Annotated in this window: 205 protein-coding genes, 1 tRNA gene, 1 pseudogene and 2 riboswitches (2 of these 209 running past the window's edge); of the genes and pseudogenes, 71 read left to right on the forward strand and 136 right to left on the reverse strand. The window is 74.7% G+C overall.

Features of this window, described 5'->3' with window-relative positions; all coding sequences use genetic code 11:
• Together ACWPWW_RS06725 and ACWPWW_RS06730 are read right to left on the reverse strand one after the other, a co-directional pair.
• Positions 1-332 carry the 5' portion of a MarC family protein gene (locus ACWPWW_RS06725; RefSeq protein ID WP_454049564.1) on the reverse strand. Its footprint begins 292 nt before the window's first position, so 332 of the gene's 624 nt are visible here — the first part of the coding sequence; it begins with the start codon at positions 330-332; its stop codon lies beyond the left edge, outside the window.
• Positions 329-1,171, reverse strand: a complete 843-nt coding sequence (locus tag ACWPWW_RS06730; RefSeq protein ID WP_454049565.1) for a PHP domain-containing protein — start codon at positions 1,169-1,171, stop codon at positions 329-331. The genes ACWPWW_RS06725 and ACWPWW_RS06730 overlap by 4 nt, the downstream gene beginning before the upstream one ends.
• A 78-nt stretch (positions 1,172-1,249) precedes the next feature.
• On the opposite strand from ACWPWW_RS06730, the gene ACWPWW_RS06735 reads away from it, so the two are divergent.
• Positions 1,250-2,827: an aminopeptidase P family protein gene (locus ACWPWW_RS06735; RefSeq protein WP_454049566.1), complete on the forward strand. Its 1,578-nt coding sequence runs from the start codon at positions 1,250-1,252 to the stop codon at positions 2,825-2,827.
• Between the two features lie 62 nt (positions 2,828-2,889).
• On the opposite strand, the gene ACWPWW_RS06740 is transcribed toward ACWPWW_RS06735, so the two are convergent.
• Entirely contained in the window at positions 2,890-3,636 is a 747-nt protein-coding gene (locus ACWPWW_RS06740; protein ID WP_454049567.1) for a general stress protein, read from the reverse strand.
• Positions 3,637-3,809: 173 nt separating this feature from the next.
• Between ACWPWW_RS06740 and ACWPWW_RS06745 the strand changes: the two genes are divergently transcribed.
• The 9 genes from ACWPWW_RS06745 to ACWPWW_RS06785 all read left to right on the forward strand — a co-directional run bounded on the left by ACWPWW_RS06745 (position 3,810) and on the right by ACWPWW_RS06785 (position 13,014).
• Complete coding sequence (locus tag ACWPWW_RS06745) at positions 3,810-5,111, forward strand: magnesium transporter MgtE N-terminal domain-containing protein (RefSeq protein ID WP_454049568.1); 1,302 nt, start codon at positions 3,810-3,812, stop codon at positions 5,109-5,111.
• Positions 5,104-5,712 carry a DUF1003 domain-containing protein gene (locus ACWPWW_RS06750; protein WP_454049569.1) on the forward strand — a complete coding sequence of 203 codons (609 nt, stop codon included), beginning with the start codon at positions 5,104-5,106 and terminating at the stop codon, positions 5,710-5,712. The genes ACWPWW_RS06745 and ACWPWW_RS06750 overlap by 8 nt, the downstream gene beginning before the upstream one ends.
• Positions 5,713-5,782: 70 nt before the next feature.
• On the forward strand, positions 5,783-6,943 hold the full coding sequence (locus ACWPWW_RS06755; RefSeq protein WP_454049570.1) for an Mrp/NBP35 family ATP-binding protein: 1,161 nt from the start codon (positions 5,783-5,785) through the stop codon (positions 6,941-6,943).
• A 54-nt stretch (positions 6,944-6,997) separates the two neighbouring features.
• Positions 6,998-7,585, forward strand: a complete 588-nt coding sequence (locus ACWPWW_RS06760; RefSeq protein WP_454049571.1) for a hypothetical protein — start codon at positions 6,998-7,000, stop codon at positions 7,583-7,585.
• Positions 7,586-7,645: 60 nt separating this feature from the next.
• Positions 7,646-8,488, forward strand: coding sequence for a DeoR/GlpR family DNA-binding transcription regulator (locus ACWPWW_RS06765; RefSeq protein ID WP_454049572.1), 843 nt, complete (start codon positions 7,646-7,648; stop codon positions 8,486-8,488).
• Positions 8,489-8,493: 5 nt separating this feature from the next.
• Complete coding sequence (galK, locus tag ACWPWW_RS06770) at positions 8,494-9,762, forward strand: galactokinase (RefSeq protein ID WP_454049573.1); 1,269 nt, start codon at positions 8,494-8,496, stop codon at positions 9,760-9,762.
• A gap of 215 nt (positions 9,763-9,977) precedes the next feature.
• Positions 9,978-11,018: a secretion protein HlyD gene (locus ACWPWW_RS06775; protein WP_454049574.1), complete on the forward strand. Its 1,041-nt coding sequence runs from the start codon at positions 9,978-9,980 to the stop codon at positions 11,016-11,018.
• A 2-nt stretch (positions 11,019-11,020) separates the two neighbouring features.
• On the forward strand, positions 11,021-11,815 hold the full coding sequence (locus tag ACWPWW_RS06780) for an ABC transporter ATP-binding protein (RefSeq protein ID WP_454050410.1): 795 nt from the start codon (positions 11,021-11,023) through the stop codon (positions 11,813-11,815).
• The gene (locus ACWPWW_RS06785; RefSeq protein WP_454049575.1) at positions 11,812-13,014 is read left to right on the forward strand and encodes an FtsX-like permease family protein; all 1,203 of its coding nucleotides are present in this window, start codon (positions 11,812-11,814) and stop codon (positions 13,012-13,014) included. Before ACWPWW_RS06780 ends, ACWPWW_RS06785 begins: the two co-directional genes overlap by 4 nt.
• On the opposite strand, the gene ACWPWW_RS06790 is transcribed toward ACWPWW_RS06785, so the two are convergent.
• The gene (locus ACWPWW_RS06790; protein WP_454049576.1) at positions 13,015-13,554 is read right to left on the reverse strand and encodes an ArsR/SmtB family transcription factor; all 540 of its coding nucleotides are present in this window, start codon (positions 13,552-13,554) and stop codon (positions 13,015-13,017) included.
• Between the two features lie 57 nt (positions 13,555-13,611).
• Between ACWPWW_RS06790 and ACWPWW_RS06795 the strand changes: the two genes are divergently transcribed.
• Positions 13,612-14,904 (forward strand): MFS transporter, encoded by a 1,293-nt coding sequence (locus tag ACWPWW_RS06795; protein WP_454049577.1) that lies wholly within the window; start codon positions 13,612-13,614, stop codon positions 14,902-14,904.
• A 52-nt stretch (positions 14,905-14,956) separates the two neighbouring features.
• On the opposite strand, the gene ACWPWW_RS06800 is transcribed toward ACWPWW_RS06795, so the two are convergent.
• A complete protein-coding gene (locus ACWPWW_RS06800) occupies positions 14,957-15,769 on the reverse strand; it encodes an exodeoxyribonuclease III (RefSeq protein WP_454049578.1) in 813 nt (270 codons plus the stop codon).
• Positions 15,770-15,815: 46 nt separating this feature from the next.
• Positions 15,816-17,030, reverse strand: a complete 1,215-nt coding sequence (locus ACWPWW_RS06805) for a TetR family transcriptional regulator (RefSeq protein ID WP_454049579.1) — start codon at positions 17,028-17,030, stop codon at positions 15,816-15,818.
• 86 nt (positions 17,031-17,116) lie between these two features.
• On the opposite strand from ACWPWW_RS06805, the gene ACWPWW_RS06810 reads away from it, so the two are divergent.
• From ACWPWW_RS06810 to ACWPWW_RS06825, 4 genes are all read left to right on the forward strand, one after another.
• Entirely contained in the window at positions 17,117-18,034 is a 918-nt protein-coding gene (locus ACWPWW_RS06810; protein ID WP_454049580.1) for an ATP-binding cassette domain-containing protein, read from the forward strand.
• Entirely contained in the window at positions 18,031-18,840 is an 810-nt protein-coding gene (locus ACWPWW_RS06815; protein WP_454049581.1) for an ABC transporter permease, read from the forward strand. Before ACWPWW_RS06810 ends, ACWPWW_RS06815 begins: the two co-directional genes overlap by 4 nt.
• Before the next feature lie 108 nt (positions 18,841-18,948).
• Entirely contained in the window at positions 18,949-20,499 is a 1,551-nt protein-coding gene (locus ACWPWW_RS06820; RefSeq protein WP_454049582.1) for a purine-cytosine permease family protein, read from the forward strand.
• Entirely contained in the window at positions 20,496-21,098 is a 603-nt protein-coding gene (locus ACWPWW_RS06825; RefSeq protein WP_454049583.1) for a cysteine hydrolase family protein, read from the forward strand. Before ACWPWW_RS06820 ends, ACWPWW_RS06825 begins: the two co-directional genes overlap by 4 nt.
• 254 nt (positions 21,099-21,352) lie before the next feature.
• Here the strand turns inward: ACWPWW_RS06825 and ACWPWW_RS06830 are convergent, their stop codons facing one another.
• The 3 genes from ACWPWW_RS06830 to ACWPWW_RS06840 form a co-directional block, all read right to left on the reverse strand.
• Positions 21,353-22,231 (reverse strand): bifunctional methylenetetrahydrofolate dehydrogenase/methenyltetrahydrofolate cyclohydrolase, encoded by an 879-nt coding sequence (locus ACWPWW_RS06830; protein WP_454049584.1) that lies wholly within the window; start codon positions 22,229-22,231, stop codon positions 21,353-21,355.
• 14 nt (positions 22,232-22,245) lie between these two features.
• A complete protein-coding gene (gene glyA / locus ACWPWW_RS06835) occupies positions 22,246-23,535 on the reverse strand; it encodes a serine hydroxymethyltransferase (RefSeq protein WP_454049585.1) in 1,290 nt (429 codons plus the stop codon).
• Between the two features lie 60 nt (positions 23,536-23,595).
• A riboswitch (ZMP/ZTP riboswitch) is annotated at positions 23,596-23,683 on the reverse strand.
• A 53-nt stretch (positions 23,684-23,736) separates the two neighbouring features.
• Positions 23,737-24,240, reverse strand: coding sequence for a GNAT family N-acetyltransferase (locus tag ACWPWW_RS06840; protein WP_454049586.1), 504 nt, complete (start codon positions 24,238-24,240; stop codon positions 23,737-23,739).
• Positions 24,241-24,376: 136 nt separating this feature from the next.
• On the opposite strand from ACWPWW_RS06840, the gene purU reads away from it, so the two are divergent.
• Positions 24,377-25,261 carry a formyltetrahydrofolate deformylase gene (purU, locus tag ACWPWW_RS06845; protein ID WP_454049587.1) on the forward strand — a complete coding sequence of 295 codons (885 nt, stop codon included), beginning with the start codon at positions 24,377-24,379 and terminating at the stop codon, positions 25,259-25,261.
• 10 nt (positions 25,262-25,271) lie between these two features.
• Here the strand turns inward: purU and ACWPWW_RS06850 are convergent, their stop codons facing one another.
• The 3 genes from ACWPWW_RS06850 to ACWPWW_RS06860 form a co-directional block, all read right to left on the reverse strand.
• The gene (locus ACWPWW_RS06850) at positions 25,272-26,051 is read right to left on the reverse strand and encodes an ATP-binding cassette domain-containing protein (protein WP_454049588.1); all 780 of its coding nucleotides are present in this window, start codon (positions 26,049-26,051) and stop codon (positions 25,272-25,274) included.
• Between the two features lie 64 nt (positions 26,052-26,115).
• Positions 26,116-27,300, reverse strand: a complete 1,185-nt coding sequence (locus tag ACWPWW_RS06855; RefSeq protein WP_454049589.1) for an ROK family transcriptional regulator — start codon at positions 27,298-27,300, stop codon at positions 26,116-26,118.
• Between the two features lie 166 nt (positions 27,301-27,466).
• Complete coding sequence (locus ACWPWW_RS06860) at positions 27,467-28,684, reverse strand: NADP-dependent isocitrate dehydrogenase (protein WP_454049590.1); 1,218 nt, start codon at positions 28,682-28,684, stop codon at positions 27,467-27,469.
• A gap of 218 nt (positions 28,685-28,902) precedes the next feature.
• Here ACWPWW_RS06860 and ACWPWW_RS06865 point away from each other — a divergent pair, with 218 nt between their 5' ends.
• Entirely contained in the window at positions 28,903-30,003 is a 1,101-nt protein-coding gene (locus tag ACWPWW_RS06865; RefSeq protein WP_454049591.1) for an aquaporin, read from the forward strand.
• An 84-nt stretch (positions 30,004-30,087) separates the two neighbouring features.
• Here the strand turns inward: ACWPWW_RS06865 and ACWPWW_RS06870 are convergent, their stop codons facing one another.
• The gene (locus ACWPWW_RS06870; protein WP_454049592.1) at positions 30,088-30,525 is read right to left on the reverse strand and encodes a DUF3017 domain-containing protein; all 438 of its coding nucleotides are present in this window, start codon (positions 30,523-30,525) and stop codon (positions 30,088-30,090) included.
• Between the two features lie 92 nt (positions 30,526-30,617).
• On the opposite strand from ACWPWW_RS06870, the gene ACWPWW_RS06875 reads away from it, so the two are divergent.
• The gene (locus ACWPWW_RS06875; protein WP_454049593.1) at positions 30,618-31,916 is read left to right on the forward strand and encodes an NAD(P)/FAD-dependent oxidoreductase; all 1,299 of its coding nucleotides are present in this window, start codon (positions 30,618-30,620) and stop codon (positions 31,914-31,916) included.
• A gap of 62 nt (positions 31,917-31,978) precedes the next feature.
• On the opposite strand, the gene ACWPWW_RS06880 is transcribed toward ACWPWW_RS06875, so the two are convergent.
• The 6 genes from ACWPWW_RS06880 to ACWPWW_RS06905 form a co-directional block, all read right to left on the reverse strand.
• Positions 31,979-32,383 (reverse strand): DUF4259 domain-containing protein, encoded by a 405-nt coding sequence (locus tag ACWPWW_RS06880; RefSeq protein WP_454049594.1) that lies wholly within the window; start codon positions 32,381-32,383, stop codon positions 31,979-31,981.
• Between the two features lie 38 nt (positions 32,384-32,421).
• The gene (locus ACWPWW_RS06885) at positions 32,422-33,300 is read right to left on the reverse strand and encodes a DsbA family protein (RefSeq protein ID WP_454049595.1); all 879 of its coding nucleotides are present in this window, start codon (positions 33,298-33,300) and stop codon (positions 32,422-32,424) included.
• Between the two features lie 95 nt (positions 33,301-33,395).
• On the reverse strand, positions 33,396-36,506 hold the full coding sequence (locus ACWPWW_RS06890) for an alpha-mannosidase (protein WP_454049596.1): 3,111 nt from the start codon (positions 36,504-36,506) through the stop codon (positions 33,396-33,398).
• A 68-nt stretch (positions 36,507-36,574) separates the two neighbouring features.
• A complete protein-coding gene (locus ACWPWW_RS06895; protein ID WP_454049597.1) occupies positions 36,575-37,483 on the reverse strand; it encodes a carbohydrate ABC transporter permease in 909 nt (302 codons plus the stop codon).
• Complete coding sequence (locus tag ACWPWW_RS06900; RefSeq protein WP_454049598.1) at positions 37,483-38,412, reverse strand: carbohydrate ABC transporter permease; 930 nt, start codon at positions 38,410-38,412, stop codon at positions 37,483-37,485. Before ACWPWW_RS06900 ends, ACWPWW_RS06895 begins: the two co-directional genes overlap by 1 nt.
• Complete coding sequence (locus ACWPWW_RS06905) at positions 38,412-39,770, reverse strand: extracellular solute-binding protein (RefSeq protein ID WP_454049599.1); 1,359 nt, start codon at positions 39,768-39,770, stop codon at positions 38,412-38,414. Before ACWPWW_RS06905 ends, ACWPWW_RS06900 begins: the two co-directional genes overlap by 1 nt.
• Positions 39,771-39,985: 215 nt before the next feature.
• Here ACWPWW_RS06905 and ACWPWW_RS06910 point away from each other — a divergent pair, with 215 nt between their 5' ends.
• Genes ACWPWW_RS06910 through ACWPWW_RS06920 form a run of 3 tightly spaced genes read left to right on the forward strand, consistent with a single transcriptional unit; the run spans position 39,986 to position 41,594 of the window.
• Positions 39,986-40,411: a hypothetical protein gene (locus tag ACWPWW_RS06910; protein ID WP_454049600.1), complete on the forward strand. Its 426-nt coding sequence runs from the start codon at positions 39,986-39,988 to the stop codon at positions 40,409-40,411.
• Positions 40,405-40,629: a helix-turn-helix transcriptional regulator gene (locus tag ACWPWW_RS06915; RefSeq protein WP_454049601.1), complete on the forward strand. Its 225-nt coding sequence runs from the start codon at positions 40,405-40,407 to the stop codon at positions 40,627-40,629. The genes ACWPWW_RS06910 and ACWPWW_RS06915 overlap by 7 nt, the downstream gene beginning before the upstream one ends.
• A complete protein-coding gene (locus tag ACWPWW_RS06920) occupies positions 40,629-41,594 on the forward strand; it encodes an NAD(P)-dependent alcohol dehydrogenase (RefSeq protein ID WP_454050411.1) in 966 nt (321 codons plus the stop codon). Before ACWPWW_RS06915 ends, ACWPWW_RS06920 begins: the two co-directional genes overlap by 1 nt.
• On the opposite strand, the gene ACWPWW_RS06925 is transcribed toward ACWPWW_RS06920, so the two are convergent.
• From ACWPWW_RS06925 to purN, 3 genes are all read right to left on the reverse strand, one after another.
• On the reverse strand, positions 41,587-42,816 hold the full coding sequence (locus tag ACWPWW_RS06925; protein WP_454049602.1) for an ROK family transcriptional regulator: 1,230 nt from the start codon (positions 42,814-42,816) through the stop codon (positions 41,587-41,589). The genes ACWPWW_RS06920 and ACWPWW_RS06925 overlap by 8 nt on opposite strands.
• A 93-nt stretch (positions 42,817-42,909) precedes the next feature.
• A complete protein-coding gene (purH, locus tag ACWPWW_RS06930) occupies positions 42,910-44,544 on the reverse strand; it encodes a bifunctional phosphoribosylaminoimidazolecarboxamide formyltransferase/IMP cyclohydrolase (protein ID WP_454049603.1) in 1,635 nt (544 codons plus the stop codon).
• Between the two features lie 56 nt (positions 44,545-44,600).
• Positions 44,601-44,691, reverse strand: a riboswitch (ZMP/ZTP riboswitch).
• Between the two features lie 4 nt (positions 44,692-44,695).
• On the reverse strand, positions 44,696-45,364 hold the full coding sequence (purN, locus tag ACWPWW_RS06935; RefSeq protein WP_454049604.1) for a phosphoribosylglycinamide formyltransferase: 669 nt from the start codon (positions 45,362-45,364) through the stop codon (positions 44,696-44,698).
• A 52-nt stretch (positions 45,365-45,416) separates the two neighbouring features.
• Between purN and ACWPWW_RS06940 the strand changes: the two genes are divergently transcribed.
• Positions 45,417-46,025, forward strand: a complete 609-nt coding sequence (locus tag ACWPWW_RS06940; protein ID WP_454049605.1) for a hypothetical protein — start codon at positions 45,417-45,419, stop codon at positions 46,023-46,025.
• Here ACWPWW_RS06940 and ACWPWW_RS06945 read toward each other — a convergent pair.
• The 3 genes from ACWPWW_RS06945 to sucC all read right to left on the reverse strand — a co-directional run bounded on the left by ACWPWW_RS06945 (position 46,003) and on the right by sucC (position 49,601).
• On the reverse strand, positions 46,003-47,310 hold the full coding sequence (locus ACWPWW_RS06945; protein WP_454049606.1) for a cell division protein PerM: 1,308 nt from the start codon (positions 47,308-47,310) through the stop codon (positions 46,003-46,005). The genes ACWPWW_RS06940 and ACWPWW_RS06945 overlap by 23 nt on opposite strands.
• Positions 47,311-47,485: 175 nt before the next feature.
• Entirely contained in the window at positions 47,486-48,382 is an 897-nt protein-coding gene (gene sucD / locus ACWPWW_RS06950; RefSeq protein WP_454049607.1) for a succinate--CoA ligase subunit alpha, read from the reverse strand.
• 34 nt (positions 48,383-48,416) lie between these two features.
• Complete coding sequence (sucC, locus tag ACWPWW_RS06955; protein WP_454049608.1) at positions 48,417-49,601, reverse strand: ADP-forming succinate--CoA ligase subunit beta; 1,185 nt, start codon at positions 49,599-49,601, stop codon at positions 48,417-48,419.
• A 174-nt stretch (positions 49,602-49,775) separates the two neighbouring features.
• Here sucC and ACWPWW_RS06960 point away from each other — a divergent pair, with 174 nt between their 5' ends.
• Together ACWPWW_RS06960 and ACWPWW_RS06965 are read left to right on the forward strand one after the other, a co-directional pair.
• On the forward strand, positions 49,776-50,000 hold the full coding sequence (locus ACWPWW_RS06960) for a helix-turn-helix domain-containing protein (protein ID WP_454049609.1): 225 nt from the start codon (positions 49,776-49,778) through the stop codon (positions 49,998-50,000).
• Positions 50,001-50,018: 18 nt separating this feature from the next.
• The gene (locus ACWPWW_RS06965) at positions 50,019-50,558 is read left to right on the forward strand and encodes a Clp protease N-terminal domain-containing protein (RefSeq protein ID WP_454049610.1); all 540 of its coding nucleotides are present in this window, start codon (positions 50,019-50,021) and stop codon (positions 50,556-50,558) included.
• Between the two features lie 28 nt (positions 50,559-50,586).
• Here the strand turns inward: ACWPWW_RS06965 and ACWPWW_RS06970 are convergent, their stop codons facing one another.
• Genes ACWPWW_RS06970 through ACWPWW_RS06985 form a run of 4 tightly spaced genes read right to left on the reverse strand, consistent with a single transcriptional unit; the run spans position 50,587 to position 55,829 of the window.
• Positions 50,587-51,252: an AIM24 family protein gene (locus ACWPWW_RS06970; protein ID WP_454049611.1), complete on the reverse strand. Its 666-nt coding sequence runs from the start codon at positions 51,250-51,252 to the stop codon at positions 50,587-50,589.
• Between the two features lie 49 nt (positions 51,253-51,301).
• Positions 51,302-53,833 carry a DNA helicase PcrA gene (pcrA, locus tag ACWPWW_RS06975; RefSeq protein WP_454049612.1) on the reverse strand — a complete coding sequence of 844 codons (2,532 nt, stop codon included), beginning with the start codon at positions 53,831-53,833 and terminating at the stop codon, positions 51,302-51,304.
• Between the two features lie 50 nt (positions 53,834-53,883).
• The gene (locus ACWPWW_RS06980) at positions 53,884-54,546 is read right to left on the reverse strand and encodes a LuxR C-terminal-related transcriptional regulator (protein WP_454049613.1); all 663 of its coding nucleotides are present in this window, start codon (positions 54,544-54,546) and stop codon (positions 53,884-53,886) included.
• Positions 54,543-55,829 carry a PspC domain-containing protein gene (locus tag ACWPWW_RS06985; protein ID WP_454049614.1) on the reverse strand — a complete coding sequence of 429 codons (1,287 nt, stop codon included), beginning with the start codon at positions 55,827-55,829 and terminating at the stop codon, positions 54,543-54,545. The genes ACWPWW_RS06980 and ACWPWW_RS06985 overlap by 4 nt, the downstream gene beginning before the upstream one ends.
• A gap of 298 nt (positions 55,830-56,127) precedes the next feature.
• Between ACWPWW_RS06985 and ACWPWW_RS06990 the strand changes: the two are divergent.
• Positions 56,128-56,232: pseudogene (locus tag ACWPWW_RS06990) on the forward strand (PspC domain-containing protein); the annotation flags it as partial.
• Between the two features lie 29 nt (positions 56,233-56,261).
• Here the strand turns inward: ACWPWW_RS06990 and ACWPWW_RS06995 are convergent.
• On the reverse strand, positions 56,262-56,474 hold the full coding sequence (locus tag ACWPWW_RS06995; protein ID WP_454049615.1) for a hypothetical protein: 213 nt from the start codon (positions 56,472-56,474) through the stop codon (positions 56,262-56,264).
• A gap of 101 nt (positions 56,475-56,575) precedes the next feature.
• On the opposite strand from ACWPWW_RS06995, the gene ACWPWW_RS07000 reads away from it, so the two are divergent.
• Both ACWPWW_RS07000 and ACWPWW_RS07005 read left to right on the forward strand, forming a co-directional pair.
• Complete coding sequence (locus ACWPWW_RS07000; protein WP_454049616.1) at positions 56,576-57,487, forward strand: LiaF domain-containing protein; 912 nt, start codon at positions 56,576-56,578, stop codon at positions 57,485-57,487.
• Positions 57,488-57,836: 349 nt separating this feature from the next.
• A complete protein-coding gene (locus ACWPWW_RS07005) occupies positions 57,837-58,064 on the forward strand; it encodes a hypothetical protein (protein WP_454049617.1) in 228 nt (75 codons plus the stop codon).
• 63 nt (positions 58,065-58,127) lie between these two features.
• On the opposite strand, the gene ACWPWW_RS07010 is transcribed toward ACWPWW_RS07005, so the two are convergent.
• Positions 58,128-58,619 (reverse strand): aromatic ring-opening dioxygenase LigA, encoded by a 492-nt coding sequence (locus ACWPWW_RS07010; RefSeq protein ID WP_454049618.1) that lies wholly within the window; start codon positions 58,617-58,619, stop codon positions 58,128-58,130.
• 294 nt (positions 58,620-58,913) lie between these two features.
• On the opposite strand from ACWPWW_RS07010, the gene aroD reads away from it, so the two are divergent.
• Positions 58,914-59,753 (forward strand): type I 3-dehydroquinate dehydratase, encoded by an 840-nt coding sequence (gene aroD / locus ACWPWW_RS07015; RefSeq protein WP_454049619.1) that lies wholly within the window; start codon positions 58,914-58,916, stop codon positions 59,751-59,753.
• A gap of 66 nt (positions 59,754-59,819) precedes the next feature.
• Here aroD and guaA read toward each other — a convergent pair whose 3' ends face one another.
• Positions 59,820-61,418 carry a glutamine-hydrolyzing GMP synthase gene (gene guaA / locus ACWPWW_RS07020; RefSeq protein ID WP_454050412.1) on the reverse strand — a complete coding sequence of 533 codons (1,599 nt, stop codon included), beginning with the start codon at positions 61,416-61,418 and terminating at the stop codon, positions 59,820-59,822.
• 58 nt (positions 61,419-61,476) lie between these two features.
• Entirely contained in the window at positions 61,477-61,881 is a 405-nt protein-coding gene (locus ACWPWW_RS07025) for a MerR family transcriptional regulator (protein WP_454050413.1), read from the reverse strand.
• A 248-nt stretch (positions 61,882-62,129) separates the two neighbouring features.
• Here ACWPWW_RS07025 and ACWPWW_RS07030 point away from each other — a divergent pair, with 248 nt between their 5' ends.
• Complete coding sequence (locus ACWPWW_RS07030) at positions 62,130-63,251, forward strand: acyltransferase family protein (RefSeq protein WP_454049620.1); 1,122 nt, start codon at positions 62,130-62,132, stop codon at positions 63,249-63,251.
• Positions 63,252-63,258: 7 nt separating this feature from the next.
• On the opposite strand, the gene ACWPWW_RS07035 is transcribed toward ACWPWW_RS07030, so the two are convergent.
• Entirely contained in the window at positions 63,259-63,681 is a 423-nt protein-coding gene (locus ACWPWW_RS07035; RefSeq protein WP_454049621.1) for a DUF3817 domain-containing protein, read from the reverse strand.
• A gap of 134 nt (positions 63,682-63,815) precedes the next feature.
• Between ACWPWW_RS07035 and ACWPWW_RS07040 the strand changes: the two genes are divergently transcribed.
• Positions 63,816-65,705, forward strand: coding sequence for an ABC transporter transmembrane domain-containing protein (locus ACWPWW_RS07040; RefSeq protein ID WP_454049622.1), 1,890 nt, complete (start codon positions 63,816-63,818; stop codon positions 65,703-65,705).
• Positions 65,686-67,419, forward strand: a complete 1,734-nt coding sequence (locus tag ACWPWW_RS07045) for an ABC transporter ATP-binding protein (RefSeq protein WP_454049623.1) — start codon at positions 65,686-65,688, stop codon at positions 67,417-67,419. Before ACWPWW_RS07040 ends, ACWPWW_RS07045 begins: the two co-directional genes overlap by 20 nt.
• A 21-nt stretch (positions 67,420-67,440) precedes the next feature.
• On the opposite strand, the gene ACWPWW_RS07050 is transcribed toward ACWPWW_RS07045, so the two are convergent.
• Positions 67,441-68,397, reverse strand: coding sequence for an SURF1 family protein (locus ACWPWW_RS07050; protein WP_454049624.1), 957 nt, complete (start codon positions 68,395-68,397; stop codon positions 67,441-67,443).
• Between the two features lie 237 nt (positions 68,398-68,634).
• On the opposite strand from ACWPWW_RS07050, the gene ACWPWW_RS07055 reads away from it, so the two are divergent.
• From ACWPWW_RS07055 to ACWPWW_RS07070, 4 genes are all read left to right on the forward strand, one after another.
• Positions 68,635-71,118, forward strand: coding sequence for a phosphoketolase family protein (locus ACWPWW_RS07055; protein WP_454049625.1), 2,484 nt, complete (start codon positions 68,635-68,637; stop codon positions 71,116-71,118).
• Positions 71,119-71,310: 192 nt separating this feature from the next.
• Positions 71,311-73,392 carry a phosphate acetyltransferase gene (pta, locus tag ACWPWW_RS07060; RefSeq protein WP_454049626.1) on the forward strand — a complete coding sequence of 694 codons (2,082 nt, stop codon included), beginning with the start codon at positions 71,311-71,313 and terminating at the stop codon, positions 73,390-73,392.
• On the forward strand, positions 73,389-74,576 hold the full coding sequence (locus ACWPWW_RS07065; RefSeq protein ID WP_454049627.1) for an acetate/propionate family kinase: 1,188 nt from the start codon (positions 73,389-73,391) through the stop codon (positions 74,574-74,576). The genes pta and ACWPWW_RS07065 overlap by 4 nt, the downstream gene beginning before the upstream one ends.
• Before the next feature lie 208 nt (positions 74,577-74,784).
• The gene (locus tag ACWPWW_RS07070) at positions 74,785-76,488 is read left to right on the forward strand and encodes a diguanylate cyclase (RefSeq protein WP_454049628.1); all 1,704 of its coding nucleotides are present in this window, start codon (positions 74,785-74,787) and stop codon (positions 76,486-76,488) included.
• Positions 76,489-76,491: 3 nt separating this feature from the next.
• On the opposite strand, the gene ACWPWW_RS07075 is transcribed toward ACWPWW_RS07070, so the two are convergent.
• Both ACWPWW_RS07075 and ACWPWW_RS07080 read right to left on the reverse strand, forming a co-directional pair.
• Entirely contained in the window at positions 76,492-78,129 is a 1,638-nt protein-coding gene (locus ACWPWW_RS07075) for a succinic semialdehyde dehydrogenase (RefSeq protein WP_454049629.1), read from the reverse strand.
• A gap of 16 nt (positions 78,130-78,145) precedes the next feature.
• Positions 78,146-78,649 carry a VOC family protein gene (locus tag ACWPWW_RS07080; RefSeq protein ID WP_454049630.1) on the reverse strand — a complete coding sequence of 168 codons (504 nt, stop codon included), beginning with the start codon at positions 78,647-78,649 and terminating at the stop codon, positions 78,146-78,148.
• A gap of 59 nt (positions 78,650-78,708) precedes the next feature.
• Between ACWPWW_RS07080 and ACWPWW_RS07085 the strand changes: the two genes are divergently transcribed.
• On the forward strand, positions 78,709-79,512 hold the full coding sequence (locus ACWPWW_RS07085; RefSeq protein ID WP_454049631.1) for a helix-turn-helix domain-containing protein: 804 nt from the start codon (positions 78,709-78,711) through the stop codon (positions 79,510-79,512).
• A gap of 6 nt (positions 79,513-79,518) precedes the next feature.
• On the opposite strand, the gene ptsP is transcribed toward ACWPWW_RS07085, so the two are convergent.
• From ptsP to ACWPWW_RS07120, 7 genes are all read right to left on the reverse strand, one after another.
• Positions 79,519-81,252, reverse strand: a complete 1,734-nt coding sequence (ptsP, locus tag ACWPWW_RS07090) for a phosphoenolpyruvate--protein phosphotransferase (RefSeq protein ID WP_454049632.1) — start codon at positions 81,250-81,252, stop codon at positions 79,519-79,521.
• Positions 81,253-81,301: 49 nt separating this feature from the next.
• Positions 81,302-82,846 carry a PTS fructose transporter subunit IIC gene (locus tag ACWPWW_RS07095; RefSeq protein ID WP_454049633.1) on the reverse strand — a complete coding sequence of 515 codons (1,545 nt, stop codon included), beginning with the start codon at positions 82,844-82,846 and terminating at the stop codon, positions 81,302-81,304.
• Positions 82,843-83,298 carry a PTS sugar transporter subunit IIA gene (locus ACWPWW_RS07100; RefSeq protein ID WP_454049634.1) on the reverse strand — a complete coding sequence of 152 codons (456 nt, stop codon included), beginning with the start codon at positions 83,296-83,298 and terminating at the stop codon, positions 82,843-82,845. The genes ACWPWW_RS07095 and ACWPWW_RS07100 overlap by 4 nt, the downstream gene beginning before the upstream one ends.
• Before the next feature lies 1 nt (position 83,299).
• On the reverse strand, positions 83,300-84,259 hold the full coding sequence (pfkB, locus tag ACWPWW_RS07105) for a 1-phosphofructokinase (protein ID WP_454049635.1): 960 nt from the start codon (positions 84,257-84,259) through the stop codon (positions 83,300-83,302).
• Positions 84,256-85,017, reverse strand: coding sequence for a DeoR/GlpR family DNA-binding transcription regulator (locus ACWPWW_RS07110; RefSeq protein ID WP_454049636.1), 762 nt, complete (start codon positions 85,015-85,017; stop codon positions 84,256-84,258). Before ACWPWW_RS07110 ends, pfkB begins: the two co-directional genes overlap by 4 nt.
• 322 nt (positions 85,018-85,339) lie before the next feature.
• A complete protein-coding gene (locus tag ACWPWW_RS07115) occupies positions 85,340-86,464 on the reverse strand; it encodes a GuaB3 family IMP dehydrogenase-related protein (RefSeq protein ID WP_454049637.1) in 1,125 nt (374 codons plus the stop codon).
• 116 nt (positions 86,465-86,580) lie between these two features.
• On the reverse strand, positions 86,581-87,135 hold the full coding sequence (locus ACWPWW_RS07120) for a type 1 glutamine amidotransferase domain-containing protein (RefSeq protein ID WP_454049638.1): 555 nt from the start codon (positions 87,133-87,135) through the stop codon (positions 86,581-86,583).
• Between the two features lie 146 nt (positions 87,136-87,281).
• On the opposite strand from ACWPWW_RS07120, the gene ACWPWW_RS07125 reads away from it, so the two are divergent.
• Together ACWPWW_RS07125 and ACWPWW_RS07130 are read left to right on the forward strand one after the other, a co-directional pair.
• A complete protein-coding gene (locus tag ACWPWW_RS07125) occupies positions 87,282-88,085 on the forward strand; it encodes an exonuclease domain-containing protein (RefSeq protein WP_454049639.1) in 804 nt (267 codons plus the stop codon).
• Positions 88,086-88,255: 170 nt separating this feature from the next.
• The gene (locus ACWPWW_RS07130; protein ID WP_454050414.1) at positions 88,256-89,791 is read left to right on the forward strand and encodes a helix-turn-helix domain-containing protein; all 1,536 of its coding nucleotides are present in this window, start codon (positions 88,256-88,258) and stop codon (positions 89,789-89,791) included.
• Positions 89,792-89,952: 161 nt separating this feature from the next.
• Here ACWPWW_RS07130 and guaB read toward each other — a convergent pair whose 3' ends face one another.
• The 3 genes from guaB to ACWPWW_RS07145 all read right to left on the reverse strand — a co-directional run bounded on the left by guaB (position 89,953) and on the right by ACWPWW_RS07145 (position 93,442).
• Positions 89,953-91,482 (reverse strand): IMP dehydrogenase, encoded by a 1,530-nt coding sequence (guaB, locus tag ACWPWW_RS07135; RefSeq protein WP_454049640.1) that lies wholly within the window; start codon positions 91,480-91,482, stop codon positions 89,953-89,955.
• Between the two features lie 95 nt (positions 91,483-91,577).
• Positions 91,578-92,231, reverse strand: coding sequence for a response regulator transcription factor (locus ACWPWW_RS07140; protein WP_454049641.1), 654 nt, complete (start codon positions 92,229-92,231; stop codon positions 91,578-91,580).
• Positions 92,232-92,371: 140 nt separating this feature from the next.
• Complete coding sequence (locus tag ACWPWW_RS07145; protein ID WP_454049642.1) at positions 92,372-93,442, reverse strand: MerR family transcriptional regulator; 1,071 nt, start codon at positions 93,440-93,442, stop codon at positions 92,372-92,374.
• Positions 93,443-93,783: 341 nt separating this feature from the next.
• Here ACWPWW_RS07145 and ACWPWW_RS07150 point away from each other — a divergent pair, with 341 nt between their 5' ends.
• Entirely contained in the window at positions 93,784-94,086 is a 303-nt protein-coding gene (locus ACWPWW_RS07150) for a WhiB family transcriptional regulator (RefSeq protein WP_454049643.1), read from the forward strand.
• A gap of 327 nt (positions 94,087-94,413) precedes the next feature.
• On the opposite strand, the gene groES is transcribed toward ACWPWW_RS07150, so the two are convergent.
• On the reverse strand, positions 94,414-94,710 hold the full coding sequence (gene groES / locus ACWPWW_RS07155) for a co-chaperone GroES (RefSeq protein WP_122149810.1): 297 nt from the start codon (positions 94,708-94,710) through the stop codon (positions 94,414-94,416).
• 201 nt (positions 94,711-94,911) lie between these two features.
• Here groES and ACWPWW_RS07160 point away from each other — a divergent pair, with 201 nt between their 5' ends.
• Positions 94,912-96,117, forward strand: coding sequence for a THUMP-like domain-containing protein (locus ACWPWW_RS07160; RefSeq protein WP_454049644.1), 1,206 nt, complete (start codon positions 94,912-94,914; stop codon positions 96,115-96,117).
• Complete coding sequence (locus ACWPWW_RS07165; protein WP_454049645.1) at positions 96,114-97,262, forward strand: glutamate--cysteine ligase; 1,149 nt, start codon at positions 96,114-96,116, stop codon at positions 97,260-97,262. The genes ACWPWW_RS07160 and ACWPWW_RS07165 overlap by 4 nt, the downstream gene beginning before the upstream one ends.
• A 35-nt stretch (positions 97,263-97,297) precedes the next feature.
• On the opposite strand, the gene tsaD is transcribed toward ACWPWW_RS07165, so the two are convergent.
• A complete protein-coding gene (tsaD, locus tag ACWPWW_RS07170) occupies positions 97,298-98,356 on the reverse strand; it encodes a tRNA (adenosine(37)-N6)-threonylcarbamoyltransferase complex transferase subunit TsaD (protein WP_454049646.1) in 1,059 nt (352 codons plus the stop codon).
• Between the two features lie 105 nt (positions 98,357-98,461).
• On the opposite strand from tsaD, the gene ACWPWW_RS07175 reads away from it, so the two are divergent.
• Entirely contained in the window at positions 98,462-99,109 is a 648-nt protein-coding gene (locus ACWPWW_RS07175; RefSeq protein ID WP_454049647.1) for a malonic semialdehyde reductase, read from the forward strand.
• Between the two features lie 61 nt (positions 99,110-99,170).
• On the opposite strand, the gene rimI is transcribed toward ACWPWW_RS07175, so the two are convergent.
• From rimI to ACWPWW_RS07205, 6 genes are read right to left on the reverse strand one after another with little or no spacing between them, the layout of a single operon-like run.
• Positions 99,171-99,647: a ribosomal protein S18-alanine N-acetyltransferase gene (rimI, locus tag ACWPWW_RS07180; protein ID WP_454049648.1), complete on the reverse strand. Its 477-nt coding sequence runs from the start codon at positions 99,645-99,647 to the stop codon at positions 99,171-99,173.
• Positions 99,644-100,363: a tRNA (adenosine(37)-N6)-threonylcarbamoyltransferase complex dimerization subunit type 1 TsaB gene (gene tsaB, locus ACWPWW_RS07185; RefSeq protein ID WP_454049649.1), complete on the reverse strand. Its 720-nt coding sequence runs from the start codon at positions 100,361-100,363 to the stop codon at positions 99,644-99,646. Before tsaB ends, rimI begins: the two co-directional genes overlap by 4 nt.
• 38 nt (positions 100,364-100,401) lie before the next feature.
• The gene (gene tsaE, locus ACWPWW_RS07190) at positions 100,402-100,944 is read right to left on the reverse strand and encodes a tRNA (adenosine(37)-N6)-threonylcarbamoyltransferase complex ATPase subunit type 1 TsaE (RefSeq protein ID WP_454049650.1); all 543 of its coding nucleotides are present in this window, start codon (positions 100,942-100,944) and stop codon (positions 100,402-100,404) included.
• On the reverse strand, positions 100,941-102,140 hold the full coding sequence (alr, locus tag ACWPWW_RS07195) for an alanine racemase (RefSeq protein ID WP_454049651.1): 1,200 nt from the start codon (positions 102,138-102,140) through the stop codon (positions 100,941-100,943). Before alr ends, tsaE begins: the two co-directional genes overlap by 4 nt.
• Before the next feature lie 41 nt (positions 102,141-102,181).
• The gene (locus tag ACWPWW_RS07200; RefSeq protein WP_454049652.1) at positions 102,182-102,823 is read right to left on the reverse strand and encodes a nucleoside/nucleotide kinase family protein; all 642 of its coding nucleotides are present in this window, start codon (positions 102,821-102,823) and stop codon (positions 102,182-102,184) included.
• The gene (locus ACWPWW_RS07205) at positions 102,816-104,387 is read right to left on the reverse strand and encodes a bifunctional ADP-dependent NAD(P)H-hydrate dehydratase/NAD(P)H-hydrate epimerase (protein WP_454049653.1); all 1,572 of its coding nucleotides are present in this window, start codon (positions 104,385-104,387) and stop codon (positions 102,816-102,818) included. Before ACWPWW_RS07205 ends, ACWPWW_RS07200 begins: the two co-directional genes overlap by 8 nt.
• Before the next feature lie 73 nt (positions 104,388-104,460).
• Here ACWPWW_RS07205 and ACWPWW_RS07210 point away from each other — a divergent pair, with 73 nt between their 5' ends.
• Positions 104,461-105,447, forward strand: coding sequence for an LLM class F420-dependent oxidoreductase (locus ACWPWW_RS07210; RefSeq protein ID WP_454049654.1), 987 nt, complete (start codon positions 104,461-104,463; stop codon positions 105,445-105,447).
• A 173-nt stretch (positions 105,448-105,620) separates the two neighbouring features.
• Positions 105,621-106,541 carry a hypothetical protein gene (locus tag ACWPWW_RS07215; protein ID WP_454049655.1) on the forward strand — a complete coding sequence of 307 codons (921 nt, stop codon included), beginning with the start codon at positions 105,621-105,623 and terminating at the stop codon, positions 106,539-106,541.
• A gap of 105 nt (positions 106,542-106,646) precedes the next feature.
• Here the strand turns inward: ACWPWW_RS07215 and ACWPWW_RS07220 are convergent, their stop codons facing one another.
• Genes ACWPWW_RS07220 through glmS form a run of 3 tightly spaced genes read right to left on the reverse strand, consistent with a single transcriptional unit; the run spans position 106,647 to position 109,173 of the window.
• The gene (locus ACWPWW_RS07220) at positions 106,647-107,000 is read right to left on the reverse strand and encodes a holo-ACP synthase (RefSeq protein ID WP_454049656.1); all 354 of its coding nucleotides are present in this window, start codon (positions 106,998-107,000) and stop codon (positions 106,647-106,649) included.
• Positions 106,997-107,317: a pyrophosphatase gene (locus ACWPWW_RS07225; protein WP_454049657.1), complete on the reverse strand. Its 321-nt coding sequence runs from the start codon at positions 107,315-107,317 to the stop codon at positions 106,997-106,999. Before ACWPWW_RS07225 ends, ACWPWW_RS07220 begins: the two co-directional genes overlap by 4 nt.
• The gene (gene glmS, locus ACWPWW_RS07230; RefSeq protein WP_454049658.1) at positions 107,317-109,173 is read right to left on the reverse strand and encodes a glutamine--fructose-6-phosphate transaminase (isomerizing); all 1,857 of its coding nucleotides are present in this window, start codon (positions 109,171-109,173) and stop codon (positions 107,317-107,319) included. Before glmS ends, ACWPWW_RS07225 begins: the two co-directional genes overlap by 1 nt.
• A 96-nt stretch (positions 109,174-109,269) precedes the next feature.
• On the opposite strand from glmS, the gene coaA reads away from it, so the two are divergent.
• Positions 109,270-110,232, forward strand: coding sequence for a type I pantothenate kinase (gene coaA / locus ACWPWW_RS07235; RefSeq protein WP_454049659.1), 963 nt, complete (start codon positions 109,270-109,272; stop codon positions 110,230-110,232).
• 58 nt (positions 110,233-110,290) lie between these two features.
• Here the strand turns inward: coaA and ACWPWW_RS07240 are convergent, their stop codons facing one another.
• The 7 genes from ACWPWW_RS07240 to ACWPWW_RS07270 form a co-directional block, all read right to left on the reverse strand.
• Positions 110,291-110,992 (reverse strand): hypothetical protein, encoded by a 702-nt coding sequence (locus tag ACWPWW_RS07240; protein ID WP_454049660.1) that lies wholly within the window; start codon positions 110,990-110,992, stop codon positions 110,291-110,293.
• Positions 110,993-111,134: 142 nt separating this feature from the next.
• Positions 111,135-111,977 carry a DedA family protein gene (locus ACWPWW_RS07245; RefSeq protein WP_454049661.1) on the reverse strand — a complete coding sequence of 281 codons (843 nt, stop codon included), beginning with the start codon at positions 111,975-111,977 and terminating at the stop codon, positions 111,135-111,137.
• A 267-nt stretch (positions 111,978-112,244) separates the two neighbouring features.
• Positions 112,245-112,943: a peptide deformylase gene (locus ACWPWW_RS07250; RefSeq protein ID WP_454049662.1), complete on the reverse strand. Its 699-nt coding sequence runs from the start codon at positions 112,941-112,943 to the stop codon at positions 112,245-112,247.
• 4 nt (positions 112,944-112,947) lie between these two features.
• Positions 112,948-114,297: a phosphoglucosamine mutase gene (gene glmM, locus ACWPWW_RS07255; protein ID WP_454049663.1), complete on the reverse strand. Its 1,350-nt coding sequence runs from the start codon at positions 114,295-114,297 to the stop codon at positions 112,948-112,950.
• A 163-nt stretch (positions 114,298-114,460) separates the two neighbouring features.
• Complete coding sequence (gene rpsI / locus ACWPWW_RS07260; protein ID WP_454049664.1) at positions 114,461-114,949, reverse strand: 30S ribosomal protein S9; 489 nt, start codon at positions 114,947-114,949, stop codon at positions 114,461-114,463.
• A gap of 40 nt (positions 114,950-114,989) precedes the next feature.
• Entirely contained in the window at positions 114,990-115,436 is a 447-nt protein-coding gene (rplM, locus tag ACWPWW_RS07265) for a 50S ribosomal protein L13 (RefSeq protein WP_454050415.1), read from the reverse strand.
• A gap of 221 nt (positions 115,437-115,657) precedes the next feature.
• Positions 115,658-117,352: an ABC-F family ATP-binding cassette domain-containing protein gene (locus ACWPWW_RS07270; RefSeq protein ID WP_454049665.1), complete on the reverse strand. Its 1,695-nt coding sequence runs from the start codon at positions 117,350-117,352 to the stop codon at positions 115,658-115,660.
• Between the two features lie 95 nt (positions 117,353-117,447).
• Here ACWPWW_RS07270 and ACWPWW_RS07275 point away from each other — a divergent pair, with 95 nt between their 5' ends.
• Positions 117,448-117,858: a DUF5709 domain-containing protein gene (locus ACWPWW_RS07275; protein ID WP_454049666.1), complete on the forward strand. Its 411-nt coding sequence runs from the start codon at positions 117,448-117,450 to the stop codon at positions 117,856-117,858.
• A 147-nt stretch (positions 117,859-118,005) separates the two neighbouring features.
• On the opposite strand, the gene ACWPWW_RS07280 is transcribed toward ACWPWW_RS07275, so the two are convergent.
• Positions 118,006-118,941 (reverse strand): tRNA pseudouridine synthase A, encoded by a 936-nt coding sequence (locus tag ACWPWW_RS07280; protein ID WP_454049667.1) that lies wholly within the window; start codon positions 118,939-118,941, stop codon positions 118,006-118,008.
• A 41-nt stretch (positions 118,942-118,982) separates the two neighbouring features.
• Between ACWPWW_RS07280 and ACWPWW_RS07285 the strand changes: the two genes are divergently transcribed.
• Positions 118,983-119,753 (forward strand): ROK family protein, encoded by a 771-nt coding sequence (locus ACWPWW_RS07285; RefSeq protein ID WP_454049668.1) that lies wholly within the window; start codon positions 118,983-118,985, stop codon positions 119,751-119,753.
• Here the strand turns inward: ACWPWW_RS07285 and ACWPWW_RS07290 are convergent.
• From ACWPWW_RS07290 to ACWPWW_RS07505, 44 genes are all read right to left on the reverse strand, one after another.
• Entirely contained in the window at positions 119,750-120,493 is a 744-nt protein-coding gene (locus ACWPWW_RS07290; RefSeq protein WP_454049669.1) for an alpha/beta fold hydrolase, read from the reverse strand. The genes ACWPWW_RS07285 and ACWPWW_RS07290 overlap by 4 nt on opposite strands.
• A 123-nt stretch (positions 120,494-120,616) precedes the next feature.
• A complete protein-coding gene (gene rplQ, locus ACWPWW_RS07295) occupies positions 120,617-121,159 on the reverse strand; it encodes a 50S ribosomal protein L17 (protein ID WP_454049670.1) in 543 nt (180 codons plus the stop codon).
• Between the two features lie 64 nt (positions 121,160-121,223).
• Entirely contained in the window at positions 121,224-122,234 is a 1,011-nt protein-coding gene (locus ACWPWW_RS07300) for a DNA-directed RNA polymerase subunit alpha (RefSeq protein WP_454049671.1), read from the reverse strand.
• A 149-nt stretch (positions 122,235-122,383) separates the two neighbouring features.
• The gene (gene rpsK / locus ACWPWW_RS07305) at positions 122,384-122,785 is read right to left on the reverse strand and encodes a 30S ribosomal protein S11 (RefSeq protein ID WP_147794341.1); all 402 of its coding nucleotides are present in this window, start codon (positions 122,783-122,785) and stop codon (positions 122,384-122,386) included.
• 82 nt (positions 122,786-122,867) lie between these two features.
• Positions 122,868-123,248: a 30S ribosomal protein S13 gene (rpsM, locus tag ACWPWW_RS07310; RefSeq protein WP_454049672.1), complete on the reverse strand. Its 381-nt coding sequence runs from the start codon at positions 123,246-123,248 to the stop codon at positions 122,868-122,870.
• A 212-nt stretch (positions 123,249-123,460) separates the two neighbouring features.
• A complete protein-coding gene (gene rpmJ / locus ACWPWW_RS07315; RefSeq protein WP_013117849.1) occupies positions 123,461-123,574 on the reverse strand; it encodes a 50S ribosomal protein L36 in 114 nt (37 codons plus the stop codon).
• Between the two features lie 83 nt (positions 123,575-123,657).
• The gene (infA, locus tag ACWPWW_RS07320; RefSeq protein WP_013770189.1) at positions 123,658-123,879 is read right to left on the reverse strand and encodes a translation initiation factor IF-1; all 222 of its coding nucleotides are present in this window, start codon (positions 123,877-123,879) and stop codon (positions 123,658-123,660) included.
• 380 nt (positions 123,880-124,259) lie between these two features.
• Complete coding sequence (locus ACWPWW_RS07325) at positions 124,260-134,060, reverse strand: SdrD B-like domain-containing protein (protein ID WP_454049673.1); 9,801 nt, start codon at positions 134,058-134,060, stop codon at positions 124,260-124,262.
• Positions 134,061-134,371: 311 nt separating this feature from the next.
• Positions 134,372-135,223, reverse strand: coding sequence for a type I methionyl aminopeptidase (map, locus tag ACWPWW_RS07330; RefSeq protein WP_454049674.1), 852 nt, complete (start codon positions 135,221-135,223; stop codon positions 134,372-134,374).
• Positions 135,224-135,237: 14 nt separating this feature from the next.
• A complete protein-coding gene (locus ACWPWW_RS07335) occupies positions 135,238-135,828 on the reverse strand; it encodes an adenylate kinase (protein WP_454049675.1) in 591 nt (196 codons plus the stop codon).
• Complete coding sequence (secY, locus tag ACWPWW_RS07340) at positions 135,825-137,129, reverse strand: preprotein translocase subunit SecY (RefSeq protein ID WP_454049676.1); 1,305 nt, start codon at positions 137,127-137,129, stop codon at positions 135,825-135,827. Before secY ends, ACWPWW_RS07335 begins: the two co-directional genes overlap by 4 nt.
• A gap of 265 nt (positions 137,130-137,394) precedes the next feature.
• Positions 137,395-138,105, reverse strand: a complete 711-nt coding sequence (rplO, locus tag ACWPWW_RS07345) for a 50S ribosomal protein L15 (protein WP_454049677.1) — start codon at positions 138,103-138,105, stop codon at positions 137,395-137,397.
• A gap of 2 nt (positions 138,106-138,107) precedes the next feature.
• Positions 138,108-138,290: a 50S ribosomal protein L30 gene (rpmD, locus tag ACWPWW_RS07350; protein WP_454049678.1), complete on the reverse strand. Its 183-nt coding sequence runs from the start codon at positions 138,288-138,290 to the stop codon at positions 138,108-138,110.
• Entirely contained in the window at positions 138,290-138,934 is a 645-nt protein-coding gene (gene rpsE / locus ACWPWW_RS07355) for a 30S ribosomal protein S5 (protein ID WP_454049679.1), read from the reverse strand. The genes rpmD and rpsE overlap by 1 nt, the downstream gene beginning before the upstream one ends.
• A 37-nt stretch (positions 138,935-138,971) precedes the next feature.
• Positions 138,972-139,343 (reverse strand): 50S ribosomal protein L18, encoded by a 372-nt coding sequence (gene rplR / locus ACWPWW_RS07360; protein ID WP_454049680.1) that lies wholly within the window; start codon positions 139,341-139,343, stop codon positions 138,972-138,974.
• A 2-nt stretch (positions 139,344-139,345) separates the two neighbouring features.
• Positions 139,346-139,885, reverse strand: coding sequence for a 50S ribosomal protein L6 (rplF, locus tag ACWPWW_RS07365; protein WP_454049681.1), 540 nt, complete (start codon positions 139,883-139,885; stop codon positions 139,346-139,348).
• Positions 139,886-139,910: 25 nt separating this feature from the next.
• A complete protein-coding gene (gene rpsH, locus ACWPWW_RS07370; RefSeq protein WP_179687193.1) occupies positions 139,911-140,309 on the reverse strand; it encodes a 30S ribosomal protein S8 in 399 nt (132 codons plus the stop codon).
• Between the two features lie 82 nt (positions 140,310-140,391).
• Positions 140,392-140,577, reverse strand: coding sequence for a type Z 30S ribosomal protein S14 (locus ACWPWW_RS07375; protein ID WP_122147680.1), 186 nt, complete (start codon positions 140,575-140,577; stop codon positions 140,392-140,394).
• Position 140,578: 1 nt separating this feature from the next.
• Positions 140,579-141,160, reverse strand: coding sequence for a 50S ribosomal protein L5 (rplE, locus tag ACWPWW_RS07380; protein WP_454049682.1), 582 nt, complete (start codon positions 141,158-141,160; stop codon positions 140,579-140,581).
• The gene (rplX, locus tag ACWPWW_RS07385) at positions 141,160-141,507 is read right to left on the reverse strand and encodes a 50S ribosomal protein L24 (protein ID WP_454049683.1); all 348 of its coding nucleotides are present in this window, start codon (positions 141,505-141,507) and stop codon (positions 141,160-141,162) included. The genes rplE and rplX overlap by 1 nt, the downstream gene beginning before the upstream one ends.
• Before the next feature lies 1 nt (position 141,508).
• Entirely contained in the window at positions 141,509-141,877 is a 369-nt protein-coding gene (rplN, locus tag ACWPWW_RS07390) for a 50S ribosomal protein L14 (protein ID WP_146838605.1), read from the reverse strand.
• Positions 141,878-141,958: 81 nt separating this feature from the next.
• On the reverse strand, positions 141,959-142,252 hold the full coding sequence (gene rpsQ / locus ACWPWW_RS07395; RefSeq protein WP_146838607.1) for a 30S ribosomal protein S17: 294 nt from the start codon (positions 142,250-142,252) through the stop codon (positions 141,959-141,961).
• Between the two features lie 7 nt (positions 142,253-142,259).
• Positions 142,260-142,499 carry a 50S ribosomal protein L29 gene (rpmC, locus tag ACWPWW_RS07400; RefSeq protein WP_309032072.1) on the reverse strand — a complete coding sequence of 80 codons (240 nt, stop codon included), beginning with the start codon at positions 142,497-142,499 and terminating at the stop codon, positions 142,260-142,262.
• Complete coding sequence (gene rplP, locus ACWPWW_RS07405; RefSeq protein ID WP_013882863.1) at positions 142,499-142,915, reverse strand: 50S ribosomal protein L16; 417 nt, start codon at positions 142,913-142,915, stop codon at positions 142,499-142,501. Before rplP ends, rpmC begins: the two co-directional genes overlap by 1 nt.
• Positions 142,916-142,918: 3 nt before the next feature.
• On the reverse strand, positions 142,919-143,764 hold the full coding sequence (rpsC, locus tag ACWPWW_RS07410; protein WP_454049684.1) for a 30S ribosomal protein S3: 846 nt from the start codon (positions 143,762-143,764) through the stop codon (positions 142,919-142,921).
• A 2-nt stretch (positions 143,765-143,766) separates the two neighbouring features.
• Positions 143,767-144,132, reverse strand: a complete 366-nt coding sequence (gene rplV / locus ACWPWW_RS07415; RefSeq protein ID WP_146838613.1) for a 50S ribosomal protein L22 — start codon at positions 144,130-144,132, stop codon at positions 143,767-143,769.
• Positions 144,133-144,188: 56 nt separating this feature from the next.
• Positions 144,189-144,470: a 30S ribosomal protein S19 gene (gene rpsS, locus ACWPWW_RS07420; protein ID WP_147794358.1), complete on the reverse strand. Its 282-nt coding sequence runs from the start codon at positions 144,468-144,470 to the stop codon at positions 144,189-144,191.
• A 15-nt stretch (positions 144,471-144,485) separates the two neighbouring features.
• Entirely contained in the window at positions 144,486-145,322 is an 837-nt protein-coding gene (rplB, locus tag ACWPWW_RS07425; protein ID WP_147794359.1) for a 50S ribosomal protein L2, read from the reverse strand.
• 33 nt (positions 145,323-145,355) lie between these two features.
• The gene (rplW, locus tag ACWPWW_RS07430) at positions 145,356-145,658 is read right to left on the reverse strand and encodes a 50S ribosomal protein L23 (RefSeq protein ID WP_454049685.1); all 303 of its coding nucleotides are present in this window, start codon (positions 145,656-145,658) and stop codon (positions 145,356-145,358) included.
• On the reverse strand, positions 145,655-146,347 hold the full coding sequence (gene rplD, locus ACWPWW_RS07435) for a 50S ribosomal protein L4 (protein ID WP_454050416.1): 693 nt from the start codon (positions 146,345-146,347) through the stop codon (positions 145,655-145,657). The genes rplW and rplD overlap by 4 nt, the downstream gene beginning before the upstream one ends.
• Before the next feature lie 5 nt (positions 146,348-146,352).
• The gene (gene rplC, locus ACWPWW_RS07440) at positions 146,353-147,012 is read right to left on the reverse strand and encodes a 50S ribosomal protein L3 (protein WP_454049686.1); all 660 of its coding nucleotides are present in this window, start codon (positions 147,010-147,012) and stop codon (positions 146,353-146,355) included.
• A gap of 22 nt (positions 147,013-147,034) precedes the next feature.
• Complete coding sequence (gene rpsJ / locus ACWPWW_RS07445; protein ID WP_122147693.1) at positions 147,035-147,343, reverse strand: 30S ribosomal protein S10; 309 nt, start codon at positions 147,341-147,343, stop codon at positions 147,035-147,037.
• 425 nt (positions 147,344-147,768) lie between these two features.
• Positions 147,769-148,743: a hypothetical protein gene (locus ACWPWW_RS07450; protein WP_454049687.1), complete on the reverse strand. Its 975-nt coding sequence runs from the start codon at positions 148,741-148,743 to the stop codon at positions 147,769-147,771.
• A gap of 330 nt (positions 148,744-149,073) precedes the next feature.
• Complete coding sequence (gene tuf / locus ACWPWW_RS07455) at positions 149,074-150,264, reverse strand: elongation factor Tu (RefSeq protein ID WP_454049688.1); 1,191 nt, start codon at positions 150,262-150,264, stop codon at positions 149,074-149,076.
• 119 nt (positions 150,265-150,383) lie between these two features.
• A complete protein-coding gene (gene fusA, locus ACWPWW_RS07460; RefSeq protein ID WP_454049689.1) occupies positions 150,384-152,501 on the reverse strand; it encodes an elongation factor G in 2,118 nt (705 codons plus the stop codon).
• A 41-nt stretch (positions 152,502-152,542) separates the two neighbouring features.
• A complete protein-coding gene (rpsG, locus tag ACWPWW_RS07465) occupies positions 152,543-153,013 on the reverse strand; it encodes a 30S ribosomal protein S7 (protein WP_179687208.1) in 471 nt (156 codons plus the stop codon).
• A gap of 4 nt (positions 153,014-153,017) precedes the next feature.
• Positions 153,018-153,386 carry a 30S ribosomal protein S12 gene (rpsL, locus tag ACWPWW_RS07470; protein WP_122147700.1) on the reverse strand — a complete coding sequence of 123 codons (369 nt, stop codon included), beginning with the start codon at positions 153,384-153,386 and terminating at the stop codon, positions 153,018-153,020.
• 434 nt (positions 153,387-153,820) lie between these two features.
• Positions 153,821-157,687 (reverse strand): DNA-directed RNA polymerase subunit beta', encoded by a 3,867-nt coding sequence (locus ACWPWW_RS07475; RefSeq protein WP_454049690.1) that lies wholly within the window; start codon positions 157,685-157,687, stop codon positions 153,821-153,823.
• A 128-nt stretch (positions 157,688-157,815) separates the two neighbouring features.
• Positions 157,816-161,322, reverse strand: a complete 3,507-nt coding sequence (gene rpoB / locus ACWPWW_RS07480; RefSeq protein ID WP_454049691.1) for a DNA-directed RNA polymerase subunit beta — start codon at positions 161,320-161,322, stop codon at positions 157,816-157,818.
• Between the two features lie 912 nt (positions 161,323-162,234).
• Positions 162,235-162,627 carry a 50S ribosomal protein L7/L12 gene (gene rplL, locus ACWPWW_RS07485; protein WP_454049692.1) on the reverse strand — a complete coding sequence of 131 codons (393 nt, stop codon included), beginning with the start codon at positions 162,625-162,627 and terminating at the stop codon, positions 162,235-162,237.
• Between the two features lie 82 nt (positions 162,628-162,709).
• A complete protein-coding gene (gene rplJ / locus ACWPWW_RS07490) occupies positions 162,710-163,240 on the reverse strand; it encodes a 50S ribosomal protein L10 (RefSeq protein ID WP_454049693.1) in 531 nt (176 codons plus the stop codon).
• A gap of 406 nt (positions 163,241-163,646) precedes the next feature.
• Positions 163,647-166,595: an FAD-binding and (Fe-S)-binding domain-containing protein gene (locus ACWPWW_RS07495; protein ID WP_454049694.1), complete on the reverse strand. Its 2,949-nt coding sequence runs from the start codon at positions 166,593-166,595 to the stop codon at positions 163,647-163,649.
• A gap of 128 nt (positions 166,596-166,723) precedes the next feature.
• A complete protein-coding gene (locus ACWPWW_RS07500; RefSeq protein ID WP_454049695.1) occupies positions 166,724-167,164 on the reverse strand; it encodes an OsmC family peroxiredoxin in 441 nt (146 codons plus the stop codon).
• Between the two features lie 94 nt (positions 167,165-167,258).
• Complete coding sequence (locus tag ACWPWW_RS07505) at positions 167,259-168,749, reverse strand: D-alanyl-D-alanine carboxypeptidase family protein (RefSeq protein WP_454049696.1); 1,491 nt, start codon at positions 168,747-168,749, stop codon at positions 167,259-167,261.
• Between the two features lie 540 nt (positions 168,750-169,289).
• Between ACWPWW_RS07505 and ACWPWW_RS07510 the strand changes: the two genes are divergently transcribed.
• On the forward strand, positions 169,290-173,480 hold the full coding sequence (locus ACWPWW_RS07510) for a S8 family serine peptidase (protein ID WP_454049697.1): 4,191 nt from the start codon (positions 169,290-169,292) through the stop codon (positions 173,478-173,480).
• A 271-nt stretch (positions 173,481-173,751) separates the two neighbouring features.
• Here the strand turns inward: ACWPWW_RS07510 and ACWPWW_RS07515 are convergent, their stop codons facing one another.
• From ACWPWW_RS07515 to ACWPWW_RS07535, 5 genes are all read right to left on the reverse strand, one after another.
• Positions 173,752-174,759: a 5'-3' exonuclease gene (locus tag ACWPWW_RS07515; protein WP_454049698.1), complete on the reverse strand. Its 1,008-nt coding sequence runs from the start codon at positions 174,757-174,759 to the stop codon at positions 173,752-173,754.
• A 45-nt stretch (positions 174,760-174,804) separates the two neighbouring features.
• Complete coding sequence (locus ACWPWW_RS07520) at positions 174,805-175,815, reverse strand: LacI family DNA-binding transcriptional regulator (protein WP_454049699.1); 1,011 nt, start codon at positions 175,813-175,815, stop codon at positions 174,805-174,807.
• A 22-nt stretch (positions 175,816-175,837) separates the two neighbouring features.
• Entirely contained in the window at positions 175,838-176,737 is a 900-nt protein-coding gene (locus ACWPWW_RS07525) for a carbohydrate ABC transporter permease (RefSeq protein WP_454049700.1), read from the reverse strand.
• A 3-nt stretch (positions 176,738-176,740) separates the two neighbouring features.
• Positions 176,741-177,712, reverse strand: a complete 972-nt coding sequence (locus tag ACWPWW_RS07530) for a carbohydrate ABC transporter permease (protein WP_454049701.1) — start codon at positions 177,710-177,712, stop codon at positions 176,741-176,743.
• A gap of 97 nt (positions 177,713-177,809) precedes the next feature.
• Complete coding sequence (locus ACWPWW_RS07535) at positions 177,810-179,123, reverse strand: ABC transporter substrate-binding protein (protein WP_454049702.1); 1,314 nt, start codon at positions 179,121-179,123, stop codon at positions 177,810-177,812.
• A 228-nt stretch (positions 179,124-179,351) separates the two neighbouring features.
• Between ACWPWW_RS07535 and ACWPWW_RS07540 the strand changes: the two genes are divergently transcribed.
• The gene (locus ACWPWW_RS07540; protein WP_454049703.1) at positions 179,352-181,409 is read left to right on the forward strand and encodes a beta-galactosidase; all 2,058 of its coding nucleotides are present in this window, start codon (positions 179,352-179,354) and stop codon (positions 181,407-181,409) included.
• On the opposite strand, the gene ACWPWW_RS07545 is transcribed toward ACWPWW_RS07540, so the two are convergent.
• The 4 genes from ACWPWW_RS07545 to ACWPWW_RS07560 form a co-directional block, all read right to left on the reverse strand.
• Positions 181,410-181,952, reverse strand: coding sequence for a hypothetical protein (locus ACWPWW_RS07545; RefSeq protein ID WP_454049704.1), 543 nt, complete (start codon positions 181,950-181,952; stop codon positions 181,410-181,412). It lies immediately after the preceding gene.
• A 158-nt stretch (positions 181,953-182,110) separates the two neighbouring features.
• Positions 182,111-183,547, reverse strand: a complete 1,437-nt coding sequence (locus ACWPWW_RS07550) for a hypothetical protein (RefSeq protein WP_454049705.1) — start codon at positions 183,545-183,547, stop codon at positions 182,111-182,113.
• A gap of 118 nt (positions 183,548-183,665) precedes the next feature.
• The gene (locus tag ACWPWW_RS07555; protein WP_454049706.1) at positions 183,666-184,247 is read right to left on the reverse strand and encodes an RNA polymerase sigma factor; all 582 of its coding nucleotides are present in this window, start codon (positions 184,245-184,247) and stop codon (positions 183,666-183,668) included.
• Positions 184,248-184,352: 105 nt separating this feature from the next.
• Complete coding sequence (locus ACWPWW_RS07560; protein ID WP_454049707.1) at positions 184,353-184,979, reverse strand: nucleotidyltransferase family protein; 627 nt, start codon at positions 184,977-184,979, stop codon at positions 184,353-184,355.
• Positions 184,980-185,026: 47 nt separating this feature from the next.
• On the opposite strand from ACWPWW_RS07560, the gene ACWPWW_RS07565 reads away from it, so the two are divergent.
• Positions 185,027-185,824 carry an endonuclease/exonuclease/phosphatase family protein gene (locus ACWPWW_RS07565; protein ID WP_454049708.1) on the forward strand — a complete coding sequence of 266 codons (798 nt, stop codon included), beginning with the start codon at positions 185,027-185,029 and terminating at the stop codon, positions 185,822-185,824.
• A gap of 35 nt (positions 185,825-185,859) precedes the next feature.
• On the opposite strand, the gene ACWPWW_RS07570 is transcribed toward ACWPWW_RS07565, so the two are convergent.
• Positions 185,860-186,306: an ATP-binding protein gene (locus tag ACWPWW_RS07570; protein WP_454049709.1), complete on the reverse strand. Its 447-nt coding sequence runs from the start codon at positions 186,304-186,306 to the stop codon at positions 185,860-185,862.
• A gap of 182 nt (positions 186,307-186,488) precedes the next feature.
• Between ACWPWW_RS07570 and ACWPWW_RS07575 the strand changes: the two genes are divergently transcribed.
• Entirely contained in the window at positions 186,489-187,934 is a 1,446-nt protein-coding gene (locus tag ACWPWW_RS07575; RefSeq protein WP_454049710.1) for a DHA2 family efflux MFS transporter permease subunit, read from the forward strand.
• Positions 187,935-187,966: 32 nt separating this feature from the next.
• Complete coding sequence (locus ACWPWW_RS07580) at positions 187,967-188,215, forward strand: hypothetical protein (protein ID WP_454049711.1); 249 nt, start codon at positions 187,967-187,969, stop codon at positions 188,213-188,215.
• A gap of 26 nt (positions 188,216-188,241) precedes the next feature.
• Here ACWPWW_RS07580 and ACWPWW_RS07585 read toward each other — a convergent pair whose 3' ends face one another.
• On the reverse strand, positions 188,242-188,607 hold the full coding sequence (locus ACWPWW_RS07585) for a PspC domain-containing protein (protein ID WP_454049712.1): 366 nt from the start codon (positions 188,605-188,607) through the stop codon (positions 188,242-188,244).
• Positions 188,608-188,737: 130 nt separating this feature from the next.
• Positions 188,738-189,442, reverse strand: coding sequence for an HAD-IA family hydrolase (locus ACWPWW_RS07590; protein WP_454049713.1), 705 nt, complete (start codon positions 189,440-189,442; stop codon positions 188,738-188,740).
• Positions 189,443-189,833: 391 nt separating this feature from the next.
• Here ACWPWW_RS07590 and ACWPWW_RS07595 point away from each other — a divergent pair, with 391 nt between their 5' ends.
• From ACWPWW_RS07595 to ACWPWW_RS07615, 5 genes are all read left to right on the forward strand, one after another.
• Positions 189,834-191,759, forward strand: coding sequence for an ATP-binding protein (locus ACWPWW_RS07595; protein ID WP_454049714.1), 1,926 nt, complete (start codon positions 189,834-189,836; stop codon positions 191,757-191,759).
• A gap of 135 nt (positions 191,760-191,894) precedes the next feature.
• Entirely contained in the window at positions 191,895-192,065 is a 171-nt protein-coding gene (locus ACWPWW_RS07600) for a hypothetical protein (RefSeq protein ID WP_454049715.1), read from the forward strand.
• A 261-nt stretch (positions 192,066-192,326) separates the two neighbouring features.
• A complete protein-coding gene (locus tag ACWPWW_RS07605; RefSeq protein ID WP_454049716.1) occupies positions 192,327-192,779 on the forward strand; it encodes a helix-turn-helix domain-containing protein in 453 nt (150 codons plus the stop codon).
• Positions 192,780-192,957: 178 nt separating this feature from the next.
• Entirely contained in the window at positions 192,958-193,647 is a 690-nt protein-coding gene (locus ACWPWW_RS07610; RefSeq protein ID WP_454049717.1) for an alpha/beta fold hydrolase, read from the forward strand.
• A 127-nt stretch (positions 193,648-193,774) separates the two neighbouring features.
• Positions 193,775-194,983 carry a cobalamin-independent methionine synthase II family protein gene (locus ACWPWW_RS07615; RefSeq protein WP_454049718.1) on the forward strand — a complete coding sequence of 403 codons (1,209 nt, stop codon included), beginning with the start codon at positions 193,775-193,777 and terminating at the stop codon, positions 194,981-194,983.
• Positions 194,984-195,119: 136 nt separating this feature from the next.
• On the opposite strand, the gene ACWPWW_RS07620 is transcribed toward ACWPWW_RS07615, so the two are convergent.
• Positions 195,120-197,795 carry a phosphoenolpyruvate carboxylase gene (locus ACWPWW_RS07620; RefSeq protein ID WP_454049719.1) on the reverse strand — a complete coding sequence of 892 codons (2,676 nt, stop codon included), beginning with the start codon at positions 197,793-197,795 and terminating at the stop codon, positions 195,120-195,122.
• 208 nt (positions 197,796-198,003) lie between these two features.
• On the opposite strand from ACWPWW_RS07620, the gene tkt reads away from it, so the two are divergent.
• From tkt to ACWPWW_RS07640, 4 genes are all read left to right on the forward strand, one after another.
• Positions 198,004-200,169, forward strand: coding sequence for a transketolase (gene tkt, locus ACWPWW_RS07625; protein ID WP_454049720.1), 2,166 nt, complete (start codon positions 198,004-198,006; stop codon positions 200,167-200,169).
• A 264-nt stretch (positions 200,170-200,433) separates the two neighbouring features.
• On the forward strand, positions 200,434-200,868 hold the full coding sequence (gene nrdI, locus ACWPWW_RS07630; protein WP_454049721.1) for a class Ib ribonucleoside-diphosphate reductase assembly flavoprotein NrdI: 435 nt from the start codon (positions 200,434-200,436) through the stop codon (positions 200,866-200,868).
• Positions 200,869-200,917: 49 nt separating this feature from the next.
• Positions 200,918-202,039 carry a non-homologous end-joining DNA ligase gene (gene ligD, locus ACWPWW_RS07635; protein WP_454049722.1) on the forward strand — a complete coding sequence of 374 codons (1,122 nt, stop codon included), beginning with the start codon at positions 200,918-200,920 and terminating at the stop codon, positions 202,037-202,039.
• 60 nt (positions 202,040-202,099) lie between these two features.
• Positions 202,100-202,807, forward strand: a complete 708-nt coding sequence (locus ACWPWW_RS07640) for a DUF5701 family protein (RefSeq protein WP_454049723.1) — start codon at positions 202,100-202,102, stop codon at positions 202,805-202,807.
• Positions 202,808-202,825: 18 nt separating this feature from the next.
• Here the strand turns inward: ACWPWW_RS07640 and ACWPWW_RS07645 are convergent, their stop codons facing one another.
• From ACWPWW_RS07645 to ACWPWW_RS07655, 3 genes are read right to left on the reverse strand one after another with little or no spacing between them, the layout of a single operon-like run.
• Positions 202,826-203,659 carry a sulfurtransferase gene (locus tag ACWPWW_RS07645; protein WP_454049724.1) on the reverse strand — a complete coding sequence of 278 codons (834 nt, stop codon included), beginning with the start codon at positions 203,657-203,659 and terminating at the stop codon, positions 202,826-202,828.
• A gap of 28 nt (positions 203,660-203,687) precedes the next feature.
• Positions 203,688-203,837: a hypothetical protein gene (locus ACWPWW_RS07650; RefSeq protein WP_454049725.1), complete on the reverse strand. Its 150-nt coding sequence runs from the start codon at positions 203,835-203,837 to the stop codon at positions 203,688-203,690.
• An 11-nt stretch (positions 203,838-203,848) separates the two neighbouring features.
• Complete coding sequence (locus tag ACWPWW_RS07655; RefSeq protein ID WP_454049726.1) at positions 203,849-204,250, reverse strand: VOC family protein; 402 nt, start codon at positions 204,248-204,250, stop codon at positions 203,849-203,851.
• Positions 204,251-204,489: 239 nt separating this feature from the next.
• On the opposite strand from ACWPWW_RS07655, the gene ACWPWW_RS07660 reads away from it, so the two are divergent.
• From ACWPWW_RS07660 to ACWPWW_RS07675, 4 genes are all read left to right on the forward strand, one after another.
• Positions 204,490-205,512, forward strand: a complete 1,023-nt coding sequence (locus ACWPWW_RS07660; protein ID WP_454049727.1) for a 3-oxoacyl-ACP synthase III — start codon at positions 204,490-204,492, stop codon at positions 205,510-205,512.
• The gene (locus ACWPWW_RS07665; RefSeq protein ID WP_454049728.1) at positions 205,509-208,166 is read left to right on the forward strand and encodes an alpha/beta fold hydrolase; all 2,658 of its coding nucleotides are present in this window, start codon (positions 205,509-205,511) and stop codon (positions 208,164-208,166) included. Before ACWPWW_RS07660 ends, ACWPWW_RS07665 begins: the two co-directional genes overlap by 4 nt.
• Positions 208,163-209,146: an NAD-dependent epimerase/dehydratase family protein gene (locus ACWPWW_RS07670; protein WP_454049729.1), complete on the forward strand. Its 984-nt coding sequence runs from the start codon at positions 208,163-208,165 to the stop codon at positions 209,144-209,146. Before ACWPWW_RS07665 ends, ACWPWW_RS07670 begins: the two co-directional genes overlap by 4 nt.
• Positions 209,147-209,290: 144 nt before the next feature.
• A complete protein-coding gene (locus ACWPWW_RS07675) occupies positions 209,291-210,367 on the forward strand; it encodes a fatty acid desaturase family protein (protein ID WP_454049730.1) in 1,077 nt (358 codons plus the stop codon).
• A gap of 198 nt (positions 210,368-210,565) precedes the next feature.
• Here ACWPWW_RS07675 and ACWPWW_RS07680 read toward each other — a convergent pair whose 3' ends face one another.
• Complete coding sequence (locus tag ACWPWW_RS07680) at positions 210,566-210,772, reverse strand: cold-shock protein (RefSeq protein WP_454049731.1); 207 nt, start codon at positions 210,770-210,772, stop codon at positions 210,566-210,568.
• 717 nt (positions 210,773-211,489) lie between these two features.
• Here ACWPWW_RS07680 and ACWPWW_RS07685 point away from each other — a divergent pair.
• The gene (locus ACWPWW_RS07685; protein ID WP_454049732.1) at positions 211,490-211,807 is read left to right on the forward strand and encodes an STAS domain-containing protein; all 318 of its coding nucleotides are present in this window, start codon (positions 211,490-211,492) and stop codon (positions 211,805-211,807) included.
• A 74-nt stretch (positions 211,808-211,881) separates the two neighbouring features.
• On the opposite strand, the gene ACWPWW_RS07690 is transcribed toward ACWPWW_RS07685, so the two are convergent.
• From ACWPWW_RS07690 to ACWPWW_RS07710, 5 genes are all read right to left on the reverse strand, one after another.
• A tRNA-Thr gene (locus tag ACWPWW_RS07690) sits at positions 211,882-211,954 on the reverse strand.
• Between the two features lie 97 nt (positions 211,955-212,051).
• The gene (locus tag ACWPWW_RS07695) at positions 212,052-213,584 is read right to left on the reverse strand and encodes an alpha/beta hydrolase (protein ID WP_454049733.1); all 1,533 of its coding nucleotides are present in this window, start codon (positions 213,582-213,584) and stop codon (positions 212,052-212,054) included.
• Between the two features lie 112 nt (positions 213,585-213,696).
• Complete coding sequence (locus ACWPWW_RS07700) at positions 213,697-214,836, reverse strand: DNA polymerase III subunit delta' (protein WP_454049734.1); 1,140 nt, start codon at positions 214,834-214,836, stop codon at positions 213,697-213,699.
• Positions 214,833-215,513 (reverse strand): dTMP kinase, encoded by a 681-nt coding sequence (gene tmk / locus ACWPWW_RS07705; RefSeq protein WP_454050417.1) that lies wholly within the window; start codon positions 215,511-215,513, stop codon positions 214,833-214,835. Before tmk ends, ACWPWW_RS07700 begins: the two co-directional genes overlap by 4 nt.
• A gap of 55 nt (positions 215,514-215,568) precedes the next feature.
• Positions 215,569-216,573: a Gfo/Idh/MocA family protein gene (locus tag ACWPWW_RS07710; protein ID WP_454049735.1), complete on the reverse strand. Its 1,005-nt coding sequence runs from the start codon at positions 216,571-216,573 to the stop codon at positions 215,569-215,571.
• Positions 216,574-216,737: 164 nt separating this feature from the next.
• Here ACWPWW_RS07710 and ACWPWW_RS07715 point away from each other — a divergent pair, with 164 nt between their 5' ends.
• The gene (locus tag ACWPWW_RS07715) at positions 216,738-217,895 is read left to right on the forward strand and encodes a glycerol dehydrogenase (protein ID WP_454049736.1); all 1,158 of its coding nucleotides are present in this window, start codon (positions 216,738-216,740) and stop codon (positions 217,893-217,895) included.
• Between the two features lie 114 nt (positions 217,896-218,009).
• Positions 218,010-219,320 carry an alpha-amylase family protein gene (locus ACWPWW_RS07720; RefSeq protein WP_454049737.1) on the forward strand — a complete coding sequence of 437 codons (1,311 nt, stop codon included), beginning with the start codon at positions 218,010-218,012 and terminating at the stop codon, positions 219,318-219,320.
• 64 nt (positions 219,321-219,384) lie between these two features.
• Here ACWPWW_RS07720 and topA read toward each other — a convergent pair whose 3' ends face one another.
• From topA to ACWPWW_RS07735, 3 genes are all read right to left on the reverse strand, one after another.
• Positions 219,385-222,177 (reverse strand): type I DNA topoisomerase, encoded by a 2,793-nt coding sequence (topA, locus tag ACWPWW_RS07725; protein ID WP_454049738.1) that lies wholly within the window; start codon positions 222,175-222,177, stop codon positions 219,385-219,387.
• 107 nt (positions 222,178-222,284) lie between these two features.
• Positions 222,285-223,307, reverse strand: coding sequence for a phosphatase PAP2 family protein (locus ACWPWW_RS07730; RefSeq protein ID WP_454049739.1), 1,023 nt, complete (start codon positions 223,305-223,307; stop codon positions 222,285-222,287).
• A gap of 113 nt (positions 223,308-223,420) precedes the next feature.
• Complete coding sequence (locus ACWPWW_RS07735) at positions 223,421-223,804, reverse strand: hypothetical protein (protein ID WP_454049740.1); 384 nt, start codon at positions 223,802-223,804, stop codon at positions 223,421-223,423.
• Positions 223,805-224,025: 221 nt separating this feature from the next.
• Between ACWPWW_RS07735 and ACWPWW_RS07740 the strand changes: the two genes are divergently transcribed.
• From ACWPWW_RS07740 to ACWPWW_RS07750, 3 genes are all read left to right on the forward strand, one after another.
• The gene (locus tag ACWPWW_RS07740; RefSeq protein WP_454049741.1) at positions 224,026-224,406 is read left to right on the forward strand and encodes a VOC family protein; all 381 of its coding nucleotides are present in this window, start codon (positions 224,026-224,028) and stop codon (positions 224,404-224,406) included.
• A 73-nt stretch (positions 224,407-224,479) separates the two neighbouring features.
• Positions 224,480-225,214, forward strand: a complete 735-nt coding sequence (locus ACWPWW_RS07745; RefSeq protein ID WP_454049742.1) for a response regulator transcription factor — start codon at positions 224,480-224,482, stop codon at positions 225,212-225,214.
• The gene (locus tag ACWPWW_RS07750; RefSeq protein WP_454049743.1) at positions 225,211-226,755 is read left to right on the forward strand and encodes a sensor histidine kinase; all 1,545 of its coding nucleotides are present in this window, start codon (positions 225,211-225,213) and stop codon (positions 226,753-226,755) included. Before ACWPWW_RS07745 ends, ACWPWW_RS07750 begins: the two co-directional genes overlap by 4 nt.
• A gap of 18 nt (positions 226,756-226,773) precedes the next feature.
• Here ACWPWW_RS07750 and ACWPWW_RS07755 read toward each other — a convergent pair whose 3' ends face one another.
• Positions 226,774-227,584, reverse strand: the 3' portion of a protein-coding gene (locus ACWPWW_RS07755) for an aldo/keto reductase (RefSeq protein WP_454049744.1). It continues 125 nt past the right edge of the window; the window shows 811 of its 936 coding nt (coding positions 126-936); the start codon falls outside the window, past its right edge; its stop codon occupies positions 226,774-226,776.

Here is a 227,584-nt window from a genome sequence, read left to right on the forward strand (position 1 = left end):
ACGTTGACCTTGGTGTTCCCGGACGGCTGCGGCTCCTCGGACTTGCCGGTCAGCAGCTCCATCGCGACCAGCAGCAGCAGGAGCCCGCCGGACGCCTGCAGCGCGGGCAGCGAGATGTGCATGTACGACAGCAGGCTCTGCCCGAACACCGCGAACGCCAGGATGACGCCGAACGCGACGAGGATCGCCTGCCGGGCCGCCCGGTTGCGCTGCTGCCGGGTCATGGTGCCGGTCAGGCCGAGGAAGATCGGCACCGTCCCCGGCGGGTCCATGATGACGAACAGGGTGATGAACACCTCGGAGAGCAGCCGCCAGTCGAGCACGGCGCTCATCGTCCCACCACCGCGGTGCGTCCCTGGCGCTCGATCTCCGCGAGGACCTCGGGCGCGGTCGTGTTCTCCCCCAGCAGGTTGTGCTTGCCGGTGCCGTGGTAGTCGCTCGACCCGGTGACGAGCAGGCCGAGCCGGTCCGCGAGCGCCGTCAGCCGGGCGCGCTGCTCGGGCCCGTGGTCGCGGTGGTGCACCTCGAGCCCCGCGAGGCCGGCCTCGGCGAGCTCGGCGATGACGGAGTCGGGGACGATGCGGCCGCGGCCGTCGGCGCCGGGGTGCGCGAACACCGGCACCCCGCCCGACGCGCGGATCGCCTCGACGGCCTCCGTCGCCCCGGGCGCGTAGTAGGGCACGTAGTAGCGGCCGCGGGCGGACAGCAGGTTCGCGAAGGCCGCGCCGCGGTCGGGCACCACGCCGAGCGCCACCAGCGCGTCCGCGATGTGCGGCCGCCCGACGACGGTGCCCGGCGCCTGCTGGGCCAGGACGTCGTCCCAGGTGATCGGGAGGTCGGCACCCAGCCGCTCGACGATGGCGCGGCCGCGGTGCAGCCGGGCCTCGCGGGTCTGCGCGACCAGGTCGCCGAGCGCCGGGTGCGCCGGGTCCTGCAGGTAGGACAGCAGGTGCACGCTGACGTGCCGGGACAGCGCGGACACCTCGGTGCCGGGCACGAGGACGATCCCGTGCGCGCGTGCGGCGTCGGACGCCTCGGCCCAGCCGGCGGTGGTGTCGTGGTCGGTCAGCGCGACGACGTCCAGGCCGGCCGCGGCCGCGGACGCCACGACCCCGCCGGGCGGTTCGGTGCCGTCGGAGGCCGACGAGTGGGTGTGGAGGTCGATGCGCACCGCGGAAGCCTACTCACCGGTACGCGGTCGCCCCGCACCTGCCGCTCAGGTGGCGCGCGCGGTGCCAGACTGAACCCCATGGCGACCGACCCCACCCCCGAGACCCCCGAGACCCCCGCGCCCGCGCTGTCCGAGCCGGCCCCGGCCGAGCAGACGCTCGCGGACCGCGGCTCGAACCGCAGCCAGCGCCCCCAGTCCGCCGCGTTCCTCGACTGGGTCACCTCCGGCTGGGCCGAGCGCCCGGCGAGCACCGCCGTCGCCGGCGCCGCCGCCCCGTTCACCGCCGCGCGGCGTGCCCGGCTGGCCGCCGCGTTCCCCGGCGAGCGGCTGGTCGTCCCCGCCGGCGCGTACAAGGTCCGGTCGAACGACACGGACTACCGGTTCCGCCCGCACTCCGCGTTCGCGCACCTGACCGGGCTGGGCGCCGAGCAGGAGCCCGACGCCGTCCTGGTGCTGCACCCGGCCGCCGACGGCGAGGGCGACGAGCTGCCCGACGGCGGCCGCTCGACGCACCGCGCGGTGCTGTACCTGCGGCCGCTGGCCGGCCGGGACACCGAGGAGTTCTTCTCCGACGCCCGGTACGGCGAGTTCTGGGTCGGCCCGCGCCCGACGCTCGAGGACATGGCGACGGTCACCGGCATCACCACCGCGCACAGCGACGACCTGCGCGACGCCATCGCCAAGGACGCGGGCGCCGACGGCGTGCGCGTGCTCGTGGTGCCCGGCGTGGACGAGGCCGTGGAGGCCGTCGTCGAGGAGATCCGTGCGGCCGAGGACGCCGGCGAGCGCGACGCCGCGCTGGTCGAGGCGCTGTCCGAGCTGCGCCTGGTGAAGGACGCGCACGAGGTCGCCGAGCTGCGGTCCGCCGTGGCCGCGACCGCCGAGGGCTTCGAGGAGGTCGTCCGCCGGCTGCCCGACGCCGTCGCGCACCGCCGCGGCGAGCGGGTCATCGAGGGCACGTTCCTGTCCCAGGCCCGCGTCGAGGGCAACTACGTCGGCTACGAGACGATCGCCGCGGCCGGGTCGCACGCCACCACGCTGCACTGGACCGACAACGACGGCCAGGTCCGTGCGGGCGAGCTGGTGCTGATCGACGCCGGCGTCGAGGTCGACTCCCTGTACACCGCCGACATCACCCGCACGCTGCCCGTCGACGGCACGTTCACCGACGCGCAGCGCCGGGTCTACCAGGCGGTGCTCGACGCCGCCGACGCCGCGTTCGCCGCGGCCGTGCCGGGCAACCGGTTCCGGGACGTGCACGCCGCCGCGATGGAGGTCATCGCCGCGCGGCTGGACGAGTGGGGCATGCTCCCCGTCCCCGCCGCCGAGTCGCTCGCCCCCGAGGGCCAGCAGCACCGCCGGTGGATGGTGCACGGCACGAGCCACCACCTCGGCCTGGACGTGCACGACTGCGCGCAGGCCCGCCGGGAGATGTACCTGGACGCGGAGATCGTGCCCGGCATGGTGTTCACCATCGAGCCCGGTCTGTACTTCCAGGTGGACGACCTGCGCGTCCCGGAGGAGCTGCGCGGCATCGGCGTGCGGATCGAGGACGACGTGCTGATCACGGCGGACGGCAACGAGAACCTGTCGGCCGCCCTGCCGCGCACGCCCGAGGACGTCGAGTCCTGGATGGCGGGGCTGCTCGCGCGCTGACCCCGACGTGCCGACGGCCCGGTCCCCTCGCCGGGCCGGGCCGTCGGTGCGTGGCGGGGTGCTCAGTCCTGCTTGTCCGGGGCGCCGCCGGGCTGCTCGGAGTCCGTCGGCGGCTGCGGGGCGAGCTGCCCGTAGCGGGGCTCGCCGGTCGGCTGCGGCGCGCGCTGGCCGTACCGGGGCTCCCCCGTCGGCTGCGTCGGGGGCACCGGAGCACCCGGCGCCTGCCCGGGCTGCGCGAGCTGGCCGTACCGCGGCGGCGTCGCGGGCTGCGTCGGCGGGGCCGCGGGGTGCACCGGCGTCACGGGCGGCACCGGCGTCGCCGCGCCCACGCGGACGCCGCCGACCTCGCGCAGCATCTGCCGGGCGTCGTGCGCCCGCTCGGTCGCGCACAGCACCGCGTACTGCGACGCGACGATCTGGCTCTGCGAGGTGAAGTCGCGCCGCCCGCGGCTGGTCGCGTACACCAGCACCGCGAGCAGCAGGCCGGCTGCGCCGCCGAACAGGACGGCGGCGAGCAGGATCCCGGAGTTGCCGCCGGCCATGAGGAACAGCAGGCCGATGAACACGCCGAACCACGCGCCCGAGCCGAAGCCGCCGACCGCGACCCGCGCGTACGTCAGCCGGCCCGTCACGCGCTCGACCATCCGCAGGTCCGTGCCCACGATCGTCACGAGCTGCACCGGGAACTGGTGGTCCGAGAGGTGGTCCACCGCCTTCTGCGCCTCCAGGTACGTGCCGTAGGACGCGACGGTCTCGCCCTGGGGCAGGGTCGGGGTGTTGGGGACGCGGGCACCACCGGTGAACGACATGGGCCCATCCTCGCCCCGGCAGGGGTGCGGACGCCAGACGACTGGGCCGTTACGCAGGCACTTCGTGGCTGGGGTGCAGGCGGTTCCCAGCCTCGTCCGGGCTGCAGGACGGTGACGGCGGTCACGGCGCTCCGCACCTGCGACCCACCACCCCCGCGTCTACGCTGACCACCGTGAGCGGCTCCGGGACCCGAGTGTTCGTCGCGCGCCTCGCCGGTACCTCCGTCTTCGACCCCATCGGTGACCAGGTCGGCCGGGTGCGCGACGTCGTCGTGCTGCTCCGGCCCAAGGGCGCCCCGCGCGCCGTCGGCCTGGTCGTCGAGGTCCCCGGCAAGCGGCGGGTGTTCGTCCCGCTCACCCGGGTGACCGCGATCGACGCCGGGCAGGTGCTGTCGACCGGCCTGGTGAACATGCGCCGGTTCGAGCAGCGCCCGTTCGAGACGCTCGTCGTCGGCGAGCTGTTCGACCGCACGGTCCAGCTGGCCGACGGCTCCGGGTCGGCGGCGGTCGAGGACGTCGCGATCGAGCGGCAGCGCAACGGCGACTGGCTGGTCTCCAAGGTGTTCGTCCGCAAGCACCGCCCCGGCCGCGGCGGGCTGCTCCGCCGGCGCGGCGAGCCCGAGCTGCTCGACATCGACGCGATCGCCGGGCTGGCCCGGACCGCCGCCGACGCGCAGGGCGCCGCGCTGCTGCTCGCGCAGTACGACGAGCTCAAGCCCGCCGACCTCGCCGACGTGCTGCACGACATGGGCACCACCCGCCGGATGGAGGTCGCGACCGCGCTGGACAACGAGCGGCTCGCCGACGTGCTGGAGGAGCTGCCCGAGGACGACCAGGTCGCGATCTTGTCCGGCCTGGAGCGCACCCGTGCCGCCGACGTCCTCGAGGCGATGCAGCCGGACGACGCCGCCGACCTGCTCGGCGAGCTGTCCGACGACCAGCAGGCCGAGCTGCTCAGCCTGATGGAGCCCGAGGAGGCGCGGGACGTCCGCCGCCTGCTCGCCTACGAGGACAACACCGCCGGCGGCCTGATGACCACCGAGCCGGTGGTGCTCGGCCCCGAGACCACCATCGCGGCGGCGCTCGCGCACGTCCGCCGCCGCGAGCTGACGCCCGCGCTGGCGTCGATGGTGTTCGTCGTGCGGCCCCCGCTGGAGACGCCGACGGGCCGGTTCATCGGCGTGGTGCACCTGCAGCGCCTGCTGCGCGAGCCCCCGCACGAGGCGATCGGCACGCTCGTGGACACCGACATCGACCCGGTGCCCGCCGACGCGCCCCTGCTCGCCGTCACCCGGCGGCTGGCCACCTACGACCTGCTCGCCATCCCGGTCGTCGACGACGAGCGCCGCCTGCTCGGCGCGGTCAGCGTCGACGACGTCCTCGACCACCTGCTGCCGGAGGACTGGCGCGAGACGGACGAGGAGGTGCAGCCCGAGCCGGCCGCGCCCGCACCGCGGGGAGGCCGCCGTGGCTGAGCGGCTCGACACCCCGAAGACCGCGCGTCGCAGCATCCTCCCGAAGCTCGAGGAGGACGCGTTCGGCAAGGTCTCGGAGGGCATCGCCCGGTTCATGGGCACGCCCAAGTTCCTGCTGTGGCTGAGCCTGTTCTGCCTGGCCTGGCTGACGTGGAACTCCTGGGGACCGGACGCGCTGCGGTTCGACAAGGCCGCCAACGGCTTCACCGCCCTGACGCTGATGCTGTCGCTGCAGGCGTCGTACGCCGCGCCGCTGATCCTGCTCGCGCAGAACCGGCAGAGCGACCGCGACCGGGTGCAGGCGGAGCAGGACCGGCAGCGCGCCGAGCGGAACCTCGCCGACACCGAGTTCCTGGCCCGGGAGATGGCGGCGCTGCGCATCGCCCTGTCCGAGGTCGCCACCCGCGACTTCGTCCGGTCGGAGATCCGGAACCTGCTGGAGGAGCTGGTCGAGGACCGCGAGCAGGCCGAGGACGACGCCGCCGACGGCTCCCGCGACCGGGCCGAGCGGGACCGGGTCGAGCGCGGCCGGGCCGACCGGGCCCGGGACCGGGACCAGCGCGCGGCCGCCGACGACCGCGGCCGGGGCGCCCCCGCCTGACCGGCTGTCCCGGCCGGTCCCGCCGGCCGGTCCCGCGGGTGCGCCTCCGGGCGGACCTACGATGAGCGGTATGCCGCTGGACACCCGTGACCCCGAGGCCGTCGCCGCCGCCGTGCGGGAGGCGCTGACCCGGGTGATCGACCCCGAGATCCGCCGACCCATCACGGACCTCGGCATGGTGCGGTCCGTCGACGTGGACACCGCGTCCCCCGACGGCGCCCGCGTCACCGTCGGCATCGACCTCACCACCGAGGGCTGCCCGCTGCGCGACACCATCACCCGGGACGTCACCGCCGCGGTGCAGGCCGTCGAGGGCGTCGCCGCGGTCCAGATGGCGCTCGGCGTGATGAGCCCCGAGCAGCGTGCGGCGCTGACCGAGCGGCTCCGCGGGGGCGCCGAGCCGGTCATCCCGTTCAGCAAGCCCGGGTCCCTGACCAAGGTGTTCGCGGTCGCGTCGGGCAAGGGCGGCGTCGGCAAGTCGTCCGTGACCGCCAACCTCGCGGTCGCGATGGCGCAGCAGGGCCTGCGGGTCGGGGTGCTGGACGCCGACATCTACGGCTTCTCGATCCCGCGGATGCTGGGGGTGACGCAGCCGCCGACCCGGGTCGACGAGATGCTGCTGCCGCCCATCGCCCACGAGGTGAAGGTCATCTCGATCGGGATGTTCGTGCCGCCGGGTCAGCCGGTGGTGTGGCGCGGGCCGATGCTGCACCGCGCGCTGCAGCAGTTCCTCGCGGACGTGTTCTGGGGCGACCTGGACGTGCTGCTGCTGGACCTGCCGCCCGGGACCGGCGACATCGCCATCTCCGTGGCGCAGCTGCTGCCGGGCTCCGAGCTGGTCGTCGTCACGACCCCGCAGCTCGCCGCCGCCGAGGTGGCGGAGCGCGCCGGCTCGATCGCCACCCAGACCCGGCAGGGCGTGGTCGGCGTCGTGGAGAACATGGCGTGGCTCGAGCAGCCGGACGGCTCCCGGCTGGAGCTGTTCGGCTCGGGCGGCGGCGCGCGCGTCGCCGAGGGGCTGTCCCGGTCGACCGGGAGCACCGTCCCGGTGCTGGGCCAGGTGCCGCTCGACATCCGGCTGCGCGAGGCCGGGGACAGCGGGACGCCGGTCGTCCTCACCGACCCCGGCTCCCCCGCCGCGGTGGCGCTGCGCGAGGTCGCGACGACCCTGACGTCGCGGTCGCGCGGGCTCGCCGGGATGTCGCTGGGGCTGACCCCGGTCGGTCGCTGACCCGCGCGTCAACGCCGGCTTGACGACGACGCCATGTCAAGCCAGGATTGACGCATGTCCAGCGACGAGCACGGCGCAGCACCGGGCAGCACGACCCTGCGCGACCACGTGGCGCGCGCCATCGAGGCCACCGACCCCACCCTGGCCGAGCGCCTGACCCACGACGCCACGGCGTACCTGGAGCTGGTCGCCCTGTCCAGGGCAGCGCGCGCCGAGACGGACGTCCTGCTGGCCGCGGCGGTGACGTCCGCGCGCGGCGCCGGGTGCACCTGGGAGCAGGTCGGCGCGATCCTCGGGATGACCCGGCAGGCCGCGCAGCAGCGGTACGGCCGGGCCGGCGGGCACCCGGACCCGGCGCCCGAGACCCGGGAGCTCCGTCCGCTGACCGCGTTCAACGAGATGGCCGTCCTCGCGCGGGCGGGCCGGTACGGCTGGCGCAGCGTCGGGTACGGCGCGCTGTTCCACACGGTGGTCCGGGAGGACCGGCAGTGGGAGCACACCCGCACCTTCGGCCGGCCGCCGCAGGGCGAGGGCTGGCAGCCGGTCGGATCAGGCTGGGGGTGGTGGACCTACTGGACCCGCCCCACGTCCGAGCCCGCGCTTCCGGGCGACCCGCCGATCGCGGAGCTGCTGCACGGCTGAGGGCGTGGCGCGCCCGCGCCGATGTTGGTTCGTGTGCGGTCGTGGTGGATACTGTCGCCCGTGCTCGCGAGTCAACGGCAGGACCGCATCCTGGCCGGCGTGCGCGCCCACGGAGCCGTGCGCGTCGCCGACCTGGTGGAGCAGCTCGACGTCTCCGAGATGACCGTCCGCCGGGACATCACCGAGCTCGACCGCGCCGGGCTGGTGCGCCGGGTGCACGGCGGCGCCGTCGCCCCCGACGGGTCCGGCCGGCCGACCGACGAGCCGGGCTTCGAGGAGAAGAGCACCTGGGCCACCGCGGAGAAGGCCGCCATCGCGACCCTCGCGGCAGGCACCGTCGAGCCCGGCCAGTCGATCGCCCTGTCCGCCGGCACCACCATCCACCTGCTCGCGCAGCGGATCGCCGCCGACCCGGCGCTGCGCCCGCTCACCGTCGTGACCAACTCGCTGCCCGTGGCCCAGACGCTGCACCGGGCCGTGGCCGGCTCGCCCGGCGCCGGCGCGCTCGACGTCATCCTCACCGGGGGCACCCGCACGCCGTCCGACGCCCTGGTCGGCCCGGTGGCGGACACCGCGCTCGCGACCCTGCGCGTGGACCGGCTGTTCCTCGGCGTGCACGGCCTGGACGCGTCGGGGCTGATGACGCCGAACCTGGCCGAGGCCGCGACCGACCGCGCGCTGCTCGCCTGCAGCGGCCGCGTCACGGTGCTCGCCGACCACACCAAGTGGGGCGTCGCCGGACTGGCCCGGATCGCCTCGCTCGAGGAGGTCGACGTCGTGGTCAGCGACGCCGCCCTGCCCGGGCCCGCCCGCACGGTGCTGGCCGACGCCGGCTGCACCGTGCTGACCCCCGACTCCCCCGCGTCCCACCACGCGGCGTGCGACCACCCCGAGGAGCGTTGACCCCCATGGAGCAGCAGCACGAGCCGACGACCGCACCCGTGTGGGTGGGCGCCTGGGAGCCCGCCGACGGGGACGCCCGCGTCCGCGCCCTGTTCACCGAGCGGTTCGGCGCCGAGCCCGACGGCACCTGGTCCGCGCCGGGCCGCGTCAACCTGATCGGCGAGCACACCGACTACAACGGCGGGCTCTGCCTGCCGTTCGACCTGCCGCACCGCACCTACGTCGCCGTGCGCCGCACGGGCACGGGCGTCGTCCGGCTGGTGTCCGCGCAGGAGACCACCGGCACCCGGGAGGTCGTGCTGTCCGAGGTCGCCCCCGGCACCGTGGCGGGCTGGCCGGCCTACGTGGTCGGCGTCGCGTGGGCGCTGGCCGAGGCCGGGCACGAGGTCGGCGGCTTCGACATCGCGGTCGACTCCTGCGTGCCCTACGGCGCCGGGCTGTCGTCCTCCGCGGCGCTCGAGTGCGCGGCGGCCGTCGCGGTGGACGCGCTGTTCGACCTCGGCCTGGCGGGCACCGCCGAGCAGCCCGACGACGCCGGGCGCGCCACGCTCGCGGCGGCCTGCATCCGCGCGGAGAACGAGATCGCCGGCGCCAGCACCGGCGGCATGGACCAGTCGGTCTCCCTGCGCGGCCGCGCCGGGCACGCCCTCCTGCTCGACTGCCTGGACGGGTCCGTGCGGCACGTCCCCTTCGACCTCACCGCGCACGGCCTGGCGCTGCTGGTCATCGACACCAAGGCGGAGCACGCGCTGAACGACGGCCAGTACGCGGCCCGGCGCGCCTCCTGCGACGAGGCGGCGTCCCGGCTCGGCATCGCGACGCTGCGCGAGATCGACCCGCACGGCCTCGGCGACGCGCTGGCCGCGCTCGCCCACGGCACCGGCCCGGTGGGCGAGGGCCGCGACGAGGTCGAGGTCCTGGTCCGCCGCGTGCGGCACGTGGTCACCGAGATCGCCCGCGTCGAGGAGTTCGTCGCCCTGCTGGACGAGGACCGCGTCGAGGAGGTCGGCCCGGCGATGGACGCGTCGCACGCCTCGCTGCGCGACGACTACGAGGTGTCCTGCCGCGAGCTCGACGTGGCCGTGGAGGCCGCCCGCGCGGCCGGTGCCCTCGGCGCCCGGATGACCGGCGGCGGGTTCGGCGGCTCCGCGATCGCCCTCGTCCGCGCGGACGCGGTGGACGCGGTCGCGACCGCGGTCGCCGCCGCGTTCGCGGACCAGGACCTGCACGCCCCCGCGTTCCTGGTCGCGACCGCCAGCGCCCCCGCCGCCTGAACCCCCACCCCCCACGCGAGCCTCAGCCGCGCCGAGACTGCAGCAGCTGCGGGGTTCCGCTCCGGCGAACCCCGCAGCCGCCGCAGTCTCGGTGGCCGGACGGTGCCGCAGAACCCGTCCGCAGAACCAGCCCCGGTAGTCCGGTTCGCGCGGTAGCGTTCGGCGCGAGATAGCGCGCGGCGGACCGGCCGCGCGCGTGCACCCGAGGAGGCGCCGTGGGCGTCACGCGCCGGATCGTCTTCCCCGCGATCCGCATCGTCCTGTGGGCGGTCATCGCCGTCGCCCTGGCCAAGATCGCCTTCACCGGCGCGGACCAGGCTGCGCAGGCCGAGGACCCGCTGCAGCCCTCCGTCGAGGTCGCCGAGCCGCAGGTGACGGTCGCGACGGGCACCGTGACCAACACCGTGACGGTCACCGCGTCGGTGGTGAGCGACCCGGCGGCGCCGGTCCGCGCGACGATGGCGGGCACCGTCCACCGGCTCCTCGCCACGGAGGGGCAGGCGGTCGCCGCCGACACCCCGGTGCTCGAGCTGCGGTCCGAGACGCCCGTCGAGCCCACGGTGACCACGGACCCCGAGACCGGCATGCAGACGGTCACGGAGAACAAGCCGAAGGTCGCGCGGGAGACCGTGCGCGCCGGCACCGCGGGCGTGCTGCACCTGAGCGTCCTGAAGGACCAGGTCGTCGCGGTCGGCGACACGGTCGGCACCGTCGCACCCGGCACGCTCTCCGTGCAGGGCACGCTGACGCCGGACCAGCAGTACCGGCTGATCGACGCCCCGGGCGAGGCGACGGTGACGCTCAAGGGCGGGCCGGCCCCGTTCGTCTGCACCGGGCTCCGGATCGGCGCGGCGGCGCAGGCCACGGCCCCCGAGGACCCCGCCGGTGCGGCACAGCCCGACGCCGCCGCCCCGACGTCCGGCACCGTCGCCTGCGCGGTGCCCGCGGAGGTCACGGCGTTCGCCGGGCTCGGCGCCGACATCGAGATCGTGAACGGCACCGCCGACGGCGCGCTGCTGGTCCCGGTCACCGCCGTGCAGGGGTCCGTGCAGAACGGCAACGTCTGGGTGGTCGCCGCCGACGGCAGCACCGAGCAGCGCGCCATCGGCCTGGGCCTCACGGACGGCCAGCAGGTCCAGGTCACCTCCGGGCTCGCCGAGGGCGACACCGTGCTCGAGTACGCGCCGGTGTCCGACCTGCACGAGGTGGACTGCACCGACCCCGCCACCGCCGACCCGACCGTCTGCGGCGGGTGAGCATGCTCGAGCTCACCGACGTCACCCGCTCCGTCCGGCTCGCCGACGACCGGGTGCTGCACATCCTCACCGGCGTGACGCTGCGCGTGGACGCGGGCGAGCACGTCGCCGTGGTCGGCCGCTCGGGCACCGGCAAGTCGACGCTGCTGAACATCCTCGGGCTGCTGGACGCACCGACCGACGGCGAGTACCTGCTCGACGGCGTCTCCACCCGGCGGCTCCCGGGCCGGCGCCGGGCACGGCTGCGCGGGGAGTCGTTCGGCTTCGTCTTCCAGCAGTTCAACCTGCTCACCGGGCGCACGGTCCTGGAGAACGTCGCCGCGCCCCTGCTGTACGCGCGCGGCCGGCAGTTCTGGTCCCGGAACCGGCTCGCCGCCGAGATGCTCGAGCGCGTGGGCCTCGGGGACCGCCTCGAGGACATGCCGGACCGCCTGTCGGGCGGCGAGCAGCAGCGCGTCGCGATCGCCCGGGCGCTGGTCCGCCGCCCGCGGGTCATCCTCGCCGACGAGCCCACCGGCGCCCTCGACGTCGACACGGGCACCGCGGTCATGACGCTGCTGGACGAGATCGCCCGGGAGTCCGGCGCGGCGCTCGTCACCATCACGCACGACCTCGCGGTCGCCGCCCGGTCCGGCCGGCACTACCGGCTCGCGGACGGCGTGCTGGTCCCCGTCACCCTGGTCTCCCCCGACCGGCCCGGGTCGCTCGCCGAGTGGGTCGGCGACGTGCCGGTGCTGGGCGCCAGCACCGACGGCGTCCCGGCGCCGCGCACGATCACCGCCGGGGACGCCTCGTGACCGGCCTCGCGGGCGCGCTCGTCGAGGCGTGGGACGAGCTGCGGGTGCACAAGCTGCGGGTGCTGCTGTCGCTGATCGGCGTCGCGGCGGCCGTCACCGCGATCACCGGCGTCACCGCCGCGGTCGAGATGCTCGGGCAGGCGACGCGGGAGCAGTCCGAGCGCTGGGTCGGGCGCGACACCACGCTGACGGTGTACGCCTACCCGATGACGGGCACGGGCGACGCGGTCCGCGGGACCGCCGCCCTGGACGACGTGGTGGAGCGGTACTCCGTCGCGTACGCCTCGCGGGTCACCGGCGGCCAGATGGCGGTGGACCTGCCGGGCGGCACGCGGCTGCTGAACGGGCAGGTCGTGGACCCCGACTACGGCGTCATCCACCGCATCGTGCCGCACGAGGGGCGCTGGTTCGCGGACTCCGACGTCGAGCGGCTCGCGCCGACGCTCGTGGTCAACGACGCGTTCCTCGCGGAGCTCGGGGTCGAGGACCTGTCCACCCACCCGACGGTGGTGATCCAGGGCCAGCAGGCCGTGCGCGCCGAGGTGGTCGGCGTGGTGCGAGACCAGTACCCGGAGGAGGGACCGACGTACACGGTGCTCCTGGACCAGGCGGACCGGTGGGGCCTGGCCGCCGACCCCTGGGGCATGGGCGCGTCCGTGCCGGTGCTCGAGCTCTGGGTGCCGCCCGGTGACGTGCCCGCGTTGAAGGAGCGTGTGACCCAGGACCTGCAGGCGGCGCTGCCCGGCTGGCAGGTCGACGTGTCCGAGCCGATGGGCGACTCCGACGTGCTCGACTCCGCGTCGCGCTGGGTGATCATCGCGGTCAGCGGCTTCGCGCTGCTGCTGGGCGGCCTCGGGCTGCTCAACATCGCGCTGGTCACGGTGCGGCAGCGGATCCGGGAGATCGGCATCCGGCGCTCGTTCGGCGCGACGTCCGGGCGCGTGTTCTTCGGGGTGCTGCTGGAGTCGGTGGTGGCGACCCTCGTGGCCGGCGTGGTCGGCGTGGTGCTGGCCGTCGTCGCCCTGGACAACCTGCCCGTCGAGCGCCTGCTCGGCACCGGGCTGCAGGACGCGCCGCCGTTCCCCGTGTCCGCCGCGCTGACCGGCCTCGCGTGCGCCGCGGGCGTCGGCGCCGTGGCGGGTCTGCTGCCGGCGCTCTGGGCGGTCCGGGTCAAGGTGATCGACGCGATCCGGTACTGATCAGGCAGGTCGCCGCGGGAGGCGGCCCGCGTCCTCGTGCAGCGCGAACAGGACCGAGTACGGCGTCCCGTCCGGGGTGGGACGCCGGTCGGCCAGCTCCGCGAAGAACGCGTCCACGCGCGTCATGAGCTCCTCGTGCTCGGCCGCGCTGAGCCGCACGCCGAGCCGGGTCATCCGGACGGAGTCGGGATCGGCCTCGGTTACCTCCTCGACGAACGTCGACAGCATCAGCTGCCACTTCCCGGGGAAGTCGGGCGCGCGCCACGACTTCTTCGTCGCCCGGTAGGGCACCTCGCGGGAGCCGCGGGCGCCGCGGCGCACCGGCTCGGCCGCGAGGAACCCGCGGTCGACCAGCGTCCGGACGTGGTGCAGCACCGTCGCCGGGTTCCGGCCCAGCCGGTCGGCGATCTCCCGGTTGGTCAGCGCCTCGTCGAGGCACAGCCGCAGGATCCGGAGCCGGACCGAGGAGGCCAGGGCGCGGGCGTCGGCGTCGAGCTCGGCCGCGTCGGGTGCGGCGGCCGCGGGATCGGCGGAGGTCATGGCGACGATCCTACTCACTGATTGACATCTCCCAATCAGTGACGCCATCCTGACGGCATGACCTCACCCGCCCCCGGCGTGCCCCCGCTCGACGCGGCACCCGCCCGTCGCCGGTCGCTCGCCCGGCACCCGGACTTCCGCCGGCTGTGGACCGGTGACGCCCTCTCCCAGCTCGGCTTCCAGCTGACGGGGATCGCGCTGCCGGTGCTCGCGGTGCGGGACCTCGGCGCGACCGAGTGGCAGATGGGCCTGCTCACCGCCGCCGAGACCGCCGCGTTCCTGATCATCGGCCTGCCGACCGGTGCCTGGGTGGACCGGATGCGCAAGCGCCGGGTGCTGATCACCGCCGACCTGGTGCGCGCCGCGACGCTCGCCGTCGTGGTCGCGCTGGCCCTCACCGGCCACGCGTCGATGGCGGTGCTCTACGCGGGCGCGCTCGTCATGAGCGTCGCCACGGTGTTCTTCGACGTCGCGCACCAGTCGTACGTGCCGGGGCTGGTCGGGCTCGAGCACATCGGCGAGGGCAACGCGAAGCTGCAGGCCACGCAGTCCGTCGCGGGCGTGGCCGGACCGGCGCTCGGCGGAGCGCTGCTCCGCGTGGTCGCCGCGCCCCTGCTGCTCGCGGTGAACGCCGGGACGTACCTGGTGTCGGCGCTCGCGCTGTCCCGGATCCGGAAGGTCGAGGAGCTGCCGCCCGTCGCCGGCCGCCGCTCGCTCAAGGTGGAGATCGCCGAGGGCCTGCAGTTCGTGCTGCGCCAGCCGCTGCTGCGCCGGATCGTCGCCTGCACCGCGATCGGCAACCTGTTCACCGCGGCCGCCGGCGCCGTGACGGTGATCTACGCCCTGCGCGAGCTCGGCCTGGACGCGGCCGCCTACGGCACGGTCCTCTCGGCGTCCGCCGTCGGCGGCCTGCTCGGGGCCGTCAGCTCCGACCGGCTGGTCCGCTGGGTCGGCGAGGGCCGGGTCATCCCGCTCGCCGCGCTGGCGTTCGCCCCGGGTGCCGCGCTGACGCCGCTCGCCGTGGTGCTGCCGTTCCCGCCGCAGGCGACGCTGATCGCGGGCGGCGTGCTGTTCTACGGCGCCGTCGTGGTCTACAACGTCGCCCAGGTCAGCTTCCGGCAGCGGGTCTGCCCGCCGCCGCTGCTCGGGCGGATGAACGCGTCGGTGCGGTTCATCGTGTGGGGCACCACGCCGATCGGCGGGCTGCTCGGCGGCTGGATCGGGCACACCTGGGGCGTGCTGCCGACGCTGTGGGTGGCCGCCGCCGGCTCGGTCCTCGCCGCCCTGCCCGTGCTGCTGTCCCCGCTGCTGGGGATGCGGGAGCTGCCGGGCGCGCCGGCGCCCGCGTAGAGCGGGACGCCGGCGTCCTCGTCACGTCGGCGCCCGCGCCGGGGCCGTCGCGTCAGACGTCGTAGGTGACGACCACCGGGGCGTGGTCGCTGAACCGGGCGTCGTACGTCGCAGCCCGGTCGATGTCGACCGAGCGCACCCGGTCGGCGAGCCCCGGCGTCGCGAGCTGGTAGTCGATCCGCCACCCGGAGTCGTTGTCGAACGCCTGCCCGCGCCAGGACCACCAGGTGTACGGGCCGGGGCCGTCGCCGCCGTGCTCGCGGCCGAGGTCGCGCCAGCCCTGCTCGTCGAACCAGGTGTCCAGGTAGGCCCGCTCCTCCGGCAGGAAGCCGGCGGCCGTGCGGTTGCCCTTCCAGTTCTTGATGTCGACCTCGCGGTGGGCGATGTTGAGGTCGCCCGCGACGACCGCGTCGTGCTCGCCGCCGGCGAGCTCGGCCAGCCGCTTGGTCATCACGTCGAGGAACGCGAACTTCTCGTCCATCTTCGGGGTGCCCGCCTGGCCCGAGTGCACGTACGCCGACACGACGGTCAGCACGCGCGGCGCGGCACCCTCGGCGGCGGGGAGCTCGAGGTCGGCCTCCACCCAGCGCCCGCTGTCCGTCGGCACGCCCGTGCCGATGCCGATCCGGACCGCGCGCATCGGCAGCCGCGAGGCGATCGCGACGCCGGCCCGGCCCTTGGTCTCGCTGGCCTCGTGGGCGAGGTGCCAGCCCTCGGCCGCCAGGTGGTCGGCGAGGATCTCGTCGGACGCCCGCACCTCCTGCAGCAGCAGGACGTCCGGCCGGCGGGCCTCGATCCAGTCCCCCATCCCCCGCTTGAAGGCGGCACGGATCCCGTTCACGTTCGCAGTCGCTACCGTCAGCACGCGGACCATCCAACCGCACGCCACCGACACGACCCGCCACGCACCCTCAGCCGGCGCCCGGCTCCCGCTGCGACGCCCGCTGCGACGCCCGCTGCGACGCGCGCTCGACCAGCGCCGCGACGCCGTCGAGCATCAGCCGCAGCCCCCAGTCGTGCTCCTCCGCACCGGCGTCCGGCTCCCCGTCCGGCGGCTCCGGGTCGAACGCCCCCGCCGCCACGGCCTCGGCCAGCACCGGGTGCCGCTCGGGGTCCGTCACCGCGCGCAGCACCGACGCGTAGTCCATCAGCGCCGGGTGCGGGACCGCGTCGCCCTCCGCCGCCCGGGCCGCCCGCACCTCGGCGGCGACGACCTGCCCCTCGCTCAGCAGGTGCAGCGACAGCCGCCCGACCACCGCGGTCTTCTCGGCCCAGGTGAGCGGCGTGCCGCTCAGGGCGCGCAGCCCCCGGTCGATGAACGCCACCCGCGCCGGCCCGGGCAGCGAGGCGGCGACGGGCGCCTCGACCGTCCACGGGTGCGCCCGCGCCAGCCCGAGCTGGTCGTGGCACCAGCGCTCCAGCTCGCGGCGCCAGCCGGGCACGCCGTCGTCGGGCCGGGGCTCCTCGTCCGCGCGCTCGGCGTCCGCCGCCGCGACGGCCTCGGCCAGGGCCGTCTCCATCATCAGAGCCAGCAGGTCGTCCTTGCTCGACACGTACCGGTAGAGCGCCATCGTCGTCACGCCCACCCGCTCGGCGACCCGTGCCATCGACACGGCCGCGAGCCCGTCGGCGTCGGCCAGGGCGATCGCCGCGTCCGCGATCCCGGTCGGCGTGAGCCCGGGCCGGGGCCCGCGCCGGCCGGCCGGCGCGGGCCGCCACAGCAGCGCCAGACCGGGCGGCAGCGGGGCCGGGTCCTCGTCGATCTCCGGCTGCGGCTCCTCGGCAGCGAGCGCCCGCAGGCGTGCGCGCTCGACCTGACGCGCGGCCCGCTGCGCAGCGAGGTCCGCGTCGAGCGCCGCCTTCTGCGCCTCGCGCTCGGCGCGGTCCGCCTCGCGCTCGACCTCCCGGACGGCGCGCTCCTGCTCGGCGCGCAGCCGCTCGCTCTCCTTCTCCGCGGCGCGCAGCGCCCGGTCGCGGTCCCGCTGCGCCTTCTCGGCGTCGCGGCGCGCCTTGTCCCGGTCGCGCTCGGCGCGCGCCGCCTCCTTGTCCGCGGCCCGGGCCGCCTTCTCCCGGTCCTTGCGGAGCGCCTCGGCCTGGCGCCGCGCCTGCTCGTCGTCGGGCTGCATCGCACTCCTTGACCGTCCGGGTGACAACTGTGTACAACATACACAACGGACGATCCGTGTACGACGTAGACAGAAAGGAGCGGGCGATGGAGACGCTCATGATCGAGACCCGGGCGCTGCGCAAGGCGTTCGGTCCGACGACCGTGCTGACGGCCGTCGACCTCGCGGTGCCGCGCGGCCAGGTGCTCGGCCTGCTCGGGCCGAACGGCGCGGGCAAGACCACCACGGTCGAGATCCTCAGCACCCTGCTGCGACCCGACGGCGGGACGGCGACCGTCGCCGGCCACGACGTGGTCCGCGAGGGCGACCGGGTGCGGGAGGCGATCAGCCTCACCGGCCAGTACACGGCGGTGGACGAGCTGCTCACCGGCCGGGAGAACCTGCGCCTGATGGCGCGGCTCGCGCACCTGCCCCGGCTCGAGGGCCGGCGGCGCGGCGAGGACCTGCTGGACCTGTTCGAGCTGGGCGACGCCGCCGACCGCCTCGTCCGCACGTACTCGGGCGGCATGCGGCGACGGCTCGACCTCGCGGTCAGCCTGCTGACGCAGCCCCGGGTGATCTTCCTGGACGAGCCGACCACCGGGCTCGACCCCCGCAGCCGGTCCGACCTCTGGGCAGTCATCCGCGACGTGGTCGCGGGCGGCGCGACCGTCCTGCTCACGACCCAGTACCTGGACGAGGCCGACGCGCTCGCCGACCGCGTGGCCGTGCTCGACCGCGGCCGGGTCATCGCCGAGGGCACGGCGGCCGACCTCAAGCGCCAGGTCGGTGCCGCGCACGTCGAGCTGCAGCTGGCGGACGGGGGCACCGAGCGCATCGCCACCGACGCCTCCGTGCCGGACGTGCGCCGCATCCTCGCCGACGTCGAGCTCCGCCGGGTGCCCGTCGCGAGCTGGCGGGTCGCGGTGCCGACCCTCGACGACGTGTTCCTCACCCTGACCGGCCGGCCCACGGACCCCGCACCGGAGCCGCCGACGGCCGTCACCACCCGGGAGGCGTCATGACCACCACCACGCTCGCACCCGCCCGCACGACCGCCCCGGCCCCGCCCGGCGGCTGGGCGCTCCAGGACACCACCGCGATGATCGGGCGCAGCCTGCGCCGCTCGCTGCGCACGCCCGACACCCTGATCATGGGCATCGCCCTGCCGGTGATCCTCATGCTGCTGTTCGTCTACGTCTTCGGCGGCGCCATCCAGACCGGGCAGGCGGCGTACGTCGACTACGTGGTGCCCGGGATCGTCCTGCTGTGCGCCGGCTACGGGGCGGCCACCACCGCGGTGTCCGTCGCCTCGGACATGACCGGCGGGCTGATGAACCGGTTCCGCACGCTGCCCGTCCGCCCGGTCGCGGCGTTGACGGGCCACGTGGTCGAGTCGGTGGTGCGCAACGGCGTGTCCACCGCGCTCGTCGTCGGCGTCGCCTACGCCGCCGGGTTCCGGCCGACCGCCGGCCTCGCCGAGTGGCTGGCGGTCGCCGGGCTGGTCGTGCTGTACGTGCTCGCGCTCACCTGGACGGCCGTGTGCATCGGGATGGTGGCGTCGGGCCCGGAGGCGGCCAACGGGTTCACGTTCGCGATCATGTTCCTGCCTTACGTGTCGAGCGCGTTCGTCCCGCCCGAGTCCATGCCGCGGGTGCTCGAGGTCGTCGCCACCTACCAGCCCGTCACCCCGGTGACCGACACCGTCCGGGCGTGGCTCACCGGCGCACCGGGCGGGCAGCCCCTGGTGGCGCTCGCCTGGTGCGCCGGGCTGCTCGTCGTCGCCCGGCTCACGGCGGCGTGGCTGTTCCGGCGCCGCTCGACGCGCTGACGCCCGGCGCGCCGCTGGTCGTCCCCAGGCCCGGGCCGTGGGGGTGACCGGCGGCGTCGTCGGTGGTGGGATGGGGTCCAGCCGAACCACCCGGCCCGAGGAGGCCCCATGTCCGTCCCGACCCCGGCGAGCGCCGGGCCCGCCGCCCAGCCCGACGGCGCCGCCGGCGCCGTCCCGCCCGGCCGCGCCCTGGCCGTCGAGTCCGCGGGCGTCGACGTCATCGCCGACCGCGACCGCAAGGGCACGCCGCGCCAGCTGTTCTGGCCGTGGTTCGCCGCCAACGTGTCGGTCCTGGGCCTGTCCTACGGCGCGTGGGTGCTCGACTTCGGGGTGTCGTTCCCGCAGGCGGTGACCGCGAGCGTCGTGGGCATCGTGTTCTCGTTCCTGCTCTGCGGCGTCGTGGCGCTGGCCGGCAAGCGCGGGTCCGCCCCGACGATGGTGCTGTCCCGGGCGGCGCTCGGCGTGCAGGGCAACCGGGTCGCCGCGGTGCTGTCCTGGCTGCTGACGGTCGGCTGGGAGACGATCCTCACGGCGCTCGCCACCCTGGCGACCGCGACCGTGGTCGAGGCGCTCGGCTGGGGCGGCGGGTCCGCCGTCCAGGTGGTCGCCCTCGTCGTCGTCGCGGGGCTGATCATCGCCGGCGGCGTCTTCGGGTTCGACCTCATCATGCGGATGCAGACCGTGATCACGGTCGTCACGGCGGTGCTCACCGTCGGCTACGTCCTGCTGGTGGTCGACCAGATCGACCTGGACGCCGTGAGCGCCCTGCCGTCCGGGACCGCGCAGGCGTTCATCGGCGCGCTCGTGTTCATGATGACCGGCTTCGGGCTCGGCTGGGTCAACATGGCGGCCGACTACTCGCGCTACCTGCCGCGGCACACGTCGGGTGCCGGGGTCGTCGCCTGGACCACGTTCGGCGCCTCGCTCGCGCCGGTGGTCCTGCTCGTGTTCGGCCTCCTGCTCGCCGGTTCGGACCCGGAGCTGCGCGGCGCCATCAGCGCCGACCCGATCGGCGCGCTCACCACCGTCCTGCCCACCTGGTACCTCATCCCGTTCGCGGTGGTCGCGGTCCTCGGCCTGGTCGGCGGCGCGGTGCTGGACATCTACTCCTCCGGCCTCGCGCTCGTGTCCACCGGGCTGCCCGTCACCCGCCCGGTCGCCGCCGGGATCGACGGCGTGATCATGGTGCTCGGCACCGTCTACATCGTGTTCGGCTCGGACACCTTCTTCGGGGTGTTCCAGGGCTTCCTCATCACCCTGGGCGTCCCGATCGCCGCCTGGGCGGGGATCATGCTGGCCGACGTCCTGCTGCGTCGCCGCGACTACGACGACCGGGACCTGTTCCGCCCCGCCGGCCGCTACGGGCGCGCGCCCGCCGTGCCGCTGACCCTGCTCGCGCTCGGCACGTTCCTCGGCTGGGGGCTCGTCACGAACGCCTCCGCGGCGTGGCTCACCTGGCAGGGCTACCTGCTGGGACCCGTCGGGCTGGGCGGCACCGAGGGTGCGTGGGCGTACGCCAACCTCGGGGTGCTGGTGGCGCTTGCCGTGGGCCTCCTCGGCACCCTGCTGCTGCGCCGCGGGGCGGTCCGGCGGCAGGAGGCGCTGCCCCCGTCCGAGGACCTCGACGTCCCGCCCGTCGCGGCGGGGGCGGACCGGTGACGGCCCCCGGCACGGACCTGGCGGGAACGGTCCCCGGCCGCGCGGTCCTCGTCGCCGTCGACATGCAGCCCGTGTTCGCCGACCCGCGCAGCCCGTGGGCCGCGCCGCGGTTCGCGGAGGCGCTGCCCGTCGTGCGGGCCCTCGCCGACGCCGCCGGCCCCGGGCGCACGGTGCTGACCCGGTTCGTCGCGCCCGAGCACCCGCAGGGCGCGTGGGTGCCGTACTACGCCGACTGGCCGTTCGCCCTGCAGCCGCCGGACGCCCCGGCGTACGCGCTGGTCCCGGAGCTCGCGGACCTCGCGGCGGCGGTGCCGGTCGTCACCGCCACCACGTTCGGCAAGTGGGGGCCCGGGCTCGCCGCGCACCTGGGCCCTGGCGACACCATGCTCCTGACGGGGGTCTCCACCGACTGCTGCGTCCTGTCGACGGCGCTCGCCGCGGCCGACGCGGGGGTCGCCGTGCGGGTGGTCGCCGAGGGCTGCGCGGGCTCCGACGACGAGGCGCACGCCCGCGCCCTCGACGCGATCCGGCTCTACGCGCCGCTCGCCGACGTCGTCGACGCGACCACGGCGCACGCCGTCCTCGCCACGACCGCCTGACCGCGCGCAGCGCCGCCCGCACGAGCGCGCGAGGCCGTCACCTGCGCCCGAGGTCAGGGCTCGCGCACGAGGTCGGGGCTCGCGCACGAGGTCAGGGCTCGCGCACGAGGTCGTCACCCGCGCACGAGGTCGGGGCTCGCGCACGAGGTCGTCACCCGCGCACGAGGTCGTCAGTCCTGCGGGACGACCTCGTGCACGTGTGACGACCTCGGTGCCGGAGCGCCGGGCGCGCCGGGGCGCCGGCGGCCGCGGGATCAGGCCTGGCGCTCGGCGGACTCCACCACGTTGGCCAGCAGCATCGCGCGGGTCATCGGGCCGACTCCCCCGGGGTTCGGGGACACCCACGCCGCCACCTCCGACACGCCCGCGTCCACGTCGCCCGCGATCCGGTACTTCCCCGTCTCCGGGTCCTGCACCCGCGAGACGCCGACGTCGACCACGACCGCGCCCGGCTTCACCAGGTCGGCGGTGAGGATCCCCGGCACCCCGGCCGCGGCGACGATCACGTCGGCGTTGCGGGTGTGCTCGGCGAGGTCGACCGTGCCGGTGTGGGTGAGCGTGACGGTCGCGTTGACGGCGCGGCGGGTCAGCAGCAGGCCGATGGACCGCCCGACCGTGGTGCCGCGCCCGATCACCGTGACGTCCGCCCCGGACAGGTCGACGCCGTGCCGGGTGAGCAGCTCGACGATGCCGCGCGGCGTGCAGGGCAGCGGGGACGTGACGTCCTCGTTGACCCGCAGCACCAGGCGGCCGAGGTTGGTCGGGTGCAGGCCGTCGGCGTCCTTGTCGGGGTCGACCAGCTCGAGCACCCGGTTGGTGTCGATCCCGCGGGGCAGCGGCAGCTGCACGATGAACCCGGTGCAGGCCGGGTCCTCGTTCAGCCGCTGCACCGCCGCCTCGATCTGCTCCTGCGTGGCGTCGGCCGGCAGGTCCTCGCGGATGGACGCGATGCCGACCTCGGCGCAGTCCCGGTGCTTGCCGGCGACGTAGGACACCGATCCCGGGTCCTCCCCCACCAGCAGCGTGCCGAGTCCGGGCCGGATGCCGCGCTCCGCGAGCGCGGCCACCCGCGTCGTGAGCTCGGCCTTGATCGCGGCGGCCGTGGCCTTGCCGTCGAGCGTCTTCGCCGTCATGGTCGCGGCCCCGCTCAGTACTGCTGCAGGCCGGGGTACAGCGGGAACGCGTCGGCCAGCTTGGCCACCCGCGCCCGCAGCGCCTCGACGTCGGCCGACGCGCCGGCCACCAGCGCCGTGGCGATGATGTCCGCGACCTCGGTGAACTCGGCGTCGCCGAACCCGCGGGTCGCGAGCGCCGGGGTGCCGATCCGCAGGCCGGAGGTGACGCGCGGGGGGCGCGGGTCGAACGGCACCGCGTTGCGGTTCACGGTGATGCCGACGTCGTGCAGGAGGTCCTCGGCCTGCTGCCCGTCGAGGGACGAGTTCCGCAGGTCCACCAGCACCAGGTGCACGTCGGTGCCGCCGGTCAGGACGGACACGCCCGCGGCCGCGACCTCGGGGGACACGAGCCGGTCCGCGATGATCCGCGCGCCGTCGATGGTGCGCTGCTGACGGTCCTTGAACTCCTCGCCGCCCGCGATCTTGAACGACACGGCCTTGGCGGCGATGACGTGCATGAGCGGGCCGCCCTGCTGGCCCGGGAACACGGCGGAGTCGATCTTCTTGGCGTACTCCTCCTTGCTCAGGATGAAGCCCGAGCGGGGACCGCCGATGGTCTTGTGCACGGTGGACGACACGACGTCGGCGTACGGCACGGGCGACGGGTGCAGGCCCGCGGCGACGAGGCCGGCGAAGTGCGCCATGTCGACCCAGAGCTTCGCGCCGACCTCGTCGGCGATCTCGCGCATCGCGGCGAAGTCGAGGTGCCGCGGGTAGGCGGACCAGCCGCCGATGATCACCTGCGGGCGGTGCTTGAGGGCGGCCTCGCGGATCGCCTCCGGCTCGATGAGGAAGGTGTCCGGGTTCACGCCGTACGCGCCGACGTCGTAGAGCTTGCCGGAGAAGTTGATCTTCATGCCGTGCGTCAGGTGCCCGCCGTGCGCGAGCTCGAGGCCCAGGATGCGGTCGCCGGCGCTGGCGAGGGCGTGCAGCACGGCCGCGTTGGCGGTGGCGCCCGAGTGCGGCTGGACGTTGGCGTGCTCGGCGCCGAACAGCTGCTTCGCGCGGGTGATCGCCAGGTCCTCGGCGATGTCGACCTGCTCGCAGCCGCCGTAGTAGCGGCGGCCCGGGTAGCCCTCGGCGTACTTGTTGGTCAGCACGGAGCCCTGCGCCTGCAGGACGGCGCGCGGGACGAAGTTCTCGCTGGCGATCATCTCGAGCGTGCCCTGCTGGCGGGCCAGCTCCCCGTCCAGGACGGCGGCGATCTCCGGGTCGACCTGCGACAGGTTCTGGTCGAGCAGCGGCGTGTTCTCGGCGCTCATGCGTCTCCTCGGCAGTCGGCGGGCGCGGTCTGTCGACCGCACACCGATGGTGTGGGGTGACCGCGGGGCCCAGGCGTCCGACCCGACGACGTGCTGCTGCGTCGCTCCCCGGTGGTGACCCACCTGTGCGCCAGTCGCGACCGGGTCAGCCTAGCAACGTCGCCCGGCGTGCGGGGCGGGCGTCCGCGGACCGGGCGGGCCTCAGGCCGACGCGGGCGCCTCCGAGGCGTCGCCGAGGATCCGGCGCAGGTACGCGTAGGTGAGGTCGCCGACCGTCTGGTCGTGCTCGTGCGTGTAGCCGTGCTTCTCGTAGAGCGCGAGGTTGTGCACCGAGTCCCGGCCGGTGAACACCCAGATCTCCTCCACGTCCTCCGGCAGGTGCGGCAGGATCGCGAGCAGCAGCTGCGTCCCGACGCCGTGGCCCTGCTGGTCCGGCGCGACGGCGAACCGGCCCAGCGTGGCCTTCTTGCCCTCCAGCACCACGCGGATCGACCCGACCAGCCGGTGACCGGCCCAGGCGCCGAGCGTCACGACGCCGTCGGCGGCGAGGTCGGTGCGCAGCTCGCTGAGCGTCTGCGTCAGCGGCGGGATGTGCGGGTCGTCGTACTGCTGCGCCTCGGTGACGAACGCGGCGCGGCGCAGCGTCAGCAGCTCCCCGGCATCGGCGTCGACGACGGGCCGGATGGTCACCTCGGTCTCGCTCATGCCCCCATCGTCTCAGCCGTCGCGCGCGCCCGACCACCCGGAGGTCCCGAGTTCGTCACGATTCCACCCGCTGGACGCCCGCCGGGGCGCGGACGGCCCCGCGGCGCCCCGCGGCACGCGGGTACCCTCGCGTCCCGTGACGACCTCCACGCCGCTCCCCGGCAGCCCCGCCTCGTCCGCCACGTCGTGGGTGCTGTCGCTGTCCTGCCCCGACCAGCCCGGCATCGTGGCCGCCGTCGCGGGGCTGCTCGCCGAGCACGGCGGCAACATCACCGAGTCGCAGCAGTTCGGGGACGCGCTCACCGGCCTGTTCTTCATGCGCGTCGAGGTGGCCGCGGACCGGACGCGGACGGAGCTGGAGGCTGCGCTGGGCGCGCTGGCGCCGCGGTTCCGGATGGACTGGTCGCTCGACGTCGCGGGGCGCAAGATGCGCACGCTCGTCCTGGGCTCGACCGCCGCGCACTGCGTCAACGACCTCGCGTTCCGGCAGCGCTCCGAGGGGCTGCCGATCGACATCGTCGGGCTGGTCTCCAACCACACCGCGCTGGCCGACCTCGCCGCGTTCTACGACATCGACTTCCACCACGTGCCCGTCACCCGCGACACCAAGGCGGCCGCCGAGGCGCGGCTGCTGGAGCTCGTCGAGGAGCTGGACGTCGAGCTGGTCGTGCTCGCCCGGTACATGCAGATCCTGTCGGACGACCTGTGCCGCGCGCTGGCCGGGCGGATCATCAACATCCACCACTCGTTCCTGCCGTCGTTCAAGGGCGCCCGCCCGTACGCGCAGGCGCACGACCGCGGCGTCAAGCTGATCGGCGCCACCGCGCACTACGTCACGGGCGACCTGGACGAGGGCCCGATCATCGAGCAGGACGTCGAGCGCGTCGACCACAGCCGCGGGGTCGCCGACCTGGTCGCGCTGGGTCAGGACGTCGAGCGCCGGGCGCTGGCCCGCGCGGTGCGGTGGCACGCCGAGCACCGGGTGCTGCTGGACGGGCACCGCACGATCGTCTTCCGCTGAGCCGACCGGCTCAGAGCGCGGCGGGCCGGGTCGGCCGCGGCAGGCGCCCCGTGGGCGTGATGCCGGTGATCGCCGCGATCAGGTCCTCGTAGGACGCGTGCTGCGCGTCGAAGTCGCCGTTGATCCGGCCGAGGCGCAGCACCACGATCCGGTCGGCGACGGCCTGCACGTCGACCATCGAGTGGCTGATCATCACGACGCCGAGGCCGCTCTCCCGCAGCCGCTCCACCATGTTGAGCACCTCGGCGGTCTGCGAGATGCCGAGCGAGGCGAGCGGCTCGTCGAGCACCACGACCCGCGGGTTCCCGACGAGCGTCCGCGCGACGGCCACGGCCTGCCGCTGCCCGCCGGAGAGCGCGCGCACCGGTGCCCGCACCGACGGCACGCGAGCGGCGAGCTGGCCGAGCGTCTCCCACGCGCGGCGCTCCATCTGCCGCTCGTCGAGCATGCCGGCGCGCCGGATCTCCTGCCCGAGGAACAGGTTCTGCACCACGTCGAGGTTCTCGCACAGCGCCAGGTCCTGGAACACCGCCGCGATCCCGAGGTCCCGCGCCGCGCGGGTGGACGGCATGGTGACGGGCGCGCCGTCGACCTCGATGTGCCCGCTGTCGGGCGCCAGGGCGCCGGACATCACCCGGGCCAGCGTCGACTTGCCGGCGCCGATGTCGCCGACGATCGCGACGACCTCGTGCGCGTGGATGTCCAGGTCCACGTCGACGAGCGCACGGACGGCGCCGTAGTTGCGGGACACGCCCCGCACCGACAGGACGGGCGTGGTGGTCGTGCTCACCGGTCCTCCTCCGCTGCGTCCGCTGCGGCCCTGCCGCGTCCCCTGCGTGCCCTGCTGCACCGGTTCATCCTGCCACCGCCATCGACTGGGCAATACCGGCGTGGTCCAGGGCCAGGGCGAGGGCCCCGCGCACCTCGGCGGCCGTGCCGAGCTCGGAGACCACCACCTCGACCGGCCCCGCCGTGCTCGGCAGCGTCCGCTGGGCGAGCACCGTGCGGAACGTGTCCAGGAGGATCGGCCCGGCCTCCGCGAGCCGGCCGCCGACGACCACCAGCTCCGGGTCGAACAGGTTGCACGTGTTCGCCGCCGCGACCGCGAGCAGCCGGCCGGCGTCCGAGATCACCCGGCGGCAGCCCGGGTCGCCGTCCTGAGCGCGCGCGATCACGTCGGCCAGCGTCAGGTGCCCGTGGCTCGACTCGAGCATGCGCAGCAGCGCCGGCGCACCGATCAGCGCGTCCAGGCAGCCGCGGTTGCCGCACCGGCAGATCGGGCCGTTGTCGTCGATCGTGATGTGCCCGAACTCCCCCGCCGCCCCGGTTCGGCCGTGGAACACGCGCCCGTCGACGATCAGGCCGCTGCCGACGCCGTGCGACACCTTCAGGTAGGCCACGTGCTGCTTGCCGCGCGCGGCACCGTGCCGCAGCTCCGCCAGGGCGCCGAGGTTGGAGTCGTTGTCCACCCGCACCGGCACGCCGATCCGGCGCTCGAGCACCTCCGGCACCGCCACGCCGTCCCAGCCCCGCAGCACCCCGACCGACACGATCTGACCCGAGACCGGGTCGACCGGCGCGGGCACGCCCACGCCGACCGTCAGCACCTCGGACATCGTCGCGCCGACGGAGTCGACCAGCTCGGTGAGCAGCAGCGCCGCCCGCTCCAGCCCCGCGTCGGCACGGTGGTCGGGGGGAAGCGGCATCCGCTGGTCGGCGACGATCCGCTGGGCGACGTCGGCGATCGACACCCGCAGCGACCGCGAGCCGAAGTGGATCCCGGCGACCAGCCCGAGGTTGCGCGCGAGGGTGACCTGCTGGGCCCGGCGGCCGCTGCGCGACGTGGGCGCGGTGTGCAGGACGCCCGCGCCGGTGAGCTCCTTGACGATGTTCGACACCGTGGCGGGTGACAGCCCCGTGACGCCGGCCAGCTCGACCTGCGTGAGCGAGCCACGCTGCTGGACGGCACTCACGATCCGGGCCCGGTTGGCTTCACGGAGTGAAGATTGCGAGCCCGGGGTCACTCTCTCAGTGCCCACGTAGCCGAGGATACAGGCGCGCGCACCTCGGACGGGACGTGGCAGCGCCACCCGGCGGATGCGTTCAGGTGGTGACGGCAACGGCGCCACCGGACCGGTCCGGGCACGACGACGGCCGCCGCCCGCGGGGTGCGGGCGACGGCCGGTCGGTCGTGCTGGTGCGGGCTCAGCCCAGGCGGGCGGCCAGGTTCTCGTCGAGCGCCGCGAGGAAGTCCTCGGTGGTCAGCCACTGCTGCTCGGGGCCGACCAGGAGCGCGAGGTCCTTGGTCATCTTGCCGCTCTCGACGGTCTTGATGACGACGTCCTCGAGCGTCTCGGCGAACTGCGTGACCTCGGGGGTCGAGTCCAGCTTGCCGCGGTGCTTGAGGCCGCCGGTCCAGGCGAAGATCGACGCGATCGGGTTGGTCGACGTCGGCTTGCCGGCCTGGTGCTGGCGGTAGTGCCGGGTGACGGTGCCGTGCGCGGCCTCGGCCTCGACGGTCTTGCCGTCGGGGGTCATCAGGACCGAGGTCATCAGGCCGAGCGAGCCGAAGCCCTGCGCGACGGTGTCGGACTGGACGTCGCCGTCGTAGTTCTTGCAGGCCCAGACGTAGCCGCCCTCCCACTTCATGGCCGAGGCGACCATGTCGTCGATGAGGCGGTGCTCGTAGGTCAGGCCGGCCTCGGCGAACGCCGCGGCGTACTCGGCGTCGAAGACCTCCTGGAACAGGTCCTTGAACCGGCCGTCGTAGGCCTTGAGGATCGTGTTCTTGGTGGACAGGTACACCGGGTACTCGCGCTGCAGGCCGTAGGCGAACGAGGCCCGCGCGAAGTCGCGGATCGACTCGTCGAAGTTGTACATGGCCATGGCGACGCCGCCGCGGTCGGGGTAGGTCACGACCTCCTGCTGGATCGGCTCGGAGCCGTCCGCCGGGGTGAAGGTCAGGGTCAGCGTGCCCGCGCCCTGCACCACGAAGTCGGTCGCCTTGTACTGGTCGCCGTGGGCGTGGCGGCCGATGATGATCGGCTTGTTCCAGCCCGGGACCAGGCGCGGGATGTTGCTGATGATGATCGGCTCGCGGAACACCACGCCGCCGAGGATGTTGCGGATCGTCCCGTTCGGGGAGCGCCACATCTTCTTGAGCCCGAACTCCTCGACCCGCGCCTCGTCGGGCGTGATCGTCGCGCACTTCACGCCGACGCCGTGCTCGAGGATCGCGTGCGCCGCGTCGACCGTGACCTGGTCGTCCGTTGCGTCGCGGTTCTCGATCGACAGGTCGTAGTAGCGCAGGTCCACGTCCAGGTACGGATGGATCAGGCGGTCCTTGATGAACTGCCAGATGATCCGTGTCATCTCGTCACCGTCGAGCTCGACGACCGGTCCAACCACCTTGATCTTCGCCATGCGCGCCAGATTACTTGACGTCGAGAGACTTCGCGGGCCGCGACCGGCTCGGGCTGCGTCCAGGCAGCCCACAGCCATCCCTGGCATGCTGGACGGATGTGCCCGACCCCGGGCGCCGCGCAGGCCCCGGGCCTGCCGCCACCGGGGCCGCACCGGAGCGGACACCGCCGCCACACGCGGGACCGCGCCCACCACCGCACCCGGACGAACGGATGAACATGTCCCAGGACAAGCCCGAGCCCACCGAGGACGCAGCCGCTCCGGCAGCCGGCGTCCCCGTGACCCCGACGCCGTCCGCGCCGCCCGCCGGATCGGCCGCCCCGGCCCCGGCCCCGGCGTCCGCACCGGCGCCGATCTCTGCGGCACCGGCCGCGTCCGGCGCGTCCGAGCCGACCGCCGCGCCGGCGCCCGCCGCCGCCCCGGCCCCGGCCGCCGTGCCGGTCGGGTTCGGCGCCGCCGACGGCTACGGCACCGCGAGCACGCTGCCCGACGAGGTGGAGATCGAGGCCGTCCGCGCCACGCTGACCGGCCCGCCGCTGGTCGCCCGCCTGGGCGCCGAGCTGTTCGGCACCTTCGTCGTGCTGTTCGCCGCCCTCGGCGCGGCCCTGTTCGCGTCGATCACGGGCGCGGGCGTCGTCGGCACCGCGCTGGGCTTCGGCTTCGGCGGCGTCGCGGCGTTCCTCGCCGTCTCGCACGTCTCCGGCGGCCACTTCAACCCGGCGATCACGCTCGGCGCGGCGCTCGCCGGCCGGACGCCGTGGAGCCACGTGATCCCCTACTGGCTCGCGCAGCTCGTCGGCGGTGCGATCGCCTCCGCGGTGCTGTTCGTGACTACGAGCTCGCTCGAGGCGCTGGCCGGCAACGAGCGCACCTTCTTCAGCGGCACGGCGAACGGGTACGACACCCACTCCCCGATCGCGCAGTCGACCGGCGGGTCGGGCTTCGGCCTGGTCGCGGCGCTCCTGATCGAGGGCGTCCTCGCGGCGATCCTGGTCGGCGTCTACCTCGGCGCCACCGACCGGCGCGGCCCCCGCAAGCAGGCGGCGTTCGCCATCGGCCTCACCCTGGCGTTCGGCGCGCTCGTCGCGTACCCCGTCACCGGCGGCTCCCTGAACCCGGCCCGCTCCACGGCCGCGGCGATCTTCTCCGAGTCGTGGGCCTGGGGCCAGCTCTGGGTGTTCTGGGTCGCGCCGCTCGTGGGCGCCGCCCTCGCCGCGCTGCTCTACCGCGCCTTCGCGACCAACCCGGCCGAGGACGACGTCATGGACGAGGACCTCGAGATCGACGAGGTCGAGATGGACCTGCGCCCGTCGCGCTGAGCCGCACGAGCACGCAGCACACGCCGCAGGGGCGGTGACCCGAGCCGGGTCACCGCCCCTTGCGGTGTCTGCGGACCCGGTGCGTCAGCCGAGCGGCGCCGGCACGACCTGGGACAGCACGGCGATGGTCACCGCGAGGCCGGCCAGCACGAGCACGTCGACCGGCCTGCTGCGCACGACGAGCGCACTCGGTGCGCGGCGCACCACCCCGCGGACGACAGCGCAGCAGCCGAGGAACACCGCGAGCGCGAGCGCCCCGGTCGGGGTCCCGGCCGCGAGCGCCAGGGCGACGCAGAACAGCACGGCGCCGGCCAGCCCCCACAGCGACCAGTTCCGGTCGGCGGCCAGCGACGCGCGGGCGATCGCCCGGGGGTCGAGCGGGCGGCCGTCGGCGTCGAACCGCTCCTCCTCCGACACCACGGGCGGCACGGGCGGCACCGCCGCGTCGGGCGACGCGGTGCCGGCGACCGGGGCGTCGGGCACGGCGGCACGGGGCGCGGCGACGGGCTCGTCCTGGCTCACGCGGCTCCTCCCGGCGGGTGCGCGGCCCGGTGGGGCACGCGGCGGCGGTGGTCGCCGGCACCACCGAGGCTACCCGGCGCTACGGTGGCCGGGTGCCTGCGCCCGGTCGTCGTCCCGACGTGTCCTCCCCCGCTCTGACCACCGGGTCGGCCGCTCCGCCGGAGCGGCGGCGCCCGGCCTCCGTCGTCGTGGTCGGCGCCGGGCTGGCCGGTGCGCGCACCGTCCTGGAGCTGCGCGCGCAGGGGTTCGACGGGCACGTGACCGTGCTGGGTGCCGAGGGCGTCGCGCCGTACGACCGGCCGCCGCTGTCGAAGCACCTGCTGGACCGGCCGGCACCCGCGTGGCTCGCCGACGAGCTGGGGACCGACGCGCTCGCCGTCGCCGACGACGTCCGGCTCTCCTCGCCGGCGACGGGCCTCGAGGTCGACGACCAGGGCGTGCTCGTGCGGACCCGCGAGGGCGAGGTCGCCGCGGACGCGGTCGTGGTCGCCTGCGGTGCGGTTGCGGTGCGGCCGCCCGCCTGGACCGCCGCCCGCACGTTGCACACCGCCACCGACGCGGCCCGCCTGCGCGCCGACCTCCTGCCGGGCCGGCGGCTCGTCGTGATCGGCGCCGGCTGGGTCGGTGCCGAGGTGGCCACGGGCGCCGCCGCGGCCGGGGTGGACGTCACGGTGGTCGAGGCGCGCGACGCACCCCTCGGGACGGCGCTCGGCTCCCGCGTCGGAACGCTCACCGCGCCCTGGTACGCGTCCGCGGGCGTACGGCTCCGCACCGGCGTGCCCGTCGCGGCGGTGGAGGCCGACGCCGTCACGCTCGCCGACGGCAGCGTGCTGCCCGCCGACGTCGTGCTCGCCGCGGTCGGCGCACGGCCGGCGACCGGGTGGCTGGCGGGGTCGTTGCCGCTCGACGCCGACGGGTCGGTCCGGGTCGACGAGCGGCACGCCCCCGTCGACGGCTCCTGGCGGGTCCGGGTCGTCGGCGACGCCGCCCGCCGCCGGTCCGCGCGGCACGGCTGGGTGTCGGGCGGGCACTGGGACGCGGCGCTGCGCGGGCCCGCGGTCGCCGTCGCCGGGCTGCTCGGGGGCGAGCCGGTCGAGGCGGACCTCGCGCCCTACGTGTTCTCCACGCAGCTCGGGCACGAGCTGGCGCTGTACGGCGTGCCGGGGGCGGACGACGACGTGCTGCTGCGGGGCGACCCGTCCGGGGAGGACGGGTGGACGGCGCTGTGGTTCGTCCCGGGCTCGCCGACGCTCACGGCCGCGTTCACCGTCGACCGGCCGCGCGACGTCGGCGGCGCCCGGCGGCTGTTCGCCGGGCCCGCGCTGCCGGTGCTCGACCGGGACCGGGCGGCCGACCCGTCCGTGCCGCTCCCCCGCGCCGTCGCCGGCTGACGTCTCCCGGAGCGCACCTCCGGCGCCCGCGCGACACGCGCGTCCCCGGCGCCCGAGGCGGATCAGCTCTCGGCGACCGCCCGCAGCCGCGCCACCGACGCGAGGGCCGGCTCGCGCCACTGGTCGGCGCCGGACTCGGTCCAGAGCTCGTAGAGCTCGGAGGTGTCGGGGTCGGCGAGCACGCGGTCGGCCTGCTCGACCAGCCAGCGGGTGCGTTCCGGCGTCAGGTGCGGGGCCAGGCCGGCGAGGACCTCGTCCTCGCCGAGCACCGGCGCGTGCGGCTGCCCGTGCAGGGCCAGCACCAGCTCGACCAGGGCGAGCGCGGCCTGCCCGCCGTCGGCCTCGACGTACTCGTCGTCCTCGAAGTACGCGTCGACGTCGTCGAAGGTGAAGTCGCCGTGCCGGATCATCGCGAGCAGGTCGCCCGCGCCGTCGCTGTCGAACGGTCCCGCGCCCCAGGTACCCATGCCGCCGACCCTAGCCGCAGCCCCGCCGGCGCGACCGGTCAGCCGGCCGCCGCCTCCGCCTCGAGCTGCGTGCCGACCTGCTCGACGAACGCGGCCAGCGCGTCCGGGTCGTCGAGCGCGCCGGTGTACTCCTGGCCGCCGACCAGCAGCACCGGGCTCGTCGTCACCGCGCCCACGTCGAACGGCACGCCGCTCGCCGCCCGGTCCGTGGCCTGCTGCGCCCAGTCGGTGAAGTCGCCGCCCGTCACGCAGTCGGCGACACCCTGGTCGGTCACCCCGGCGCCCTGGACGAGCGCGAGCAGCTCGTCGTCGTCCAGGCCGTCCTGGTCCAGGTCCGGTTGCGCGGCGAGCAGCGCGTCGTGGACCGCGAGCGCACTGTCCGGGACGGTGTCCGCCACGCAGGCCAGCGCGCCCGCGGCGCGGGCCGAGTAATCGCCCGCGGTCTCCAGCGCGAGCGGGTGCAGCTCCAGCGTCGCGGACCCGGCGGTGACCCACTGCTCGACCCCGGCCGCGCCGGCCGACCAGAACGCGGCGGCCTCCGGCGACGCGTAGTCGACGTACAGCACGAGGTCGAGCACCCCGGTGCTGCGGTCGACCACGGTCGGGGTCGGGTCCTGCCCGGGGTCGAGCGCGCTGGTCCGGCTCGCGGTGACGGTGGTGCCGTCGCCGCCGAGCACGACGCCGTCCGCCAGCATGTTGTGCGGCCCGACCTGCCCGGCGCGCGCCGACGCCTGCACGGCCAGCACCGCCACCACGGCGACGGCGACCACCGCCGTGCCCGCACCGGCCCGGCCGAGCCGCCGGTTGCGCCGCCGGCGGCGGGCCTCCCGCTCCCGCTCGATCCGCGCGAGCTCACGGGCGAGGGCCTTGCGGTCCTTCTTGGGCAGCTTCTCCTGACCGGCGGGGCGCGAGCTCATCGGGGCGGTGCTTCCTTCGACGTGCGGGGGCGGGTGCCCCCGCACCGTCACGTGCGGACCTGCGCGCAGGCTGGGTGCGCCCTGGGGCCGGGCTGTCAGCCCCGCCGCAGCCGCAGGGTCACCAGCTGGAACGGCCGCAGCTCGAGCGCCACGGCACCACCGTCGCCGTGGCTGCCCGCGCGCACCGCCCGGGCCGGGACGTCCCGCTCCAGCAGGTCCGTCTCGACGACCCCCGCCGTCGGGAACCCCGGGGTCACGGTGGCGCGGGCGCGGGTGCCGTGCGCCTCGTACAGCCGCACGACCACGTCGCCCGACCCGTCGTCGGCGAGCTTCACGGCCTCGACCACCACGCCGTCGCCGTCGACCGTCACCAGCGGCTCGACCCCCCGGCTGCCGCGCACCTCGCGCACGGGGAGGTTCGCCCGGTAGCCGTCGACGACCGCCTCCGGGATCCCGGCGCCGACGTGGAGCACGGAGAGGAACCGGTGCCGGCCCTGGTCGGCCTCGGGGTCGGGGAACAGCGGCGCCCGCAGCAGCGACTGCCGGACGACCGTCGCCGTGCCGCCGTCCTCGGTGACCGTGCGCGTCACGTCGTGCCCGTAGGTCGCGTCGTTGGCGACGGACACCCCGTAGCCGGGCTCGCCCACGTGCAGCCAGCGGTGCGCGCAGATCTCGTACCGCGCGGCGTCCCACGACGTGTTGGTGTGCGTCGGCCGGAGCACGTGGCCGAACTGCGTCTCGGCGGCGGACCGGTCGGCGTGCAGGTCGAGGCCGAACGCGAGCTTGAGCAGCCGCTGCCGCTCGTGCCAGTCGACCTCGGTGACGATCTCGACCACCCGGGTGCCGGGCCGGAAGGTCAGGTCCTGCACGATCGTGGAGTCGCCGACGGTCCGCGAGGTGCGGACGACCGCGCGGTCGGGCTTCTCGGCGACGACCTCGACCGCGTCCGCCGCCAGGAGGTCCTGCACGGTCCGGCGGTACTCGGCGTCGATGTCCCAGGCGTCCCACTGCCGGGGCACGTCGCGGTGCACCTGCAGCAGGTTGGCCAGGTGCCCGGGGGCGACCGCCTCGCGGTCGGCGGCGAGGTCGCGCACGGAGGCGAGCTGCCCGCCCGCGGTCAGCCGGACGTCGAGGACGTCGGTCCGGACCCGCAGCGTGCCGTCGTCCTCGCGCAGCACCTCGACGGCGCCCGCAGGACCCGCGCCGTCGTCGGCCGCGAGCGCCCCGCCCAGCGCGGGCACGCCGTCCCGGGCGTGCGGGGCGGCGTTGAACCGGACGGTTCCCCTCGCGCCCGCGTCCCCCGCCCCGCCGTCCTCCCCGACCAGGGCCGCGAGCGCCGCCGCGACCACGGCCTCGGCGCGCCGCTCGACGTCGGCGTACGCCTCCTCGGCCTGCCGGTAGACCCAGCCGATCGACGACCCGGGGAGGATGTCGTGGAACTGGTGCAGGAGCACGACCCGCCAGAGGTCGCGCAGCTCCCCGGCCGGGTACGCGGAGCCGGTCCGCACCGCGGCGGTGGCCGCCCACAGCTCGGCCTCGCGGAGCAGGTGCTCGCTGCGGCGGTTGCCGCGCTTGGTCCGGGCCTGCGACGTGTAGGTCCCGCGGTGGTACTCCAGGTACATCTCGCCCGACCACACCGCGGGGGTCCCCGCGTCCGCGAGCTCGGCCTCGGCCCGCTCGAAGAACGTGTTCGGCGACCCGAGCTCGACCTCGGGCAGCCCCGCCAGCGACCGCGCGCGGTCGGCGGCCGCGAGCATCTCCCGGGTCGGGCCGCCGCCGCCGTCGCCCCAGCCGAACGGCACCAGGGACTCGGAGGCGACGTCCTTGTCCCGGAACTCGCGCTCGGCGTGCGCGAGCTCGCGCGGCGACAGGTCGGAGTTGTAGGTGTCGACCGGCGGGAAGTGCGCGAGCACGCGCGACCCGTCGATCCCCTCCCACCGGAACGTGTGGTGCGGCATCCGGTTCGTGTCGTTCCAGGACAGCTTCTGCGACAGGAACCACCGCGACCCCGCGGCGCGGACGATCTGCGGCAGCGCGCCGGTGTACCCGAACGAGTCGGGCAGCCAGACGTCCTGCGTCTCGTGGCCGAACTCCTCGAGGAAGTACCGCTTCCCCTCGACCATCTGCCGGGCGAGCGCCTCGCCGCCGGGCATGTTGGTGTCGGACTCGACCCACATCCCCCCGACGGGCACGAACTGGCCCGCCGCCACCTTCTCCTTGATGCGCGCGAAGAGCTCGGGGTGCCGCTCGGCGACCCACGCGTACTGCTGCGCGGACGAGCAGGCGAACACGAAGTCCGGCCGCTCGTCCATCAGCGCGACGGCGCTGGAGAACGTGCGGGAGCACTTGCGCACCGTCTCCCGCGCCGGCCACAGCCAGGCGGAGTCGATGTGCGCGTGCCCGGTCGCGAGCACCCGGTGCCCGCCGGCGACCGCGGGGACGTCGAGCACCGGCCGCAGCACCGCACGGCCGTCGGAGGCGGTCCCGGCGACGTCGAACGGGTCGATCGCGTCGACCACGAGGTCGAGCGCGCGCAGCGCCCGCGCGTACCGGGTGGAGCCGGGATCGGTGACCTCCACCAGGCCCTGCACCGCGAGGAGGTCCTGCCAGAGCTCCCAGACCTCGACGTCGCGCAGCACCACCTCGGCCGACCGCAGCGCGTACATCGGGTCGGCGCCGGCCGTGCGCGGGTCGCCGAGCGGCGTCGGCCCGTACCAGGTGCTGCTGCCGACGTCGGGGTTGCCGGCGGCCTCGACGAAGACGTCGACCGACGGCTCGGACCACGGCACCGCCTGGTTGCGCGGCGACAGGCCCTTGAGGGTGACGCCGTCGGGCCGCAGCACTAGGCCCTCCGCCTGGAAGCCCGGCTGGGTGGTGGTGAACCCGAGGTCGATCGCGAGCTCGACGGCGTGCCGTCCCTCGCGCACCGCGGCCGATCCGAGCCACGCCTGCGGGATCGCACCCGTCATCCGGAACCAGGTGGTGCTCCACGGCGCGCCCCACGGCGTGCCGAGCGGCGCCGGGGCGTACTCCTGGGCGGCCGCCTCGCTGAACGGCACCGGCTCGCCCGGCAGCCCGTCGGCGCCCGGCACCGTCCAGGCGGTGACGGTCAGCGGGGCACGGGCGGCGACGAGGGCCGGCGTGAGGCGCTCGTGCACGAACCGCTGCACGCGCTGGAGGACGAGGGCGGACGCGTCGACGGGCATGGAGGGACCTCCGGGGTCGGACGAGGGGACGGGTGCGGGACGGGCGGGGACGAGGGGCCGGTGCGGGCTCAGCCCTTGACGGCCCCGGACATGGCGAACGAGCCCCCGGAGAACCGCTGCACCAGCAGGTACAGCACGAGCACGGGGACCGAGTAGAGGATCGAGAACGCCGCGAGCCGCCCGTAGGCCACCGTCCCGTAGGTGCCGAAGAAGCTGTAGATCGCGACGGCGGCCGGCTGGTTGTCGGGCGAGAACAGCAGCACGAACGGGACGAAGAAGTTCCCCCACGCCTGCGTGAACACGAAGATGAACACCACGGCGATGCCCTGGCGCATCAGCGGCACCACGATGCGGCGCAGCGCGGTCATCGACCCGGCGCCGTCGACCCAGGCGGCCTCCTCCAGGGACACCGGCACGGAGTCCATGAAGTTCTTGGTCATCCAGATCGCCATCGGCAGCGACGTCGCGGCCAGGAAGAGCACGGTGCCCGGCACGGAGTCGAGCAGGCCCAGGTACACGAACAGCGCGTAGACCGGGACCATCATCGCGGTGATCGGCAGGCAGGTGCCGAACAGGATCGAGTAGAGGAACGGCTTGCGGAACCGCATCTGGTAGCGGGACAGCGGGTACGCCGCGAGCACCGACGCCAGCACGGTGAGGACCGCGGTCCCGGCCGAGATCACCGTGGAGTTCCACAGCGGCCGGAACGTCGCCTCCCAGGTGAGGATCTCCGTGAAGTTGTCGGTGGTGATCGACTCGGGCAGCTTCACGGACACCGTCGCGGCGGGGTCCAGCGACGCGAGGACGATCCACGCGAGCGGGACCAGGAACGCGATCCCGGTGACGACCAGGGCGACCGCGACCAGCACCCGGCCGGTGCGCCGCCGGGGTGCGGCCACGGACGGGACGCGCCGGTCGCGCCGGGCACGGCGGGCGGTCGTGGCGACGGGCGCCGTCGGGGCGGTGAGCGCGGCCATCAGTCGACCTCCGGCTTGAGCACGCGGATGTACACGATCGAGAACACGGCGCCGACCAGCAGGGTGACCGTCGCGATGGCGGTGCCGTAGCCGACCTGGGCGAACTTGAACGCCTCCTGGTAGGCCAGCACCGGCAGGGTCGAGGAGTCGGTGCCGGGGCCGCCGCCGGTCATCACCCAGATCAGGGTGAACACGGCGAGGGTCTGCAGCGTCGTCAGCATGAGGTTGGTCGAGATCGACCGGCGGATCATCGGGACCGTGATCCGGAAGAACCGCTGCGGCCCGGTGGCGCCGTCGATGGCCGCGGCCTCGGTGATCTCGGGCGGGACCTCGGACAGGGCCGCGCCGTAGACCATCATCGAGAACGCCGTGCCACGCCAGATGTTCGCCAGCACCACGGCGAGCATCGGCACCGAGATGAGCCACGTCGGGCCGGTGAGCCCGAACCAGCCGAGCACGTTGTTCAGCGTGCCGTCGGTGGAGAAGAACGCGTACAGCGCGAACGCCGCGACGATCTCCGGCAGCACCCACGCCACGACCACGATCGCGGACACGACGCCCCGGATGCCCGCCGACGTCGCCCGCAGCAGCAGGGCCAGCGCCATGCCGAGCACGTTCTGGCCGATCACCGCCGACGCGCCGACGAACACGACCGTCAGCACGACGGCCTTCCAGAACCCGTCGTCGGTGAGCAGGGCGGCGTAGTTGTCCAGCCCGATGAACTCCGGGTTGGCCGCCCGGTACCCGGTCAGCGCCTGGTTGGTGAGGGAGCCGTAGAACGACCACAGCACCGGCCCGGCCAGGAACACGAGCATGAGCGCGACCGCGGGGGCCAGCGGCAGCAGCCGCAACGCGGTCCGGCCGGGCCGGCGTCGGGGACGGCGCAGGCCGTCACCCGCCGCCGGCCGGTCGAGCGTGACCGACGACATCAGCCGGCGGCCTGCGTGTTCTCGTCGCCGACGATGGACAGCAGCCCCTCGTCGTACGCCGCGGCCGCCTCCTCCGCCGTCGCCTGCCCGGTGGCCACCGACTCGGCGGCGACCTGGATGTTGGACGAGATCTGCGAGTAGTCCGGCGTGGCCGGTCGGAAGTGGGTGTACTCGACCAGCGAGCTGAAGAACTCGAACGACGGGTTGTAGCCGAGGTACTCCGGGTCCTCCGCGACGTCGGTGCGCACCGCGATCTGGCTGTTCTCGGTGTCGTACTTCAGCGAGTTCTCCCGGTTCAGCGCCGTGGCGATGAAGTCGAACGCGGCCTGCGGGTCGCCGGCGTGCGCGCCGACCGACAGCGTCCAGCCGCCGGACATCGAGGTGAAGCCGGGGTCCTGGCCGTCCTGCGTCGGCATGGCCGCCATGCCCAGGGTCTGCTCCCACTCGGGCCAGGCGTTGTCGCCGGTGATCCAGCCGCCCGGGAGCCAGGAGCCGTCGACGGCCATCGCGAGCTTGCCCTCGGGCAGGAGCTCGGTCGCGACGCGGGCGCCGACGGACGCGTCGAGCGCGATGTCGAGCGACGGCGCGAGCCCCTCGGAGTAGATGGTCTCGAGGAAGGCCAGCGAGTCGGTGAAGCCCTGCGACCCGGTGATCCACTTCTGGCTGTCGGCGTCGTACAGCTGGTCCTCGGTGCCGTACAGCAGCATCTCGAAGCCCTGCATGGTCGTGGCCTCGCCGGCCGCCTTGCCCGCGTACACGTTGAGCGGGACCACGTCGGGCACCTGGGCCTTGATGGTCCGGGCGGCCTCGAGCACGTCGTCCCAGGTCTCCGGCTGCCAGTCCTCGGGCAGCCCGGCCTGCGCGAACAGCTGCTTGTTGTAGTAGATGCCGCGGGTGTCGGTGCCCATCGAGACGCCGTAGACCGAGCCGTCGTCGCCGAGGCCGGCCTGGCGGGCGTTCTCCGGGAACTGGTCCCAGTCCTCCCACGCCTCGACGTACTCGTCGATCGGCAGCAGGTAGCCGGCCGCGGCGTCCGAGCGGATCTGGAACGTGTCCTCGTAGATGACGTCCGGCGCGGTGCCCTCGGAGCCGTTCATCAGGGCGAGCTTGGTGAAGTACTGGTCCTGCTCGGCCTCGATCGGCACCAGGTCGATCGTCATGCCCTCGTTCGCGGCCTCGTACTCGGACTTGGCCTTCTGCAGCAGGTCGTCGAGCTGCACGAACTGCGCGGTCTTCTGGTACGCGACGGTGATGGTGGAGTCGTCACCGCCGCTCTCCCCGCCGCCACCCCCGCAGGCGGCCGTGAGGCCGAGCGCGAGGACGGACCCGGACGCGATGACGGACTTTCGCAGACGCATGGATGCTCCTTTGCTCCACGTGCACGTCCTGGGCGACGCTGCCCGGACTCGATAACTACAACGTCTGGATGAATTGCTGTCAAGAGGCTCTCCCCGGTCGTGACACAACCGTGACGCCGGTCCGACCGCTCCGGACGTGTCAAAGATGTTTGACATGCCGTCGGCGGATCCCGTAGCGTCGATGTCAAACATCTTTGACATCGGGAGCGGCGGACATGTCCTACCTGGAGAAGAACACCTGGGCGTACGGCGTGATCGCCGTGCTCGGGTACGGCGTCTACGCCGGCGTGGTCCTGTCCCGCGCCGACGGTGGTCCGCTCACCGACGTGGCCTACGCCGGCCCGCTCCTGGTCACCGTCGGGGCGGCGGTGCTCGCGGGGATCGTCGCCGGGATCGTGCTCGGCGCGCTCTCCCCCGACCGGTCGGTCCGCGACGAGCGCGAGCAGGCGATCGAGCGGCTCGGCGAGCACGTCGGGCAGTCGTTCCTCGTCCTCGGCGGGCTCGGCGGCCTGGCGCTCGCGCTGCTCGAGGCGGACCACTTCTGGATCGCCAACGTGCTCTACCTCGGGTTCGTGCTGTCGGCGGTGCTGTCCTCGGTCGCCCGGCTGGTCGCGTTCCGCCGGGGGGTGGGCCCGTGGTGAGGCCGACGGCGGTCACCAACAGCATCCGGGTGCTGCGCACCGAGCGCGGGCTGACGCAGGCGCAGCTCGCCGAGCAGCTCGGGGTCACCCGGCAGACGGTCATCGCCGTCGAGCAGGGCCGGTACTCGCCCTCGCTCGAGCTGGCGTTCCAGATCGCCCGCGCGCTGGGGCGGCCGATCGACGAGGTGTTCTCCTACGAGCCGGACGGCGGTGCGTGATGCGAGCAGTGGTGCGGGAGCAGTACGGGGACACGTCGGTGCTGCGGGTGGTCGACCGCGAGGACCCGGTGCCGACGGGCGACCAGGTGCTGGTCGACGGCGCGGTGGGCGGGGTCAACATGGCCGACTGGCACCTGATGACCGGGCTGCCGTCGGTGGCCCGGCTGGCGTTCGGCCCGCGGCGGCCGCGCGAGCACGGCATCGGGCGGGACCTGGCCGGCACGGTGCGGGCGGTCGGCCCGGGCGTCACCGGGCTGCGGGTCGGCGACGCGGTGTTCGGCACGGCGCCGGCGGCGTTCGCCGAGCGGGCGGTCACCCGGGAGCGCGCCCTGGCCCGGGTCCCGGACGGGGTGCCGATGGCCGCCGCCGCCGCGGTGCCGACGGCCGGGACCACCGCGCTGCACGCCCTCCGCTCGGGGCGCGTCACCGCCGGCTCGCGGGTGCTGGTGCTGGGCGCCGGCGGCGGGGTCGGCTCGCTGGCGGTGCGGCTCGCGGTCCTGGCCGGCGCGCGCGTCACCGCGGCGACGTCGGCCGGCAAGCGCGACCTGCTCGCGGGGCTCGGCGCCGAGGCGGTGGTCGACCGCGCGGACCCCGGCGCCTGGGGCGAGGGGTACGACGCCGTGGTCGTCACCGGCGGGCTGTCCCCGCTGCGCGAGCTGCGCCGGCCGCTCGCGCCCCGTGGCTCGCTGGTCCTGGTCGGCGCCGAGGGTGGCGGGGACGTGCTGGGCGGCGGCCTCACCCGGCAGCTGCGGGCGGCGCTGCTCAGCCCGTGGACCCGGCAGCGCCTGGTGAGCGTGGTGTCGCGGGACAACCCCGCCGACCTGGAGCGGCTGCGGGAGCTGCTGGCCGACGGGAGCCTCGCGCCGGCGGTCGAGCGCAGCTACCCGCTGGCCGAGGTCGCTGCCGCGATCGACCACGTCGCGTCCGGCGCCGCTCGCGGGAAGGTCGTGCTGACGCTCAGCTGACCAGGAGCAGGTCCGTGGGCCGCGGGGTGAACGCCCGCCCGAGCAGGATGCAGCCGGCGCCGACGGCACCGACCTGCGGGCCGAACGCGGACGACGCCACGGTGACGGCGTGCCCGCCCGGCACGGGGTGCGCAGCGACCTCCGCCGCGAGCGCCTCGGCCGCGTGCGGGGCCACCCGGTCCCAGAGCGGGCCGCCGACCAGCACCGCCGGGACGTCCAGCAGGTCGGTGAGCACCCCGGCGGCCATGCCGACCCGGCGACCGGCGAGCCGCAGCACGTCGCGCGCGCCTGCGTGGCCGGCGTCGGCCGCCGCGCACAGGGCGGTCACGGCCTCGTCCACGGCGCGCGGGTCGGAGCCGTCGCCCCAGTCCGGCAGCGCGACGCCCGCGGCCCGGCCCTGCTCCGCGAGCGCCTCCGCCCGCAGCACCGCACCGAGGCAGCCGCGCCGGCCGCACCAGCACCGCGCACCCTCGGGGTCCGCGACCAGGTGCCCGGACTCCCCCGCGTTGCCGGAGACGCCGCGCACCACCTCGTCGCGCAGCACGGTGGCCACGGCCACGCCCGTGCCCAGGTAGAAGAACACGAAGTCCGACGCGTGCTCCCCGGGGTGCCACAGGTGCGCGCTCGCCGCGGCGATCACGTCCTTGTCGAGCACCGCGCGCAGCCCGGTGCGCTCGGCGACCGCGTCCCGCAGCGGGACCAGGTGCCAGCCGGGCAGGTGCGGCGGGTCGACCACCACGCCGCCCTCGACGTCGATCGGCCCCGGCGCCGCGATCCCCACGCCGAGCACCCGGTCGCGCTCGACCCCCGCGCCCGCGATCAGCCCCTCGATCTCGGCCACCAGCCCGGCGACCACCGCCTCCGGGTCCTCGGGCAGCGGCGTGGGCACCTGCGCCTGCGCGACCACCGCGCCGGACAGGTCGAGCAGCACGAACGTCATGGTCGCCGGGTCCAGGTGCACGCCCACGGCGTACCGGCTGGGGGCGCTGAGCCGCAGCAGCGTGCCCGGGCGGCCCGGACCGCGGCGCGCCGCCTCCCCCTCCTCGACCACCAGGCCGAGGTCGAGCAGGCGGCGCGCCACGTTGGTCACGGTCTGCGGGGACAGCCCGGTGCGGCGGGCGACCTCCGCGCGGGCGAGCCCGCCGCCCGCGCGCCGGATCACGTCCAGCACGACCGTCTGGTTGAAGTCGCCCATCCGCGGCAGGTTGGTCCCCCGGCGCATGTCACCCCTCCCGTCGGCCGTGGCCGCGACGCTGCGGTGCGTCGGCGTCCCCGCGGCCGGGTCCGTGCATTATGGCCGACGGGTCCGGCGGGCTCAGTGCGCGAAGTGGCGCGTGCCCGTCAGGTAGAGCGTGACGCCGGCCGCGGCCGCCGCGGCGACGACCTCCTCGTCGCGCACCGAGCCGCCCGGCTGCACGACCGCGCGCACGCCCGCGTCGAGCAGCACCTGCAGCCCGTCCGCGAACGGGAAGAACGCGTCCGAGGCCGCGACGGCGCCCCGCGCGCGCTCGGCGCCGCCGGTGTTGGCGCGCTCGACGGCCAGCCGGCAGGAGTCCACCCGGTTGACCTGGCCCATGCCGACGCCGACCGAGGCGCCGCCGTCGGCGAGGAGGATCGCGTTCGACTTCACGGCACGGACCGCGCGCCAGGCGAAGGCCAGGTCCGCGAGCGTCCCGGCGTCCGCCGCGTCGCCCGCCGCGAGCGTCCAGGTGGTCGGGTCGTCGCCGGGTGCGTCGACGCGGTCGACCTGCTGCATCAGCAGCCCGCCGCTGATCGGGCGGGTCTCGACGGCGGCGGAGGGCGCTCCCTCGACGACGAGCAGGCGGATGTTCTTCTTGCGCTGCAGCACCTCGAGCGCCTCCGGCTCGTAGCCGGGCGCGACGACGACCTCGGTGAACACCTCGGCGATCTGCTCGGCCGCCGCGAGCGTCACGACGCCGTTGGCCGCGATGACGCCGCCGAACGCCGACACCGGGTCGCAGGCGTGCGCGCGGGCGTGCGCGTCGGCGATGTCGGCACCGACCGCGATGCCGCACGGGTTGGCGTGCTTGATGATCGCGACCGCCGGACCGTCGTGGTCGTGCGCCGCGCGCCAGGCGGCGTCCGCGTCCACGTAGTTGTTGTAGCTCATCGCCTTGCCGTGCAGCTGGGTCGCCTGCGCGAGCCCGGCCGGGCCGTGGCCGGAGGTGTAGACGGCCGCGCGCTGGTGCGGGTTCTCGCCGTACCGGAGCACGTCGGACCGCTCCCAGGTCGCACCGACCCACGCCGGGAAGCCGGTGCTGATGCCGTCGACCTCGTCCGTGGTGGTGGCGACGCTGCCCATCCAGGACGCGACCGCGACGTCGTAGGACGCCGTGTGCACGAACGCCTGCGCCGCGAGCCGGGTCCGCTCCGCGAGCGTGAAGCCGCCGGCACCGACCGCCGCCACGACCTCCGGGTACCGGGCGGGGTCGACGACGACCGCCACGCTCGGGTGGTTCTTCGCGGCGGCGCGGACCATGGACGGGCCGCCGATGTCGATCTGCTCGACGCACTCGTCGGGGGTCGCGCCCGACGCCACGGTCCGGGTGAACGGGTACAGGTTCACCACCACGAGCTCGAACGGCGCGACGCCCAGCTCCTCGAGCTGCGCCAGGTGCTCCGGGCGGCGGGTGTCGGCCAGGATGCCCGCGTGCACCCGCGGGTGCAGCGTCTTCACCCGGCCGTCCAGGCACTCGGGGAAGCCGGTCAGCTCCTCCACGCGGGTCACGGGGACGCCGGCGGCGGCGACCGTCGCGGCGGTCGAGCCCGTGGAGACGAGCTCCACGCCGGCCGCGTGCAGGGCGGTCGCGAGCTCGACGAGCCCGGCCTTGTCGTAGACCGACAGCAGGGCGCGGCGCACGGGGCGGCGCGTGGCGTCGGCGGTGGGGTCGGCGACGGGCGTCGTCGCGGGCAGCGAGGCGTGGGACACGGGAGTCCTCCGGGGTCGTGACGTGACGGGCACCACGGGGGTGCCACGGTGACGGGACCCGGCACCCAGGCGGACGGTGCGACGGCGGGACTGCTGCGGCCGCTCCCCGGTGGTCAGTTCCACCTCGCGCCAGTCACGACCGTGGTCGAGCCTAGCCGACGGTGACGACCCGGCCCTCGACCCGCATCCCGTCGGCCACGATCCGGCCCACCCAGTCGACGAGCAGCCGGCGCTCGGCGACCTTGATCCGCTCGTGCAGCGTCGCCTCGTCGTCGCCGTCCAGGACCCGCACCGCCACCTGCGCGATCACCGGTCCGGTGTCGACGCCCGCGTCCACGACGTGCAGCGTGCTGCCGGTGACCTTGGCGCCGTAGGCGAGGGCGTCGCGGACCGCGTGCGCGCCGGGGAACGACGGCAGCAGCGCGGGGTGCGTGTTGACCACCCGGCCGTCCCAGCGCTGCAGGACCGGCGCGCCCAGGATCCGCATGAACCCGGCCGACACCACGAGGTCGGGCCGGAACACGCCGATCGCCTCGGCCAGCGCCGCGTCCCAGGCCGCGCGGTCGTCGAAGTCGCCCGGCGCGACGACGGCGGTCGGCACCCCGGCCTCGCGCGCGAGGGCCAGCCCGCCGGCCGAGCCACGGTCGGCGACCACCCCGACCACGCGCGCCGGGTACCCCTCCTCGTCGTGCGCCGCCAGCAGCGCCGCGAGGTTGGTGCCGCCGCCCGAGACCAGGACGACCAGGCGGCCGCCCGACCGCGTGGCGGGCCGGGGCGCGTCGGGGGCGTCGTGCAGGTGCGGGGCGTCGGAGGCAGCCATGGGCGCACACCCTAACGGGCTGGTTCGGCCCCCGATGCGCGAAGATGTCCCGGTGAGCAACCCGTACGCCCCGCCCTCTCCCGACCGCGCGCCCGCGGACGGGCCGGACCGGAGCGCCGCGCCCGCGCCGGGTGCGACGGGCACCACGGACCCGACCGACCCGGCGGGCCCGCGGCCGCTGCCGCCGCACCCCGCCCCGGGGCCGCACCCGCCGCGGCCCCCGCACCCGCCCCACCCGCCGCAGCCCGGCCCCGCAGCGCCACCGGACCCGGAGGCCCTGGCCCGGGTCGGCCGCCTCGTCCGGCACTTCGGCATCTGGCTGATCGCGGGCGTGGCCGTGACGCTGCTCCCGCTGCCCTGGCGGGTGGCCTCGATCGCGTTCCTGGTCGGGGCCGTCGTCACGGGCGTGCGCGCGCTGCGGGCCGTGGTGACCTCCCGGGCGCGCGGCGGCCTGCCCTCGGTGCTCGCTGCCGGGCTGCTCCTCACCGGCCTGGTGCTGATCGGCTCGCTCGGCTCGCTCGCGACCTGGCAGGCGGACGTGGACCGGCAGGCGTGCCTCGACGGCGCGCTCACCCGGACCGCCCAGGCGGCGTGCGAGCGCGACTACCGCGACGCGCTGTCGGAGCTGACCGAGGGTCTCACGCCCGGCGCGCGCGGCTGACGCCGTCCCGCACCCGTCCGGCCGTCCGGCGCACCGCCGCGCGCACGTGCGCGTCGCCCGGCAGCAGCACGACCAGGACGCCGGCCAGGACGCCCGCCGCCACCGCGAGCCCCACCAGGACCGGCTGCGGGCCGAGCTCCGTCATGCGGTCCGGCCCGATCCCGCCCCGGGCCAGCGCGGCCAGCACCAGCGCCCCGAGGCCCGCCGTCCCCGCGCTGACGGCCCCCGCGACCAGGGGATCCAGGGCACGCTCCGTGACGAGCCGGCGCCGGAGCAGCAGCGCCGCGGCGACCCCCGCGAGCACCGTCACGACCGGCACGAGCACCAGCACGCCGCCCGCGACGTCGGGGGCGGGCAGGGCGCCGAGCAGCGGCACCGCGGGCAGCGCACCGGCCTGGACCTCGGCCGCGCTGAACCCGGTGCCCGTCCCGACCGCGAACCCCGGGCCCGCCAGCCAGGCGAGCGCCCAGAGCACCAGCGTCGGGGCGTACGCGAGCTCCGCGACCGCCAGCACGATGCCGCCGACCGCGTCGAGCCGCAGGCCGCCGACGATCTCGGCGATCGCGCTGCGGCCGGTCACGACCCACACCGTGGCCAGCAGCGCCGCGAGCAGCACGAGACCCGCGAGCGCGGCGGTCCCGGCGGCCAGGCCGTGCGCCACGGGCGCGGGCAGCCGGTCCCGGACCGGTGCGAGGACGTCCCGCAGCCGGGGCGCCTCGGGACGGCGCAGCAGGCCGGCGCCGAGGCCGAGGGCGGCGACGACCGCCCCCCCGAGCAGGCCCGCGCCCACGTGCAGCAGCGGCACCCCGGTCGACAGCCCGACCACCAGCACCACGCCGACGTACGCGGCGACCCCGGCGCCGAAGGCCGACCGGGTCGCGTAGCCCGACCGGCGGGCCGAGGCGTAGCAGCCGAACAGCGCGAGCACGGTCAGCCCCAGCGGGACGAGCGTGACGCTCGGCGCCGCGGTGAGCGGCACCCCGTGCCCGAGCAGCCAGAGGCCCGCGGCCACGGACACCGCCCGCGTCCACGGCACGCCGGTCGTTGCGGGGGCGGCCGACGTCGCCACGTACGCCGCGACCGCGGGCAGCACCACCACGAGCAGCGACAGCAGCGCGGCCTGCAGGCCGGCGAGCATGCCGCCGACCCACCGCGGCGCCCCGTCCAGGTCGCTCACGAAGAACCGGGGCGGGGCGGCGTCGTCGAGCACGCGGCGACGGGGCCGGCCGCCCGGGGCGGACCCGGGTGCACGGCCGTCGGGGCGGGTGCCGGACGAGCTGCTCACTGCTCCATGGTCCCCGCCGACGCCGCACGGGCGGGCCAACCGCCCCGGCGCGCCGCGGGTGTCCTCGCCCACGCCCGCTCCGGTCCCACCCGGCCGCCGAGGTCGTGCCAGAACCGCCGAGGTAGTGCGTCCTGACGCACTACCTCGGCGGGATCGCACGACCTCGGCGACGGGTTCAGGAGAGCAGCGCCCGGGCGAGCTCGGCGGTCTCGGTCGGCGTGGTGCCGACCTTGACCCCGGCCGCCTCGAGGGCCTCCTTCTTGGCCTGGGCGGTGCCCGCGGAGCCGGAGACGATGGCGCCGGCGTGGCCCATCGTCTTGCCCTCGGGCGCCGTGAACCCCGCGACGTAGCCGACGACCGGCTTGGTGACGTGCTCGGAGATGTAGGCCGCGGCCCGCTCCTCCGCGTCGCCGCCGATCTCCCCGATCATCACGATCAGGTCGGTCTCGGGGTCCGCCTCGAACGCCGCGAGGGCGTCGATGTGCGTCGTGCCGATGATCGGGTCGCCGCCGATGCCGACGGCCGTCGAGAACCCGAGGTCCCGCAGCTCGTACATCATCTGGTAGGTCAGCGTGCCGGACTTCGACACCAGGCCGATGCGGCCCGGGCCGGTGATGTCCGCCGGGATGATGCCGACGTTCGACTTCCCGGGGCTGATCAGGCCGGGGCAGTTCGGGCCCAGCAGCCGGACGCCCTTCGCCTGCGCGTACGCGAAGAACTCGGCCGTGTCGGCGACGGGCACGCCCTCGGTGATGATCACGATCAGCGGCACGCCGGCGTCGACGGCCTCGATGACGGCCGCCTTGGTGAAGGCGGGCGGCACGAAGATCACGGACACGTCGGCGCGGGTGGCCTCGACGGCCTGCTGCACCGACCCGAACACCGGGATCGCGACGGTGAGGCCGGAGCCGTCACCGCGGGGGAACTCGACGCTGGTGCCGGCCTTGCGGGGGTTCACGCCGCCGACGACGGTGGTGCCCGCCGCGAGCATGCGGGTGGTGTGCTTGCTGCCTTCGGACCCGGTCATGCCCTGCACGATGACCTTGGACTCCGCGGTCAGGAAGATCGCCATTGCGTTCGTCTCTCGTCTCTAGCGAAGGGGCGGGTCAGGCGGCCGCGGCCAGGCGGGCGGCCTCGGCGGCGCCCCCGTCCATGGTCTCGGCGAGCGTGACGAGCGGGTGGTCGGCGTCCCGGAGGATCCGGCGGCCCTCGAGGACGTTGTTGCCGTCCAGGCGCACCACCAGCGGCTTCGTCGCGTGGTCGCCCAGGATCCCGAGCGCCGCGACGATGCCGTTCGCGACCGCGTCGCACGCCGTGATGCCGCCGAACACGTTCACGAACACCGACTTCACCTGCGGGTCGGACAGGATGATGTCCAGGCCCGCGGCCATCACCTCGGCCGAGGCGCCGCCGCCGATGTCCAGGAAGTTCGCCGGCTTCACGCCGCCGTGCTGCTGCCCCGCGTACGCGACCACGTCGAGGGTGCTCATGACGAGCCCCGCGCCGTTGCCGATCACGCCGACCTCGCCGTCGAGCTTGACGTAGTTGAGGTCCTTCTCCTTGGCGCGCGCCTCGAGCGGGTCCGCCGCGGCCGCGTCCTCGAGGGTCGCGTGGTCCTCGTGCCGGAACTCGGCGTTGCCGTCGAGGGTCACCTTGCCGTCGAGCGCGACGACCCGGCCGTCCTCGGTGAGCACCAGCGGGTTCACCTCGACCAGCGTGGCGTCCTCCTCGCGGTACACGTCCCACAGCTTGGTGAGGACCGCCGCGACCTTCGGCGCGACGTCGGCGTCGAAGCCGGCGGCGGCCACGATCTCGTCGGCCTTGGCCGCGTCGATGCCGACCCGGGGGTCGACCGCGACCTTGGCCAGCGCCTCGGGACGCTCGACCGCCAGCTGCTCGATCTCCATGCCGCCCTCGACGCTCGCCATGGCGAGGTACCGGCGCTCGGCCCGGTCGAGGAGCAGCGAGAAGTAGTACTCGGTGGCGATGCTGGCGCCGGCCGCGATCATCACGCGGTGCACCGTGTGGCCCTTGATGTCCATGCCGAGGATCTCGGCCGCACGCTGCTCGGCCTCCTCGGCGGAGCGCGCGAGCTTGACGCCGCCCGCCTTGCCGCGGCCGCCCGTCTTCACCTGCGCCTTGACGACGACGACGCCGGTGGCGCCCTCGGCCGCCAGGAGCGTCTCCGCGGCGGCGCGGGCCTCGGCGGGCGTCGTCGCGACGAGCCCTCCCAGGACCGGCACCCCGTGGCGCTCGAAGATGTCACGTGCCTGGTACTCGAACAGGTCCACCTGCTGAGGTCCCTTCCGTCGCCCTGCATCCCCTGGCGGGATCGGCTGCTCTGCCGCGGTCGATGGTAGCCCGCTCCCCGGGGCGGGTCTCTTCACGTCGAGAGATGTGACCCAGGTCGCACCCGGGTGTCAACGTGTCTTGACAGACGTCCGGGCGTCAACCAAGGTTGACACATGGGAACCACCGAATCCGCCGACGGCGCGCTGGCCGCCGCGACAGCCGACGACCCGGCGACCGGGCTGCGGGCCGTGCGCTCGCTCCGGGCGCTGGCGGACCGGCTCGAGACCCTGCAGGTCGGCCGGGCCCGCGAGCTCGGCTGGTCCTGGCAGGACATCGCCGACGCGCTCGGCGTCAGCCGCCAGGCCGTCCACCAGAAGCACCACCGCCGCACGCCCTGACCCCAGAAGGAGACCGCGATGTTCGAGCGATTCACCTCCGGCGCCCGCGAGGCCGTCGTCCACGCCCAGGAGGTCGCCCGCGACCTCGGCGACGCCCGGATCACCCCGGCCCACCTGGTGGTGGCGCTGGCGTCCGGCGGCGAACCCGCCGCGGCCGTCCTCGCCGCGCACGGCGCCGACCGCGAGACGCTGCTCGACCGGTTCGCCCCCGACGGGCTCGACCCCGCCGCGCTGGCCGCGCTCGGCATCGACCTGGACGCCGTCCGCCGCCGCGCCGACACGGTGTTCGGCGCGGGCGCGCTGGACCGGGCCGGCCGCAGCACCCGGCGCACCGGGGGGCACCTGCCCTTCACGCGCGACGCGAAGAAGACGCTCGAGGTCGCGCTGCGCGAGGCGATCCGGCTGGGGCACCGGCGCATCGAGGCCGGGCACCTGCTGCTGGCCGTCGTCCGCCTCACGGACACGGACGGGTACGCGCTGCTCCGGCGGTGCGGCGTCGACCCGGCCGCCCTGGCCGCCGACGTCACCACCCGGCTGGCCGCCGACGCCGCGGCCTGACGCGCGCCGGCGGGCGTAGGCGCGCCGATCAGGCGGTCGGGACCGGGTAGCCCTCGGAGGGCTGCACGACGACGAAGCCCGGGCCGTGGAACGCGTACTGGAACGCCTCCCCCGAGCCGCCGCGCAGCAGCGAGCCGACGTTCATGCTCGACACCACGGCGGGGGTCAGGTTCGCGGACCAGCAGACGGCCGCGTTCGGGTCGACGAACGTCGGCTGCTGCGAGCAGTCGAGGATCATCGGCTGCCCGTGCGACGTCAGCGCGACCGTCCCGGTGCCCTGGACGAGGGTGTTGAAGAAGCCGCCGGTCATCATCCCGGCGCCCTTCGTGCGGTGGATGTCCCAGTGCAGCTCCGCGTCGAACGCCAGCAGCGAGGACCCGCCGACGCTGATCGCGTCGCCCTCCAGCTGCAGCAGGAACACGTGCTCGGCCGCGCGGGCGAAGAACACCTCGCCCGGGCCGGACACCCGCATCAGCGCCTGGTCGTCCGCGCTCACGGCCCGCTTGACGAACCGGGCCAGCGACCCGGACGACTCGTGGTGGAACTGCACCTGCCCCTGGTGCGCGACCATCGCGCCCTTGGCGGCGAGGACGTCCGGGCCCAGGGTGACCTTGAGCATCCTGGTGCTCTGCAGGGCGTACCGCTCGGCGGTCTGGACCTCGGCGTTGACCTGGTCGAAGAGGGGGCTGCGCATGCCGCCGATCATGCCCGATCGGCGGCCTGCGCGCGGACGGAGCGCCTCGTCAGAGCTTCGTGACGGGCGAGTACCGCAGGAGCAGCCGCTTGGTGCCCTCGGTGCCGAAGTCGACCTTCGCGACGGCGTTCGGCCCGCCGCCCTCGACCGACACCACCGTGCCGAGCCCGTACGCGTCGTGCGTCACGCGGTCGCCGACGGACAGCGTCGGGATCGCCGCGTCGGGCCGAGGCGTGGCCGAGCCGAACGTCGCACCGCCGGAGCCGGGGGCCTTGCGCGGGGGCTCGCCGGCGCGGGACGACGCCGAGCTCTTCTTCCAGCCGGTCTGCGCCGCGGACCCGCTCGACCCCGAGCCGGAGGCGTAGCCGGACCGGCCGCCGAGGAACCCGCCGGGACCCCGCAGGCGGTCGTTGCTCGACTCGCGCCGGCGCCAGTCCAGCAGCTCCTCCGGGAGCTCGTCGAGGAACCGGCTCGGCGGGAACTCGTTGGGCACGCCCCACGCGGTGCGGACGGCGGCGCGCGAGATGTACAGCCGCTGCCGCGCGCGGGTCAGCCCCACGTAGGCCAGGCGGCGCTCCTCGGCCAGCTGGTCGGTGTCGGCGAGCGACCGCATGTGCGGGAACGTCCCGTCCTCCATGCCGGTGAGGAACACCACGGGGAACTCCAGGCCCTTGGCCGTGTGCAGCGTCATGAGCGTGACGACGCCCTGGTCGGGCCTCGCCGCCTCGTCCCCGCCGTCGTCCGAGGGGATCTGGTCGGAGTCCGCCACCAGCGACACCCGCTCGAGGAAGTCGGCCAGGTCGCCCTCGGGGTCGGACTGCTCGAACTCGCTGGCGACGGCGTGCAGCTCCGCGAGGTTCTCGACGCGCGTCTGGTCCTGCGGGTCCTCGCTGGCCCGCAGCTCGGCCAGGTAGCCGCTGCGGTCCAGCACGACGGACAGGACCTCGGCAGGGCCCGCACCCGACTCGGTGAGCGCGCGGACGTCGGCCATCATCCCGGCGAAGGCCCGCAGCCCGGTGATCGCCCGCGTGCCGAGGCCGGGGACCTCGTCGACGCGGTCGAGCGCGGTGCCGAACGAGATGCGCTCCCGCTCCGCGAAGCTCGCCACCATCGCCTCGGACCGGTCGCCCAGGCCGCGCTTGGGCACGTTGAGGATCCGGCGCAGGTTCACGTCGTCGTCCGGGTTGGCGATCGCCCGGAGGTACGCCACGGCGTCCTTGATCTCGCGCCGCTCGTAGAACCGGGTGCCGCCGACGACCTTGTACGGCAGGCCGACGCGGATCAGCACCTCCTCCAGCGCGCGCGACTGCGCGTTCGCCCGGTAGAAGATCGCGACATCGCCGGGACGGACCTCGTCGGAGTCGCCCAGGCGGTCGATCTCCTCCGCGACGAACCGGGCCTCCTCGTGCTCGTTGTCGGCCACGTAGGCGACGATCTTCGGGCCCGCGCCGGAGTCCGTCCACAGCCGCTTGGGCTTGCGGCCCGGGTTCTTGCTGATGACCGCGTTCGCCGCGGACAGGATCGTCTGCGTCGACCGGTAGTTCTGCTCCAGCAGGATCGTCGTGGCGTCCGGGTAGTCGGCCTCGAACTCCATGATGTTGCGGATGCTCGCGCCGCGGAACGCGTAGATGGACTGGTCCGCGTCGCCCACGACGGTGAGCTCGCCGCGCGGGACGGCGGCGTCCGCCCCCGGGTCGGCCGAGCCGACGCCCGCGAGCTCGCGGACCAGGACGTACTGCGCGTGGTTCGTGTCCTGGTACTCGTCGACCAGCACGTGCCGGAACCGGCGGCGGTAGTGCTCCGCGACCGCCGGGAACGCCTGCAGCAGGTTGACCGTGGTCATGATCAGGTCGTCGAAGTCGAGGGCGTTCGCCTGGCGCAGCCGCTGCTGGTAGCGCGTGTACACCTGCGCGAGCGCCTGGTCGAAGTCGTTGGACCCGCTCGCCGTCGCGGCGTACGTGTCCGGGTCGACCAGCTCGTCCTTGAGGTTCGAGATCTTGGACGCCAGCGCCTTCGGCGGGTACTTCTTCGGGTCCAGGTCGAGCTCGCGCGCCACCAGGGTGAGCAGCCGCTGCGAGTCGGCCGAGTCGTAGATGGAGAACGACGACCGCAGCCCGAGCGTGGTCGCCTCCCGGCGCAGGATCCGCACGCACGCCGAGTGGAACGTCGAGACCCACATCATCCGGGCCGAAGGACCCACCAGCGCCGCGACGCGCTCGCGCATCTCGGCGGCCGCCTTGTTGGTGAACGTGATCGCGAGGATCTCCCCCGCCCGCGCCTGGCGCGTGGCGAGCAGGTGCGCGATCCGGTGCGTGAGCACGCGGGTCTTGCCCGACCCGGCGCCGGCGACGATCAGCAGCGGGCCGCCCTGGTGCAGCACCGCGGCACGCTGCTGCGGGTTCAGCCCGACCAGCAGCGCGTCGGCGTCGACCGACGGCGCGCGTCCGCGCTGCTCCCGGCGGTCGGCGCCGTCGTCGGCACCGCCCTCGTCGGCGCGGGGCGGCACGGCGGCCGGCAGGCGGTCGCCGAGATCGGACAGGGCGAGGCCGGGCAGGGGGAGGTTCTCGAAGAGCGACGTCATGGCGGGACCAAGCCTAGGCGCCGCCACCGACACCGGGAGCCGGGGCGAGCTCAGAGCAGCCGGCGCGCCGCCGCCCAGCGCGTGAGCTCGTGCCGCGACGACAGCTGCAGCTTCCGCAGCACCGCGGACACGTGCGTCTCGACCGTCTTGATCGAGATGAACAGCTCGCCGGCGACCTCGCGGTAGGAGTAGCCGCGGGCGATCAGCCGCATCACCTCGCGCTCGCGCGCGGACAGCCGGTCCAGCTCGTCGTCCCCGGTGGCGATGTCACCCGCCGCGGCGCCGAACGCGTCCAGCACGAACCCGGCCAGCCGCGGCGAGAACACGGCATCGCCCCCGGCCACCCGCAGCACGGCGTCGCAGAGGTCGGGGCCGGAGATCGCCTTGGTCACGTACCCGCGCGCACCGGCCCGGATCACGGCGACGACGTCCTCGGCGGCGTCGGACACGGACAGCGCCAGGAACCGGGTCTCGCCCAGCAGGTCGGTGCAGGCGCGGATCACCTCGGCGCCGCCCCCGCCGTCGCCGCCCGGCAGGTGCACGTCGAGCAGCACCACGGGCGGCCGGTTCGCGCGCACCACCTGGATCGCCTCGTCGACCGTGGCGGCCTCGCCGACCACGTGCACCCGCCCGTCGAGGGACGCCTTCACGCCCGCGCGGAACATCAGGTGGTCGTCGACCAGCACCACGTCGACCGCCGGTACCTCGCTCATGCCTGCATCGTCCTCTCGTCCTCGCCGGCGACGGGCTCGCGCACCAGCGGCATCCGCAGCCGCACCTCGGTGCCGCCGCCGTCCTTGCACACGACCGACGCGGTCCCGCCGCGACGGCGCACCCGCCCCAGGATGGACTCCCGCACGCCGAACCGGTCGGCGGGCACGGCGTCGGGGTCGAACCCGTCGCCACGGTCCCGCACGAACACCTCGACCTCGTCGGGGCCGGCCTCCAGGTAGAGGGAGACCGGCGGCCGGCCGTGCCGCACCGCGTTGAGCAGCGCCTCCCGCGTGGCCTGGAGCAGGGCGTCGGTGCTCACGTCGGGCTCGGTGTCGCCGACCACGACGGTCTCGATGGTGACCGCCTCGCCGTCGGGCCCGGTGCGGGTGTCCTCGATCTCGGCGACGATCCCCGCGAGCACGACGGCCACCGAGGTGCCGGGCTCCGGGCGGTCGTCGTACAGCCACGCCCGCAGCTCGCGCTCCTGGGCGCGGGCCATGCGGGCCACCTCCGTGGGGTCGTCGGCGCGGGCGCGGATCAGGGCGAGCGTCTGCAGCACGGAGTCGTGCAGGTGCGCGGCGATGTCGGCCCGCTCCGACTCCCGGGCGCGGGCGGCACGCTCGTCGCCCAGCTCCCGCACCAGGCGCAGCCACCACGGCGCGAGCACCAGGGCGACTCCGGCGACCACCGCGACCGCGGCGATCGTCGACTGCACGAGTGCGCCGGGCGGGCCGCCCTGGCCGACGAGCAGGAGCACCCCGGTCCCGGCGATCACCAGGCCGCCGGCCAGCCGCAGCACGCTGACCGTGCCGCGGGTCCCGGTGCGGCGGCCGCGCTGGACGGCGTCCAGCTGGCTCCACGCGAGCGCCGCGCCCGCCACCAGGAGGAGCACCGGCACCACCCAGCTGCCCACGACGTCGGTGCCCGCGCGCGCCAGCAGCAGCGCCACGGCGCCGGCCAGCAGCGCGAGCCCGACGGCGATCTCGGTCCACGGGAGCCGACGCAGCCGCCGGACCGTGTCGCTGTCCTGCGGGCGCGACAGCCGCGACAGCGCAGCGGGCCGGTCGGCCCCGGCCACGGCCAGCGGGTCGCCGACCGGGATCGTCACCCACCAGAAGACGTACAGGCCGACCCCGACGCCGCCGAACGGCACGAGCAGCACCAGCAGGACCCGGACCAGGCGGACCGAGACGCCCAGGTGCAGGGCGAGCCCCGCCGCGACGCCGCCGAGCACGCGGCCGCGGTCCGGGCGGCGCAGCGGCAGGCGGGACGGGGTCTCCATGTCCTGATCGTCACACGCCGGAGCACCCCCCGACCCCCTCCGGGGCCCAGGATCAGGGACCCCGGGCCCACATTCAGGGGCGGCTCAGGGGGGTACCCGATGCCGCCGGGGCACCCCGGCGGGTCAGGATCGAGCCATGACGAACGACAGCGCCGACCTCGGGTCCGGCACCGGCCCGCCGTCCGGCGGCCCCGGTGCCCCCGGCCCCGCGCCGCCTCCCGGGCACCCCCCCCGGACCTTCCCGGCCCCCCCCCCCGACGGCCACGGGATGGACAGCTTCTTCGCGGCGATCCGCCGGATGGGCGTGACCCGCTCGCAGGACCGCTGGGTGGGCGGCGTCGCCGGCGGCCTCGCCGCCCGGTTCGGCATCGACCCGCTCCTGGCACGCGGCGTCATCGGCGTCACGATGCTGATGGGCTTCGGCCTGGTGCTCTACGGCATCGCCTGGGCGCTGCTGCCGGAGCAGTCCGACGGCCGCATCCACCTCGAGGAGACCATCCGCGGGCGGTTCGACATCGCCCTGCTCGGTGCCATCGCGCTGGTGGTCGTCGGGATGAGCTCGGGCGACTGGTGGTTCAGCTGGGGTCCGTTCGACACCGGCTGGTTCGGCGGGCTCGCGTGGACCGCCCTGATCGTCGTCGGCATCGTGATCCTGGTGAACGCCCTGCGCAGGCTCCGGGAACCGGCGCCCGAACGCGCCTCCTGCACCCGCATGGCAACCGCCGTACCCGGAAGGACAGCGTCCCATGACCACCCCGAGCAGCACCCCGGCACCGCCGGCCCCCGGCCCGGCCGCCCGGACGAGCGCCTTCGACCCGTCCGCGACCGCCGCCGCGCCCTGGGCGTCGGCGCCCGCCCCCACGAGCCCCCGACCGCCGTACGCGGGTCCCACCGGACCGGGTGGGCCTGGTGGCCCTGGTGCGCCCGTCCCCCCGCCGCCCGGCCGCGGCTGGACCCCGCCCCCGCCGACCCCGCCCCTGCCGCCGGCCCCGCCGCGGCCCCCGAAGCCCCCGCGCCGCGGACCGGGCGCCGCCCTCACCGGCGTCGTCGTCGCGGTGATCCTCATCGGCCTGGCGGCGCTGCTCGCCGCGGACCGGGCCGGGGTCTACGACGGCCCGATCGGCGCCGTGGTCATCGGTGGCGGCGTGCTGCTGGTCGGCCTCGGGATCATCGTGTCCGGCCTGCGTGGCCGCACCGCCGGCGGCCTGACCGCCCTCGCGATCGTCGGCATGGTCGTCGCCGGCCCGGCCGTCGTGTTCCAGGACGGCGACCGCTGGCAGGGCGAGCGCGGCCCGGTCCGCAGCATCGACGTCGAACCCACCAGCCGGTCCGCGGCCGAGGCCGGGTTCTCGTTCGGCATCGGCGACGCCGACGTCGACCTGACCCGCGTGCCCCTGACCGACGACACCCTGGTCGTCCCGATCAGCGGCGGGCTCGGCGACGTGACCGTGACCGTGCCCGAGGGCGTCGCCGTCAGCGCGGAGGTCACCTCCGGCGCGGGCAACATCGAGTGGCTGGTCGACGGCGAACGGCAGCGGTCCGACGGCGTCGGGCACGACCGGACGTTCACCAGCGAGGCCATGGCCGACGGCCGCGACGCCCAGATCGCCCTGCAGATCGAGGTCGGCGTCGGCAGCATCACCATCGAGGAGGACTGATGACCAGCACCGGACCCCGTGACGACGACACGCCCGGCACGCCCGAGGCCTCGGAGCCGCCGACCGAGCGCATCGAGCGGCCCACCGAGCGCGACGACGCCACGGAGCAGATCGGCCGTGTGGACGACACCGTGCAGATCGACCAGGTGGACGACACCGTGCAGATCGACCAGGTGGAGGCCTGGAGCCGGCGCGGCCGGTCGACGAGGCCGGCACCCGCACCTTCGCTGCCGCCCCGGCACCCGCCCCGACCCCGGCCCCGGCCCCCGCACCGGCACCGCTGGGCAGCACCGGCCGTCCGGCGACCCCGGCACCGGCGGCGGCCGTGCCGTCGGCGGCGCCCGCGCCGGTGCCGGCTCCCGAGCCCGAGGACCGCGGGCCGCGCTCCGGCACCGTGGTGTGGGGCCTGGTCGTCGCCGTGTTCGGCGTCGGCATCCTCGCGGTGGCGGCCGGCGTCCGCATCGACGTCCAGCTCGCGCTGATCGTGCTGCTGGCCGCGGCCGGCGTGGCCCTGCTGGTGGGCTCGCTGCTCACGGCGGCCCGGCGCAGGAGCCGGGAGCAGCGCGCCGCACGCTGACCCGCCGCACGACGGAGGGCCGGGACCCCGTGGGGTCCCGGCCCTCCGTGCGGGCGGTGGCGGTCAGGCGCGCGCGTTCTCGTCCACCGAGGTGGTCGGGCGGCTGTCGACGACCGTGGCGACCTTGCGGCCGGCCAGGGCCCACAGGGCGTAGCCGACCAGGATGAACATGACGCCGAGGCCCATGACCAGGGCGGCGACGCCGAAGGCCACGACCGAGGTGAACAGCGAGGCGCGGAGGAACGAGGCGTTCATCGCGACGTCGCGCAGCGGGTCGTCCTGCTCGAGCTCGGCGTACGTCTTGCCGCCGGTCGCCTCGAGGGCGTGGTGGCTGATGATGTCGGCCTGGGCGAACGCCGTCCAGGGGCTCGTCACGGGCTGGCCGCCGAAGTTCGCGGCGTCCTCCGAGACGGTGATGTTCTCGTCGGCGAGGTGGCTGGAGATCGAGCCCCAGGTGATGCCGCCGGCGATGATGAGGACGACGCCGGCGACGGCCGCGATGATGCCGATGACGCGAGCAGCCTTCGAGCCGCCCGTCGCTGCCACGGTAGACATGTGGTGTTCCCTTCAGATACCCCCGGTGCGGGCCGGCCGTCGGTCGGCCCGGTGGAACCTGTGAGCCCCACGGGGAAGAGCCTGCTGCCCCCGACGGCCGAAAAGCGGGACGTAAGTCATGCAGCGATCACCGACCCGCTTCGTGACGCGGTGCACAAAGCCCGGATTCCTGCAGATCGGGTCTTTCGTCCCACGCCCTCGTACCCGATCAGCGTAGGACAGAAGTCCTGGTCCTGGGCAGATGCGCCCGGCGCGGAGCCGTCGGCTAGCCTCGGCCCGGACCGAGGAGGACCCATGACCCGCACGCCGCACGACCCGCCCGACGGCGCCTCCGCTCCCCCGCGCGCCGTGCCGCCGGACGCTCCCGCGGTCGTCCCGGTGGTCGTCCGGGGCCTCCGGATCGGCGCCGGCCGCCCCGTGGTCGTCGTGCCCCTGACGTCGGCGACCGCCGAGGCCCTCGTCGCCGACGCCGCCGCCGTGGTGGCCGCCGCGCCGGACCTCGTGGAGTGGCGGGTCGACCACCTCGGCCCGACGGGACGCCCGGACCCGGCCGAGGTCGTCGTCGCGGGCCGGGCGCTCGTGGCCGCGCTGGGCGGCCTGCCGCTGCTCGTCACCGTGCGCACCGCGGCCGAGGGTGGTCGCGCCGACGTCGACGACCCGGCCTACGAGGCGCTGCTGACGGCGGTGCTCGCGGCGGGCCTGGCCGACCTGCTCGACGTGGAGGTCGCCCGGGACGCGGGCACCGTCGCCCGGCTCGTCGCGCGTGCGCACGCCGCCGGCGTCCCGGTCGTCGGCTCGAGCCACGACTTCGCCGGCACACCCGGCCAGGACGCGATCGTCGACCGCCTGCTGGGCATGGCCGACGTGGGCGCGGACGTCCTGAAGATCGCCGTCACGCCGCACGACCCCGCCGACGTGCTGACGCTGCTGGCTGCCACGTGGGCGACCGCGCGGCGCACCGACCGGCCCCTGATCACCATGGCCATGGGGCCGCTCGGCGTCGTGAGCCGGGTCGCCGGCGGCACCTTCGGGTCGGCCGCGACGTTCGGCACCGTCGGCGCGGCGTCGGCGCCCGGGCAGGTCGAGCTGACCGCGCTGCGCGCGGCGCTGGCCGTCGTGCACCCCGGGGCCTGACCCCGGACGCGAGGACGGCCCGGTCCCCCGCGCGGGGGACCGGGCCGTCGCGCCCCTACCGCGGCGTCACTCCCACTCGATGGTGCCCGGCGGCTTGCTGGTCACGTCGAGCACGACGCGGTTGACCTCGGGCACCTCGTTCGTGATGCGCGTCGAGATCGTCGCCAGCACGTCGTAGGGCAGCCGGGTCCAGTCGGCGGTCATCGCGTCCTCCGACGACACCGGCCGCAGCACGACCGGGTGCCCGTAGGTCCGGCCGTCGCCCTGCACGCCCACGGAGCGCACGTCGGCCAGCAGCACCACGGGGCACTGCCAGATCTCGCGGTCGAGGCCGGCGCGGGTCAGCTCCTCGCGGGCGATCACGTCCGCGGCGCGGAGCACGTCGAGCCGCTCCTGGGTGACCTCGCCGATGATCCGGATGCCGAGGCCCGGGCCCGGGAACGGCTGGCGCCAGACGATGCCCTCCGGCACGCCGAGCTCCAGGCCGACCGCGCGGACCTCGTCCTTGAACAGGGTGCGCAGCGGCTCGACCAGCTCGAACTGCAGGTCGTCGGGCAGGCCGCCGACGTTGTGGTGGCTCTTGATGTTGGCCGCGCCCTCGCCGCCGCCCGACTCGACGACGTCCGGGTACAGCGTGCCCTGCACGAGGAACTTGACCTCCTCGCCGTGGGCGCCCGCCTCCTCGACGACCTCGCGCGCGGCGGCCTCGAACACGCGGATGAACTCGCGGCCGATGATCTTGCGCTTGGTCTCGGGGTCGGTGTGCCCGGCGAGCGCCTGCAGGAACTGCTCCCGCGCGTCGACGATCTTGAGGTTGACGCCGGTCGACGCGACGAAGTCCTGCTCGACCTGCTCGGCCTCGCCCGTGCGCAGCAGGCCGTGGTCGACGAAGACGCAGGTCAGCTGGTCGCCGACGGCCTTCTGGACCAGCGCCGCCGCGACGGAGGAGTCCACACCGCCGGACAGGCCGCAGATGACCCGGGCGTCGCCGACCTGGGCGCGGATCTTCTCGACCTGGTCGGCGATGACGTTGCCCGGGTTCCAGTCGGCGGCCAGGCCGGCGCCCTCGTAGAGGAAGTGCTCGAGCGTGCGCTGTCCCAGCGGCGAGTGCTTGACCTCCGGGTGCCACTGCACGCCGAACAGGCGGCGGGTGCGGTCCTCGAACGCCGCGACCGGGGACCCGGCCGAGGTGGCGAGCACCTCGAAGCCCTCCGGCGCCTCGTGCACGGAGTCGCCGTGGCTCATCCACACGGTCTGCTGCTCGGGGCTGCCGGCCAGCACGGTGCCCTCGGTGACGACCTCGACCGGGGTGCCGCCGTACTCGCGGTTCCCGGTCTGCGCGACCGTCCCGCCGAGGGCCTTCGCCATCGCCTGGAAGCCGTAGCAGATGCCGAGCACCGGGACGCCGGCCTCGAACAGCGCGGGGTCGACGAACGGGGCACCCTCGGCGTAGACCGAGGACGGCCCGCCGGACAGGATGATCGCGGCCGGGTCCTTGGCCAGCAGGTCCGCCACGGAGGCGGAGTGCGGCACGATCTCGGAGTAGACGTTCGCCTCGCGCACGCGGCGGGCGATCAGCTGCGCGTACTGGGCGCCGAAGTCGACGACCAGGACGGGGCGGGACTGGTCCGCGGGGCGGGGGTCGGACGGAGGCGGCGCGGGCACGGCGGAGGCGTCGGTCACGCCACCAGGGTAGTGCGCCCGCGGAGGGGTCCGGTGCGCGTCAGGAGCCGGAGCGCTCGCCGATGCGGCGCTGCCGGCTGATCTCCGTGCGGAGGCTCTCGTGGAAGTCCTCGGCGACGGCGAGCTGCTCGCGGAGCGCCCGGGAGCGCTCCTCGGCGGCGAGCCGGTACATGCCGAGGCGTTCCAGCAGGGCGTCGTGCTCCTCCTGGCTGATCCCCGGCTCGTTGATCCGGTCGAGGACGCCCAGCAGGTCACCCATCTCGTCGAGGGAGAAGTCGAGCGGCTTCATGCGCTTGATCAGCTCCAGCCGTGCGATGTCGGGCTCGGTGTACAGGCGGAATCCGCCGTGCGTGCGGGCCGAGGGCCGGACCAGGCCGACCTCGCCGTAGTACCGGATGGTCCGCAGGGACAGGCCCGTGCGCTCGGCGACCTCGCCGATCTGCATGTGGTGCAGGGACACGACGTCACCTCCTCCGGCTGTCGCGGCGTCAGCATAGCCACGCGCGCCCCTGCGCAGACCAGGACGGGGCCGGGGCGCGACGACCTGCGGATTCGCCGGTGCGTCGGTGCGCCGGCCCGGACTCTCCTCTCACGTCACCGTCGGCGTCCGGGTGTGAAGATCCGGTGGGGGTCCGCACCCCCGTGGCGCTGGGGGATTCCCAAACGCCGCATATCGGACATACCTTCCGTTACGTGAGGGATGACGCATCAGGACCCGTCGCGGCGGGCACCTCGGCGCTGCCGGCCACCGGCCACGCGGCGGCGGTCCCGGCGGCCTCGTCCCGGGTGGCGCGCCGGCCCGGGCTGGACGCGCTGCGCGGCCTCGCGGTGGCGCTGGTGCTGCTCAACCACGCCGCGCCGGGCACCTTCGGGGCCGCGGGCGTGCTGGGCGTGACGATCTTCTTCGCCCTCTCCGGCTGGCTCATCACCGGCGTGCTCATGCGCGATCTCGACGAGCACGGACGGGTGCGGTTCGGGCGGTTCTACGCGGCCCGGGCGCTGCGGCTGTTCCCGCCGCTGCTGCTGATGCTGGCGGGCTACGTCGTCGTCGAGGGCGTGTTCGACCTGCTCGGCGAGGCGCACCTGGTGCCCGAGTCGCTCGTCGCGGCGCTGACCTACACGATCAACGTCCCCGGGCTGCCGCACGGCAGCGAGTCGCTCTACCACTTCTGGACGCTGGCCACGGAGGAGCAGTTCTACCTGGTGTGGCCGCTGGTGCTGGCCTGGGGCTGGCGCCGCGGCCTGCTGCGCGGAGCGGTCGGGTTCTCCGTGGCCGGGACCCTGGTCGCCTGCATGCTGACGCTGCTGCTCGTCGCACCGGACGCCGCCCGGGTGTACGCCCTGCCCAGCTCGTGGGGCGCCGCCCTGCTGATCGGCTGCGCGGGCTACCTCGGCCGCGACGCGCTCGTCCGCACGCTGCCGGGCACCCGGCGCGGCCGGCGGGCGGTCCAGGTCGGGATCGTCGGCGCCCTGGCCGCCGGCACCCTGCTGTCCGGGGTCGCGTCCCACACGTCGTGGTACGTGCTGGGGGTACCGGCGGTGGCGTGCGGGACGGTGGTGCTCATCTCCTACGCGGGACGGTGGCGAGGTCTGCCCACGCGGTGGCTGCGGCCGGCGGTGCTGCTCGGCACGGTGTCCTACGCGGCGTACCTCTGGAACGGCGCGATCGTGCGCTGGGTCGCGCCCGACGACCTGCTGGGCACGCTCGCCGTCGTCGGGCTCACGCTGACCGCGGCGACAGCGAGCTGGTGGCTCGTCGAGCGGCCGGTCGCGCGGTGGCGGGCGCGCCGGGCCACGGCGGACCGGGCCGCCTGACGACCCGTCAGCGGGCGGGCGAGCCCTCGATCCGCGCGAGCGCCTCGGCGTGCACCTTCCGCTCCAGGACGAACGACATCACCGGCACGACGCCCGCGAGCGCCATCGTGACGAGCCGGCCCAGCGACCAGCGCATCGACGACCACAGCTGGACGACCGTGAACAGGTACGCCACGTAGATCCAGCCGTGCGCGATCGCGACCCAGATGCCCAGCACGGGCCGGGGGTCCCCGGCGGCGTCCACGCCGGCGGCGTGGAACACGTACTTCAGCAGCATCTCCAGGCAGAGGACCAGCAGCATCGTGCCGGTCACGAACGCCATCACGCGGTACCGGGTCAGCCGGCCGCGGGCGTCGCCCAGCACGGGTGCCGCGGGGCGGGCGGTCGCGGGCGTGGGCGTGGACGCGGGCTGGCCGGTGGGCTCGGTCATCGCGGGGGGTCCTCTCGGCGGTCGCGGGTGCTGCACCGATTCTCGCTCAGGTCCGGCAGGGGTCCTGCACCCGGGCGGGGCCCGACCCGCAAAACCGTGGTGCGTGTCGGGGGTCACCCGTAGCGTGGTCGGCCGTGCGACCCCTTCCCCTCCCCGACCCCGGTCGGCCCCCGCTCACCGGTCCGTACCGCCTCATGCTCTGGCAGGGGCGGCGGCAGATCGGCGTGCTGCTGGGTGCCGTCGCCGTCGCGGTCGTGGGCAACGTCGCCGCGGCGCTGATGCCGTGGCAGCTCGGCCGGGTCGTCGACGACGGCCTCGACGACGGGCTGAGCAGCGCGCTCTGGCTCGGCTGCCTCGGCGTCGCGGCGCTCGGGATGGTGCAGGTCGTCACGAACGTCTGGGGCCACCGCCTCGACGTCGAGAACTGGCTGCGCGCGGCGTTCGCGTCGTCCCAGCAGATCGGCCACCACGTCACCCGCACGGGCGACCGCGTCACCGACACGCTGCCGACCGGGGAGGTCGTCGCCACCGTCGCCTCGGACGCGCTCCGGATGGGCGAGGTCTTCGCGATCCTCCCCCGCCTGGTCGGCGGCATCGCGGCCTACCTGACCCTCGGCGTGGTGCTGCTGTCCACGTCCGTGCCGCTCGGCCTGCTGGTGCTGCTCGGGCTGCCCGTGGTCGTCGCGGTGCTGTCGCTGCTGGTGCGGCCCCTGCAGCGGCGGCAGTCCGCCCAGCGCGAGGCCACCGGCAGGCTCACGACCATCGGCGCGGACACCGTGTCCGGGCTGCGCATCCTGCGCGGCATCGGCGGCGAGGACGTGTTCGCCGCGCGGTACCGCGCGCAGTCCCAGGTGGTCCGGGCCGCGGGCGTCCGGGTGTCGCAGACGCAGTCGCTGCTCGACGCGCTGCAGACCCTGCTCCCCGGCCTGTTCCTCGCCGTCGTCGTGTGGGTGGGTGCGCGCCTCGCCCTGAGCGGCGAGATCACGCCCGGCCAGCTGGTGGCCTTCTACGGGTTCGCGGCCTTCCTCACGCAGCCGCTGTGGACGGCGAGCGAGGCCATCCGCGTCGTGACCCGCGCGGTCGTCGGCGCCCGCAAGATCATCACCGTGCTGTCGGTGCCCGTCGCCGGGTCGGACGACCCGGCCACGCCGGCCGCGTCCCCCGCCCCGCACGAGCCGATGGTCGACGAGGCGAGCGGCGTGGTCGTGCGGCCCGGCCGGATCACCGCGCTGGTGAGCGCCGACCCCGACGAGACCGCCCGCATCGCGCTGCGCCTGGGCCGCATGGGTCCCGCGCGGCACGGCGGCACGGACGACGAGGACCTCGACGACTCCGGGCAGGACGGGACGCGGCCGACCACCGAGCCCGACCCCCCGCTGTCGTCCGTGCGCTGGGGCCGCGCCCTGCTGCACGAGCTCGCGCTGTCCGAGGTCCGCGGGCGCGTCGTCGTGGCCGAGTCCACGCCGCACCTGTTCACCGGCACCCTCGTCGACGAGCTCGACGTCCGCGGCGGCACCGGCCGGGACGCGCTGCTCGACGCCCTCGCCGTCGCGGACGCGGGCGACGTCCTGGACTCGGTGCCCGGCGGCCTCGACGGTGACGTCGAGGAGAAGGGCCGCTCGCTGTCCGGCGGGCAGCGGCAGCGCGTCGCGCTGGCCCGTGCGCTGCTCACCGGCGCCGAGGTGCTGGTGCTCGTCGAGCCGACCAGCGCCGTCGACGCGCACACGGAGGCGCGGATCGCCCGCCGCCTCGCCGACGCGCGCCGCGGCGCCACCACCGTCGTCGTCACCGCCAGCCCGCTCGTGCTCGACGCCGTCGACGAGGTCGCCCTGGTGCAGGACGGCCGCGTGCTGGCGACGGGCACGCACCGGTCGCTCGTCACCGCCACCGACGCCGCCGGGGCCGCGTACCGCGCGGTCGTGTCGCGCACCGAGGACCACGACGACCCCGCCGCCGCCCTCGACCACGTCCCGCACCCCCAGCCCGACCCCGAGGAGGCGCGCCGTGAAGCTGCCCGTCGCTGACGCCCCCGCCCTCCGCCGGCACACCGCCGCGCTCCTGCGGCAGCACCGCCGCGGGCTGGGCGTCGTCGTCGTCCTGCACGTCCTCGCCGCCACCGCAGGCCTCGCGGGGCCGTGGCTGCTCGGCCGCCTGGTCGACGCCGTGGTGACCGGCACGACCACGTCCGCGATCGACCGCACGGTCGCCGTGCTCGTCGTCGCGGTGCTCGCGCAGACCGTGCTCATTCGGTACGCCCAGCGCGCCGCGATGGTGCTCGGCGAGTCCGTGTTCGCCCAGCTCCGCGAGGAGTTCGTCGCCACGGTGACCCGGCTGCCGCTGTCGACCGTCGAGCGCGCCGGCACCGGCGACCTGGTGGCCCGGACCACCACCGACATCGACCGGGTGCAGTACACCGTCCGGTTCGGCGTCCCCCGCCTGCTCGTGACCGCGGCGACGATCGTGCTGACGATGGTGGCCGCCGTGCTCACCAGCCCGCTGGTCGCGCTCGGGCTGCTGGCGGGGCTTCCGCTGCTGGTCCCGGTGACCCGCTGGTACCTGCGCCGCGCGGCGCCGGCCTACCTGCGGGAGTCGGCGGCGTACGCGACCCTCAACGGCACCATCACCGAGTCCGTCGAGGGCGCCCGCACGGTCGACGCGCTCGGGCTCGGGGCCCGCCGTCGTGCCCGCGTCGACGCCGACCTGCGCGAGGCGTTCGCCGCGGAGAGCCGGACGCTGAACCTGCGCACCGTGCTGTTCCCGGGCGTGGACACGTCGTTCGTCCTCCCGATCGTCGCGGTGCTCGCCTGGGGCGCGTACCTGGTCTCGACCGAGCACGCCACCGTCGGTGCCGTCACGACGATCGCCCTGTACGCGACGCAGATCATCCACCCGATCGGCGAGCTGATCTTCTGGCTCGACGAGATCCAGGTCGGCGCCACGTCGCTGGCCCGGATCATCGGCGTCGCGGACGTCGCCCCCGACCGCGCCGCCACCGACGCGCGGCCCGCCGACGACGACGTGGCCGCCCGCGCGGTGCGCTACGCCTACCGGCCCGGCCACGACGTGCTGCACGGCGTCGACCTGGCGCTGCGACCCGGCGAGCGGCTGGCGGTCGTCGGCCCGTCCGGCGCGGGCAAGTCGACGCTCGGCCGGATGCTCGCGGGCATCCACCCGCCCACCGGCGGCTCCGTCACGGTCGGCGGCGTGCCCCTGGTCGACCTGCCGCTCGACGAGCTGCGCGGCCACGTCGCCCTGGTCACCCAGGAGCACCACGTCTTCGTCGGCCCGCTCGCGGACAACGTGCGGCTGGCCGACGCCGACGCCGACGACCACGCCCTCGAGCGGGCGCTGCGCGCGGTCGACGCGTGGGACTGGGTGGGTGCGCTGCCGCAGGGCCTCGCCACCGAGGTGGGCTCGGGCGGCGTCGCGCTCACCCCGGCGCAGGCGCAGCAGATCGCGCTCGCCCGGCTGGTGCTGCTCGACCCGCACACCCTCGTGCTGGACGAGGCGACGTCGCTGCTCGACCCCCGCGCCGCCCGGCACCTCGAGCGGTCGCTCTCCGCCGTCCTCGAGGGGCGCACGGTCGTCGCGATCGCGCACCGGCTGCACACCGCGCACGACGCCGACCGCGTCGCCGTGGTCGACGCCGGGCGGATCAGCGAGATCGGGCCGCACGACGACCTGGTCGCGGCCGGGGGCGACTACGCCGCGCTGTGGCACTCCTGGCAGCGGGAGTGAGCCTGACGCTCCGGGACCCGCTCAGGTGGCGGGTGCCTGCTCGGGCCCGCGGGGGCCGTCCGGCCCGGGCTCCTCGGGGCCGAGCTCGCCGGACTCCCGCAGCACCTCGTCCTTGAGCAGCCGCACCCACAGGAACACCGCGAACCCGCCGAACACGAACCACTGGGCCGCGTAGCCGAGGTTCTGGATGTTCAGCCCGGTGCCGGCGCGGGTGGGCGGCGGCAGCACCGCGATCCCGGGGTCCTGCGCCGGCTCCGCGTCGGTCAGCACGGCGTAGCCCGTCCAGATGGGTCCGCCCCAGACGCCGAGCAGCTCGGCCGAGGAGATGGAGTCCGTCGTCCCCGGCGCGAGGGCACCGTGCGCGGCGCCCGAGTCCTCGGACCCCTGCAGGTACCCCGTCACCCGCACGTCGCCCGCCGGCACCTCGACCAGCGCGGCGTCCGGGTCGCCGTCGGCGACCCAGCCCCGCACGACCGGCAGGACCGCGCCGTCGGCCCCGGGGTCGTCCGACGCCACCCGCAGCGGCGTCAGCACGAGGTAGCCCGTGCGGCCGTCCAGCGCCCGGTCCACCACGAGCAGCTGACCGTCGGCCTCGTACCGTCCGGTCACCTCGACCCGACGGCCGACCAGGCCGCCGTCGAAGGTCGACTGCGGCGCCAGCACGTCCTCGAGCGGCACCGGCGCCTGCGCCTCGATCTCCGCGAGCTTCGCCGCCTGCGCCGACGCGCCCCGCACCTCCGCACGCTCCAGCTGCCACGCGCCGAGCCGGGCGCACACGGCGGCGACGGCGAGGAAGAGCATGAGCAGGGCGATCATCCGCGGGGTGCGCGCGACGCTCCAGAGCGTCGGGCGCTGCACGGCGGGCACGGCGGGCACGGCGCCAGCAGCAGGCGCAGCGGCCACGACGGGCTCGGCCGGCGCTGCCGGCTCAGCCGGAACCGGGTCCGGGCGCGGGTCCGTGGGCAGGTCCGAGGGCACCGCAGCACGGTACCCGTCCGACCTGGGAGGCCCGGGGCCGCGGGCCTCCCAGGCCCCCGGGCCACATGCACCCCGGTGCCCGATGCGATTGGATGGTTAACGGCTGCCTGGCAGCCCGGGGCCTAGGTCGGACGTCCCGGATCGCGACGCGAGGCGCCGCAAGGCTGGGGAGGTCCGGCGGGGGGTGCTCGACCGGGCCCACGGCACATCCGTGGTTGTGCGACAACGGGGAGAGACATGACAACGACGACGTCCGAGCTCGCCACGTGGCGGACCGGCTCCGGCCAGGCCGTGACGGACGAGACGCTCCGACGCATCGACGCCTGGTGGCGGACGGCGAACTACCTGTCCGTCGGGCAGATCTACCTGCTGGACAACCCGCTGCTGCGCGAGCCGCTGACGCGGGACCACGTCAAGCCGCGTCTGCTGGGGCACTGGGGCACGACCCCGGGTCTGAACTTCCTGTACGCGCACCTGAACCGCGTCATCGCGGAGCGCGAGCAGTCCACCCTCTACCTCACCGGCCCCGGCCACGGCGGCCCGGGCCTCGTCGCCTCCGCCTACCTGGACGGCACGTACTCCGAGGTCTACTCGGACATCACCCCCGACGCCGAGGGCGTACGGCGCCTGTTCCGGCAGTTCTCGTTCCCGGGCGGCATCCCGAGCCACGTGGCTCCGGAGACCCCCGGCTCGATCCACGAGGGCGGCGAGCTCGGCTACGCCCTGTCCCACGCGTACGGCGCCGTGTTCGACAACCCGGACCTGCTGGTCGCGGCCGTGGTCGGCGACGGCGAGGCCGAGACCGGCCCGCTGGCGACGTCCTGGCACTCGAACAAGTTCATCGACCCGAGGTCGGACGGCGTCGTGCTGCCGATCCTGCACCTCAACGGGTACAAGATCGCCAACCCGACGGTGCTGGCGCGCATCCCGGAGGAGGAGCTGCTCGACCTGATGCGCGGGTACGGCCACAAGCCGCACCTGTTCGTCGGCGGGTTCGACGGCGAGGACCACGCGGCGGTGCACGCCCGGTTCGCGGCCCTCCTGGACGAGGTCCTCGACGAGATCGCGGAGATCAAGGCCCGCGCCCACGCCGGCGACGAGACCCGACCGTCCTGGCCGATGATCATCTTCAAGACCCCGAAGGGCTGGACCTGCCCGCCGGTGATCGACGGCAAGCAGGTCGAGGCGTCCTGGCGCTCGCACCAGGTGCCGCTGGCCAGCGCCCGCGACACCGAGGAGCACCTGCAGGTCCTGGAGGGCTGGCTGCAGTCGTACCGCCCGGAGGAGCTGTTCGAGGCCGACGGCTCGATCAAGGCCGAGATCACCTCGCTCACCCCGCCGGGGACCCTGCGGATGAGCGACAACCCGCACGCCAACGGCGGGCTGCTGCTGAAGGACCTGCGGCTGCCCGACTTCCGCGACTTCGCCGTCGAGGTGCCCGTGCCGGGCGGCTCGATCTCCGAGGCCACCCGCGTGCTCGGCCAGTACCTCACCGAGGTCATCCGCCGGAACCCGGACAACTTCCGGATCTTCGGCCCGGACGAGACCGCGTCCAACCGCCTGCAGGCGGTCTTCGACGTCACCGACAAGGTGTGGAACGCCGAGTACCTGCCGACGGACGTCGACGACCACCTGGCCCGGATGGGCCGCGTGGTGGAGATGCTGTCCGAGCACCAGTGCCAGGGCTGGCTGGAGGGCTACCTGCTCACCGGGCGGCACGGCCTGATCACCTCCTACGAGGCGTTCATCCACATCGTCGACTCGATGTTCAACCAGCACGCGAAGTGGCTCAAGGTCACCAACCACATCCCGTGGCGCCGGCCCATCGCCTCGCTGAACTACCTGCTGTCCAGCCACGTGTGGCGGCAGGACCACAACGGCTTCAGCCACCAGGACCCCGGCTTCATCGACCACGTGGTCAACAAGAAGGCCGAGATCGTCCGGGTGTACCTGCCGCCGGACGCGAACACCCTGCTGTCCACGTACGACCACTGCCTGCGCAGCCGGCAGTACGTGAACGTCGTGGTGTCCGGCAAGCAGCCCGCGCCGAACTTCCTCACGATGGACCAGGCCGTCGCGCACTGCACCCGCGGCCTGGGCATCTGGGAGTGGGCCGGCACCGAGGTCGAGGGCGAGGACCCGGACGTCGTCCTGGGCTGCGCCGGCGACGTCCCCACGCTGGAGGTGCTGGCCGCGGCGCACATCCTCCGCGACGAGCTGCCGGACCTGAAGGTGCGCGTCGTCAACGTCGTGGACCTCATGCGCCTGCAGGACGAGCGGGAGCACCCGCACGGCCTCTCGGACCGCGACTTCAACACGCTGTTCACGACGGACAAGCCGATCGTGTTCGCCTACCACGGCTACCCGTGGCTCATCCACCGCCTGACGTACCGCCGCAAGGGGCACAAGAACCTGCACGTGCGGGGGTACAAGGAGGAGGGCACGACCACCACGCCGTTCGACATGGTCATGCTGAACGACCTGGACCGGTACCACCTGGTGATCGACGTCATCGACCAGACGCCGTCGCTGGGGTCGAGGTACGCGGGCCTGCGGCAGCGCATGGTCGACGCCCGCCTCCGGGCCCACGAGTACACCCGCGAGCACGGTGAGGACCTGCCCGAGGTGCGCGACTGGGTGTGGCCGGACGCGGGCGAGACCGGCACCGAGGTCGGCGGTCCCCAGCAGAACGTCGCCGCGACCGGCGGCGACAACGAGTAGCAGCCCGCTGCGGCCGATGGCCCGCACCACCCGTGGTGCGGGCCATCGGCTGTGTAGGACCTAGGTCGGTCCGGGCAGGTGGCGACCGTCACCGGCCCGGACCGCGCGCCGGGGCCCCGGCGTCCGGCAGAATTCATCCCACCACCTGTCGAGCCGGCGACCCCGGTCCTCTCGAGAAGGAGATGCCCACCCGTGGCCCGCAGCATCTACGTCACGTCCCCCGAGGGGGACACCGGCAAGTCGACCGTCGCACTCGGGCTGGTCGACCTGCTGACCCGCACCGTGCAGAAGGTCGGCGTCTACCGGCCGATCGCCCGGTCCACCGAGACCCCGGACTACGTGCTGGAGCTGCTGCTCGCCCACGACGGCGTCGACCTGTCCTACGCGGACTGCATCGGCACCACCTACGAGGCCGTGCACGCCGACCCCGAGGCGGCGCTCGCCACGATCGTCCAGCGCTACCACGCCGTCGCACGCCAGTGCGACGTGGTCGTCATCGTCGGCACCGACTACACCGACATCGCCGGCCCTGCCGAGCTCGGGTTCAACGCGCGCATCGCCGCCAACCTCGGCGCGCCCGTCCTGCTGTGCGTCAAGGGCCAGGACCGCTCCCCGGAGGAGGTGCGCCAGGTCGCCGAGGTGGCCGCCGCCGAGCTCGAGGCCGGCCACGCGCAGGTCGTCGCGATCGTCGCGAACCGTTGCGACCCCGCGAACCTGGACGCCGTCCGCGCCGAGCTCTCCACCCGCGCCACCGCCTGGGCGCTGCCCGAGGAGCCGTTCCTCGTCGCACCGACCGTGCGCCAGCTCATGGACTCCGTGGAGGGCGAGCTGCTCTCGGGCGACCCGCAGCTGTTGTCCCGCGAGGCCACCGAGGTGCTCGTGGGCGCCATGTCGGTCGAGCACCTGCTCGAGCGCGTGAGCGACGGCGTCGTCGTGATCGTCCCCGGCGACCGGTCCGACATCCTGCTCGGCCTGCTGATGGCCCACGCCGCCGACGGCTTCCCGTCGCTGTCCGGCATCATCCTCAACGGCGGGTTCACCCCGCCCGAGATCGTCGGCCGCCTGGTCGACGGCCTGCGCAGCAAGCTGCCGGTCATCCGCACCGACCTCGGCACGTTCCGGTCCGCCAGCGCCGCCGCCGGCACCCGCGGCCGCCTGTCCGCCGACTCCCAGCGCAAGGTCGACACCGCCCTGGCGCTGTTCGAGAAGCACACCGACGCGGAGGAGGCCCTCGCCGCGCTCGAGGTGCCCGCCCCCGAGGTCGTCACCCCGCTCATGTTCGAGTACGAGCTGCTCGACCGCGCCCGCGGCGACCGCCGGCACGTCGTCCTCCCCGAGGGCAACGACGACCGCATCCTGCGCGCCGCCTCCACGCTGCTGCAGCGCCAGGTCGCCGACCTCACGATCCTCGGCGACGAGGCGGCCATCCGGGGCCGCGCCACCGAGCTCGGCCTGGACCTGTCCGCCGCGAAGGTGATCGACCCGAAGTCCGGGCAGCTGCTCGAGCGGTTCGCCGCCGAGTACACCGAGATGCGCAAGCACAAGGGCATGACGGTCGAGCGGGCCCGTGAGATCGTCTCCAGCGTGTCCTACTTCGGCACGATGATGGTGCAGCTCGGCCTCGCCGACGGCATGGTCTCGGGCGCCGCGCACACGACGGCGCACACCATCAAGCCGTCGTTCGAGATCATCAAGACCGTGCCCGGCACGTCCGTCGTGTCGTCGGTCTTCCTCATGTGCCTGGAGGACCGCGTCCTGGTCTACGGCGACTGCGCCGTCAACCCGGACCCGACCGCCGAGCAGCTCGCCGACATCGCGATCTCCTCCGCCGAGACCGCCGCCCAGTTCGGCATCGAGCCGCGCATCGCGATGCTGTCCTACTCCACCGGCTCGTCCGGCTCCGGCGCCGACGTCGACAAGGTGCGCACCGCCACGGAGCTGGTCCGCGAGCGCCGCCCCGACCTCAGCGTCGAGGGCCCGATCCAGTACGACGCCGCCGTCGACGCCTCGGTCGCGCAGACCAAGATGCCCGACTCCGCCGTCGCCGGCCGGGCCACGGTCTTCGTGTTCCCCGACCTCAACACCGGCAACAACACCTACAAGGCCGTGCAGCGGTCCGCGGGCGCCGTGGCCGTCGGCCCCGTGCTCCAGGGTCTGCGCAAGCCCGTCAACGACCTGTCCCGGGGTGCCCTGGTGCAGGACATCGTCAACACCGTCGCCATCACGGCGATCCAGGCCCAGGCCCTGAACGCGACCTCGGAAGGCTCGAAGTGAACCACGTCCTCGTCATCAACTCCGGCTCCTCGTCGATCAAGTACCAGCTGGTCGACGTGACCAGCGGCGACGCCCTCGCCAGCGGCATCGTGGAGCGCATCGGCCTCGAGGTCGGCAAGGTCAAGCACGAGGGTCCCTCCGGGGCGACCGTCCTCGAGCAGGCCGTGCCGGACCACGAGACCGGCATGCGGCTCGTCCTCGACCTGTTCGAGCAGCAGGGTCCGCAGCTCCGCGCCGAGGACCTGACCGCCGTCGGCCACCGGATCGTCCAGGGCGGCGACGTCTTCGACGGCCCGGTCGTCATCGACGACGAGGTCCTCGCGCAGATCGACGCGCTGTCCCCGCTCGCGCCGCTGCACAACCCGGCCAACGTCGCCGGTGTGAAGGCCGCCCGGCACGCGTTCCCGACGGTGCCGCACGTCGCGGTGTTCGACACGGCGTTCCACCGCACCATGCCCCCGGCCGCGTACACCTACGCGATCGACCAGGACGTCGCCGCCGAGTTCAAGATCCGCCGCTACGGCGCCCACGGCACCTCGCACCTGTACGTGTCCCGGGCGACCGCGGAGTTCCTCGGCCGGCCGGTCGAGGAGCTGAACACGATCGTGCTGCACCTGGGCAACGGCGCCTCGGCCTCGGCCGTGCGCGGCGGCGAGTGCATCGACACCTCCATGGGCCTCACGCCGCTCGAGGGCCTGGTCATGGGCACCCGGTCCGGCGACATCGACCCGGCCGTGCTGTTCCACCTCGCCCGCGTCGGCGGCTACTCCATCGACCAGCTCGACGAGCTGCTCAACCGCAAGTCCGGCATGCTCGGCCTGTCCGGCTACACCGACATGCGGGACGTGCACGACGCGGTGGCCAACGGGGACGAGCGCGTCAAGACCGCCCTCGACGTGTACTACCACCGCATCAAGGGCTACGTCGGCAAGTACTACGCCGAGCTCGGCCACGTCGACGTCATCACGTTCACCGCCGGCATCGGCGAGAACGACGACATCGTCCGCCTCAACGCGCTCAAGGACCTCGAGCGCCTCGGCATCCAGGTCGACCCGGAGCGCAACGCGGGCCGCAAGAAGGAGCCCACGGTCATCTCCCCCGACGGCGCCGAGGTCACCGTGCTGGTGATCCCGACCAACGAGGAGCTCGAGATCGCCCGGCAGTCGGTCGCGACGATCGCCTGACGGCACCGCCCCCGCGCGAGGGCCCGCACCGGACGCCGGTGCGGGCCCTCGCGCGTGCCGGGCCCCGTCGACGGGGCGCGGCGCACGGCCCGGCAGACGCTGTTCATGTCGTGTCAGCGGTCCCGCTTGCCGGACACGGTGTCCAGCCCCCGGGATTTCACCCGTTCGACGTCTCCAGCCACCCGGGGGGTGGGCCGATACGACGAGCATGACGACTGCCCGAGCCCCCCAGGAGGACCGCGCGTCCTTCTGGCGCTCGGCGCTGGAGCGCGTCGACCGCCTGTGCGACGCGGCGCCCGCCCTGTGCGTCGCCGCGCTGCCGGAGCTGCTGGACCTGGCCCGTGCGGAGCGCGCCGTGCCGCAGGAGATCGAGCTCGAGTACAACGGCGGCTGGGCGCACCACCTGCTCGGTGACGACGCGCTCGCGCTGGCCTCGATGGAGCGCGCCCTCGAGCTGAGCACGACCCACGGCCTGCGGGCGTGGGAGGGCCGGCTGCTGCAGGGCCTCGCGGCGGTCTACAACGGGTTCGGCGACAACCTGTCGGCCCTGGAGCTGCTGGACCGGTCGCTGCTGATCCGCCGCGAGCTGAACGACACCGAGGGCCTGGCCGCCGCGCTGAACAACCTGGCGGACACCTACATCTCGATGGGCCGGTTCCCCGAGAAGGCCCGCGAGCTGCTGGACGAGGCCGCGCTGCTCTGGCCGGAGCTGGACCGCCCCGACGGCACCTGCGCGACGCTGTCGGGCCTGGCCAAGCTCGACACGGACGAGAGCGAGGCGCTGCAGGCGACGGACCCCGTGCGCAGCCGCGTCCTCGCCGAGCGCGCCGTCCGGCTCGCGACCCAGGGCCTCGCCGCCGCGCACGGCGTGCCCGACGCCGAGGGCGGCAACACCGGCAACCCGCGGATGGCCGCGGAGGCGCAGGTGCGGATCGCGCGCGCCCAGATGGCGCGCGGGGACCTGGACGCCGCCGCGGAGGCGCTCACCGCGGTCGCCGGGGCCCTGCCGCGGGTCGCGGCGCGCTACCTGACGATCCGCTACCACGCGGCGCACGGCCGCCTCTGCCGGCTGCGGGGCGACTACGCCGGCGCGCGGGCGACCCTGACGACGGGCCTCCTGCTGACCGAGCAGTCCCTGCGGCCGATGGAGCGCGCGGACGTGCTGCTCGAGCTGGTCCTGGTACACGAGGACGCCGGCGACCTCCGGGCGGCGCTGGACACGCACCGCCGGTACCACGAGGCGGTCATGCTGCAGCGCGACCAGGCGGCCGAGCGCCGCGGCATCGTCGTGAACGCGCAGCTGGACGTCGAGCGCGTGCGCCAGGCCCGCGACCAGGCCCGCAAGCGCGCCACCGAGCTGGCCGCGCTCAACGAGACCCTGCAGCACGACGCCGCGCACGACCCCCTGACGGGCCTGCTGAACCGCCGCGGCCTGGACGCGATCCTGGCGGCGCGGCTGGGGCAGGAGACGGAGCTGGCGTACGTGGTCGCGGACCTGGACCTGTTCAAGTCCGTCAACGACCAGCACTCCCACCCCGTCGGGGACGAGGTGCTCCGCCGGGTCGCCCAGATCATGACGGGCGCGGTCCGGGTCGGGGACGTCGTGGCGCGGGTCGGCGGCGAGGAGTTCACGCTGGTCCTGCTGGACTCGCCGCTGGAGCAGGCGACGGCCGTGTGCGAGCGGATCCGGACGACGATCGCGGGCTTCCCCTGGCACGACCTCTCCCCCGACCTGCACGTGACGATGAGCTTCGGCGGCGCCATGGCCGCGCCGGACGAGCCCGCGCACACGCTGGCGGCCCGTGCGGACGCGGCGCTGTACCGCGCGAAGCGGCAGGGCCGGAACCAGGTGCGGTTCGACGGCGAGCCGCTGGGCAGCCCCGAGGGCGCGCCGGTGCCGGTCGGCGTCTGAGCCTCAGCCCAGCCGCGCCCGCCGCGCGGCCCGCAGCACCGCGGTGATGCCCGCGGACCACCGCTCGGGCTCCCCCGACAGCACCCGCCCGAGTCCCAGCGGCGCGACCACCTGCCGGCCCGCGACCCGCACGCCGTGCGTCCCGCGCTGCACCGCCACGGTCCGCGGCACCGTCAGCCCGAGCAACCCCTCGCGGCCGTGCCGGGAGCCCCAGCCGGACGCCCCGCGCCCGCCCTGCGGCGCCGCGACGGAGCCCCAGGCGGCCGCGTAGCCCTCGTTGACGTTCACCGTGCCCGCCCGCAGCCGCCCCGCGAGCGCCGCGCCCCGGCGTGCGGACCGGGTCCACACGGAGGCGTTCAGCGCGGCCGGGGTGTCGTTCACCGCGGCGACGGCCTCGTCGTCCGAGGCCACCCGGCTCAGCGCGACGACGGGGCCGAAGGTCTCCTCGCGGTAGGCCCGGGCGTGCTCGGCGACGCCCTCGAGCACCGTCGGCTCGTAGACGTACGGCCCCAGGTCGGTCCGGTGCGCCCCGCCCGTCAGCACGCGTGCGCCACCGGACAGCGCGTCCTCGACGTGCTCGACCACCCGGGCCAGCTGCTCCGCCGAGGTGAGCGAGCCGACGTCGGACCGGTAGTCCAGCCCGGTGCCGAGCCGCAGCGCCCGCGTCCGCCGGACGAGCGCGGCGACGAACGCGTCGGCCACCGCCTCGTGCACGTACAGCCGCTCGACGGCGACGCAGAGCTGCCCGGTCCCGCCGAAGCACGCGCGCACGGCCCCCTCGGCCGCGACCTCGACGTCGACGTCGTCCGCGACGTACATCGCGTTCTTGCCCCCGAGCTCGAGGGTGCTGGGCACCAGCCGCTCGCCGGCGCGCGCCGCCACGACCCGGCCGGTCGCCGTGGACCCGGTGAACACGACGTGGTCGACGTGGTCGACGACGGCACCCCCGACGGCCGGGCCGTCGCCGAGCACGACCTGCACCAGCCCGGCGGGCATCCCGGCGTCCTCGAGCAGCTCGACGGCCCACAGCGCGGTCAGCGGCGTCTGCGGGTCGGGCCGCAGCAGCACGGCGTCCCCGGCCGCGAGCGCCGGCAGGACGTCGCCCAGGGTGAGGCTCAGGGGGTAGTTCCACGGCGCGACGACGCCGACCACGCCGACGGGGTCGCGGTGCACCCGGACGGAGGTCAGCCCCGGCACCACCCCGGTGCGGCGCGAGGGCGCCAGGTACTGCGGCGCGCGCACGCCCAGGTGCCGCGCGACCAGCGCGACGTCGGCGACCTCCTCGAAGGCCGAGCCGCGCGACTTGCCGTTCTCCAGCTGCACGAGGTCGAGCACGTCGCTCTGCCGCTGCAGCAGCAGGTCGTGCGCCCGCAGGAGCAGCTGCGCGCGCCGGCGCACCGGGACGGCCGCCCAGAGGCGCTGCGCGGCCCTGGCCCGGCGCGCCGCCCGCGCGACGTCCTCGGGGGTGGACTGCGGCAGCGTCGCCAGCGGCGCCCGCGTCCAGGGCGCGTGGTGGGTGGCGGTGCCCGCGCCGGGCGAGGTCACGACGCGGCGCGCGAGGGTCCGCAGGTCGTCGGGTTCCAGCACGAGGGTGGCGAGCGGGTCGGTCTCCGGGTCCAGCACGCCGTGGTCGGGCACCATGCGCCCAGGCTACGCGTCAGCCCTGGGCCGCGGCCCACTCCGCCACCCGGCGCGTGCTCTCCTCCCGCGAAAGGTCGACCACGCGGGTCAGCACGGTCCACCGCACGCCGAACGGGTCGACGAGCGAGCCGTACCGGTCCCCGGACACGAACGTCGTGACGGGCTCCCGCAGCGTCGCCCCGGCCCGCACGGCGCGCTCGACGACCGCGTCGACGTCGGGGACGTGCAGCGCGAGCGAGTACGTCGACCGGGCGGGGTCCGGCGCGACGACGCCGTAGGCCTCGAGCGGGTCCCCGAGGGTCAGGCACCCGTTCCCGAGGTCCAGCGCGGCCTCGCCGACCGGACCCTCGTCGCCGCCCATCCGGGTCACGTCCAGGACCCGGGCGCCGAACACCTCCTCGTAGAATGCGATCGCCCGCTCGGCGGGGTGCACGACGAGGTGCGGCGTGAGCGAGGTGCGTCCGTGCGGGACGCCGTCCGTGGTGTGGGCGCCGGTGGCCGGCGCGGTGCTCTCGGTCATGCGACCACCGTCCCGCGCGGCCGGGCGGCGGTCTTGTACGAACGGGACAGGGGGCGCACGTGGTCGGGTCGACCGTCGGGTCACGAGGGCACCTCAACCCGGGCGACCCGGGGGTGCGGTTCGACCGGTTCACGCTCGGCGACGAGCTGGACGCCCTGGTCCGGCACGTCTGGGTGGCGCGCTGGGACGTGCCGCCGGGGCAGACCCGCCCGCAGCGGGTGCTCACCTACCCCGCCGCCAACGCCGTGCTGGGGCCCACGGGCGCGACGCTGCACGGGCCGGAGCGGGTGCTGTCCGTGCGCGAGCTGTCCGGCCGGTCGTGGGTCGTCGGCGTCCTGCTGCGGCCGGCGGCCACGCCCCTGCTGACCACGACGGACCCGGTGCGGCTGGCCGGGCGGGAGGAGCCGCTGCCCGGCGCCCCCGTGCGGGAGGTGGCCGCGGTGATGGCGCACGGCAGGGACCCGGCGGGGCTGCGGCCGCTGCTGAGCGCCTGGTTGCGGCCGTCGGCGGCCCGCGTGGACGACGCCGGGCGGCTGGCCAACGACGCGTGCCGCGTGGCCGAGGAGCACGCCGACGTGCTGCGCGTCGCCGACCTCGCCCGGCGGCTGGGCACCACGACGCGCACGCTCAGCCGCGTCGTGCGGCAGCACACCGGCCTGACGCCGAAGTGGCTGCTCGAGTGCCGCCGCCTGCAGGTGGCCGCGACCACCCTGCACGCGCAGCCGCGCACCGACCTGGCGCTCCTGGCCGCCGACCTGGGCTACACGGACCAGGCGCACTTCACCCGGCGGTACCGGCAGGTGGTCGGCGAGACGCCCGACCGGACCCGGCGGCGCGCCCGCCGCGAGGTCGCGGTCGGCTGACCGCCCTCACACCCCGAGGGTCGCGCGCGCGTCCGGGTCCAGCAGCTCCGCCACCGCCGCGCGGCCCTCCTCCGGCCCGGCGGCCGCGAGCGCCGCCGCCGCCATCGCCCGGCACGCGTCGAGCGGGTGCCGGCGCAGCGCGAACCGCACGGCCGGCAGCGCGGACGGCGACATCGACAGCGAGGTCACCCCGAGCCCGGTCAGCACGAGCGCCATCAGCGGGTCGCCGGCCGACTCGCCGCACACGCCGACGGGGCGGCCCTTCGCGGCACCGGCCCGGGCCGTCGCCGCCACCAGCTCCAGGACGGCGGGCTGCCAGGCGTCCAGCAGGTCGACCAGCTCGCCGCGCAGCCGGTCGGCGGCCATCGTGTACTGCGCGAGGTCGTTGGTGCCGAGCGAGACGAAGTCGACCTCGTCCAGCACCGCGCCGGCACGCAGGGCCGCGGCGGGCACCTCGACCATCACGCCCGCGGTGCGCAGCCCGGCGGCCCGCGCGGCCTCGGCGAACGCCCGCGACTCCGCGGGGGTCGCGATCATCGGCGCCATCACCCAGGGCTCGGTGCCCGTCTCCGCCCCCGCGCGGGCCAGCGCCTCGAGCTGGTCCCGGAGCAGCCCGGGCGCCGACCGCACCAGCCGGTACCCGCGCACCCCGAGCGCCGGGTTCTCCTCCGGGCTGAGGTTGGCGAACGCGAGCGGCTTGTCGGCCCCCGCGTCGAGCGTCCGCACGACGACCTTGCGGTCGGGGCCGAGGGCGCGCAGCACCCGCGCGTAGGCGGCGGCCTGCTCGTCGACGGTCGGCGCCTGCTGCCGGCCGAGGAACAGCACCTCGGTGCGGAACAGCCCGACGCCCTCGACGGCCACCCCGGCGAGCCGCTCCGCGTCCTCGGCCGTGCCGATGTTGGCGAGCAGCGCCACGCCGTGCCCGTCGGCGGTCGCCCCGGGCGCGGTGTCCTCCTCGAGGGCGCGCTCGGCGGCGGCGCGGCCCTCCAGGGAGGTCCGGAGCACGGCGTCCGGGTCGACGGTGACCGTCCCGTGGGCGGCGTCGACCGCGACCGTCGTGCCGTCGGTCAGCGCGGCGGCGCCCGAGGCGCGGACCACGCAGGGGATGCCGTTCTGGCCCGCGATGATCGCGGTGTGCCCGGTGGGCCCGCCCTCCTCGGTGACCAGGGCGAGCACCCGCTCCAGGTCGAGCGCGGCGGTGTCGGCGGGCGCCAGGTCCCGCGCGACGACCACGGACGGCTCGCGCAGCTCGGGCACGCCGGGGTCGGGCAGCCCCGCGAGCCGGGACACGACGCGGTCGCGCACGCTCCGCAGGTCGGTGACCCGCTCGGCGAGGTAGCCGCCGGCCTGCTCGAACATCGCGGCGAACGCGCCGACGGCGGCGTCGAGCGCGGCGACGGCGGGCTCCCCGCCCCGGACCTTCGCCAGGACCTGGTCCTTCAGCGCCGGGTCGTCGGCCATCATCGCGGTCGCGCCGAGCACCTCGGCGACGGTGCCGGTCGCGCGGCCGGCCTGCTCGCGGAGCCCGGCCGCGACCTCGGCGAACGCCGTCGTGACGGCCTCGGGCAGCTCCTCGGCCGGGACGGGCACGCCGTCCCGGACCACCGGGGCGTCGCCGGGGACCGCGGGTGCCGGCTGCACCCGGACCACCGGTCCGACCGCCACCCGGCGGCCCACGCCCACTCCCTGCAGCACCGTGCCCGCGGCGGGCGGTGCGGTCGGCTCGGTTCGCGTCGTCATGTGCGCAAGGGTCCCTCTCCGGGATGGGGCGCTGCCTGGGACCGAGGTCTCACGCAGCGGCGGGCTGGGGGGCGGCGGCCTGCGCCGCGGAGGCGTCGGCGGCGCGCTCGGCCTGCACGAGCGGGTTCGGCTTGAGGCCCTTGAGGACCACGACGAGCCCGGCCGTGACGGCCGTGCCGACGGCGACCGCGAGCAGGAAGCCCAGCGGGTTCGAGATGAGCGGCAGCACCCAGATGCCGCCGTGCGGGGCGCGCACGCCCGACCCGACCGCCATCGTGACCGCGCCGGCGGCGCTCGAGCCGACCAGGGAGGACACGATGACCCGCCACGGGTCGGCAGCGGCGAACGGGATGGCGCCCTCGGAGATGAACGACAGGCCCAGCAGCACCGCGGCCTTGCCGTTCTCCTGCTCGGCGTGCGTGAACAGCGCCTTCCGGACGAACGTCGCCAGGGCCATCGCCAGCGGGGCGACCATGCCGGCCGCCATGACGGCGGCCATGATCCGGTACTGCACGGCGTCGGTCGCCAGCCCCTGGGTCGCGAGGCCGGTGATCGCAAAGGTGTACGCCACCTTGTTGATCGGGCCGCCGAGGTCGAAGCCCATCATCGCGCCGAGCAGCGCGCCCATGAGCACCAGGTTCGAGCCGGACAGGCCGTTCAGCCAGCTCGTCAGCCCGTCCATCACGTTCGCGATCGGGCGGCCGATGACGACGAACATCAGGAACCCGGTGACCAGCGACGACAGCAGCGGGGTCACGACGACCGGCATCACGCCGCGCACGCCCTTGGGGACCCGCCACCGGCTGATCCACAGCGCGAGGAACCCCGCGACGAACCCGGTGACCAGGCCGCCCAGGAAGCCGGCGCCGACCACCACGGACACCGCACCGCCGACGAACCCGGGCACCAGGCCCGGCCGGTCGGCGATGCCGTAGGCGATGAAGCCCGACAGCACGGGCACGAGGAACGCGAACGCCGCGCTGCCGGTCTGGAACAGCAGCACCGCCCAGTCCTGCCCGGACGTGATGCTGAAGCTCGTGATGAGGTCCTCGACGGGTACCTGGGTGACCGCCACGGCGCCCGTCTCGCCCCAGGCGGCCTGCGCGACCATGAACCCGAGGGCGATCAGGATCCCGCCCGCGGCGACGAACGGGATCATGTACGACACGCCCGTCATCAGCCACTGGCGGATGCGCGTGCCGACGCCGGCGTTCGGGTCGACCTTGGTGGCGGGGCGCGGGCCGGCGGCCCCGGGCGCGCCGGCCGCCGGGGCCGGCTCCACGGCGCCGTGCTCGACGGCCTCCACGGCCTGGGCGAGCACGCCGGCCGGGTCGTGCACGGCCTTCTTCACGCCGACGTCGACGAACGGCTTCCCGGCGAACCGCTCCCGGGCCTGCACCTCGAGGTCGGCGGCGTAGATGACGCCGTCGGCCGCGGCGATGACCGCCGGGTCGAGCGGCGTGGAGCCCGCGGCGCCCTGGGTCTCGACGTGCACCTCGTGGCCGGCGGCCTTGCCGGCCTGCTCGAGGGCCTCCGCGGCCATGTACGTGTGGGCGATCCCCGTGGGGCACGAGGAGACGGCGACGAACTTCATGACGGGACCACCTCTCGCGTGACGATCTCCGCCACGGTGGCGGCGTCGGGCGCGTCGAGCAGGGACTGGCGGAAGGACTCGTGGACCAGGCGGCGGGCGAGCGCCGCGAGGATCTGCAGGTGGTCGGCGTCGCCGCCGGCCGGCGCCGCGATGAGGAACACCAGCCGGGCGGGCCCGTCCGGGGCACCCCAGTCGACGGGGTCGTGCAGCTTGCCGACGGCCAGGCTCGGGGCGGTGACGTGCTCCGAGCGGGCGTGCGGCAGGCCGACGCCGCCGGGCATGCCGGTCGCCATCTGCGCCTCGCGGGCCCGCACGTCGGCGTGGAACCCCTCGGCGTCGGTGACCCGGCCCGCGGCGGCGAGCAGGGCGATGAGCTGGGCGGTGGCGTCGTCGCGGTCGCGGGCGACGACGTCCACGCCGACGAGGTCGGCGGAGGTCAGCGGCTGGCTCATGTCACAGCTCCTTGAGAGCGAGGGAGGGATCGGGGTCGGCCACGACGGCGACCTCGTCGGTACGGACGTCGGACGGGCGGGGCACGGCGCTGCCGGGCAGCAGGACGGCGGCGCGGCCCCAGGCGACCGCGCGACGCAGGCGTTCGGGGGGCTCCTCGTGCCCGCCGGCGGCTGCGAGGTAGCCGGCCAGGGTCGAGTCCCCCGCCCCGACCGTCGACACGGGGACGAGCGCGGGGCCGCCGGCCCACCAGGACCCGCCCTCGGCGACCAGCAGCGCCCCGTGGGACCCGAGGCTCACCAGCACGGCCGCGGTGCCGAGGGCGCGCACGGCGGCGGCGGCCTCGAGCACGTCGCCGACCGTGACGAGGTCGTGCCCGGCCAGCTCGGCCAGCTCCTCGTCGTTCGGCTTCACCAGGGCGAGCCCGCCGTGCCGGACCGCGGCCGCGAACGGCACCCCCGACGTGTCGAGCACCACCGGGACGCCGTGGCGCGCGCCGAGGTCCGCGACCCGGGTGAAGAAGCCGTCGTCCACCCCGGCGGGCAGGCTGCCAGCCGCGACGACCGCGACGACCCCGCCCGCGGCGACCTCGGCCGCCACCGCCGCGAGCAGCGCGGCGACCTCCTCCGCGTCGAGCGGCGGCCCGGGCGCGTTGATCTTGGTGGTGGCGCCGCTGGACTCGGTCAGCGTGATGTTGGAGCGCGTGTCGCCCGCGACCGGCACGGGCCGGGCGTCGACGCCCTGGGCCGCCAGCAGCGCCACCACCTGCGCCCCGTCCGGGCCGCCCGACGGCAGCACCGCGCGGGACGCGACGTCGTGCGCGGCCAGCGCCCGGGACACGTTGATGCCCTTGCCGCCGGGATGCAGGTGGGTCGCGGCGGCGCGGTTCACCTCGCCGCGCTCCAGGCGCTCCAGGTGCAGCGCCCGGTCCAGGCTGGGGTTCGGGGTGAGCGTGACGATCATGCGCGCACCACCCGCGGTCCGGCGGCCTCGACCTCGTCCGCGAGCTCGGGCTGCACGCCGGAGTCGGTGATCAGGGTGTCGACCTCGTCGAGCCCCGCGACGTGCGCGAAGTCGGCGCGGCCGAGCTTCGTGTGGTCGGCGAGGACGACGGTGCGCCGGGCCGCCGTGACCAGCGCCCGCTTCACGGCCGCCTCGGCCAGGTCCGGCGTGGTGAGGCCGTGCTCGACGCTCAGGCCGTTGATGCCGAGGAACGCGACGTCGACGTGGATGTCCGCGAGCGCCCGCAGCGCCCACGTGCCGACCGACGCGAGCGTCCGGCCGCGGACCGTCCCGCCGACCAGGTGCAGCGTGATGCCCGGGCGCGTGGCGAGCACCGTGGCGACCGGCAGCGCGTGCGTCACGACGGTGAGCTCGCGGTCGGTCGGCAGCAGCTCCGCGAGCCGGACGGTCGTCGTGCCGGCGTCGAGCACGATCGCCCCGCCGTCGGGCAGCTCGTCGAGCGCGGCCTTCGCGATCCGGTCCTTCTCCCCCGACAGCAGGCCCTCGCGCTGCGCGAGCCCGGGCTCGAACCCGAGCTGCTCGACGGGGATCGCGCCGCCGTGCACCCGGCGGACGAGGCCGTGCCGCTCGAGCACGGTGAGGTCGCGGCGGACGGTCTCGGGGGTGACGTCGAGGGTGGTGGCGAGCGAGGCGACGTCCACGCGGCCGTCCCGCCGCGCCGCGGCGAGGATCTGCTGCTGGCGCTCCGTTGCGTACACGTCGGCTCCGTGGTCGTGGCTCCGCCGGAGTCCCCGGCGCTGGGTGGTGCTGCACCCCCAGCATGCGCCTACCGGGCACCCAAACGCAAGCATCCAAACCGATACGGACTCAATACCACGACCAAACAGACATCCGCGGCGCTGCGGAGCCGCCCCCGTCGGCCTCAGGATCGCCGAGATCGGCGGTTCGCGCCGAGATCGGCGCCTCTCGGGTGCGACCTCGGCGGGGAGCACCGATCTCGGCACCCCGGCGGCGCCGGGCGGGCACGGACGAGGGCCGCCCTCCCGTGCGGGAGAGCGGCCCTCGGCGCCGGGGCGCGGGTCAGCGCGGCTGGTACGGGGAGACCACGATCTCCACGCGCTGGAACTCCTTGAGGTCCGAGTAGCCGGTGGTCGCCATCGCGCGGCGCAGGGCGCCGATCAGGTTGAGCGTGCCGTCGGCGGTGTGGCCCGGGCCGAACAGCACCTGCTGGAGCGTGCCCGCCTGGCCGACGTGCACGCGCTCGCCGCGGGGCAGGTGCGGGTGGTGCGCCTCCGGGCCCCAGTGCCAGCCCTGGCCGGGGGCGTCGGTGGCACGGGCCAGCGCGGCGCCGAGCATGACGGCGTCCGCGCCGCACGCGACGGCCTTGACCAGGTCGCCGGAGCGTCCGACGCCGCCGTCGGCGATGACGTGCACGTACCGGCCGCCGGACTCGTCCAGGTAGTCCCGGCGCGCGGCCGCGACGTCCGCCACGGCGGTCGCCATCGGGGCGTGGATGCCGAGCGAGACGCGGGTGGTGTGCGCCGCGCCGCCGCCGAAGCCGACCAGCACACCGGCGGCGCCGGTGCGCATCAGGTGCAGCGCGGCGGTGTAGGTGGACGCGCCGCCGACGATCACGGGCACGTCGAGCTCGTAGATGAACCGCTTGAGGTTCAGCGGCTCGGCCCGGCCGGAGACGTGCTCGGCCGACACGGTCGTGCCCCGGATGACGAACAGGTCGACGCCCGCGTCGACGACGTCCTTCCAGAACTCCTGCGTGCGCTGCGGCGACAGCGCGCCGGCCGCGGTCACGCCGGCGTCGCGGATCTCGCCGATGCGGCGGCGGATCAGCCCGGGCTGGATCGGGGCCGCGTACAGCTCCTGCATCCGGGCCGTCGCCTCGGCTGCCGGCAGCTCGGCGATCTGCGCCAGCAGCGGCTCGGGGTCGTCGTACCGGGTCCACAGGCCCTCGAGGTCCAGCACGCCGAGCCCGCCCGCGCGGCCGAGCGCCACGGCCGTGGCCGGGCTCATCACCGAGTCCATCGGCGCGGCCAGCACCGGCAGCTCGAAGTGGTACGCGTCGATCTGCCAGCCGACCGACACCTCCTCGGGGTCCCGGGTGCGCCGGGAGGGGACGACGGCGACGTCGTCGAAGGAGAATGCGCGCCGTCCCCGCTTGCCGCGGCCGATCTCGATCTCGTTGCTCACCGGGACAGGCTACCGGCGCGGGCCTGCGTGGGTGCCGCCGCGCCGTCCGCGGCGCGCCCGCCCAGGGCCCGGCCCGGGCCCGCCAGGCCCGGGCCGGCGCACGCCGGCGGGTGCCGTCAGCCGGCGACGGCGTCCACCACGGCGGCGCTGAACGCCGGCAGGTCGTGCGGGTCGCGCGAGGTGATCAGGGTGGCGCCGGCGCTCTGCGACACGACGACCTCCTCGTCGACCCAGGTGGCCCCCGCGTTGCGGAGGTCGGTCGCCAGGCTCGGGTACGAGGTGAGGGTCACGCCGTCGACGACGCCCGCCTCGATGAGGGTCCACGGCCCGTGGCAGATGGCCGCGACGGGCTTGCCCGCCCCGACGACCGCCTTCACCAGGGCCTGCGCGCCCTCCTGGGTGCGCAGCGTGTCGGCGTTCACCGTGCCGCCGGGGATCACGAGCGCGTCGATCTCGTCCGCGGACACCTGGTCGAGGGTGCGGTCGACGGGGTAGTCGCCGCCCGGGTCCAGGTCGTTGTTCACGGCGCTCACGGTGCCGGGCTGCGCGGAGACGAGCACGGGCGTGCCTCCCTCGTCGACCACCGCCTGCCACGGGGTGGTGAGCTCGGGCTCCTCGATGCCCTTGTCGCTGGTGAGGAACGCGACGGTGCGGCCGGTCAGGCGGGCCATGACGACTCCTTCTGCTCGGGGGACCCCGCGGTCGGCGGGACCCCTCCACCTTCACCCCGTCGCGGCCGGTCCGCCACACGCCGGGCGCGGGTCCCGGGGCGCGTGGGTGGCCGGTGCGATGCTGGCCCGGTTGGGAGGAGTGCCGCATGACCTGGACCGACGGCCCGCTGCTGGGCTTCGACACCGAGACCACGGGTGTCGACGTGGACCACGACCGGATCGTCACCGCCGCGCTGGTGCGCCGCGACCGCGACGGGACCCACGTGCGGACCTGGTTGATCGACCCCGGCGTGCCGATCCCGGAGGCCGCGAGCGCCATCCACGGCATCAGCACCGAGCACGCCCGCGCGCACGGCACGCCGCCCGCGCCCGCGCTGGAGGAGATCGCCACCGCCATCGCCGACGCGATGCGCGAGGGGACGCCCGTCGTCGCCTACAACGCCTCCTACGACCTGTGCCTGCTGGAGGCCGAGCTGCACCGGCACGGTCTGCCCACCGTGGAGGACCGGCTCGGCGGCGCCGTGCAGCCCGTGATCGACCCTCTCGTGCTCGACCGCGCCGAGGACCGGTTCCGCAAGGGCAAGCGCAAGCTCGTGGACCTGTGCGGGGTCTACCAGGTGGTGGACACCGGGAGCCTGCACACCGCGGACGTCGACGTCGTCGCGACGCTCGACGTGCTGGAGCGGATCGTGGGGCGCTTCCCGCACCTCGGCGACCTCGACCTGGTGTCGCTGCACGACTACCAGGTCACCGCGCACCGGGCGTGGGCGGAGGCGTTCAACGCGTGGCGGACCGAGCGCGGCCACACCGGCCCCGGTGCGGAGTCGACGTGGCCGAGCCGGCCCCGGCGGGTCGTCCCAGCACCGGGCGAGCCCGCCGCCGTCGCGCACGACCCGGCCCGCGACCGGCGGTTCGTCGGCGTCCCGGTGCAGGACACCCTCATCGCCTGACCTGCGCCGCTATCCCGCTGATGAGGTCACGGTGCCGGACAAGGACCCGCGCGCACGCGATCTTCGCATCGTGGCCCGAGCAATTATCTCATCCATGAGTTAGCGTCGTCCTCGTGACCACGACCCCGACGACCGGAACCGTCCCCACGGCGACCTCGTCCCTCCCCACCGTGACCCCCACGCTCCCGGAGCAGCTGGCGCACGTCGGCTCGCTCGTCCGGTCCGCGCGCCGCCACCGCGGCCTGACGCAGGCCCAGCTCGCCGAGCTCCTCGGCACCAGCCAGTCCGCCGTGCACCGCATCGAGCAGGGCGCGCAGAACGTCAGCCTCGACATGCTGACCCGGGTCGGCGCCGCGCTCGACTCCCCCATCGTGACCCTGGGCGGCCCGCAGCACACCCACCTGCGCGTGCAGGGCGGCGTGCAGCTGAGCGGCCGCCTGGACGTGAACACCTCCAAGAACGGCGCCGTGGCCCTGCTGTGCGCGTCGCTGCTCAACCGCGGCACCACGCGGCTGCGGAACGTCGCGCGGATCGTCGAGGTCGACCGCATCGTCGACGTCCTGCGCTCCGTCGGCGTCCGCGCCACGTGGTCGCAGGACGGCCGCGACCTCGAGATCGTCGTGCCGAAGGACCTGGACCTCGAGGCCATCGACGTCGACGCCGCCCGCCGCACCCGGTCGATCATCATGTTCTTCGGCCCGCTCCTCGGCCAGCAGTCCGAGTTCCGGCTCCCCTACGCCGGCGGGTGCGACCTCGGCAGCCGCACCGTCGAGCCGCACATGATCGCCCTGCGCCCGTTCGGCCTGTCCGTCACCGCCACCGGCGGCCGCTACGTCGCCCGGGTCACCGACCCCGGCACCCAGGACCTGTCGATCGTGCTCACCGAGCGCGGCGACACGGTCACCGAGAACGCGCTGATGGCCGCGGCCCGGCGCGACGGCGTCACGACCATCCGCAACGCCAGCCCCAACTACATGGTCCAGGACCTCTGCTTCTACCTGGAGCTGCTCGGCGTCCGGGTCGAGGGCATCGGCACCACCACGCTCCGCGTGCACGGGAAGGCCCAGATCGACGCCGACGTGGAGTACGCGGTGTCCGAGGACCCGGTCGAGGCGATGAGCCTGCTGACGGCCGGCATCGTCACCGGCTCCGAGATCACGGTCGGCCGCGTGCCGATCGAGTTCATGGAGATCGAGCTGGCGACGCTGTCCGAGATGGGCCTGCGCTACACGCTGTCCGAGGAGTACACCGCGCACAACGGCCGCACCCGGCTGGTCGACATCACGGTGCACCCCAGCGACCTGCGGGCGCCGCTGGACAAGATCCACCCGATGCCGTTCCCCGGCCTCAACATCGACAACCTGCCGTTCTTCGCGGTGATCGCCGCGTGCGCCACGGGCAGCACGCTGGTGCACGACTGGGTCTACGAGGGGCGCGCGATCCACCTGACCGACCTCACCCGGCTGGGCGCCGACGTGCGGCTGCTCGACGCGCACCGCCTGCAGGTGTCCGGCCCCACCCGCTGGTCCGGCGCCGAGGTGTCCTGCCCGCCCGCGCTGCGGCCCGCTGTCGTCATCCTGCTGGCGATGCTGGCGGCCAAGGGCGAGAGCGTCCTGCGCAACGTCGACATCATCGCCCGCGGCTACGAGGGCCTGCAGGAGCGCCTGGTCGAGCTCGGCGCGCGGATCGAGACCTTCCGCGACTGACCGGCCCGCGACCGCGAGGTCGTCACATGCGCACGAGGTCGTCACTCACGAGTGACGACCTCGTCGCTGTGTGACGACCTCGCGGCGCCTCGGACGGGGCTCGGGCAGGACGCGACGACGGGCCCGGTGCGATCGCACCGGGCCCGTCGCGCGTGCCGTGCTCAGCGCACGGAGTAGTTCGGCGACTCCGAGATCATCTGCACGTCGTGCGGGTGGCTCTCCTTGAGCCCCGCCGGCGTGATCCGGACGAACTTCCCGCGGGCCTGCAGCTCCGGGATCGTGTGCGCGCCGACGTAGAACATCGACTGGTGCAGACCGCCGACCAGCTGGTGCGCGACGGCGGACAGCGGGCCCCGGTAGGGCACCTGGCCCTCGATGCCCTCGGTGATGATCTCGTCGTCCGACAGGTTGCCCTGGAAGTACCGGTCCTTGGAGTACGACCGGCGGTCGCCGCGGCTCTGCATCGCACCCAGCGACGCCATGCCGCGGTAGCGCTTGAACTGCTTGCCGTTGACGAAGACCAGGTCGCCGGGCGACTCGTCGCACCCGGCGATGAGGCCGCCGACCATCACGCTGTCCGCGCCGGCCACGAGGGCCTTGGCGATGTCGCCGGAGTACTGCAGGCCGCCGTCGGCGATGACCGGCACGCCGGCCGGCTTCGCGGCGAGCGACGCCTCGTACACGGCGGTCACCTGCGGGACGCCGACGCCGGCGACCACGCGGGTGGTGCAGATGGAGCCGGGGCCGACGCCGACCTTGACCGCGTCCACGCCCGCGTCGACCAGCGCCTGCGCGCCGGCGCGGGTGGCGATGTTGCCGCCGATCACCTGGACGTGCTTCGTGGCGGGGTCGGACTTGATCCGGCGGACCATGTCGAGCATCAGCCGGGCGTGGCCGTTGGCGGTGTCGACGACGAGGGCGTCCACGCCGGCCTCGACCAGCGCGGTGACGCGGTCCCAGGCGTCGCCGAAGAAGCCGACCGCCGCCGCGACGACCAGGCGCCCGCTCGCGTCCTTGGTGGCCATCGGGTACTGCTCGGACTTCACGAAGTCCTTGACGGTGATCAGGCCCTGCAGCCGGCCGGCGTCGTCCACCAGCGGCAGCTTCTCGACCTTGTGCTTGCCCAGCAGGGCGGCGGCGTCGTCGTTCGAGATGCCGACGGGGCCGGTGACGAGCGGCATCGACGTCATCGTGTCGAGCACGCGGCGCGTGGTGAACTCGCCCGGCGGCACGAACCGCAGGTCGCGGTTGGTGATGATGCCGAGCAGGCGGCGGTCCGCGTCCACGACCGGCAGGCCGGACACGCGGTACTTCGCGCACAGGGCGTCGAGCTCGGCCAGCGTCGCGTCGGGGCCCACGGTCACGGGGTCGGACACCATGCCGGACTCGGAGCGCTTCACCAGGTCGACCTGGTGGGCCTGCGCCTCGATGGAGAGGTTGCGGTGCAGCACGCCGATACCGCCCTGACGGGCGAGCGCGATGGCCATGCGCGACTCGGTCACGGTGTCCATCGCGGCGGACACGAGCGGGATCGACAGGGAGATCTCACGCGTGAGCCGGGTCGTGGTGTCGACCTCGCTCGGGATGACGTCGGTCTCGCCCGGGAGCAGGAGGACGTCGTCGTAGGTGAGACCGATGAAGCCGAACGGGTCGGCAGGCGCGGCGGATCCAGGGGTACCCAGGTCGGTCATCCGCCCATGATACGGCCGGCCGCCGGGCCTCCCGGCGGCCCGCCACCCGATCGGACGTGACCTGCGCGACGCTAAGCGGCCCGGCGCCGGACGCGTCAGCGGATGAGGCCGCGGCGCAGCCCGATGGCGACGGCCTGCGCGCGGTCGGCAGCGCCGAGCTTGCGGAACAGGCGGCGCGCGTGGGTCTTGATCGTGTCCTCGGAGAGGAACAGCTCCTGCCCGATCTGGGCGTTCGACCGGCCGTTGCTCATGCCGACCAGGACCTCGACCTCGCGCTTGGTGAGCGAGACCTCGTCCCGGCCCGTGCTCTGGGCCGGCAGCTCGGTGCGGGTGACGACCGGGGTCGGGGCGCTGGCCACGGCACCGTGCGCCGCGAGACCGTCGTGCTGCACCACGCCGCCGGCGCCGGACGGCAGCGCCGGGCTCGCGAGGATGTGGGCGGCGACCGCGGCGAGCTCCGCGCGACCGACGTCCGGCGCGAGGTAGCCGCGGGCACCGAGCGCGATGGCCCGGTCCAGCGCGATCTCGTCGCCCGGCACGGCCAGCATCACGACGGTCGACTGCGACGGCACCGCCCGCAGGCGGCGGATCGCCTCGACCGGACCCGGGGAGGGCAGGTGCGCGTCCAGCAGCACGATGGTCGGCGGCACGCGCCGCGCCAGCGTGACGAGCTCGTCCACGGAGGCCGCAGCGCGGACCGGTGCCAACGAGGGCACACCGAGTGCCGTGAGGACGATGCGTTCACGCACCGCCGTCGATCCGTGGCACACCACGACGCCAGCCATCGACCTCCGCCTTCCAGCCTGTGCCAGGACCCTGGCGGATCCGGCTTCCCTCCTGTATCGGCCGGATCGGGCCCGACGTTAGCGTCCGGGGGTCACAGTTCGTCTCAGCCGCAGACCGCGACGACCTCGTGGACCAGGCCGGGGACCGTCCGGACGCGGTGCACCTGACGCCCGAGCGGGACGGCGTCGGCGGCCCCGTCGGGCACCATCACGAACACCGGCAGGTCGGGGTGCTGGTCGGCGACGGCGGCGACGAGGGCCAGGTCGGGGGCGGGCAGCTCGCTCGACAGGACGACCGCCGACGGCGACGTCATGGCCGCGATCTCCAGCAGCCGGTGCCGCCCGGTTGGGCCCGCGACGACCCGGGCGTCGACCCCGGCGTCCGCCAGCGCGCCCGCGAGCACGTGCAGGGAGAGCGGGCGGGGCTCACCCGGCGCCGCGAGCAGCAGGACGATGCGCCGCTGGGACGGGTGCCCCGGGACGCGGCCCGAGCGCTGCCGCAGGACGGCGAGCGCGGCCGCGACGACGAGGGCGTCCGGCTCGTCGCCGGGCCGGGCCAGCACCGTGCGCGCGGCCACGCCGGCCCGGGCCGGGGCGACGAGGTCGGACCACCAGCGGACCAGGTCCTCCTCCGGGGCGAGCGCCAGCAGCCGTGCCACGCCCGCGGCGTCGGCGCGCAGGGCGGCGTCGATGACGGACGTCGGGGTGGCCGGGCGGTCGGGCCGCGGAGCCGGGAGCACGGGGGCGGCGGGCTGCTCCCCCGGCCCGGGCACGTCGTCCGCGAGGTCCGCGCCGGCGGGCCCGCCCGCGCCGTCGGGCACGGCGGCCAGGTGGCGGGTCGACCCCGGCGCCGGCGCGGGCGTGGACGTCCCCTCACGGGCCAGCCGCGCGGCGTCCGACGGGGGCACGCCGTCGAGCGTGAGGGACCGCATCGCCATCAGCCGGGCGAGGTCGCCCGCGCTGTACCGGCGGTGCCCGCCCGCGGAGTGCTCGGAGGCACCCAGGCCGTACCGGCGGTCCCAGGTGCGCAGCGTCGCGGGTGCCACGCCCAGCCGCGCGGCGACGGCGGCCACCGTGAGGATCGGCCCGTCGAGGTCGCCGAGGTCGCCGTCGCCGACGCTCCGGTCGTCGTCCCCGGCGTCGCCGGTCGGCCGGTCGTCCTCGGTGTGCTGCATCTCGTCCGTCTCGTCCCCGCCGTCGGTGCGGCGCCTGCGTCGATTGTGCCGGGGATCTGGCGCGGTTTCCAGCGGCCGACTGGCGGAACCGCGTCAGCGGTGGGCCGAAACGCGTCAGCCCGGCGCGCGAATCGCGCCAGCCCTGGTCAGACCCGCGGGAGCACGAACTTCCGACCGGATTGCGACACGGTCTTGAACAACTCCTGAAGCGGTTGTACTGTCCTCATCAGCGCAGTCCACCGGGTCAGACCGGGACCTCGGTCCCAGAGATCCGCGGAGGAGCTGTCACCGAAGCACGAGTCGCCCGACGACCCCCGGTCGTCGTACGGATGGAGGACCACATGGCCGAGATCTCCCGCCTCCCGGGACCCGTCATGGAGCTCTGGGAGTGGCAGTACCAGGGTGCGTGCCGCGACGCCGACCAGGACCTGTTCTTCCACCCCGAGGGCGAGAGGGGCGCCGCCCGCCGGCGCCGCGCCGAGGCGGCCAAGGCGATCTGCGCCAGCTGCCCGGTGCTGAACGAGTGCCGCGAGCAGTCGCTGGCCGTGCGCGAGCCGTACGGCGTGTGGGGCGGGCTCTCCGAGGACGAGCGCTCGGCGCTCCTCGCGAGCCGCGCCGGCAAGACCCAGGCCCAGGTGGTCTGACCCCAGGACGTGGTGACCCACGGCGGTGCGATACCGCCGGGTCACCATCAACGACGACGAGGCCCCCACCGCATGCGGTGGGGGCCTCGTCGTCGCTCTGCGCCGTCCTCCCGTCGGCGCGAGGTCGTCCCTCCGGCGCGAGGTCGTCACTCCGGCGCGAGGTCGTCCCTCCGGCACGAGGTCGTCCCGCAGGAGTGACGACCTCGCGCACGTGTGACGACCTCGGGCGCGTGCGCCGAGCCCGCAGACACGACGAGGCCCCCTCCGCGGACGGAGGGGGCCTCGTACGGCTCGCCGGCTCGTCGCCGGCTCAGCGCGCGGAGGGCGTCACTTGGTGACGACCGCCAGGATGTCGCGCGCGGAGAGGATCAGGTACTCCTCGCCGTCGTACTTGACCTCGGTGCCGCCGTACTTGCTGTAGATGACCTTGTCACCTACGGCAACGTCGAGCGGGACGCGGTTGCCGTTGTCGTCGATGCGACCGGGACCGACGGCCAGGACCTCGCCCTCCTGGGGCTTCTCCTTGGCGCTGTCCGGGATGACCAGACCGGAGGCGGTCGTCTGCTCCGCCTCGAGCGTCTTGACGACGATCCGGTCCTCGAGCGGCTTGATGGAGACCGACACAGCGGACCTCCCCTTCGCGTGTGAGTTCTGCCGATTGTCTGATGTCGCGCCGTCCGGCCGGCCGTCGTCGCGGGTGCCGGCGGCCGTCAGGTGCTCTCGGCACTCGCGAGAGTGCCGATCAGCACTCTAGGAAGCGGTTAGCACTCGGTCAAGGCGAGTGCCAGCGATCCCCTCTCGGCGGACACGTGAAAGGATCGCGGGATGGACGCGTCCGGCCTCGCGAAGCTGCTCAGCCCCGAGGGGTGGGCCCTCCTGTCCACCCTGCCGCCCTACGACGAGCAGCAGGCGATGGCGCTGTCCGAGCGGCTGCGCCGGAGCGGGTTCGACGCCGACCTGGTCGCCGCCGCGCTGACGCAGTCGCGGCTGCGGGCCAAGGCGCACGACAAGCTCGGCGAGTTCGCCGACGGCATGCTCTTCACCCCGGCCGGCCTGGAGCAGGCGACCCGGCTCGTCGTCGCCGCGCAGCACGCCCGCCGGTACGTCACGGCCGGCGTCGAGCGGGTCGCGGACCTCACGTCCGGCATCGGCGCGGACGCGATGGCGTTCGCCGGGGTCGGCCTGCGCGTCCTGGCGGTCGACGCCGACGAGACGACGGCCGCGCTGGCCACCGTGAACCTGCGGCACTTCCCCGAGGCCGAGGTGCGGCACGGCGACGGCCTCGCGGTCGACCTGGCGGCGGAGGGCGTCGACGGCGTGTACGCCGACCCCGCCCGGCGCACCTCCGGCGGCAGCCGCGTGCACGACCCCGCCGCGTACGCGCCGCCCCTGGACGCGGTGCTCGCCGTCCGGGAGCGCGTACCCGCCCTCGGCCTGAAGCTCGGCCCCGGCGTGCCGCACAGCGCGCTGCCGGACGACGCGGAGGCGCAGTGGGTGTCGGTCGACGGCGACGTCGTCGAGCTCGGGCTGTGGTTCGGCCCGCTCGCCCCCGACGGCCCCGGCAGGTCGGCGCTGCTGCTGGGCTCCGGCGGCGGGTCGGCGGTCCTGCGGGCGGGCGACGCCGAGGAGCACGCGCACCCGCCGGTCGGCGCGGTCGGCGCCTACCTGTACGAGCCCGACGGCGCCGTGATCCGCGCCGGGCTGGTGGCGGAGGCCGCCGCCGAGGTGCAGGGTCGGCTCGTGGACCGCACGATCGCCTACGTGACCTCCGACGCGCTGCACGCGACCCCCTACGCGACGGCCTACCGCGTGCTCGACCAGATGCCGTTCGGCCTCAAGCGGCTCCGGGCGTACCTGCGCGAGCGGGACGTCGGGTCGCTGACGATCAAGAAGCGCGGCACCGCCGTCGTCCCCGAGCAGCTGCGCCGCCAGCTCGACCTGCGCGGGTCGGCGCCGGCGACCGTCGTCCTCACCCGAGTCGCGGGCCAGCAGCAGGTGCTCGTCGTCGAGCCCGTGGGCGGCCCCGCGTGACCACCCCGGCCCGGCTGCCGTTCGCCTCCTCGGAGCGGTCGACCGTGGGCCTCGAGTGGGAGCTGGCCCTGGTCGACGCCGACTCCGGCGACCTGCGCCAGGTCGCCAGCACCGTGCTGGACGCCGTCCGCCCGGCCGGCGGCGGCGAGCACCCGTCGATCCGCCAGGAGCTGCTGCTCAACACGGTCGAGGTCGTCTCCGGCGTGTGCCGGACCGTCGGCGAGGCGGGCGCCGACCTGCAGCGCGCCGTCGACGAGGTCCGCACGGTCACCGACCCGCTGCGCGTCGAGCTGATGAGCGCGGGCACGCACCCGTTCGCGCGCTGGGCGCAGCAGAAGGTCACCGACAAGCAGCGGTACGCCACCCTGATCGACCGCACGCAGTGGTGGGGCCGGCAGATGCTCATCTACGGGGTGCACGTGCACGTCGGGGTCGAGGACCGGGACAAGGTGCTCCCGATCTCCCGGGCCCTGCTCACCTGCTTCGCGCACCTGCAGTCGCTGTCCGCGTCCAGCCCGTTCTGGGGCGGCAAGGACACCGGGTACGCCTCCAACCGGGCGCTGATGTTCCAGCAGCTGCCGACCGCGGGGCTGCCGTTCCAGTTCGAGCGCTGGGACCAGCTCGAGGCGTACGTCGGCGACATGCTGCACACCGGCGTGATCGACGCGTTCGACGAGGTGCGCTGGGACGTCCGCCCGTCGCCGCGGTTCGGCACCGTCGAGACCCGGATCTGCGACGGGCTGCCGAGCCTGCTCGAGGTCACGGCGCTCGCCGCGCTCACCCACTGCCTGGTCGAGCACTTCTCCACGCTGCTGGACCGCGGGGAGCCGCTGCCGACGATCCCGCCGTGGTTCGCGCAGGAGAACAAGTGGCGCTCGGCGCGCTACGGCATGGACGCCATCATCATCACGAACGCCGCGGGCGACGAGGAGCTGGTCACCGACGCCGTGGGCCGGCTGCTGGTCGACCTCGAGCCGGTGGCGGCCCGGCTGGGCTGCTCGGCCGAGCTCGACGCGGTGCGGGTGATCCTGCGCAAGGGCGCCTCGTACCAGCGGCAGCGGGCGGTGGCCCGGCGCAACGCCGGCGAGCTCGACGCGGTGGTGGCGTCCCTGGTGGCGGAGATGCGCGCCGGCCGCCCGCTCTGACCCGTCCCGAGCGGTGCCGGTCGGGACGGTGGGCCTCAGACGGTGACGGTCTCCAGCGGCATCGTGGAGTCCACGCCGATGCCGAAGTCGGACGCCGGCAGCCCGCGCCGCACGACGGCCGCGCCGAGGGCGGCGATCATCGCGCCGTTGTCGGTGCAGTACTTGATCGGCGGGATCCGCAGGTCGATGCCGGCCGCGGCGCAGCGCTCGGCCGCGAGGTCCCGCAGCTGCGAGTTGGCGGAGAAGCCGCCGCCGACCACGAGCGTGTCGACCCCGTGCGCCCGGCACGCCGCGATGGTCTTGGCCGTGAGCACGTCGGCGACGGCGGCGGCGAACGACGCCGAGACGTCCTCGAGCGGGATCTCCTCCCCCGCGTCCTGCCGGGCCTCGACCCAGCGGGCGACGGCCGTCTTCAGGCCGGAGAACGAGAAGTCGGTGGCGTGCTTCGCCTGGTCCTTCGCGGCCGTGAGCCCGCGGGGGAACCGGATCGCGGTCGGGTCGCCCTCGCGCGCGAGCCGGTCGATGTGCGGGCCGCCGGGATACGGCAGGCCGAGCAGGCGGCCGACCTTGTCGAAGGCCTCGCCCGCGGCGTCGTCGAGCGTGGAGCCGAGCTCGCGGACCCCGGTCACGACGTCGTCGATGAGCAGGAGGCTCGAGTGCCCGCCGGAGACGACGAGCGCCATCACGCGGTCGGGGAACAGCCCGTGCACGAGCTCGTCGACCGCGGCGTGGCCGATCACGTGGTTCACCCCGTAGAGCGGGACGCCGAGACCGTACGCGAGCGCCTTGGCGGCGGCGGTGCCGACCGTGAGCGAGCCGACCAGGCCTGGCCCGGCGGTCACGGCCACGGCGTCGACGTCCGCGAGCGTGACGCCGGCGGTGCCCAGCGCGCGCTCGACGGTCGGGATCATCGCCTCGAGGTGCGCGCGGGACGCGATCTCCGGGATGATCCCGCCGAACCGCGCGTGCTCGTCCATGGACGACGCGACGGCGTCGACCAGCAGCTCGCTGCGGTCGGGGTGGGCGCGGACCAGGGCGACCCCGGTCTCGTCGCAGGACGTCTCGATCCCCAGGACGAGCGGCGCTTCGGGCATGGTCCCCATCCTAGGTCGCCCGCCCGGCGGTCCGGTGCGACGGGGTGTGACACGGTTCACCGAGGCAACTGGAATGCCCGGCGATGGTTGTGAATTCAACGAAGCATGAGCACTGACACCGCCACCACCCTGGACCCGACCGGGCTGCGCGTGCCGCAGGAGGTCGTCGACCTGGTCTTCCGTGACGCCCGCACGGTGAACACGTTCTCCGACGGCGACGTCACCGACGAGCAGATCCGCGCCGTCTGGGACGTCGTGCGCTGGGGGCCGACCGCGCTGAACTCCCTGCCGCTGCGCCTGCTGCTGGTCCGATCCCCCGAGGCCCGCGAGCGCCTGGTCTCGCACATGGCCGACGGCAACAAGGCCAAGACCCAGCGCGCCCCGCTCAGCATCGTCGTGGCCGCCGACCTCGACTTCCACGAGCAGCTGCCGCGCCTGGCCCCGCACATGGCGGGCGCCCGCGACAACTTCGCCGGGGCCACCGAGATGCGTGCCCGGATGTCCCGCGACAACGCGTTCCTGCAGGCCGGCTACCTCATCGTCGGGCTGCGCGCCGCCGGGCTGCACGTCGGGCCGATGACCGGGTTCGACGCGGCCGGCCTGGACGCCGACCTGTTCGCGGGCACCGCGTGGCGCTCGATCATGGTCGCGAACGTCGGCTCCGCGCCCGCCGACCTCGAGGACCTCGGCATGCCGGCGTCGCACCCGCGCCAGGGCCGCCTCGACTTCGAGGACGTCGCCCGCACCGTCTGACGACCGCGGACCCGCCCGCCCCCGAGGGCTCCCGCCGACCGACCCGGTCCGGCGGGGGCCCTCAGTCGTGCGCGGGCAGGGCAGCCCGGCGGCGCATCGTCCAGGCGTCGACGTTCTCCGGCTGGTAGTACCCCTTGCGCCGGCCGAACCGCTCGAACCCCGCCCGCTCGTACAGCCGCAGCGCCGGCTCGTTGTCGACCCGCACCTCGAGCAGCACGTCGCCCGCGCCGACCTCCCGGGCGCGGGCCAGCAGCGCGTCCAGCAGCAGGCGGCCGACGCCGCGGCGCTGCGCGTCGGGCCGCGTGCCGATGGTCATCACCTGGCCGTCGTACCCGTCGAACCACAGCCCGGCGTAGCCGACCAGCTCCCCGGAGCCGACGTCCTCGGCCCCGACGTACCAGCGGCCCGGCCCGTCGAGCTCCTCCGCGAGCGCCCGGCGCGACCACGCGCCCGTGCCGAACAGCGCCTGCTCCATCGCCTCCAGCGCATCGAGGTCGGCCGGGACGAGCGGGCGGAGCAGGACGTCCGCGTCCGTCACGCGCGCGCCCGCTTGGCCGCGGCCGGCGGCACGGCGTCCGGGCGGCGCAGGTACAGCGGCTCGGTGCCGAGCACGAGCCCCGGGCCGCCGACCGCCAGCCGGGCCAGCGCCACACGGCCGAGGTCAGCCGGGTCGACCACCGTCGGCGCCCCCGGGGCCGCCGGGAGCAGGTCGGGGTACAGGTCCGCGCCTGCACCGACGACGTGCAGCCCGTCGCTGCCGGCGGCGGCGACCGCGGCCGGGGTGTCCACGCCCGGACCGTCGACCAGCTCGACCGTGGGTGCCGTCCCCGCGCCCACCACCGCCCGGTACCGGGCCCAGTAGACCTCCTTGCGGCGGGCGTCGGTCACGACCAGCAGCTCCGGGTCGGCGGTCTCCGGGTCCGACCCGGGCAGCCCGCCGGCGACGGCCGCCAGCGCGAGCGCGTCCAGCGAGGACACCCCGTGCACCGGGATGCCGAGCGCGAGGCCGAGGGTGCGGGCCGTCACCAGCCCGACGCGCAGGCCCGTGAACGGCGCCGGCCCGGTGCCGACGACGACCGCGGTCAGGTCCGTGCGCGCGACGCCGGCCTCGGTGAGCACCGCGTCGAGCAGCGGGGTCAGCGCCTCCGCGTGCCGGCGCGTCTCGCCGGAGGAGCGGGTGGCCAGGGTGCGTCCGGCGTCGTCGACGACGGCGGCGGACGCGGCGGCAGAGGTGTCGAGCGCGAGGACGGGCACCGGGGATCCTTCAGTCGGTCGGGATGAGGGGCTGGTGGTCAGGCGGGCAGCGGCACGCCGCGCCAGCGGTCGCCGCGGGCGCGGACGGTCACCGTCCGGACGCCGGCCGCGGCGTCCTCGGGGTCGTCCTCGGCGGAGCGGGCACCGCGCGGGCGGCGCAGCGCGACCTCGAGGCGGTCGTCGGCCAGCGACTCGACGAGCCCCTCGCCCCACTCGACGACGGTCACGGACTCGTCCAGCGAGGCGTCCAGGTCGAGGGCGTCCACCTCGTCGAGCGAGCCCAGCCGGTAGGCGTCCACGTGGACCAGCGCCACGCCGGACCCGTCCGCGCGGGCCAGCGGCGGGTGCACCCGGGCGATGACGAACGTCGGGGAGGCGACCGCGCCGCGGACCCCGAGGCCCGTGCCGATGCCCTGGGTCAGCGTGGTCTTCCCCGCGCCGAGGTCGCCGGTCAGCACGACGAGGTCGCCGGCCCGCAGCAGGCCCGCCAGCGCCGCGCCGTACTCCCGGGTGGCGTCCGCGTCCGCCAGCTCGACGGTCACCTCCGCGACCGCTCCGTCCAGGTCCACCTGCTCGCTCACGACACCTCCTGCTCGACGCGCACCGCGTCCTCCACCGGCAGCGCGCGGCCGCCGTCCACGTACACGCGCGGCACCCGGGCACCGAGCCGCGTCACGATCTCGTAGCTGATGGTGCCCGCCGCGTCCGCCCAGTCCTGCGCCGTCGGGCCGCCGTCCGCGCCGGTCCCGAACAGCACCACGCGGTCGCCGGCGACCTCCGTCGCACCCGGGCCGAGGTCGACCACGACCTGGTCCATGCAGACCCGCCCGGCGATCGCGAGGCGGCGTCCGCCCACGCCGAGCGGCGCGCCCGGTGCCCCGTCGAGCCCGGACGCGTGCCGGGGCACCCCGTCCGCGTAGCCGAGCGGCACCACGCCGACCGTCGTGTCGGCGGGCGTCACGTAGTGGTGGGCGTAGGACACGCCGTGCCCGGCGGGCAGCCGCTTGACGTTCGCGAGCTCGGCCTCGACGGTCATCGCCGGCACCAGGCCGAACCGCTCCGGGCCGCCGAGCTGCGGCACCGGGGTGAGGCCGTACAGCGCGAGCCCGGGGCGGACCAGGTCGAGGTGCAGCTCGGGGTCGGTCAGCGTGGAGGCGGACGCGGCGATGTGCCGGACCTCGAACCGGGCGCCACGCGCCTCGGCGGCGGCCGCGGCGGCGCGCAGCACGTCGGCCTGCCGGTGCAGCGTCGGGTGGCCCGGCTCGTCGGCGAACGCCAGGTGGGACCAGATGCCGACGACGGCGAGGACACCCTCCGCCTCCAGCCGCAGCGCCTCGTCCAGCACCGCGGGCAGCTCCTCCGGCGGCAACCCGTTGCGGCCCAGGCCGGTGTCGACCTTGAGGTGCACGCGGGCCGTCCGGCCCGTCGCCCGCGCGGCGTCCGCGACCTCGCGCAGCGCCCAGGGCGCGGCGACGGACAGGTCGACGTCGGCGGCGACCGCCTCCGCCAGCGGCGCGCCGGGCGCGTACAGCCAGGTGAGCACACGTGCGGTGACGCCGCCCGCGCGCAGCGCCAGGGCCTCGGTCACCTGCGCGACGCCCAGCCAGGTGGCCCCGCCCTCGACGGCGGCCCGGGCGACGGGCAGCAGCCCGTGCCCGTACGCGTCCGCCTTGACGACGGCCATCACCTGGGACGACGGCGCGAGGTCGCCGAGGGTCCGCGCGTTGGCACGCACGGCCCCGAGGTCGACGACCGCGCGTGCGGGGAACCTGCTCACGCCTCCAGTCTCCCACCGGCCCGGGCCGGGACCCGCACGCGTCAGTCCGCGGCCACGACCGTGTCGGCCCGGCCGCGGGTGCGCGCGACCAGCTCGGCGTTGCGCTCGTCGGGTCCGTGCGACCAGGCGTGCGCCGCGTCCGGGGCCTTGCCGAACCGGACGTGCCGGGCGACCAGGCGCTCCAGGCGCGCGTCGCGCGGCAGGTCGACGTACCAGCAGAGGTCCAGGAGCTCGCGGACGGGCGCGAAGCCGTGCTCCTCGAGCAGCAGGTAGTTGCCCTCCGTGATCACGAGCGGCACGTCCGCCGGGACCGGGATCGCCCCGGCGACGCCGTTGTGCAGGTCGCGGCGGTACTCCGGCGCGTACACGGTCTCCCCCGGCTCCGGGGCGCGCAGCCGGCGCAGCAGCGCGACGTAGCCGGCCGCGTCGAAGGTGTCGGGCGCACCCTTGCGGTCGGCGCGACCCAGCCGGTCGAGCTCCGTCTGGGCCAGGTGGAACCCGTCCATCGGGACCACCACGCAGCGCCCCGGGAACGCCGCGACGATCTGCGCCGACAGCGTCGACTTGCCCGCACCGGGCGGGCCCGCGATCCCGAGGACCCGCCGGCCTGGCTCGCCCCGACCCGGGCTCAGCAGCTCCGCGACCTGCCGGCGCAGGTCCTCCCGGAGCGGCGCGTCAGCCACGCAGCAGCCCGGCGACCGTGGCCGGCAGAGCGCGGGCGACCTCGAGCGCCGCCACGGGCCCGTCGGGCACCGCCACCCCGGCGGCGCGGCCGTGCACCAGCGCCGCGGCGGCGGCCAGCGCGGCGGCGAGCGGCGGGTCGTCCAGCACGTCCGTGGCCCGGCCGGCGAGCAGCGCACCGAGCAGCCCCGCCAGCACGTCGCCGGACCCGGCGGTGGCGAGCCAGCCCGGGGCGTCCGCCTGCGCGTACACCGCGCCGCCCGCGCCGGCCACGACGGTCGTGCTCCCCTTGAGCAGCACCGTCGCGCCGGTGACCTCGTGCGCGCGGCGCGCCCAGCGCGTCGGCTCGGCCTCCACGGCAGCGCGGTCGACGTCCTCGCCGAACCGGCCGAGCAGGGTGGCGAGCTCTCCGGCGTGCGGGGTCAGCACGCACCACGGCGCCAGCTCGCGCGGGGCCAGCGCGAGCGCCCCGGCGTCCAGCACCGCCGGCAGCCCGTCCGCGAGCGCCGCGTGCAGCGCCCGGGTGACGCGCCGCGCCTGCTTCGCGTGGGCGGGGTCGACACCGGGACCGAGCAGCCACGCCTGCACCCGGCCCGCGCCGGACACCACCTCGGGCCGCGCGGCCAGCACGGACGACGCCACCGACGACGGCCCGACGTACCGGACCATCCCCACGCCGGCCAGCACCGCGGCCGACACCGTCAGCACCGCCGCGCCCGGGTACGCAGGCGTCCCGGCCACCACGCCGAGCACACCGCGGCTGTACTTGTGGTCCGCGGGCCCCGGCACCGGCCACAGCGCGGCGACGTCCGCCGCCTGCAGTCGCGCCACCGCCGGCCGCTCGGGCAGCGGCAGACCCAGGTCGACGACCTCGACCCGCCCCGCCGTGCGCGTCGCGGGCGGCAGCAGCAGCCCCGGCTTCGCCGCGCCGAAGGTCACCGTCAGCCCGGCGGGCAGCACCGGGCCGTCGGGCAGCGCGCCGTCGTCGACGCCGATACCGCTGGGCAGGTCCACCGCGACGACCAGCGGTCCCCCGGTACCGGTCGCCGCGGCCGGGTCCTCGGCGCCGAGCAGGTCGGCCAGCAGCCCCACGAGGAGGCCCGCCGTGCCGCGGACCGCGCCGCGCCCGCCGATGCCCAGCAAGCCGTCCAGGACCACGTCGGCCGCGTACGCCTCGGCCACCGCGTCGCCGAGCCAGACAGGTGGCAGCGCGTCGTCGTCCGGGCGCGCGTCGTCGTCCGGGCCGAGCGCCCGCACCGCGCGGCCGCCCGCCCGGCGCAGCGCGGCCAGACCCTCCGCGTGCGGGCTGCCCGTGGTGCACACCGCGACCACCCGGACGCCGCGCCGGGCCAGGACCGCACCGGCGTGCAGCGCGTCGCCGCCGTTGCTGCCCGGCCCCACGAGCGCGACGACGGTCGCCCCCCGCACGGTCCCCCGCCGCTCGGCGAGCTCCCCCGCGACGCGCGTCGCGAGCGCGAACGCCGCGTGCTGCATCAGGGGGACCCCGCGCGCGAGCAGCGGCTCCTCCGCGGTCCTGACCTCGGCTGCCGTGTACCCCAGGATCATGTCCCCATCCTGGCCGAGCGCGGGGCATGTCGCTCGGCTGGCGGGGCGCCCGGCCGGGGATAGGTTCGAGCCCATGCGCTTCGGACTCTTCATCCCCCAGGGCTGGCGGCAGGACCTCACGGGCATCGACGCCCGCGACCACTGGTCGGTCATGAACGGCCTCGCCCAGCACGCCGACACCGGCGACTCCTTCGACTCCATCTGGGTCTACGACCACTTCCACGCCGTGCCCGCGCCCAACGGCGAGGCCACGCACGAGGCCTGGAGCCTCATGAACGCGTACGCCGCGACCACCTCGCGCGTCCTGCTGGGCCAGATGTGCACCTGCATGGCGTACCGGAACCCGGCCTACCTGGCCAAGGTCGCCACCACCGCGGACGTCATCTCCGGCGGCCGCGTGCAGATGGGCATCGGGGCCGGCTGGTACGAGCACGAGTGGAAGGCCTACGGCTACGGGTTCCCCCGCGCCGGCGAGCGGATCGCGATGCTCGACGAGGGCGTCCAGATCATGAAGCAGCTGTGGACCAACGGCGTCGCGACCCTGGACGGCCGGCACTACCAGGTGGACGGTGCCCAGCTCGCGCCGCTGCCCCTGCAGACCGACGGCCCGCCGCTCTGGATCGCCGGCGGCGGCGAGCGCAAGACGCTGCGGATCGCCGCGGAGCACGCGCAGTACACCAACTTCGACGGCACGCCCGAGGGCTTCGCGCACAAGTCGCAGGTCCTGCAGCAGCACTGCGCCGACATCGGCCGGGAGTTCGACGAGATCACGCGCTCGGCCAACTACAACGTGGTGATCGGCGCGACCGAGGCCGAGGTCGACGACCGCATCGCCTGGATCGAGGAGCACTACGCGCTGACGGTCCCCGAGAAGGCGCCGAGCACCGCCGAGGAGTTCCGCAACGGCCCGCTGGTCGGCACGCCCGAGCAGATCGTCGAGAAGCTGACCGAGCTGCGCGGCCTGGGCATGACCTACGCGATCACGTACTTCGCGGAGGCGGCCTACGACCGCAGCGGCATCGAGCTCTTCGAGCGCGAGGTCGTCCCCGCCCTCCGCTGACCCCGTCCACCCCGCCCGGCCCGCCCCGCGCCGCCGGGCCGCCCCTGCCGAGGGTGCAGGAACCACCGGACAGATCGCCCGTCCCGCCCTGGTTCCTGCACCCTCGGGCGCGCTGTCCACAGGGTGCGGGGTGCGAGTGCCCGTGAGGGGCCCGCGTGCGGGAGGGTGCGGGGGTGACCGACGGCACCCGAGCGCTCCCGGACGCGCTCGTCGGGCGGCCGTTCACGCTCGCCGAGGGCCGACGGGCCGGGCTGTCCGAGCGGCAGCTCGACGGCCCGGGGCTGCGCCGGCCGACCCGCGGCGTCCGCACCACCGGGCCGGCTCCGCGGGCCGCCGACGTCGCGGCGCGGTGCCGGGAGCTCGTTCCCGTGCTGCCCCCGGACGCCGTCTTCGGCCACGCGACCGGGCTCGACCTGCTGGGCGTCGACAGGCCCCGGGGTCTGCGCCGCCCGGACGACGTGCACGTCGAGGTCGCCCGCACCACGCAGCGCCCCCGGCGTCGCGGGGTCACGAGCCACAGCCGCACCGCCGCGGGCCGGCCGGCAGTCGTCTTCCGAGACGGCCTCCCCGTGCTCCCCGCCGCCCGGCTCTGGACCCAGCTGGCGGGCGAGCTCGACGACCTCGAGGTCGTCGTGCTCGGCGACGCGATGCTCCGGCGGCGCTCGGCGCGGACCGATGTCCGCGAGCTGGAGCGCGCGGTCGCCCGGCTCGCGCCGGGGTCCCGGGGTCTGCAGCGGCTCCGGTCGGCGCTGCCGCGGCTCCGGGCCGGGACGGACTCGTGCCAGGAGACGCGGCTGCGGCTGGCGCTCGTCGACTCCGGGTTGCCGTGCCCGGAGGTGAACCGCCCGGTGCTCGACGGCGCCGGACGGTTCGTGGCGCTGCCCGACCTCAGCTACCCCGAGCAGCGGGTCGGGATCGAGTACGACGGCGACGTGCACCGCACCGACGCGACGACCTGGCGCCGGGACGTCGCGCGGCGCCAGGCGCTCGAGCACCTCGGCTGGCGCCTGATCACCTGCACCGCCGACGACGTGCGCGCCCCGGCCCGCGCGGTCACGTGGATCCGCGCGGCCGTCGCGCTCCCGACGCGGTGAGGGTGCAGGAACCGGGGCGGTCCGGGCCGATTCGTCCGGTGGGTTCTGCACCCTCGGCGTGCGCGGCGCGGCGCGCGCGGGCGGCGGGCGGGCGGCGCGGGCGGGTCAGTCGGACTCGGCGACGACCATCGCCGAGGCGATGCCGGCGTCGTGGCTCAGGGAGAGGTGGAACCGGACCACGCCGAGCTCGGCCGCGCGGGCCGCGACGGTGCCGATCACCTCGACCTGCGGCGGCCGGCCGGGGACGCGGTGCACGGTGGCGTCCTGCCAGGACATGCCGCCGGGCGCGCCGAGGGCCTTGGCGATCGCCTCCTTCGCCGCGAACCGCGCCGCCAGCGAGTTCGGCGCCAGGTCCCGCTCCTGCGGCGTGAACAGCCGGTGACGCAGCGCGGGCACGCGCTCGACGGTGGCCATGAAGCGCGCGACGTCGACGACGTCGATCCCCACGCCGACGATCACGCGCGGTCCTGCTCGACGACCAGGTGGCGCCACTGGCCCCACTTCCGGTCGAGGGCCGCGCCGAGGTCGACGTCGAACCGCTCCGCGAGCAGCAGCAGGTGCGCGAGCACGTCGGCCATCTCGGCGTGCAGCGCCTCCTGCCCGTCGGCGACGGCGCGGCGCGAGCGGCCCGACGCGGCCAGGTACGCCTGCGTCAGCTCGCCCACCTCCTCGCCGAGCTTGAGCACCAGCCAGTCGTCCGTGCGCTCGATGCCGTGCAGGCGGGCGTACGCCCGCGAGATCGCCTCGACGTCCGCCTGCGCGGCGCGCAGCTCCACTACTCGACCGTGACGGACTTGGCCAGGTTGCGCGGCTGGTCGACGTCGAGACCGCGCGCGGTCGCGAGCTCGCCGGCGAAGATCTGCAGCGGCACCACGGTCAGCAGCGGGGCGAGCAGCGTCGGGCTCTGCGGGACGTAGAACACCTCGTCCGCGTACGCGCGCACCGCCTCGTCGCCGTCCTCCGCGATCACCAGGGTGCGGGCGCCGCGGGCCCGGATCTCCTGGATGTTGGAGACGACCTTCGAGTGCAGCGAGTCGCGGCCGCGCGGGCTGGGCACGATGACGAACACCGGCTGCCCGGGCTCGATCAGCGCGATCGGGCCGTGCTTGAGCTCGCCCGCGGCGAAGCCCTCGGCGTGGATGTAGGCCAGCTCCTTGAGCTTGAGCGCGCCCTCCATCGCCACCGGGAACCCGACGTGCCGGCCGAGGAACAGCACGGAGGACGTGTCGGCCATCCAGCGGGCGATCTCCCGGACGCGGCCCGAGCGGTCGAGCACCTCCTGGATCTTGGCCGGCATGGCCCGCAGGTCCTCGTAGATCTCGGCGATCTCGTCCGCGAACTTGTTGCCGCGCAGCTGGGCCAGGTAGAGCCCGAGCAGGTAGGCGGCGGTGATCTGCGCGAGGAACGCCTTGGTGGAGGCGACGGCGACCTCGGGCCCCGCGTGCGTGTAGAGCACGGCGTCGGACTCGCGCGGGATGGTCGAGCCGTGGGTGTTGCAGATGGCCAGCACCTTGGCCCCCTGCTCACGGGCGTGCCGGATGGCCATCAGCGTGTCCATCGTCTCGCCGGACTGCGAGATGGCGACGACCAGGGTGCGCTCGGTGAGGATCGGGTCGCGGTACCGGAACTCGTGGGCGAGCTCGACCTCGACGGGGATCCGGCACCAGTGCTCGACGGCGTACTTGGCGACGTGCCCGGCGTAGGCCGCGGTGCCGCAGGCGATCACGATGATCTTGTCGACCGAGCGGAGCACGGACTCGTCGATCTTCAGGTCGTCGAGGACCAGCCGGCCGTGCGTGTCCGTGCGCCCGAGCAGGGTGTCCTGCACGGCCTGCGGCTGGTCGGCGATCTCCTTGTCCATGAAGGAGCGGAAGCCGCCCTTCTCGGCGGCGGCGGCGTCCCAGTCGATCGTGAACTCGCGGCCCTGCGCCGGGTTGCCGTCGAAGTCGGTGACCTCGACGGAGCGCGGCGTGATGACGACGACCTGGTCCTGCGCGAGCTCGAGGGCCCGCTTGGTCTCGGCGATGAACGCCGCGACGTCGGACCCGAGGTAGTTGGCGCCCTCGCCCAGGCCGACGACGAGCGGGGAGTCGTGCCGCGCGCCGACCACGGTGTCCGGGTGGTCGGCGTGCACGGCGAGCAGGGTGAACGTGCCGTGCAGGCGGCGCACGACGACCCGCATCGCCTCGGCCAGGTCCTTGACCTCGGCGTAGGCGCGCTGCAGCAGGTGGGCGACGACCTCGGTGTCGGTCTCGGAGAGCAGGACGGCGCCGTCGGCGAGCAGCTCCTCCTTGAGGACCGCGAAGTTCTCGACGATGCCGTTGTGGATCACGGCGATGTCGCCGGCGACGTGCGGGTGCGCGTTCACGTCGGTGGGGCCGCCGTGCGTGGCCCACCGGGTGTGCCCGATGCCCGCGGTGGCGCCCGGCAGCGGCTCCGCGTCGAGCAGGCCGACCAGGTTGGCGAGCTTGCCGGCCTTCTTGGCGGTCGCGAGGCCGCCGGCCCCGGTCACCAGGGCGACGCCGGCCGAGTCGTAGCCGCGGTACTCCAGGCGGCGCAGGCCCTCCAGCACGACCCCCAGCGGACGCTCGTCCGGCTGATGGTCACCGACATACCCGACGATTCCACACATGGGCGCGAGTCTAGCCGCGGCGGGCCGCGCATCCGCCGGTCACCGCTCGGGCACCGGCCGGCGGGCGCGGGCGGCCGGATCAGGCATGATCGTCGGGTGCGCGCCACTGACGCCCCCGTGCAGCCCTCGCCCTACGTGGAGCTCGACCGCGATGCCTGGGTCCGGCTCTCGGAGTCGACCCCGCTGCCCCTCACCGACGAGGACGTGACCCGGCTCCGCGGCCTGGGCGACCCGATCGACCTGGCCGAGGTGGACGCGATCTACCGCCCGCTGTCGCGTCTGCTCGACCTGTACGTGACCGCGACCCGGCGGCTGCACGCCGCGTCGTCGACGTTCCTGCGCGAGGACACCCCGCGGACGCCGTTCGTGATCGGGGTGGCCGGCTCGGTGGCCGTCGGGAAGTCGACCACGGCCCGGCTGCTGCGCGAGCTGATGGCCCGCTGGCCGGCCACGCCGAACGTCGCGCTGATGACGACGGACGGGTTCCTGCACCCGAACGCCGAGCTCGAGCGGCGTGGCCTGATGGACCGCAAGGGCTTCCCCGAGTCGTACGACCGCCGGGCGCTGCTGCAGTTCGTGTCCCGGGTCAAGGCCGGGCACGCCGAGGTCCGCGCACCGGTGTACGACCACGTCACCTACGACATCGTGCCCGGCGCCGAGGTCGTGGTGCGCCGCCCGGACGTGCTGATCGTCGAGGGCCTGAACGTGCTCCAGCCCGCGCCCTCGGCCGCGGGCACGTCGGGCACGTCCAACCTGGCCGTCAGCGACTTCTTCGACTTCTCGATCTACGTCGACGCCCGCACCCAGGACGTGCGGCAGTGGTACGTCGACCGGTTCCTGTCGCTGCGGTCGACGGCGTTCGCCCGGCCGGAGTCGTACTTCCACCGGTACGCCGCGCTCAGCGACGAGGAGGCCGTGGCCCGCGCGGAGAGCATCTGGGACGCCATCAACGCGCCGAACCTGGTCCGCAACGTCCTGCCGACCCGCAGCCGCGCGACGCTCGTGCTGACCAAGGGCAGCGACCACTCGGTGCGCCGCGCGCGCCTGCGCAAGCTGTAGCCGGACCGGAGCGCCCTGGGTGCCGCGAGCACCCGGGGTGCCCACGGCGCCCCGGCCGTCAGGGCGTGGGCGCCGCCGTGCTCCGCGCGTCGACGAGCTCGACCGGGTAGTGCTCGACGTCCACCGCGTCCAGCGCGTCGAGGCCCTCCGCCACCTCCGCCGGGAGCACGCCGCAGCCGCCGCCCGGCAGCGCGGCCCGGACCGCCGCCCCCAGCGCGTCGACCAGCCAGAGGTCGGAACGCGGCACGCCCGTCCCGCACGCGGCGGCCGTCGTCTCCGCCGCCGGGACGACCGAGGTCGTCAGGGCGTCGACGAGCGGCGCGACGTCGCCCTCGAGGCGGGTCGCCGTGACCGCGGCCCAGCGCCCCGAGGCGTCGGTGAGCGTCTCGCCCGTCGTGCAGAGCACCGCGGACACGGGGCTGAACCCGTCGGGCACCTCCCCCGCGTCGGGCGCGTCGGGGTGCGGGGTGCCGCTCGCGGACGTCCCGGGGGTGAACCCGAGCGCGCCGAGCACCTGGGGCGCGAGGCAGTCGGCCCCGGACCGGACGGCCGTGCGGGCCGCGCCGGCACGGGCCTGCGCGTCGGCGACGCCGTCGTCGCCGCCCGAGCAGGCGGCGAGCAGGCCGGGCAGCGCCGCCAGCGCGGCGACGCCGGCGAGCACGCGCCGGCCGGCCGGTGCGGGGCGCGGGGGCACCGCGCGGGTCGCACGGGGGATGCGGGGGGTGCGGGTCGCGGGCGCGCCGGGGTGCGGTGCCACCATGTCGCCACCCTCCGTCGCCCTCGCTGCCCGTGGACGGAAGCACGGGCGTGTGCCCGGCCTCCGCCGTCGGGGGCGACTTCGTCGTGGCCCGCACCGAGCGTAGGCACGGCTCCGGCCCGGATCCGGCGGTGAGACCGGATCGTTAGCGGGCGGGCCCGGATCGTTGCCGGGACGTGACCCGACCCTGAGCCGGGACGGGTGCGCGGGGCGGGGTGACGCCCGGCGTGCCGGCCGCCGCGACGGCTGCCACCCCGTGGGCCGGCGTCGTCGTCGGCACCGCGGCACCGGGCTCAGCGGGCTCGACCGGGTGCGCGGGCGGGGTGACCACGACCGCGGGGGTCCGGAACAGACCGGTCCAGCGGCGCAGGACCCAGTCGATGCCGATCCCCACGAGCGTGCCGACCACCACGCCTGCGACGACCGCGATCACGGGGTGGTCCGCCAGCCAGATGCCCGCGCCCGCGCCGACCAGCGTCCCGTAGGCCGCCCACGTCACGGCGGCCAGCCCGGTGAGGCCCACGAACCGGCGGCGCGGGTAGCCGAGGGCTCCGGCGGTCATGTTGACCGCGACGCGCCCGATGGGGATGTACCGGGCGGCGAGGATGAACGACGAGCCGCGGTTCGCGAGCGCGTGCTCGGCCCAGGCGAGCGTCCGGGCGCCCCGCGGGCCGCGGAACAGCCGCAGCCGGTGCACGTCGACCCGCGAGCCGATGAGGTAGGCGATCTGGTCGCCGGCGAACGCGCCCACCGCGCCGGCGAGCGCGACCAGGAAGATGTTCGGCGAGCCCTGCGCGACGGACAGCGAAGCGAGCGCGATCACCACGGACTCGCTGGGCACGGGCGGGAAGAACCCGTCGACCAGGGCGAACAGCGTCAGCGCCGGGTAGACCCAGAGCGACTCGGCCAGCATCGGGACCCAGTCCTCGACGGCGCTGATCCAGTCCTGCAGCACGTTCATCAGCTCCTGGGTCGTGGTGCGGTTCACCCGCGGACGACGTCCACGCTAGGGCGGCGCCTCGCGCCAGGACATCGGGGAGTCCCCCGAGCCGCCCCTGGTCCTCCCCCCATCCTCACGGCCGCCGCCGGGCCGCGGCATCGGCCCTCGGACCGACATCGGCCTGCCGCGGGTCCCCCCTCCGGCGGACCCGGGCTCCAGTGCACCACGCAGCACCGACACCGGTCACGGGGTTTCGGTGACGGGTCGGTGAACCCTGGGCAGGGGTGGTGCGCGCGCCGTGGCGGAGCGGTGGGCTCAGCCCTCGAGCGGGAAGCCGAGCGCGGCCGCGGCCTCGGCCGGCCGGGGCTCGCTCGCCCAGTGCGCGCCGATCTCGTCGGTCGCCGACAGCGAGCGCGGGTGCGCGCGGTCCAGGTACAGCGTGCCGCCCAGGTGGTCGGTCTCGTGCTGCACGATGCGCGCCGGCCAGCCCTGCACGACCTCGTCCAGCGGGGTGCCGGACTCGTCGGACCCGGTCAGCCGGAGGCGCCGCAGCCGGGGCACGACCGCCTGGTAGCCGACGACGCTGAGGCAGCCCTCGTAGAACGCGACCTGCTCGGGCTCCTCGCCCGGCACCGCCTCGTACCGCGGGTTGACCAGGACCCGGAACGGCAGGGCGGGACGCTCGCGCACCCGCCCGGTCTCCGTCTCCCCCGCGCCGGGGTCGGCGAGGACCGCGAGGGCCAGCGGCAGCCCGATCTGCGGCGCGGCGAGCCCGACGCCCGGAGCGGCGTGCATGGTGCGGCGCATCAGGGCGATCAGCGCGGCGAGCTCGTCGTCGGCGACCTGCCCGTCGAACGGCACGGCGCGCGTCCGCAGCACGGGGTGCCCGGCCTGCACGATCGGCACGACGCCGGCCGGGTCCTGCGCGCCGGCGTCCAGCAGCCGGAGCACGTGCTCCCGCAGGACGGCGGCGGGGACGCGGGCCTCGGGCACCTGCGGGGCGGCGCTGGTCACCGGCTCAGAGCGCCAGGCGGTCGCGCACGACGTCGGCGAGCTGCGCCGCCACGCGGTCGGCGTCGTCCTGCGTCGCGGCCTCGACCATGACGCGGACCAGGGGCTCGGTGCCCGAGGAGCGCAGCAGCACCCGGCCGGTGGACCCGAGCGCGGCCTGCGCGGCGCCCACGGCGGCGGACACGTGCTCGTCGGTCCCGGCACGGCCCTTGTCCACGCCCGGCACGTTGACCAGGGTCTGCGGCAGCCGGCGCACGACGCCCGCGAGCTCGCTCAGCTTCTGGCCGGTGGCCGCGACGCGCGACGCGAGCTGCAGCGCGGTGAGGGTGCCGTCACCGGTGGTGGCGTGGTCGGCGAGGATGACGTGGCCCGACTGCTCGCCGCCGAGGTTGTAGCCGTGCGCGCGCATCGCCTCGAGGACGTAGCGGTCGCCGACGCCGGTCTCGACGGTCCGGACGCCCGCGGCCTGCATCGCGAGGCGCAGGCCGAGGTTGCTCATCACGGTCACGACGAGGGTGTCGTGCGCGAGGATCCCGCGCTCGCGCAGGTCCAGCGCGAGGACGCCCATGATCTGGTCGCCGTCGACCAGCGCGCCGGTGTGGTCGACCGCGAGGCAGCGGTCGGCGTCGCCGTCGAAGGCCACGCCGAGGTCCGCGCCGGAGGCGACGACCGCCGCCTGGAGCTGCTCGGGGTGGGTGGAGCCGCACGCCTCGTTGATGTTGCGGCCGTCCGGCGACGCGTTGATGACGACGACGTCCGCGCCGGCCGCGCGGAGCGCCTCGGGGCCCACGCTGCTGGCCGCGCCGTTGGCGCAGTCGACCGCGACGCGCAGGCCGGTCAGGTCGTGCGCGAGGGTCGAGACGAGGTGCTGGACGTACTGCTCGCCGGCGCCGCCCGTGTCGGTGCGGATGCGGCCGACGGCGGCGCCGACCGGGCGCTCCCAGGGCTCGCGCAGGCGCTGCTCGATGGCGTCCTCGAGCTCGTCGTCGAGCTTGTGGCCGCCCCGGGCGAGGAACTTGATGCCGTTGTCCGGCATGGGGTTGTGCGACGCGGACAGCACGACGCCCAGGTCGACGTCCAGCGCACCCGTGAGGTGGGCGACGGCCGGCGTCGGCAGCACGCCGACGTTCAGCACGTCGACGCCCGCGCTCGCGAGGCCCGCCGCGACGGCGGCGGACAGGAACTCGCCGGAGGCCCGGGGGTCGCGGCCGACGACCGCGCGGGGCCGGTGGCCGACGAACTCGCCGCGCTGGCCGAGCACGTGCGCCGCGGCGACGGACAGGTCGAGCGCGAGCTCCGCCGTCACGTCCCGGTTGGCCACGCCCCGTACGCCGTCGGTGCCGAACAGTCGTCCCATCGAGGACCTCCTCGTCGTCGGCCGCAGGCGCGGCCCCCACATCGTGCCACCGTCGTCGGCGGCGCGTGCCTCACGACCGCCCGGGTCCGCCCGGGCAGCAGAACGGCCGACGGCCCCGGGGGCGGACCCCCGGGGCCGTCGGCCGTGTGCGCAGACCTGCAGGTCAGCGCTTGGAGTACTGCGGCGCCTTGCGGGCCTTCTTGAGACCGGCCTTCTTCCGCTCCACGACGCGCGGGTCGCGGGTCAGGAAGCCGGCCTTCTTGAGGGTCGCACGGTTGTGCTCCTCGTCGATCGCGTTCAGCGCGCGGGCGATGCCCAGGCGCAGCGCGCCGGCCTGGCCGGTCACGCCGCCGCCGTTGATGCGGGCGACGACGTCGAAGCGACCCTCGACGTCGACCAGCTTCAGCGGGGAGTTGACGATCTGCTGGTGCACCTTGTTCGGGAAGTAGTCCTCGAGGGTGCGGCCGTTGATCTTCCACTGGCCGGTGCCGGGCACCAGGCGCACGCGGGCGATCGCCTCCTTGCGGCGGCCCAGGGCCTGGCCGGGTGCGGTCAGGCTCTGGCCGCGGCCAGCGGGAGCGCTGGTCTCGGAGGTGTAGCTGCTGGGCGTCTCGCCGCCCTCAAGGTCGATGTCGACCGTGGTCTCGGCCACTGATGTGTCCTCGCGTCCTGTCTCGGTGTCCTCGCGGGCCTCAGCCCTGCGCGACCTGGGTGATCTCGAAGGGCTTCGGCTGCTGGGCGGCGTGCGGGTGCTCCGCACCGGCGTAGACCTTCAGCTTGGAGAGCTGCTGGCGGGCCAGGGAGGTCTTCGGGAGCATGCCGCGCACGGCCTTCTCGATCACACGCTCAGGGTGCTTCTCGATCAGGTCGGAGTACGCGGTCGCCCGCAGACCACCCGGGTAGCCCGAGTGGGTGTAGGCGAGCTTGGTCTCCCGCTTGTTGCCGGTCAGGGCGATCTTGTCCGCGTTGATGACGATGACGAAGTCACCGCCGTCGACGTGCGGAGCGAAGGTCGCCTTGTGCTTGCCGCGCAGCAGGGTCGCCACGTGAGTGGCCAGGCGGCCCAGGACGACGTCGGTCGCGTCGATGACGTACCAGGTCCGCTGGACGTCGCCGGGCTTCGGGGTGTACGTGCGCACGGTCGTTGCCTTCTCGTTGTCTCTGACTGTGTCCACGGCAATCCCGTAGAAGCCGGGGTCAGCCGATGAGTACCGTCCGTGCGTCGTGGCGTGGACCGGTGAATGGGAACGCACCGGTCGACACAGCTCGACGCACAACGACTCACCAGGGTAGCCGCCGCTCCGGGCCCGGTCAAAGCCGCTGGCCCACCGGCCGTGCGACGTCGGTCACGCGGCCCCGCTCAGCGCGCCCGCGCCACCCGGCCGGCGTCCCACACGGGCTCCGGCGTCTCCGCCACCGCGCCGTCCTCGCCGAACACGAGGAACCGGTCGAACCCGCGGGCGAACCACCGGTCGTGCGTCACGGCCAGCACCGTGCCCTCGAACGCCGCCAGCCCCGCCTCGAGCGCCTCCGCCGAGTGCAGGTCCAGGTTGTCGGTGGGCTCGTCCAGCAGCAGCAGCGTCGCGCCGCCCAGCTCGAGCAGCAGGATGTGGAACCGCGCCTGCTGGCCGCCGGACAGGGTCTCGTACCGCTGCTCGGCGGACGCGACCAGCTCGTACCGGTCCAGCGCCTTGCTCGCGGGCTCGCGGCCCATGCCGGGCCGGCGGCCCTCGCCGCGGTGCAGGATGTCCAGCAGCGTGCGGCCGGCGAACGCGGCGTCCTGGGCGTGCTGCCGGTTCTGCGCGAAGAACCCGGGCACCACGCGGGAGCCCAGGCGCGCCACGCCGGTGTGCCGCACCGGGGCCACCGGCAGGTCGCCGTCGGCCGGGGCCTGCTCGGGCTGGGGATCGGTGCCGCCCGCCGCGAGCAGCCGCAGGAAGTGCGACTTGCCGGACCCGTTCGACCCGAGCACCGCGACACGCTCGCCGAACCACACCTCGAGGTCGAACGGCCGCATCAGCCCGGTCAGCTCCAGGCCCTCCGCGACCACGGCGCGCTTGGCGGTGCGGCCCCCGCGCAGCCGGACCCGTACCTGCTGGTCGCGGGACACCTCCTCGGGCGGGCCGGCCTCCTCGAACTTGCGCAGGCGCGTCTGCGCCGCGGAGTACCGGGACGCGAGCCCGTCGTTGAACGCCGCCTTGGTCTTCAGGGTCTGGACCAGGGTGATCAGCTTCGCGTGCTCCTCGTCCCACCGGCGGGCCAGCTCGGCCAGCCGGTCGCGCCGCGCCTCGCGGGCCTCGGTGTACGTCGTGAAGGTGCCGCCGTGCACCCACACCGTCGCCCCCGCGCGCGCCGGCTCCAGCGTCGCGACGTGCGTCGGCACCCGCGACAGCAGCTCGCGGTCGTGGCTGACCAGCAGCACCGTCTTGGGGCTGGCCAGCAGCCGCTCCTCCAGCCACCGCTTGGTCGGCACGTCCAGGGCGTTGTCCGGCTCGTCCAGCAGCAGCACCTCCTGCGGCCCGCGCAGCAGCGCCTCCAGCACCAGCCGCTTCTGCTCGCCGCCGGACAGCGTCCGCACCGCCCGGTGCTGCGCGCGGTCGAACTCGACCGACAGCACCGCGTCGGTCACGCGGTCCCAGTCGGCCTCGACCTCGTAGCCGCCGACGTCCGCCCAGTCCGCGAGCGCCTGGGCGTACCGCATCTGGGACGGCTCGTCGTCGACCTCCATCATCCGCAGCTCGGCGGCCGTGAGCTCGGCGGCCGCCGCCCCGACCGCGCCGGTCGCGAGCGAGGCGAGCAGGTCGCGGACGGAGCGGTCGTCGTCGATCCGCCCGACGTCCTGCCGCATCACGCCCAGCCCGCCGGTGCGCACCACGGCGCCGTCGTGCGGCTGCTCGTCGCCCGCGACGATCCGCAGCAGGGTGGACTTGCCGGCGCCGTTCGGCCCGACCAGGGCGGTGCGCTGCCCCTCGCCGACCCGCAGGTCCACGCCGCCGAGCAGCGGCCGGCCGTCGGGGAGCACGTAGCGGACGTCGTGCACCTCGAGATGACCCATGCGCCGATCGTCCCAGGACCGGGGCCCGGTGCCCAATCCTTTGCCCGGCGGCGCCTGCGGTGGCAGCGGGCGGGGCGCGGTGCCAGGCTCGACGCATGAGCGAGGACACCCCTGCCACCAGCACCGACCCGGCCACCGGCACCGAGGGCGACGACAACCAGCTCCCCGGCGAGGACACCATGTCCGACCGGGGCGTCGACCCCCTGGACGAGGGCTTCACGCTGCCCGAGCGCCCGCGCCCCGCGGTCAGCCACTGGGGCGAGACCGCCTGGGAGGAGTCGCGCGGCGAGACCCTCGACCAGCGCGTCGCCCAGGAGGAGCCCGACGTGTGGGACGCCGACCCCGCGCCGGACGCCGGCCGCGAGCCCGACCGCGCCGGGCGCCTGACCGAGGACGACGACGCCGTCGAGGCCGGCGGCAACGACCAGTTCGCCGTGGACGCGGGGATCGACGGCGGCGCCGCGGGTGCCGAGGAGGCCGCCGTGCACATCGTCGACGAGCCCTGACGGACGGGCCCGCGCGGCGGTGCGAGGGCGGACGGCGGGCACGGGTGCGGGGGCACCGGCGCCCGCCGTCCGCGTGCCGGGCCGCCGTCCCGGTCGCGCCGTTCGCGGTCGCGCCGCTCCCGGTCGCGCCGCTCCCGGAAGGCCCGGTCAGCCGCGCTCGGCGCGCAGCGGGTGCGTCTCGACGTCGTCGGCCGACCGCGTCGCGCGCGTCCGCAGCTGGCGCGCGGCGAGCTCCTCGTCCGGCGGGTAGACGACCTCCTCCAAGGTGAGCCCGTGCGCGGCGACCACGGCGCCGCCCGGGTCCCGGCGGCCGCCCACGAGCAGCTCGGCGGGCCAGTCGACACCCCGGCGCCCCTCCCCCACCGCGAGGCTCGCGCCGACCAGGGCGCGCACCATGCTGTGGCAGAACGCGTCCGCCCGGACCGTCGCGACGACGAGCCCGGCGTCGGGGCCGTCGGCCGGCCGCTCCCACGTCAGCTCGTCGAGCGTGCGGATGGTGGTCGCCCCGGGCCGGGGCTTGCAGTACGCGGCGAAGTCGTGCCGGCCGAGCACGCGGGCCGCGCCCTCGTGCATCGCCGCCACGTCGAGCGGCCGGCGCGTCCAGAGCACGTGGTGCCGGCGCAGCGGGTCCCGCAGCGCGGGGTCGTCGCAGACCCGGTACACGTAGCGGCGCGCCACGGCGGAGAACCGGGCGTCGAACCCCTCCGGGGCGACGGCGACCCGGGTCGCGACGACGTCCGCGGGCAGCACGCCGCCCAGCCGGGTCAGCAGCGACTCCTCGGGCGTGCGGTCCGACCGGCCGGGGACCGCGGCCCACAGGTCGGCGGGGACGTCCAGGTGCAGCACCTGCCCGCGCGCGTGCACGCCCGCGTCCGTCCGGCCCGCGACCGTGACCCGCAGCGGCGGCTCCCCGCGGTACGTGGTGCGCAGCACCAGCGCGAGGCCGTCCTCGACGACGCCCTGCACCGTGCGCAGGCCCGGCTGGCGCGCCCAGCCCGCGAAGTCGGTGCCGTCGTACGCGAGGTCGACGCGGACGCGCACGGTCGGGCGGGGCTCGGGGGCGTCGGCTGGCTGGTGGCGCACCCACCGAGCGTACGGGCCGCCGGCTGCTCTACCCTCGACCGGTGCCCGTCCCCGAGTCGACCCCGTACACCCTCGCCGTCGACTGCGGCGGCGGCGGCATCAAGGCGTCCGTCCTCGACGCGTCGGGCACCCTGCACGCACCTGCCCTGCGGGTGCCCACCCCGTACCCGCTGCCCCCCGAGCGCCTCGTCGCCACGATCGCCGAGATCGCGGACCGGCTGCCGCCGTTCCAGCGCGCGACGGTCGGCATGCCCGGGATGATCCGGCACGGCGTCGTGGTCGCCACCCCGCACTACGTCACCCGCTCCGGCCCGCACACCCGGGTCGACCCGGAGCTCGTCACGGCGTGGTCGGGCTTCGACATCCGCGCCGCCCTGGAGCACCGGCTGGCCGTCAGCACGCTCGTGCTCAACGACGCCGAGGTGCACGGCGCCGGCGTCGTGTCCGGCACCGGCGTGGAGCTGGTGCTCACCCTCGGCACGGGGCTCGGCTCGGCGCTGTTCGACGGCGGCCGCGTCGCCCCGCACCTCGAGTGGTCGCACGCGCCCGTCCGCCGCAGCACCACCTACGACGAGTACATCGGGCAGATCCAGCGGGCGCGGCTCGGCGACGCGCTGTGGTCCCGGCGCGTGCGGCAGGTCGTCGAGGGGCTGCGTCCCGTCGTGCTGTGGGACCGGCTCTACCTGGGCGGCGGCAACGCGCGGCAGATCACCCCGCAGGTGCTCGCCCGGCTCGGGGACGACGTCGTCGTGGTGCCCAACCAGGCCGGGATCGTCGGTGGCGTGCGGGCCTGGCAGCTCGGCGCGGCCTAGCCGTGCCGCTCCGCTGACCCGGCGCGCACGTCGACCGGCTCCAGCGCGTCGACGGCGGCCAGCAGCGCGCGGGTGAAGCCCACCGGCGCGGCCAGGGACACCAGGTGCGTCGCCCCGGGGACGATCACGAGCCGGCCGTCCCGGCACGCCCGCAGGAACCGGCGCTCCTCGCCGCGGAAGTGGTCGTAGCGGCCGTTCACCAGCCAGACGGGCGCCTCGACCCGCGCCAGGTCGGCGACCGGCTCCGCCGCGCGCATCGCCCGCAGCACGTCGCCGGTGACGTCCAGCGCGAACCCGCCGGCCGCCGCGTCCTGCGCGCCGTCGGCCGGGAGCACCCGGTCGACCAGCTGCTGGTTCAGCCCCGCGCCCGCGTCCGGCAGCCGCGCGATCCCCCGGGCCAGGAGGGCCCAGCCGTCGACGAGCACCGCGAGCGGCCGGGTCGAGCACGACGCCGCGACCAGGCCCGCCACCTGCTCGGGATGCCGGGCGGCGTGCGCGATCGCGGTGTACCCCCCGAGCGACAGGCCCACCACGAGCGCCCGGCCGCCGAGCTCCGTGACCCCGTCCGCGACCGCCTGCACCGCCCCGTCCAGCGTGAAGCGCTCCGCGGCCCGCTCGCCGTGCCCCGGCAGGTCGACGGCCAGGGCCGGGCTGCCGTACGCGTCGAGCGCCTCGAGCTGCGCGCGCCACATCGTCCGGGACGTCCGCAGCCCGTGCACGAGCACCACGGGGACGGTCATGCCGTCGACGGTACCCACGAGCGGCGGTCGCGCGCCGGGGGAACGACGCCACCGGGCACGCGAGAGGGCCCGGGCCGCGAGCGTGTGCTCGCGGGCCCGGGCCCTCGCGGTGCTGCCGGTGGATCAGGCCTTGTCGGCCGTGTCCGTGGTGTCGGCGGCCTCGGCCTCGGGGGCGTCGGTCGCGGTCTCCTCGGTCGACTCCTCGGCCGGGGTCTCCTCGACCGTGTCGGCCGGGGTCTCCTCGGACTTCGGCGCAGCCTTCGCCGCGGCCTTGGTGGCCTCGCGGACGACGGCCTGCTTCGGGGAGACGGGCTCCAGCACGAGCTCGATCACGGCCATCGGCGCGTTGTCGCCCTTGCGGGGGCCGATCTTCGTGATGCGGGTGTAGCCACCCTCGCGCTCGGCCATCTGCGGGGCGATCTCCACGAACAGCTCGTGGACGACCGACTTGTCGCGGACGACGGTCAGGACGCGGCGGCGGGCGTGCAGGTCACCGCGCTTGGCGAAGGTGATGAGGCGCTCGGCGAGCGGACGCAGGCGCTTGGCCTTCGTCTCGGTCGTCGTGATCCGCTTGTGCTCGAACAGCGCCGTGGCCAGGTTGGCCAGGATCAGCCGCTCGTGCGCCGGGCCGCCACCGAGCCGGGGACCCTTGGTGGGCGTAGGCATGGTCTTTACTCCTTGGTTCCAGTGATGGGCGTGCGGGACGCGTCAGCGCCCCGCCTCCCCGGCGTCAGTACTGCTCGTCCTCGGTGAAGTCGCCCTCGTCGCCGTCGTAGTACGCGGCGGCGGTGGGGTCGAAGTCGAGCGGGCTGTCCTTGAGGGACAGGTTCAGCTCCGACAGCTTCTCCTTGACCTCGGTGATCGACTTCGCACCGAAGTTGCGGATGTCGAGCAGGTCGGCCTCGGAACGCGCCACGAGCTCGCCCACCGTGTGGATGCCCTCGCGCTTGAGGCAGTTGTACGACCGGATGGTCAGCTGCAGGTCCTCGATCGGCAGCGCCAGGTCCGCGGCCAGCGCCGCGTCCGTCGGCGACGGGCCGATCTCGATGCCCTCGGCCTCGACGTTCAGCTCGCGGGCCAGGCCGAAGAGCTCGACCAGGGTCTTGCCCGCCGAGGCGAGCGCGTCACGCGGGCTGATGGCCGGCTTGGTCTCGACGTCGACGATGAGCTTGTCGAAGTCGGTCCGCTGCTCGACACGCGTCGCCTCGACCTTGTAGGTCACCTTGAGGACCGGCGAGTAGATGGAGTCGACGGGGATGCGACCGATCTCGGCCTCGTACGACTTGTTCTGGTTGGCCGACACGTAGCCACGGCCGCGCTCGACGGTCAGCTCGATCTCGAGCTTGCCCTTCTCGTTCAGCGTGGCGAGGTGCAGGTCCGTGTTGTGGACCTCCACGCCGGCCGGCGGGACGATGTCCGCCGCGGTCACGTCACCCGCACCCTGCTTGCGCAGGTACATCACGACCGGCTCGTCGTTCTCCGAGGAGACGACGAGGTTCTTGATGTTGAGGATGATCTCGGTGACGTCCTCCTTGACGCCCGGCACCGTGCTGAACTCGTGCAGCACGCCGTCGATCCGGATGCTCGTCACGGCCGCGCCCGGGATGGACGACAGCAGGGTCCGGCGCAGGGAGTTGCCGAGCGTGTAGCCGAAGCCGGGCTCGAGCGGCTCGATGGAGAACCGCGAGCGGTACTCCGAGATGACCTCTTCGGTCAGGGTGGGGCGCTGTGCGATGAGCACTTCGGGGTTCCTCTCAGCGTGCGTCCGCCATATGACGCAGCGCAGGTACTCGCTGGCCGCCTCGGGTCTCGGTCCACCCGGACGACCGGCCGGCACCGCCGCGGGCAGGGGATCGCTCCCCCGCCCGCGGCGGCCCGGCTACTTCGGTGTCAGACGCGACGGCGCTTCGGCGGACGGCAGCCGTTGTGGGCCTGCGGCGTCACGTCCTGGATCGAGCCGACCTCGAGGCCGGCCGCGGTCAGGGAGCGGATCGCGGTCTCACGACCGGAACCCGGGCCCTTGACGAAGACGTCGACCTTCTTCATGCCGTGCTCGGCGGCCTTGCGCGCGGCGGCCTCCGCGGCCATGCCCGCGGCGTAGGGCGTCGACTTGCGCGAGCCCTTGAAGCCCACGTCGCCGCCGGACGCCCAGGAGATCACGGCGCCGCTCGGGTCGGTGATCGAGATGATCGTGTTGTTGAACGTGCTCTTGATGTGCGCCTGGCCGTGGGAGACGTTCTTCTTCTCCTTGCGGCGCGGCTTGCGCACGGAACTACGGGTCTTCGGAGGCATCTGCTCGTTCTCTCTCGCTGCTCAGTGAGGTCGGGAGTCCGTCGCGGCGCGGGCGCTGGGCGCCCGGCGTGCCGCGGACGGGCTACTTCCGGCCGGCCTTCTTCTTGCCGGCGACGGTGCGCTTCGGGCCCTTGCGGGTACGCGCGTTGGTCTTCGTGCGCTGACCGCGCACGGGGAGCCCGCGGCGGTGACGCAGACCCTCGTAGCTGCCGATCTCGACCTTGCGGCGGATGTCCGCGGCGACCTCACGGCGCAGGTCACCCTCGAGCTTGAAGTTGCCCTCGAGGTAGTCACGCAGGGTGACGAGCTGGGCGTCGTCCAGGTCCTTGACCCGGACGTCCGGGCTGATGCCGGTCGCGGCCAGGGTCTCCTGGGCGCGGGTCCGGCCGACCCCGTAGATGTAGGTGAGCGCGATCTCGAGCCGCTTCTCGCGGGGGAGGTCGACGCCGACAAGACGTGCCATGTGCCTTCCGGCTCCTTGGACTTCGGTTCGGAGGTCTGCCGCACCGTCCTCCCGCCTGCTGGCGGGCCCTGGCCTCCGAGCCAGGGGTTCACCGGCGGCGTCCGCCTCGAGGGCGGGCGCGGTGCCGGTTCGGCGATGCGCTGGTGGCCGCCCCTGGGATCAGGGTGCGGCCGGGGTGCTGCTGCTCGATCCGTGCCGAGCGGCAGGGCGTGTCAGCCCTGGCGCTGCTTGTGGCGCAGGTTCTCGCAGATCACCTGGACGCGACCGTGCCGGCGGATCACCTTGCACTTGTCGCAGATCTTCTTGACGCTGGGCTTGACCTTCATGGCCTGTTCCTCCGCCGCCGATGCGCTCGTCCCCCGCTCGGGAGCGGGAGGCGCGAGCCGACGGCGATGCTCGTTCGGTCGATTTACTTGTAGCGGTAGACGATGCGCCCGCGGGACAGGTCGTACGGGCTCAGCTCGACCACCACCCGGTCCTCAGGGAGGATCCGGATGTAGTGCTGACGCATCTTGCCCGAGATGTGGGCGAGCACCTTGTGGCCGTTGGTCAGCTCCACGCGGAACATCGCGTTCGGCAGAGCCTCGACCACGCTGCCCTCGATCTCGATGACACCGTCCTTCTTCGCCATGTCCTCCGCTAACTCTTGTCCTGAACTTCCAGCCCCACGCCCGGGCGCCCCGGCGAGCCGGTGAGCCGTACGACGTGGCGAGTGGTGCCCCGCCCGTCCACCGTGACCGCCCGCCCGGGGCACGACCGCAGACGCGGACGGACTCGGGCAGGACGTGCAGCAGCGACCAGGCGCACACCCAACGGACGATCATACGCCATCGGGAGGCACCGGCGAAACGGGGACGGGAGGCGCCGGCAGCTGCCGGCGTCCGCGCGCTCGCGCCCGCCCGTCCCGCCCGGGTGCGCGGCCCTCGACCTGCTGCGACCCGGGTACGTGGGGTGGAACACCGCCCGGCCCGGGGTTCTTCCCGGGCCGTGCGGCGCTCCTCGGGCGCCGGCTCAGGCCCGCTGCCGGTGCCCCGTCCCGCCCTGCCGACCTGTCCGCGGACCTGCCGCGGACCGGCGGCGGACGGCCACCAGAGCCAGCAGCAGCGCCCCGAGGCCGACCAGCACCCCGGCGAGCCCGAACGGCACCGCCGCGCTCGCCCCCGTGACGGCCAGCGGCCCGGAGCCCGCGGGCGCGGCCGGGTCCGCGGGGGCGGGCTCGCTCCACGCGACGTCCTCGGCCGCGAGCACCTCGAACAGGTACCCGCGCCCCTCGACGTCCACCGTGGCGGTGTTGGTCACGTCCGAGCCGGCCGCGGTGAGGCCGGTGACGATGCGGACCGTCGCGGACTGCCCGGCCGGGAGGGACGCGTCGTGGTCGCACGAGACGACCTGGTCGACCGCGGTGCAGGAGAACCCGTCACCGGCCGCCGACCGGAAGCTCAGGGCCCCCGGCAGGGCGTCCACGACGCTGAACCCGGCGTACGCGTCCTGCGTGCCCGTGGAGGCCACGGTCACGTCCCAGGTGATGGAGTCGGCGGTGCGGGCGACCGCCGTCTTGCGCAGCGCGAGCTGGACGTCGTCGGCGAGCACCAGACCGAAGTCCAGGGAGGTGTCCTCCTGGCCACCGACCAGCGCCGCGGTCGTCGCCGACCAGCTCGCCGAGTCGAGCGCCGGGTCCGTGCCGGCGCCCGCGACCGTCGGGGCGTACCCCGCGAGCGCGGTGGCCGACGCGATCCGGTCGACCCGCACCACGTAGGTGCCCGGCAGCAGGCCGGTGAACGCGTACCGGCCGTCGGCGTCCGTGGTCACGGGGGCGACCGGCGAGCCGTCGACCGCGGTGACCGGCCGGCCGTCGGGCGTGCGCAGCTCGAGGACGACCCCGGGCAGCCCGCGCTCGCCGGCGTCCTGCACGCCGTCCCGGTCCTCGTCGAACCAGACGAGGTGGCCCACGCTCACCGGCCGCTCCACGAGGCCGCCGTCCCAGGTCGGGTCGACGACCAGCGCGGTCAGGCCCTCCGCGGGCTGCGCGGCACGCAGCCCCGCCGAGCCCGGGCCGAGCGTGATCACCGGCGTGCGGCCGAGGCCGGGCGTGCCGGTCTCCTCGACGTCGGAGTCGGCTCCGGCGTCCGGCGCCGCGGCCGCACCGACGGTCGTCCAGGCGTAGCGGGCGGCGTCGACCGGGGCGAGCTCCAGCTCCGCCCGGTACTCCCCGGGGACCAGGCCGTCGAACCGCCAGACGCCGTCGGCGTCCGTGACCGTCGTGGCGACGACCGCGAGCGCGGCGTCGAGCAGCCGTACCGTCACGCCGCCGAGGGCGGGCTCCCCCGCCTCCTGCACGCCGTCGCGGTCGGTGTCCACCCACACGCGGTCGCCCAGCGCGAGCCGGCGCTGGAACCCGAAGTCGAGGGTGTCGTCACGCGCGCCGCCCAGCAGCGTGGCCGACGTCGCCGCACCGGTGGCGGAGTCGGTCGCGGCGTCCCCGGCCCCCGCCGTCGTGGGCGTGTACGGGGCGAGCACCGCGGCGGAGGCCGGCTCGTCGACCGTGACGGTGTACGCGCCGGGCAGCAGCCCGGTGAAGGCGTACGCGCCGTCGGCGTCGGTCGTGACGGGGCCCACCGGGTCGCCGGCGACGTCCGTCACCGGGTCCCCCGTCGCGTCGGTCAGCGTCAGCACGACGCCTGGCAGGCCCGGCTCGTCGCCGTCATGCACACCGTCGCCGTCCAGGTCCGCCCAGACCCGGTCGCCGACCCGCACGGGCCGCTCCACCAGACCGGCGTCCCGGGTCGGGTCCGCGTAGTCGGCGTCGACCGCCGCCCACACGGGGTCGCCGGCCAGGTCCGGGACCGGGGTGGTCCCGGACCCCGGCGCGATCGTGAACGCCGCCGTCCGGCCCGTGCGGGCCGACACCGGCTCGACGTCCGAGTCCCCGGTCGCGTCGCCGACGTGCGCGTCCGCGAACGTCCAGCGCGCGGCCAGCTCGTCCGTCAGCTCGACCTCGACCCGGTAGGTGCCCGGGTCGAGCGCGTCGACGACGTAGGCGCCCGTGGCATCCGTGGTCGTCGTGCGCACGACGGCGTCGTCCCCGTCGAGCAGCCGGACCGTCGCTCCGGCGACCGGCGCCTCGTCGGCGTCCTGGCGCCCGTCCCGGTCGGTGTCGAACCAGACCCGGTCGCCGACGGCGAGCAGGCGCCACTGCAGGCCGCCGTCCCGCGTCGTGTCGACGTAGGTCGCCGTCAGGTCCGCGTGCGCCGCACGCCAGTCCGCCGGCATGCCGGCCACGGGGACGGTGGCGACCTGGTCGGCCCCCAGGACGACGCCGTCGACCAGCGCCCCGTCCGCGTCGGCGACCGCGTCGGAGTCCGTCGCGTCGTCGGCGCCCGCGTCCGCGCCGGTGAACCGGAGCTGCGCCGCCAGCTCGGCGGGCAGCGACAGGCGCACCCGGTAGGTGCCCGCGGGCAGGCCGTCGACCAGCCAGTCGCCGTCGGCGTCCGTGGTGACCTGGCCGACGGAGACGCCCGCGCCGTCGAGCACGTCGACCAGCACGTCCGGCACGCCCGGCTCGCCGGCGTCCTGGACGCCGTCGCGGTCGGTGTCGAGCCAGACGCGGTCGCCGACCGCGACCCGCGGGCCGAACCCGAAGTCGAGGGCGTCGTCGCGCGCACCGCCGACCAGGACCGCCGAGCCGGCGGTCCCCGGGGTCGTCGGCACGTAGGGGGCGAGCGCGGCGGCGGAGGCGGCCGCGTCGACCGTCACCGTGTACGCGCCGGGCAGGAGGCCCGTGAACGCGTACCCGCCGTCGGCGTCCGTCGTGACCGGCTCGACCAGGTCCCCGGCCAGGTCGGTCACGGGGTCGCCGCCCGCGGTCGTCAGCGTGAGCACCACGCCGGCGAGCCCCGGCTCGCCGGCGTCCTGCACGCCGTCGCCGTCCCGGTCCACCCACGTGCGGTCGCCGACCCGCACGGGGAGCTCGACCAGGCCCGCGTCCCGGGTCGGATCGGCGTAGTCGGCGTCGACGGCCGCCCACACGGGGTCGCCCGCCAGGTCGGAGACGGTCGTCATCGAGGCGCCGGGCGCGATCGAGAACGCCGCGGTGCGGCCCAGGCGTGCGGTGTCGGGCACGACGTCCGAGTCGGCGTCGGCCGCCCCGGCCCCCGTGGTGGTGAACGTCCACCGGGCGGCCAGCGCGTCGGGCAGCTCGACCTCGACCCGGTAGGTCCCGGGGTCGAGGGACTCGACGACGTACGCACCCCGCGCGTCGGTGGTCGTCGTGGTGACGACGGCACCGTCCGCGTCGAGCAGGCGCACCGTGGCGCCCGGGGCGGGCTCCTCCCCGGGGCCCTGCTGCCCGTCGCGGTCCGCGTCGAACCAGACGCGGTCGCCGACGGCCAGCGGGCGCCAGCTCAGCCCGGCGTCCTGCGTCGTGTCCACGAGCGTCGCCGCCAGGTCCGGGTGCGCGTCGCGCCACGCCTGCGGCTGGTCCGCGACCGCGACCACGCCCGGCGCGCCCGCGCGCAGCGAGATCCCGGCGACCAGCGCGCCGTCCGCGTCCGGCACGGCGTCGGAGTCGACGTCGTCCAGCCCGCGGCCGACCGCCGTGAACCGGTACAGCGCCGCCAGCTCGGCCGGCAGGGTCACGCGGACCTCGTAGTCCCCGGCCGGCAGGCCGTCGACCAGCCAGGAGCCGTCCGCGGCCGTGGCGGTCTCCGCGGCCCACAGCGCCGCGTCGCCGCTGCCCTGGTAGAGGTCGACGACCACGCCGCCCACCCCGGGCTCGCCCGCGTCCTGCACGCCGTCCCGGTCGACGTCGAGCCACACGCGGTCGCCGACCGCGAGCAGTGCGTCGCCCGTGGCGGTCGCGGCGACCGTGCGCACGCCCGCCTTGAGCGGCACGGACGTGACGTCGACGGGGCGGCCGACGCCCGCCGGGACCCGGAACGCGAAGGAGTTCCACGCGTCGGCACCGGCGCGCGCACCGGTCAGCGGCGTCCGCATCGACCAGCCGATGCGCACGCTCTCGTTCGCGGAGAAGGAGTCGGCGGACGCGAACGTCACCACCAGCTTGAAGCCGGTCACCCGGGCGGCCTGCGCCGCCGGCACGCGGGTGCCCGGGGTCAGCGCCGTGCTGCTCCAGGTGCCGGGCACCGGGTCGAACGCGGCGCTGGCGGGCAGGCCGCCCGCGCGGTAGTCGGCCGTGGTGGTGTAGACGGCGAGGGTCGCACCGGCCGGCATGCCCGGCACCGAGGCGAAGGTCGGCACGACACCGTCCCACACGGGGCGCCACTGGCTGCCGCGCGCGCCCGCCGCGCTGCCGTCCATCGCCGGGTAGTCACCCGCGGTGGGCAGCATGTCGACCAGCTCGAGCCGGTCGGTCGTGATCGTCGCGCGGCTGCTGACCTGGACCTGCCAGTCCGTCAGCGAGCCGGGGGTCGAGGTGACCGCGCACGGGTACCGGAACCAGGTGGCGTCGGCGCCCGTGCCGCGGGGCACGCAGGCGCTGGACGCGCCGGCGCGCGCCGGGGTGGTGCGCACGGCGGCGCCCGTCGCGGCGCTCCGCACCCACTTCTCCGACAGGTACACGTTGGCGCCGCCGATCACCAGGGCGCCGGACCGCGCGAGGCAGCCCTGCGCGTCGGCGTCGTAGCTGCCGGGGGCGCAGCCGGTCCCGCCGTCGGTGCCGGTCGGCGCGGCCAGCACCGGACGGGACACGGAGGCCGCCGTCGCGGTGTTGACGATCGAGGTGGTCGACAGGTCGGCCGCGATCTGCGCCCACACGAGAACCTCGACGCTCGCGCCCGGCGCGAGCCGGTCGTCGGCGCCGAAGGCCAGGGTGACGACGGACCCGTCGACGGTCACGGCCGGCGCCGCGAGCGGGCTCGGCGCGCCGCCGGCGCCCTGCACGGACCACGGCTGCTGCCCCTCCGGGGCGGTGCCGAAGACCAGCGAGCCGTCCTCAGGCAGCAGGTCGGTGACCACCAGGCCGGTGAGGTCGGCGGCGCCCGTGCCCGAGGCCGTGTTCGTCACGGTGACGCGGTACTGCACGTGGTCGCCCGGCTTGTGCGCGCCCGAGGTGACCTCGGCCTTCTGGATGCGCACCGTGGCGTTGCCGGCGTGCACGGTGACCGGCACGTCGCCCGTCGCCTGCGGGGCCGAGGCCAGCCCGTCGCGGATCGCCTGCGCGGTGATCCGGTTGCTCACGACGCCGCGGCCGGTCTCGCCCGGGTTCACGGTGTGCTCGGGCTCGCCCTGGTAGCGCCAGCCCGCGGCGCCGACGGCGCTCGGCAGGCCGCCGGTGCGCAGCTCCTCGCGCAGCACGCCGGACAGCGTGGCCTGGCCGAAGCCCTGCCCCGGCGCGGTGAGCCGGCCGCCGCCGGTGTCCGCGTACCGCACACGCACGGCGACGACGTCGCCCGCGTCCAGCCCGCGCGCGGCGGCGAGCGCGCCGAGGTCCCAGGTCGTGCCGGCGGCGCCGGTGCTCCAGGCCTGCCAGGGGGCGGCGTCCGTGACGGAGCCGGTGTAGGTGCCGTCCGCGCCGATCTGCAGGTCGGCACCCGCGAGCAGGACCTCGAGCGTCGCGGTCTCGGCGCCCGTGGGCATCCGGTCCACGTGCACGGTGCGGGCGGCGACGGCGTTGAAGAAGCGGGCGTCCGCGTCGGTGACCAGCAGCTGGTCGGCCTCCGTGACGCCGAAGTTCTGCGCGGACAGCACCGCGGTGACCGTCGGGGTGGTCGCGTCGCGCTGCACGTCGAGCGGGGTGACGTCCAGCGCCGGGAACGCGACGACCTCGGGGTCGCGGACGGAGGTGCTCGCCGCGGCACGCGCCGTCACGACCTGCGCGGCGCAGCCGGCCGCGGCGGTCGGGCTGCCGGTCTCGTCGGCGCAGACGCGCGCGTCGGACACCCGCGCCTCGACCTCGTTGCCGACCGTCAGGCCCGCCGTCGTCGGCGCGTGCGTCACGCGGTTCTCCGCGAGCAGGCGGGTGGTCAGCTGGAGGGTCGCGGGGCGGTTCGCCCCGATGCGACCCGTGTACCGGACCTGCACCCCGACGACGTCGGCGAGCTGGGCCGCGTCGTAGCCGAGCGCGACCGCCGCGGTGACCGGGGCCGAGGCGGAGACGCTGCCGTCGCCGGCCACCCGGTAGAGCACGACCTGCACGCCGGTGGCCCCGGTGACCGTGGCGGCGTCCGACAGCTGCACGATGTCGGTGACCGCGAACTGCGCGAACGGGTCGCCCGCGGCGAGCGCGGTGGCGGTGTCGATGCCGCGCGGCTCGGTGAGCGTCAACGCATCCACCCGGGTCGTGGCGGTGCTGCGGCCCGTCACCGTGAGGACGGCCGACGGCCAGGCCTCCGCCGGGGCGCCGGGGCCCTCGACCGGCAGCGCGAGCTCGTCCAGGTCGGTGCTCGGCTCGAGCGGCGTGCCGTTCGCGTCGCGCAGCCAGGTCTTGGTGGTGGCGGCGCCGAGGGAGGCGGCCTGCACCTGGTACGTCCACCAGCCGGAGCCGTTCACCGGGCCGCCGAGGTCCGTCGGGGTGCCGGTGGCGCCCGTGCTCGTCCAGCCCGTCACCCGGCCGGAGTTGGCGACCTGTCCGGCCGCGGACCCGGTGTACCGGAAGGCGTCGTTGACCGGGGTCCCGGTCGCCCGCGAGGTGTCCCGCAGCACGAGCGCGAGCTGGACCTGGCGCACCGGTCCCGCGGTCACGGCGACGGCGCCGTCCGTGAGGGTCGGCAGCAGGGACTGGCGCCAGTCGCCCGCGGCCAGCGCGGACGCGCGCTCGGTGCCCGGCCGGGGCTCGTACACCAGCTGCACGCCGCCGACGCGGCCCGCGACGCCGCCGAGGGTCACGCCGGGGAACGACCCGGTGTACGGGAAGGCGCCCGCGGCGCTCGACCCGCCGAAGGTCACGTCGGTACGACCACCGGCCAGCGGCGCCCACGCCGTACCGGTCCACTCCTCGTCCCGCAGCGAGTGCCACGCACCGCCCACGGCGTCGTACACCCGGACGTCGGCGACGCGGTCGAACACCAGGTACGGGTCGTAGGCCGAGTTCGCCACCGCCGCGGTGCCCGAGGTGATGGGCAGCACGCGCGTCAGGTCGAAGGTGTCCCAGAAGCTCGCGTCGCCGCCCGTCGCCGGCACGTCGTCGCCGGCCGTGAGGCCGTTGCCGTCGGCGACCGCGACGGAGGTGTGCGCCTGCCCGTCGGTGCCCCAGGTCAGGGTCGCGGTGGGCGTGGCGCCCGTGCCCTCGACGCCCTGGCGGCTGCCGAGCACCTTCACCAGGGCGGACTCGCCGCCCGCGCCCGGGGCGACGGCGGTGACGACGTCGGAGACGGCGGTCGTCGGGCTGGTGACGACGTTGCCCTCGACCGTGGCCGACGACGTGAGCTGGGCGACGTTGGTCAGGTTGCTGTCCACCGCCCAGGTCCGGCCGTTCAGGTACGCGTCCCGGACCGCGAAGGTGATCCGGGCGCGGGCGGTGGTGCCGTCCGCGAACGTCGTGCCGGGTGCCGCGGTCGTCACCAGGCGCACGCCGCGCCAGGACTCGGCGTCCTGGAGGTCGTTCAGCGCCGCGCTGTAGCGCTGCCACTCCGGCGCACCGGTCGCGTTGGTGTAGAACTCGACGACCACGCCGGCCCCCGCGGGCGCGACCCCGTCGACGGAGACCGGGCGCATGACGTCCCACCAGGCTGCGCCGGTGGTGCCGCCCGACGTGCGGGAGCGCGCGCTGTCCTCGGCCGTCAGGGTGTCGGGCAGGTGCCCGCTGGCACCGGGACGTGCCACGGCCTCGAGCACGACGGTCGCGGTGCCGCCGCGGGTGGTGGCGTACGGCTCGACGACGTACTTGCTGCCGGCGACGCCGACGGTCGGCACGGCCACCGCGACGGTCGCCGCGGTGACGGGACGGTTGCCGCTCCGCGCCGTGCGCGGGGTGACGGCGGAGCGGGTGCCGCCCAGCACGGTGGTGGCCACGGTGTGCGCGGCGTACGACTCGGCCTGCGCGGCCGTGGCGGCGCGCAGCAGGTACGGCACGGTCACGGAGGCGCCCATGGGGACGGCGGAGCCGGTGCCCTCCAGCACGGCGGTGAAGCCGGTGACCTCGGACCACGACACGACGCCGAACGCGGCCGGGTCGGTGGGCACGACGGGCGCGGCCGCGTCCAGGGAGACCCCCGGCAGGGTGCCGCCCGCGGTGCGGACCGCCAGCACGACCCGGGCCGGGACGCCGCCCAGGCGCTGGACCGTCAGGCCCGCGCCGTCGCCCGCGTCACCGGCACGCCCCGAGCCGAACCCGGCGAACGTGAGCCCGGCGCCGAACGTGCGGGTGTCGACCGCCGGCAGGTCGGGGTCGAGCAGCGCGTCGGTGGCCGACACCTGCGCGGCGGTCGCGGGGGTCACGACCTCGAGCTGCTCCACGGCGCGGCGCGACCAGTTGGTGCCGGCGGCCGTCGCCGCGACGAAGCCGCCGCCGTACACGGTGCCGCCGGAGAGCGCGCGCAGCGCCGTCGCCGAGCCTGCGTAGGGGCGCGGGTCGTAGACGCGGAAGCTGCGGGTGTCGGTGCTGGTGCCGGACGTGGTCGTGCCGCGCCGGGCGGTGGTGGTGGCGGTGCCGGACACCGCGAGGGTGTTCAGGTCCGACGCCTCGTCGAACGTGGCGGCGGGGGCGTCGGTCACGTAGTCGACGGTGCCGGTGCGCGGCACCGGGGTGGACGCGGTGCTGCCGTGCTCCCGCACGCCGACGACGACGGTCGCGCCGGTGGTGAGCAGCGCGCCGTCCGCGGCGGTGAACACCAGGCGCAGGCCGGTCAGGGCGCCGCGGGTGGCGGCGTCCAGGCCGGCGAGCAGGTCGGCGCCCGCCTCCGGCGTGCCGGCGGCGACGGTGCCGACGGTCGTCTGCGCGGGGCCCGAGGACGCGCCGGTCCAGCGCCAGCCGGTGACCGCCACGGACGCGGCGCCGGCGGGCCAGGACGTGATCGTGGCCGAGGTGAGGTCGGTGAGCATGCCGGCGGTCCCGGCCGCGGGCCGGGCGGAGGGGTCGCTGCCGCCCCACGTCGTGGTCAGCGAGCCGGCCGGGTCCCCGGTGAGCGAGGAGACGACGGTGGCGGTGTTGGTCGGGCTCTCGGTGCCGTCGTCCACGCCGGAGAGGTACCCCGCCCGCGCCCACGAGACCGCAGTGCTCGTGCCCAGGTTGATCGGGAACTCCCCGGTGACCCGGATCCGCGAGGCCTGCCCGACGGTGCCCTGCCACGCCGGGGTGACGACCAGGGTGCCCTGCTGCGTGCCGCCCGCGGCGGGCGCCGACAGCGCCGCGGCAAGGGTGAGGTCGCCGGAGATGCCCGACGCCAGCCCGACCTCGCCGTCGCCCAGGTCCGACGTGAACGACACCTGCGCGACCGCGGCCTGCGTGGCGTCGGCGGTGGGCTGCGTGCGCGCCGCGTCGAGCCAGTACGCGACCTCCGCGTCGAGGCCGGCCAGCGCGAGGGGCGCGGTCAGCCGCATCGCGCCGAGCTCGAACGTCATCGTCGCGTCGAGGCAGGCCGCCTCGTCGCTCGAGCACTCGTAGCGGAGCGTCGTCGAGAACGTGCCGCCCGCCGGGGTGGCCGTGTACGCGGGGTCCACCGCGTAGAGCGGGTCGGCGGCGGGCTGCGGTGCCGTCGGCGTGGCGCCCGAGGTGACGGCGAATCCGTTCACCAGCAGGGCGGTGCCCTCCCCCGCGGCGACGGCGGCGCTCGCGCCGGTCCCGAGGACCAGCGGGGCGAGCAGTGCGCCGACGGCGGCGAGCACGGCGGGGCGGCGGAGGCGGTGCAGCAGGTTCATCACGGTCCGGGAGGTCGCGCGGGCGCGCGTCGGCGGGACCGCCTCGCGCAGGGGGGAACGCCATACCTTCGGCCGTCCCCGCCCTGGTCATGAGTCCGGAATGGGGTGAAAGCACCCTTCTGTCCGCTTAGACCGGTTCACCGCCGGGTGCTAGCACCTGGCACGCGGTCGGTTTTCACCCGCTCCCCGGTGGCGGGTATCGCCGGTGCCCGGACGCAGCGACGCCCACGCCCGCCGGCTCGCCCCGCGCGATCAGGCGCGGGACGGACGGGCGGGCGTGGGCGTGGGCGTGGGCGTGGGCGCCGGTCGGCTCAGCCGAGCGGGGCGACCGTGACGCCGCGGGCGGCGAGCTCGGCGGCGCCGCCGTCGGCGGCCGTCAGCACCCAGATGCCGCCCTCGTGCAGGGCGACGGAGTGCTCCCAGTGCGCGGCGCGCGAGCCGTCCGCGGTGACCACGGTCCAGTCGTCCTCGAGCACCTCGGTGGCGTGCGAGCCCCGGGTGATCATCGGCTCGACCGCCAGGCACATGCCGGGCTTCAGCTTGGGGCCCCGGTCGCGCGCGCGGTAGTTCAGCACGTCCGGCGGCTGGTGCATCGCGGACCCGATGCCGTGCCCCACGTAGTCCTGGACGATGCCGAACGGGACACCGCCGTTCAGGGCGGCGTCGGTGGCCTCGACCGCCTGCTCGACGGCCTCCCCCACGACGCTCAGCCGCTCGGCGAGGCCGTGGCCCGACGCGAGGGCGGCGATGCCGTCCCACATGGCCCGCTCGGTGACCTCGGACAGCGCCACGTCGGCCGGGTCGGCCTCGGGCAGCACCACGGTGCACGCCGAGTCCCCGTGCCAGCCCCCGACGATCGCGCCGCAGTCGATCGACACCACGTCACCCGGCTCGAGCACGCGGCCCGAGGGGATGCCGTGCACGACCTCGTCGTTCACCGACACGCAGATCGTCGCCGGGTAGTCGTGGTAGCCGAGGAACGACGGCTGCGCGCCGGCGTCCGCGATCACCTTCGCCGCGACCTCGTCGAGGTCCGCGGTGGTAGCGCCCGGCACGGCGGCGGCGCGCGCCGCGGCCAGGGCGTCCGCGACCACCAGACCGGCCTGCCGCATCAGCAGCACCTGCTCGGTGGTCTTCAGCTCGATCCGCTCACGTCCGAACACGACGGCTCCCGCGGTCAGCCGACGCGGGACGCGAGGGCCGCGAGCAGCCGCTCGGTCACCTCGTCGACCTCGCCGATGCCGTCGACCCGCACCAGCAGGCCGCGCTCGGCGTACACGTCGGAGATCGGCGCGGTCTGCTCGGCGTACACGTCGAGGCGGTGCCGGATCACCGGCTCCGTGTCGTCCGCGCGACCCTCGATCTCGGCGCGCTTCAGCAGCCGCTCGACGACCACGTCGGAGTCCGCGGTGATCTCCAGCGCCGCGTCCAGGCTGCGGCCCGAGCCGGACAGGACCTGCTCCAGCTCCGCGACCTGGGCGACGTTGCGCGGGTAGCCGTCGAGCAGGAAGCCCGCGGCGGCGTCGGGCTGCGCCAGCCGGTCGCGCACCATGGCGTTGGTGACCTCGTCCGGGACCAGCTCGCCGCGCGCGGTGTACTCCTGCGCGGTGCGGCCCAGCTCGGTGCCGCCCTTGATGTTGGCGCGGAAGATGTCGCCCGTGGAGATGGCGGGGACGCCCAGGTGCTCGGCCAGCCGGACGGCCTGGGTGCCCTTGCCGGCCCCGGGGGGACCGAGCAGGACGAGGCGTGCGGTCGACGGCGTGCTCATCGCAGGAACCCTTCGTAGTGGCGCTGCTCGAGCTGCGACTGGATCTGCTTCACCGTCTCGAGGCCGACGCCCACGACGATGAGGATCGACGAGCCGCCGAACGGGATGTTCGTGCCGACGCCCAGGACGATGAACGCGATCGTCGGGATCAGCGCGACCAGCGCGAGGTAGATGGACCCGGGCGCCGTGATGCGGGTGATCACGTAGTCCAGGTACTCGGCCGTGGGACGGCCGGCGCGGATGCCGGGGATGAACCCGCCGTACCGCTTCATGTTGTCCGCGACCTCGTCCGGGTTGAACGTGATCGCCGTGTAGAAGTAGCAGAAGAAGATGATCAGCAGCACGTACAGCGCGATGTGCAGCGGGGCACCCGGGTCGGCGAGGTTGTTCGCGACCCACTGCTTCCAGCCCGACGTCTGGTCGCCGAAGCCGGCGAGCAGCGCGGGCACCTGCAGCAGGGACGACGCGAAGATCACCGGGATGACGCCGGCCATGTTGATCTTGATCGGGATGTAGGTCGACGAGCCGCCGTAGGTGCGGCGCCCGACCATGCGCTTCGCGTACTGCACCGGGATCCGGCGCTGCGACTGCTCGACGAAGACGACCAGGCCGATGACCAGGACGATGATCGCCATGATGATCAGGAACGCGCCGATGCCGCCGGAGCCGCCCGCGATCGACCACATGGCGCCCGGGAAGGACGCGGCGATCGACGTGAAGATCAGCAGCGACATGCCGTTGCCGACGCCGCGCTCGGTGATGAGCTCGCCCAGCCACATGATCAGGCCGGTGCCCGCGGTCATCGTCACGATCATGATGAGCGTCGTGATGATGTCGCCGTCCGGGATCACCTCCACGGAGCAGCCCGAGAACAGCTGACCGTTGCGGGCGGTGATGATGACGGTCGTCGCCTGCAGGACCGCGAGGCCGATGGTGAGGTACCGCGTGTACTGCGTGAGCTTCGCGGTGCCGGACTGGCCCTCCTTGTGCAGGGCCTCGAACCGGGGGATCACCACGCGCAGCAGCTGGATGATGATGCTCGCCGTGATGTACGGCATGATCCCGAGCGCGAACACGGACAGCTGCAGCAGGGCGCCGCCGCTGAACAGGTTCACCAGCCCGAGCAGGTTCGCCCCGTCGCCGGCCTGCGCCTGGTCGATGCAGACCTGGACGTTCGGGTAGGACACGCCCGGGGTCGGCAGGAACGAGCCGATCCGGAAGACCACCATGATCCCGATCGTGAACAGCAGCTTGCGCCGCAGGTCGGGTGTCCTGAACGCCCGCACGAATGCGCTGAGCACGTGTCCTCCTGCTCCGCCGAAGCGGGATGTCGTCTGGTCGGCCGCCTCACGCGCCGTGCCGTCGTCGGTCGGGCGGTAGCCGCCCGACACCCTGCCGAACCCTAACGGACTTCCGCGCCGGGATCGCCATCGGTGCCGCCGTGGCGCCGGACCGGCCCCCCCGGGCGAGGTGCTGGCACCGGGTGACGTGCGGACGCCACCCGGCAGGGAAAAGACGAACGGGGCCGACGGGGCGTGGAGCCCCCGCCGACCCCGTTCGCTGGGATCAGTCCTGCGCGACGCTTCCGCCGGCCGCCACGATCTTCTCCTTGGCGGAACCGGAGTACGCGTCGACGGCCACGGACAGCTTGACCGTGATCTCGCCGGTGCCGAGCACCTTGACCGGGGCGCCCTTGCGGACGGCACCCTTCGCGACCAGGTCCGCCACCGTGACGTCGCCGCCGTCGGGGTACAGCGCCGACAGCTTGTCCAGGTTCACGACCTGGTACTCGACCCGGAACGGGTTCTTGAAGCCGCGGAGCTTGGGCAGCCGCATGTGCAGCGGCATCTGCCCACCCTCGAAGCGGGTCGGCACCTGGTACCGGGCCTTGGTGCCCTTGGTACCACGGCCGGCCGTCTTGCCCTTCGACGCCTCACCACGACCCACGCGGGTCTTGGCGGTCTTGGCGCCGGGGGCCGGACGCAGGTGGTGCACCTTCAGGGTGCCACCGGCGCCGGTCTCGACGGGCTCCGCCTTGGCGGACGCCTTCGCCGGGGCCTTGGCCGCGGGGGCCTTGGCCTTGGCAGCGGGCTTCTCCTCCGCGGCGGCGGCCGTCTCGGCCTTCGCCTTGGTGGTCCGCGTCGCGGGCTTCTTGGCAGCCGGCTTCTCGGCGGCGGCGGACTCGGTGGTCGCCTCCGCCTTCGAGGCCTTCGCCTTGGTCGCCTTCGGAGCCGCGGCAGCGGTCTCCTCGACCTTGTCAGCCTTCTTCTCCGCCATCGTCACTCCACCTCCTCGATCGCGACGAGGTGCGTCACCGTCTTGACCATGCCGCGGATCTCAGGACGGTCCTCCTTGACGACGACGTCGCCGATCCGCTTGAGGCCCAGGGTGCGCAGCGTGTCGCGCTGGTTCTGCTTGCCGCCGATGGCGGACTTGGTCTGGGTCACCTTGAGGCGAGCCATCAGGCACCCACCTTCTCGGTCTTGTCGCCACGACCGGCGGCCTGCGCACGGAGCAGCGGCGCCGGGGCGACGTGCTCGAGCGGCAGACCACGGCGCGCGGCCACGGCGGCCGGCTCCTCGAGACCCTGCAGCGCCGCCACCGTGGCGTGCACGATGTTGATGGCGTTGGAGGAGCCGAGGGACTTCGACAGGATGTCGTGGACGCCGGCGCACTCGAGCACCGCACGCACCGGACCACCGGCGATCACACCGGTACCCGGCGACGCAGGACGCAGGAAGACGACACCGGCAGCGGCCTCACCCTGGATGGGGTGCGGGATGGTGCCCTGGATGCGGGGGACGCGGAAGAAGTTCTTCTTCGCCTCCTCGACGCCCTTCGCGATCGCGGCGGGCACCTCCTTGGCCTTCCCGTAGCCGACACCGACCGTGCCGTCGCCGTCACCGACGACGACCAGGGCGGTGAAGCTGAACCGACGACCACCCTTGACGACCTTGGCCACGCGGTTGATCGACACGACGCGCTCGAGGAACGCGCTCTTCTCGGCGGCGTCGCCCCGACGGCCGTCGCGACGACCGCCGTCGCGACGGTCACCGCCACCCTGGCCCTGGGGAGCGCCCGTGTTGCTGCGCTGAGGAGCAGCCATCAGTGGATCCTCTTCTTCGATGCGGGAATGGTCGTCGTCACAGCGCCAGACCGCCTTCGCGGGCGGCGTCGGCGACCGCGGCCACCCGGCCGTGGTACTTGTTGCCGCCACGGTCGAACACGACCGCGTCGATGCCGGCGGCCTTCGCGCGCTCGGCGATCAGCTCACCGACGCGACGCGCCTTGGCGGTCTTGTCGCCCTCGGCGCCCCGCAGGTCCACCTCGAGGGTGGACGCGGAGACCAGGGTGCGGCCCACGGCGTCGTCGACGACCTGCGCGACGAGGTTGCGGTTCGACCGGGTGACGACCAGACGGGGACGCGCGGACGTGCCGGCGACCTTCTTGCGCAGCCGGAGGTGGCGACGCTTGCGGGCCTTGAACTTGCCCTTGCCCATAACCGTGATCGCCATGGCTACTTACCAGCCTTTCCGACCTTGCGGCGGACGTTCTCGCCCGCGTAACGCACACCCTTGCCCTTGTACGGCTCAGGCTTGCGGATCTTGCGGATGTTCGCGGCGACCTCGCCCACCTGCTGCTTGTCGATGCCCGACACCGAGAAACGGGTGGGGCTCTCGACAGCGAAGGAGATGCCGGCGGGCGGCGTCACGGACACAGGGTGGCTGAAGCCGAGCGCGAACTCGAGCGCGTCGCCCTTGGCCGTGACGCGGTAACCGGTACCGACGATCTCGAGCTTCTTCTCGTAGCCGGCGGTCACGCCGGTCACGAGGTTGGCGAGCAGCGTGCGCGTGAGTCCGTGCAGCGACCGCGAGAGGCGCTCGTCGTTCGGACGGGTGACCACGATGGCCCCCTCGTCGTCGCGCGCGACCTCGATGGGAGTGGCGACCGTGTGCGTGAGGGTGCCCTTGGGGCCCTTCACCGTCACGACGGCGCCGTTGATGTTCACGTCCACCCCGGCCGGGACCGGGACGGGGATTCTGCCGATACGAGACATTGGCTAGCTCCTTTCCGTCTCGGACTTACCAGACGTAGGCGAGGACTTCCCCACCCACGCCCTTCTTGGCGGCCTGCTTGTCCGTCAGGAGACCCGAGGACGTGGACAGGATCGCCACGCCCAGGCCGCCCAGGACACGGGGCAGGTTGGTGGACTTCGCGTACACCCGGAGACCGGGCTTCGACACGCGCTTGATGCCGGCGAGCGCACGCTCGCGGCTCGGGCCGTACTTCAGCTCGACCACGAGGCTCTTGCCCACACGGGCGTCCTCCACGGTCCAGCCGGAGATGTACCCCTCGGCCTGCAGGATCTCCGCGATGTGCGACTTCAGCTTCGAGTACGGGATGGTCACCGTGTCGTGGTGCGCCGAGTTCGCGTTACGCAGACGCGTCAGGAAGTCTGCGATCGGGTCGGTCATCGTCATGGGGGCTATCGCCCTTCCTCGCCGTGGTTTCCGCGCCGCCCGCCCCGAGGGGCGAGCGGCCGCGGACCTGCGACGTCGTTGTTTACCAGCTGCTCTTGGTCACACCGGGGAGCTGACCCGCGTGGGCCATCTCGCGCACGCAGATCCGGCACAGGCCGAACTTGCGGTACACCGAGTGCGGACGACCGCACCGCTGGCACCGGGTGTAGGCCCGCACGGCGAACTTCTGCTTGCCCGCGGCCTTGTTGATCAGGGCGGTCTTCGCCATGTCAGTTCTCCTCCTTGAACGGGAAGCCCAGGTGCTTCAGCAGCGCCCGGCCCTCCGCGTCCGTGGTGGCGGTGGTGACCACCGTGATGTCCATGCCACGCACGCGGTCGATCTTGTCCTGGTCGATCTCGTGGAACATCGACTGCTCGGTCAGACCGAAGGTGTAGTTGCCGTGCCCGTCGAACTGCTTGGGCGACAGCCCGCGGAAGTCGCGGATGCGCGGCAGCGCGGTCGACAGCAGGCGGTCCAGGAACTCCCACGACCGGTCGCCGCGCAGCGTGACGTGCGCGCCGATCGGCATGCCCTCGCGCAGCTTGAACTGCGCGATGGACTTGCGGGCCTTGGTGACCTGCGGCTTCTGACCCGTGATCTGCTGGAGGTCGCGGATGGCGCCCTCGATCAGCTTCGAGTCCTTGGCAGCGTCGCCCACACCCATGTTCACGACGACCTTCACCAGGCGCGCGACCTGGTTCACGTTGGCGTGCTGGAACTCCTCGCGGAGCGCGGGACGGATCGCCTCGTTGTACCGCACCTTCAGGCGCGGCACCGGGTAGGCCCGGGTGGTCTCGTCGATGGCGGTCATCAGATGTCCTTACCGGAGCGCTTGGCGACGCGGACCCGAACGGTGCGGGCCCGGCCGTCGCGCTCGACCTGCTCGGTGCGGTAGCCCACGCGGGTCCCGCGCTTGGTCTCCGGGTCCACCAGCATCACGTTGCTGACGTGGATGGGGGCCTCGACGGTCTCGATGCCACCGGTGCGGGAGCCGCGCTGGCTCTGCCCCACCTTGGTGTGCTTCGTGACCCGGTGGATGCCCTCGACCAGGACGCGGTCCCGGTCGGCGAGCACCTCGAGGACGCGACCCTGCTTGCCCCGGTCCTTGCGGGAACCGGAGATGACGACCACGAGGTCGCCCTTCTTGATCTTCGCCATGTCAGAGCACCTCCGGCGCCAGCGAGATGATCTTCATGAACTTCTTGTCGCGCAGCTCGCGGCCCACGGGGCCGAAGATGCGCGTGCCACGGGGCTCGCCGTCGTTCTTGAGGATCACCGCGGCGTTCTCGTCGAACTTGATGTAGGACCCGTCGACGCGCCGGCGCTCCTTGCGGGTGCGCACGACGACCGCCTTCACGACGTCGCCCTTCTTGACGTTGCCGCCGGGGATCGCGTCCTTGACGGTGGCGACGATCACGTCACCGATACCGGCGTAGCGACGGCCGGATCCACCGAGCACACGGATGCAGAGGATCTCCTTCGCACCCGTGTTGTCGGCGACCCGAAGTCGCGACTCCTGCTGAATCATCTACAGAACTCCTGTCGTCTGCCGGTTCTCGCACGAGGGCGAGCCTGGCCGAACGGATATGTGGTGAGGAGGCGGACGGACTTACTTCGCCTTCTCGAGGATCTCCACCACGCGCCACCGCTTGGTCGCGGACAGCGGGCGGGTCTCCATGATGAGGACGAGGTCACCGACGCCGGCCGTGCCGGCCTCGTCGTGGACCTTGACCTTGCTGGTCCGCCGGATGACCTTGCCGTAGAGCGGGTGCTTGACCCGGTCCTCGACCTCGACCACGACGGTCTTCTGCATCTTGTCACTGACCACGTAGCCGCGCCGCGTCTTGCGGTACGGGCGGGCCTCCGCCACAGCGGTGGTGGTCTCGTTGGTGTTTTCGCTCATCGAGTCCTCACTCGCTCGCCGTCGGGGCGGTACGGATGCCGAGCTCACGCTCGCGCAGGATCGTGTAGATCCGCGCGATGTCGCGACGCACGGCCTTGAGCCGCCCGTGGCTCTCGAGCTGACCGGTGGCCGACTGGAAGCGCAGGTTGAACAGCTCCTCCTTGGCCTTCTTCAGCTCGGCCACGAGGCGCTCGTCGTCAAAGGCGTCCAGCTCGGAAGGAGCCAGGTCCTTGGTGCCGATAGCCATCAGTTACCACCCTCGCGAACCACAAAACGGGTCTTCATCGGGAGCTTGTGCTGCGCGCGGCGCATGGCCTCGCGAGCCAGCGGCTCCGGGACGCCGGCGAGCTCGAACATCACTCGGCCCGGCTTGACGTTGGCGATCCACCACTCCGGCGAACCCTTACCGGAACCCATGCGGGTCTCGGCGGGCTTCTTGGTGAGCGGACGGTCCGGGTAGATGTTGATCCAGACCTTGCCGCCACGCTTGATGTGGCGGGTCATCGCGATACGAGCAGCCTCGATCTGGCGGTTCGTCACGTAGGCGGGCTCGAGAGCCTGGATGCCGTACTCGCCGAACGAGATCGCGGTGCCACCGGTCGCGGCGCCGGAGCGCCCGGGGTGGTGCTGCTTGCGGTGCTTCAGCCTGCGCGGGATCAGCACGGCTCAGGCCTCCGTTCCGGTCTCAGGAGCGGTCGTCTCCGCCGGGGCGGCAGCCGGAGCGGCGGCCTCGGCCGCGGGGGCCTCGGTCCGGTCGTTCCGACGGGGGCCGCCGCCGCGCGGGCCACGGTCGCCACCACGGTCGCCACGGTCCGCACGCGGACCACGGCTCTGACGCGGGGCCTGCGTGGCCTGCTCGCGGGCGAACTCGCGCTCGGTCATGTCGCCCTTGTAGACCCAGACCTTCACGCCGATGCGGCCGAAGGTCGTGCGGGCCTCGAAGAAGCCGTAGTCGATGTTCGCGCGGAGCGTGTGCAGCGGCACACGACCCTCGCGGTAGAACTCCGTGCGGCTCATCTCCGCGCCGCCGAGGCGGCCGGAGACCTGCACCCGGATGCCCTTGGCGCCGGCGCGCTGCGCGGACTGCATGCCCTTGCGCATCGCACGACGGAAGGACACGCGGCTCGCCAGCTGCTCGGCGATGCCCTGGGCGACCAGCTGGGCCTCGATCTCGGCGTTCTTGACCTCGAGGATGTTCAGCTGGACCTGCTTGCCCGTGAGCTTCTCGAGCTCGCCGCGGATGCGGTCGGCCTCGGCGCCACGGCGACCGATGACGATGCCCGGGCGCGCCGTGTGGATGTCGACGCGCACGCGGTCACGCGTCCGCTCGATCTCCACCTTGGCGATGCCCGCGCGCTCGAGACCGGTGCTCATGAGCTTGCGGATCTGGACGTCCTCGCGGACGTAGTCGCGGTACCGCTGACCCGGCTTGGTCGAGTCGGCGAACCACCGCGAGCGGTGGTCGGTCGTGATGCCCAGGCGGTACCCGAGCGGGTTGACCTTCTGTCCCACTGTCAGGCCCTTCCCTTCGTCTCACGCTCAGCGACGACCACGGTGATGTGGCTCGTGCGCTTGAGGATCTGGCTCGCGCGGCCCTGTGCCCGGGGGCGGAACCGCTTGAGCGTCGGACCCTCGTCCACGTACGCCTCGGCGACGTAGAGGTTGGTCTCGTCGAAGCGCTCGCCGGCACGCTTGGCGCCCTCACGGGCGTTCGCGATCGCGGACTCGACGACCTTGAGGACCGTCTCACCCGCGGCCTGCGGCGCGAACTTCAGCGTCGACACGGCCTCGCCGGCCTGCTTGCCACGGATGAGGTCCACGACGCGCCGGGCCTTCTGGGGCGTGACGCGGACGAACCGCGCCTTCGCCTTGGCTTCCATTGCTGTCCTGCCTTCTTGTCTCTGCCGTCAGGGCAGTCGCTGCGCCGACCCGGGGGTCAGCGGCGACGGCCCTTACGGTCGTCCTTCTCGTGGCCGCGGAACGTCCGCGTCGGAGCGAACTCGCCGAGCTTGTGCCCGACCATCGACTCCGTCACGAACACCGGCGTGTGCTTGCGGCCGTCGTGCACCGCGAAGGTGTGACCCAGGAAGTCGGGCGTGATCATCGAACGACGCGACCAGGTCTTGATGACGTTCTTGGTGCCGGCGGCGTTCTGCACGTCGACCTTCTTCTGCAGGTGCCCGTCGACGAAGGGCCCCTTCTTCAGGCTGCGAGGCATATCTCCCGGCTCCTATCAGCGCTTCTTGCCGGTGCGGCGGCGACGGACGATGAGCTTGTCGCTCGGCTTGTTGGGACGGCGCGTGCGGCCCTCCGGCTGGCCCCAGGGGCTCACCGGGTGACGACCACCGGACGTCTTGCCCTCACCACCACCGTGCGGGTGGTCGATCGGGTTCATCGCGACACCACGGACGGAGGGGCGCTTGCCCTTCCAGCGCATGCGGCCGGCCTTGCCCCAGTTGATGTTCGACTGCTCGGCGTTGCCCACCTCGCCGACCGTGGCGCGGCAGCGCAGGTCGACGTTGCGGATCTCGCCGGACGGCATGCGCAGCTGCGCGTACGGCCCGTCCTTGGCGACCAGCTGCACCGACGCACCCGCCGAGCGGGCGATCTTCGCGCCGCCGCCGGGCTTCAGCTCGATGGCGTGGATGGTCGTACCGGTCGGGATGTTGCGCAGCGGCAGGTTGTTGCCGGGCTTGATGTCGGCACCGGCGCCGTTCTCGACGACGTCGCCCTGCTTCAGCTTGTTCGGCGCGATGATGTAGCGCTTCTCGCCGTCCGCGTAGTGCAGGAGCGCGATGCGCGCCGTGCGGTTGGGGTCGTACTCGATGTGCGCGACCTTGGCCGGCACGCCGTCCTTGTCGTGACGACGGAAGTCGATCACGCGGTAGGCGCGCTTGTGGCCACCACCCTGGTGCCGCATGGTGACGCGGCCGGTCGAGTTACGACCACCGGTCTTGTGCAGCGGGCGGACCAGAGACTTCTCCGGCGTGGAGCGCGTGATCTCGACGAAGTCGGCGACGCTCGCGCCGCGGCGCCCCGGCGTCGTCGGCTTGTACTTACGGATTCCCATGGGGATCTGTCCTCAATCTGCTCTCGGGCCCGGTCAGCCGACCGGTCCGCCGAAGATGTCGATCGTGCCCTCGCGGAGGGTGACGATCGCGCGCTTCGTGTCCTTGCGCTTGCCCATCCCGAACTTCGTCCGCCGCGTCTTGCCCTTGCGGTTGATCGTGTTCACGGACTCGACCTTGACCGAGAAGACCTGCTCGACCGCGATCTTGATCTCGGTCTTGTTGGCCCGGGGGTCGACGACGAAGGTGTACTTGCCCTCGTCGAGCAGCCCGTAGCTCTTCTCGGAGACGACCGGCGCGATCAGGATGTCGCGGGGGTCCTTGGCGACGGCGGTCACTTGGCGTCCTCCTCGGCCTCGGACGACGTCGCGACAGCGGTCGCGCCGCGGCCCTTGACGGGGCCGGCGAGGAACGTGTCGAGCGCGCCCTGGGTGAACACGACGTCGTCGGAGACGAGCACGTCGTAGGTGTTGAGCTGGTCGGCGACGAGCAGGTGGACCCGCTCGACGTTCCGCAGCGACTTCCACGCGAGCTCGTCCGCGCGCTCCACGACCACGAGGACGTGCTTGCGGCCGGACAGCTGGTCCAGCACGCTCACGGCGGCCTTGGTCGAGGGCGCCTCGTTGACACCGAAGCCGGTGACGACGTGGACGCGGCCGGCGCGGGCGCGGTCCGAGAGAGCACCGCGGAGCGCCGCGGCCTTCATCTTCTTCGGGGTCCGCTGGGAGTAGTCGCGCGGGGTCGGGCCGTGGACGACGCCACCGCCGGCGAACTGCGGCGCACGGGTCGAACCCTGGCGGGCGCGGCCGGTGCCCTTCTGCTTGTACGGCTTCTTGCCGCCACCACGCACCTCGCCACGGTTCTTCGTGTCGTGGGTGCCCTGGCGAGCCGCGGCGAGCTGCGCCACGACGACCTGGTGGATGAGCGGGATGTTGGTCTGCGCGTCGAACACCTCGCCGGGCAGCTCGGCCGTGCCGGCCTTCTTGCCCGCGGTGTCGACGACGTCGACGGTCAGGGTCTCGGACATGGTGGTCATGCCCCCTTCACGGCGGTACGCACGACGACGACGCCACGCTTCGGGCCGGGAACCGCGCCCTTGAGGAGCAGCAGACCCTTCTCGACGTCGACCGCGTGCACGGTCAGGTTCTGGGTGGTCTGGCGGGCGTGGCCCATGCGACCGGCCATCCGCACGCCCTTGAACACGCGCGACGGCGTCGATGCGCCACCGATCGAGCCCGGCTTGCGGTGGTTGCGGTGCGCACCGTGCGAGGCGCCGACGCCGGAGAACCCGTGGCGCTTCATGACACCGGCGGTGCCCTTGCCCTTGGTGGTGCCGATCACGTCGACCAGCGCGCCGGCCGCGAAGGCCTCCGCGGTGATCTCCTGGCCGAGCGTGAACTCGGCCGCGTCCGACGTGCGGATCTCGGCCACGTGCCGACGGGGGGTGACCCCCGCCTTCTCGAAGTGGCCCTTCAGCGGCTTGGTCACCTTGCGCGGGTCGATCTGGCCGTAGGCCAGCTGGATCGCGGAGTAACCGTCAGCCTCAGCGGAGCGCACCTGGGTCACGACGTTGGTGCCGACAGCGACCACGGTGACGGGGACGAGACGGCCATCGGCGTCCCAGACCTGCGTCATACCGAGCTTCGTGCCGAGCACCGCCGTGACGGGGCGCGCGTTCTGCTGGGTAACCATGAAGATCAGTTCCTTCCCAGCGTCAGAGCTTGATCTCGATGTTCACGTCCGCGGGCAGGTCGAGACGCATGAGCGAGTCGACCGCCTTCGGCGTGGGATCGATGATGTCGATGAGCCGCTTGTGCGTGCGCATCTCGAAGTGCTCGCGGCTGTCCTTGTACTTGTGGGGCGACCGGATGACGACGAAGACGTTCTTCTCCGTCGGGAGCGGCACCGGGCCAACGACCGTCGCACCAGCGCGGCTCACCGTGTCGACGATCTTGCGCGCCGAGCTGTCGATGACCTCGTGGTCGTAGGACTTGAGCCGGATGCGGATCTTCTGTCCCGCCATGGCGTCGTCTGTCTCTCTCTCTTCGAACTGCCTGTGTCCGACCCCCGCACTCGGGCGTGTCGCTTCTTGCGGCATACCTTCGCGCCGGTCTCCGTGCCGTGCGCGGGGCGCGCGGCGACGGGGACGAGGTCGATGTGGTGATGGAGTCCGACGCCGGGTGACCCCGGGCTGTGTGCTGGACTCGCACGCGTCCCTGCCCGCTCGGTCGGGGCTCCTGAACGCACGCGCGCAGGCACCCCCGTCGTCGGGCAACTTGTCTAGTGTGCCAGCCGGAGCCCCAAAGGTCCAACCGGACCTGCGTCACACCCGCACGATCACGCGCCGCGCGTGCCGCGCGCCCGGCTCCCACCCTGCTCCCGACCGGCTCCCGCCCGGCTCCCGCCCGCCCGCGTCGCCAGCCGATTCTCGCATCGCAGGCCGATAACTCAGCTTGTGGTGCGAGAAGCAGCCGGCGATCCGATCCGGGGAACGCCGGCGGCCGCCAGCAGCGCCGACAGGGGGCCGGGGTGCCACGCCTCGCTCCACGTCCAGCGCACGACGCGGATGCCCGCTGCGCGGATCATGTCCTCCCGGCGCTTCTCCGACCACACCCGCTCCTCGACCGCGCGCCGGTCGTCGACCCCGTCCGCACGGTACTTCTTGCGGCCGTCGAACTCCCCCACCACCCGCGCGTCCCGCCACCAGAAGTCGACCCGCGCGACCGTCGAGCCGCCGCGCACGAACGGCACCTGCAGCGCGGGCTGCGCGAACCCGTCCAGGTGGATGCGCGCGCGGCTCACCGACTCCCCCGCCGACTCCACCCGCCCGTCGGCCAGCGCGGCCACCACCCGCATGCGGCGTGCACCGCGCGCGCCGGCGCGCCGCGCGACCTCGTCGCGCAGGCCGTCACCCGTCACCAGGCCGGACCGGAGCGCGGCGTCCGCAGCCGCTAGGGCGCGCCGCAGGTCCCGGTCGCGCGCGAGCGCCAGCACCGTGTCGAGGGCGCCGGTCACGCGCAGCCCGTCCCGCACGGCGACGGGCACGCCGGCGCCCGCCGCGTGCCGGGTCACGCCGGCACGGGTGCCGGTGCCGCGCGGGCGTCCGTCCGCCCCCGGCGGGCCGAGAACGTGCACTCCCCCGGCGGCTCCGACCAGCGGCAGCCCCCACACGGCCGCGGCCGACTCGTGGGAGAACACCGGGTCCACGAGCTGCCGCGCCGCTGCCCGCACCGCCAGCAGCTGCCGGCCCTCGGGTGAGCTCGCGCTCCACTCCGCTCCGCGGACGTAGGCTCCCGGCCGAACCTGGGCCAGGCTCCCGTCGCGCAGCGCACGCCGCAGGGCGTGCCCGCCGATCCCACCGGCGGCGGCGTCCCGGTGCAGGATCACGCCGGGCGGGAGGGAGCCGAGGAGGTCGTCGCGCATCGCCCCACGGTGCCCGGCACCGCGCGACCCCGGTCGGCGCCGCGCACCCGCCTGGGGACCGCGCCAGGCCACGGGCCCTGTGGTCGTTCTGGTTCCGCTCGGGGCCGCGGGTCGACCGCCAGCGTGTTCTCGCACCGGCGCCCGGGAGACCGGGGGAGGTCGCGAGAATGCACCGCCGACGCGGTGCCCGGTGCGGCGGGCGCGGCGCGGCGGGCGGGCGGCGGGCGCGGCGCGGCGGGCGGGCGGCGGGCCGTGGGAGGCACGCAGAAGGGCCCGGGTGCCGAAGCACCCGGGCCCTCCCGGTGGTGACGCAGTCCCCGAAGGGTCAGATCACTTGATGATCTTGGTGACGCGGCCCGAGCCGACGGTGCGGCCACCCTCGCGGATGGCGAAGCCGAGGCCCTCCTCCATCGCGATGGGCTGGATCAGCGTCACGGAGATCTCCGTGTTGTCGCCCGGCATGACCATCTCGGTGCCCTCGGGCAGCGTGATGACGCCGGTGACGTCGGTCGTCCGGAAGTAGAACTGCGGACGGTAGTTCGAGTAGAACGGGTTGTGACGCCCGCCCTCGTCCTTGGCCAGGATGTAGACCTGGCCCTCGAACTCGGTGTGCGGCGTGATCGAGCCCGGCTTCACGACGACCTGGCCGCGCTCGACGTCCTCACGCTTGGTGCCACGGAGCAGGAGGCCGCAGTTCTCGCCGGCCCACGCCTCGTCCATCTGCTTGTGGAACATCTCGATACCGGTGACCGTGGTCTTCTGCGCCGGGCGGATGCCGACGATCTCGACCTCGGAGTTGATCGCGAGCTTGCCGCGGTCGACCTTGCCGGTGACGACGGTGCCACGACCGGTGATGGTGAAGACGTCCTCGATCGGCATGAGGAACGGCTTGTCCATGTCACGGACCGGCTCCGGGACGGACTCGTCCACGGCGTCCAGCAGGTCCTCGACGGACTTGACCCACTCCGGGTCGCCCTCGAGCGCCTTCAGGCCGGAGACGCGGATGACCGGCGCCTCGTCACCGTCGAAGCCCTGCGACGACAGCAGCTCGCGGACCTCCATCTCGACGAGCTCGAGGATCTCCTCGTCGTCGACCATGTCGGACTTGTTGAGCGCCACGAGCAGGTAGGGCACGCCGACCTGACGGGCGAGCAGGACGTGCTCACGCGTCTGGGCCATCGGGCCGTCGGTGGCGGCGACCACCAGGATGGCGCCGTCCATCTGCGCCGCACCGGTGATCATGTTCTTGATGTAGTCGGCGTGACCGGGCGCGTCGACGTGAGCGTAGTGACGCTTCTCCGTCTGGTACTCGACGTGCGCGATGTTGATGGTGATGCCGCGCTGCTTCTCCTCGGGCGCCTTGTCGATCTCGTCGAAAGGCGTGAAGGGGTTCAGGTCGGGGTACTTGTCGTGCAGCACCTTCGAGATCGCAGCAGTCAGCGTCGTCTTGCCGTGGTCGACGTGACCGATGGTCCCGATGTTGACGTGCGGCTTGGTCCGCTCGAACTTCGCCTTGCCCACTGGGTCCTCCTCAGGACTCTGGTGTAGAGATTGCCGAACGATGCAGGGGCTCAGTGCCCCTGCGGACGTGCGGTCCTACGGGTCGGGTTGATTGGTCGTACTCGGTTCGACCTGTGGGACTACTCGCCCCGGGTCTTCTTGATGATCTCGTCGGCAACATTCCGAGGCACCTCGGCGTAGCTGTCGAACTGCATCGAGTACACCGCGCGACCCTGGGTCTTCGACCGCAGGTCACCGACGTACCCGAACATCTCGGAGAGAGGAACCTGGGCGCGGATCACCTTCACGCCCGTCGCGTCCTCCATGGACTGGATCATGCCGCGCCGCGAGTTGATGTCACCGATCACGTCGCCCATGTACTCCTCGGGCGTACGGACCTCGACGGCCATGACGGGCTCGAGGAGAACCGGGTCCGCCTTGCGGGCGGCCTCCTTGAGGATCATGGAACCGGCGATCTTGAACGCCATCTCCGAGGAGTCGACGTCGTGCGCGGCACCGTCGAGCAGCGTGGCCTTGACGCCCACCAGCGGGAAGCCGGCCAGCACGCCGAGCTGCATCGCGGACTGGATGCCCTGGTCCACGGACGGGATGTACTCGCGAGGCACGCGACCACCGGTGACGGCGTTCACGAACTCGTACATCGCGCCGTCCTCGGACTCGAGCGGCTCGAAGGTCATCTGGACCTTGGCGAACTGCCCGGAGCCACCGGTCTGCTTCTTGTGCGTGTAGTCGATCTTCTCCACCTTGCGGCGGATCGTCTCGCGGTAGGCCACCTGCGGCTTGCCGACGTTCGCCTCGACCTTGAACTCGCGCCGCATGCGGTCGACGAGGATGTCGAGGTGGAGCTCGCCCATGCCGCCGATGACGGTCTGGCCGGTCTCCTCGTCCAGGCGGACGCGGAACGTCGGGTCCTCCTCGGCGAGCTTCTGGATCGCCGTGGAGAGCTTCTCCTGGTCGCCCTTGGTCTTCGGCTCGATCGCCACGTCGATGACGGGCTCCGGGAAGGTCATGGACTCCAGGACCACCGGCGCGTCGAGGGCGCAGAGGGTGTCACCGGTGGTGACGTCCTTCAGGCCGATGAACGCGTAGATGTGGCCCGCCGTCGCCTCGTCGACCGGGTTCTCCTTGTTGGCGTGCATCTGGAAGATCTTCCCGATGCGCTCCTTCTTGCCCTTGGTCGCGTTGAGCACCTGGGCGCCCTGCACGACCTTCCCCGAGTACACGCGGATGAAGGTGAGCTTGCCGAAGAACGGGTGCGCGGCGATCTTGAACGCCAGGGCCGAGAACGGCTCGGAGGCGTCCGGGTGGCGCTCGATGACGACCTCTTCGTCCTTGACGTCGTGGCCCTGGATGGCCGGGACGTCGAGGGGCGACGGGAGGAAGTCGACGACGGCGTCGAGCATGGGCTGGACGCCCTTGTTCTTGAACGCCGAGCCGCACAGGACCGGGAAAGCCTCACCGGCGATGGTGAGCTTGCGGATGCCGGACTTGATCTCGGCGACCGTGAGCTCCTCACCGCCCAGGAACTTCTCGAGCAGCTCGTCGTCCGTCTCGGCGACGGCCTCGAGCAGCTCGCTGCGGAACTGCTCGGCCCGGTCCACGAGGTCGGCCGGGATCTCCTCGACCTCGTACTTCGCGCCCATCTCGGTCTCGCCACGCCACACGAGCGCGCGCATCTCGACCAGGTCGACGACGCCGATGAAGTCGTTCTCGGCACCGATCGGCAGCTGGATGACCAGCGGCTTGGCCTTGAGGCGGTTCACGATGGTGTCGACCGTGAAGTAGAAGTCCGCGCCCAGCTTGTCCATCTTGTTGACGAAGCAGATGCGGGGGACCTCGTACTTGTCGGCCTGGCGCCAGACGGTCTCCGACTGGGGCTCCACGCCCTCCTTGCCGTCGAACACCGCGACCGCGCCGTCGAGCACGCGCAGCGAGCGCTCCACCTCGACGGTGAAGTCGACGTGACCGGGCGTGTCGATGACGTTGATCTGCGTCTCGTTCGACTTGCCCTTGTTCCAGAAGGCGGTCACAGCAGCGGACGTGATCGTGATGCCACGCTCCTGCTCCTGCTCCATCCAGTCCGTGGTCGACGCACCGTCGTGGGTCTCGCCGATCTTGTAGTTGACGCCCGTGTAGTACAGGATCCGCTCGGTCGTCGTGGTCTTGCCGGCATCGATGTGCGCCATGATGCCGATGTTGCGGACCTTGTTCAGGTCCGTCAGCACGTCCAGTGCCACAGGTTCAGCCCCTCGGTAGTGGGGTTCGCCTACTGCTGGGATTACCAGCGGTAGTGGGCGAACGCCTTGTTGGACTCGGCCATCTTGTGCATGTCCTCACGGCGCTTCACCGCGGCACCGAGGCCGTTGGACGCGTCGAGGATCTCGTTCATGAGCCGCTCGGTCATGGTCTTCTCGCGACGAGCGCGCGAGTAGTCCGTGAGCCACCGGAGGGCGAGCGTGGTCTGGCGGACGGGGCGGACCTCGACCGGGACCTGGTAGGTCGCGCCACCGACACGGCGGGAGCGGACCTCGAGCGACGGGCGGACGTTGTCCAGCGCGCGCTTGAGGACGACGACCGGGTCGCCCTGGGTCTTCTCACGGACGCCCTCGAGCGCGCCGTAGACGATGGCCTCCGCGACGGACTTCTTGCCGTCGAGCAGGACCTTGTTGATCAGCTGGGTGACGACCGGCGATCCGTAGACCGGGTCGATGATGAGCGGCCGCTTGGGAGCCGGACCCTTACGAGGCATCGGTTCAGCCCTTCTTCGCGCCGTAGCGGCTGCGCGCCTGCTTACGGTTCTTCACGCCCTGGGTGTCCAGAGCACCACGGATGATCTTGTAGCGCACACCGGGCAGGTCCTTCACACGACCGCCGCGGACGAGCACGATGGAGTGCTCCTGCAGGTTGTGGCCCTCACCGGGGATGTAGGCCGTGACCTCGATGCCCGAGGAGAGCTTGACGCGCGCGACCTTGCGGAGAGCCGAGTTCGGCTTCTTCGGGGTGGTCGTGTACACGCGGGTGCAGACGCCGCGGCGCTGCGGGCTGCCCTGCAGGGCAGGGGTCTTCGACTTGTTCGTCTTCGGCGTCCGGCCCTTGCGGACCAGCTGCTGGATCGTAGGCACTACGTCTCCGTCGCTAGGTGAAGTCTGGTCTGACCGGCACCCGTCACCCTGGACGGCCGGCAATGTCCGGTTCGTCGCCCGTCGCGCGACTACCCCGATCGGTCTTGCGTCCCGAACCGACCCCCGCACCCGGGCGTGTCGACCCCCTCCTGCTCCGCACCGCGGCCCCGGTGACGGGGTTCGAGGTGCGATCTCGGGGAGGTGTCCACCCTGCGCTCCGTGACGAGCGCGCGCGAGGGCCCGACGGCGCGGGCACGGTGTCCAACGTTACTCGCCGGTTCACGCACCGTCAAAGCAGCAGCGTGAGGGTCGGCGGACGTCGGTCACGGGTACAACCGCGCTCCCCCGCCAGGTGTTCCCGCGGGGGCGCGCACGGCCGAGGGGGCCCGCCGCGACGAGCGCGGCGGACCCCCTCGGCCCGGTGGGACCCGACGTCAGCGGTAGTCGCCGAAGTCGATGTCCTCGAGCGGGATCGCCTCGCCCGAGCCGAGGCCCAGGGCGGGGAAGTCGATCTCGTCGTAGCCGAAGGACGGGTACAGCTCGGCCTTCGCCTCCTCGGTGGGCTCGACCGACACCTCGTGGTAGCGGGGCAGACCCGTACCGGCGGGGATGAGCTTGCCGAGGATGACGTTCTCCTTGAGGCCGAGCAGCGGGTCGCTGCGGCCCGACATCGCGGCCTCGGTGAGGACGCGCGTCGTCTCCTGGAAGGACGCCGCCGACAGCCACGAGTCCGTCGCGAGCGACGCCTTCGTGATGCCCATCAGCTCCGGACGGCCCGAGGCCGGCTGGCCACCCTCGGCGACCGCACGGCGGTTGAAGTCCTCGAACCGGCCGCGCTCGGCCAGCTCGCCCGGGAGCAGGCCCGTGTCACCCGAGTCCAGCACGGTCACGCGACGCAGCATCTGCCGCACGATGACCTCGATGTGCTTGTCGTGGATGTCCACGCCCTGGGAGTTGTAGACCTCCTGGACCTCGTCCACCAGGTGCTTCTGGGTGGCGCGCGGGCCGAGGATGCGCAGGACCTTCTTCGGGTCCACCGCACCCTGGACCAGCTGGGTGCCGACCTCGACGTGGTCGCCGTCGCTGATCAGCAGGCGCGAGCGCTTGGTGATCGGGTAGGCGATCTCCTCCGAGCCGTCGTCCGGGGTCAGCACGATGCGGCGGACCCGGTCGGCCTCGTCGATCGTGATCCGGCCCGAGAACTCCGCGATGGGGCTCTCACCCTTGGGGGTGCGGGCCTCGAAGAGCTCCTGGACACGCGGCAGACCCTGCGTGATGTCCTCCGCCGACGCCACACCACCGGTGTGGAAGGTGCGCATCGTCAGCTGGGTGCCGGGCTCGCCGATCGACTGGGCCGCGATGATGCCGACGGCCTCGCCGATGTCCACGAGCTTGCCGGTGGCCAGCGAGCGGCCGTAGCACTTCGCGCAGGTGCCGACGCGCGACTCGCAGGTGAGCACGGAGCGGACCTTCAGCTCGGTGACGCCGGCCGCCAGGAGGCGGTCCAGCAGCACGTCGCCGATGTCGTCGCCCGCGTTGCCGATGATCTCGCCGTCGATCTCGGCGTCGGTCGCCAGCGTGCGGGAGAAGACCGAGGTCTCCACCTTGTCGTGGCGGCGCAGCGTGCCGTCCGCAGTGGCCACGCCGATCGGCATGGTGAGGCCGCGCTCGGTCCCGCAGTCCTCCTCGCGGACGATGACGTCCTGGGAGACGTCCACCAGACGACGGGTCAGGTAGCCCGAGTCGGCGGTCCGCAGCGCGGTGTCCGCCAGACCCTTGCGGGCACCGTGCGTCGCGATGAAGTACTCCAGGACGGACAGGCCCTCGCGGTAGTTCGCCTTGATCGGGCGCGGGATGATCTCGCCCTTCGGGTTCGCCACCAGACCGCGCATGCCGGCGATCTGCCGGACCTGCATCCAGTTACCACGCGCACCGGAGCCGACCATGCGGAACACGGTGTTGCGGGCGGAGAAGTTCTCCTGCATCGCCTTGGCGACCTTGTCGGTGGCCTGCGTCCAGATCTCGATGAGCTCCTGACGACGCTCGTCGTCGGTGATGAGGCCCTTGTCGTACTGGCCCTGCACCTTCGCCGCGCGCGCCTCGTGCTCGGTGAGGATCTCCGCCTTCTGGTTCGGCGCCGCGACGTCCGAGATCGCGATCGTCACGCCCGAGCGGGTGGCCCAGCGGAAGCCGGCCTCCTTCAGGGCGTCCAGCGACGCGGCGACCTCGACCTTCGGGTACCGCTCCGCCAGGTCGTTGACGATGACCGAGAGGCGCTTCTTGTCGACGACGCCGTTCTCGTACGGGTAGTCGACCGGGAGCAGCTCGTTGAACAGCGCGCGGCCCAGGGTGGTCTCGAACGAGATCGTCCCGCCGTCCCAGCCCTCGGGCTGGGCGTCCTCGGGCAGCACGAGGCCGTCCATGCGGATCTTGACGACCGCGTTGAGGTCCAGGGACCCCTGGTCGAACGCCATGATCGCCTCGGACACCGAGCTGAACGCCCGGCCGGCACCCACCGGGTCGACCTTGTCGGAGGTCAGGTGGAACAGGCCGATGATCATGTCCTGCGAGGGCATGGTCACCGGACGGCCGTCCGACGGCTTCAGGATGTTGTTGCTCGAGAGCATGAGGATGCGGGCCTCGGCCTGCGCCTCCGCGCTCAGGGGCAGGTGCACGGCCATCTGGTCACCGTCGAAGTCGGCGTTGAACGCGCCGCAGACGAGCGGGTGCAGGTGGATCGCCTTGCCCTCGACGAGCTGGGGCTCGAACGCCTGGATGCCGAGACGGTGCAGCGTGGGCGCACGGTTCAGCAGCACGGGGTGCTCGGTGATGACCTCCTCGAGCACGTCCCACACGACCGGGCGCGCGCGCTCGACCATGCGCTTGGCCGACTTGATGTTCTGCGCGTGGTTCAGGTCGACCAGGCGCTTCATCACGAACGGCTTGAACAGCTCGAGCGCCATCTGCTTGGGCAGACCGCACTGGTGCAGCTTGAGCTGCGGGCCGACGACGATGACCGAACGGCCCGAGTAGTCGACGCGCTTGCCGAGCAGGTTCTGGCGGAACCGGCCCTGCTTGCCCTTGAGCATGTCGGAGATCGACTTCAGCGGACGGTTGCCGGGGCCCGTGACCGGGCGGCCGCGGCGGCCGTTGTCGAACAGCGAGTCCACGGCCTCCTGGAGCATCCGCTTCTCGTTGTTGACGATGATCTCCGGCGCGCCCAGGTCCAGGAGCCGCTTGAGGCGGTTGTTCCGGTTGATGACGCGGCGGTACAGGTCGTTCAGGTCCGACGTGGCGAACCGGCCGCCGTCGAGCTGCACCATCGGGCGCAGGTCCGGCGGGATGACCGGGACGGCGTCCAGCACCATGCCGGTCGGCGAGTTCGTCGTGGTGAGGAACGCGTTGACGACCTTGAGGCGCTTGAGCGCACGGGTCTTCCGCTGGCCCTTGCCCGAGCGGATGATCTCGCGCAGGTTGTCGGCCTCGGCCTCCAGGTCGAACGCCTCGAGGCGCTTCTGGATCGCCGAGGCGCCCATCGAGCCCTCGAAGTAGTTGCCGTAGCGGTCCTGCAGCTGGCGGTAGAGCAGCTCGTCGCCCTCGAGGTCCGCGACCTTGAGGTTCTTGAACCGGTCCCAGATGGTGTCGAGACGCTCGATCTCGGCATCCGCGCGCTTGCGGATCTGCGCCATCTCGCGCTCGGCGGAGTCGCGCACCTTGCGGCGGGCGTCGGCCTTCGCACCCTCGGCCTCGAGCTCGGCCAGGTCGGCCTCGAGCTTCGACGCGCGGGTGTTGATGTCGTTGTCGCGGCGGTCCGCGATCTCCTTGCGCTCCAGGTCGATCTCGTTCTGGAGGTTCGGCAGGTCCTCCTGGCGACCGTCCACGTCGACCCACGTGATCATGTACGCCGCGAAGTAGATGACCTTCTCCAGGTCCTTCGGGGCGAGGTCGAGCAGGTAGCCGAGGCGCGACGGGACGCCCTTGAAGAACCAGATGTGCGTGACGGGCGCGGCCAGCTCGATGTGGCCCATGCGCTCACGACGCACCTTGGAACGGGTCACCTCGACGCCGCAGCGCTCGCAGATGATGCCCTTGAAGCGCACGCGCTTGTACTTGCCGCAGTAGCACTCCCAGTCCCGGGTGGGGCCGAAGATCTTCTCGCAGAAGAGCCCGTCCTTCTCCGGCTTCAGGGTGCGGTAGTTGATGGTCTCGGGCTTCTTGACCTCGCCGTGCGACCAGGTCCGGATGTCGTCGGCCGTGGCCAGTCCGATGCGCAGCTCGTCGAAGACGTTGACGTCGAGCAAGGGGTCCTACTTCCTTCGCTTGCCGGCTCCCGCTGATGAGCGGTCCGGCGGAACGGAATGGTGCAAGGGGTGCGGGCGGGCCGCCGGCCCATCGCTCCGGGGAGCGCAGGGCCGGCGGACGCTCGGCGTCAGATCTCGTCGATGGTGCTGGCGGCGTTCGGGCGCCGGGACAGGTCGATGCCCAGCTCCTCGGCGGCGCGGTAGACCTCGTCGTCGTTCTCCCGCATGTCGATGGACACGCCGTCCGAGGACAGCACCTCCACGTTCAGGCAGAGCGACTGCATCTCCTTGAGGAGCACCTTGAAGGACTCCGGGATGCCCGAGTCCGGGATGTTCTCCCCCTTGACGATGGCCTCGTACACCTTCACGCGGCCGGGGATGTCGTCCGACTTGATGGTCAGGAGCTCCTGGAGCGTGTAGGCCGCGCCGTACGCCTCGAGGGCCCACACCTCCATCTCGCCGAACCGCTGGCCACCGAACTGCGCCTTACCACCCAGCGGCTGCTGCGTGATCATCGAGTACGGGCCGGTCGACCGGGCGTGGATCTTGTCGTCCACGAGGTGGTGCAGCTTGAGGATGTACATGTAGCCGACGGCCACCGGGTCCGGGAACGGCTCGCCGGAGCGGCCGTCGAACAGGCGCGCCTTGCCGTCCACGCCGACCATGCGCTCGCCGTCGCGGTTCGGCAGCGTGGCGCCGAGCAGACCGGTGAGGGTCTCCTCCGGCACGCCGTCGAACACCGGCGTCGCCACGGGCACGCCCGGGCTCGACGACTTCGCGATGTCCGGCACCTGGTCGACCCAGGACAGGTCGCCCTCGGCCAGCTCGACGTTCCAGCCCTGCTTGGCGATCCACCCGAGGTGGACCTCCAGCACCTGGCCGACGTTCATGCGGCCGGGGACGCCCATCGGGTTCAGGACGATGTCCACCGCGGTGCCGTCCGGGAGGAACGGCATGTCCTCGACGGGCAGGATCTTGGAGATGACGCCCTTGTTGCCGTGACGGCCGGCGAGCTTGTCGCCGTCGGTGATCTTGCGGCGCTGGGCGATGTAGACCCGGACCAGCTCGTTCACGCCGGCGGGCAGCTCGTCGCCGTCCTCGCGGTTGAACGTGCGCACCTCGATGACCGTGCCGGACTCGCCGTGGGGCACCTTGAGGGACGTGTCGCGGACCTCGCGGGCCTTCTCGCCGAAGATCGCGCGCAGCAGGCGCTCCTCCGGGGTCAGCTCGGTCTCGCCCTTCGGGGTGACCTTGCCGACCAGCACGTCGCCCGCGGAGACCTCGGCGCCGATGCGGATGATGCCGCGCTCGTCCAGGTCCGCCAGCACGTCCTCGGAGACGTTCGGGATGTCCCGCGTGATCTCCTCCGGGCCGAGCTTGGTGTCGCGGGCGTCGACCTCGTGCTCCTCGATGTGGATCGAGGACAGGACGTCGTCCTGCACGAGGCGCTGCGACAGGATGATCGCGTCCTCGTAGTTGTGGCCCTCCCACGACATGAACGCGACCAGCAGGTTGCGGCCGAGGGACAGCTCGCCCTCGTCCGTCGCCGGGCCGTCGGCCAGCACGGAGCCGACCTCGACGCGGGCGCCCTGGTCGACCAGCACGCGCTGGTTGTAGGACGTGCCCTGGTTCGAGCGGCGGAACTTCGCCACGCGGTAGGTGCTCGTCGTCGCGTCGTCGTTCGCGACGGTGATCAGGTCCGCCGACACCTCGGTGACCACACCGGGCTTGGAGGCCACGATGACGTCGCCGGCGTCGACCGCCGCGCGCCACTCCATGCCGGTGCCGACCAGCGGCGCCTCGGAGCGGACCAGCGGCACGGCCTGGCGCTGCATGTTCGCACCCATGAGGGCGCGGTTGGCGTCGTCGTGCTCGAGGAACGGGATGAGGGCCGTCGCGACCGACACCATCTGGCGCGGCGAGACGTCCATGTAGTCCACGACCTCGGCCGGGACGTCCTCGGTGTCGCCACCCTTGACGCGGACCAGGACGGTGTCCTCGGCGAAGTGGCCGTCCTCGCGGACCGCGGCGTTCGCCTGGGCGATCACGAAGCGGTCCTCGTCGTCGGCGGTGAGGTAGTGCACCTCGTCCGTCACGACACCGAACTCGACCTTGCGGTACGGGGTCTCGACGAAGCCGAACGGGTTGATCCGCCCGAACGTCGCGAGCGAGCCGATGAGGCCGATGTTCGGACCCTCGGGGGTCTCGATCGGGCACATGCGGCCGTAGTGCGACGGGTGGACGTCACGGACCTCCATGCCGGCGCGGTCGCGGGACAGACCACCCGGGCCCAGCGCGGACAGACGACGCTTGTGCGTCAGGCCGGCGAGCGGGTTGTTCTGGTCCATGAACTGCGACAGCTGGCTCGTCCCGAAGAACTCCTTGATGGAGGCCACGACGGGACGGATGTTGATCAGCGTCTGCGGCGTGATCGCCTCGACGTCCTGGGTCGTCATGCGCTCGCGCACGACGCGCTCCATCCGCGACAGGCCGGTGCGGACCTGGTTCTGGATGAGCTCGCCCACGGCGCGGATGCGACGGTTGCCGAAGTGGTCGATGTCGTCGGTCTCGACGCGGATCTCGACGTCCTCGCCGGCGCGCTTGCCCGGCAGGGTCGCGACGTCGGCGTGCAGCGCGGCCATGTACTTGATCGCGGCGACGATGTCGTCGCGCGACAGCACGGAGTCGGCCAGCGGGACGTCGATGCCGAGCTTCTTGTTCAGCTTGTAGCGGCCGACCTTCGCGAGGTCGTAGCGCTTCGGGTTGAAGTAGAAGTTCTCGATCAGCGCGCGACCGGCCTCGACGGTGGGCGGCTCGCCCGGGCGGATCTTGCGGTAGAGGTCGAGCAGCGCCTCGTCCTGGGTCTGGACGTGGTCCTTCTCCAGGGTGTCGATGACGGCCGGGAACTGCGCGAACTCCTCGCGGATCTCCGACTCGGTCATGCCGAGGGCCTTGAGCAGCACGGTGGCGTTCTGCTTGCGCTTGCGGTCGACGCGGACGCCGACGTTGTCGCGCTTGTCGATCTCGAACTCCAGCCACGCGCCACGGCTCGGGATCATCTTGACCGAGAAGATGTCCTTGTCGGACGTCTTGTCGGCAGCGCGCTCGAAGTACACGCCCGGGGAGCGGACCAGCTGCGACACGACGACGCGCTCGGTGCCGTTGATGATGAACGTGCCGCGCTCGCTCATGAGCGGGAAGTCGCCCATGAAGACCGTCTGGCTCTTGATCTCACCGGTGGTGTAGTTCACGAACTCGGCGGTGACGAACAGCGGCGCCGCGTAGGTGAAGTCCTTCTCCTTGCACTCGTCGGCCGTGTACTTCGGCGGCTCGAAACGGTGCTCGCGGAACGACAGCGACATGGTGCCGCCGAAGTCCTCGATGGGGGAGATCTCCTCGAAGATCTCCTCCAGTCCAGCGGTCTCCGGGACGTCCTGGCGGCCGGACTCGAGAGCAGCGGCGACACGCGCCTGCCACTTCTCGTTGCCGAGCAGCCAGTCGAAGCTCTCCGTCTGCAGGCCGAGGAGGTCGGGGACCTCCAGCGGCTCGTCGATCCGGGCGAAGGAGACGCGGCGGGAGACGGTGCGGTTCGCGATGGCTTCGGACGTTGCGGAGGAGGTGCGCGAGGCAGCCAAGAGGGGTCCTTCCCAGCAGATCGAGTTCCCTGCGCGGGGCCCGGCGGTTCGCGACCCCCCGGCCTCGGGCCCCCAGGGCATCGCGTACTACGATGCCTGGTGGGCGCGGGTTATACGGGGTCGCGGGCACAGGCCAGCGCAAAGCGCTAGCGTAGTACAGACCTGGCGGCAAGTCCAGCGGCCGTGGTATGGGACGTGCGCCACACGAGCTCGGGCGACATCGCGCCGAGGCCTGCAGAGGGCAGCAACGCCGCGTCGCCCTGGGGCATTCCGCACCCTTCCCCGCCGGTCGGGGCGTCGGGCCGGTGGTCGGCCGGCGCAGCGCCAGCCGATTCTCGCGCGACCAGCCGGGACGTCGGTGTGCGACACGAGAAGGCGCTGGCGACGCGCCCGTGACTCCCGCCGGCAGCTCGGGGAGTGGTCGTGCCGAGCGCGCGGGCCGGCCGAGCCGCACGGACGACGCGAGCGCGGCGTGTCCGGCAGGGCGGGTCCCGGCGCGAGTGCCGCGTGCCGGGCTGGGCGCGACGCCATCCGCGCCGGTCGCGGCGGGTCGAGGTGATCGCGGTGGGTCGAGACGGGGCGCGTTGCGTAGCCCGCTGGTTCTCGCGTCACCAGCCGGGCTATCGGTGGGTGGCGCGAGAAAGCGCGGGGGGTGCGGATGGTTCCGGTGACAGCGGCGCGGGCGCCGGCCCGGCCGGGCGTCGGCTGGGCGCGGCGCGGACGCCGGGCGCGGACGCCGGGCGCGGGCCGGCGCGGGCCGGCGCGGACGCGGCTCGGGCACGCTCGTGCCGAGCGGTGCGACCGGCGCAGCCCGCACCGGGGGACGACGCAGGCCCGCACCCCGGAGGGGGTGCGGGCCTGCGGACGAGCTCCCGGGTGGTCAGCGCGCGAGCGCGCGACCCCCGGCGCGGGTCACTTGAGGGTGACGGTGGCGCCGGCGCCCTCGAGGGCGGCCTTGGCCTTGTCCGCGGCGTCCTTGTTCACGTTCTCGAGAACGGGCTTCGGGGCGCCGTCGACGAGGTCCTTGGCCTCCTTCAGGCCGAGGGAGGTCAGGGCGCGCACCTCCTTGATGACCTGGATCTTCTTGTCACCGGCGGCCTCGAGGATGACGTCGAACTCGTCCTTCTCCTCCTCGGCCGGGGTGTCCGCACCGGCACCGCCGGCAGCGGGGGCGACGGCGACGGCGGCCGGGGCCGCGGCGGTGACCTCGAAGGTCTCCTCGAACGCCTTCACGAACTCGGAGAGCTCGATGAGGGTGAGCTCCTTGAACGCGGAGATGAGCTCGTCGGTGGTGAGCTTCGCCATGGTGGCGTGTCCTTCCGTCTCGTTCCCCTCCGGTCACGGCGACCGGCAGGGGCAGGGTGTGGGGCGGCTGAGCCTGGTCGGCTCAGGCAGCGGTGTCGGCGGTCTCCTGCTGGGCGCGGAGAGCCTCGACGGTGCGCACGGCCTTCGACGCGGGCGCGGTGAAGAGGTAAGCCGTCTGGAACAGCTTGGCCTTCATCGCACCGGCGGCCTTGGCCAGCAGGACCTCACGGGACTCGAGGTCCGCGAGCTTGGTGACGTCCGCGGCGGTCAGGGCGCGCCCGTCGAGGACACCACCCTTGATGACCAGCGCGGGGTTCGCCCTGGCGAAGTCACGCAGACCCTTGGCGGCCTCGACCGGGTCACCGGTGACGAAGGCGATGGCGGACGGGCCCTTGAGCTCGTCGGCGATCCCCTCGATGCCGGCTTCCTTGGCCGCGATCGCGGTCAGCGTGTTCTTCACCACGGCGTAGTTCGCATTGCCGCTGAGCGACCGACGCAGCTGCTTGAGCTGCGCGACGGTGAGCCCGCGGTACTCGGTCAGCACGGCCGCGTTGGAGTCACGGAACTGGTCCGTGAGCTCCGCGACTGCGGCTGCCTTGTCCGGCCTCGCCATGGCAATCCTTCCGGTGGTGGTGCCGCCGGGCGTCGTCCTCGACCCCGCACATGGGAAGAGCCCCGGCGCAGGCCAGGGCTCGCAGCACGCACGTGTTCACGCACGACCATCGGAACTCAACCTGCGCGGGCCTCCGCCGGAGCGGGACTTCGGGCGGCTCTCGGACGCACCCGCGGAAGCGGGAGAGCACGGGAGCCGACGACCTGCGGTCTTTGGGCAGCGGCCAGCCTACGTCACGGACGCCCGTCGCCCAAATCCGCACGTGACGGCCGGTGCGCCGCCCCGCTCCCCCGAGGTCGTCACTCCTGCACGAGGTCGTCCCGCAGGAATGACGACCTCGTGCCGACGTGACGACCTCGCCGGCGGGACGGGCGCACGCGCCGGGGCATGTGCCGGCGCCCGCGGGTCAGGGGCGGAGGTGGGCGGCGAGGAGCTCCGCCAGGTGCACGCCCTGGACGCCGGCGAGCTGGTCGGCCTGGGTGCGGCAGGAGTACCCGTCGGCCAGGAGGACGTCGCCCGGGGCGGCCTCGCGCAGCGCGGGCAGCAGGGCGTGCTCGGCCACCTGCACCGACACGTCGTAGTGCCCCGCCTCCATGCCGAAGTTCCCCGCGAGACCGCAGCAGCCGGCGAGCGTGGAGAACGACGCCCCCGCGTCGGCCAGCAGCGTCCGGTCCGCGGTGTAGGTCATGACGGCGTGGTGGTGGCAGTGCGGCTGCACGACGGCGGTGACGTCGGACAGGTCGGGCAGCTCCCACCGGTCCCCCGGTCCGATCGGCGCGGGCGCGGTGAGCAGCTCGGCGAGCGTCCGGGTGGCGCGCGCCACGGCGACGGCACGGGGGTCGTCGGGCAGCAGGTCCAGCAGGTCGGAGCGCAGCACGGCGGTGCAGGACGGCTCAAGCCCGACGATCGGCACGCCGTTGACCGCGTACGGGCCGAGCACCTCGAGCAGGTGGGTCAGCCGCTTGCGGGCGCCGTCGAGCTGCCCGGTGGAGATCCAGGTGAGGCCGCAGCAGGCGTCGTGCTCGGGCACCAGCACCTCGTAGCCCGCGGCGCGCAGCACCTGCACGGCGGCGACGGGGACGGACGGCGCGAGGGCGTCGCTGAACGAGTCGGTCCAGAGCAGCACCGGCGGGCGGCCCGAGGTGCCGGTCACCGACAGCGACGTGCCGCCGGCGGTCGCCGGCGCTCCCCCGCGCCGGACGTCGACCTGGCCCCGCCGCACCCGCGAGCGGAAGGGCGCGGGCGCGAAGTCGACCATCGTCCGCCGGACGTCCATCCCGCCGAGCCGCAGCACGACCTTGGCGAGCGGGCGCACCCCGAGCACGGCGTTGCTCAGCCGCGCCAGCCCGGGGACGCCGGTGACGAGCCGGGTCCAGCGCGGCAGCCAGCCCAGCACGTAGTGGTTCACGGGGCGCAGCCGCCCGCGGTAGGTCCGGTGCAGCACCTCCGCCTTGTACTGGGCCATGTCGACGCCGGCCGGGCAGTCGGACGAGCACGCCTTGCAGGACAGGCACAGGTCGAGGACGTCGTGCACCTCGGGCGAGGAGAACCCGCGGGACACCAGCGACCCGTTGGCCATCTCCTGCAGCACGCGGGCGCGACCGCGGGTGGAGTCCTTCTCGTCCCTCGTCGCGAGGTACGAGGGGCACATGAAGCCGCCCGACGCGGACGTGTCGGCGCGGCACTTGCCGACGCCCACGCACCGGTGCACGGCCGTGGTGAAGTCGCCGTGGTCGTGCTGGTAGGCGAAGCCGCCGTGGCCCGCGGGGATCGGCCGGGCGTGCGGGCGGCGCAGGTCGGCGTCGACCGGCCGCGGCCGGACCAGCACGCCGGGGTTGAGCAGGTCGTCCGGGTCGAGCAGGCCCTTGAACGCCTCGAACGCCCCGATCGCCTCGGGCGAGTACATGACGGGCAGCAGCTCGGACCGGGCCCGGCCGTCGCCGTGCTCCCCCGAGAGCGAGCCGCCGTGCGACGCGACCAGGTGGGCGGCGTCCGTCATGAAGGCCCGCAGCGGGTCGCCCGACCGCTCCATCGGGACGTCGAGCCGCAGGTGCACGCAGCCGTCGCCGAAGTGCCCGTACGCGAGGCCGTCGACGCCGTGCCGGGCCATCAGGGCCTCGAGGTCGCGCAGGTACGCGCCGAGCCGCTCGGGCGGCACGGCGGAGTCCTCGAACCCGGGCCACGCCTGCTCCCCCGACGGCGTCCGCCCGCCGAGGCCGGCGCCGTCCTCGCGGATCCGCCACATCGCGGCGGCCTCCGGCCCGGGCGGGAACACGCCGACGGCCCGGGTGCCGGCGTCGGCGGCGAGCGCCCGTGCCCGCTCCATCGCCTCGTCCAGGGTGTCTCCCGCGACCTCGACCATCATCCACCCCGCCCCCTCGGGCAGCGGCGGGACGGCGGCGGCGCCCTTGACGCGGCGGACGACGTCGACCAGGCGGGCGTCCATGCCCTCGATGGCGAGCGGCCGGTGCGCCAGCAGCGCGGGCACGGCGTCGGCGGCGGTGGCCATGTCGGGGTAGCCGAGGACGACGAGCACGGGCGCCGCCGAGACCGGCACCAGCCGGACGGTCGCACCGAGCAGCGTGACGACGGTCCCCTCGGTGCCGACGAGCGCCTTGGCCAGGTCGGCGCCCCGCTCGGGCAGCAGGTGCTCCAGGGAGTAGCCCGACACCTGCCGGCCGAACCGGCCGAGCTCGGTGCGCAGGGTGGCCATCTCGGCGCGGACCAGCGCGTCGAGCCCCGGCACCGGGTCGAGGCCCTTGCCGGCGGTGAACCGGCGGCCGCGGCCGTCGACGACGTCGAGCTCCAGCACGTTGTCGGCCGTGCGGCCGTAGGCCACCGCGCGGGGGCCGCAGGCGTTGTTGCCGATCATGCCGCCGAGCGTGGCGCGGGCCTGGGTCGAGGGGTCGGGGCCGAACCGGAGGCCGTGCGGGGCCGCCTCGCGCTGCAGCATCGCCATCACCACGCCGGGCTCGACCCGGGCGGTCGCGGTGCCGGGGTCGACGTCCAGCACCCGGTTCACGTGCCGGGACCAGTCGAGCACCACGCCCGTGCCGACGGCGTTGCCGGCGACGGAGGTGCCGCCACCGCGGGACGTCACGGGGGCGCCGAGGCCGCGCGCCACCTCCAGCGCCGCGAGGGCGTCGTCGACGTCGCGCGGGAACACGACGACGGACGGCACGACCCGGTAGTTCGACGCGTCGGTCGCGTACTCGGCGCGGCGCCGCGTCGAGTCGTCCACACCGCCGGCGACGGCCGCGCGCAGGGCGCGGGTCAGCTCGGCGGCGTCGGGGCCGGTGGCGTCAGGGCCCGTGGGGGCGCTGCCGCCCGGGGGGAGGGACGTGGCGGTCGACACGCGGCTCAGTGTTCCACCGCCCGCGCGCCGTGCGAGCCGGGCGTCCAGCACCCGGGCGGCACTCCCGGCCGGGACGCACGACGCCCCCGCGGCCGCAGAGGGGCCACGGGGGCGTGCGCGCGGACGGCTCAGCTCTCGAGCGCGGCGTCCAGGGTGATCTCGGTGCCGGTGAGCGCCTTGCTGACCGGGCAGGTCGCCTTCGCGTTCTCGGCGGCCGCCAGGAACCCGGCCTCGTCCAGGCCGGAGACCTCGCCGCGCACCTTCAGCGCGATCCCGGTGATCCGGAAGCCGCCGGCCGGGTCCGGGCCGAGCGTCACGTCGGCGGTCACCTCGAGCGCCTCGGGTGTGCCACCGGCCTCCGCGATGACCGCGGAGAGCTGCATCGCGTAGCAGGACGAGTGCGCGGCGGCGACGAGCTCCTCGGGGCTGGTGGTCCCGCCGGCGTCCTCGGCCGCGCGCTTGGGGAACGAGACGTCGTAGGTGCCGACCTTCGAGCTGCTGAGCTCCACCTGACCGCCGCCCTCGTTCAGGCTGCCGTTCCAGGCGGTGCGTGCGGTGCGAGTGGGCATGTCGTGGCTCCTCACGAGTGGGTGGGGCGCCCGACCGGTCGGCGGGCACCGGCGTCCACGCTAGGACCCGCGACCCGCCGGCGCACCCCGCGCCTCAGCCCACGTACTCCCAGTGCCACGGCTCGGGCTTGGACCCGCTGGCGCGCGCCCAGTCCGGGAGGGTCCAGCCGAACTCCTCGGCGTGGGCCAGCATCCAGTCGTGCTGGTCGGTGCCGAACGAGTAGGCGTTGCCGCCGAGGTCGATCGCCGTGCCGTTGCCGTGGTTGGAGGTGCCCGGCGTCGCGCACAGGCTCCCCTTCTGCCGGCGGCAGGCGACCTGCTGGCCGTACGACCGGTAGGAGTCGGTGATGACCAGGTTGGTGCCGAACGCGGCGGCGAACGCCCCGTTGAGCTGCTCGAGCGCCTCGGCGGCGTCCCCGCGCAGCTGCTGGCCGGGGGCGAAGTCCAGGTCGGCCAGGGCCGAGGCCGGGATCTGGCCGTTGCTGTAGGAGTCCAGCGACGTGCGCAGGGCCTCCTTGCGGGCGGCCTCCTCGGCGGCAGCGGCGGCGGCCGCGGCGTCCCGCGCCTGCTGCGTGACGGTCTGCAGCTCCGCGGTCAGGGTCGCGACGCGGTCGACGGCGGCCGTGAGGCGCGCGGCGGCCGGGTCCTCGGGGACGGCCGCGACGTCCGCGGCGGTGCCGGTGGGCTCGGTCGGGCTGATGCTGGGCTCCGCCGTGGCGGACACGTCGTCGGACGTCGAGGTGGCACCCGCCGAGGCGGCCGCGTCGGCGAGCGCGTCGGCGCCGGCGTCCTCGACCGCGGAGGCCAGCGTGTCGCCGGTCAGCAGCGGCGAGGCCGGCTGCGCGTCGCGGTCGGCCTGCAGCGCGGTGAGGGCGGGCTGCTCCGACTGCGTCGCGGCGATGAGGGTGTCGAGCTCGGCGACCGCGGTCGCCAGCTTCGTCACGGACTCCGCGGGCACGGCCGAGGCGACGGCGTCGGCCTTGACCGTGTCGGCCTGCTGCGCGGTGGCGCTCGCCAGCACGACGGCGGCCTGCCGCTCCTGCACGACGTCCGAGGACAGCCGGGGCGTGGTCTGGTCGACGTCCGCGGCCGCGTCGCCCTGCGCGGCGGCAGCCGCACCGGCGGCACCGGCGCTCGCGCGCTCGGCGGCGGAGGGCGTCAGGGCGAACCCGCCCACGCCGAGGGCCAGGCCGACGGCGACGGCGCCCTGCGCGACCCGGTTCGCCGAGCGGCGCGGGGCGCGGCGACGGCGGCGGTCGGCCCGGTTCAGGGGCGCGTCGGCGGACGCGAGGGTGGCGACGGCCGGGACGCCGCGGGACGGCGTGCGCACGGAGGCGCGGCCGTCGGCGCGGTGGCTGCCTCGCGGGGCGGCGGGCTCGGCGGCGCGGCGGCCACCGGGGGCGGCGGCGCGGCGGCCCGAGGGCGCGGACGCCCGGGAGTCGCGAGCGGGCGGGGCGTCGACGGCGGGACCGGCGGCGCGGCGGCCGCGGGCCTTCACCGGAGCGCTCTGCTCGGGGGCGGTGCCGGGGGTGGTGTCGAGGGTGGTGTCGAGGACGAGGTCGGGGGTACGGAGGGAGGACGTCACGGGAGCGGGTGCTGCACCTTCGGTCGGGGTCGGGGCGGGCGTCGCGGGGACGGCCCGGTCCGCGGGCGCAGCCGCGCCCGCCTCCCGTCCGGGAAGGTGGGGCGTGGGCGCCGTGGCGGTAGCCGGGTCCGCGAGGTCGCGCGGGGCTGCGTGCCGGCCGCGGGACGTGCTCCGCGCGGCGGGCATGCTGTCACTCACGGTCGACGAGGCTAGGCAGCGGACCGCGGGGTCGTTCAAGGGCGACGCGACCAGAACGCGAAGATGCGGTAAGGATGCGGGCCGGGTTCCTTCACCGGACGCACACATCCAGGACCCTCGTCCGCGAGGTGCAGATCGCGGCCCTGATCAGCAGGGCGACGGGCACCGGATGTGGTCCAGGTCACCCATCCTAGCGATCCCTGTACGGACGCTGAGCGAGTGATGTGTGTGGAAACCGTGACGAATCGCCCAGAAGTTTGTACCGTGAGCGCGCAGTCACCACCGCCATGACGCTCAGTCAGGGGCGGTGCACGTCTGGTCCTGCCCGAAGAACGGAATCCCATGACGCGACGCCCGCTCCGTGCCTCGTTGACCGTCCTGGCGCTCGCCGCCACCACCACGCTCGGGGCAGGGGGCGTCGCCTCGGCGGCCGGACCCGCACCCTCCGCGCCGACGACCGGCGGGCTCGCCGGCGCCGCGGGCGACCCGGTCGCCCCCGACGACGTCCTCGCGCCGCTCGAGGGCAAGATCGCCCCGGGGCTCGCCGAGGCCGACGGGCCGGTCACCGCGTTCGTCCAGCTCGACGCCCCGTCGGGCCTCGACGTCGCCGAGGACGGCGGCGACGCGGCCGCGGTCCAGGAGGCCACCGCGCAGGTCGAGCACGTGGCCGAGGCCGTCGTGCCCGAGCAGTCCACCGGTGCCCGGGCCGCCGCGGTCGCCCCGCAGCGGATCGCCACGCTGTCCAACCTCGTGTCGGGCACGCTGGTCACGGGCGACGCGGCGCAGGTCCGCGAGCTGGCCGGCTCCGAGGACGTCGTCGCCGTGTACCGCGTGACCACGAAGACCGCGGACAACTCCTCGAGCGACGCGTTCACCCGCGCGCTGCAGGTGTGGCAGGACACCGGCGAGACCGGCGAGGGCGTCCGGATCGGCGTCATCGACACGGGCCTCGACTACACCCACGCCGCGTTCGGCGGACCGGGCACCCTCGAGGCCTACGCGGCTGCGTACGGCGAGGACGGCACGCAGCCGGTCCCCGAGGGCCTGTACGACCCCGCGAAGTACCGGGGCGGCTACGACTTCGCCGGCCCGCTCTACGACGCGGACCCCGCCTCCGAGCTGCCGGGCGCGACGACGACGACGTCGCCGGACGCCAACCCGATCGACAGCCTCTACACCTCGGACAACTCCGGGCACGGCACCCACGTCGCGGGCACCGCGGCCGGCTACGGCGTCCAGCCCGACGGCACCACGTTCCGCGGCGACTACTCGACGCTGACCGACCTGTCCGACTGGGAGGTCGGACCCGGCTCCGCGCCCGGCGCCGAGCTGTACGCCCTCAAGGTGTTCGGCGACATCGGCGGCTCCACCGACCTCACGGGCCTCGCGCTCGACTGGGCGGCGGACCCGGACGGCGACGGCGACTACGGCGACCACCTCGACGTGGTGAACCTGTCGCTCGGCGCGTCGGCCACGCCGTCGGACGACCCCGACAACCTGCTGATCGACCGCCTCTCCGACCTCGGCACGCTCGCCGTGCTGTCCGCGGGCAACTCGGCGGACATCACGGACGTCGGCGGCTCCCCCGGTTCCTCGGCCTCCGGCCTGACCGTCGCCAACTCGGCCGGCAGCCCGCAGACCTACGACGGCGTCGAGGTCACCGCCGCGCCCGACCCGGCGCTGGTGCGGACCTGGTCCGCGCAGAACTCCATCGCGTACACCGGCACCGAGGACGTCACGGCACCGGTCGTCTACCTGGGTGACGGCGTCGACGGCTGCACCCCGCTGACCGACTACGCCGCGCAGATCGCCGGCAACATCGTCTACCTGTGGTGGGACGACGACGACGCCACCCGCGCGTGCGGCAGCGTCGCCCGCTGGAACGCGGCCGAGGCCGCCGGCGCCGCCGGTGTCCTGATCGGCACCGAGTCGACCGTGTTCGCCGCCGGCATCTCGGGCAACCCGACGATCCCGGGCGCGCAGCTCACCGCCTCCTCCACCGACGCGCTGCTGCCCGCCATCCAGGCCGGCGGCGTCACCGCGCACATCGGCCCGTCGCTCGCGGCGACCGTCACCTCGGACGAGATCGGCGACGCGCTGAACCCGGGCTCGTCCCGCGGCGCCCACGGCTCGCTCGGCATCATCAAGCCCGACGTGGCCGCGCCCGGCACGCTGATCCACTCGGCGGCCTCGGGCACCGGCAGCGCGTCGCACTCGCTGTCCGGCACCTCGATGGCCTCTCCGCACGTGGCGGGCATCGCCGCCCTGGTCCGCGCCACCCAGCCCGGCTGGACGCCCGCCCAGGTCAAGGCCGCGGTCATGAACACCGCCACGCACGACGTGTGGACCGGCGCGAACCAGTCCGGCACGACCTACGGCCCGCAGCGGGTGGGGTCGGGCCGGGTGGACGCCCGGGCGGCCGTCGCCGACACGGTGCTCGCCTACGGCTCCGAGGACCCGGACCAGGTGTCGGTGACGTTCGGCGTGGTCGACGTGGCCGACGAGACCGTGACCCTGCGCAAGACGGTCACCGTGCAGAACACCGGCACGGAGTCCGTCACCTACGACACGGCGTTCGCCGCGGCCACGACGACCGGCGGCGCGACCATCACCACCTCGCCCGCCACGCTGACGGTGCCCGCCGGCCAGCAGGGCCTGGTGACGCTGACGCTGACCGCCGACCCGGCGACGCTGGAGCGGGAGATCGACCCGACGTCCGCCGTCGACCAGGCCGGGGTCCCGCGCGAGTACGTGGCGGCGCTGTCCGGCCGTCTGGTGCTCACCTCCGGCGACTCCGAGCTGCGGGTGCCCGTGCAGGCCGCGCCCCGGCTGGTCAGCGAGCTGACGGCCGACCCGGTGTCCTTCGCGGACGCCGGCGCCACCACCGCGCCGCTGACCCTGTCGGGCCGCGGTGTCGACTCCGGCGGCTGGACCTCCCTGGTCGCGCCGCTCAACCTCGGCGCCACGAGCCCCAAGCTCGAGGACGTCCCCGGGTTCGTCACCTCCGAGTCGGCGGTCGCGTCCGGCGACCTGCGCTGGGTCGGCTGGGCGTCCACCGCGCCGCAGCAGGCCGCGGCCGGCGGCGACCCCGCCGACGGGTACCTCGGGGTCGGCGTCGCCGTCGACGGGGACTGGGCCACGCTGGGCCAGGCCGTGCTCCCGGTCATCGACTGGGACGTGGACGCGGACGGCACGCCCGACGCCCAGACCGTGGTGCAGAAGCTCAACGAGGCCACCGACCTGACCGTCGCCGTCACCGCCGACTACGACACCGGAGACACCCTGGACGTGCAGGGCGTCAACGGCTACTTCGGGGACGTCGACACCACGGTGTTCGACAACTCCGTCCTGGTCGCCCCGGTCGGGATCGCCGCGCTGGGCCTGGAGCCCGGCGTCACCCCGTCGGTCACGGTGTGGACCTACTCGGACTACGCCGCGGACCCGAGCGGCCAGGTCGACGCCGTCGACGCCTTCACCGTCGACCCCTTCGACCCGCCGTACTGGTTCGACGCGGGGGTCACCGACGCGCTCTGGTTCGTCGGCTCGGACGACACCGAGCTGACCACGCACCGGTCGACCACGTCGGCGGCCACGGCGGCGCAGCTGCTGGTGCTGCACAGCCACAACGCGGACCCGACGACCCGGGCCCAGGTGCTCGACGTCGCCGTGCCCGCCGCGGCCGAGACCACGACCACGCTGAAGGTCACGGGCTCCGCGAAGGTGGGCAAGGACCTGACGCTCACCGCCACGGTCGCTCCGGCGGAGGCGACGGGCACGGTCTCGTTCCGCGACGGCGAGACCGAGATCGCGACGGCGCCCGTCGCGGGTGGCACCGCGACGGCCACGGCCCGGCTCGGCGGCGGGGCGCACAGCCTCACCGCGGTGTTCACGCCGGACAGCGCGGCGTGGGCGGGCTCGACCTCCGCGCCGGTGGCGGTCGACGTGAAGAAGGCCGGCTCCACCACCAAGGTCACGCTGTCGCAGAACTCCGGGCGCTACGGCTCCGAGGTCAGCGCCACCGTGACGGTGACCGGCCAGGGCGCCGTGCCCGCCGGCACCGTGGAGATCCGCGAGCGCGACACCGTCCTCGCCACCGGCGAGCTCGTGGCCGCCACCGGGGACTCCGCGACCGCCACCATCGCCCTGCCCCGCGACCTGAAGGCCGGGTCGCACACCCTCACCGCGGTGTACACGGGCAACGCCGACGTCGACACCTCGACGACCCAGCGCGCCTACCGCGTGCTGGCCACCGTGCCGTCGATCGCGATCGACACGGCGTCCTGGACCGTCTCCCGCGGCGCGACCCCGGAGGTCACGGTGACCGTGTCGGGCAGCGGTGCGGGCGCACCGGTCGCGGGCGGCAAGGTGACGGTGCTCGCCGGCGTCCGCCCGGTGGCCACCGTCCCGCTCAACGACGGCTCCGCCACGGTCACCTTGCCGGCGCTCAGCCGGACCACCACGGTGACCGCGCTGTACACCGGCGACGGCGGGTACACCCCGACGCTCACGCTGGGGGTGCTGCGGGTGCGCTGACGCGTACCGCCGGGTGGTGCGACGGGCACGGGGGATGCCCGCCGCGCCGCAGCACCCGGGCGAGAGGGCGGCCGACCCGTTCCGGGGTGATCCAGGGACGCAGCGGCCGCAGGGGGGTCACCGGGGGTGGTGACCCCCCTTTCGCGTCCCCGCGGGGCGCGCCGGCCCGCGAGTGCGCACGCGGCACGGCGAGGGGGCAGCCCGTGGGCACGCACTCGCCGTGTCACGTGCTCACTCGGCCCCGCGGGCGCGCAGGGCCCGCCGCGACGGGTCAGCGCTCGGCGAGGGCCGTGAGGACGCGGCGGACGCTGGACTCGAGGCCCCAGCGCGCGGTGAGGTCGACCAGGGCGGCGCCGTCGGCGGGCTCCCGGGGCAGGGCGAACGCCTGCGGGTCGGCGGGCACGCCTGGGGCGCCGGCCAGCCGGACGTCGGCGTCGGGGGCCACCCGCACGACCTCCGGGGCGACCGCCAGGTACGCGTCCGCCTCGACCAGGCGGAGGCGCTGCGTGGTCGTCAGCCCGGGGTCGCCGGCGTCGCGGGCCGCGAGGATCCCCGGCAGGTCGCCGTACTTCGCGAGCATCGCGGCCGCGGTCTTCTCGCCGATGCCCGGCACGCCCGGCAGGCCGTCGCTCGGGTCGCCGCGGAGCACCGCCATGTCGGCGTAGGCGGGGCCGGAGGCGACCGCGTACTTCTCCCGGAGCCGCGCGCCGTCGACCACCTCGATGTCCTTGATCCCGCGGATCGTGTAGAGCACGCGGACGGGCGCCGCGTCGTCGACCAGCTGGAACAGGTCGCGGTCCCCCGTCACCACGAGCACCGGCGACCGCTCCCCCGCCGGCCGCGCGACCTCGCGGGCGGTGAGGGTGCCGATGACGTCGTCGGCCTCGAAGCCCGCCGCCCCGGCGCGCGCGATGCCCAGCGCGGCGAGCACCTCCGCGATGACCGGCACCTGCGGCGCCAGCGTGTCCGGCACCTCCTCGACGGCCACCGTGCCGCCCTCCGCCGCAGCGGCCGCGGCCTCGGCGCCGCCGACCGCGCGGTGCGCCTTGTACGACGGGATCGCGGCCACCCGGAACGCGGGCCGCCAGTCCTCGTCCCAGCACGCGACGAGCCGGTCGGGGCGGTGGTCGGTGACCAGCCGGGCGATCATGTCGAGCAGCCCGCGCACGGCGTTCACCGGCGTGCCGTCCGGTGCCTTGACGGAGTCGGGGACGCCGAAGAACGCCCGGAAGTACAGGGACGCGGAGTCGAGCAGCATCAGCGCGTGACGGTCGGCCATGCGGCGAACCTACGCGATCCACCGCACGCGGCGGGAGGGCCGCGCTCAGGCCGACGTGCGCTCGACCAGCGACGTCGGCAGCGTGATGCGCGCGGGCTCGGCGCCCTCGACCACCTCGAGCAGCAGCCGCACCATCTCGGCGGCGATCCGCTCGAACGGCTGCCGCATGGTCGTCAGCGGCGGCTCGAGGGTCGCGGCGAGGCCCGAGTCGTCGAACCCGCCCACGGCCACGTCGCCGGGCACCGACCGGCCGGCCTCGCGCAGCGCCACCAGCGCGCCGGCCGCCATGAGGTCGGAGGCGACGAACACCGCGTCGAGGTCGGGCCGGCGTTCCAGCAGCTCGCGCATCGCGGCGTGGCCGCTGCCCCGGGAGTAGTCGCCGTGCGCGACGAGGCTGTCGTCGTACGCGTCGCCCAGCGCGTCCCGGTAGCCCGCGAGCCGCCGGAGGCCGCCGGGGGTGTCCAGCGGGCCCGTGACCGTGGCGATCCGCGTCCGCCCGCGGGACAGCAGGTGGCTGGTCATCCGCCGCGCGCCGCCGTGGTCGTCGGCGGCGACCCAGCCGATCCGGTCCTCGTAGCCCAGCGGCTCGCCGCAGGCGATCGTGGGCACGCCCTGCCGCAGCAGGTCGCCGACCACGGGGTTGCCGCGGTGCGAGGAGATGAGCAGCACGCCGTCGACGTGACCGGCGGCGACGTACTCGGTGATCCGGCGCCGCTCCTGCTGGGTGCCGGCGACCATGAGCAGCAGCGGCATCTCGCGCGCGGCGAGGGCCTCGGCGGCGGCGCGCAGCAGGATCGAGAACGTCGGGTCCTCGAACAGCAGGTGCTGCGGCTCGGTCAGCAGGAACGCCACCGAGTTGGACCGGCCGGTGACGAGGCTGCGCGCGTGCTGGTTGGCGGAGTACCCGGTCGACCGGATGGCCTCCTGCACCGCGGCGAGCGCCTCGGGCGACACCCAGTGCCCCCCGTTGAGCACCCGGGAGACCGTGCCGCGGGAGACCCCGGCGGCCGCCGCGACGTCGCGGATGGTCGGGCGCCTGCGCGCGGTCGTGTCCACGACCCCTGACCTTACGGGCACGTCAGGCCTTCACGGCCCCGGCCGCGAGGTCGACCTGCCAGTACCGCTGCAGCGTGAGGAACAGCGCGGTGAGCGGGAGGATCGACAGCAGCGCCCCGGTGATCACCGACGTGTACATGGCCGGCTGCGACGCCCCCTGGTTGAGCAGGCCGGAGAGGCCGACGGTCAGGGGGAACAGCTTGTCGTCGCCGAGCATGATGTACGGCAGCATGAAGTTGTTCCAGATGGCGACGAACTGGAACAGGAACACCGTCACCAGGCCGGGCACCATCATCGGCACGGAGATCGACGCGAACACCCGCCACTCGGGGGCGCCGTCGGTGCGGGCGGCCTCGAGCACGTCGTCGGGCACGGAGGCGGCCGCGTAGATGCGCGCCAGGTAGATGCCGTACGGGCTGATGATGCTCGGCAGCAGCACGGACCAGTAGGTGTTGGTCAGCCCCACCTGGGCCAGCAGCAGGTACTGCGGGATCGCGAGCACGACGCCGGGCACCAGCACGCCCGCCAGGATGACGTTGAAGATCGCCTTCTTGCCGGCGAACCGGAACTTGGCCAGGCCGTAGCCCGCCATCGCGGACACGAGCACCGACAGCAGCCCGCCGACGCCCGCGTACAGCGCGGTGTTCGCCATCCACCGCCAGAACAGCCCGCCGCGGTACGCGGACAGCTCGGTGATGTTCTCCCACAGGTGCGTGGACGGCGCGAGCGTGAAGGTGGAGAACAGCTCACCGGCGCTCTTGGTCGACGCCATGAGCACCCACAGCACGGGGAACAGGCAGTAGACGGCGCCGAGCAGCAGGATCAGCGTCGGCCAGAACGACGCCCTCTGCCGGGTGCGGCGGACGGGACGAGCGGTGGCGCGGCCCGCAGCAGCGGGGCGGGCGGTGGTCAGGGTCGCCATGGGTCAGCCGTTCTCCTGGGCGAAGGCGCGGCGCTGCACGAGGCGCAGGAAGCCGAACGAGAGCACGAACGTCGCCAGCGCGATCACGACGGAGGTCGCGGCGGCGGAGTAGATGTCGTCCCGCGTGAAGGCGTCGCGGTACACCTTCATCAGCGGGCTCCACGTGGTGGAGATGGTGTTGGTGAGCGGCCGCAGCGTGGTCGGCTCGGCGAACACCTGGAGCGTCGCGATCATCGAGAACAGGAACGTGAGGATCAGCGACGGCAGGACGATCGGCACCTTGATCCGCCACGCGATGCCGCGCTCGGTCGCGCCGTCGAGCCGCGCGGCCTCGTACAGGTCGGTCGGGATCGCCTTGAGCGCCGTGTAGATGACGATCATGTTGAAGCCCACGCCGCCCCACAGGCCGATGTTCGCGATGGCGAACAGGATCGTCCCGGAGGACAGCACGTCGGCGGTGGGCAGGCCGAGCCAGTCGGCGGCGTACGCGAACGGGCTGACCCGCGGCAGGTAGAGGAAGCCCCACAGCAGCGAGGCGATGACGGCGGGCACCGCGTACGGCAGGAAGATCGAGACCCGCGAGAAGCCCTTGGCCCCGGTGCGCTTCGCGTCGAGCAGCAGCGCGAACAGCAGGGCGAGGCCGAGCATCGTCGGCACCAGCACCAGGCCGTACAGCCCGACGCGGCCGACCGACGCGAGGAACTCCGGGTCGCCGAGCGCGCGGGAGTAGTTCGCGAAGCCGGCCCACACCTCCTGGCGCGCGCCGGCGCCGAGCCCGAGGCCGCTCACCTTCACGGTGCGCAGGCTGAGGTAGACCGCGTAGCCGATCGGCAGCGCGAGGAACAGCACGAACAGCACCATCGCCGGGGCGAGGTACACGTACGGCGCGGCGCGCCCGCGACGGCGCGTGCTGCGCACGGTGGCCGCGGGGGCGGCGGGCGCCGGGATGACGGCGCGCGGCTCGGTGGTGGTCACGACGGGGTCCTTCCGCGGGAGCGGGTGGCCGGGGTGGGGAGGTGCGGGCGGACCGCGGCGGCGGGGGTGCCGGTGGGGGCGCCCCCGCCGCGGCGGGTCACTCGGCGACGGAGAAGCCGGAGTCCTTCAGGTCGGCGACCGTCGCGTCCTGCATGGCCGCCACCGCGTCGAGGAACGCCGACGCCGTGCGGGCCTCGGTCGCCTTGCCGAACTCGTCGTTGTACGCGGAGTACGCGACGTTGACGTTGGGGCCGTAGGTGAAGGGCTGCACGCCCTCGGCGGTCTCCGCGGCGATGTCGTAGAAGTCGGCCTGCTGGGAGAAGAAGGCCGGCGGCTCGGACAGCGCCTCGCTCTGCGACTCGAGGTCGGCCGGGTAGAGGCTGCCGTACTCGACGAGCGCGTCGACGCCCTCCTGCGAGCCGTTCATCCAGGCGATGAACTCCGCGGCCTCCTCCGGGTGCTCCGACTGCGTGGTGACCGAGGTGGCCGAGCCGCCCCAGTTGCCGGTCGCGGTGTCGCCGGCCTCCCACTGCGGCATGGGCGCCATGGCCCACTTGCCGGCGGTGTCGGGGGCGTTGCCCTCCAGCACGCCGGGCGCCCAGATGGCGGAGAGCCAGCCGACCTGCGAGCCGTCGTTCAGTGCGGCGTTCCACTCCGGGGTGTACATCGGCTTGTTGTCGATGACGTCGCGCTCGACCAGGTCGCCCCAGTACTCGGCGACCTGCTCGGTGGCGTCGGAGTCGATGTCGACCGACCAGGAGTCGCCGTCGATGCCCCACCAGGAGGCGCCGGCCTGCTGCGCGAGACCCGTGAACCAGCCGGCGTCGTTCGCGGAGAACGTGCCGAGGTACTTGCTCGGGTCGGCGGTGTGCAGCTGCTCCGCGACCGCGGCGTACTCGTCCCACGTGGTCGGGACCTGCAGCCCGAGCTGCTCGAAGATGTCGGCGCGGTAGTAGAACTGCATCGGACCGGAGTCCTGCGGCACGCCGTAGACGGCGTCGGAGCCGAGCGTGACCGACTCCCAGGTGCCCGCGGCGTACCGGTCGGCGAGCCCGTCGGGCAGGACGTCGGTGAGGTCGGCCAGGGCGTCCGCGGCGACCAGCGTCGGGATCTTCTGGTACTCGGTCTGCATGATGTCCGGCGCGCCGGAGCCGGCCTTGATGGCGGTGAGCAGCTTGGTGATGGCCGGGTCGCCACCGTCCTGCTTGTTCACCGTCACCTGGATGTCGGGGTTGGCGGCGTTCCACTCGGCGACGGTCTCGTCCATCCCCGGGGCCCAGGTCCAGAACGTGAGCTCGACCGGTCCGTCGGAGGTCGACCCCCCGTCGTCCGAGCCGCTGCCGCATCCGGCCGCGAGCATCGCGGTCGCGGCGAGCACGGCCGCGGTCTTCATCGCTGTGTGCAGGCGCATTGGTCCTCCTCGTCAAGGACCCGCCGCGTCCTCGCGGCGGGGCGTCACACCGCGGGGCGATCACCGCGCTGTGCCTGTGCACATCGACTGTGCACGGTCACAGTACGATGAGAGGGCGAGGGCTTGTCAACACGGGCTCTCGGCCTGTTATCTACTCGTTGTCTCGGGATCGCGCCTGGGACCGTGCTCAGCCCTACCGCCGCAACGCAGCGCCGCCCGAGGAGAACCATGACGCCCCAGCCCACGCCTGCCCGCCCCGCCACCTCGTGGGACCTGGGCCTGGACGGCATCGCCTACGGCGGCGACTACAACCCGGAGCAGTGGCCGGAGGAGGTCTGGGCCGAGGACGTCCGCCTGATGCGCGAGGCCGGGGTGAACCTGGTCAGCGTCGGCATCTTCTCCTGGGCGCTGCTGGAGCCCGAGGAGGGCGTCTTCGACTTCGGCTGGCTCGACCGCGTGATCGACCTGCTGCACGCGAACGGCATCCGGGTGGACCTGGGCACCCCGACCGCGTCGCCGCCCGCCTGGTTCTTCGCGGCCTACCCGCACACCCGGGTCGTCGACCGCTCCGGCACGGTGCTCGGCTTCGGCTCCCGGGGCATGGCGGGCCCCTCCTCCCCGGAGTACCGCACGGCCGCCGTCCGGATCACCACCGAGCTCGCCCAGCGGTACGGCTCGCACCCGGCCGTCGTGCTGTGGCACGTGCACAACGAGTACGGCGCCCCCGTGTCCGACGACTACTCCGAGGCCTCCGCGGCCGCGTTCCGGATGTGGCTGCAGGACCGCTACGGCACGCTCGACGCCCTCAACGACGCGTGGGGCACCGCGTTCTGGGGCCAGCGGTACGGCCGGTGGGAGCACGTCGACGCCCCGCGGCTCACGCCGTCCGTGACCAACCCGGCGCAGCGGCTCGACTTCGCGCGGTTCACCGACCACGCGCTGCGGCAGTGCTTCATCGCCGAGCGGGACGCCATCCGCGCCCACTCGACGCTGCCCGTCACCACCAACTTCATGGCCGCCGAGTGCCCCGCCGTCGACCTGTGGAAGTGGGCCGACGAGGTCGACATCGTCTCGAACGACCACTACCTCACGGCCGAGGACCACCGCAGCCACGTGGGCCTCGCGCTCGCCGCCGACCTCACCCGCTCGGTCGCCCGCGGCAAGCCGTGGCTGCTGATGGAGCACTCCACGTCGGCCGTGAACTGGCAGCCGCGCAACCTCGCGAAGCGCCCGGGCGAGATGGCCCGCAACTCGCTGACCCACCTCGGCCGCGGCGCCGACGGCATCCTGTTCTTCCAGTGGCGGGCCGGCCGCCGCGGGGCGGAGAAGTTCCACTCCGCGATGCTGCCGCACGCCGGCACCGGGTCCCGGGTTTTCCGCGAGGTGGTCGCGCTCGGTGCCGACCTGCAGAAGCTGGCGCCGGTGCGCGGCTCCGAGGTCCGCGCGGACGTCGCGCTGCTGTGGGACTGGGAGTCGTTCTGGGCGCAGGACCTGGAGTGGCGGCCGTCGGTCGACCTCGGCCACCGGGAGCGCGTCCGGGCCTACTACGACCGGCTCTGGCAGGACGGCCTGACCGTCGACTTCGCGCACCCCGAGGACGACCTGTCCGGGTACCGGCTCGTCGTCGCCCCGGCGTCGTACCTGCTGACGGCGACGGCCGGGGAGAACCTCGACCGCTACGTCGCGGCCGGCGGCACGCTCGTCGTGTCCTGCTTCTCCGGCGTGGTGGACCGCGACGACGACGTGCCCGCCGGCGGCTTCGGCGCGCACCTGCGGGCCGCCCTCGGGATGGCCGTCGAGGAGCACGCCCCGCTGCGCGCCGGCGAGGCCGTCGAGCTCGCGTGGACCGGGCCGCTCGCCGGCACCGACGCCGTGCCCGGCCGGGTGTGGACCGAGGACCTGGTGCTCGACGGCGCCGAGGTGGTCGCCACCTACGCCGACGGCCCGCTGCCCGGCGGCGCCGCCGTCACCCGGCACGCGCACGGCGCCGGCACCGGCTGGTACGTGTCGACCTGCCCGGACGTCGACGGCCTGGTGCCGCTGCTGTCCGCGGTCTACGCCGACGCGGGGCTCGCGCCCTCGGGACTGCCCGCTGAGCTGGAGGTCGTCCGCCGGCACGGGGCCGACGCCGACTACGTCGTCGCGGTCAACCACGGCGCCGAGGCGGCCGAGCTGCCCGCCACCGGGACCGACCTGCTCACCGGCGAGGCCTTCACCGGCACCGCGAAGGTGCCCGGGGGTCAGGTGCGGGTGATCGAGGTGGCGCCCGATCGGCCCGCCCGCTGATCAACCCCGGCGGCTGGCCAGCGTCGCGAGCGTGATCGCGACCGCGTCCTCCGCGAACGCCCCGCGGAAGTCCGGACCGCGCTGCGCGGCCCACGCCCGCCAGGCGGCGCCGCCCCACGTGCCGGCGGCGGAGAACAGCGCCGCCGTGGCCGCGGGCACGACGACGTTGCGGCCGCGCTGCCGGGCGAGCATCGCACCGCCCAGCGCGGCAGCCACGGCACGGCTCTGCGGTCCGGGCGGCTCGAGGCGGCTGGGCGTGCTCGGCAGCTTGTCGCCGGTCAGCTCCGCGAGGATGCCGAGGCGGGCGCCGAGCCGGGCGACGGTGCCGCTGCCCGGGTCGGCCAGCGTCGGGGCCGCGAGCGCCAGCGAGGCGCGGCTGCCCGCGGCGACGCCCAGCACCGCGGAGCGCACGCACAGCCCCAGGCGGCTCCCGGTCGCCGCGCGGCGTGCGCGCGGCTTCCTGCCGGTCGTCCGGTGCACCGGGAGCGCGATCGTCGGGTCGATCGCGGTGGTGCGGGAGCGGTGGTCGTGTCGTCGGCCCATCTCCCGACCGTGGCGCGTCCCGGCGCGGTCGGCAACCCGGGGCGGGCGCCGGACGTGCCGCGGGCGGGGAGCCGTCCCTCCGACGACTCCCCGCCCGCCCGGGCACGTGTGCCCCCGCTGCGCGCCGGCCACCCCTCCGCGGCCGGGCGCGTGGTCCCTCAGCCGGCGAAGTCCAGCGAGTCGTCCGCGACGGCGATGACGCTCCACGTGGAGCCCGCGTCGTCGGTGAGCTCGTAGGCCGGCACCAGCAGCGCGGCACCGTCCGCCTGGAACACCTGGCTGAGACCGAGGCGGGCGCCCGTGATCGTCACCTGCTGCACCGGCCAGGAGATGGCCGATCCCGGCTGCGCGGTGGGCGGGACGGTCGGGTCCGCCGGCTCGGGTGCCGGCAGCTGCTCCGCGGTCGTCGCGTCGGTGACGGCGCCCGCACGCGCCAGCGGCATGACGCCGCCATACCCGGAGCCGAACCGCGGGTCGTCCAGCCGGTCGACGGCGGTCGCCGCGCCGACGACCGGGTACTCCCCCAGCCCGACCAGCGGGGCCAGCGAGCCGTAGAGGTTCTGCACGCCGTCCTCGACCAGGGTGACGTTCCACGTGACGCCGGTCTGCTGCCCGTCGAGCACCTGGTAGGCCAGGACCGTCGACGCGCGGGTGTCCGCCGGCTCGCCGTTGTCGGCGACCTCGTACTGGAAGCCCTCGGGGTCGACACCGAGCGCGGCCAGCAGGTCCCGGACCTGGGCGACGGCGGCGTCGCCGGTCGGAGCCACGCCGGCGGTGTCGCACGCCGGGGTCGTGACCGACGGCAGCGCGGGGTCCACCAGCCGGGGGTCGATGGTCGGCTCGAGCGTCGCTGCGTCCGGCTGGTCCGGCTGGTCCGGCTGGTCCGGCTGGTCCGGCTGGTCCGGCGCCGACGCGACGCAGGCCCACGGGTCCCGAGCCGGGTCGTAGTAGCTGAGGCTCGCGGTGCCGTCGGGCTGCAGCGTGAGGTTCGGCCCCGAGCCGTCCTGCGGGCCGACCGTCCACGCGCCGTACTGCTCCGCGGGCTCCCCCGCGACGCCGAGGACGCCGGCCACCCGCGCGGCCGTCTCCGCCGAGAACACGGACGCGGCGTCGAGGGCCCAGGCGCGCGCCGACCCGCCGTCGTCGGACAGCCCGGACGCGGTGAACTCCGCCCGTGCGCCGAACCCCGGGGCGATCCGCATGTCGGCGGCCGCGCTGTCCGCGGCCATCGCCTTGTCCTCGGCCGTGCCGGCGAGGCTGCCCGCGCCGCCCAGGCTGATCGGCGCGGCGGCGGTCACACCGTCGTCGCCCTGCCCGGAGGCCCCGATCGCGAACCCGCCGGCACCGGCGACCAGGGCGGCGCCGACGCCGACGGCCGCGACCTGCAGCCAGCGCGCGCGGGTCCGGCGGCGGGACGCCAGCGTCGCGACGCCGGCACCGTCGGCCGCGTCGTCGCCCGCCGCGCGGCGGGCGACCTCGGCGCGCAGGCCGGTGACGTCCAGGCGGGCGTCGGCGGCCGGGTCGGCGGCACGCAGGCAGGCGTAGGCCTCGTCGCCGGTCGCGTCGTCCGGGTGCTGCTCGCGGTTCTCGTCCACGGGGCCCTCCTCCAAGGTCCGTGCGCCGCCGGCCATCAGGTCCGGGGCGCGTCCACCCCGTCTGTGTGCCGACGCCGCGCACCCTTGCACCGACGGGGGACGCGACGTGAGTCGGCGGTCAGTCGGCGACCCACGCCTCGCGCAGCCGGGCCCGGGCCCGGGACAGCGCCGCGTCCGCCCCGCCGCGGGACACGCCGAGCACCAGCGCCAGGTCGTCCCCCGACAGGCCCTCCCACGCCGTCAGCAGCAGCACCTGCCGGTCACGGGCGCTGAGCCGCGCCAGCACCTCGCGGACGCGCTCGTCCCGCACCGCCTGCACCGCGGGGTCGGACGGGTCGGGCTCGTCGGGGACCTCGGCGACCGGCACCGGGCGACCCTTGCGCCGGTGGTTCGCCAGCACGTAGCCCGCCGTGCGGTAGAGCCACGCCAGCTCCATGCCGTCGGGCAGCTCCGAACGGCGCCGCCACGCGGTCGTCAGCACGTCGGCGGCCAGGTCCTCGGCGTCCGGTCCTGCGCCGCGGCGCAGGAGGTAGCGGTGGACCGCCACGGCGTGCCGCTGGAAGAGGTCGTCGAACCACGCCTCGTCCCGGGCGCCGACCGCACCCGCGGGCGCGTCGGCGGCGTCGGCCGGGTCGACCGGCCGCGCGACGGCGTCCGCGTCGGTGGTCGGCCCCGCCGCAGGTTCCTGACGGCTGTGCACGCGATCCCCTCGGGTCGGCGGCAGGCGCGGAGCAGCGCCTGTGCCTCTACTGTGTCGCGTCGGGGACCGTCCTTGCACCGACCCGCGAGGGGATCGCCGGATCCGTCAGCGGGGCTCGGGACCGACCGGCGAGATGCCCAGCTCGTGCACCAGCAGCAGGAAGGCCCTCCCGTACGGCGTCTCGGCCGTCTCGCGGCGCACCCGGTGCCAGTCGACCTGCTCCCGCAGGGCGCGGACCATCGCGATCATCCGCGTGAAGTCGCAGTAGTGCTCGCCCAGGACGCGCATCTTCGCCGAGATGATGTCGGTGGCGTCGAGCACGGGCATCCGGACCGCGAGCACCTCCATCGTGTCGCTGCGGTCGAGCATCTCGGCGCTGATCGGCTCCCCGACCATGCGGAAGAGGATGTCCACCATCGCGCCGTGGTGGAACGCCTTGAACAGCCAGTTCTCCGCGGGCTCGCGCACGTCCAGGCCCGCGGCCGCGAGCGCCTCCTGCGCCCGCGCGACCTCGGACTCCGGGATCGCGAAGTCCGCGTCGTGGTCGGGCTCGGGCGCACCGCGCGCCCACGCCGCGTACCCGCCGACCAACGCGAACGGCACGCCCGCCTCCTCCAGCGCCACCGCGGACATCCGCAGGGCGTCCTGCAGGGCGGTGCGCGGGTCGGGCGGGTCGGCGGCGCCCGGTCCGACAGCACCGCCGGCGGTGGTGGTCGCGGCTTCGGAGCTCATGCCACGGGAGTCTGCACGACGACGCGCGCTCCCGCAGGACGACCGCCATGATCGAGGACGTGCGACTCGCGAGCTTCAACATCCTGCACGGGCGCAGCCTGAGCGACGGCAAGGTGGACCTGGACCGGTTCGCCTCGGCCGTGCGCCTGCTCGACGCCGACGTCCTCGCCCTCCAGGAGGTCGACCGGGACCAGCCCCGGTCCCACCAGGCCGACCTGACCGCGGTCGCGGCCGCGGCGATGGGCGCGGAGCACCACCGGTTCGTCGCCACGCTGCACGGCCACCCCGGCACGTGGACGGCCGCCACCGGCGAGGACCAGCCGTCCATCGCCGCCTACGGCATCGCGCTGCTCAGCCGGTACCCGGTGTCCGCGTGGCGCGTCCTGACCCTCCCGACGCTGCGCCGGCGGGTGCCGATGATCCACCGGGGCAACCGGCGGCCGTCGCTCGTGCAGGACGAGCAGCGCGCGGCGCTGGCCGCCGTGGTCGAGACACCGGACGGCCCGGTCACCGTGGTCGCCACCCACCTGACGTTCATCACCGGCTGGAACGTGGTCCAGCTGCGGCACCTGGTGCGCGCCTGCCACGCCCTCCCCCGGCCGCTGGCGGTGACCGGCGACCTCAACCTCGAGGGCGCGACGCCGCAGCGCGTCACCGGCTGGCGCTCCGTCGGACGGGTCGACACCTTCCCCGTCGAGTTCCCGGAGCGGCAGATCGACCACGTGCTGCTGGACGGGGACGTCACGCCGTCGAGCGAGCCGATCGCGGTCGACACCGGGATGTCCGACCACCGCGCGCTGGTCGTGGACCTGGCGGTGGGAGCGGGGGCGCAGCGCGAGGTCTGACCGCCGCGCTGGACCAGACGGCGACGCGCGACGGCTCAGTCGGCCTCGGGGTCGACGAGGAACCAGACGGTCTTGCCGTCGTCGCCGTGCTCGTCCACGCCCCACGTGCGGGACAGCGCCTCGACCAGCGCCATGCCGCGGCCGCTGACGGCGGTCGGGGCCGGGTGCTGCACCTGGGGCCGTGCCGAGCTCTCGTCCGTGACGGACACGCGCACGCCGCGGTGGTCGATGCGCACCGCGACCCGGACGCGGCCGTGCTCGGGCCCGTGCACGACGGCGTTGGCCACGACCTCACCGGTCAGCAGCTCGATGACCTGGTTCGCGGACCCGGACACGCCGGACGCGGCGACCCGGTGCATGATCCAGTGCCGCGCCGCGCGGGGGGCCGACCGGCGTGCGTCCAGGACGAGCTCGTCGTGCTCCGCGCGCGCGTCAGCGCGCCTCGCACCCGGTGCCGAACGAAGGTCCCTGACATCACCCACCCCGCTACTGTGCCCGACGCGGCGCGGGTCCGCCGCGCGAACGACACGACAGGCGGGCGTGTCGCGGTGGCGTCGCGGGGACCGGGAGGGTTCCCGGGACCCGGCCGCGGCCGTATCGTCGCAGGGCACGGCACCGTCCGGACCGGGGGCGGACCGCCGTCCCGAGCCGATCCGGAGGCCCCATGCCCGCCGCCGGAGGAGCCGCGCCGTCCGCCCTGGTGCTGCGGTCCACCGCGGGTCGCGGGACGCTGCTGGCGACGGTGCTCGGCTCGGCGCTGGTGTTCCTCGACGGCACCGTCGTGGGGATCGCGCTGCCGGCCATCGCCGAGGACCTGGGCGCCACCAGCTCGGGGCTGCAGTGGACCGTCAACGGGTACGCGCTGACGCTCGCGGCGCTGCTGCTGCTGGGCGGCTCGCTGGGCGACCGGTTCGGCCGGCGCCGGGTGTTCCTCATCGGGACCGTAGCGTTCGCGGCGGCGTCGGTGCTCTGCGCGGTGGCCCCCACGATCGGGCTGCTCGTCGCGGCCCGCGCGCTGCAGGGCGTCGGCGGCGCGCTGCTGACCCCCGGTTCGCTGGCGATCCTGCAGGCGTCGTTCACCGCGGGCGACCGGGCCCGGGCGATCGGCGCGTGGTCGGGCCTGGGCGGCGCGGTCGGCGCGGTGGCGCCGTTCCTCGGCGGCTGGATCGTCGAGCAGGCGGGCTGGCGGTGGGTGTTCGGCATCAACATCCCGCTGGCGGCGCTGGTCGTCGTCGTGGCGCTGCGCTGGGTGCCGGAGTCGGCCGACCCGCAGGCGTCGGACCGCCTGGACGTGCTCGGCACGGCGCTGGCCGCGATCGGGCTGGGGACGCTGACCTGGGCGCTCACGGCCTGGTCCGAGGAGGGCGCGCTCACCGCGCCGGTGGCCGGCATCGGCGTCGTCGGGCTCGCCGCCCTGGCCGCGTTCGTCGTGGCGGAGGCGCGCTCGGACCACCCCGCGCTCCCGCTCGGCCTGTTCCGGTGGCGCCCGTTCGCTGCCGTGAACCTCGCGACGCTGCTCGTCTACGCGGCGCTGACCGGGATCTTCTTCTTCCTGCCGGTGACGCTCCAGGTGGTGACCGGCTGGTCGCCGCTGGCGGCCGGCGTCGCGTCGCTCCCCGTGACGCTCCTGATGCTGCTGCTGTCGGCGCGCGGGGGCGCCCTCGGCGCGCGGATCGGCCCCCGGATCCCGATGACCGTCGGACCGCTGCTCGCGGGCGCGGGCGCGGTGCTGCTGGCGGGGATCGGCCCGGACGCCGACTACGTGCCCGACGTGCTCCCGGGCGTCCTCGCGGTCGGGGCCGGCCTGGTGCTGACCGTCGCGCCGCTGACCGCGACGGCGCTGGCCGCGGCACCGGACCACCTGGCCGGGGTCGCGTCGGCGACCAACAACGCGGTCGCCCGGGTGGCGGGCCTGCTGGCCGTGGCGGTGCTGCCGCTGGTCGCCGGGGTCGGCGCCGGGCTGTCCGACCCCGACGTGCTGGCCGACGCGCACCCGCAGGCGATGCTCGCGTGCGCGGGGCTGATGGCCGCGGGAGCGGTGGTGTCGGCGATCGCCGTCCCCTCGTCGGCGGCGGCCGTGGTCCCGCCCGCCGAGGTGGTGGACCGCTAGGGCGTGTCGGAGGTGTGCGGCAGCATGGCGGGATGCCCGACTACGTCGCCCACCTGACCGTCCCCGACGTCCCCGACGACGAGACCCGCGCCGGCATGGGCGACGCCCTCGGCGCGCTGCGGGACGACGCGGCGCCCGGGTTCGTCGGGCCGGCGCCGGTGACGTTCGACCTGCGCGGCGAGGCCCCGGACCTGGAGACCGCCGTCCGTGCGGCGCACACCCACGCGGCCGAGATCCTGGACGACCTCGCGTTCGAGATCACGGTCGACGTCCTGGGCTGACGCCCGCGGACCGCGCGCGTCGACGCTCAGCGCGTCGGGTCGACCGTGTCCTGCGGGCCCTGCGGGTCGGCAGGGCGCGCGCCGTACGGCGGCTCCGGGTACGGCTGCTGCGGGTAGGGCCGCTGCCCGGCGGTCGGGAACGCGGCCGCGTACGCCGAGGGCCCGTGCACCCGTGCCACCCAGTCCTCGCTCGGCATGAAGATCCACAGCAGCGGGTAGATCAGCAGCGGGCTGCCGGGCAGCACGATCAGCACGATGACGAGCAGCCAGCGCATCGGCCACGCGTCCATGCCGAACCGGCGCGCCAGCCCGGCGCAGACGCCGCCCAGGACGCGGCCGTCCAGCGGCCGGACCAGGCCGGTGCGCCACAGGGACTCGTAGATGCCGGTCATGGTGGGTCTCTCCTGTTCGGGGTGGGGCTGCCGCGGCTGCGACACCCCCTACGGTGCCGAACGTCCTCGCCGGGCACATCCGGGACGGACCCTGGGGCGACCCTGACGAGCACCCTGACCCGGACGGCGCTCAGGCGGGCCGCACCCGGACGCCGTCCGCGCCGACGACGAACCGGACCTGCGCCAGGTCGTCGACCACCAGGTCCGCGTCACCGCCGGGGCCCTCGGGGTGCGTGGTGCGCAGGCCCAGGGTGGCGGCGCCCGCCGCGCGGCCGGACAGCACGCCGGACGCGGCGTCCTCGACCACGAGGCACCGCCGCACGTCGACGCCGAGCCGCTCCGCACCGAGCCGGTACGGCTCCGGGGCCGGCTTGCCCCGGTGCACGTCGTCGGCGGTGACGGTCCGCGTCGGCGCGGTGAGCCGGACGGCGCCGAACCGCGCGGCGGCCAGGCGCGCGCCGCAGGACGTGACGACCGCGCACCGCCCGGCCGCGGCGAGCGCGGCCAGCGCCTCCGCGGCACCGGGCAGGACCTCGATGCCGTCGGTGTCCGCGATCTCGAGCTCGACCACCCGGTCCAGCGCGGCGGCGCGCACGGCGGGCTCCCGGTCGGCCAGCAGCTCGTCGAGGATCGCCCGCGCCGGGACGCCGTGGAACGCGAAGGGCGCGAGCTCGGCGGTCGGCATCGCGAACTCCTCCGCCAGCCGCAGCCAGCAGCGCTCCACCGACCGGGTGGACGAGATCAGCGTGCCGTCCATGTCGAGCAGGACGGCGTCGAACACCTCGTCCAGGACGTCACGGACGGCGGGCGGCTCGGGACGGGTCGCGGTCGGCATGCGCCCGAGCCTCGCACGGCCGCACAGGCTGCGGCACCTGACGGGCACCTCAGCACCACCTCAGGGGGACCTCAGCACCGCCTCAGGCGGCAGCCGCGCAGGACCAGGGCGCAGGACGGCCCGGTCGCCCGATCCGCCGGCCGGCGCCTCAGCGCGAGCGTAGGACGTGCCGGGAGACCGCCCGGCGCACGGGGAGGGGAATCGACATGGACACCATCTGGGGCCCGGCGCTCGACGCCGAGGTGGCCTACCGCCAGGAGGTCGTGCGCGCCGCGGTCCGCGGGTCGGACCTGGGGTGGCGCTGGCGGCGCCGCCGCCGGTGACCGCGGCGGATCTGGTGGCAGCAGAAGTCGCGCGACGCATGTGGGTGCCGGCTGCCACCATCGACCTCATGAGCCGGTCGGTGGGGCACGCGCCGTTCGTCGCGCGCGACGAGCAGGTGACCACGCTGCTCGCGGCCGTCGCACGGGCGGCCGCGGGCGAGCCCGGCCTGGTGCTGCTCGGCGCCGACGCCGGCGTCGGCAAGACGCGGCTGCTCACGCACGCCGCCCGGCTCGCGACCGAGCGCGGGGCCACGGTGGTGGTCAGCCACAGCATCGACCTGGGTGAGATCGGGCTGCCCTACCTGCCGTTCGCGGAGGCGCTGCACCAGCTGGTCGAGGCCGGCTGCCCCGGGGTCGCCGAGGTGGTCGCCGACCGTCCGGCGCTGCGCCGGCTGCTGCCGTCCTCGGCCGCGGGTCCGACCACGGGCGACGAGCAGGCCGAGCGGCTCCAGCTCTTCGACGGGGTCGCGTCCGTGCTGGCAGCGGCCGGCCGCCCCGACGCCCCGCTGGTCCTCGTCCTGGAGGACCTGCACTGGGCCGACGCGTCCAGCCGCGACCTGCTGCGGTTCCTGGTGGCGCGGCTCCGCACGGAGCCCGTGCTGCTGATCGGCTCCTACCGGGCGGACGACCTGCACCGCCGGCACCCGCTGCGTCCGGTCCTGGCCGAGCTGGGCCGCCACCCGCGGGTCGAGCGGATCGGCCTGCCCCCGTTCACCGCGGAGGAGCTGCGCTCGTTCACCACCGCGCTGGCCGGGCACCCGCTGCCCGAGGACGCGCTGCGCCGCATCCAGACCCGGTCCGAGGGCAACGCGTACTTCGCGGAGGAGCTGCTCGAGGCGCGCGGCGCCGGCACGGACCTGCCCGGGACGCTGGCCGACGTGCTGCGGGCCCGGCTCGAGCTGCTCGACCCCGAGGTGCAGCGGCTGGCCCGCGCGGCGTCGGCCGCCGGGCGCCGGGTCGACGAGCCGCTGCTGCGCGCGGTCGTGGCCGGGGCGGACGGCGACCCGGCGCGGCACGCCGCGTTCGACGCCGCGCTGCGGGACGCCGTCGCGCACCACGTGCTGGTCGGGGAGGACGGGCGGATCGCGTTCCGGCACGCGCTGCTCGCCGAGGCCGTGTACGCCGACCTGCTGCCCGGCGAGCAGGTCTCCCTGCACCGCGACTACCTGCTCGCCGCCGCGGCCGACCCCTCGCTGGCGACGTCGGCCGAGCGGGCGCACCACGCGCTGCTCTCGCACGACAACCGGCTCGCGCTGCTCGCCTCGCGGGACGCGGCGCGGGAGGCGGGACGGGTGCTGGCCCCCGCGGAGGAGCTCCGGCACCTGGAGACCGTGCTGCGGCTGTGGCCGGGCGTGCCCTCCGCGGCCGAGGACCTGGGCGAGGAGCGGGTCGACGTGCTGCTCGCCGCGGCGGCGGCCGGGGGCCGGGCCGGGCTGGGCGACCGGGCCGTCGCCATGGCGCGGGAGGCCGTCGCGGTCGTGGACGCGGGTGCCGACGACGCCGCCCCGCGCCGGGTCGCCACCCTGCGCACCACGCTGGCCCGGCACCTGCTCGGCGCCGAGCGCGTGGAGGAGGCGCTGCTCGAGACCGACCGCGCCCTCACGGCGCTCGCCGACCTCGCGGACCCTCACGGTGCGCCCGACGCCGACCGCGCCTGGGCGCTGGCCACGCACGCCCGCGCCGCCCTCAACTCGGACCTGGACGACCAGGCCGAGCTGTCCGCCGCCGCCGCCGTGGACGGCCCGCGCCGCGGGGGCGGTGGACGCCGAGGCCGACGCGCTGATCTCGCTCGCGGTGCTCGTCGTCGACGACCGCGACCGTGCCGCGGACCTGCTGACGGTGGCCCTCCACCGGGCCCGGGACGCGGGCGACGTCACGACCGAGCCTGCGCTGCACCTACAACCTGGCCGCGAACCGGTACTACGCGGGCCGGCTCGACGACGCGGCCGCCACCACGGCCGCGGGCCTCGAGCTCGCGGCGCGATCCGGCCTGACCTGGAGCGCGTACGGCGTCGAGCCTGCGGCTGTTCGCCGAGATCGTCCGGTACGCCCGCGGCGACCTGACCCCGCCCGCGCCCTCCGCCGACCCGGGTCCGCCGCGCGCGGCGTCGGCGGTCGACGGGGTGCAGATGTACGCAGCCGTGGCCCGCGGGGACGCCGACGCCGTGGACCGCGGCCTCGCGCTGCTGCACGGTCAGCACGGGGACACGATGATCACGCTCATCGCCGGGGGCTGCGCCGTCGACGCCCTCACCACGGCCGGCCGGCTCGACGAGGCCGTCGCGCTGGCGCACGCCTGATCGACGAGATCAGCCGCGTCTGGTCGGACTACTTCCTCGGCGGCATCTGGCTGTCCGCCCTGGGGATCGCCGCTCTCGCCGACCAGGCCGCGGCGGACCGGCTCGCCGGCCGCGACCCGGCGCCCCGGCTCGACACCGGAGCGCGCCTGCTGAACCGCGCGGTCGTCACCGCGGACCGGGGACGGCCACGTGGCGGGCGGCTGGGGCCGGAGGGGCGCGCCTGGCTCGCCCGCGCGCACGCCGAGCACGCCCGGCTGACCGGTGTCGCCGACCCCGACGCCTGGGAGCGCGCCGTCACCGAGCCTCGACTACGGCTACCGGTACGAGCTCGCGCGCGCCCGCTGGCGCTGGGCCGAGGCGCTGCTGGGCGCGGGTGACCGGGACGCCGCCCGCGAGCAGGCGGGCGTCGCGCTCGCCGTCGCGCGCGAGATCGGCGCCGTCCCGCTCGCCACGGCGGTCGCGGACCTCGCGCGCCGTGGGCGGCTGGAGGCGCCGGGCGTCGCCGTCTCCGGCACGGACGTCCTGACCGGCCGGGAGGCCGAGGTGCTGTCCCTCGTCGCCGAGGGACTCAGCAACCGGCAGATCGGCGAGCGCCTGTTCATCAGCGGCAAGACGGTGTCCGTGCACGTGTCGCGGGTGCTGGACAAGGCGGGCGCCGGCGGGCGGGCCGAGGCGGTCGCGATCGCGCACCGACGGGGCCTCATCGGGGTGTGACGGACGTCATACCAGCCGTGACCAGGACGGCTCCCCGACCACCCGGGTGAACCGCGCCGTACCCAGGCGCGGCCCAGGTTCCCCACCTATCCTCGAGGGCAGACAGCCGCGGTCCGGTCACCGCCGCGGCGCTCCCCGCCGGCCCGCCCCAGGCCGCGCCCCCTCCCCTGAAGGGCGCATGTCCGACTCCTCGCACCCGCACCCGATCGTCCTCGTGCACGGCACCCGCACCTCGTCGAAGATCTGGGACGAGCAGGTACGCGCCCTGACCGAGGGCGGCCACACCACCGTCGCCATCGACCTGCCCGGGCACGGCACCCGGGCCGACGAGCGGCTGACCTTCGCCGGCGGCCTCGCGGCCATCGACGACGCCGTGCGCGCCTGCCCCGCTCCCCCGCTGCTGGTCGGGCTGTCCCTCGGCGGGTACATGTCGCTCGCCTACGCCGCGCGCAACGAGCACCGCCTGGCCGGCGTCGTGCTCGCCGGCTGCTCGACCGACCTCAAGGGCAAGCCGCTGCACGCGTACCGCCGCGCGTCGCGCCGGGTCGTCGCCGCCCTCGGCCTGGGCGGCGGCACGTGGCACGTCGTCACGGACATGCTCGCCGCGCTGCACGGCTACACGCCGGTGCAGGACCTGCGCCGCCTGGGGCTGCCCGTGTGGCTGGTCAACGGCGCGCGCGACCCCCTGCGGTTCGGTGCCCGCCGCTACCTCGACGCCCATCCCGGCGCGCGGCAGTGGGTCGTGCCGAACGCCGGGCACGACGTGAACAGCCACGCGCCCGTGGCGTTCAACCGGATCCTGCAGCACGTGCTGCGCGACCTCGCGCACCCGACGCTGCCCGCCGCGCTGCGCAGCCGGCTCGGCTGACCCGGCTCCGCGGGCGCTGCACCGCCGCGCCGAGGACGCGCACGACCGCCGCGTGGGACGCCCCGGGCTCCCCGGTACCGCTGTGCCACGATGGACGGCGCACCTCAGCCCCGATCCGGGAGACCCGATGATCCGCAGCACCGACCACATCCTGACCAGCCACGCCGGCAGCCTGCCGCGGACGCCCGAGCTGATCGCGGCCAACGCCGCCCGCGAGGCCGGCGAGGACGCCACCGGGTACGCCGAGCTGCTCGCCGACGCGGTCACCGGCCTCGTCCGGCGCCAGGTCGACCTCGGGATCGACGTGCCGGGCGACGGCGAGTTCGGCAAGGCCATGAGCAGCGCCATCGACTACGGCGCCTGGTGGTCGTACTCGTTCCAGCGCCTCGGCGGCCTGGAGCTGCGCGACGGCGCGAGCTGGATCTTCAAGGACGTGCAGTCCGGCCCCGGCGACGTCCGGGTCACCGGCTTCGGCCGCCGCCGCGACCGCGCGGCCTTCGAGGAGGCCTACGCCGACCCGACCAGCGGCGTGTTCCACGGCGGCGACCCGAAGCCGTTCCCGACGGCCGTCGCCCCGGTGACGTACACCGGCCAGGAGGCCGTGGCCCAGGACGCGGCGAACCTGCGCGCCGCGCTCGACGCGACCGGCGCGCGCGAGGGCTTCATCACCTCGATCGCCCCGGGCAGCGCGGCCCGGATGGACAACGAGTTCTACGGCACCGACGAGGAGTACGTCTGGGCGCTCGCCGACGCGATGCGCGAGGAGTACGTCGCCATCATCGAGGCCGGCCTGGTGCTGCAGATCGACGACCCGTCGATGGCCGAGAACTGGGACCAGATCACTCCCGAGCCGTCCGTCGAGGACTACGTGAAGTTCACGGAGCTGCGTGTCGAGGCGCTGAACCACGCGCTGCGCGGCCTGCCCGAGGACCAGATCCGGTACCACCTGTGCTGGGGCTCGTGGCACGGCCCGCACACCACCGACCTGCCGATGGCGGACATCGTCCGCACGATGCTCAAGGTCAACGCCGGCGCGTACTCGTTCGAGGCCGCCAACGTGCGCCACGAGCACGAGTGGCGCGTCTGGGAGGACGTCGCCCTGCCCGAGGGCCGGCTGATCCTGCCGGGCGTCGTCAGCCACGCGACCAACGTCGTCGAGCACCCCGAGCTGGTCGCCGACCGCATCGAGCGGTTCGCGCGGCTGGTCGGCCGGGAGAACGTCGTCGCCGCGACCGACTGCGGCCTCGGCGGGCGGATCCACCAGCAGATCGCGTGGGCCAAGCTCGAGACCCTGGTCCAGGGCGCGGAGATCGCCACCAAGCGCCTCTGGGGCTGACGCCAGCGCCAGGTGGAGAGTCCTGCCCGACACGCGCGGCGTGTCCGGGCAGGACTCTCCACCAGGCGGCGTCCCGCGGGACACGTGGACGGCCCGGCACCCCGAGGGGTGCCGGGCCGTTCGCGTGCGCCTGGGCTCAGCCGGTGTTCTGGAGTCCGGCGGCGACGCCGTTGACGGTGAGCAGCAGCAGCCGCTTGTCGTCCTCGACGCCGTCGGGCGACTCGCCGGTCCGCAGCGCGCGCAGCGCCCGGATCTGCAGCAGCGACAGCGCGTCCACGTAGGGGCTGCGCAGCTGCACCGCGCGGCCGAGGATCCGGCGGCGGGACAGGATGCTCTCCGAGCCGGTGATCGCCAGCACCCAGCGCCGGGTGAGCGCCATCTCCTCGAGCACCAGCGCGGCGAGGTCGTCGCGGTCGCCCAGCGCCAGGTACCGCTCCGCGAGGCGCTCGTCCGTCTTGGCCAGCGACATCTCGACGTTGTCGATCATCGTGCTGAACAGCGGCCAGCCGGCGTACGCGGCCTGCAGCTCGGCGAGGTCGCCCACGGACTCCAGCGCGGTGCCGAGACCGAACCAGCCCGCGAGGTTGGTCCGGGCCTGCGACCACGAGAACACCCACGGGATCGCCCGGAGGTCGTCCAGCGACTCGACGGACAGGCCGCGGCGGGCGGGACGCGAGCCGATCGGCAGCAGCCCGATCTCCTCCAGCGGCGTCACCTGGGCGAACCACTGCGGGAAGCCCTCGGCGCGCACCAGCTCGTAGAACCGGGTGCGCGACGTCGAGTCCAGCTGCGCGGCCAGCGCGGCGAACCGCTCCGTGGCGTCGGCGTTGCGACGCTCCGTCGACGGCGCCCCGGCCAGCAGGGTCGCGGCGGCCACCTGCTCGATGTGCCGCGCCCCGATGATCGGGTTGCCGTACCGGGCGAAGATGACCTCGCCCTGCTCGGTGAGCTTGAACCTGCCGTCCACCGAGCCCGGGGGCTGGGCCAGCACCGCCCGGTTCGCGGGGCCGCCCCCACGGCCGAGCGCGCCGCCGCGACCGTGGAACAGCGTGAGGCGCAGGTCGTGCTTCTGGCCCCACTGCGCGATCCGGCTCTGCGCGACGTCCAGCGCGAGCGTCGCGGCCACCGGGCCGACGTCCTTGGACGAGTCCGAGTAGCCGAGCATGACCTCGACGTGCCGGCCGTTCTCGGCCAGCCGCGCCTGCACCGCGGGGAGCGTGAGCATCTCCTCGAGGATGTCGACGCTCGCCTCCAGGTCGGCGAAGGTCTCGAACAGCGGGACGGCGTCGATCACGGGCCGGGTCGCCGGGTCGGGGAACACGATCTCCGCCAGCCGGTAGACCGTGGCCAGGTGCTCGGGCGCCTGCGTGAAGGAGACGATGTACCGGCGCGCCGCGGCCACGCCGTAGCGGCGCTGCACCGCGCCGATCGCGCGGTAGGTGTCGACGACCTCGACCGTGCGCGGCTCGAGCTCGCCGTCGATGCCGTGGGCCTCGAGGTCGGCGAGCGCGGCGGCGTGCACCTGCGAGTGCTGGCGCACCTCGAGCTCGGCCAGGTGGAACCCGAAGGTCTGCACCTGCCAGATCAGCCGCTGCAGGTCCCCGTACCCGGCACGCGTCGCACCGGCCGCGACGAGCGACTGCTGCACGACGTCGAGCTCGGCCAGCAGCTCCTCGGGGCCGGCGTACGACAGGTCCGCGTCCCGGCGGCGGGTGGCCGCGATCCGCTCGGCGACCATCCGCAGCGCCCGGCGGTGCGGCTGGTGCCGGACCTCGTTCGCGGCCTTCGCGGCGGCGTCCTCCGACAGGTCGCGCTGCTGCTGCCACAGGGCGGTCAGCTCCGCGGACGCCGGGGTGCCCGAGTCGTCCAGGGTGAGCTTCGCGGAGATCTTCCGCGCGGACTCCTCGAGCGCCGTCAGCACGTGCTCGCTGGCCAGCGCGGCGGCGGCCCGCGTCACCTCGGCGGTGACGTTCGGGTTGCCGTCGCGGTCGCCGCCGATCCAGGAGCCGAGCCGCACGAACGGGCGCACCAGCGGCTCCTGGCGCCCGGCGCCCTCGGCGGAGAGCCAGTCGTCCAGCCGGCGGTACACGGTCGGGAACGTCTCGAACAGCGTGGTGTCGAAGACGTTCATCACGGTGCGGACCTCGTCCAGCACCGTGGGCTTCTGCGCGCGCAGCGGGGACGTCCGCCACAGGGTGTCGATCTCCTCCAGCACGCGGCGGTCGTTCTCCGCGCGGGAGGTCCCGCCCGCGGCCAGCGCGTCGCGCTCGGACAGCAGGTCGGAGATGCGCCGGATCGCCCGGGACACGGACCGGCGGCGGGCCTCGGTCGGGTGCGCCGTCAGGACGGGCCGGAACTCCATCGCCTGCAGCCGGCGCAGCGCCTCGTCCCGCCCGACCTCGTGGGCGAGGGCGTCGATCGCCGCGGGCAGCGAGTCGTCCTGCATCAGCTCACCGGCGGGCAGCTCCGCCTCGCGGGCGCGGAGCACCCGCACGCGGTGGTGCTCCTCCGCCAGGTTCGCGAGGTGGAAGTAGCAGGTGAACGCCCGCGCGACCTGCTGCGCCCGCTCGACCGTGAAGGAGGAGACGAGCTCCTCCGCCTCGGTCAGGGCGGCCAGGTCCTGGTCGTCGTGGGCGCGGATCGTGAGGGCGCGGACCCGCTCGACGTCGTCGAACAGGTCGTCGCCGCCGGACTCGCGGATGACTCGGCCGAGGAACTCGCCGAGCATCCGGACGTCGTTGCGCAACGGGTCGGGGACCTCGTGGCGCGCGAGACCGCGGCGGGCCTCGCGCGAGTGCTGGGGGTCGGTCACCGGTCAAGCCTAGGTCAACCGTCCGACGCCCGAGACGGTTGTCCGCCTGTCGGTTACCCGTTCCGCGCGACGGACGCCAGGGCCCTCTGTCCTGCAGGACGCGCGCGGGAGTCTAGGCTCGGTGGCAGTGCCCGCGGCCGCCCTGCGACCGGGCGGGCAGAACCCCCGATGATCCGGGCCGCCGAGGTCCGGGCGGAAATGAGGTGCGGTGAACGCGAAGGCTCCTGTGGCCCAGCAGGTCGGCTGGACCGAGCTCGACGTCAAGGCTGTCGACACGGTCCGTGTCCTGGCCGCGGACGCGGTCGAGAAGGTCGGCAACGGCCACCCCGGCACGGCGATCAGCCTGGCCCCGGCCGCGTACCTGCTCTACCAGAACGTGCTGCGGCACGACCCGGCGGACCCGCACTGGCTGGGCCGCGACCGCTTCATCCTGTCGGCGGGCCACTCCTCGCTGACCCAGTACATCCAGCTCTACCTGGCCGGCTTCGGCCTGGAGCTCGAGGACATCGAGGCGCTCCGGACCTGGGGCTCCAAGACCCCCGGCCACCCGGAGTACAAGCACACCAAGGGCGTCGAGATCACCACCGGCCCGCTCGGCCAGGGCATCTCCTCGGCCGTGGGCTTCGCGATGGCGGCCCGCCGCGAGCGCGGCCTGCTCGACCCCGAGGCGGCCCCGGGCACCAGCCCGTTCGACCACTTCGTCTACACGATCTGCTCCGACGGCGACCTGCAGGAGGGCGTCTCCTCCGAGGCCTCGTCCATCGCGGGCACGCAGAAGCTCGGCAACCTCATCGCGATCTGGGACGACAACCACATCTCGATCGAGGGCGACACCGAGATCGCGTTCACCGAGGACGTCGTCAAGCGCTACGAGGCCTACGGCTGGCACGTCCAGTTCGTCGACTGGACCGAGGGCGGCGAGTACACGGAGAACGTGGACGCGCTGCACGCCGCGATCGAGGCCGCCAAGGCCGTCACCGACCGCCCGTCGTTCATCGGCCTGCGGACGATCATCGCCTGGCCGTCGCCGACCAAGCAGAACACCCACGGCTCGCACGGCTCCAAGCTCGGCACCGACGAGGTCCGCGGGCTGAAGGAGACCCTGGGCTTCGACCCGGAGAAGTCCTTCGACGTCGACCCCGAGGTCATCGCGCACACGCGCAAGGCCCTCGAGCGCGGTGCCGCCGCCAAGGCCGAGTGGGCCAAGGGCTTCGACGCCTGGCGCGAGGCCAACCCGGAGCGCGCCGAGCTGCTCGAGCGCCTGCAGTCGGGCAAGCTCCCGGCCGGCTGGGCCGACGCGCTGCCGACGTTCCCCGCCGGCAAGGCCGTCGCCACCCGTGCCGCCTCCGGCGAGGTGCTCAACGCCCTCGCGCCGGTGCTGCCCGAGCTGTGGGGCGGCTCCGCCGACCTCGCCGGCTCGAACAACACCACGATGAAGGGCGAGCCGTCCTTCATCCCGGCCGAGCGCTCCACCCACGAGTTCGCGGGCAACGAGTACGGCCGCACGCTGCACTTCGGCATCCGCGAGCACGGCATGGGCGCGATCCTGTCGGGCATCACGCTGCACGGCCTGACCCGCGCGTACGGCGGCACGTTCTTCACGTTCTCCGACTACATGCGCGGCTCGGTCCGCCTCGCCTCGCTCATGGGCGTGCCGGCCATCTACGTGTGGACGCACGACTCCATCGGCCTCGGCGAGGACGGCCCGACGCACCAGCCGGTCGAGCACCTCACCGCCGTCCGCGCGATCCCCGGCCTCGCCGTGGTCCGCCCGGCCGACGCCAACGAGACCGCGCAGGCGTGGAAGGCGATCCTCGAGCGCACGGACGGCCCCGCCGCCCTGATCCTCACGCGCCAGAACGTCCCGACGTTCCCGCGCGGCGAGGAGGGCTTCGCGTCCGCCGACGGCGTCGCCCGCGGTGCGTACGTGCTGCTCGAGGCGTCCACCGGCACGCCGGAGGTCATCCTCATCGGCACCGGCTCCGAGGTGCAGCTGGCGGTCGCCGCCCGCGAGCAGCTCGAGGCCGCCGGCGTCCCCACCCGCGTGGTGTCCGCGCCGTCGCTGGAGTGGTTCGCCGAGCAGGACGAGGCGTACCGCGAGTCGGTGCTCCCGACCGCCGTGCGCGCCCGCGTGTCCGTCGAGGCCGGCATCGCGCTCTCCTGGTGGAAGATCCTCGGCGACGCCGGCCGCGCCGTCTCGCTCGAGCACTACGGCGCCTCCGCGGCGTACGAGACGCTCTACGAGGAGTTCGGCCTCACGGCGGACGCCGTCGTCGCCGCGGCTCGCGAGTCCATCGCGGCCGCCGCCGGCGACGCGGGCCCGAAGTCGGACGCCGACGCCCCGTCGACGAGCGGCACGGGCGACCAGCTCTGACCCAGCACGACCACGGCCGGGCCGCCCCTCCCTCCCGGGGGGCGACCCGGCCGTCCGCTTTTCCCGCCCGCACCCCCGCCGAGGCTGCAGGCTCTTGCGGGGTTCCGGACCCGCGAACCCCGCACCCGGCGCAGTCTCGACGGTGCAGGCGGCAGGGCGGGCGGGGGCGCGGGGGGCGGGGCGCGGGGGCGCGGGGGCAGGGCGGGCGGGGACCTTGGTCCCCGCGGGAGGGCGGGTTCGGCTAGTTGGGTCGGGAGGGTGAGCGTGCGGCAGACCCCGGTGTACTACTACTCGTCCGCCTCCGGGCTGGTGCGGTCGTTCGCGGAGCGGCTCGACCGGCCCGCGTACAACCTGGCCGAGCGCGAGCACCGGCTGGCCGAGGCCGACGGGCCGTGGGTGCTGCTGACCCCGTCGTACAAGACCGGGAACGAGCAGAACGACACGATCCCCGAGGCCGTCCGGCGCTTCCTGCGGTCGCCGGTGAACCGCCGGCGGATGGTCGGGGTGATGGGCAGCGGCAACCGGAACTTCGGCCGGTACTACCAGCACGCCGCCCGGGACGTCGCGGCGCGGTCGCACCGGCCGGTGCTGTTCGAGTTCGAGATCGCCGGCACCCCGTGGGACGTCGCGGAGTGCCGCCGGATCCTCACCGACCTGGACGCGGCGCTCGCCTCGGGCGGGGACGCGCCGGCCGCCTGACCTGCGCCGGAGGGTCGCGCCGGGCACCCGGGACCTCTAGCGTGAGGCCATGAGCCCGTCGAAGGTGCCCGCGGAGGAGATCGACGTGCGCGGCCGCACCGTCCGGGTCTCCAGCCCCGACAGGGTCTGCTTCCCGGACCGCGGCATCACGAAGCTGCAGGTCGTGGAGTACTTCCTGAGCGTCGGCGACGGCATCCTCGGCGCTCTGCGCGACCGGCCGACGACGCTGGAGCGCTGGCCGCGCGGCTGGTTCGAGGGCGCGAAGCTCTCGACGCGCGTGGACAACAAGGGCGACGCGTTCTTCCAGAAGCGCGTGCCGCAGGGCGCCCCCGACTACGTCGAGTCGACGACGATCACCTTCCCCAGCGGCCGGACGGCGGACGAGGTGACGCCGACCGAGCTCGCCGTGGTCGCGTGGGCCGCCAACCTCGGGACGCTGACGTTCCACCCGTGGCCGGTCACCCGCGACGACGTCGAGGCGCCCGACCAGCTGCGCATCGACCTCGACCCGCAGCCCGGCACGAACTTCGACGACGCCGCCCGGGTCGCCCCGCACGTGCGGGAGGTGCTCGCCGAGCACGGGCTGACCGGGTTCCCGAAGACGTCGGGCGGGCGCGGCATCCACATCTTCGTGCCGATCGAGCCGCGCTGGTCCTTCACGCAGTGCCGCCGCGCGACGATCGCGGTGGGCCGCGAGCTCGAGCGGCGGCTGCCCGGGCAGGTCACCACCAAGTGGTGGAAGGAGGAGCGCGGCGAGGCGATCTTCGTCGACTACAACCAGATGGCGCGCGACCGCACCATCGCCTCGGCGTACTCGGTGCGCCCGAACCGCCGCGCCACCGTCTCCGCGCCGCTGCGGTGGGAGGAGGTGCCGGACGTGCACCCCGACGACTTCGACGTGACGACGATGCCCGCCCGGTTCGCCGAGGTGGGCGACCTGTTCGCGCCGCTGGTCTCCCGGGCGTCGCCGGCTCCGGGGACGGACGCGGTGCGGCCGGGGTCGCTCGAGGGCCTGCTCGAGCTGGCGGCGCGGGACGAGCGGGACCACGACCTGGGCGACCTGCCCTACCCGCCGGAGTACCCGAAGATGCCCGGTGAGCCCAAGCGCGTGCAGCCGAGCAAGGACCGGGACCGTCCGAAGGCCGAGGCGAGCGAGGGCCCGGAGGACTGAGCGGGAACTCCCGGGGACCGCCGGGCGTTCCACCGCTTCCCGCCGACCCGAGGAGCGCCGATGCCCGTCCCCGTCGTCACCGCCGACCCCGCCTGGCCCACCGTGGCCGCCGCGGACCGCGCCGCTGCACCGTTCGACCCGCGGGCCGACGCCGACGCCGAGCTGGACCGGCAGGTGCGGGCGTACGCCGACCTGGGCCTGCTCGACCTGCACGGCTCGTCCGCGGACCGGCTCCGTGCGGCCGTCGACCCGCTGCGCGCGGCGCTGGCCACGCCCGGCCCGTCGGCCGTCGCGCCGGACGACCACGTGCCGTTCGTCCTCGTGCTGGCCGGCGGCACCGCCCACGCCAACGCCGCCGTCCCCGCGATGCGCCGCGGCCCGCGCCCGGGCGTGAGCGTGATCGACGACGACGAGATGGCGGGGTACCGCCCGCTGCCCGACGTGACCGAGCCGGCGGCCCCGTACCTGCTGCTCGACGTCGACACCGGCTCCGAGTTCTGCGACGTCCGGCCGGAGCAGGCGCTGGCGACGGTCCGCGAGCGCGGGCGGACGCCGCTGACCATCGCGGAGGGGCTGGCGCTGGTCGCCGTGCGGCCGGACATGCTGCGACCGAACCGGTGCTTCTCGCTGATGGGGTCGCGCGCCGGGAACCAGCGCGTGCCGGCCGTGTGGATCAGCGAGCGCCGCCCGAAGCTCGGCTGGTGCTGGGACCGCAACCCGCACACCTGGCTCGGCGCGGCCTCCGCCGGTGGCCGCGCGGGGCGCTGACCCCCCGCCGCCGCGGGCTCAGTCCCCGGTCGCGACCGGGCGCTCCGGGTCGCTGGACCACTGGGACCAGGAGCCGGGGTACAGCACCGGGGTGCGGCCGGCCATCATCAGCGCCGCGGCCTGGTGGGCGGCCGTGACGCCGGACCCGCAGTAGACGGCGACGTCGCCGCCCTCGGCGACCCCGAGGGCGGCGAACCGCGCGGTGAGGTCGTCGACGGGCCGGAACCGGCCGTCGGCGTCGAGGTTGTCCGTGGTCGGGGCGCTGACCGACCCCGGGATGTGCCCGGCGCGCGGGTCGACGGGCTCGACCTCGCCGCGGAACCGCTCGGCCGCGCGGGCGTCGAGCAGCACGCCCTCGTCGGCCCACTGCGCCGCGCCGTCGGCGTCGACGGTCGGCAGGTGCCCGCCGGACAGCTCGACGTCGCCCGGCGCGACCTCGGCGGTGCCGGACTCGAGGGCGCCGCCCGCCGCGGTCCACGCGGCGAGCCCGCCGTCGAGGATCCGCACGTCGGCGACGCCCGCCCACAGCAGCAGCCACCACGCGCGGGACGCGGACATCGCGCCCGAGTCGTCGTAGACCACCACGGGCTCGCCGGCGCGCAGACCCCAGCGACGCGCGGCGGACTGCAGGTCGGCGACGTCGGGCAGCGGGTGCCGGCCGCCCACGGCGCTCGGCGCCGCGGCGAGCTCGGCGTCCAGGTCGACGTAGACGGCGCCGGGCAGGTGGCCGGCCCGGTAGCCCTCGACGCCGGGCGGGCCGCCGAGCGCCCACCGGACGTCGAGCAGGCGGGGCGGGCGGGGTCCCTCGAGCTCACGGGCGAGGGCGGCGGCGGACACGATGACGTCGGGCACGGTCGCCACGCTACGACGCCGCCGCAGGTCAGCGCGAGGGGCCGCGGGCACCGGCGCCGAGCTCGACCCAGCGCGCGCCGCCGCGGCGGGTGACCGTCGCCCGCGCCGCCTCCGCCGCCGCGGGCAGCACGTCGGCGGGGTCGACCCGCGCCCGCAGCAGCCCGACGACGACGGTCACCCGGTACGACGTCACGCGTCGCCGGCGATGCGCACCGTGCCGTCGTCGGCGATCGCCCACGCCGGGTTGTGCGCGACCTCCCACACGTAGCCGTCGGGGTCGGCGAACGCCCCCGACGTGCCGCCCCAGGACGCGCGCTCGGCGGGGCGCACGAGCGTCCCGCCGGCGGCCACGGCCGCGTCGAGCACCGGCGCCACCTCCTCGGGCCGGCGGACGTTGTGCGCCAGCTCCACGCCCGGACCCCCGTGCCCGCCGAGCCGCGTCCACAGCGCGAAGGCGGTCCCGCCCAGCTGGAAGAAGCACACCTCGTCGTCCGGCTGCTCGGCCGGCGGCCACCCGAGCGCCTCGTAGAAGGCGCGCGCCCGCGCGAGGTCGGTCACTCCCAGCGTGACCAGGCTGAGTCGAGGCTCCATGCGCCCTTCGTAGCACGCCGTGGCCGACGCCACGCCGCGCGCCCGGAACTCGGCGGGGGTCCCGGGCGTTGCAGTGGACGGTGCCCGCCGTCGGACGCTCGGCTCGCACCCGCCCGCCGCACGCTGCACGTCCGCAGGCCCCGGCCCGCCTTCGTGGGGCGCGACGCGGCCTCGTGCACCATGCTGGCGTCCTCGGGCGGCACGCACCGCCCACGACGTCGTCCGCTTTTGGAGCTTGAGTGTCCGGTAACGCCACCACCCGGTTCGGGAACGTCTCGCTGCTGTCGGTCGCGAGCCGGCTCCCCAGCCGGATCACGACCTCCGCCGAGATCCAGGAGCGCCTCGGGTCCGCGCTGCGCCGGCTGCGCCTGCCGCGCACGGTCCTGCAGCGGGTGGCGGGCGTCGAGGAGCGGCGCAACTGGGCCGAGGGCGAGGACGTGCACGCCGCGACCGTCGCCGCGGGCGAGCAGGCGCTGTGCGAGGCGGGCGTCAACCCCAGCGCGGTGGGCCTCCTCATCAACACCTCGGTGACGCGGAAGCACCTGGAGCCCTCGGTGGCCGTGCGGCTGCACCACGGGCTGGGGCTGCCGAGCTCGGCGGTGAACTTCGACGTCGCCAACGCGTGCCTCGGGTTCATCAACGGCATGACGCTGGCGGCCGGGATGATCGAGTCGGGCCAGATCCGGTACGCCGTCGTGGTCAACGGCGAGGACGCCGACGACATCCAGACCGCGACCATCGACCGCCTGCTGGGTGCGGAGATCGGCCGCGAGGACTTCCTGCAGGAGTTCGCCACCCTGACCCTCGGCTCCGGGGCGGCCGCCGCCGTGCTCGGTCGCACGGACGAGAACCCCGGCGGGCACCGGGTGCTCGGCGGCGTGACGCGCGCCGCGACCCAGTTCCACGACCTGTGCGTGGGCAGCGCCGACGGCATGTTCACCGACGCCCGGGCGCTGCTCGAGGGCGGGCTGGACCTGGTCGTCGACGCCTGGCGCGAGGCCGCCTCGGAGTGGGACTGGTCGGCGATGAACCGGTACATCACGCACCAGGTGTCCCGCGTGCACACCGACGCGATCGTCAAGGCGGTGGGCCTGGACCGCAAGCGCGTGCCGACGACGTACCCGCACCTCGGCAACGTCGGGCCGGCGTCCGTGCCGATCACGCTGGTCGAGGAGCAGGACTCGCTGCGCAGCGGCGACCGCGTGCTGCTGATGGGCGTGGGCTCCGGCATCAACACCGCGATGCTGGAGCTCGCCTGGTGACTGGCCCGTCGACGACCCGCACGACCCCCGCTCCCCGGCCCGCCTCGCACGCCCCCGCCGGGCTGCCCGGGCTCGACCCGCGGCTCAGCCACGTGCTGGCCGTCCCGTCGACCGGGGTCGGCGACGACCTCCCGGCCTGGCACTACCTGGACACCGGCCCCGAGCTCGCCGCCCGCGGGCTGACGCCGGCCGGCACCGTGCTGGCCGTGCACGGCAACCCGACGTGGTCCTACCTGTGGCGCTCGCTCCTGACCGCGAGCCTGGAGGCGGCCGCGGCCGGCGGGCCGGTCTGGCGCGTCGTCGCCGTCGACCAGCTGGAGATGGGCTTCTCCGCCCGGACCGGCCGGCGCCGCGGCCTGGCGGACCGGGTGCGCGACCTCGGCGCGTTCACGGACGCCCTCGGCCTCACCGGTCCGGTGGTCGCCCTCGGGCACGACTGGGGCGGCGTGGTGGTCAGCGGCTGGGCGGTCGACCACCCCGGCCAGCTGGCCGGGCTCGCGCTGCTGAACACCGCCGTCGCGCACCCCGTCGACGTGCCGATCCCGGCCCCGCTGCGGGCTGCGGGCGCGGGCCCCGTGCTCCGCGTCGCGACGCGGACGACCCCGGCGTTCCTCGAGACCACGCTCGCGATCGCCCACCCGCGGCTGCCGCGCGACGTCGCCGACGCCTACCGGGCGCCCTACCGGCACGCCGCCGACCGCGACGGCATCGAGGCGTTCGTGGCCGACATCCCCGCCGACGCCACGCACCCGAGCCACCCGGAGCTCGACCGCGTCGCCACCGGGGTCGCCGCCCTCGAGGTGCCCGCGCTGCTGCTCTGGGGCCCGCGCGACCCGGTGTTCCAGGACCGCTACCTCGACGACCTCGTCGACCGGATGCCGCACGCGCGCGTGCACCGCTACGAGGGCGCCGGGCACCTGGTCGCCGAGGACGCGGACTGGGCGCCGGCGCTGCTCGGCTGGCTGACGGAGCAGGTGGCACCGGGTGCGGTGGCCGAGGACGAGGCGCCGGACGACGCCCCGTTCACCCCGCTCTGGTCCCGGCTCGACGCCCGGGCGGACGACGACACCGCCGCCGTGCTCGAGATGGGCCGCCCCGGCGGCGGCTCCCGCACCGTCTCCTGGCGGCTGCTGGCGCGGCAGGTGCGCCGGATCGCGGCGGGCCTGCACGCGCTGGGCGTCCGCCGCGGCGACCGCGTCTCCCTGCTGGTGCAGCCCGGACCGACGCTGACCGCGCTCGTCTACGCCTGCCTGCGGATCGGTGCCGTCGTGGTCGTCGCGGACGCGGGTCTCGGCGTGCGCGGGCTGACCCGGGCGCAGCGGGGTGCGCAGCCGGACTACCTGGTCGGGCAGACGAAGGCCCTGGCCGCCGCGCGGGCGCTCGGCTGGCCCGGCCTGCGGATCGCGACCGACCCGCTGACGCCGACGGAGCGCCGGGCGCTCGACGTGGCGTACCAGCTCGTCGACGTGGCCGACCTGGGCCGCGACGAGGTGCTGCCGCCCGAGCCCGGCCCCGCCGACGAGGCCGCCGTGCTGTTCACCTCGGGGTCGACCGGCCCCGCCAAGGGCGTCGTCTACACGCACGCCCAGCTGTCGGCGCTGCGTGACGTCCTCGGCGCGCACTTCGACGTCCGGCCGGACAGCGGCCTGGTCACCGGCTTCGCACCGTTCGCGCTGCTCGGGCCCGCGCTCGGCACCCGCTCCGTGACCCCCGACATGGACGTCTCGTCGCCGCGGACCCTCACCGCGCGCGCCGTCGCCGACGCCGTCACCGCCTCCGACGCGGGCATCGTGTTCCTGTCCCCCGCGGCGATCCTCAACGTGGTGGCCACGGCGAACGCGCTGGACGACGGCGACCGTGCCGCACTCGGGCGGGTGACGACGTTCCTGTCGACCGGCGCCCCGATCAGCGCCGAGCTGCTCGGGTCCGCGGCCGCGCTGATGCCCGCCGCCCGCGCGCACACCCCGTACGGGATGACGGAGTGCCTGCTCGTCACCGACATCGACCTGGACGGCATCCGGGCCGCGGAGCCCGCGCCCGACGCGGGGGTCTGCGTCGGGCGGCCGGTCGGCCCGGGCGAGGTGCTGATCAGCGCGCTCGACGCCGACGGGGCCGCCACCGGCGAGCCGGGGACGACGCCCGGGGTGCTCGGCGAGGTGCTGGTCCGCGCCCCGCACCTCAAGCAGCGCTACGACCGCCTGTGGCTGACCGACCGCGCGGCCGCGCGCGACACCCCGCCCGGCCGCTGGCACCGCACCGGCGACGTCGGCCACCTGGACGCCGAGGGCCGGCTGTGGATCGAGGGCCGGCTCGCGCACGTGCTCGTGACCGCCGAGGGACCCCTGGCGCCGGTCGGGCCCGAGCAGCACGTCGAGCGCGTGCCGGCCGTCCGGCGCGCGGCCGTCGTCGGCGTCGGCCCCGCCGGCGTGCAGCAGGCGGTGGCCGTCCTGGAGCCGGTCGGCGGCTCGCGGCGGGCCGGGCTCGCCCCCGAGGACCTCGCCGCCGCCGCCCGCGCCGCGTCCCCGGTCCCGCTCGCCGCGGTGCTGGTCGCGCCCATGCCGACCGACGTCCGGCACAACTCGAAGATCGACCGCACCCGCCTCGCCGCCTGGGCGTCCCGCGTGCTGGCCGGCGGGCGGGTGGGGCGGCCGTGACCGTCCTGGTGACGGGCGCGTCCGGCCTGCTGGGCGGTGCCGTCGCGCGCACGCTCGTCGCGCGCGGGGTCGACGTCCGCACGCTGCAGCGTCGTCCCTCGGGGGTCGACGGGGCGCGGGACGTCGCCGGCACGCTCACCGACCCCGCGGCGGTGTCCGCGGCGGTCGACGGCGTCGACGCGGTCGTGCACCTGGCCGCCCGCGTGTCGCTCGCCGGCCCGCGCGAGGAGTTCGACGCCGTCAACGTCGGCGGCACCGCGCTGCTGCTCGACCACGCGGAGCGCGCCGGCGTGCGCCGCTTCGTCCAGGTGTCCTCCCCCTCCGTCGCGCACGCCGGCTCCTCCCTCGTGGGCGTCGGCGCGGCCCCCGCCGACCCGGCGCGCGCCCGCGGCGACTACGCGCGCACCAAGGCGGCGGCCGAGCTGCTGGCCCTCGACCGCGACGCGGGGCCGGACGGGATGAGCGTCGTCGCCGTGCGCCCGCACCTGGTCTGGGGCCCCGGGGACACCCAGCTCGTCGAGCGTGTGCTGGACCGCGCCGCCCGCGGCCGGCTGCCCCTGCTCGACCACGGCGCCGCGCTCATCGACACCGTGTACGTCGACAACGCCGCCGACGGCATCGTCGCTGCGCTCGACCGGGCGCCCGACGTGCACGGCCGGGCGTACGTGCTCACCAACGGCGAGCCGCGCACGGTCGCCGACCTGCTCACCGGCATCTGCCGTGCCGCGGGCGTGCGCCCGCCGGCGTGGCGGGTCCCCGCCGGGCTGGCACGGGCCGCGGGCGGGCTGGTCGAGGCCGTGTGGCGGCTGCGTCCCGGCACCGACGAGCCGCCGATGACCCGGTTCCTCGCCGAGCAGCTGTCGACGGCGCACTGGTTCGACCAGCGCGCCACCCGCGCGGAGCTGCGCTGGACCCCGGCGGTGAGCGTGGACGAGGGCTTCGCGCGGCTCGCGGCGCACTACGGCGGGACGCCGCGCTGACGGGTCACGATCACCCGGGTTGGGGGGACAGCCCCACTGACGTGCCGCGTCCGCCCCCGTAGCGTGGAACGCATCCGCACGACGAGCACCGCGCTCACGCCCACGGCTGGGAAGTCGACCGACGACACGTCCGGAGCTCCTCTGGTGACTGCCACGACGACCGCCCCCGCCCGCACCAACCAGGCCGCCTCGACCGGCTCGTACCAGGAGCTGTCCCGCCTGGTCCGCGACGAGGGCCTGCTCGTGAAGACGCCCGGCTTCTACGTCGGTCTCCTGGTCGCGCTCGGCGCGGCGCTGGCCGGTCTCGTGGCCGGCTCGGTGCTACTCGGCCAGTCGTGGTTCCAGCTGCTGATCGCCGGGGCCCTCGGCCTGGTGCTGACCCAGTTCGCGTTCGTCGCGCACGAGGCGTCGCACCGCCAGGTGTTCGCCTCCGGCCCGGCCAACGACCGCCTCGGGCGGATCCTCGCCAACGGCGTCGTCGGGATCAGCCACTCCTGGTGGATGACCAAGCACTCGCGGCACCACGCCAACCCGAACCGCGTGGGCAAGGACCCGGACATCGCGCCGGACACGATCGTGTTCCTGCACACCGACGCCGCGAAGCGGAGCCGCCTGGGCGCCGCGCTGACGCGCGTGCAGGGCTGGGCGTTCTTCCCGCTGCTCACGCTCGAGGGCCTCAACCTGCACGTGACGGCGTTCCGCACGCTGCTGACGCAGGAGCGGTCCCGGGCGCGCACGTTCGAGCTCGCGCTGCTGGTGGTCCGCCTGACCGGCTACGTCGCGCTCGTGCTGTGGTTCATGGGCCCGGGTCTCGGCTTCGCGTTCATCGGCGTCCAGCTCGCGGTGTTCGGCGTCTACATGGGCGCCTCGTTCGCGCCGAACCACAAGGGCATGGCGATCATCCCCGAGGACAGCCGGCTGGACTTCCTGTCCAAGCAGGTCCTCACGTCCCGCAACATCAGCGGCGGCACCCCGATGAGCACGCTCATGGGCGGCCTGAACTACCAGATCGAGCACCACCTGTTCCCGAGCATGCCGCGGCCGCACCTGGCCCGCGCCCGGGAGCTCGTCATCGAGCACTGCACCGAGCACAGCGTCCCGTACACGGAGACCACGCTGCTGAAGTCCTACGGGATCGTCGTCCGGTACCTCAACGACGTCGGCCTCGCGGCCCGCAACCCGTTCGACTGCCCGATGGTGCAGCGCTACCGCCAGGTCTGACCCGCACGCACGAAGGCCGCCCCGCACTGCGCGGGGCGGCCTTCGTCGTCCCCGCGCTCGGCTGCGCACGCCCACGACGGCTGCGCACGGGCTGCGTGAACCGGGGGCGGGAACGACGGAGCCCGCCCCGAGGTGACCTCGGGGCGGGCTGCGCGTGAGCAGACCGGGCGCCCGTGGGGCGCCCGAGACGGCGTCAGATCAGAGCGGGCGGATGTTCGCCGCCTGCGGGCCCTTCGGGCCCTGCGTGACGTCGAACTCGACCTGCTGGTTCTCGTCCAGGCTGCGGTAGCCGCCGGTCTCGGCGATGGCGGAGTAGTGCGCGAACACGTCCGGGCCGCCGTCCGAGGGGGCGATGAAGCCGAAGCCCTTCTCAGCGTTGAACCACTTCACGGTGCCGGTGGTCATGATGTCTTCTCTCATTCGAGTGCCGAGACCACGGACGTGGCCTCTCGAACCGCGCCGCGTGCGACACGGGCGGTGCTGTCCGTGCGCGCGGACCGCGCGGACGGACGTGTGGGGGGCGGGCGAGCCGGCCAGCAGAGCGGCGGCCTCGGCCCAGGTGGGGGTCACCGCGAGCGTGCGCGACAACCGGTCGGTGACGTGGTGCCCGTCGGGCTCGCGCGAGATCACGCCGGCGTGCTCGCCGTCGGCGGTCGCGGCCCAGAGGTCGACGTCCGCCTGGCGCCACTGCAACGACGCGGGGGCGGGACGGACTCGGGTGAGGACTGAGGGTGCTGCGAGGGTGATGACTACTACTTTCGCTCCGACCGCCGGAGCGGTGCGGAGATGATGTGGGCGACGGCTGCCGGAGCGGGGCTCCGACGGCGACGACGCCCCGTGAGACTGCTGCGCAGGCTCAGCCCGCGCGTCGTGAACGGTGACCACACTACACGCCGCGCCACCGGGGGCCCGGCGAACGTGATGCAGCGCACCGCCGCACCGCTCCCGGCCGCGGCCGGCGGCCCCTCCTGGACGCGTCCTCGCCCGCGCCCGTGCTGCGCGAGTGCGGCGCCCGTGATGCGCCCGTGCGGAGCCCGTGATGCACCCCGCGGCGCGAAGTGCCAGGCTGAGGGCGTCGCGAAGGACGCCCGCGGCGCACCCGGCGCACCGAAGGCAGGCGTCATGCACGACGGACCAGGACAGATCAGCGCGCACCCCGACGGGTCGGTCACCCCCATCCGGCTCACGGGCGAGGTCGACGCCGCCCTCCGCGACCAGGCGAGCCGCGCCATGGCGGACGCGCTCACCGGGGGCCGCCCGGTCGAGCTGGACCTCGGCGGCGTGGACTTCATCGACTCGAGCGGGCTCGCGTTCCTGCTGCAGTGCCACCGCGCCTGCTTGCAGGTGGGGCTCGGCTGCGCGGTCACGCACGTCCCGGACACGACGATGGAGCTGATCCGGCTCACCGGGCTGGACGAGGTGCTGGCGATCCGCGCGTGAGGTCCGCGGGCCGGGGGCCAGGCACCCCGGGCACGACGAAGGCCCGGAACCGAGGTTCCGGGCCTTCGCACCTGAGCCGCCTAAGAGAATCGAACTCTTGACCTTCTCATTACGAGTGAGACGCTCTGCCGACTGAGCTAAGGCGGCGCGCCCGCCGCTGGCGGACGGGCACGGATACTGTACCTGGCGGACGGCGGGACCTCCAAAGCGAAGGGCCGCCGCAGCAGAACCGCAGGTCAGCGCGTCAGCACCGCGTCCCGTCCGCGGGGACGGTGCCGTCCAGCAGGTAGGCGTCGACGGCGTCGGCGATGCAGGCGTTGGACCGGCCGTAGGCCGTGTGCCCCTCGCCCTCGTAGGTGAGCAGCGTGCCCGAGTCGAGCGTCTCGGCCAGGCTCTCGGCCCACTGGTACGGGGTGGCGGGGTCGTTGGTGGTGCCGACGACGACGATCGGCGCGGCGCCCTCGGCGGAGTAGTCGTCCAGGCCGCCGGCCTCCGGCACCGGCCACTCGGCGCAGATGGCGCCGCCGTAGCCGAAGAAGTAGCCGACGGTCGGCGCGACCTGCTCGATGGCGGCCGCCTGCGCGCGCATCTCGGCCGGGTCGGTGGTGCCCCGGTCGTCCGCGCAGCCGATGGCCCAGAACGCCTGCGTCGAGTTGGACGAGTAGGTGCCGTCGGCGTTGCGGTCGTAGTACAGGTCGGCCAGCTGCAGCAGCACGGACCCGTCGCCCTGCAGCGCGGCGCCCAGCCCCATCGTCAGGTAGCTCCAGGAGGCCTCGTCGTAGAGCGGCAGCGCGATGCCGCTGAACGCGAGCGAGCCGGTCAGCGGCCGGTCGGTTCCGGTGGGCAGCGGCGAGCGGCGCGCCCGGTCCAGCACGGACTTCACCTGGGCGAGGCCGTCGTCGACAGAGCCGCTCAGCGGGCAGTCGGCGCCCGCCTGGCAGTCGGTGACGTAGGCACGGAGCGCGTTCTCGAACCCGCCGGCCTGCCCCTCGGAGAGCTCCTGGGTGGACAGCGTCGGGTCGAGCGCGCCGTCGAGGACGAGGCGGCCGACCTGCTGCGGGAACAGCGCGGCGTACGTCGCGCCGAGCTGGGTGCCGTAGGAGTAGCCGACGTAGTTCAGCTGCTCGTCGCCGAGCACCGCGCGCAGCACGTCCATGTCCTTGGCGGCGCTCACCGTGTCGACGTGCTCGAGGACGGGGCCCGTGTTCGTCAGGCACGCGTCGCCGAGCTTGCCGAACGCGGCCTCGGCGGCGGCGATGCCCTCGTCCGTCGCGTAGTCGAAGTCCGTCGCCGTGATCCGGTCCATCTCCGGCCCGTCGACGCAGGTGACGGGCGTCGAGGCGGCGACGCCGCGCGGGTCGAACCCCACGAGGTCGTAGCGGTCCACGACCTCGGCGCCGAACCGGGGCAGCGCGATGCTGGACAGCGCGTCGATGCCGGACGAGCCGGGGCCGCCGGGGTTGATCAGGAGCGAGCCGAGCCGGTCGCCGGCGGCGACGTGCCGGGAGACCGCGATCTCGATGGTGTCGCCGTCGGGCTCGGCGTAGTCGAGCGGGACGACGAGGGTCGCGCACTCGAGCTCGCCGCACGCCTGCCAGTCCAGCTGCTGCGCGTAGATGGCGTCGAGCCCCCGCACGTCGGCGGCGGTCGGCGCGGTGGTGACCGCCGTCTCCTCCTGCGGGGCGGTGCAGCCGGCGAGGACGAGCACGCCGACGGCGACGAGCGCGGCCAGGCGCGCCAGGAACGCGCGCGAGCGGCGCGACGGACGAGCGGGCACGACGGCATCCAGGGCTCTCGGGGCGGGAGTCACCGGACAACGGTAACGGCCGCGCGCTCCCTCCTGAGCCGTGTCACCCGGTCGCCCGCGCCGGGCTGCAGGTCAGCCCCGCTCAGGCCTGCGGGCGCAGCGCGATGAGCATCGCCTCGACCGCGAGGAGCGGCGCGACGTTGCCCTCCAGCCGGGTCCGGGCCTCGCCGACGGCGTCCATCCGCCGCACGGTCTGCTCGGCCGTCGACGCCTCGGCGACCGCCCGAGCGCCGTCCTCGTGCTCGGCGTTGACCAGGTGCACGTCCGCGCCCAGCTGCAGCACCAGGACGTCACGGTAGAACGACAGCAGGTCGACCATCGCCCGGTCGAGGACGTCGCGCTGCGCACGGGTCGCGCGGCGCTTCTGCTCCTCCTCCAGCTGCCGGACCGGGCCGCGCAGGGCCGGCGGGATCGTGGCGAGCCCCTCGGCGCCGAGCGAGTGCAGCAGCGCCTGCCGCTCGCGGGCGTCGCGCTCCTCGGTGGCGGCCTTCGCGTCCGCCTGGGCCGTCTCGACCAGCTCCGCCGCGGCCAGCACCGCGTCCCCGACCCCGCGCAGCCGCGGGGCGATCCGCAGCACGGCGGACCGGCGGGCGCGCGCCTCGGGATCACGGGCGAGGCGGCGGGCGACGCCGACGTGCGACTGCGCGGCCCGCGCGGCCACCAGCGCGATGCCGGGCTCGATGCCGTCCCGCCGCACGAGCAGCTCGGCGACGGCCTCGACCGGCGGCACGCGCAGCGCGACGGACCGGCTGCGGGAGCGCAGCGTCACCAGCACGTCCTGCGGGCTCGGCGCGCAGAGCAGCCAGACCGTCCGCGGCGGCGGCTCCTCGATCGCCTTGAGCAGGACGTTCCCGGAGGTCTCGTTGAGCCGGTCGGCGTCCTCGACCACGATGACCCGCCACCGGCCCTGGGACGGCGCGCGCTGGGCGAGCTCGACCAGCGGCCGGACGGTGTCGGCGCGGATCACGACGCCCTCGGTGGCGACGAACGTGACGTCCGGGTGCGTCCCGGCCAGCACGGTGGCGCAGCCCGGGCTGCGGGGGTCGCCCGACGGGTCCTGCAGGGCGGCGGCGAAGGCCCGGGCGGCGTTGGACCGGCCGGACCCGGGCGGCCCCGTGAGCAGCCACGCGTGGGTCATCCGGGAGGGGTCGGTCGCGGCGGCGCGCAGCACCTCGACCGCGGGCTCCTGGCCGACGACGTCGTCCCAGACGGTGGCGTTCACCGCTGCTCCCCCGCCGGCACGCCGAGCAGCGGCGCGACCCGCGCCCGGACGTCCGCGGCGACCTCGTCGACCGGGCGCGCGGCGTCCAGCACGAGCCAGCGGCCGGGGTCCGCGGCGGCGCGGTCCAGGAACGCGGCCCGCGTGCGGCGGTGGAACTCGTCCCCGGCGCTCTCCAGCCGGTCCGGCTGGTCGGGCCGGTCGCGCAGCCGGGCCATGCCCGCGGCGGGGTCCAGGTCGAGCAGCACCGTCACCGCCGGCAGCAGCCCGCCCGTCGCCCACAGCGACAGCTGCTCGACCTCGTCGGCGCCGAGGTCGCGCCCGCTGCCCTGGTAGGCCACCGAGGAGTCGAGGTAGCGGTCGGTGACCACGACCGACCCCGCGGCGAGCGCGGGCCGCACCAGCGAGGCGACGTGGTGCGCCCGGTCGGCCGCGTAGATCAGGGCCTCGGTGCGGGCGTCGAGGTCGCCGCCGTGCAGGACCTCGCGCCGCAGCACCCGGCCCAGCTCGGTGCCGCCGGGCTCCCGGGTGAGCACGACCGTGAGCCCGAGCCCGGTCAGCCACTCGCCGAGCAGGCGGGACTGGGTGGACTTGCCGCTGCCGTCGCCGCCCTCGAAGGACACGAACAGCCCGCCGGACGGTGGACGGAGGGCAGCAGAGGGCGCAGACGGGTCGGGCAGGGTCACGCGCGCCAGGGTATCGACCTCCGCCGACATCCCGGCGCGCGTGCCACGGTCACTCCCCCGGGTAGACGACCCCGACCTGCGCGCGGATCTCGTCCATCGTCCGCAGGTTCGCCAGCGTGTCCGCCCAGGGCATCCGCGGGCTCTCGGTCGCGCCGTCGGCGATCCGCCGCGCGACCTCCGCCGCCTCGTACTGCAGGCCGTGCTCGACGGGCTGCGCGAACGTCCAGGACCGGCCGTCGCGGCGCCGCACCTGGAACGACGTCGGCGCGTAGAAGCTGCCGTCGACCGTGATGCTGCCCTCGGTGCCGCTGATCGCCGCCGTCGTCGGCGTCTTCGCCCACAGCGTCGTCGTCAGCGCCGCCTGCGTGCGGTCGCCGTAGCTCAGCACGATGGCGATCTGGCCGTCGACGCCGGACTCCGTCAGCGCGCCGACCGCCCGGACCGACGCCGGCACGCCGAGGAGGTCCTGCGCGAACGCCACCGGGTACACGCCGAGGTCCAGCAGCGCGCCGCCCGCGAGCGCCGGGTCGTACAACCGGTGGCTCGGGTCGAACGGGAAGTACTGGCCGTGGTCGGCGTGCACCGAGACGATCTCGCCGATCTCGCCCGACTCGATCACCTGGTGCACCGCGGCGACGTGCGGGAGGAACCGCGTCCACATCGCCTCCATCACGAACACCCCGGCGGCGCGCGCGGCGGCGAACACCTCCTCCGCCTCGGCGGCGTTGCGGGTGAACGCCTTCTCCACCAGCACGTGCTTGCCGGCGGCGATGGCCAGGAGCGCGTGCTCGCGGTGCTCGGAGTGCGGGGTCGCGACGTAGACCACGTCCACCTGGGGGTCCTCGACCAGGTCGCGGTAGCCGATGTGCGTGGTGGGGATGCCGTGCGCGGTGGCGAACCGCTCGGCGCGGGTGCGGTCCCGCGACCCGACGGCCACGAGCTGCGCGCGGGTGCCGGCGCGGACGGCGTCGGCGAAGGCGGCGGCGATGCCGCCCGCGCCGAGGATGCCCCAGCGGATCGACGGAGCGGTACGCGGGTCTTCGGTGAGAGCCATGTCTGGACCCTAGTGCCCGGCACCCGGGGTCCGGCGAGCCCGCGCGCCTGGGACCGAGGTCCGGGTGCCCGGTCACCGGCGCCTCCGTACGGTGGACGGGTCGGCGGGCCTCGCGGGTCGGCGATCGACGGCCCCGTCGCCGGCGCACGAGCCGAGGAGGAGCCGTGTCCGCACCCCTGGAGCAGCCGCCCGTCCGCACCCTGATCAGCCCCGGGCGCTACGCCCAGGGCCGCGGGGCGATCGCGCGCCTCGGCGAGCTGGTCGAGCCGATCGGCCGCACCCCGCTGGTCGTCGCCGACGACACCGTCTGGGGGTTCGTCGGGGACGCGGTGACCGCGTCCTTCGAGGCCGCCGGTCTGCCGCTGACCCGCGACGGCTTCGGGGTGTACGCCACCGCCCCGGCCGTCGACGGCATCGCCGCCCGCATCCGCGAGACCGGCGCGGACGTCGTCGTCGGCGTCGGCGGTGGGTCGACGATCGACGCCGTCAAGGCCGCCGGTCACCTCGCGGGGATCCGGTGGGTGTCCGTGCCGACCGTCGCCTCCACCGACGCGCCGTGCTCGGCGCTGTCGGTGATCTACGACGACCACGGCGGGTTCGAGGAGTACCGGTTCTTCCCGCGGAACCCCGACCTGGTGCTGGTCGACACGCAGCTGGTGGCGAACGCCCCCGTGCGGTTCCTCGTCGCCGGCGTCGGGGACGCGCTCGCCACCTGGATCGAGGCGCGCGCGGTGGCCCGCACCGACGCCACGACGATGGCCGGCGGGCTGCCGACGGCCACCGGCACCGCGCTGGCGCGGCTGTCCTGGGACATCCTGTGGGAGCACGCCCTCCCGGCGATCGAGGCCGTCCGCGAGCACCTGGTCACGCCGTCGGTCGAGAAGGTCGTCGAGGCGAACACCCTGCTCTCGGGCCTGGGCTTCGAGTCCGGCGGCCTGGCGGCCGCGCACGCGATCCACAACGGGCTGACGGCGGCGCCGCAGACCCACGGCCTCACGCACGGGCAGAAGGTCAACATCGGCTCCCTCACCCAGCTGGTGCTGGAGGGAGCGCCGACGCAGGAGATCCGGGACTTCGTGGCGTTCACGACGCGGGTGGGGCTCCCGACGACGCTCACCGAGATCGGGCTCACCACCGACGACGTCGACGACCTCACGCGGGTGGCCGAGCTGGCGACCACCGAGGGCGAGACCATCCACGCGATGCCCTTCACGGTGCGGGTGCCGGACCTGGTGGACGCGCTCCGGTCGATCGAGGGCCTCTCCCGGCGGGTCCGCACCGACGCCGGGCTGCCCGAGCCCGAGCCGCACCGGGCGCACTGACCCCGCACGGCTCCAGGAGGGGCCGGTACCGGCCGGCACCGGCCCCTCCCGACGAGATGACACCACGCCCCTGACCTGCGAGGGTCGACGGACCGACCCGACCAAGGAGGCCCGATGGCGCCCACGTGGGTGGACCACGCGATGTGGTGGCACGTGTACCCGCTGGGCTTCGCCGGCGCCGAGCCCGTCGCCGACGACCGCACCCCCGTCACGCACCGGCTGGCGCACCTCGAGCAGTGGCTCGACTACGTGGTCGACCTCGGCCTCAACGGCCTGGCGCTCGGCCCGGTCTTCGCGTCGAGCACGCACGGCTACGACACGGTCGACCACCTCCGGGTGGACCCCCGGCTGGGCGACCGCGCCGACCTGGACCGGCTGATCGCCGCGGCGCACGACCGCGGCGTCCGGGTGCTGCTCGACGGCGTGTTCAACCACGTCGGCGAGCAGCACCCGCAGTTCCGCGCCGCGCTCGCCGGCGGGCCGGGGTCGCCCGAGGCGGACCTGTTCCGGATCACCTGGCGCGACACCGGTCCCGAGTGGGACTGCTTCGAGGGGCACCGCGCGCTCGTCACGCTGAACCACGACTCGCCCCGCGTCGTCGACCTGGTCGCCGACGTGATGACGCACTGGCTCGACGCGGGCGCCGACGGCTGGCGGCTCGACGCGGCGTACGCGGTGCCGGCGGCGTTCTGGGCGCAGGTCACGGCGCGGGTCCGCGAGCGGCACCCCGACGCGTACCTCGTGGGCGAGGTCATCCACGGCGACTACCCGGCGTTCGTCGCGGAGTCGGGCGTCGACTCGGTCACGCAGTACGAGCTGTGGAAGGCGACCTGGAGCGCGATCCACGACCACAACTGGCACGAGCTCGCGTGGACGCTCGGCCGGCACGACGCGTTCCTGGACGCCTTCGTGCCCTACACGTTCGTAGGGAACCACGACGTCACCCGGATCGCCGACCAGGTCGGCGACCCCGCGCTGGCCGGGCACGCGCTGGTGGTGCTCGCCACCGTCGGCGGCACCCCGGCGGTCTACTACGGCGACGAGCAGGCGTACCGCGGGGTCAAGGAGGACCGGGCGGGCGGCGACGACGCGGTGCGACCCCCGTACCCCCCGACGCCCGGCGACCTCGCGGGTCCCGACCGCGCGCCCGAGGGGTGGGCGGCCTACCACCGGCACCAGGCGCTGCTCGGGCTCCGCCGGCGGCACCCGTGGCTGCACACGGCCCGGACGCACGTCGTCGAGGTGACGAACGAGCACCTCGCCTACGAGGCGCGCGCGGCGGACGGCAGCGCGGGGCTGCTGGTCGCGCTCAACCTGGCGGCCGAGCCGTGGTCGCCCGACGTCCCCGCAGGGGCGCGCGCGGTCGCCGGCACGGCCGCCGGAGCAGGCGTCCCCGCGCGCGGCTGGGCGGTCTGGGAGCTCTGAGCCGCCCGGTGCCGGACCGGTGCCGCACTTCCACCTCCGCCGGAGGTGGAAGCACGGCGACCGGCTACTTCTTCGCCGCGGCCTTCTTGCGCGGCGCGGCGGCCTTGCGGGCGGCCGGCTTCTTCTTCGGCGCCTGCGCCCGCTTCTCCGCGAGCAGCTCGACCGCCTGCTCGGGGGTGATCGACTCGGGCGTCACGTCGCGCGGCAGCGTGCGGTTGGTCTCGCCGTCGGTGACGTAGGCGCCGAACCGGCCGTCCTTCACCACGATCGGCTTCTTGGAGGTCGGGTCCTCCCCCAGCTCGCGCAGCGGCGGGGTGGCGGTGGCGCCACGACCGCGCTTGGGCTGCGCGTAGATGGCGAGCGCCTCCTCCAGCGTGGTGGTGAAGATCGCCTCCTCCGACGGCAGCGTGCGCGAGTCCGTGCCGCGCTTCAGGTAGGGCCCGTAGCGGCCGTTCTGGGCCGTGATCTCCGTGCCCGTCTCCGGGTCGGTGCCGACGACGCGCGGCAGACTGAGCAGCTGCAGCGCGTCCTCGAGGGTGATCGTCTGCAGCTGCTGCGACTTCAGCAGCGAACCGGTGCGGGGCTTGGGCGCCGCCGCCAGCGCGCGCTTCTTCGCTGCCGCGGACAGGCCCGGGTCGAGCTCCGGCTCGGGCAGCAGCTCCGTCACGTACGGGCCGTAGCGGCCGTTCTTCGCGACGATCGTCGTGCCCGTGCCCGGGTCGGTGCCGAGCACGAGGTCGCCCTCGGGCTGGGTCTCGAGCAGCTCGCGGGCCTTGGCGACGGTGAGCTCGTCGGGGGCGAGGTCGTCCGGCACCGACGCCCGGCGCGGGTTGCCGTCCTCGCCGGGCTCGCCGGCGCTGTCCTCGATGTACGGGCCGTACCGGCCGACGCGCAGCGTGATGCCGTCGCCGATGTCGATCGAGTTGACCTCGCGGGCGTCGATCTCGCCGAGGTTCGCGACCAGCTCGCGCAGACCGTCGCCGTCCGGCCCCTCGGCCGCGGCCGAGCCGAAGTAGAACCGGGTCAGCCACTCGACGCGGTCCTTCTGGCCGGCGGCGATGGCGTCGAGGTCCTCCTCCATCGAGGCGGTGAAGTCGTAGTCGACCAGCCGGTCGAAGTTCTCCTCCAGCAGCCGCGTGACGGCGAACGCCAGCCAGGTGGGGACCAGCGCCTGTCCCCTGCTGATCACGTAGCCGCGGTCCTGGATGACCGAGATGGTCGCGGCGTAGGTGGACGGGCGGCCGATGCCGCGCTCCTCCAGCGCCTTGACCAGGCTGGCCTCGGTGAACCGCGGCGGCGGGGAGGTGCGGTGGCCGTCGGCGGTCAGGTCGGACGCCGCCACGGCGTCGCCCTCGGCCATCTGCGGCAGCCGGGCGTCCTTGGCGCCCGCGTCGGACGCGGCGGCCTCCGAGTCGCCGGCGTACCGGTCGACGTCGCGCCCCTCCTCGTACGCCGCGAGGAACCCGCGGAAGGTGATCACGGTGCCGCTGGCGGCGAACACGGCCGGGGTCGGTGCACCGGCCGCCGGGCCGTCGGCCGCGGTGCTGCCCCCGGGCAGCGCCGGGGCGGGGACCGTCGCGGCGATCCGGACGGACGCGGTGGACCCGCGGGCGTCGGCCATCTGCGAGGCGACGGTGCGCTTCCAGATCAGCTCGTACAGGCGGAACTGGTCGCCGGACAGCTCGCGGGCCACCTGCGCCGGCGTGCGGAAGTTGTCCCCCGCGGGGCGGATGGCCTCGTGCGCCTCCTGCGCGCCCTTGCTCTTCGACGCGTACACGCGCGGCTTGTCCGGCACGTGGTCGGCGCCGTACAGCTCGGCGGCCTGGCGGCGCGCGGCGTCGATCGCCTGCGTGCTCAGCACGGGCGAGTCGGTCCGCATGTAGGTGATGTAGCCGTTCTCGTACAGCGTCTGCGCGGTCCGCATGGTCTGCCGGGACGCCATGCGCAGCTTGCGGCTGGCCTCCTGCTGCAGCGTCGACGTGGTGAACGGCGCCGCCGGGCGGCGGGTGTACGGCTTGGTCTCGAGCGACCGCACCGCGAAGTCGGCCCCGTCCAGGGCGGACACCCACGCGTGCGCCGCACCCTCGTCCAGGTGCACCGGGCGGGTCGCGGCGCTGCCCTTGAGCACGCCGTCGTCGCCGAAGTCGCGGCCCGAGGCCACGCGGCGCTCGCCGAGCTGCAGCAGCCGCGCGTCGAACGTCGGCTCCGCGGAGTCCTCGACGGCGAACGTCGCGGTGAGGTCCCAGTAGTCGGCGGCGCGGAACGCCATGCGCTCGCGCTCGCGCTCCACGACCAGGCGGGTCGCGACGGACTGCACGCGGCCGGCGGACAGGCCCTGGCGGACCTTGCGCCACAGCACCGGGCTGACCTCGTACCCGTACAGGCGGTCGAGGATGCGACGGGTCTCCTGGGCGTCGACCAGGCGGTCGTCCAGCTCGCGGGTGTTCTCCAGCGCGCGGGTGATGGCCTCGCGGGTGATCTCGTGGAACACCATCCGCTTGACCGGGACCTTGGGCTTCAGCTCCTGCAGCAGGTGCCACGCGATGGCCTCGCCCTCGCGGTCCTCGTCGGTGGCGAGGTAGAGCTCGTCGGCCTCCTTGAGCAGCCGCTTGAGCTCGGCGACCTTCTTCTTCTTGTCGGAGTCGACGACGTAGTACGGCTCGAAGCCGTTGTCGACGTCGACCGCGAACTTCCCGAAGGGCCCCTTCTTCATCTCCGCGGGCAGCTCGCTGGGCTGCGGGAGGTCGCGGATGTGCCCGACGCTGGCCTCGACCTCGTAGTCGTCGCCGAGGTACCCGGCGATCGTGCGCGCCTTCGCCGGCGACTCCACGATGACCAGCTTGCGACCTGCGGACATGAACTCCTGCTTCCTCGAACTGCCCGGGCGGGTGCGGGACCGCGTGCCCGGATCGGCCGTCGCGCCGGTGGCGACGACGGCGTGCCGCCCCCCTGTGCGGGGGAACTCTACGACGTCGGTCCCACCTGGGCCGACCCTGATGTGGCGGACCTGCGCAGCGCCAGCAGCGCCCCGGAAGCCGCTGCCGCCACCGCGACGATGCCCAGCGCCCCGCCACCGTACGACGTCAGCAGCGCGGCCGTGGTGCCGACCGGGTCGTCGGACAGCCAGGTGCGGCGCAGCGCGACCGCACCGGCGGCTCCCGCCAGCACGGCGACCGCGGCCAGCAGCACCAGCGCGACGCGGGCCCCGACGGCGTCCGGCCGGTGCGGCCGGGACGGGACGGCGCGCACCGCCGCCGTCGGCGGGTGGGCGTCGGACCGGGTGTCCACGCCCAGCGCGAGGGCGGCGCAGCCCAGCGCGCCCCAGAGCAGGACGACGAGCAGGCCCGCCACCACGTCGGACGGGCGGTGCCACTGCCCGATCAGCGTGCTGACGCCGGTGGCCCCGGCGTACGCCGCGCCCAGCACGGCGGCCCACGGGCGGGCGCGCGGCGGGACGACCAGCAGCACCGCGGCCGCGACCGACGCCGCAGCCGTGGTGTGCCCGGACGGCAGCGTGTTGAACTCCGGGCCGTGCCCCAGCTCCGGGCGGTCCAGCACCCAGTACTTCAGCACCCGCGTCGTCACGTTCGCGCCGACGAGCACGCCGGCCGCCACCAGGGCCAGGCCCCAGCGCCGCCGGACGAACGCGATCACCGCGCACGTGACGATCGCCGCCGCGATGAACCCGACGGAGACGACGTCGAGGACGGGCTCGGCGACCTCCCAGAGGCGGTTCTGGCCGATGTGGGCGCCGTCGAGGGAGGACTGGTCCACGGCCTGGCCGTGCTCGGTGCCGACGAACACCCGCCACGTGACCCCGATGCCGGCCGCCGCGACGACGGCCACGAGCAGCGCCGCGGCCACCCGGCGCGCCGTCCCGGCGGGCGTGCGCCAGCGCGGGCCGGCTGCCGGCGTCGGCCCCGACGGGCCGCCGGCGGGCTCGGGCCCGCGCCAGGCGGTCGGCGGGGCGGAGGACGGACGGGGCATGTGGACCACCGTAGGGGAGGCGGTCGACGCCGCGGCGGCCGCACCGGGGCCGCACACCATTCCTCCACCAGGTCGCCCGGACGCGCGCCCGCCGAGCCCGGCCCGGCGACCGGTCAGCGCCACGCGCCCGCGGCGCCGCCCCCGCCCGGGGCCGGGTCCGCGTCGCCGTCCAGCACCACCGCGTGCGGGCCGGCGCCGGCGAGGTGGGCGCGCGTCACGTCGTCGGCGTGCACGCAGAGCAGGCAGCCGCCGCGGGCCTCGAGCCGGGTGGCGGCCTCGTCCACCACCTGGGCGGCGCGGCGGCTGCGCAGCCGTGCCGAGCCCAGGTCCAGCACCACGACCGACGCGCACGCCGACAGCGCGTCGAGCAGCGCACGGAGCCGCCCCGCGTCCGCACGTCCGAAGGAGCCGGCGGGCCGGACGGTCGCGGTGAGCCAGGTGCCGGCGGGCGTCGCTGCTGCGGGGTCCACCGGTGCGGGTGCGTCCAGGACGGTCATCGCGTTGCTCCCTCGGTCGGGCCGCCCCGGGGCCGGGGCGTCGACCCCTACTCCACCGAGCGACGCTGAGACCCGCCTGGGCGGGCTCGGGTGGTGCCCTGTGGGTCCGCGTGGCCGCGCCCCGGCCCGCCCCGGAGCCGCGCCGGACCCGCGCCGGACCTTCACGCGGCGGCCTCCGCGGGTGCACGCTGGGGGCACCGACCGACGACGAAGGGGCCGTCATGCTCGATCTCAGCGCAGGGTTCAGCGGGTTCTCGGTGTCCGACACGGCCGCCGCGCGGGCGTTCTACGGCGACGTCCTCGGCCTCGACGCCGAGGAGCAGGGCGGGATGCTCTGGCTGCACCTGTCCGGCGGCCGGGACGTGCTGCTCTACCCCAAGGGCGAGGCGCACACCCCCGCCTCGTACACGGTGCTCAACTTCCCGGTCCCGGACGTCCCCGCCGCCGTGGCGGAGCTGCGGGGCCGCGGGGTGCGGTTCGAGCGGTACGAGGGGACGCCGACCCAGACCGACGAGGACGGGGTGTTCCGTGGCGGGGGCCCGCTGATCGCCTGGTTCACGGATCCGTCCGGCAACGTGCTGTCGGTGATCGAGGCCGACTGAGCCCGGTGCGGCGCACAGGAAACCCACAGGAGCGCGTCAGGGCCGGCTCAGGCCGCGCACGCATGCTCGTGCCATGACCACCTCCACGCTCCAGCGCGACGCCCTCACCCGAGCGGACGGCCAGCCGGTCCGCGCCCTCGTCGTCGACGACGAGGCCACCCTCGCCGAGCTGCTCTCCACGGCCCTGCGCTACGAGGGCTGGCAGGTCGAGCACGCCCTCACCGGGCAGTCGGCGATCAAGCAGGCGCGCACGCTCGAGCCCGACGTCATCCTGCTCGACGTCATGCTCCCCGACCTGTCCGGGCTGGAGGTGCTGCGCCGCATCCGCGCCACCCACCCGCACGTCCCGGTGCTGTTCCTCACCGCCAAGGACGCGGTGGAGGACCGGATCGCCGGGCTGACCGCCGGCGGCGACGACTACGTGACCAAGCCGTTCAGCCTGGAGGAGGTCGTCGCCCGCCTGCGTGCCCTGCTCCGCCGCGCCGGTGCCGTGTCCGAGCGGGAGGAGGCCGTCCTGGTCGTCGGCGACCTGCGGATGGACGAGGACGCGCACGAGGTGTCCCGCGGCGGCGTCGACATCCGGCTGACCGCGACCGAGTTCGAGCTGCTCCGCTACTTCATGCGCAACCCCAAGCGCGTGCTGTCCAAGGCGCAGATCCTCGACCGGGTGTGGCAGTACGACTTCGGCGGGCAGGCCAACATCGTCGAGCTGTACGTGTCGTACCTGCGCCGCAAGATCGACAAGGGCCGCGAGCCGATGCTGCACACCCTGCGCGGCGTCGGGTACGTCCTCAAGCCCGCGGCGTGAGCGGGCGCCGGCCGCGCTGGACGCTGCGGCGGCGGCTGGTCGCCGTCGTCCTCACGCTGCTCGCCGCCGTGGCGGCGGTGATGGGCCTGGTGTCGACGCTGGCGCTGCGCACGTCCCTGCTCGACCAGATCGACCAGCGGCTCACCTCCGCCAGCCAGCGTGCCGTGGCCGCCCCCGACCGGCTCGACCGCGGGGAGGCCCCGACGCAGGACGACGGCGACACGCCCCGGCCCGGCGGCGGCGACGTCCCGCCCGCCTTCGGCCTGCCCGGCCAGGACGTCGGCACGGTCAGCGTGTTCGAGCGCGCGGACGACGGCACGGTGCAGGCCGGCTACCTGGACGGGTCGGCCGAGGTGCAGGAGCTCACGGACGCCCAGCTCGCCGCGCTGCTCGCCGTCACGCCCGACGGCACCCCCGAGTCCGTCGAGCTGCCCGATCTCGGCAGCTACCGCGTCGTCTCCGTGGTCTCCGACTCCGGGGACACGTCCGTCACCGCCATCCCCACCGCCGGGGTGACGACGACCGTCGACGAGTTCCTCGTGGTCGAGGTCCTGGTCGCGGTGCTGGGACTCGCCGTCGCCGCCGCGCTGGCCACCGTGCTGGTGCGGCGCGAGCTGCGCCCGCTGGACCGGGTCGCCGCGACCGCCGCCCGGGTGTCCGAGATGCCGCTGTCCCGCGGCGAGGTCGACATCCGGGAGCGCGTGCCGGACGAGGACACCGACCCCACGACGGAGGTCGGCCAGGTCGGCGCCGCGCTGAACCGGATGCTGGGCCACGTCGAGTCGGCGCTGACGTCCCGGCACGAGTCGGAGACGCAGGTGCGGCGGTTCGTCGCGGACGCCAGCCACGAGCTGCGCACTCCCCTCGCGTCGATCCGCGGGTACGCCGAGCTGGTGCGGCGCCTGCCCGGCCGGCTGCCCGACGACGTCGTGCGGTCGATGGACCGGGTCGAGTCCGAGGCGCGCCGGATGACGTCGCTGGTCGAGGACATGCTGCTGCTGGCCCGGCTCGACGCGGGCCGGGACCTCGATCTGGAGGAGGTCGACCTGGCCGCGCTCGCGGTCGACGCCGTCGCCGACGCGCACGTCGCCGGCCGGGACCACCTCTGGCGGCTGGACCTGCCCGGCGACGAAGAAGACGACCCCGCCGCGGCGCTCGTCGTCGGCGACGAGCACCGGCTGCGCCAGGTGCTGGTCAACCTCGTGACCAACGCGCGGGTGCACACCCCTGCCGGGACGACGGTGGTCGTCGCGGTCGGGCAGGAGGGCGACCGCGCCGTGCTGCGCGTGCGCGACGACGGGCCCGGCATCCCCGAGCCGCTGCGGTCACGGCTGTTCGAGCGGTTCGCCCGCGGCGACGCCTCCCGGAACCGGGCCGCGGGGTCGACCGGGCTGGGGCTCGCGATCGTGCACGCCGTCGTCACCGCGCACGGCGGGACCATCGACGTCGACGGCACGCCCGGCGCGACGACGTTCACCGTGCGGCTGCCTCTGGCGACCGCGCCGGACGCGCCGGCACCGGCCGCCGGGGCCGCGGGCTGACCCGGGCCCCGGCCGACCTCAGGCCGCGGCGGCACCCAGGGCGACGACCTCGTCGTCGGTGAGCTGCAGGTGCGCACCGGCCATCAGGTCGGGCAGCTGCGCCACCGAGCGGGCGCTGGCGATCGGCGCCACCACCCCGGGCTGCACGCGCAGCCACGCGAGGGAGACCGCGGTGACCGACGTGCCGTGCGCCGCGGCGACCTCGTCGAGCGCCGCGAGCACGCGGCGCCCGCGGTCGTCCAGGTAGCGCGCGGCGCTGCCGGCCCGCGGGCTGTCCACGGCGGGCGACCCGTCGCGGTACTTGCCGGTGAGGAACCCGCTCGCGAGCGACGAGTACGGCAGCACGCCGAGCCCCTCGCGGACAGCGAGCTCCTGCAGCGGGCCCTCGTAGTCGTCGCGGTGCACCAGGTTGTAGTGCGGCTGCAGCGCGACGAACCGCGCCACCCCGAGCTCGTCGGCGATCCGCAGCGCCTCGGCCAGCCGCTCCGCGGAGAAGTTCGACGCCGCAACGTACCGGGCCTTGCCCTCGGCGACGACCTCACCCAGCGCGGCGACCGTCTCCTCGAGCGGGGTCGCCGGGTCGTCGGCGTGCGCGTAGTAGAGGTCGACGTAGTCCGTGCCGAGCCGCTTCAGCGACTGCTCGACGGCGTCCCGCACGACGGCGCGCGAGGTCCCGAGGTGGGTCGAGAGCTTGCCCACCTTCGTCGCGACGACGACGTCCGCCCGGTTGCCGCGGGCCGCCATCCAGCGGCCGATCACCGCCTCCGACTCGCCGCCCTCGTGCCCGGGCGCCCACTGGGAGTAGACGTCCGCCGTGTCGACGAAGCTG

This window comes from Cellulomonas sp. Marseille-Q8402 (assembly GCF_965119525.1).

Excerpts from the sequence above, each read along its gene's own strand:
- ACWPWW_RS06735 (WP_454049566.1), top strand. The coding sequence starts at position 1,250 with ATGGCGACCGACCCCACCCCCGAGACCCCCGAGACCCCCGCGCCCGCG.
- ACWPWW_RS06740 (WP_454049567.1), bottom strand. The coding sequence starts at position 3,636 with ATGTCGTTCACCGGTGGTGCCCGCGTCCCCAACACCCCGACCCTGCCC.
- ACWPWW_RS06755 (WP_454049570.1), top strand. The coding sequence starts at position 5,783 with ATGCCGCTGGACACCCGTGACCCCGAGGCCGTCGCCGCCGCCGTGCGG.
- ACWPWW_RS06760 (WP_454049571.1), top strand. The coding sequence starts at position 6,998 with ATGTCCAGCGACGAGCACGGCGCAGCACCGGGCAGCACGACCCTGCGC.
- galK (WP_454049573.1), top strand. The coding sequence starts at position 8,494 with ATGGAGCAGCAGCACGAGCCGACGACCGCACCCGTGTGGGTGGGCGCC.
- ACWPWW_RS06780 (WP_454050410.1), top strand. The coding sequence starts at position 11,021 with ATGCTCGAGCTCACCGACGTCACCCGCTCCGTCCGGCTCGCCGACGAC.
- ACWPWW_RS06790 (WP_454049576.1), bottom strand. The coding sequence starts at position 13,554 with ATGACCTCCGCCGATCCCGCGGCCGCCGCACCCGACGCGGCCGAGCTC.
- ACWPWW_RS06795 (WP_454049577.1), top strand. The coding sequence starts at position 13,612 with ATGACCTCACCCGCCCCCGGCGTGCCCCCGCTCGACGCGGCACCCGCC.
- ACWPWW_RS06805 (WP_454049579.1), bottom strand. The coding sequence starts at position 17,030 with ATGCAGCCCGACGACGAGCAGGCGCGGCGCCAGGCCGAGGCGCTCCGC.
- ACWPWW_RS06810 (WP_454049580.1), top strand. The coding sequence starts at position 17,117 with ATGGAGACGCTCATGATCGAGACCCGGGCGCTGCGCAAGGCGTTCGGT.
- ACWPWW_RS06815 (WP_454049581.1), top strand. The coding sequence starts at position 18,031 with ATGACCACCACCACGCTCGCACCCGCCCGCACGACCGCCCCGGCCCCG.
- ACWPWW_RS06820 (WP_454049582.1), top strand. The coding sequence starts at position 18,949 with ATGTCCGTCCCGACCCCGGCGAGCGCCGGGCCCGCCGCCCAGCCCGAC.
- ACWPWW_RS06830 (WP_454049584.1), bottom strand. The coding sequence starts at position 22,231 with ATGACGGCGAAGACGCTCGACGGCAAGGCCACGGCCGCCGCGATCAAG.
- glyA (WP_454049585.1), bottom strand. The coding sequence starts at position 23,535 with ATGAGCGCCGAGAACACGCCGCTGCTCGACCAGAACCTGTCGCAGGTC.
- ACWPWW_RS06840 (WP_454049586.1), bottom strand. The coding sequence starts at position 24,240 with ATGAGCGAGACCGAGGTGACCATCCGGCCCGTCGTCGACGCCGATGCC.
- ACWPWW_RS06860 (WP_454049590.1), bottom strand. The coding sequence starts at position 28,684 with ATGGCGAAGATCAAGGTGGTTGGACCGGTCGTCGAGCTCGACGGTGAC.
- ACWPWW_RS06865 (WP_454049591.1), top strand. The coding sequence starts at position 28,903 with ATGTCCCAGGACAAGCCCGAGCCCACCGAGGACGCAGCCGCTCCGGCA.
- ACWPWW_RS06880 (WP_454049594.1), bottom strand. The coding sequence starts at position 32,383 with ATGGGTACCTGGGGCGCGGGACCGTTCGACAGCGACGGCGCGGGCGAC.
- ACWPWW_RS06885 (WP_454049595.1), bottom strand. The coding sequence starts at position 33,300 with ATGAGCTCGCGCCCCGCCGGTCAGGAGAAGCTGCCCAAGAAGGACCGC.
- ACWPWW_RS06890 (WP_454049596.1), bottom strand. The coding sequence starts at position 36,506 with ATGCCCGTCGACGCGTCCGCCCTCGTCCTCCAGCGCGTGCAGCGGTTC.
- ACWPWW_RS06895 (WP_454049597.1), bottom strand. The coding sequence starts at position 37,483 with ATGGCCGCGCTCACCGCCCCGACGGCGCCCGTCGCCACGACCGCCCGC.
- ACWPWW_RS06900 (WP_454049598.1), bottom strand. The coding sequence starts at position 38,412 with ATGTCGTCGGTCACGCTCGACCGGCCGGCGGCGGGTGACGGCCTGCGC.
- ACWPWW_RS06905 (WP_454049599.1), bottom strand. The coding sequence starts at position 39,770 with ATGCGTCTGCGAAAGTCCGTCATCGCGTCCGGGTCCGTCCTCGCGCTC.
- ACWPWW_RS06910 (WP_454049600.1), top strand. The coding sequence starts at position 39,986 with ATGTCCTACCTGGAGAAGAACACCTGGGCGTACGGCGTGATCGCCGTG.
- ACWPWW_RS06920 (WP_454050411.1), top strand. The coding sequence starts at position 40,629 with ATGCGAGCAGTGGTGCGGGAGCAGTACGGGGACACGTCGGTGCTGCGG.
- ACWPWW_RS06925 (WP_454049602.1), bottom strand. The coding sequence starts at position 42,816 with ATGCGCCGGGGGACCAACCTGCCGCGGATGGGCGACTTCAACCAGACG.
- purN (WP_454049604.1), bottom strand. The coding sequence starts at position 45,364 with ATGGCTGCCTCCGACGCCCCGCACCTGCACGACGCCCCCGACGCGCCC.
- sucD (WP_454049607.1), bottom strand. The coding sequence starts at position 48,382 with ATGGCGATCTTCCTGACCGCGGAGTCCAAGGTCATCGTGCAGGGCATG.
- ACWPWW_RS06960 (WP_454049609.1), top strand. The coding sequence starts at position 49,776 with ATGGGAACCACCGAATCCGCCGACGGCGCGCTGGCCGCCGCGACAGCC.
- ACWPWW_RS06965 (WP_454049610.1), top strand. The coding sequence starts at position 50,019 with ATGTTCGAGCGATTCACCTCCGGCGCCCGCGAGGCCGTCGTCCACGCC.
- ACWPWW_RS06970 (WP_454049611.1), bottom strand. The coding sequence starts at position 51,252 with ATGCGCAGCCCCCTCTTCGACCAGGTCAACGCCGAGGTCCAGACCGCC.
- pcrA (WP_454049612.1), bottom strand. The coding sequence starts at position 53,833 with ATGACGTCGCTCTTCGAGAACCTCCCCCTGCCCGGCCTCGCCCTGTCC.
- ACWPWW_RS06980 (WP_454049613.1), bottom strand. The coding sequence starts at position 54,546 with ATGAGCGAGGTACCGGCGGTCGACGTGGTGCTGGTCGACGACCACCTG.
- ACWPWW_RS06985 (WP_454049614.1), bottom strand. The coding sequence starts at position 55,829 with ATGGAGACCCCGTCCCGCCTGCCGCTGCGCCGCCCGGACCGCGGCCGC.
- ACWPWW_RS06995 (WP_454049615.1), bottom strand. The coding sequence starts at position 56,474 with ATGCCGACGACGATCAGGGCGGTCCACGCGAGCCCGCCGAACCAGCCG.
- ACWPWW_RS07000 (WP_454049616.1), top strand. The coding sequence starts at position 56,576 with ATGACCACCCCGAGCAGCACCCCGGCACCGCCGGCCCCCGGCCCGGCC.
- ACWPWW_RS07010 (WP_454049618.1), bottom strand. The coding sequence starts at position 58,619 with ATGTCTACCGTGGCAGCGACGGGCGGCTCGAAGGCTGCTCGCGTCATC.
- aroD (WP_454049619.1), top strand. The coding sequence starts at position 58,914 with ATGACCCGCACGCCGCACGACCCGCCCGACGGCGCCTCCGCTCCCCCG.
- ACWPWW_RS07025 (WP_454050413.1), bottom strand. The coding sequence starts at position 61,881 with ATGCAGATCGGCGAGGTCGCCGAGCGCACGGGCCTGTCCCTGCGGACC.
- ACWPWW_RS07035 (WP_454049621.1), bottom strand. The coding sequence starts at position 63,681 with ATGACCGAGCCCACCGGCCAGCCCGCGTCCACGCCCACGCCCGCGACC.
- ACWPWW_RS07055 (WP_454049625.1), top strand. The coding sequence starts at position 68,635 with ATGACAACGACGACGTCCGAGCTCGCCACGTGGCGGACCGGCTCCGGC.
- ACWPWW_RS07070 (WP_454049628.1), top strand. The coding sequence starts at position 74,785 with ATGACGACTGCCCGAGCCCCCCAGGAGGACCGCGCGTCCTTCTGGCGC.
- ACWPWW_RS07075 (WP_454049629.1), bottom strand. The coding sequence starts at position 78,129 with ATGGTGCCCGACCACGGCGTGCTGGACCCGGAGACCGACCCGCTCGCC.
- ACWPWW_RS07080 (WP_454049630.1), bottom strand. The coding sequence starts at position 78,649 with ATGACCGAGAGCACCGCGCCGGCCACCGGCGCCCACACCACGGACGGC.
- ptsP (WP_454049632.1), bottom strand. The coding sequence starts at position 81,252 with ATGACGACGCGAACCGAGCCGACCGCACCGCCCGCCGCGGGCACGGTG.
- ACWPWW_RS07095 (WP_454049633.1), bottom strand. The coding sequence starts at position 82,846 with ATGAAGTTCGTCGCCGTCTCCTCGTGCCCCACGGGGATCGCCCACACG.
- ACWPWW_RS07100 (WP_454049634.1), bottom strand. The coding sequence starts at position 83,298 with ATGAGCCAGCCGCTGACCTCCGCCGACCTCGTCGGCGTGGACGTCGTC.
- pfkB (WP_454049635.1), bottom strand. The coding sequence starts at position 84,259 with ATGATCGTCACGCTCACCCCGAACCCCAGCCTGGACCGGGCGCTGCAC.
- ACWPWW_RS07120 (WP_454049638.1), bottom strand. The coding sequence starts at position 87,135 with ATGGCCCGCCTGACCGGCCGCACCGTCGCGTTCCTCACCAGCGACAAG.
- ACWPWW_RS07125 (WP_454049639.1), top strand. The coding sequence starts at position 87,282 with ATGACCTGGACCGACGGCCCGCTGCTGGGCTTCGACACCGAGACCACG.
- guaB (WP_454049640.1), bottom strand. The coding sequence starts at position 91,482 with ATGACCGACCTGGGTACCCCTGGATCCGCCGCGCCTGCCGACCCGTTC.
- ACWPWW_RS07145 (WP_454049642.1), bottom strand. The coding sequence starts at position 93,442 with ATGCAGCACACCGAGGACGACCGGCCGACCGGCGACGCCGGGGACGAC.
- ACWPWW_RS07150 (WP_454049643.1), top strand. The coding sequence starts at position 93,784 with ATGGCCGAGATCTCCCGCCTCCCGGGACCCGTCATGGAGCTCTGGGAG.
- ACWPWW_RS07160 (WP_454049644.1), top strand. The coding sequence starts at position 94,912 with ATGGACGCGTCCGGCCTCGCGAAGCTGCTCAGCCCCGAGGGGTGGGCC.
- tsaD (WP_454049646.1), bottom strand. The coding sequence starts at position 98,356 with ATGCCCGAAGCGCCGCTCGTCCTGGGGATCGAGACGTCCTGCGACGAG.
- ACWPWW_RS07175 (WP_454049647.1), top strand. The coding sequence starts at position 98,462 with ATGAGCACTGACACCGCCACCACCCTGGACCCGACCGGGCTGCGCGTG.
- ACWPWW_RS07205 (WP_454049653.1), bottom strand. The coding sequence starts at position 104,387 with ATGATCCTGGGGTACACGGCAGCCGAGGTCAGGACCGCGGAGGAGCCG.
- ACWPWW_RS07210 (WP_454049654.1), top strand. The coding sequence starts at position 104,461 with ATGCGCTTCGGACTCTTCATCCCCCAGGGCTGGCGGCAGGACCTCACG.
- glmS (WP_454049658.1), bottom strand. The coding sequence starts at position 109,173 with ATGTGTGGAATCGTCGGGTATGTCGGTGACCATCAGCCGGACGAGCGT.
- ACWPWW_RS07240 (WP_454049660.1), bottom strand. The coding sequence starts at position 110,992 with ATGGTGGCACCGCACCCCGGCGCGCCCGCGACCCGCACCCCCCGCATC.
- glmM (WP_454049663.1), bottom strand. The coding sequence starts at position 114,297 with ATGGGACGACTGTTCGGCACCGACGGCGTACGGGGCGTGGCCAACCGG.
- ACWPWW_RS07270 (WP_454049665.1), bottom strand. The coding sequence starts at position 117,352 with ATGGGTCATCTCGAGGTGCACGACGTCCGCTACGTGCTCCCCGACGGC.
- ACWPWW_RS07275 (WP_454049666.1), top strand. The coding sequence starts at position 117,448 with ATGAGCGAGGACACCCCTGCCACCAGCACCGACCCGGCCACCGGCACC.
- ACWPWW_RS07290 (WP_454049669.1), bottom strand. The coding sequence starts at position 120,493 with ATGACCGTCCCCGTGGTGCTCGTGCACGGGCTGCGGACGTCCCGGACG.
- rplQ (WP_454049670.1), bottom strand. The coding sequence starts at position 121,159 with ATGCCTACGCCCACCAAGGGTCCCCGGCTCGGTGGCGGCCCGGCGCAC.
- rpsK (WP_147794341.1), bottom strand. The coding sequence starts at position 122,785 with ATGCCTCCGAAGACCCGTAGTTCCGTGCGCAAGCCGCGCCGCAAGGAG.
- rpsM (WP_454049672.1), bottom strand. The coding sequence starts at position 123,248 with ATGGCACGTCTTGTCGGCGTCGACCTCCCCCGCGAGAAGCGGCTCGAG.
- rpmJ (WP_013117849.1), bottom strand. The coding sequence starts at position 123,574 with ATGAAGGTCAAGCCCAGCGTCAAGAAGATCTGCGACAAGTGCAAGGTG.
- infA (WP_013770189.1), bottom strand. The coding sequence starts at position 123,879 with ATGGCGAAGAAGGACGGTGTCATCGAGATCGAGGGCAGCGTGGTCGAG.
- ACWPWW_RS07325 (WP_454049673.1), bottom strand. The coding sequence starts at position 134,060 with ATGAACCTGCTGCACCGCCTCCGCCGCCCCGCCGTGCTCGCCGCCGTC.
- ACWPWW_RS07335 (WP_454049675.1), bottom strand. The coding sequence starts at position 135,828 with ATGAGCACGCCGTCGACCGCACGCCTCGTCCTGCTCGGTCCCCCCGGG.
- rplO (WP_454049677.1), bottom strand. The coding sequence starts at position 138,105 with ATGGCGGAGAAGAAGGCTGACAAGGTCGAGGAGACCGCTGCCGCGGCT.
- rpmD (WP_454049678.1), bottom strand. The coding sequence starts at position 138,290 with ATGGCTCGCCTCAAGGTGACCCAGACCAAGTCCGCCATCGGCGGCAAG.
- rpsE (WP_454049679.1), bottom strand. The coding sequence starts at position 138,934 with ATGGCTGCTCCTCAGCGCAGCAACACGGGCGCTCCCCAGGGCCAGGGT.
- rplR (WP_454049680.1), bottom strand. The coding sequence starts at position 139,343 with ATGGCGATCACGGTTATGGGCAAGGGCAAGTTCAAGGCCCGCAAGCGT.
- rplF (WP_454049681.1), bottom strand. The coding sequence starts at position 139,885 with ATGTCTCGTATCGGCAGAATCCCCGTCCCGGTCCCGGCCGGGGTGGAC.
- rpsH (WP_179687193.1), bottom strand. The coding sequence starts at position 140,309 with ATGACGATGACCGACCCGATCGCAGACTTCCTGACGCGTCTGCGTAAC.
- ACWPWW_RS07375 (WP_122147680.1), bottom strand. The coding sequence starts at position 140,577 with ATGGCGAAGACCGCCCTGATCAACAAGGCCGCGGGCAAGCAGAAGTTC.
- rplE (WP_454049682.1), bottom strand. The coding sequence starts at position 141,160 with ATGACCGCCATCGACGAGACCACCCGGGCCTACCCGGTGCCGCGCCTG.
- rplX (WP_454049683.1), bottom strand. The coding sequence starts at position 141,507 with ATGGCGAAGATCAAGAAGGGCGACCTCGTGGTCGTCATCTCCGGTTCC.
- rplN (WP_146838605.1), bottom strand. The coding sequence starts at position 141,877 with ATGATTCAGCAGGAGTCGCGACTTCGGGTCGCCGACAACACGGGTGCG.
- rpsQ (WP_146838607.1), bottom strand. The coding sequence starts at position 142,252 with ATGAGCGAAAACACCAACGAGACCACCACCGCTGTGGCGGAGGCCCGC.
- rpmC (WP_309032072.1), bottom strand. The coding sequence starts at position 142,499 with ATGGCTATCGGCACCAAGGACCTGGCTCCTTCCGAGCTGGACGCCTTT.
- rplV (WP_146838613.1), bottom strand. The coding sequence starts at position 144,132 with ATGGAAGCCAAGGCGAAGGCGCGGTTCGTCCGCGTCACGCCCCAGAAG.
- rpsS (WP_147794358.1), bottom strand. The coding sequence starts at position 144,470 with ATGCCTCGCAGCCTGAAGAAGGGGCCCTTCGTCGACGGGCACCTGCAG.
- rplB (WP_147794359.1), bottom strand. The coding sequence starts at position 145,322 with ATGGGAATCCGTAAGTACAAGCCGACGACGCCGGGGCGCCGCGGCGCG.
- rplD (WP_454050416.1), bottom strand. The coding sequence starts at position 146,347 with ATGTCCGAGACCCTGACCGTCGACGTCGTCGACACCGCGGGCAAGAAG.
- rplC (WP_454049686.1), bottom strand. The coding sequence starts at position 147,012 with ATGGTTACCCAGCAGAACGCGCGCCCCGTCACGGCGGTGCTCGGCACG.
- rpsJ (WP_122147693.1), bottom strand. The coding sequence starts at position 147,343 with ATGGCGGGACAGAAGATCCGCATCCGGCTCAAGTCCTACGACCACGAG.
- ACWPWW_RS07450 (WP_454049687.1), bottom strand. The coding sequence starts at position 148,743 with ATGCGCGACGACCTCCTCGGCTCCCTCCCGCCCGGCGTGATCCTGCAC.
- rpsG (WP_179687208.1), bottom strand. The coding sequence starts at position 153,013 with ATGCCTCGTAAGGGTCCGGCTCCCAAGCGGCCGCTCATCATCGACCCG.
- rplL (WP_454049692.1), bottom strand. The coding sequence starts at position 162,627 with ATGGCGAAGCTCACCACCGACGAGCTCATCTCCGCGTTCAAGGAGCTC.
- rplJ (WP_454049693.1), bottom strand. The coding sequence starts at position 163,240 with ATGGCGAGGCCGGACAAGGCAGCCGCAGTCGCGGAGCTCACGGACCAG.
- ACWPWW_RS07500 (WP_454049695.1), bottom strand. The coding sequence starts at position 167,164 with ATGCCCACTCGCACCGCACGCACCGCCTGGAACGGCAGCCTGAACGAG.
- ACWPWW_RS07510 (WP_454049697.1), top strand. The coding sequence starts at position 169,290 with ATGACGCGACGCCCGCTCCGTGCCTCGTTGACCGTCCTGGCGCTCGCC.
- ACWPWW_RS07515 (WP_454049698.1), bottom strand. The coding sequence starts at position 174,759 with ATGGCCGACCGTCACGCGCTGATGCTGCTCGACTCCGCGTCCCTGTAC.
- ACWPWW_RS07525 (WP_454049700.1), bottom strand. The coding sequence starts at position 176,737 with ATGGCGACCCTGACCACCGCCCGCCCCGCTGCTGCGGGCCGCGCCACC.
- ACWPWW_RS07535 (WP_454049702.1), bottom strand. The coding sequence starts at position 179,123 with ATGCGCCTGCACACAGCGATGAAGACCGCGGCCGTGCTCGCCGCGACC.
- ACWPWW_RS07540 (WP_454049703.1), top strand. The coding sequence starts at position 179,352 with ATGACGCCCCAGCCCACGCCTGCCCGCCCCGCCACCTCGTGGGACCTG.
- ACWPWW_RS07545 (WP_454049704.1), bottom strand. The coding sequence starts at position 181,952 with ATGGGCCGACGACACGACCACCGCTCCCGCACCACCGCGATCGACCCG.
- ACWPWW_RS07560 (WP_454049707.1), bottom strand. The coding sequence starts at position 184,979 with ATGAGCTCCGAAGCCGCGACCACCACCGCCGGCGGTGCTGTCGGACCG.
- ACWPWW_RS07565 (WP_454049708.1), top strand. The coding sequence starts at position 185,027 with ATGATCGAGGACGTGCGACTCGCGAGCTTCAACATCCTGCACGGGCGC.
- ACWPWW_RS07575 (WP_454049710.1), top strand. The coding sequence starts at position 186,489 with ATGCCCGCCGCCGGAGGAGCCGCGCCGTCCGCCCTGGTGCTGCGGTCC.
- ACWPWW_RS07580 (WP_454049711.1), top strand. The coding sequence starts at position 187,967 with ATGCCCGACTACGTCGCCCACCTGACCGTCCCCGACGTCCCCGACGAC.
- ACWPWW_RS07585 (WP_454049712.1), bottom strand. The coding sequence starts at position 188,607 with ATGACCGGCATCTACGAGTCCCTGTGGCGCACCGGCCTGGTCCGGCCG.
- ACWPWW_RS07590 (WP_454049713.1), bottom strand. The coding sequence starts at position 189,442 with ATGCCGACCGCGACCCGTCCCGAGCCGCCCGCCGTCCGTGACGTCCTG.
- ACWPWW_RS07595 (WP_454049714.1), top strand. The coding sequence starts at position 189,834 with ATGAGCCGGTCGGTGGGGCACGCGCCGTTCGTCGCGCGCGACGAGCAG.
- ACWPWW_RS07600 (WP_454049715.1), top strand. The coding sequence starts at position 191,895 with ATGTACGCAGCCGTGGCCCGCGGGGACGCCGACGCCGTGGACCGCGGC.
- ACWPWW_RS07610 (WP_454049717.1), top strand. The coding sequence starts at position 192,958 with ATGTCCGACTCCTCGCACCCGCACCCGATCGTCCTCGTGCACGGCACC.
- ACWPWW_RS07615 (WP_454049718.1), top strand. The coding sequence starts at position 193,775 with ATGATCCGCAGCACCGACCACATCCTGACCAGCCACGCCGGCAGCCTG.
- ligD (WP_454049722.1), top strand. The coding sequence starts at position 200,918 with ATGAGCCCGTCGAAGGTGCCCGCGGAGGAGATCGACGTGCGCGGCCGC.
- ACWPWW_RS07640 (WP_454049723.1), top strand. The coding sequence starts at position 202,100 with ATGCCCGTCCCCGTCGTCACCGCCGACCCCGCCTGGCCCACCGTGGCC.
- ACWPWW_RS07655 (WP_454049726.1), bottom strand. The coding sequence starts at position 204,250 with ATGGAGCCTCGACTCAGCCTGGTCACGCTGGGAGTGACCGACCTCGCG.
- ACWPWW_RS07680 (WP_454049731.1), bottom strand. The coding sequence starts at position 210,772 with ATGACCACCGGCACCGTGAAGTGGTTCAACGCTGAGAAGGGCTTCGGC.
- ACWPWW_RS07685 (WP_454049732.1), top strand. The coding sequence starts at position 211,490 with ATGCACGACGGACCAGGACAGATCAGCGCGCACCCCGACGGGTCGGTC.
- ACWPWW_RS07710 (WP_454049735.1), bottom strand. The coding sequence starts at position 216,573 with ATGGCTCTCACCGAAGACCCGCGTACCGCTCCGTCGATCCGCTGGGGC.
- ACWPWW_RS07720 (WP_454049737.1), top strand. The coding sequence starts at position 218,010 with ATGGCGCCCACGTGGGTGGACCACGCGATGTGGTGGCACGTGTACCCG.
- topA (WP_454049738.1), bottom strand. The coding sequence starts at position 222,177 with ATGTCCGCAGGTCGCAAGCTGGTCATCGTGGAGTCGCCGGCGAAGGCG.
- ACWPWW_RS07730 (WP_454049739.1), bottom strand. The coding sequence starts at position 223,307 with ATGCCCCGTCCGTCCTCCGCCCCGCCGACCGCCTGGCGCGGGCCCGAG.
- ACWPWW_RS07735 (WP_454049740.1), bottom strand. The coding sequence starts at position 223,804 with ATGACCGTCCTGGACGCACCCGCACCGGTGGACCCCGCAGCAGCGACG.
- ACWPWW_RS07740 (WP_454049741.1), top strand. The coding sequence starts at position 224,026 with ATGCTCGATCTCAGCGCAGGGTTCAGCGGGTTCTCGGTGTCCGACACG.
- ACWPWW_RS07745 (WP_454049742.1), top strand. The coding sequence starts at position 224,480 with ATGACCACCTCCACGCTCCAGCGCGACGCCCTCACCCGAGCGGACGGC.